Annotated in this window: 209 protein-coding genes, 3 tRNA genes and 2 pseudogenes (1 of these 214 running past the window's edge); 117 read left to right on the forward strand and 97 right to left on the reverse strand. The window is 61.1% G+C overall.

The features are described 5' to 3' along the window. A protein-coding gene (locus AC6JBC_RS02905) for a ribonucleoside-diphosphate reductase subunit alpha (protein ID WP_498025298.1) crosses the window boundary here: on the forward strand, positions 1–233 show its end. It extends 1699 nt beyond the left edge of the window; the window shows 233 of its 1932 coding nt (coding positions 1700–1932); its start codon lies beyond the left edge, outside the window; the stop codon is at positions 231–233. A gap of 67 nt (positions 234–300) precedes the next feature. On the opposite strand, the gene AC6JBC_RS02910 is transcribed toward AC6JBC_RS02905, so the two are convergent. Then, positions 301–570, reverse strand: a complete 270-nt coding sequence (locus AC6JBC_RS02910) for a DUF2171 domain-containing protein (RefSeq protein WP_498025299.1) — start codon at positions 568–570, stop codon at positions 301–303. An 87-nt stretch (positions 571–657) separates the two neighbouring features. Between AC6JBC_RS02910 and AC6JBC_RS02915 the strand changes: the two genes are divergently transcribed. The 5 genes from AC6JBC_RS02915 to AC6JBC_RS02935 all read left to right on the forward strand — a co-directional run bounded on the left by AC6JBC_RS02915 (position 658) and on the right by AC6JBC_RS02935 (position 4927). Then, positions 658–1155 carry a hypothetical protein gene (locus AC6JBC_RS02915; protein WP_498025300.1) on the forward strand — a complete coding sequence of 166 codons (498 nt, stop codon included), beginning with the start codon at positions 658–660 and terminating at the stop codon, positions 1153–1155. Between the two features lie 49 nt (positions 1156–1204). Next, on the forward strand, positions 1205–2260 hold the full coding sequence (locus AC6JBC_RS02920) for a ribonucleotide-diphosphate reductase subunit beta (RefSeq protein WP_498025302.1): 1056 nt from the start codon (positions 1205–1207) through the stop codon (positions 2258–2260). A gap of 98 nt (positions 2261–2358) precedes the next feature. Then, the gene (locus tag AC6JBC_RS02925; RefSeq protein ID WP_498025303.1) at positions 2359–3315 is read left to right on the forward strand and encodes a DNA cytosine methyltransferase; all 957 of its coding nucleotides are present in this window, start codon (positions 2359–2361) and stop codon (positions 3313–3315) included. A 122-nt stretch (positions 3316–3437) separates the two neighbouring features. Continuing rightward, positions 3438–4205 (forward strand): NaeI family type II restriction endonuclease, encoded by a 768-nt coding sequence (locus AC6JBC_RS02930; protein ID WP_498025304.1) that lies wholly within the window; start codon positions 3438–3440, stop codon positions 4203–4205. A gap of 170 nt (positions 4206–4375) precedes the next feature. Then, positions 4376–4927: a glycine zipper 2TM domain-containing protein gene (locus AC6JBC_RS02935; protein WP_498025306.1), complete on the forward strand. Its 552-nt coding sequence runs from the start codon at positions 4376–4378 to the stop codon at positions 4925–4927. On the opposite strand, the gene AC6JBC_RS02940 is transcribed toward AC6JBC_RS02935, so the two are convergent. Both AC6JBC_RS02940 and AC6JBC_RS02945 read right to left on the reverse strand, forming a co-directional pair. After that, the gene (locus tag AC6JBC_RS02940; protein ID WP_498025307.1) at positions 4924–5355 is read right to left on the reverse strand and encodes a thermonuclease family protein; all 432 of its coding nucleotides are present in this window, start codon (positions 5353–5355) and stop codon (positions 4924–4926) included. The two genes, AC6JBC_RS02935 and AC6JBC_RS02940, sit on opposite strands and share 4 nt — an antisense overlap. Positions 5356–5639: 284 nt before the next feature. Further along, entirely contained in the window at positions 5640–5957 is a 318-nt protein-coding gene (locus AC6JBC_RS02945; RefSeq protein WP_498025308.1) for a hypothetical protein, read from the reverse strand. 137 nt (positions 5958–6094) lie between these two features. On the opposite strand from AC6JBC_RS02945, the gene AC6JBC_RS02950 reads away from it, so the two are divergent. The 4 genes from AC6JBC_RS02950 to AC6JBC_RS02965 are packed head-to-tail and all read left to right on the forward strand — an operon-like array spanning position 6095 to position 8008. Beyond that, the gene (locus AC6JBC_RS02950) at positions 6095–6475 is read left to right on the forward strand and encodes a RidA family protein (RefSeq protein WP_464787457.1); all 381 of its coding nucleotides are present in this window, start codon (positions 6095–6097) and stop codon (positions 6473–6475) included. A 4-nt stretch (positions 6476–6479) separates the two neighbouring features. Continuing rightward, positions 6480–6836, forward strand: coding sequence for an ArsC family reductase (locus tag AC6JBC_RS02955; RefSeq protein WP_196224626.1), 357 nt, complete (start codon positions 6480–6482; stop codon positions 6834–6836). A gap of 51 nt (positions 6837–6887) precedes the next feature. Then, on the forward strand, positions 6888–7313 hold the full coding sequence (locus AC6JBC_RS02960) for an RrF2 family transcriptional regulator (RefSeq protein WP_460986827.1): 426 nt from the start codon (positions 6888–6890) through the stop codon (positions 7311–7313). Positions 7314–7351: 38 nt separating this feature from the next. Then, complete coding sequence (locus tag AC6JBC_RS02965; protein WP_498025309.1) at positions 7352–8008, forward strand: MBL fold metallo-hydrolase; 657 nt, start codon at positions 7352–7354, stop codon at positions 8006–8008. Between the two features lie 3 nt (positions 8009–8011). Here AC6JBC_RS02965 and AC6JBC_RS02970 read toward each other — a convergent pair whose 3' ends face one another. After that, on the reverse strand, positions 8012–8440 hold the full coding sequence (locus AC6JBC_RS02970; protein ID WP_498025311.1) for an MAPEG family protein: 429 nt from the start codon (positions 8438–8440) through the stop codon (positions 8012–8014). A 209-nt stretch (positions 8441–8649) separates the two neighbouring features. Between AC6JBC_RS02970 and rpmF the strand changes: the two genes are divergently transcribed. The 5 genes from rpmF to AC6JBC_RS02995 all read left to right on the forward strand — a co-directional run bounded on the left by rpmF (position 8650) and on the right by AC6JBC_RS02995 (position 11743). Continuing rightward, positions 8650–8829 carry a 50S ribosomal protein L32 gene (rpmF, locus tag AC6JBC_RS02975; protein ID WP_081570365.1) on the forward strand — a complete coding sequence of 60 codons (180 nt, stop codon included), beginning with the start codon at positions 8650–8652 and terminating at the stop codon, positions 8827–8829. Positions 8830–8894: 65 nt separating this feature from the next. After that, positions 8895–9920, forward strand: coding sequence for a phosphate acyltransferase PlsX (gene plsX, locus AC6JBC_RS02980; RefSeq protein WP_449474679.1), 1026 nt, complete (start codon positions 8895–8897; stop codon positions 9918–9920). Then, positions 9917–10885 carry a beta-ketoacyl-ACP synthase III gene (locus AC6JBC_RS02985; RefSeq protein WP_498025313.1) on the forward strand — a complete coding sequence of 323 codons (969 nt, stop codon included), beginning with the start codon at positions 9917–9919 and terminating at the stop codon, positions 10883–10885. Before plsX ends, AC6JBC_RS02985 begins: the two co-directional genes overlap by 4 nt. A 125-nt stretch (positions 10886–11010) precedes the next feature. Continuing rightward, positions 11011–11307: an integration host factor subunit alpha gene (gene ihfA, locus AC6JBC_RS02990; protein ID WP_449474233.1), complete on the forward strand. Its 297-nt coding sequence runs from the start codon at positions 11011–11013 to the stop codon at positions 11305–11307. A gap of 73 nt (positions 11308–11380) precedes the next feature. Beyond that, positions 11381–11743, forward strand: a complete 363-nt coding sequence (locus tag AC6JBC_RS02995) for a MerR family transcriptional regulator (protein ID WP_498025315.1) — start codon at positions 11381–11383, stop codon at positions 11741–11743. A gap of 202 nt (positions 11744–11945) precedes the next feature. Here the strand turns inward: AC6JBC_RS02995 and AC6JBC_RS03000 are convergent, their stop codons facing one another. From AC6JBC_RS03000 to AC6JBC_RS03010, 3 genes are read right to left on the reverse strand one after another with little or no spacing between them, the layout of a single operon-like run. Then, on the reverse strand, positions 11946–12488 hold the full coding sequence (locus tag AC6JBC_RS03000; RefSeq protein WP_498025316.1) for a SixA phosphatase family protein: 543 nt from the start codon (positions 12486–12488) through the stop codon (positions 11946–11948). Then, entirely contained in the window at positions 12485–15235 is a 2751-nt protein-coding gene (locus AC6JBC_RS03005; protein WP_498025317.1) for an ATP-dependent DNA helicase, read from the reverse strand. Before AC6JBC_RS03005 ends, AC6JBC_RS03000 begins: the two co-directional genes overlap by 4 nt. Positions 15236–15287: 52 nt before the next feature. Beyond that, positions 15288–15665 carry a PilZ domain-containing protein gene (locus tag AC6JBC_RS03010; RefSeq protein WP_498025318.1) on the reverse strand — a complete coding sequence of 126 codons (378 nt, stop codon included), beginning with the start codon at positions 15663–15665 and terminating at the stop codon, positions 15288–15290. 160 nt (positions 15666–15825) lie between these two features. On the opposite strand from AC6JBC_RS03010, the gene AC6JBC_RS03015 reads away from it, so the two are divergent. Next, positions 15826–17403 (forward strand): lysine--tRNA ligase, encoded by a 1578-nt coding sequence (locus AC6JBC_RS03015; RefSeq protein WP_498025319.1) that lies wholly within the window; start codon positions 15826–15828, stop codon positions 17401–17403. A gap of 240 nt (positions 17404–17643) precedes the next feature. Here the strand turns inward: AC6JBC_RS03015 and AC6JBC_RS03020 are convergent, their stop codons facing one another. The 3 genes from AC6JBC_RS03020 to AC6JBC_RS03030 form a co-directional block, all read right to left on the reverse strand. Next, positions 17644–18117 carry an RcnB family protein gene (locus tag AC6JBC_RS03020; RefSeq protein ID WP_498025320.1) on the reverse strand — a complete coding sequence of 158 codons (474 nt, stop codon included), beginning with the start codon at positions 18115–18117 and terminating at the stop codon, positions 17644–17646. 185 nt (positions 18118–18302) lie between these two features. Continuing rightward, complete coding sequence (locus AC6JBC_RS03025) at positions 18303–18980, reverse strand: 2OG-Fe(II) oxygenase (RefSeq protein ID WP_498025321.1); 678 nt, start codon at positions 18978–18980, stop codon at positions 18303–18305. A 98-nt stretch (positions 18981–19078) separates the two neighbouring features. Next, positions 19079–19912 (reverse strand): RcnB family protein, encoded by an 834-nt coding sequence (locus AC6JBC_RS03030; RefSeq protein WP_498025323.1) that lies wholly within the window; start codon positions 19910–19912, stop codon positions 19079–19081. Between the two features lie 326 nt (positions 19913–20238). On the opposite strand from AC6JBC_RS03030, the gene AC6JBC_RS03035 reads away from it, so the two are divergent. The 3 genes from AC6JBC_RS03035 (at position 20239) to AC6JBC_RS03045 (ending at position 24166) form a co-directional block, all read left to right on the forward strand. Next, the gene (locus AC6JBC_RS03035) at positions 20239–20724 is read left to right on the forward strand and encodes a biliverdin-producing heme oxygenase (protein WP_498025324.1); all 486 of its coding nucleotides are present in this window, start codon (positions 20239–20241) and stop codon (positions 20722–20724) included. Further along, positions 20717–23287 carry an HWE histidine kinase domain-containing protein gene (locus AC6JBC_RS03040; protein ID WP_498025325.1) on the forward strand — a complete coding sequence of 857 codons (2571 nt, stop codon included), beginning with the start codon at positions 20717–20719 and terminating at the stop codon, positions 23285–23287. Before AC6JBC_RS03035 ends, AC6JBC_RS03040 begins: the two co-directional genes overlap by 8 nt. 69 nt (positions 23288–23356) lie before the next feature. Continuing rightward, a complete protein-coding gene (locus AC6JBC_RS03045) occupies positions 23357–24166 on the forward strand; it encodes a DODA-type extradiol aromatic ring-opening family dioxygenase (RefSeq protein WP_498025327.1) in 810 nt (269 codons plus the stop codon). Here the strand turns inward: AC6JBC_RS03045 and AC6JBC_RS03050 are convergent. Genes AC6JBC_RS03050 through AC6JBC_RS03060 form a run of 3 tightly spaced genes read right to left on the reverse strand, consistent with a single transcriptional unit; the run spans position 24163 to position 26420 of the window. Next, on the reverse strand, positions 24163–24699 hold the full coding sequence (locus AC6JBC_RS03050; RefSeq protein WP_498025329.1) for a (2Fe-2S)-binding protein: 537 nt from the start codon (positions 24697–24699) through the stop codon (positions 24163–24165). The two genes, AC6JBC_RS03045 and AC6JBC_RS03050, sit on opposite strands and share 4 nt — an antisense overlap. Continuing rightward, the gene (locus AC6JBC_RS03055) at positions 24696–25187 is read right to left on the reverse strand and encodes a DUF2721 domain-containing protein (protein ID WP_498025330.1); all 492 of its coding nucleotides are present in this window, start codon (positions 25185–25187) and stop codon (positions 24696–24698) included. The genes AC6JBC_RS03050 and AC6JBC_RS03055 overlap by 4 nt, the downstream gene beginning before the upstream one ends. 24 nt (positions 25188–25211) lie before the next feature. Continuing rightward, complete coding sequence (locus tag AC6JBC_RS03060) at positions 25212–26420, reverse strand: LL-diaminopimelate aminotransferase (RefSeq protein WP_196224609.1); 1209 nt, start codon at positions 26418–26420, stop codon at positions 25212–25214. 141 nt (positions 26421–26561) lie between these two features. Here AC6JBC_RS03060 and AC6JBC_RS03065 point away from each other — a divergent pair, with 141 nt between their 5' ends. From AC6JBC_RS03065 to AC6JBC_RS03085, 5 genes are all read left to right on the forward strand, one after another. Further along, positions 26562–28304 (forward strand): PHA/PHB synthase family protein, encoded by a 1743-nt coding sequence (locus tag AC6JBC_RS03065; RefSeq protein ID WP_498025987.1) that lies wholly within the window; start codon positions 26562–26564, stop codon positions 28302–28304. Between the two features lie 140 nt (positions 28305–28444). Further along, positions 28445–29287, forward strand: coding sequence for a phasin family protein (locus tag AC6JBC_RS03070; protein WP_464787439.1), 843 nt, complete (start codon positions 28445–28447; stop codon positions 29285–29287). Between the two features lie 146 nt (positions 29288–29433). Continuing rightward, on the forward strand, positions 29434–29802 hold the full coding sequence (clpS, locus tag AC6JBC_RS03075; RefSeq protein WP_176502233.1) for an ATP-dependent Clp protease adapter ClpS: 369 nt from the start codon (positions 29434–29436) through the stop codon (positions 29800–29802). A gap of 115 nt (positions 29803–29917) precedes the next feature. Further along, positions 29918–31699, forward strand: coding sequence for a sensor domain-containing diguanylate cyclase (locus tag AC6JBC_RS03080; RefSeq protein WP_498025333.1), 1782 nt, complete (start codon positions 29918–29920; stop codon positions 31697–31699). A gap of 98 nt (positions 31700–31797) precedes the next feature. Next, a complete protein-coding gene (locus AC6JBC_RS03085) occupies positions 31798–32175 on the forward strand; it encodes a MerC domain-containing protein (protein ID WP_498025988.1) in 378 nt (125 codons plus the stop codon). Positions 32176–32246: 71 nt separating this feature from the next. Here the strand turns inward: AC6JBC_RS03085 and glpX are convergent, their stop codons facing one another. Then, positions 32247–33230, reverse strand: a complete 984-nt coding sequence (glpX, locus tag AC6JBC_RS03090; RefSeq protein WP_498025334.1) for a class II fructose-bisphosphatase — start codon at positions 33228–33230, stop codon at positions 32247–32249. A gap of 154 nt (positions 33231–33384) precedes the next feature. On the opposite strand from glpX, the gene AC6JBC_RS03095 reads away from it, so the two are divergent. Further along, complete coding sequence (locus tag AC6JBC_RS03095) at positions 33385–33696, forward strand: hypothetical protein (protein ID WP_498025336.1); 312 nt, start codon at positions 33385–33387, stop codon at positions 33694–33696. Between the two features lie 13 nt (positions 33697–33709). Here the strand turns inward: AC6JBC_RS03095 and AC6JBC_RS03100 are convergent, their stop codons facing one another. Both AC6JBC_RS03100 and AC6JBC_RS03105 read right to left on the reverse strand, forming a co-directional pair. Continuing rightward, the gene (locus AC6JBC_RS03100) at positions 33710–35014 is read right to left on the reverse strand and encodes a homoserine dehydrogenase (protein WP_464787434.1); all 1305 of its coding nucleotides are present in this window, start codon (positions 35012–35014) and stop codon (positions 33710–33712) included. A gap of 96 nt (positions 35015–35110) precedes the next feature. Further along, entirely contained in the window at positions 35111–35950 is an 840-nt protein-coding gene (locus tag AC6JBC_RS03105) for a hypothetical protein (RefSeq protein ID WP_498025338.1), read from the reverse strand. 267 nt (positions 35951–36217) lie between these two features. On the opposite strand from AC6JBC_RS03105, the gene AC6JBC_RS03110 reads away from it, so the two are divergent. The 5 genes from AC6JBC_RS03110 (at position 36218) to AC6JBC_RS03130 (ending at position 39253) form a co-directional block, all read left to right on the forward strand. Then, complete coding sequence (locus AC6JBC_RS03110; protein WP_498025340.1) at positions 36218–36874, forward strand: energy transducer TonB; 657 nt, start codon at positions 36218–36220, stop codon at positions 36872–36874. Positions 36875–36945: 71 nt separating this feature from the next. After that, complete coding sequence (locus AC6JBC_RS03115; RefSeq protein WP_449474194.1) at positions 36946–37704, forward strand: MotA/TolQ/ExbB proton channel family protein; 759 nt, start codon at positions 36946–36948, stop codon at positions 37702–37704. A gap of 113 nt (positions 37705–37817) precedes the next feature. Beyond that, positions 37818–38306 carry an ExbD/TolR family protein gene (locus AC6JBC_RS03120; RefSeq protein ID WP_498025341.1) on the forward strand — a complete coding sequence of 163 codons (489 nt, stop codon included), beginning with the start codon at positions 37818–37820 and terminating at the stop codon, positions 38304–38306. Between the two features lie 20 nt (positions 38307–38326). Next, positions 38327–38749: an ExbD/TolR family protein gene (locus tag AC6JBC_RS03125; RefSeq protein WP_498025343.1), complete on the forward strand. Its 423-nt coding sequence runs from the start codon at positions 38327–38329 to the stop codon at positions 38747–38749. Positions 38750–38935: 186 nt separating this feature from the next. Continuing rightward, entirely contained in the window at positions 38936–39253 is a 318-nt protein-coding gene (locus AC6JBC_RS03130; protein WP_498025344.1) for a PilZ domain-containing protein, read from the forward strand. A 24-nt stretch (positions 39254–39277) separates the two neighbouring features. Here the strand turns inward: AC6JBC_RS03130 and AC6JBC_RS03135 are convergent, their stop codons facing one another. Together AC6JBC_RS03135 and AC6JBC_RS03140 are read right to left on the reverse strand one after the other, a co-directional pair. Further along, the gene (locus AC6JBC_RS03135; protein ID WP_498025345.1) at positions 39278–41065 is read right to left on the reverse strand and encodes an ABC transporter transmembrane domain-containing protein; all 1788 of its coding nucleotides are present in this window, start codon (positions 41063–41065) and stop codon (positions 39278–39280) included. A gap of 56 nt (positions 41066–41121) precedes the next feature. After that, positions 41122–42408: a class I SAM-dependent methyltransferase gene (locus tag AC6JBC_RS03140; RefSeq protein ID WP_498025346.1), complete on the reverse strand. Its 1287-nt coding sequence runs from the start codon at positions 42406–42408 to the stop codon at positions 41122–41124. 103 nt (positions 42409–42511) lie between these two features. On the opposite strand from AC6JBC_RS03140, the gene dgcA reads away from it, so the two are divergent. Continuing rightward, positions 42512–43489, forward strand: a complete 978-nt coding sequence (gene dgcA, locus AC6JBC_RS03145; RefSeq protein ID WP_498025347.1) for an N-acetyl-D-Glu racemase DgcA — start codon at positions 42512–42514, stop codon at positions 43487–43489. Here the strand turns inward: dgcA and AC6JBC_RS03150 are convergent. The 5 genes from AC6JBC_RS03150 to AC6JBC_RS03170 all read right to left on the reverse strand — a co-directional run bounded on the left by AC6JBC_RS03150 (position 43483) and on the right by AC6JBC_RS03170 (position 48315). Beyond that, the gene (locus AC6JBC_RS03150; protein WP_498025348.1) at positions 43483–43878 is read right to left on the reverse strand and encodes a hypothetical protein; all 396 of its coding nucleotides are present in this window, start codon (positions 43876–43878) and stop codon (positions 43483–43485) included. The genes dgcA and AC6JBC_RS03150 overlap by 7 nt on opposite strands. Before the next feature lie 88 nt (positions 43879–43966). Further along, a complete protein-coding gene (locus AC6JBC_RS03155; protein ID WP_498025350.1) occupies positions 43967–45130 on the reverse strand; it encodes a mechanosensitive ion channel family protein in 1164 nt (387 codons plus the stop codon). Positions 45131–45155: 25 nt separating this feature from the next. Further along, on the reverse strand, positions 45156–46160 hold the full coding sequence (locus AC6JBC_RS03160) for a DNA topoisomerase IB (protein ID WP_498025351.1): 1005 nt from the start codon (positions 46158–46160) through the stop codon (positions 45156–45158). A 68-nt stretch (positions 46161–46228) separates the two neighbouring features. Next, positions 46229–46948, reverse strand: a complete 720-nt coding sequence (locus tag AC6JBC_RS03165; protein ID WP_498025353.1) for a hypothetical protein — start codon at positions 46946–46948, stop codon at positions 46229–46231. Further along, on the reverse strand, positions 46948–48315 hold the full coding sequence (locus AC6JBC_RS03170; RefSeq protein ID WP_498025354.1) for a putative O-glycosylation ligase, exosortase A system-associated: 1368 nt from the start codon (positions 48313–48315) through the stop codon (positions 46948–46950). The genes AC6JBC_RS03165 and AC6JBC_RS03170 overlap by 1 nt, the downstream gene beginning before the upstream one ends. A gap of 200 nt (positions 48316–48515) precedes the next feature. Between AC6JBC_RS03170 and AC6JBC_RS03175 the strand changes: the two genes are divergently transcribed. Both AC6JBC_RS03175 and AC6JBC_RS03180 read left to right on the forward strand, forming a co-directional pair. Continuing rightward, positions 48516–49745 carry a TIGR04063 family PEP-CTERM/XrtA system glycosyltransferase gene (locus AC6JBC_RS03175; protein ID WP_498025355.1) on the forward strand — a complete coding sequence of 410 codons (1230 nt, stop codon included), beginning with the start codon at positions 48516–48518 and terminating at the stop codon, positions 49743–49745. 35 nt (positions 49746–49780) lie between these two features. Further along, complete coding sequence (locus AC6JBC_RS03180; RefSeq protein WP_498025356.1) at positions 49781–50611, forward strand: hypothetical protein; 831 nt, start codon at positions 49781–49783, stop codon at positions 50609–50611. Between the two features lie 10 nt (positions 50612–50621). On the opposite strand, the gene AC6JBC_RS03185 is transcribed toward AC6JBC_RS03180, so the two are convergent. Both AC6JBC_RS03185 and AC6JBC_RS03190 read right to left on the reverse strand, forming a co-directional pair. Further along, positions 50622–50915 (reverse strand): hypothetical protein, encoded by a 294-nt coding sequence (locus AC6JBC_RS03185; RefSeq protein ID WP_498025357.1) that lies wholly within the window; start codon positions 50913–50915, stop codon positions 50622–50624. Positions 50916–50989: 74 nt separating this feature from the next. After that, positions 50990–51175, reverse strand: coding sequence for a hypothetical protein (locus AC6JBC_RS03190; protein ID WP_097092364.1), 186 nt, complete (start codon positions 51173–51175; stop codon positions 50990–50992). 115 nt (positions 51176–51290) lie between these two features. On the opposite strand from AC6JBC_RS03190, the gene AC6JBC_RS03195 reads away from it, so the two are divergent. Both AC6JBC_RS03195 and AC6JBC_RS03200 read left to right on the forward strand, forming a co-directional pair. Further along, positions 51291–51962 (forward strand): S24 family peptidase, encoded by a 672-nt coding sequence (locus AC6JBC_RS03195; protein ID WP_498025359.1) that lies wholly within the window; start codon positions 51291–51293, stop codon positions 51960–51962. 220 nt (positions 51963–52182) lie between these two features. Further along, positions 52183–53100: an XdhC family protein gene (locus tag AC6JBC_RS03200; RefSeq protein ID WP_498025361.1), complete on the forward strand. Its 918-nt coding sequence runs from the start codon at positions 52183–52185 to the stop codon at positions 53098–53100. A 9-nt stretch (positions 53101–53109) separates the two neighbouring features. Here the strand turns inward: AC6JBC_RS03200 and AC6JBC_RS03205 are convergent, their stop codons facing one another. The 4 genes from AC6JBC_RS03205 to AC6JBC_RS03220 all read right to left on the reverse strand — a co-directional run bounded on the left by AC6JBC_RS03205 (position 53110) and on the right by AC6JBC_RS03220 (position 56275). After that, positions 53110–53295 (reverse strand): YbdD/YjiX family protein, encoded by a 186-nt coding sequence (locus AC6JBC_RS03205; RefSeq protein WP_498025362.1) that lies wholly within the window; start codon positions 53293–53295, stop codon positions 53110–53112. Continuing rightward, complete coding sequence (locus AC6JBC_RS03210) at positions 53292–55340, reverse strand: carbon starvation CstA family protein (RefSeq protein ID WP_498025363.1); 2049 nt, start codon at positions 55338–55340, stop codon at positions 53292–53294. Before AC6JBC_RS03210 ends, AC6JBC_RS03205 begins: the two co-directional genes overlap by 4 nt. Positions 55341–55404: 64 nt before the next feature. Beyond that, positions 55405–55863: a DoxX family protein gene (locus AC6JBC_RS03215; protein WP_498025364.1), complete on the reverse strand. Its 459-nt coding sequence runs from the start codon at positions 55861–55863 to the stop codon at positions 55405–55407. Then, a complete protein-coding gene (locus tag AC6JBC_RS03220; RefSeq protein ID WP_498025366.1) occupies positions 55841–56275 on the reverse strand; it encodes a pyridoxamine 5'-phosphate oxidase family protein in 435 nt (144 codons plus the stop codon). The genes AC6JBC_RS03215 and AC6JBC_RS03220 overlap by 23 nt, the downstream gene beginning before the upstream one ends. Positions 56276–56392: 117 nt before the next feature. Here AC6JBC_RS03220 and AC6JBC_RS03225 point away from each other — a divergent pair, with 117 nt between their 5' ends. Then, positions 56393–56950 carry a 2'-5' RNA ligase family protein gene (locus AC6JBC_RS03225; RefSeq protein WP_498025367.1) on the forward strand — a complete coding sequence of 186 codons (558 nt, stop codon included), beginning with the start codon at positions 56393–56395 and terminating at the stop codon, positions 56948–56950. Between the two features lie 78 nt (positions 56951–57028). Here the strand turns inward: AC6JBC_RS03225 and yihA are convergent, their stop codons facing one another. The 9 genes from yihA to AC6JBC_RS03270 form a co-directional block, all read right to left on the reverse strand. Beyond that, the gene (gene yihA / locus AC6JBC_RS03230; RefSeq protein ID WP_460986789.1) at positions 57029–57676 is read right to left on the reverse strand and encodes a ribosome biogenesis GTP-binding protein YihA/YsxC; all 648 of its coding nucleotides are present in this window, start codon (positions 57674–57676) and stop codon (positions 57029–57031) included. A 13-nt stretch (positions 57677–57689) separates the two neighbouring features. Then, entirely contained in the window at positions 57690–59390 is a 1701-nt protein-coding gene (gene yidC / locus AC6JBC_RS03235) for a membrane protein insertase YidC (RefSeq protein WP_498025369.1), read from the reverse strand. A gap of 36 nt (positions 59391–59426) precedes the next feature. Next, positions 59427–59639 (reverse strand): membrane protein insertion efficiency factor YidD, encoded by a 213-nt coding sequence (yidD, locus tag AC6JBC_RS03240; RefSeq protein WP_066526720.1) that lies wholly within the window; start codon positions 59637–59639, stop codon positions 59427–59429. Next, positions 59636–60022, reverse strand: a complete 387-nt coding sequence (gene rnpA, locus AC6JBC_RS03245; RefSeq protein ID WP_498025989.1) for a ribonuclease P protein component — start codon at positions 60020–60022, stop codon at positions 59636–59638. Before rnpA ends, yidD begins: the two co-directional genes overlap by 4 nt. 32 nt (positions 60023–60054) lie before the next feature. Beyond that, positions 60055–60189, reverse strand: coding sequence for a 50S ribosomal protein L34 (rpmH, locus tag AC6JBC_RS03250; protein WP_013848777.1), 135 nt, complete (start codon positions 60187–60189; stop codon positions 60055–60057). A gap of 262 nt (positions 60190–60451) precedes the next feature. Then, positions 60452–61222 carry a DsbA family protein gene (locus AC6JBC_RS03255; protein WP_498025370.1) on the reverse strand — a complete coding sequence of 257 codons (771 nt, stop codon included), beginning with the start codon at positions 61220–61222 and terminating at the stop codon, positions 60452–60454. Then, positions 61219–62568 (reverse strand): M48 family metalloprotease, encoded by a 1350-nt coding sequence (locus AC6JBC_RS03260; RefSeq protein ID WP_498025990.1) that lies wholly within the window; start codon positions 62566–62568, stop codon positions 61219–61221. Before AC6JBC_RS03260 ends, AC6JBC_RS03255 begins: the two co-directional genes overlap by 4 nt. Then, the gene (locus AC6JBC_RS03265) at positions 62568–62699 is read right to left on the reverse strand and encodes a hypothetical protein (RefSeq protein WP_464771314.1); all 132 of its coding nucleotides are present in this window, start codon (positions 62697–62699) and stop codon (positions 62568–62570) included. The genes AC6JBC_RS03260 and AC6JBC_RS03265 overlap by 1 nt, the downstream gene beginning before the upstream one ends. Before the next feature lie 13 nt (positions 62700–62712). Further along, positions 62713–65337 (reverse strand): Rne/Rng family ribonuclease, encoded by a 2625-nt coding sequence (locus AC6JBC_RS03270; protein WP_498025371.1) that lies wholly within the window; start codon positions 65335–65337, stop codon positions 62713–62715. Between the two features lie 477 nt (positions 65338–65814). On the opposite strand from AC6JBC_RS03270, the gene AC6JBC_RS03275 reads away from it, so the two are divergent. Together AC6JBC_RS03275 and AC6JBC_RS03280 are read left to right on the forward strand one after the other, a co-directional pair. Continuing rightward, positions 65815–66747 carry an N-acetylmuramoyl-L-alanine amidase family protein gene (locus AC6JBC_RS03275; protein WP_498025991.1) on the forward strand — a complete coding sequence of 311 codons (933 nt, stop codon included), beginning with the start codon at positions 65815–65817 and terminating at the stop codon, positions 66745–66747. Between the two features lie 66 nt (positions 66748–66813). Then, positions 66814–69351, forward strand: coding sequence for a penicillin-binding protein 1A (locus tag AC6JBC_RS03280; RefSeq protein ID WP_498025992.1), 2538 nt, complete (start codon positions 66814–66816; stop codon positions 69349–69351). A 191-nt stretch (positions 69352–69542) separates the two neighbouring features. Here AC6JBC_RS03280 and AC6JBC_RS03285 read toward each other — a convergent pair whose 3' ends face one another. Then, entirely contained in the window at positions 69543–70052 is a 510-nt protein-coding gene (locus AC6JBC_RS03285) for a hypothetical protein (RefSeq protein WP_498025372.1), read from the reverse strand. A 217-nt stretch (positions 70053–70269) separates the two neighbouring features. Here AC6JBC_RS03285 and prfB point away from each other — a divergent pair, with 217 nt between their 5' ends. The 3 genes from prfB to AC6JBC_RS03300 all read left to right on the forward strand — a co-directional run bounded on the left by prfB (position 70270) and on the right by AC6JBC_RS03300 (position 72544). Next, positions 70270–71397, forward strand: coding sequence for a peptide chain release factor 2 (gene prfB, locus AC6JBC_RS03290; protein WP_498025373.1), 1128 nt, complete (start codon positions 70270–70272; stop codon positions 71395–71397). Beyond that, entirely contained in the window at positions 71397–72131 is a 735-nt protein-coding gene (locus AC6JBC_RS03295; RefSeq protein WP_498025374.1) for a class I SAM-dependent methyltransferase, read from the forward strand. The genes prfB and AC6JBC_RS03295 overlap by 1 nt, the downstream gene beginning before the upstream one ends. 101 nt (positions 72132–72232) lie before the next feature. Further along, the gene (locus AC6JBC_RS03300; protein ID WP_464787403.1) at positions 72233–72544 is read left to right on the forward strand and encodes a PilZ domain-containing protein; all 312 of its coding nucleotides are present in this window, start codon (positions 72233–72235) and stop codon (positions 72542–72544) included. A 3-nt stretch (positions 72545–72547) separates the two neighbouring features. Here the strand turns inward: AC6JBC_RS03300 and AC6JBC_RS03305 are convergent, their stop codons facing one another. From AC6JBC_RS03305 to AC6JBC_RS03315, 3 genes are read right to left on the reverse strand one after another with little or no spacing between them, the layout of a single operon-like run. Beyond that, entirely contained in the window at positions 72548–72703 is a 156-nt protein-coding gene (locus tag AC6JBC_RS03305) for a hypothetical protein (RefSeq protein ID WP_498025375.1), read from the reverse strand. 18 nt (positions 72704–72721) lie between these two features. Then, positions 72722–73432 carry a hypothetical protein gene (locus tag AC6JBC_RS03310; protein WP_498025376.1) on the reverse strand — a complete coding sequence of 237 codons (711 nt, stop codon included), beginning with the start codon at positions 73430–73432 and terminating at the stop codon, positions 72722–72724. A gap of 4 nt (positions 73433–73436) precedes the next feature. Continuing rightward, positions 73437–74651: a toxic anion resistance protein gene (locus AC6JBC_RS03315; protein ID WP_498025377.1), complete on the reverse strand. Its 1215-nt coding sequence runs from the start codon at positions 74649–74651 to the stop codon at positions 73437–73439. A gap of 191 nt (positions 74652–74842) precedes the next feature. Here AC6JBC_RS03315 and typA point away from each other — a divergent pair, with 191 nt between their 5' ends. Further along, entirely contained in the window at positions 74843–76660 is a 1818-nt protein-coding gene (gene typA, locus AC6JBC_RS03320) for a translational GTPase TypA (protein WP_498025379.1), read from the forward strand. Positions 76661–76798: 138 nt separating this feature from the next. After that, entirely contained in the window at positions 76799–77851 is a 1053-nt protein-coding gene (locus AC6JBC_RS03325) for a DUF1176 domain-containing protein (protein WP_498025380.1), read from the forward strand. A gap of 27 nt (positions 77852–77878) precedes the next feature. Here the strand turns inward: AC6JBC_RS03325 and AC6JBC_RS03330 are convergent, their stop codons facing one another. Genes AC6JBC_RS03330 through gluQRS form a run of 3 tightly spaced genes read right to left on the reverse strand, consistent with a single transcriptional unit; the run spans position 77879 to position 79607 of the window. After that, positions 77879–78448, reverse strand: coding sequence for a cob(I)yrinic acid a,c-diamide adenosyltransferase (locus AC6JBC_RS03330; protein WP_498025381.1), 570 nt, complete (start codon positions 78446–78448; stop codon positions 77879–77881). Between the two features lie 7 nt (positions 78449–78455). Continuing rightward, positions 78456–78689, reverse strand: a complete 234-nt coding sequence (locus AC6JBC_RS03335) for a twin transmembrane helix small protein (RefSeq protein ID WP_498025382.1) — start codon at positions 78687–78689, stop codon at positions 78456–78458. 9 nt (positions 78690–78698) lie between these two features. After that, on the reverse strand, positions 78699–79607 hold the full coding sequence (gene gluQRS / locus AC6JBC_RS03340; RefSeq protein WP_498025383.1) for a tRNA glutamyl-Q(34) synthetase GluQRS: 909 nt from the start codon (positions 79605–79607) through the stop codon (positions 78699–78701). A 96-nt stretch (positions 79608–79703) separates the two neighbouring features. On the opposite strand from gluQRS, the gene AC6JBC_RS03345 reads away from it, so the two are divergent. Further along, entirely contained in the window at positions 79704–80270 is a 567-nt protein-coding gene (locus AC6JBC_RS03345; protein WP_196224561.1) for an HNH endonuclease, read from the forward strand. Between the two features lie 14 nt (positions 80271–80284). On the opposite strand, the gene AC6JBC_RS03350 is transcribed toward AC6JBC_RS03345, so the two are convergent. Beyond that, a complete protein-coding gene (locus AC6JBC_RS03350; protein WP_498025384.1) occupies positions 80285–81019 on the reverse strand; it encodes a Crp/Fnr family transcriptional regulator in 735 nt (244 codons plus the stop codon). 212 nt (positions 81020–81231) lie between these two features. On the opposite strand from AC6JBC_RS03350, the gene murA reads away from it, so the two are divergent. Then, on the forward strand, positions 81232–82515 hold the full coding sequence (gene murA / locus AC6JBC_RS03355) for a UDP-N-acetylglucosamine 1-carboxyvinyltransferase (protein ID WP_464787395.1): 1284 nt from the start codon (positions 81232–81234) through the stop codon (positions 82513–82515). Continuing rightward, a complete protein-coding gene (locus AC6JBC_RS03360; protein ID WP_498025386.1) occupies positions 82508–84031 on the forward strand; it encodes a PAS domain-containing protein in 1524 nt (507 codons plus the stop codon). Before murA ends, AC6JBC_RS03360 begins: the two co-directional genes overlap by 8 nt. Here the strand turns inward: AC6JBC_RS03360 and AC6JBC_RS03365 are convergent. The 3 genes from AC6JBC_RS03365 to AC6JBC_RS03375 form a co-directional block, all read right to left on the reverse strand. Beyond that, positions 83976–84413, reverse strand: coding sequence for a response regulator (locus tag AC6JBC_RS03365; RefSeq protein ID WP_464787393.1), 438 nt, complete (start codon positions 84411–84413; stop codon positions 83976–83978). The two genes, AC6JBC_RS03360 and AC6JBC_RS03365, sit on opposite strands and share 56 nt — an antisense overlap. Positions 84414–84482: 69 nt before the next feature. Beyond that, entirely contained in the window at positions 84483–84713 is a 231-nt protein-coding gene (locus AC6JBC_RS03370) for a DUF2188 domain-containing protein (protein WP_464787392.1), read from the reverse strand. Between the two features lie 4 nt (positions 84714–84717). Further along, positions 84718–85335: a DNA-3-methyladenine glycosylase family protein gene (locus tag AC6JBC_RS03375; protein WP_498025388.1), complete on the reverse strand. Its 618-nt coding sequence runs from the start codon at positions 85333–85335 to the stop codon at positions 84718–84720. Positions 85336–85413: 78 nt separating this feature from the next. On the opposite strand from AC6JBC_RS03375, the gene AC6JBC_RS03380 reads away from it, so the two are divergent. Continuing rightward, positions 85414–85731, forward strand: coding sequence for a 2Fe-2S iron-sulfur cluster-binding protein (locus AC6JBC_RS03380; protein ID WP_498025389.1), 318 nt, complete (start codon positions 85414–85416; stop codon positions 85729–85731). Positions 85732–85752: 21 nt separating this feature from the next. Here the strand turns inward: AC6JBC_RS03380 and AC6JBC_RS03385 are convergent, their stop codons facing one another. Together AC6JBC_RS03385 and AC6JBC_RS03390 are read right to left on the reverse strand one after the other, a co-directional pair. Continuing rightward, positions 85753–86499 carry a hypothetical protein gene (locus AC6JBC_RS03385; RefSeq protein WP_498025391.1) on the reverse strand — a complete coding sequence of 249 codons (747 nt, stop codon included), beginning with the start codon at positions 86497–86499 and terminating at the stop codon, positions 85753–85755. Between the two features lie 52 nt (positions 86500–86551). Continuing rightward, positions 86552–87292, reverse strand: a complete 741-nt coding sequence (locus AC6JBC_RS03390) for a TrmH family RNA methyltransferase (RefSeq protein ID WP_464787388.1) — start codon at positions 87290–87292, stop codon at positions 86552–86554. A 107-nt stretch (positions 87293–87399) separates the two neighbouring features. Between AC6JBC_RS03390 and AC6JBC_RS03395 the strand changes: the two genes are divergently transcribed. The 4 genes from AC6JBC_RS03395 (at position 87400) to AC6JBC_RS03410 (ending at position 92426) form a co-directional block, all read left to right on the forward strand. Then, positions 87400–87486 (forward strand) — tRNA-Tyr (locus AC6JBC_RS03395). A 113-nt stretch (positions 87487–87599) separates the two neighbouring features. Then, positions 87600–87920 (forward strand): DMT family transporter, encoded by a 321-nt coding sequence (locus AC6JBC_RS03400; RefSeq protein ID WP_498025392.1) that lies wholly within the window; start codon positions 87600–87602, stop codon positions 87918–87920. A 70-nt stretch (positions 87921–87990) separates the two neighbouring features. Next, complete coding sequence (locus AC6JBC_RS03405) at positions 87991–90270, forward strand: glycoside hydrolase family 3 N-terminal domain-containing protein (protein ID WP_498025393.1); 2280 nt, start codon at positions 87991–87993, stop codon at positions 90268–90270. A 290-nt stretch (positions 90271–90560) separates the two neighbouring features. Then, positions 90561–92426, forward strand: coding sequence for an ABC-F family ATP-binding cassette domain-containing protein (locus AC6JBC_RS03410; protein ID WP_498025394.1), 1866 nt, complete (start codon positions 90561–90563; stop codon positions 92424–92426). Between the two features lie 4 nt (positions 92427–92430). Here the strand turns inward: AC6JBC_RS03410 and AC6JBC_RS03415 are convergent, their stop codons facing one another. Together AC6JBC_RS03415 and AC6JBC_RS03420 are read right to left on the reverse strand one after the other, a co-directional pair. Next, on the reverse strand, positions 92431–92877 hold the full coding sequence (locus AC6JBC_RS03415) for a nuclear transport factor 2 family protein (protein WP_498025396.1): 447 nt from the start codon (positions 92875–92877) through the stop codon (positions 92431–92433). Positions 92878–93116: 239 nt separating this feature from the next. Further along, the gene (locus AC6JBC_RS03420; protein WP_498025397.1) at positions 93117–94421 is read right to left on the reverse strand and encodes an NtaA/DmoA family FMN-dependent monooxygenase; all 1305 of its coding nucleotides are present in this window, start codon (positions 94419–94421) and stop codon (positions 93117–93119) included. Between the two features lie 634 nt (positions 94422–95055). Between AC6JBC_RS03420 and AC6JBC_RS03425 the strand changes: the two genes are divergently transcribed. The 6 genes from AC6JBC_RS03425 to AC6JBC_RS03450 all read left to right on the forward strand — a co-directional run bounded on the left by AC6JBC_RS03425 (position 95056) and on the right by AC6JBC_RS03450 (position 104451). Next, entirely contained in the window at positions 95056–95727 is a 672-nt protein-coding gene (locus AC6JBC_RS03425) for a TadE/TadG family type IV pilus assembly protein (RefSeq protein ID WP_498025398.1), read from the forward strand. After that, complete coding sequence (locus AC6JBC_RS03430; protein ID WP_498025399.1) at positions 95700–96395, forward strand: TadE/TadG family type IV pilus assembly protein; 696 nt, start codon at positions 95700–95702, stop codon at positions 96393–96395. Before AC6JBC_RS03425 ends, AC6JBC_RS03430 begins: the two co-directional genes overlap by 28 nt. A 47-nt stretch (positions 96396–96442) precedes the next feature. Continuing rightward, on the forward strand, positions 96443–98275 hold the full coding sequence (locus AC6JBC_RS03435; RefSeq protein WP_498025401.1) for a pilus assembly protein TadG-related protein: 1833 nt from the start codon (positions 96443–96445) through the stop codon (positions 98273–98275). A gap of 163 nt (positions 98276–98438) precedes the next feature. Then, entirely contained in the window at positions 98439–99587 is a 1149-nt protein-coding gene (locus tag AC6JBC_RS03440) for an HlyD family secretion protein (RefSeq protein WP_498025402.1), read from the forward strand. Between the two features lie 6 nt (positions 99588–99593). After that, positions 99594–101711 (forward strand): glycosyltransferase, encoded by a 2118-nt coding sequence (locus tag AC6JBC_RS03445; protein WP_498025404.1) that lies wholly within the window; start codon positions 99594–99596, stop codon positions 101709–101711. A 379-nt stretch (positions 101712–102090) separates the two neighbouring features. Next, on the forward strand, positions 102091–104451 hold the full coding sequence (locus tag AC6JBC_RS03450; protein WP_498025405.1) for a glycosyl hydrolase: 2361 nt from the start codon (positions 102091–102093) through the stop codon (positions 104449–104451). Between the two features lie 19 nt (positions 104452–104470). On the opposite strand, the gene AC6JBC_RS03455 is transcribed toward AC6JBC_RS03450, so the two are convergent. Then, complete coding sequence (locus tag AC6JBC_RS03455; protein WP_498025406.1) at positions 104471–105373, reverse strand: hypothetical protein; 903 nt, start codon at positions 105371–105373, stop codon at positions 104471–104473. A 309-nt stretch (positions 105374–105682) separates the two neighbouring features. Between AC6JBC_RS03455 and AC6JBC_RS03460 the strand changes: the two genes are divergently transcribed. Beyond that, positions 105683–105865 carry a hypothetical protein gene (locus AC6JBC_RS03460; RefSeq protein WP_087576147.1) on the forward strand — a complete coding sequence of 61 codons (183 nt, stop codon included), beginning with the start codon at positions 105683–105685 and terminating at the stop codon, positions 105863–105865. Further along, positions 105852–107921, forward strand: a complete 2070-nt coding sequence (locus tag AC6JBC_RS03465; protein WP_498023829.1) for a recombinase family protein — start codon at positions 105852–105854, stop codon at positions 107919–107921. The genes AC6JBC_RS03460 and AC6JBC_RS03465 overlap by 14 nt, the downstream gene beginning before the upstream one ends. Before the next feature lie 327 nt (positions 107922–108248). On the opposite strand, the pseudogene AC6JBC_RS03470 reads toward AC6JBC_RS03465, so the two are convergent. Then, positions 108249–109121, reverse strand: a pseudogene (locus tag AC6JBC_RS03470) (recombinase family protein); the annotation flags it as partial. A gap of 116 nt (positions 109122–109237) precedes the next feature. Between AC6JBC_RS03470 and AC6JBC_RS03475 the strand changes: the two are divergent. Genes AC6JBC_RS03475 through AC6JBC_RS03485 form a run of 3 tightly spaced genes read left to right on the forward strand, consistent with a single transcriptional unit; the run spans position 109238 to position 111456 of the window. Further along, positions 109238–109606 carry a hypothetical protein gene (locus AC6JBC_RS03475; RefSeq protein WP_498025407.1) on the forward strand — a complete coding sequence of 123 codons (369 nt, stop codon included), beginning with the start codon at positions 109238–109240 and terminating at the stop codon, positions 109604–109606. Positions 109607–109619: 13 nt separating this feature from the next. Next, complete coding sequence (locus tag AC6JBC_RS03480) at positions 109620–110204, forward strand: hypothetical protein (RefSeq protein ID WP_498025408.1); 585 nt, start codon at positions 109620–109622, stop codon at positions 110202–110204. 43 nt (positions 110205–110247) lie between these two features. Continuing rightward, entirely contained in the window at positions 110248–111456 is a 1209-nt protein-coding gene (locus tag AC6JBC_RS03485; RefSeq protein ID WP_498025410.1) for a family 43 glycosylhydrolase, read from the forward strand. Positions 111457–111532: 76 nt separating this feature from the next. On the opposite strand, the pseudogene AC6JBC_RS03490 reads toward AC6JBC_RS03485, so the two are convergent. Both AC6JBC_RS03490 and AC6JBC_RS03495 read right to left on the reverse strand, forming a co-directional pair. Beyond that, positions 111533–111637 (reverse strand): annotated as a pseudogene (locus tag AC6JBC_RS03490) (IS6 family transposase); the annotation flags it as partial. Positions 111638–111721: 84 nt separating this feature from the next. Continuing rightward, positions 111722–111812, reverse strand: a tRNA-Ser gene (locus AC6JBC_RS03495). Positions 111813–112042: 230 nt separating this feature from the next. On the opposite strand from AC6JBC_RS03495, the gene ald reads away from it, so the two are divergent. Then, the gene (gene ald, locus AC6JBC_RS03500) at positions 112043–113158 is read left to right on the forward strand and encodes an alanine dehydrogenase (protein ID WP_498025412.1); all 1116 of its coding nucleotides are present in this window, start codon (positions 112043–112045) and stop codon (positions 113156–113158) included. 11 nt (positions 113159–113169) lie between these two features. Here ald and AC6JBC_RS03505 read toward each other — a convergent pair whose 3' ends face one another. Beyond that, the gene (locus AC6JBC_RS03505) at positions 113170–114372 is read right to left on the reverse strand and encodes a phospholipase D-like domain-containing protein (RefSeq protein WP_498025414.1); all 1203 of its coding nucleotides are present in this window, start codon (positions 114370–114372) and stop codon (positions 113170–113172) included. 123 nt (positions 114373–114495) lie between these two features. On the opposite strand from AC6JBC_RS03505, the gene rpoZ reads away from it, so the two are divergent. Then, on the forward strand, positions 114496–114840 hold the full coding sequence (rpoZ, locus tag AC6JBC_RS03510; protein WP_449474068.1) for a DNA-directed RNA polymerase subunit omega: 345 nt from the start codon (positions 114496–114498) through the stop codon (positions 114838–114840). A 249-nt stretch (positions 114841–115089) separates the two neighbouring features. On the opposite strand, the gene AC6JBC_RS03515 is transcribed toward rpoZ, so the two are convergent. Then, positions 115090–115536: a hypothetical protein gene (locus AC6JBC_RS03515; protein WP_449474674.1), complete on the reverse strand. Its 447-nt coding sequence runs from the start codon at positions 115534–115536 to the stop codon at positions 115090–115092. Positions 115537–115674: 138 nt separating this feature from the next. On the opposite strand from AC6JBC_RS03515, the gene AC6JBC_RS03520 reads away from it, so the two are divergent. Further along, positions 115675–116346 (forward strand): spermidine synthase, encoded by a 672-nt coding sequence (locus AC6JBC_RS03520; protein WP_498025415.1) that lies wholly within the window; start codon positions 115675–115677, stop codon positions 116344–116346. Between the two features lie 270 nt (positions 116347–116616). Here AC6JBC_RS03520 and ung read toward each other — a convergent pair whose 3' ends face one another. Beyond that, complete coding sequence (ung, locus tag AC6JBC_RS03525) at positions 116617–117309, reverse strand: uracil-DNA glycosylase (RefSeq protein WP_498025417.1); 693 nt, start codon at positions 117307–117309, stop codon at positions 116617–116619. Positions 117310–117393: 84 nt separating this feature from the next. On the opposite strand from ung, the gene AC6JBC_RS03530 reads away from it, so the two are divergent. The 3 genes from AC6JBC_RS03530 to AC6JBC_RS03540 all read left to right on the forward strand — a co-directional run bounded on the left by AC6JBC_RS03530 (position 117394) and on the right by AC6JBC_RS03540 (position 119922). Next, on the forward strand, positions 117394–118365 hold the full coding sequence (locus tag AC6JBC_RS03530; RefSeq protein ID WP_498025418.1) for a serine hydrolase: 972 nt from the start codon (positions 117394–117396) through the stop codon (positions 118363–118365). A 63-nt stretch (positions 118366–118428) separates the two neighbouring features. Next, complete coding sequence (locus AC6JBC_RS03535; protein WP_498025419.1) at positions 118429–118794, forward strand: Mpo1-like protein; 366 nt, start codon at positions 118429–118431, stop codon at positions 118792–118794. A gap of 57 nt (positions 118795–118851) precedes the next feature. Then, a complete protein-coding gene (locus AC6JBC_RS03540) occupies positions 118852–119922 on the forward strand; it encodes a GNAT family N-acetyltransferase (RefSeq protein ID WP_498025420.1) in 1071 nt (356 codons plus the stop codon). Here the strand turns inward: AC6JBC_RS03540 and AC6JBC_RS03545 are convergent. Both AC6JBC_RS03545 and AC6JBC_RS03550 read right to left on the reverse strand, forming a co-directional pair. Beyond that, on the reverse strand, positions 119900–120760 hold the full coding sequence (locus tag AC6JBC_RS03545; protein WP_498025421.1) for a cupin-like domain-containing protein: 861 nt from the start codon (positions 120758–120760) through the stop codon (positions 119900–119902). The genes AC6JBC_RS03540 and AC6JBC_RS03545 overlap by 23 nt on opposite strands. Further along, on the reverse strand, positions 120757–121887 hold the full coding sequence (locus tag AC6JBC_RS03550) for a GNAT family N-acetyltransferase (RefSeq protein ID WP_498025422.1): 1131 nt from the start codon (positions 121885–121887) through the stop codon (positions 120757–120759). The genes AC6JBC_RS03545 and AC6JBC_RS03550 overlap by 4 nt, the downstream gene beginning before the upstream one ends. 191 nt (positions 121888–122078) lie before the next feature. Between AC6JBC_RS03550 and AC6JBC_RS03555 the strand changes: the two genes are divergently transcribed. The 4 genes from AC6JBC_RS03555 (at position 122079) to AC6JBC_RS03570 (ending at position 125770) form a co-directional block, all read left to right on the forward strand. Beyond that, positions 122079–123077, forward strand: coding sequence for an NAD-dependent epimerase/dehydratase family protein (locus AC6JBC_RS03555; RefSeq protein WP_464787366.1), 999 nt, complete (start codon positions 122079–122081; stop codon positions 123075–123077). A 288-nt stretch (positions 123078–123365) separates the two neighbouring features. Further along, on the forward strand, positions 123366–124373 hold the full coding sequence (locus AC6JBC_RS03560; RefSeq protein ID WP_464789188.1) for a KpsF/GutQ family sugar-phosphate isomerase: 1008 nt from the start codon (positions 123366–123368) through the stop codon (positions 124371–124373). 56 nt (positions 124374–124429) lie between these two features. Continuing rightward, positions 124430–125176, forward strand: coding sequence for a cytidylyltransferase domain-containing protein (locus AC6JBC_RS03565; RefSeq protein ID WP_498025424.1), 747 nt, complete (start codon positions 124430–124432; stop codon positions 125174–125176). A 3-nt stretch (positions 125177–125179) separates the two neighbouring features. Beyond that, positions 125180–125770 (forward strand): histidine phosphatase family protein, encoded by a 591-nt coding sequence (locus AC6JBC_RS03570; RefSeq protein ID WP_498025425.1) that lies wholly within the window; start codon positions 125180–125182, stop codon positions 125768–125770. Positions 125771–125879: 109 nt separating this feature from the next. On the opposite strand, the gene AC6JBC_RS03575 is transcribed toward AC6JBC_RS03570, so the two are convergent. The 4 genes from AC6JBC_RS03575 to AC6JBC_RS03590 all read right to left on the reverse strand — a co-directional run bounded on the left by AC6JBC_RS03575 (position 125880) and on the right by AC6JBC_RS03590 (position 128691). After that, positions 125880–126707 carry a hypothetical protein gene (locus AC6JBC_RS03575; RefSeq protein ID WP_498025426.1) on the reverse strand — a complete coding sequence of 276 codons (828 nt, stop codon included), beginning with the start codon at positions 126705–126707 and terminating at the stop codon, positions 125880–125882. Between the two features lie 149 nt (positions 126708–126856). Further along, positions 126857–127405, reverse strand: coding sequence for an LptA/OstA family protein (locus AC6JBC_RS03580; protein ID WP_498025427.1), 549 nt, complete (start codon positions 127403–127405; stop codon positions 126857–126859). Beyond that, positions 127405–128052 (reverse strand): LPS export ABC transporter periplasmic protein LptC, encoded by a 648-nt coding sequence (locus tag AC6JBC_RS03585; RefSeq protein WP_464787363.1) that lies wholly within the window; start codon positions 128050–128052, stop codon positions 127405–127407. The genes AC6JBC_RS03580 and AC6JBC_RS03585 overlap by 1 nt, the downstream gene beginning before the upstream one ends. Before the next feature lie 21 nt (positions 128053–128073). Beyond that, a complete protein-coding gene (locus AC6JBC_RS03590; protein ID WP_464787362.1) occupies positions 128074–128691 on the reverse strand; it encodes a ribonuclease D in 618 nt (205 codons plus the stop codon). 242 nt (positions 128692–128933) lie between these two features. Between AC6JBC_RS03590 and AC6JBC_RS03595 the strand changes: the two genes are divergently transcribed. Then, positions 128934–129767 (forward strand): cold-shock protein, encoded by an 834-nt coding sequence (locus tag AC6JBC_RS03595; RefSeq protein WP_498025429.1) that lies wholly within the window; start codon positions 128934–128936, stop codon positions 129765–129767. A 153-nt stretch (positions 129768–129920) separates the two neighbouring features. Further along, positions 129921–131561, forward strand: coding sequence for a DUF4435 domain-containing protein (locus AC6JBC_RS03600; protein ID WP_498025430.1), 1641 nt, complete (start codon positions 129921–129923; stop codon positions 131559–131561). Between the two features lie 167 nt (positions 131562–131728). Here the strand turns inward: AC6JBC_RS03600 and AC6JBC_RS03605 are convergent, their stop codons facing one another. The 8 genes from AC6JBC_RS03605 to hflK all read right to left on the reverse strand — a co-directional run bounded on the left by AC6JBC_RS03605 (position 131729) and on the right by hflK (position 141211). Next, positions 131729–133045: a cell wall hydrolase gene (locus AC6JBC_RS03605; RefSeq protein WP_498025431.1), complete on the reverse strand. Its 1317-nt coding sequence runs from the start codon at positions 133043–133045 to the stop codon at positions 131729–131731. Positions 133046–133063: 18 nt separating this feature from the next. Continuing rightward, entirely contained in the window at positions 133064–133993 is a 930-nt protein-coding gene (gene cysK, locus AC6JBC_RS03610) for a cysteine synthase A (protein ID WP_498025432.1), read from the reverse strand. After that, positions 133990–135294 (reverse strand): MFS transporter, encoded by a 1305-nt coding sequence (locus tag AC6JBC_RS03615; protein WP_498025433.1) that lies wholly within the window; start codon positions 135292–135294, stop codon positions 133990–133992. Before AC6JBC_RS03615 ends, cysK begins: the two co-directional genes overlap by 4 nt. Positions 135295–135399: 105 nt before the next feature. Beyond that, positions 135400–135804: a hypothetical protein gene (locus AC6JBC_RS03620; RefSeq protein WP_498025434.1), complete on the reverse strand. Its 405-nt coding sequence runs from the start codon at positions 135802–135804 to the stop codon at positions 135400–135402. 25 nt (positions 135805–135829) lie between these two features. Beyond that, positions 135830–137461: a helicase HerA-like domain-containing protein gene (locus AC6JBC_RS03625; protein WP_498025436.1), complete on the reverse strand. Its 1632-nt coding sequence runs from the start codon at positions 137459–137461 to the stop codon at positions 135830–135832. Positions 137462–137584: 123 nt separating this feature from the next. After that, entirely contained in the window at positions 137585–139096 is a 1512-nt protein-coding gene (locus tag AC6JBC_RS03630; protein WP_464787354.1) for a Do family serine endopeptidase, read from the reverse strand. A gap of 136 nt (positions 139097–139232) precedes the next feature. Continuing rightward, complete coding sequence (hflC, locus tag AC6JBC_RS03635; protein ID WP_498025438.1) at positions 139233–140084, reverse strand: protease modulator HflC; 852 nt, start codon at positions 140082–140084, stop codon at positions 139233–139235. After that, positions 140084–141211 (reverse strand): FtsH protease activity modulator HflK, encoded by a 1128-nt coding sequence (gene hflK / locus AC6JBC_RS03640; protein ID WP_498025439.1) that lies wholly within the window; start codon positions 141209–141211, stop codon positions 140084–140086. Before hflK ends, hflC begins: the two co-directional genes overlap by 1 nt. A gap of 73 nt (positions 141212–141284) precedes the next feature. Between hflK and AC6JBC_RS03645 the strand changes: the two genes are divergently transcribed. The 9 genes from AC6JBC_RS03645 to AC6JBC_RS03685 all read left to right on the forward strand — a co-directional run bounded on the left by AC6JBC_RS03645 (position 141285) and on the right by AC6JBC_RS03685 (position 151393). After that, positions 141285–142244, forward strand: a complete 960-nt coding sequence (locus AC6JBC_RS03645; RefSeq protein ID WP_498025440.1) for an Mrp/NBP35 family ATP-binding protein — start codon at positions 141285–141287, stop codon at positions 142242–142244. A gap of 65 nt (positions 142245–142309) precedes the next feature. After that, positions 142310–142744 (forward strand): CoA-binding protein, encoded by a 435-nt coding sequence (locus tag AC6JBC_RS03650; protein ID WP_498025442.1) that lies wholly within the window; start codon positions 142310–142312, stop codon positions 142742–142744. A 39-nt stretch (positions 142745–142783) separates the two neighbouring features. Continuing rightward, positions 142784–145060: a molybdopterin cofactor-binding domain-containing protein gene (locus AC6JBC_RS03655; RefSeq protein ID WP_498025444.1), complete on the forward strand. Its 2277-nt coding sequence runs from the start codon at positions 142784–142786 to the stop codon at positions 145058–145060. Between the two features lie 8 nt (positions 145061–145068). Beyond that, positions 145069–146067 (forward strand): ferrochelatase, encoded by a 999-nt coding sequence (hemH, locus tag AC6JBC_RS03660; RefSeq protein ID WP_498025993.1) that lies wholly within the window; start codon positions 145069–145071, stop codon positions 146065–146067. A 1-nt stretch (position 146068) separates the two neighbouring features. Then, positions 146069–146791 carry an acetoacetyl-CoA reductase gene (gene phbB, locus AC6JBC_RS03665; protein ID WP_498025445.1) on the forward strand — a complete coding sequence of 241 codons (723 nt, stop codon included), beginning with the start codon at positions 146069–146071 and terminating at the stop codon, positions 146789–146791. After that, positions 146791–147084, forward strand: coding sequence for a ribbon-helix-helix domain-containing protein (locus AC6JBC_RS03670; protein WP_464787347.1), 294 nt, complete (start codon positions 146791–146793; stop codon positions 147082–147084). The genes phbB and AC6JBC_RS03670 overlap by 1 nt, the downstream gene beginning before the upstream one ends. A gap of 68 nt (positions 147085–147152) precedes the next feature. Further along, a complete protein-coding gene (locus AC6JBC_RS03675) occupies positions 147153–149738 on the forward strand; it encodes a TonB-dependent receptor (RefSeq protein ID WP_498025447.1) in 2586 nt (861 codons plus the stop codon). 176 nt (positions 149739–149914) lie between these two features. Then, a complete protein-coding gene (locus tag AC6JBC_RS03680) occupies positions 149915–150682 on the forward strand; it encodes an energy transducer TonB (RefSeq protein WP_498025449.1) in 768 nt (255 codons plus the stop codon). 27 nt (positions 150683–150709) lie between these two features. Then, positions 150710–151393, forward strand: coding sequence for a Fe2+-dependent dioxygenase (locus tag AC6JBC_RS03685; protein WP_498025450.1), 684 nt, complete (start codon positions 150710–150712; stop codon positions 151391–151393). Between the two features lie 14 nt (positions 151394–151407). On the opposite strand, the gene AC6JBC_RS03690 is transcribed toward AC6JBC_RS03685, so the two are convergent. The 6 genes from AC6JBC_RS03690 to AC6JBC_RS03715 form a co-directional block, all read right to left on the reverse strand. Next, positions 151408–152280, reverse strand: a complete 873-nt coding sequence (locus AC6JBC_RS03690; protein ID WP_498025451.1) for an FAD:protein FMN transferase — start codon at positions 152278–152280, stop codon at positions 151408–151410. Between the two features lie 98 nt (positions 152281–152378). After that, positions 152379–153218 (reverse strand): DUF4198 domain-containing protein, encoded by an 840-nt coding sequence (locus tag AC6JBC_RS03695; RefSeq protein WP_498025452.1) that lies wholly within the window; start codon positions 153216–153218, stop codon positions 152379–152381. A gap of 10 nt (positions 153219–153228) precedes the next feature. After that, positions 153229–153753, reverse strand: a complete 525-nt coding sequence (locus tag AC6JBC_RS03700; RefSeq protein ID WP_498025454.1) for a DUF2271 domain-containing protein — start codon at positions 153751–153753, stop codon at positions 153229–153231. Positions 153754–153772: 19 nt separating this feature from the next. Continuing rightward, positions 153773–154411 (reverse strand): PepSY-associated TM helix domain-containing protein, encoded by a 639-nt coding sequence (locus AC6JBC_RS03705; protein ID WP_498025455.1) that lies wholly within the window; start codon positions 154409–154411, stop codon positions 153773–153775. A gap of 199 nt (positions 154412–154610) precedes the next feature. Then, positions 154611–159281, reverse strand: a complete 4671-nt coding sequence (locus tag AC6JBC_RS03710) for an NAD-glutamate dehydrogenase (RefSeq protein ID WP_498025456.1) — start codon at positions 159279–159281, stop codon at positions 154611–154613. A 175-nt stretch (positions 159282–159456) separates the two neighbouring features. Beyond that, positions 159457–160731, reverse strand: a complete 1275-nt coding sequence (locus AC6JBC_RS03715) for a PAS domain-containing protein (RefSeq protein ID WP_498025457.1) — start codon at positions 160729–160731, stop codon at positions 159457–159459. A gap of 187 nt (positions 160732–160918) precedes the next feature. Between AC6JBC_RS03715 and AC6JBC_RS03720 the strand changes: the two genes are divergently transcribed. Then, a tRNA-Thr gene (locus AC6JBC_RS03720) sits at positions 160919–160994 on the forward strand. 191 nt (positions 160995–161185) lie between these two features. Here AC6JBC_RS03720 and AC6JBC_RS03725 read toward each other — a convergent pair. Further along, positions 161186–162241 carry a recombinase family protein gene (locus AC6JBC_RS03725; RefSeq protein WP_498025459.1) on the reverse strand — a complete coding sequence of 352 codons (1056 nt, stop codon included), beginning with the start codon at positions 162239–162241 and terminating at the stop codon, positions 161186–161188. Between the two features lie 38 nt (positions 162242–162279). Between AC6JBC_RS03725 and AC6JBC_RS03730 the strand changes: the two genes are divergently transcribed. The 3 genes from AC6JBC_RS03730 to AC6JBC_RS03740 all read left to right on the forward strand — a co-directional run bounded on the left by AC6JBC_RS03730 (position 162280) and on the right by AC6JBC_RS03740 (position 165981). Then, complete coding sequence (locus tag AC6JBC_RS03730) at positions 162280–162687, forward strand: hypothetical protein (protein WP_498025460.1); 408 nt, start codon at positions 162280–162282, stop codon at positions 162685–162687. A 157-nt stretch (positions 162688–162844) separates the two neighbouring features. Continuing rightward, positions 162845–164215 carry a dsDNA nuclease domain-containing protein gene (locus tag AC6JBC_RS03735; RefSeq protein WP_498025462.1) on the forward strand — a complete coding sequence of 457 codons (1371 nt, stop codon included), beginning with the start codon at positions 162845–162847 and terminating at the stop codon, positions 164213–164215. A 41-nt stretch (positions 164216–164256) separates the two neighbouring features. Next, positions 164257–165981, forward strand: coding sequence for an AAA family ATPase (locus AC6JBC_RS03740; protein ID WP_498025463.1), 1725 nt, complete (start codon positions 164257–164259; stop codon positions 165979–165981). 428 nt (positions 165982–166409) lie between these two features. Here the strand turns inward: AC6JBC_RS03740 and AC6JBC_RS03745 are convergent, their stop codons facing one another. Further along, entirely contained in the window at positions 166410–167720 is a 1311-nt protein-coding gene (locus AC6JBC_RS03745; RefSeq protein ID WP_498025464.1) for an alpha/beta hydrolase family protein, read from the reverse strand. A 462-nt stretch (positions 167721–168182) separates the two neighbouring features. Here AC6JBC_RS03745 and AC6JBC_RS03750 point away from each other — a divergent pair, with 462 nt between their 5' ends. The 11 genes from AC6JBC_RS03750 to xylA all read left to right on the forward strand — a co-directional run bounded on the left by AC6JBC_RS03750 (position 168183) and on the right by xylA (position 184611). Next, entirely contained in the window at positions 168183–170441 is a 2259-nt protein-coding gene (locus tag AC6JBC_RS03750) for a TonB-dependent receptor (protein ID WP_498025466.1), read from the forward strand. 108 nt (positions 170442–170549) lie between these two features. Then, entirely contained in the window at positions 170550–170912 is a 363-nt protein-coding gene (locus AC6JBC_RS03755) for a c-type cytochrome (RefSeq protein WP_498025994.1), read from the forward strand. A gap of 11 nt (positions 170913–170923) precedes the next feature. Then, on the forward strand, positions 170924–172063 hold the full coding sequence (locus AC6JBC_RS03760) for a Gfo/Idh/MocA family protein (protein WP_247230413.1): 1140 nt from the start codon (positions 170924–170926) through the stop codon (positions 172061–172063). 14 nt (positions 172064–172077) lie between these two features. Then, the gene (locus tag AC6JBC_RS03765) at positions 172078–173124 is read left to right on the forward strand and encodes a sugar phosphate isomerase/epimerase family protein (protein WP_498025468.1); all 1047 of its coding nucleotides are present in this window, start codon (positions 172078–172080) and stop codon (positions 173122–173124) included. Between the two features lie 208 nt (positions 173125–173332). Further along, entirely contained in the window at positions 173333–174088 is a 756-nt protein-coding gene (locus AC6JBC_RS03770; RefSeq protein WP_498025469.1) for a gluconate 2-dehydrogenase subunit 3 family protein, read from the forward strand. Between the two features lie 24 nt (positions 174089–174112). After that, on the forward strand, positions 174113–175795 hold the full coding sequence (locus tag AC6JBC_RS03775) for a GMC oxidoreductase (protein ID WP_498025471.1): 1683 nt from the start codon (positions 174113–174115) through the stop codon (positions 175793–175795). Positions 175796–175837: 42 nt separating this feature from the next. Beyond that, positions 175838–176974: a ThuA domain-containing protein gene (locus AC6JBC_RS03780; RefSeq protein ID WP_498025472.1), complete on the forward strand. Its 1137-nt coding sequence runs from the start codon at positions 175838–175840 to the stop codon at positions 176972–176974. Positions 176975–177811: 837 nt separating this feature from the next. Next, complete coding sequence (locus AC6JBC_RS03785) at positions 177812–180550, forward strand: TonB-dependent receptor plug domain-containing protein (RefSeq protein ID WP_247230422.1); 2739 nt, start codon at positions 177812–177814, stop codon at positions 180548–180550. Positions 180551–180810: 260 nt separating this feature from the next. Continuing rightward, positions 180811–181668, forward strand: coding sequence for a sugar phosphate isomerase/epimerase family protein (locus tag AC6JBC_RS03790; RefSeq protein WP_498025473.1), 858 nt, complete (start codon positions 180811–180813; stop codon positions 181666–181668). A gap of 175 nt (positions 181669–181843) precedes the next feature. Continuing rightward, complete coding sequence (xylB, locus tag AC6JBC_RS03795) at positions 181844–183286, forward strand: xylulokinase (RefSeq protein ID WP_498025474.1); 1443 nt, start codon at positions 181844–181846, stop codon at positions 183284–183286. Positions 183287–183297: 11 nt separating this feature from the next. Beyond that, positions 183298–184611 carry a xylose isomerase gene (xylA, locus tag AC6JBC_RS03800; RefSeq protein WP_498025475.1) on the forward strand — a complete coding sequence of 438 codons (1314 nt, stop codon included), beginning with the start codon at positions 183298–183300 and terminating at the stop codon, positions 184609–184611. Between the two features lie 245 nt (positions 184612–184856). Here xylA and AC6JBC_RS03805 read toward each other — a convergent pair whose 3' ends face one another. Beyond that, positions 184857–186137 carry an MFS transporter gene (locus AC6JBC_RS03805; protein ID WP_498025476.1) on the reverse strand — a complete coding sequence of 427 codons (1281 nt, stop codon included), beginning with the start codon at positions 186135–186137 and terminating at the stop codon, positions 184857–184859. Between the two features lie 595 nt (positions 186138–186732). On the opposite strand from AC6JBC_RS03805, the gene AC6JBC_RS03810 reads away from it, so the two are divergent. From AC6JBC_RS03810 to AC6JBC_RS03875, 14 genes are all read left to right on the forward strand, one after another. Further along, entirely contained in the window at positions 186733–189018 is a 2286-nt protein-coding gene (locus AC6JBC_RS03810; RefSeq protein ID WP_498025478.1) for a TonB-dependent receptor, read from the forward strand. A 524-nt stretch (positions 189019–189542) separates the two neighbouring features. Further along, positions 189543–190340, forward strand: coding sequence for a MurR/RpiR family transcriptional regulator (locus tag AC6JBC_RS03815; protein WP_498025479.1), 798 nt, complete (start codon positions 189543–189545; stop codon positions 190338–190340). A gap of 60 nt (positions 190341–190400) precedes the next feature. Continuing rightward, complete coding sequence (locus AC6JBC_RS03820; protein ID WP_498025480.1) at positions 190401–191741, forward strand: serine hydrolase domain-containing protein; 1341 nt, start codon at positions 190401–190403, stop codon at positions 191739–191741. Continuing rightward, entirely contained in the window at positions 191738–193669 is a 1932-nt protein-coding gene (locus tag AC6JBC_RS03825) for a bifunctional 5-dehydro-2-deoxygluconokinase/5-dehydro-2-deoxyphosphogluconate aldolase (protein WP_247230437.1), read from the forward strand. The genes AC6JBC_RS03820 and AC6JBC_RS03825 overlap by 4 nt, the downstream gene beginning before the upstream one ends. Further along, a complete protein-coding gene (gene iolD / locus AC6JBC_RS03830) occupies positions 193666–195501 on the forward strand; it encodes a 3D-(3,5/4)-trihydroxycyclohexane-1,2-dione acylhydrolase (decyclizing) (RefSeq protein WP_498025481.1) in 1836 nt (611 codons plus the stop codon). The genes AC6JBC_RS03825 and iolD overlap by 4 nt, the downstream gene beginning before the upstream one ends. Then, positions 195498–196391, forward strand: a complete 894-nt coding sequence (iolE, locus tag AC6JBC_RS03835) for a myo-inosose-2 dehydratase (protein ID WP_498025482.1) — start codon at positions 195498–195500, stop codon at positions 196389–196391. The genes iolD and iolE overlap by 4 nt, the downstream gene beginning before the upstream one ends. Continuing rightward, complete coding sequence (gene iolB / locus AC6JBC_RS03840; RefSeq protein WP_498025484.1) at positions 196388–197212, forward strand: 5-deoxy-glucuronate isomerase; 825 nt, start codon at positions 196388–196390, stop codon at positions 197210–197212. The genes iolE and iolB overlap by 4 nt, the downstream gene beginning before the upstream one ends. Before the next feature lie 183 nt (positions 197213–197395). Then, on the forward strand, positions 197396–198928 hold the full coding sequence (locus tag AC6JBC_RS03845) for a CoA-acylating methylmalonate-semialdehyde dehydrogenase (protein ID WP_498025485.1): 1533 nt from the start codon (positions 197396–197398) through the stop codon (positions 198926–198928). 54 nt (positions 198929–198982) lie between these two features. Then, the gene (locus AC6JBC_RS03850) at positions 198983–200665 is read left to right on the forward strand and encodes an AMP-binding protein (protein ID WP_498025487.1); all 1683 of its coding nucleotides are present in this window, start codon (positions 198983–198985) and stop codon (positions 200663–200665) included. A gap of 61 nt (positions 200666–200726) precedes the next feature. Further along, on the forward strand, positions 200727–201728 hold the full coding sequence (gene iolG / locus AC6JBC_RS03855) for an inositol 2-dehydrogenase (protein WP_498025488.1): 1002 nt from the start codon (positions 200727–200729) through the stop codon (positions 201726–201728). 28 nt (positions 201729–201756) lie between these two features. Then, entirely contained in the window at positions 201757–202713 is a 957-nt protein-coding gene (locus AC6JBC_RS03860; RefSeq protein WP_498025489.1) for an alpha/beta hydrolase, read from the forward strand. Positions 202714–202801: 88 nt separating this feature from the next. Beyond that, a complete protein-coding gene (locus AC6JBC_RS03865) occupies positions 202802–204475 on the forward strand; it encodes an AMP-binding protein (RefSeq protein WP_498025490.1) in 1674 nt (557 codons plus the stop codon). Between the two features lie 61 nt (positions 204476–204536). Then, on the forward strand, positions 204537–205298 hold the full coding sequence (locus AC6JBC_RS03870) for a 3-hydroxyacyl-CoA dehydrogenase (RefSeq protein ID WP_247230454.1): 762 nt from the start codon (positions 204537–204539) through the stop codon (positions 205296–205298). A 58-nt stretch (positions 205299–205356) separates the two neighbouring features. Further along, a complete protein-coding gene (locus AC6JBC_RS03875; RefSeq protein WP_247230456.1) occupies positions 205357–206541 on the forward strand; it encodes an acetyl-CoA C-acyltransferase in 1185 nt (394 codons plus the stop codon). A gap of 98 nt (positions 206542–206639) precedes the next feature. Here the strand turns inward: AC6JBC_RS03875 and terL are convergent, their stop codons facing one another. From terL to AC6JBC_RS03900, 5 genes are all read right to left on the reverse strand, one after another. Beyond that, entirely contained in the window at positions 206640–208052 is a 1413-nt protein-coding gene (terL, locus tag AC6JBC_RS03880) for a phage terminase large subunit (protein WP_247230458.1), read from the reverse strand. Further along, entirely contained in the window at positions 208049–208537 is a 489-nt protein-coding gene (locus tag AC6JBC_RS03885; RefSeq protein ID WP_498025491.1) for a hypothetical protein, read from the reverse strand. The genes terL and AC6JBC_RS03885 overlap by 4 nt, the downstream gene beginning before the upstream one ends. Then, positions 208534–209898 (reverse strand): site-specific DNA-methyltransferase, encoded by a 1365-nt coding sequence (locus AC6JBC_RS03890; RefSeq protein ID WP_498025492.1) that lies wholly within the window; start codon positions 209896–209898, stop codon positions 208534–208536. Before AC6JBC_RS03890 ends, AC6JBC_RS03885 begins: the two co-directional genes overlap by 4 nt. Before the next feature lie 150 nt (positions 209899–210048). Beyond that, positions 210049–210219 (reverse strand): hypothetical protein, encoded by a 171-nt coding sequence (locus AC6JBC_RS03895; RefSeq protein ID WP_247230463.1) that lies wholly within the window; start codon positions 210217–210219, stop codon positions 210049–210051. 361 nt (positions 210220–210580) lie between these two features. After that, the gene (locus tag AC6JBC_RS03900) at positions 210581–211108 is read right to left on the reverse strand and encodes a hypothetical protein (RefSeq protein WP_498025493.1); all 528 of its coding nucleotides are present in this window, start codon (positions 211106–211108) and stop codon (positions 210581–210583) included. A gap of 455 nt (positions 211109–211563) precedes the next feature. On the opposite strand from AC6JBC_RS03900, the gene AC6JBC_RS03905 reads away from it, so the two are divergent. Further along, positions 211564–213984 carry a TonB-dependent receptor gene (locus tag AC6JBC_RS03905; RefSeq protein ID WP_498025494.1) on the forward strand — a complete coding sequence of 807 codons (2421 nt, stop codon included), beginning with the start codon at positions 211564–211566 and terminating at the stop codon, positions 213982–213984. A 591-nt stretch (positions 213985–214575) separates the two neighbouring features. Continuing rightward, positions 214576–217110 carry a TonB-dependent receptor gene (locus AC6JBC_RS03910; RefSeq protein ID WP_498025496.1) on the forward strand — a complete coding sequence of 845 codons (2535 nt, stop codon included), beginning with the start codon at positions 214576–214578 and terminating at the stop codon, positions 217108–217110. A gap of 55 nt (positions 217111–217165) precedes the next feature. Here AC6JBC_RS03910 and AC6JBC_RS03915 read toward each other — a convergent pair whose 3' ends face one another. The 4 genes from AC6JBC_RS03915 to madL all read right to left on the reverse strand — a co-directional run bounded on the left by AC6JBC_RS03915 (position 217166) and on the right by madL (position 220578). Then, complete coding sequence (locus tag AC6JBC_RS03915; RefSeq protein WP_498025497.1) at positions 217166–218488, reverse strand: HAMP domain-containing sensor histidine kinase; 1323 nt, start codon at positions 218486–218488, stop codon at positions 217166–217168. An 11-nt stretch (positions 218489–218499) separates the two neighbouring features. Then, a complete protein-coding gene (locus tag AC6JBC_RS03920) occupies positions 218500–219183 on the reverse strand; it encodes a response regulator transcription factor (RefSeq protein WP_498025499.1) in 684 nt (227 codons plus the stop codon). 193 nt (positions 219184–219376) lie between these two features. Further along, positions 219377–220156, reverse strand: a complete 780-nt coding sequence (gene madM / locus AC6JBC_RS03925; RefSeq protein WP_498025501.1) for a malonate transporter subunit MadM — start codon at positions 220154–220156, stop codon at positions 219377–219379. Next, positions 220153–220578, reverse strand: a complete 426-nt coding sequence (madL, locus tag AC6JBC_RS03930) for a malonate transporter subunit MadL (protein ID WP_498025502.1) — start codon at positions 220576–220578, stop codon at positions 220153–220155. The genes madM and madL overlap by 4 nt, the downstream gene beginning before the upstream one ends. Before the next feature lie 265 nt (positions 220579–220843). Here madL and AC6JBC_RS03935 point away from each other — a divergent pair, with 265 nt between their 5' ends. Next, the gene (locus tag AC6JBC_RS03935) at positions 220844–222361 is read left to right on the forward strand and encodes a malonate--CoA ligase (protein ID WP_498025504.1); all 1518 of its coding nucleotides are present in this window, start codon (positions 220844–220846) and stop codon (positions 222359–222361) included. Positions 222362–222388: 27 nt separating this feature from the next. Here AC6JBC_RS03935 and glpK read toward each other — a convergent pair whose 3' ends face one another. Both glpK and AC6JBC_RS03945 read right to left on the reverse strand, forming a co-directional pair. After that, the gene (gene glpK / locus AC6JBC_RS03940; RefSeq protein ID WP_498025505.1) at positions 222389–223900 is read right to left on the reverse strand and encodes a glycerol kinase GlpK; all 1512 of its coding nucleotides are present in this window, start codon (positions 223898–223900) and stop codon (positions 222389–222391) included. A 61-nt stretch (positions 223901–223961) separates the two neighbouring features. Next, entirely contained in the window at positions 223962–224267 is a 306-nt protein-coding gene (locus tag AC6JBC_RS03945; protein ID WP_498025506.1) for a YdeI/OmpD-associated family protein, read from the reverse strand. A gap of 539 nt (positions 224268–224806) precedes the next feature. Here AC6JBC_RS03945 and AC6JBC_RS03950 point away from each other — a divergent pair. Beyond that, the gene (locus AC6JBC_RS03950) at positions 224807–226447 is read left to right on the forward strand and encodes an FAD-binding protein (protein ID WP_498025507.1); all 1641 of its coding nucleotides are present in this window, start codon (positions 224807–224809) and stop codon (positions 226445–226447) included. A gap of 94 nt (positions 226448–226541) precedes the next feature. On the opposite strand, the gene AC6JBC_RS03955 is transcribed toward AC6JBC_RS03950, so the two are convergent. Then, a complete protein-coding gene (locus AC6JBC_RS03955; RefSeq protein WP_498025508.1) occupies positions 226542–227795 on the reverse strand; it encodes a D-amino acid dehydrogenase in 1254 nt (417 codons plus the stop codon). After that, positions 227792–228922 (reverse strand): alanine racemase, encoded by a 1131-nt coding sequence (gene alr, locus AC6JBC_RS03960; protein WP_498025510.1) that lies wholly within the window; start codon positions 228920–228922, stop codon positions 227792–227794. Before alr ends, AC6JBC_RS03955 begins: the two co-directional genes overlap by 4 nt. 118 nt (positions 228923–229040) lie before the next feature. Here alr and AC6JBC_RS03965 point away from each other — a divergent pair, with 118 nt between their 5' ends. Further along, a complete protein-coding gene (locus AC6JBC_RS03965; RefSeq protein WP_196224367.1) occupies positions 229041–229517 on the forward strand; it encodes an Lrp/AsnC family transcriptional regulator in 477 nt (158 codons plus the stop codon). A 28-nt stretch (positions 229518–229545) separates the two neighbouring features. Here AC6JBC_RS03965 and AC6JBC_RS03970 read toward each other — a convergent pair whose 3' ends face one another. Further along, positions 229546–230370, reverse strand: a complete 825-nt coding sequence (locus tag AC6JBC_RS03970; RefSeq protein WP_498025512.1) for a phytanoyl-CoA dioxygenase family protein — start codon at positions 230368–230370, stop codon at positions 229546–229548. Between the last annotated feature and the right edge of the window lie 316 nt (positions 230371–230686).

Consider the following 230686-nt stretch of genomic DNA (forward strand, 5'->3'; position numbering starts at 1 on the left):
AGGCGCAGTCGCTGAACCTGTTCATTCCGGCGGACGTGGAAAAGTGGGACCTGATGATGCTCCACTTCCGCGCATGGGAACTGGGTATCAAGTCGCTCTACTATCTGCGGTCAAAGTCGGTGCAGCGCGCCGGTTTCGCTGGCGGGGTGGAGGCCGACAATACCATCGACGCACCGAAATTCGAGCTGGCCGGGGGAAGCACAGACTATGACGAATGTCTTGCGTGCCAATGAGTTAATGGGGGGGATGGGCGCGGCGGTGGCAACACTGACCGCGCCCACACATTCAGCCCCGGAGGCTTTACCCCTCGTCCTTTTCTTCTTCAAAGAGGACAGCGTTGGCACCGGTCGCAGACAGCCTCACAGTGCCATCCTCATCAACCCCGGCGATCAGTCCCTGACTGATATAATGATGATGCCCGGAGTGACTTCCCTGGCCGCTATCCGCCTTGATCAGCTTGATACGATCGCTTCCGTCGGGTCCTTTGGCGACATGATCGACAGTGCCGACATGGACGCCATCAGCGCCAATAACCTCAGCATGTTCCTTGATGCTGGTAAGATCAACCATCATATTGCTCCTGTGCCGGGAATGACGGGGACCAAACGTCTCGCGCCCGCGCAGGTTGCGCTTGTCCATTAATTCGCGGAGCCGACCGTGCGTCTTCACGCCCACAATGCTAGCCTGTTTTCCAAGATGTCGCTGTGGCACTGTGTTCTTGCATTGCTGGCTGGTTTTTTGGCTTCACCGGTTATCGCAAAAGAAACGTCGGCTTGGGCCGTCGGTGATGGTATGAAGGAGTTTAGGCGGCTGGAAAAGCTGGGAGTGAGCGTGCCCGGGTGGTTTTTGATCCCAAACGCTCCTCCATCACCAGCAGACAAATATCGTCCGACCACGCCGGCGGACAAAACCGTTAGCACGTTGGTCAACATCAAGTTCAACGCAGGGGCTGATCAACCGAGTGAATGCGAGGTTTTGATGACGAATGCGTCAGCCGATTTCGCTCAGCGTCTCTGCGGACCAAGTCTTAAAATCCGAATTAAGCCGGAAATGATTCGCCAAAAGCCCGCTCAAGCACATTTCTGGATTCACGTGTATGATAACGGTGAGAGCCTTCAGTCTACACTCACTGGCATGGAATTCAGTCCAAGCTGAGCGCAGGGGCTAAAGCCTTTACATTATTGAATTTTACGGAGCCGACCCGATGCCCCTTCTTCAAGCCAGCAAGGTCTACAAGCCTTTCGAGTATCCTTGGGCCTATGAGTTCTGGAAGCGCCAGCAGCAGTTGCACTGGCTGCCCGAGGAAGTGCCTCTGGGCGAGGATTGCCGTGACTGGGCGCAAAAGCTCAGCGATCACGAACGCAACCTGCTGACCCAGATTTTCCGCTTCTTCACGCAGGCGGACGTGGAAGTGCAGGATTGCTACCACGAAAAATATGGCCGCGTGTTCAAGCCGACCGAAGTGAAGATGATGCTGACCGCGTTCAGCAACATGGAAACGGTCCATATCGCCGCCTACAGCCATCTGCTCGACACGATCGGCATGCCGGAGACCGAATATTCGGCCTTCATGCAGTATAAGGAGATGAAGGATAAGCATGACTATCTGAGCCAGTTCGGCGTCGATACGGACGAGGATATCGCCAAGACGCTGGCGATGTTCGGCGGCTTTACCGAAGGGCTCCAGCTCTTCGCTTCCTTCGCCATGCTGATGAACTTCCCGCGCTTCAACAAGATGAAGGGCATGGGCCAGATCGTCACCTGGTCGGTGCGCGACGAAACGCTGCACTGCGAAGGCATCATCAAGCTGTTCCACGCCTTCACCAAGGAACGCGACTGCCTGACGCCGTCGGTCAAGGACGACATCATGGACATGTGCCAGAAGACGGTGCGGATCGAGGACGCGTTCATCGACCTCGTCTTCGAAATGGGACCTGTGCCGGGCATGACGCCCAAGGACATCAAGAAATATGTCCGCTACATTGCCGACTGGCGTCTGGGGCAGCTGGGTTTAAAGCCCATCTACATGATCGACGAGCACCCGCTGCCCTGGCTGACCCCGCTGTTGAACGGCGTGGAGCACGCCAACTTCTTCGAAACCCGCGCGACCGAATATTCGAAGGGCGCGACGCGCGGTCAGTGGAACGAAGTGTGGGACGCGTTTGATCGGCGCAAACAGCTGAAGGCTGGCGACGCAGCTAATGTGGATGAGCCGAGCGACCCGGACATGTTCAAGGCTGCGGGGATCGCGGCGGAGTAGATTGTGTCGGTGCCAGCCTCATCCATCACGAATGAGGCTGGTTGACAAGAACATAAGAAGAACGCAATGCTCTAGCTTCCTCTAGGGCGGGGTTGTCCATGAATTCCATTGAATTTTGTGCAGGAGCGGGCGGTCAGGCGCTGGGGCTTGAACTTGCCGGTTTCCGGCACGAGGCGCTGGTCGAGATAGAGGCGGATTACGCGAAGACGCTGCGGCTCAACCGACCGGATTGGGACGTGCGCACGGCAGATATGAATGTCTTTGATGGACGTGCGTACAAGGGCGTTGATATTCTCGCCGCGGGTTTGCCTTGTCCGCCATTTTCCATGGCAGGCAAGCAGCTTGGGGAGAAAGACGAGCGCAATCTTTTTCCAGCGGCAATCCGGCTCATCGACGAGATTCGGCCCAAAGCTGTGATGATCGAAAATGTTCGAGGATTCCTTTCGGCTGTTTTCGATGACTACCGCAATCATTTGAAGGTCCAGCTCAAAAAGCTTGGATATACTGCGGATTGGCGATTGCTGAATGCGTCAGACTTTGGCGTGCCACAGTTGAGGCCGCGAGTGGTCATTGTGGCAGTGCGCGACGATCTGAATGATGTTTTCGACTGGCCTGCCCCTCTTCCTCATAATCCGCCCACAGTCGGTCAAACCTTGCATGATCTAATGGCCGCTGAGGGCTGGCCGGGAGCAAAAAGCTGGGCTGAACGCGCCAACGACATTGCTCCTACTATCGTCGGGGGATCGAAAAAGCATGGAGGCCCCGATTTGGGTCCCACGCGCGCACGACAAGCATGGGCGTCGCTCGGAGTGGAAGGGCGTACAGTGGCAGAACAAGCGCCCGGCCCGGATTATGTTGGAATGCCACGCCTGACTGTCAGAATGGTAGCGCGTATCCAGGGGTTTCCGGATAATTGGCAATTTTATGGGCGGAAAACCACAGCTTACCGGCAAGTTGGAAATGCGTTTCCTCCTCCGGTTGCCAAAGCGGTAGCTCAGAATCTTCGCGTTGCCCTGTCAGTCCGGAAGCATTTCCCCGTCCGGTCGGTAGCGTGAACCTGTTCGCTTCCAACGGGCACAGCGCGCTGCCGGAATCTCATCCGGACTGCGCTGACCTCCTGATTTTGTAAGCGGATCTGCTGAAGGCTGTTGGCGGGCGGGAGCGGTTTGAGGAAAAGTTGAGAGGCTTCTTCCGCTCTGCAATAGATGAGGTGATAGACACAGCGAGGACAGGTCGCTTCTATTTTAGTGACCTTGAAAAGACCGAGAAAACCTACCTCGGCACAAAATTTGAGATCTTGCTACGTGACTGGTTACAAGTTCCCAAAGGCGTCAGGCTGGACCTGCTGATTGGGGGACGGGAAGTCGATGTGAAATCGACGACCGGCGGCGGTTTTGGGTGGATGATCCCGCCCGAAGCGATCGGGCAGTTTTGTATCCTGCTTCGCGTCAACGAGGATATTTTCAAATGTTCGGTGGGCCTTGTTCGTGCGCGCAACGAATATCTCCGTACCGGGATCAATCGAGATCAAAAGACCTCTATTTCCGCCTCCGGCCGATCTAATATCTGGTGGATGGTTTCTGATTTCGATTATTCGCCCAATTTCTGGTCCCGGATCAGCAAGGGCCAGCGTGATGCGATCATGGGGAGTGGCAAGGGGACCAAAAGGCTCGCCGCGCTCTTTGAGAACTGCATTGGTATACCGGTTTCACGCGTGCAAGTCGCTGCTGTCGCGGCGCAGGACGATTATATGAAGCGTATCCGGCGCAATGGCGGGGCTCGCGATATCCTTGCCCCGAAAGGCATCGCAGTCCTGTATTCTGAAAATGACCGGTCGGTGATGCGTCGTCTTGGCATCAAATTTGGGTATCGGGAATTTGTTTCTTATACGCCCAAGAATCCCGACGAAGAGGCACTTCTTCGCTCGGAGGGCCATATAGATTAACGGCGGATAGACTGGGCTGATCGAATTTCACGGGGAGAAGGGCGCGTCGGCTCTGAAAGCAATTCACCTGTCCCCTCGCTGAACGCGCCGTTTTGTTCCGTTCATGCAACGTCCATGCGCGTTGAAGTGTTTAGCTCCACAGCCTGTCAAAATAAGGCAAGGAGCAGAATATGAAGATCACCCTTAAATCCACGCTGGCTGCGCTGTCGCTTGGTGCGATGGCCCTGACCGGCACGGTCGCCACGGCCCAGGGCTATGGCCGCGATCACCATCGTGAGTGGCGCGACCGCGATGACCGTGGTGACCGGGGCGATCGCCACTGGCGCGATCGTGACCACCGCGACTGGAAGCGGGACGGCCGCCACGACAATGGCCGCCACAAAGGTCATTGGAAGCGTCCCGGCGGCGTCGTCTACAGCTATGACTGGAACCGTCCGGATCGCCGCTATGGCAGTCGTTATCGGCCCGATCGCTATTATCGCAGCGGCTATGAGCCGATCCGCGTGACGCGCGGGACGCGTATCTATCGCGGCTATGACGATCGCTATTATTGCCGCCGTTCGGACGGCACGACCGGTTTGATCGTCGGCGCGGCGCTCGGCGGGTTGCTCGGCGGGCAGCTGGATCGCGGCTATTCCAATACCGCTGGCGTGTTGATCGGCGCGGGTGCGGGCGCTCTGCTCGGCCGCGAGATCGATCGTGGCGGTCTGAACTGCCGCTAACTACGGCACCATGGCTGGCGCGCTCCTGTCCAGGGGCGCGCCAGACCTTCGGCGACCAGCCGAGCCCCGATTGACCGCCCCTGCCGCGTCACGATGCGCAGGGTTCTTCCATAACGATCCCGTTCCCGCTCTACCGCCGTAAGTGAAAAGGCGCCCGCATTGAGCAGCGCCAGCAGCCGCTGCGTTGCCCGCATGCCCAGCGCGCCCTCGGCGGTGCAACGCGGCCCGTGGGTTTCCGGCGTGTCGATGTCGGCAATGCGGATTTTTAGGCCATCCAGCCAGAAGGTATCTCCATCGACCACGCAATCCGGCCCGCCCATGCCGTGGCAAAGGCTGAAGCGTGACGAAGGATTTTCCGCCCGGACAGGCTCCGCCGATCCGATCAGCAGGAGGTGGAGGGCGAGGAGGGGCGGAACTAGTTTGCACAAGCGGATCATCCCGCCAGCCTAGGCCGCGCTGCTGACGGCGCGCGGCGAAGCTGATCCGTTTACCCTCCGTTATGGCGGATTTGGGGCTTTGGCGCTTCGCGCGCTAAATCGGAACTGCCTCCTTTGCCATTCGTCCCGAGCCTGTCAAAGGACTGCAATTCATTTTAGAAAGAAGAGGGCTTCGACATTCGAACGAGACAAGTGACTCGTTCGGACAGCCCGAACGGGGTTGAGGTTCCCGGACGCGCCACCCTAGCGGCTAATGGCAGGAGGGTGCCTCGGCGCTATTCCTCGTCCTCGGTGCGGCCGAGATAGTCTTCCTCATCGTCCATCTGCGGTTCGCCCGCGAAGGCGTCATTGTCGATCCGTCCGGAACGGTTCATTTCCTTCATCCGCTCCACCAGGTCCGGCGTGTCTTCGGGAATAATCTGGGCGCGATTTGGGGTTCCGCCCCGTTCGCAGTCCTCCGACAGATCGGTGCTGCGCACGCGGGCGTCGTCGGCAACATCCTGCGCCTGCGATCCCCGTTCCCTCTGCTCGTCATTTTCCTCGATATCGTCGGGAAGGCGATCCTTGTCTGACTGATCCTTTGGCTGGTCCATGGAATGTCTCCTTGCCTGCCCAACCGATCAACCGGGGCGCCCGTTCCATGGCTGTCCAAAAGGCGCTGGACAGGGGAGACGGCAGGGGGCAAGAGCCGCCCGATCCCTTTCATCGCTACCCCTTCGAAGGAAATCCCATGTCCCGCAAACTCATCTCCTCGGGTTCGCCTTTCGAGGCGCAGGTCGGCTATTCACGCGCAGTCGTCCAGGGCGACTGGTGCTTCGTCGCTGGCACGACCGGGACCGATCCGGAAACCAAGACGATGCCGGAAAGCGTCGTCGATCAAGGCGTCAATGCGCTGAAGGTCATCGGCAAGGCGCTGGAGGACGCAGGCTTTTCCTTCGCCGATGTCGTGCGCGTGACCTATTATATCACCGACCCGGCCTATTGGGACGACCTTGGCAAAGCGACCGCGCCCGTGTTCGGTGAGATTCGCCCGGCGGCAAGCTGCGTCGTCACCGGCCTCATCAAGCCGGAGATGAAGATCGAGATCGAAGTCACCGCGTTCAAAGGCTGACCCCATGATTACCATGTATGGCATCAAAAATTGCGACACGATCAAGAAGGCGCGCAATTTCCTGGACAATGAGCGCGTCTCCTACAGCTTCCACGATTATAAGGTGTCCGGCGTGGACAAGGGCAAGCTGGAGGAATGGGTGATGGAGCATGGGTGGGAAACCATCCTCAACCGTTCCGGCACCACCTTCAAGGCGCTGGACGCGGGCGACAAGGCACATATCGACGCGGAAAAGGCGATCCTGCTGATGAGCACCAACCCTTCCATGATCAAGCGGCCGATCCTGGATGTCGGTGGTCGGACAGTCGTTGGCTTCAAGGCTACGACCTATGAAGAAGCGCTGAGCAAGGTGAAGGCCTGATCGGCCCTGCGGCGGCTTGTCAAATGAGGCGCGGGGGCGAATAACGGGAATATGCTTTCGCAGAAGACCCGTTACGCCATCCGCGCTCTCCAGCATCTTGCCGACCGCTACCGTCAGGGACCTGTGCCGCTGAACGAAATCGCGACGCGGCAGAATATTCCGGCGAAGTTCCTGACGGTCATCCTGTCGGAACTCTCCCGCGAAGGGCTGGTGGCGACGCAGCGGGGGCGGGACGGGGGTTATTGGCTCGCGCTGGCTCCTGTCGATGTGAGCTATGGCGACATCGTGCGGCTGACCCGAGGATCGCTGGCGCTGACGCCCTGTGCCAGCCGATTCGCGCATGAAACCTGCACCAACTGCCTGCCCGAATCGGAATGCAGGCTGCATCGCGTGATGCTGCGCGTGCGGGATGAGACAGCGAAGGTGCTGGACGGGATCAGCCTGGCCGAACCGCTGGCGATGGAAGACGCGGGCTAGCTCTTGCGCGCCGCGTCCCGCTTCGCCACATCTCCGCCATGACCACGCCTCCGCTCAAAGCCGCCCTGATTCCTGTCACTCCGTTGCAGCAGAATTGCACGCTCTTCTGGTGCACGGCCACCAATCGGGGCGCTTTCGTCGATCCGGGCGGGGACCTGCCACGGCTGAAGGCGGCCGCCGAGCAGCAGGGCGTGACGATCGAGAAGATATTGGTGACGCACGGCCATATCGACCATTGCGGCGAGGCGGGCATCTTGGCCAAGGAACTCGGCGTCCCGATCGAAGGGCCGCATGAGGCCGATCGCTTCTGGATCAGCCGTCTGGAAGAGGACGGCCGCAATTATGGCGTGAACGGGAAGATCTTCGAGCCCGATCGCTGGCTGGCCGATGGCGATCAGGTGACGGTCGGCGATCTGGTGCTGGACGTCTATCATTGCCCCGGCCACACGCCCGGGCATGTGGTCTTTCATCACGCTCCCAGCAAGCTCGCGATCGTCGGCGACGTGCTGTTCCAGGGATCGATCGGCCGTACGGATTTCCCGATGGGCAATCACCAGCAACTGATCGACGCCATCACGGGCAAGCTTTGGCCGCTGGGTGGCGACACTGCCTTTGTCCCCGGCCACGGCCCGATGAGCGATTTCGCGCATGAGCGCCGCACCAATCCCTTCGTTGGTGACGTGGTCCTCGCCTAACGCCTAGCGCGCGGCCATGGCTGGCGGCGCAGGCACCGCGCGGGTCGCATGATAGGCAACATAGAGGGCAGCCACCGCTAGCGCCGCCGTCACCACCCAGGTGAGCAGCGCTCCGCCCGCGCGCCAGGCGGTGGGGCGGTCGGCGTCCATGCCTATCCCGTGCGACGCGCGCGCGATGACATAGGTGAGCGCCCCTATCCACAGCCCTAGCGGCGATCCTATGGCCAGTTCGATCAGGGCGAAGAGGATGAGGATGATCGGCGTATATTCGACGAAGTTCGCATGCGCTCTTATCCGCCGTGCGAGCAGCGGATCGCCGCCATCGCCATGCAGCACTTTGCCGCCGACGCGAATCCGGACGCAGCGAAATGCGAGCCACAGGTTGAGAAGCGCGCAGGCGGCGGCCAAGGTCAGCGTAATCGGCAACAGCATCGCATGTTCTCCCTATCCTTACGTTGCCGGTACAATAGGCGGCCATCGTTTCGGGGCAAGGAAGGACTTGCGCCCCTGCCAAAAAACGCTATAGGCGCAGGGCTTCGCGATCACCCGGGCCGCATGGGTCTGCGGCGCCTGTGGCGTCGATATTCATCGGATTTCGGCCAGTCGCTTAACCAGATCTAATTATGGAATAAGGTGCCGACATGGCTGTCCCAAAGAGGAAAACTTCCCCGTCCCGTCGCGGCATGCGTCGCAGCCACGACGCGCTGCGCGTTGAAGCGTTCCAGGAATGCTCGAACTGCGGTGAACTCAAGCGCCCGCATAATCTGTGCGACGCCTGCGGCCACTATAACGGCCGCGAAGTCGTTGCCGTCGGGGCCTGACGACACACTCCCTCCTGCAAAGGTGTCCTGAAGTGTCCAGCCAACCGCGAATCGCAATCGACGCGATGGGCGGGGATGAAGGCGTGCGCGTGATGATGGCGGGTGTAGCGCTCGCCCGTCACCGCCACGAAGGGCTACGCTTCACCCTTTTTGGAGACGAGGCGCGGATCAAGGCCGCCCTCGACAATCATCCAAATCTGCGGGCCGCGTCCGAAGTGGTGCACGCCAGCGATGTCGTGTCTGCGGGGGACAAGCCCAGCGCTGCCATCCGCAAGAAGGCCAGCTCCATGAGCATGGCGATCGCTGCCGTTAAGGCGGGCGAGGCGGGTGCTGCGGTCTCGTCCGGCAATACCGGCGCCTTGATGGCGATGGCCAAGCTTGCGCTGCGCACCATGCCGGGCATTGATCGACCGGCTCTGGCGGCTTTGCTGCCCACGCTCGGTGACAATGATGTGGTCATGCTGGACCTGGGCGCCAATACCGAATGCGACGCCCGCAACCTTGTGCAATTCGCGGTGATGGGCGCGGCCTATGCGCGCATCGCTTTCGATCTTGAACGCCCGCGCGTTCGCATCATGAACATCGGCACGGAAGACATGAAGGGCACGGAAGAAATCCGTGACGCCGCCGCGATCCTGCGCGCGGCGACGAGCCTGCCCCTGTCGTTCGATGGCTTTACCGAAGGCGACAAGATCGGACGTGGCGAGGCCGATGTGATCGTCAGCGACGGTTTTTCCGGCAATGTGGCGTTGAAGACGGCGGAGGGTACGGCCCGTTTCGTCACCGATCTGCTGCGCACGGCCTTCACCAGCTCCATCCGGTCCAAGATCGGGTTCCTGATTTCCAAGCCCGCCATGCACCTGCTCAAGCATCATCTGGACCCCAACAACCATAATGGTGCGGTGTTTCTGGGCCTGAACGGTGTCGTGGTGAAAAGCCATGGCAACGCCAATGACAAGGGCGTTGCCAATGCCGTCCATGTCGCTGCGCGGCTGTTGGAAGAAGACATCACGCGGCGTATCGCCGCCGACATGGCGGGCGTCAGCGCGCTTTCGGCCGTGGCGTCCAAACAGGAGCTCGCCGCAAAGTGATTCGCAAGTCCGTTCTTCTGGGTACGGGTTCGGCTCTCCCGGTTCGTGCTGTCAGCAACGCTGAACTGGCAGAGACCGTGGACACGAGCGACGAATGGATCGTCGAACGCACCGGCATCCGCAATCGCCATATCGCGGGCGACGGCGAAACAACCGCAAGCCTTGCGACCGATGCTGCTCGCGCGGCACTGGATGCGGCGGGCCTGGCTGCGCAGGATATCGACCTCATCATTCTGGCGACGGCTACGCCCGACCAGACCTTTCCCGCCAGCGCGACCATTGTGCAGGCAGCGCTGGGCATCAATGATTGCGTGGCCTTCGACGTCGCGGCTGTGTGTTCGGGCTTTCTGTACGCGGTGACGGTGGCGGACAGCATGATCCGGTCGGGCGCCGCGCAGAAGGCGCTGGTGATTGGGTCGGAGACGTTCAGCCGCATCCTTGATTGGGAGGATCGGACTACCTGCGTCCTGTTCGGGGATGGCGCGGGGGCGATCGTACTGGGCGCGGAAGAGAGCGCGGACGGCGCGCGCGGCATATTGGCTTCAAAGCTGCATGCTGACGGTCGGCACAACCAGCTTCTTTATGTCGATGGCGGACCTTCGACGACGAAGACGGTCGGCAAGCTGCGCATGAAGGGGCAGGAAGTCTTCCGCCATGCGGTCGTCAACCTTGCGTCGGTACTGACCGAGGTCATGGAAATAGCGGGCCTCGGCACCGACAAGATCGACTGGCTGATCCCTCATCAGGCGAATGCGCGCATCCTGGATGCTACCGCGCGGAAGCTGAAGCTGTCGCCCGATCGCGTGGTCATGACGGTGGATCGCCACGCCAATACGTCCGCCGCTTCGGTGCCATTGGCGCTTGACCTGGCCATGCGAGATGGCCGGATTCAGTCGGGCGACCTGCTCGTGCTGGAGGCGATGGGCGGGGGCTTTACCTGGGGCGCTTGCGTCCTGCGGGTCTAAGCCAAGGCATCTACCCGGAATTCTTTGACTTTCTTCGGCGAGTCATCTTGCCGAATCACTCAGCTTATCGCACAATTTACCATTGTCGTCGGCATTGACCCGGCGGATGAAGGTGGGGACGTTCGATGACTGGCAATGGCACCCTGACACGCGCAGATCTGGCGGAAAGCGTCAATCGTCATATTGGCCTTTCACGGTCCGAGGCCGCGGCGCTTATCGAGTCCATATTGGAACATATGACCTCCGCACTCGAACGCGGCGAAAATGTGAAGATATCGAGCTTTGGCACCTTCGTTCTGCGCGACAAGACCCAGCGCATGGGCCGTAATCCCAAGACAGGGGTTGAGGTGCCGATCGAACCACGCCGCGTGCTGACCTTCCGCGCCAGCCAGACCATGCGGGACCGCGTTGCCGCATCGTGACGGGTTAGGATAGATGCCAGTTATTCCCGCGCATGGTTGACCTTTGCGCCCTGACAGGTGCAACATCGGACCCATGGAAAAGGCAGAGGGTGCGTTCCTGACGATTAGCGAGCTGTCCGGGGAACTGGGGCTTCCGCAGCATATTCTGCGCTATTGGGAAACGCGGTTTCCCCAGCTACGGCCTCTCCAACGGTCGGGTAATCGCCGCTATTACAGGCCAGCGGATGTGGCGCTGGTCAGGCGCATCAATCAGTTATTGAACGAAGAGGGCTTCACGGTGCGGGGCGCGCAAAAGGCGCTTGCCGATGGGATAGCAGTGGCAAAGCCCGCCGCTGTTCCGGCTCCTGCCATTTCGGCCAAGCCTGAGCGGGATGCGGATTTGCTGGATCGGCTCCAAGCGATCCGGGCGGCCTTGGCGGAGGCTATTGGGGAGTAAGTTCAGCGTCTCGTGTTTACTGAGTGCTTCGTGCTCTAACTCAGTGCCGCCATTTAAATCGGTTCGCCCCAAGCTTGTCGAAGGGCTTTACTGCCCCTTAAAACGAAGAAGGCTTCGACAAGCTCAGCCCGAACGGAGGTGGGTGGTCCGGGTTGAACTCACTCTGCGCCAGCAGCGACCTTGGTCACTTAGAACAGTTGATTTAACGCGATTCCGGGCCTAGCGCCGGATCGAGATCGCGCGGGCGGGTGAAGCTGATGAATGATGCGACATCCGACCTGGTATCTTCCCAACGATCGACATCCAGATCCAGAACCGCGATGCTGGCCGTCGGAAACTTGACTTCCACATCGCCGCGTAGCGGGCTGGTGTCATTGTCCGGCACCAGTTCCAGGATCAGTTCTTCCAGGCCGGGATTATGTCCCGCCAGGATCACGTTGCTTGCAGTGTCTGGCACATCGCGCAGCACATCCAGCAGCGTTGCCACGGACGCCAGATATATGCGGCGATCCCAATGAGGATCGAGCGGCTGGCCGTAGCCTTCAAGGAAGGTATCGAGCGTTTGCACGACCCGGACTGCGGGAGAAGCGACGAGAAAGTCGAACTGCATCTTCCGGCTGCGCGCATATTGACCGATCAGCAGCGCCGCCTTTTCCCCGCGCCGGTTCAGCGGCCGGTCGAAATCCCGCTCTACCGGATCGTCCCAGTCGGACTTGGCGTGGCGCAACAGGGTCAACCGCTTCATCTTTGCTCCAGGTCGGGAATGCCGGATTCGTGTCCTCGTTGCCCTAGCGGCATGCCGTCGCCAAGGCCAGCGTGGGAATGATCGCTGACCGCAATGATCGCTTCGTCAAGGGTAAGGCGGCGAATGGGGGTGCCCGGCGGAAAGGCGCTCAGCAGCCGACTGGGCATCGCCGCCGACAATATGACGAAGCTGCCCCGATCCTCGGCGCGGCGGATCAGGCGGCCAAAGGCCTGGGCAAGGCGCGCGCGGATCAGCCTGTCGTCATAGGCGGCGCCCCCTCCGGCGAGACGTCGGGCGGCGTGAAGCACCGTGGGCTTCGACCAGGGAACGCCCTCCATCACGACGAGCCGCAGCGAATGGCCCGGCACATCGACCCCGTCGCGCAAGGCGTCGGTGCCGAGCAGCGAGGCTCGTGGGTCGTCGCGGAAAATGTCGATCAGCGTGCCGGTGTCCATCGGATCGACATGCTGGGCGTAGAGTGGCAGGCCCGCCCGTGCCAGACGATCGGCGATGCGCGCATGGACTGCACGTAACCGCCGTATCGCCGTGAACAGGCCGAGTGTCCCGCCGCCCGCCGCTTCGATCAGCCGCCCATAGGCGCCTGACAGTGCGGCAATGTCGCCGCGCTTGATGTCGGTGACGACCAGCACCTCGGCGCGGCCGGGATAGTCGAACGGGCTTGCTGCTTCGAACCGCTGAGCGCCGCGCGGGAGATGACTCGCCCCGCTGCGGCTTTCCGCATTGTCCCAGTCGCCGCCGCCCTTGAGCGTCGCGGATGTGACCAGCACGCCCTGCGCAGGTTTCAGTACGGTTTCAGCGAGGGGTCGGGTGGGGTCCAGCCAGTGGCGGTGGATGCCGATGTCGAATTCCCGCCCTTCGATCCGATCGACCGTCATCCAGTCGACGAAATCCGCATCAGCCGGGCCGCCGATCCGCGCGAGCAACGCGAGCCAAGCGGCGATGAGGTCGCACCGCCAGCCGAGCGAGGCAATCGCCCCTTCGATTCGTGCGCGGGCTGCGCCGTCGAGCCAGTCGGGCGCATCCTCGATGACTGCCTCCAGCCGTTTGCTGAGCCGGTTCAGCGGCCGCAGCAAAGCATCGAGGGCGAGCGCGGCTTCCTGCGCGGCTTCGACCAGCGGGCCGTCGGGTTCAGCCACTTCCGTTTCCAGGCCATAGCCCGCGTCCGCCTCGCCCACGTCGGCGGCGCGGGCATAGACGGTGCCACGCACGGCCGCGAGCAGCTGTTCAAGTGGTCCGAAGGGTTCTCCCGCGACGATCCGTTTCAGCCATTCATCGGCTGGCAGCGCGCGCGCGGCGTCCGCTGCTGCGCGGATCGCCTGGCCGCCTTCCTCGTCATAGCTGGCCAGATCCGACAGGCGGGCGGCAAGACCGCGCCGACGGCCGCGCGAATTGCCTTCAGGCCCCATGACCCAGCGGCGCAGCTCGATGGCTTCCTGCCCGGACAAGGCGACGGAAAAGGTGGAGTCGGCGGCATCGAAGAGGTGATGGCCCTCATCGAAGATGATGCGCTGGGGGCGCTGGCCTGTCTCACGGCCACGCGCGGCGTTGATCATGACGAGGGCGTGATTGGCGATGACGATGTCCGCGTCGGCAGAGGCGCGCGCCGACCGTTCGATGAAGCATTTGCGGTAATGCGGACAGCCCGCGTAGATGCATTCGCCCCGGCGGTCGGTCAGCGCTGTCGATCCATTGCGGCGGAACAATGTCGGCAGCCAACCGGGCAGATCGCCACCCACCATGTCGCCATCCTTGCTGAACGCCGCCCAGCGCGCGACGAGTTGGGCGAGGATAGCCGCGCGTCCGGAAAAGCCGCCCTGCAACGCGTCCTCAAGGTTCAGCAGGCAGAGGTAATTTTCGCGCCCCTTGCGTACGACGATCCGCCGCGCTGCCGTTGCCGGATCGGGGAAGAGGCGAAGGCTTTCGCGGTCAAGCTGCCGTTGGAGCGCTTTGGTATAGGTTGATATCCATACCGTGCCTTGCGCCTCCGATGCCCAAAGCGAGGCCGGGGCGAGATAGCCCAGCGTCTTGCCGATCCCGGTGCCAGCCTCTGCAAGCAGCATGTTGGGCTGATCCCGATGCTGGCGCGGACTGAAGCTTTCCACGGCTGCCGCCGCATAGGCGCGCTGCCCCGGCCGGGCTTCCGCCGCGCTGCCAGTCAGATGCGCCAGCCGCGCCAACACCGCCTCTTCATCGAGGGAGATGGTGCGCGGCGCTGGACGCGGCGGCGTTTCCTCCCATTCGGGCAAGCGGGAGAACAGCCAGCGTTCCGCTTCGGGCGGGCGGCTTATACGCGGGGCGACGAGAGGCGCCCAGGGCCAGCGAATCCGATGCAGCGTCTGGGCGGAAGTCCAGCCGCCTTCCCGCTCGGTCCATGAAGGCGATCCGAGCATGTCCAGCAGCGCAGCGGTGGCGGCTTGCAGCAGTTGCGGAATGTCCGCTTCGCTGCCCGGCCGTTCCAGACCGAGCGCTTCGGCAAGGCCCTTGGGCGTGGGAACAAGGAAGCGGGCCGGGTGGACGAAAGCCCAGAGTTCCAGCAGGTCCAGGCCGTTAAGTTCCGGATAGCCGAGCCTTTGCCCCGTCAGTGGCGCATTGAGCAGCAAAGTGGGCGTCTCTGCGGCGCAGGAGATAGCCGCTCCCTTCGCGACCGCGCGGGTGTCTTCACCCTCGCGCAACCAGATCCCACCATGGCTGGCATGAAGGGCGGGCAGGGCAGTGGGGTCGATCACTCCAATCGCTTAGGCGACCGGGAACAAAAGGGAAACCGGAAAAAGGCTCAACTCAGCTTGCGCGGCGGCCAAATCCGGTTGGCTGCGGGGAAAAGGCGCGCGGGGCGAGGCCGCGCCCGCCATGCTTATGCACCAGCGGCAGGTGTAGGCGGGTGCGCGCCATCTCCAGCAAGTCGAACAGCGGGCCATCGACCAGTTCATAGGGAAAGCGAACCCCGATGCGGTCGGGTTCGGACCATTGTACCGTCCCGAAAACAATCTGCCCTTCAAACCCGATCTGGCACTGGCTTCGTGCGGGCAGGGTGCAGCCGCGAATCTGGGCACCTCCTTCGCTCAGATCGACGATGGTCCCCTCCAGGCTGTCGAGCATGGTTGTGACGACAACGCTGATATCGACCCCAATGCGTTGACGGCTACGCGGTATCTGCATGGTGCCCGCAATCCCCTTTCCGGCGGCTATCGAGGATAAATGTGCCGTATTAAGGTTAATCAAGGTTAAACATAATCTCTCGGCAGTGCGGTCGGTACGCGCGCCGCTGTGCGGAAAGACGTTCCATTTCCGGCCTTCCAAGGCTAGGGGCGTGTGCATCATGACCGTGTCCGATATCCTCCGCACCGCCGCTCTGGCGTCCAAGGCCTGGCCCTATGAAGAAGCGCGCAAGCTTCTGAAGCGCTATCAGAACGGCGCTCCCGACAAAGGCCATATTCTGTTCGAGACTGGCTATGGCCCGTCCGGCCTGCCCCATATCGGCACCTTCAACGAAGTGTTGCGCACGACGATGGTGCGCAACGCCTATCATGCGCTGTCCGACATACCCACGCGCCTGATCGCGTTCAGCGACGATATGGACGGGCTGCGCAAGGTGCCCGACAATGTGCCGAACCAGGCGATGCTGGCGGAACATCTTAGCAAGCCGCTGACCCAGGTACCCGATCCGTTCGAGAAGTTCGAAAGCTTCGCGCATCATAACAATGCGACGCTGCGCGAATTTCTGGACCGCTTCGGGTTCGATTATGAGTTTGTGTCAGCGACCGACCGGTACAAGTCCGGCGCGTTCGACGATGCGCTCAAAAATGTCCTGCGTCACTATCAGGACATCATGGACATCATGCTGCCGACCCTGCGCAAGGAACGGCAGGCGACCTATTCGCCGGTCCTGCCGGTCAGCCCGAAGAGCGGTATAGTGCTTCAGGTGCCGATCGAAGTGTTGGACGCCGACGCCGGGCTTGTTCGCTTCGAGGATGAGGGCGAGATGGTCGAGCAGTCGATCCTGTCTGGCGGCGCGAAGCTGCAATGGAAGGTTGACTGGGCGATGCGCTGGGTCGCGCTGGGCGTCGATTATGAGATGGCGGGCAAGGATCTGATCGATTCGGTGACTCAGTCGTCCAAGATTTGCCGCGCGCTGGGCGCTCGCCCGCCCGAAGGCTTCAACTATGAGATGTTCCTGGACGAAAAGGGGGAGAAAATCTCCAAGTCCAAGGGCAATGGCCTCAGCCTTGAGCAGTGGCTGACCTATGGGCCGCAGGAAAGCCTGGCCTTTTACGCCTATCGTGAGCCGAAGAAGGCCAAGCAGCTGCACATGGGCGTGATCCCGCGCGCGGTGGACGAATATTGGCAGTTCCGGGTCAACTATCCCAATCAGCAGGTCGAGCAGCAACTCGGCAATCCGGTGCATCATATCCATGACGGAAAGCTGCCCGACGGCAAGCTGCCGGTGACCTTCGGCCTGTTGCTCAACCTGGTCGGCGTCATGGGCGACGCCAGCCGGGAACAGGTGTGGGGATATCTGCAAAATTATGTACCTGAAGCGAGCGCGCAGACTTATCCTGAGCTGGACGCGCTGATCGGGCATGCGCTGGCCTATCATCGCGACTTCGTGGCGCCCACGTTGAAGCGTCGCGCGCCGGAGGCCAATGAAGCCGAGGCGCTGCGCAGGCTGGACGCGGAACTGGCGGCGCTGGGCGATGACGCCACCGCCGAAGATATCCAGAATATCGTCTATGCGATCGGTAAGGACGAAGCCTTTGGCTTTGCTGAACTGCGCGACTGGTTCAAGGCGCTGTATCAGACGTTGCTGGGTGCCGATCAGGGGCCTCGGATGGGCAGTTTTATCGCCCTTTATGGCGTGGCAAACAGCCGCCGCCTGATCGCCGATGCGCTGGGTTAACGCAGGGGAACATTAGCCGCCCCTAAGCGTTCCTTTTCCGGTCCACCCCCTTTCGGACTGATGGTGCGCCTTGTGCGTGCCATCGGCCGCGCCTGCTCGGAGACGGGCGGCGCGGCCAAGGGGATTTCCAAAATTGAGGCAGTAGCTGGGGGTCGCACCGTGACCGCGATTCTGTGTCCTAAGAAATAGAGAACGGCTCCGAACCGAAGTCCGGAGCCGCCTATTGTCCTTAGTTCTGCGTTACCAGAAGAAGCCCCGATGGACCTCCATCACGCGCCCGCTGCGGACGTTGACCAGCAGCACGTCGTTATAATGCCTTACCCAGCGCAGGTTACGGTTCGCGGGCCGGGGCAGGCGATAGCGATAGGGATCGCTGATATAATAGCGGGAATTATAGAATCCCGGGCGCAATTGAGACCCGACTTCCCAGCGATTGTAGCGGAAGGGCGCGCGCCAGTTGCCGCCGCGATAGGCGTCGCGGTGCGAGCGGCGATAGTCACGCCAATCTTCGCGCAGTTCCTGCCGGGCGTCGCGGACGTCGCGGCGCTGTTCGCGTACATCATGGCGCGAGCCATGGCGTTGCGCGTCGCGCAGTTCACGCTGCTCCTGACGTAGGTCCCGCGCACTGTCGCGCACTTCGCCGCGCGATTGGGCCATGACAGCACTTGGCATTGCAGTCGCTGCGATAAGGCCGAGGATGATCAACTTACGCATATATTTTCTCCCATCAGCTTGGCGGCCTGAACCGGTGGGGATCAAACTTTCATCCCCTGGACCGGTTCCGTCACCAACAATGGGGTTATGCATTCCGGCCGCTGAACCTGTGGGGAACGGCACCGTCAGGAATCAGTCATTTATGTCGCAACTTGTATCACGGCTATGAACAGGCGCGCTTGCGGTCAGTGTACCCAGCGCCGCTCCCGAAACCATTTGGTCACGACATATTTGACGCCGCTTTCCACCGGCCGGGCGGCATGCAGGCTCATCGGATTGGGCGAACCGTCGGCCTTCAGGTTGTTCCAGATGAGGATCATCCCCTCAACGGGCGGCACCATGAACTCGCAATGGGGAAAATGCGTCTCCCCGCCCGCCGCGACGGGCGACAGATAGATCATCGCCGTCCAACTGCGCTGCCCGCCCTTTTTCATCATCGCGGGCCAATAGTTGGCGGTGACCGGGAAATAATCGCAATGCGCCTTATATTCCTGACCAACCGCATAACGTTGACCCTGCAAGGTTTCGCCATTTTCGGGCGGCAAGCCGGTCAGCGCGCAAATCCGGCGGCTGATGCCATCGACCAGGGGGTCCCAGGGGCTAAGGTTGCAGCTGTGGCTGGTGCGGTAATCGGCGTTCGCGCTGCCGGAAAACAGCGTGGAAGGCTGCGCGTCGGCGTCGATCAGCGCGCGCAATCCTTCGCATTCCTCGGCGCTGAGGAAGTCATGGCGGCCATAGATTTCAAGGTTCGCGGCGTCGATCCGGCTGACCAAGGGGTTGCGGTCCAGCTTTGCGCGCACCGCATCGCCGATCTTTGCCCGAGCGGCCGAAGCGATGCCGCCATCATCAATCACGTCCGTCATGCCCGCTTCCTGCCGCCGTCGTCCCGCCGGTGCAAATGAAAAGGGCCTGACGCACATGGCGCCAGGCCCAGATGAAATCAGCGGATATGATCCTCCGCTTACCAGAAGAAGTCGTGGATCACGTCTACGACATAGCCGTCCCGGATATCGACCAGCAGGGCATCGTCATAATAGCGCACCCAACGCAGCGTGCCGTAGGCCGGCGGCAGGCGATAGGACCATGGGTCGTCGATCCAATAGTTGTTCGCGAACAGCAAGCTGTTCAGGAAGATGCCTGTCGAAAAGCGGCTATAGCCATAGCTCCATCCGCGCGGCGCATAATAGCGGCCCGTCCGGTAGCGGTCGCCATAACGTGAGCGATAGCTGCGCCAGTCATAGCGGCGATCCTGCCGCCAGTCATTGTCCCAGCGACGCTGACTGTTCCAGCGGGTGCGATCGTCAAACCGCCGATTGCCCGCCAGGCTGCCACGCCAGTTGTTGCCGCTGTCGAGGCGCCCTTCCGGGCGTCCATCCCGGCGACCATCACGCCAGTCCTGACGTCGGTCGTCGCGATTGCCGCGCCACTCCGCCCGGTTGTTGTCCCGGCGATCATCCCGCCACTGCGGACGATCGCCAACGGCCCGTTCCCTGATGCGCGCATCGTTGCGCTGTGCATTGCGAGCAGCATCGGCGCGCGATTGCGCACCACGCCACTGGCGATCGGGTTGTGCCGGAGCGGCCTGTACCCGCGCGCGATCATTCACGCGTTCTTGCCACCGCTGCGTGGAAGCCTGATCACGCACGCGGACGTTTCCGCGATCGCCATCCTGCCCGCCGCCCCGGGATGCCCGGCCGTCGTTCCGGCCAGACTGCTCACCGCCGCGATCGCGCCATCCGTCCTGTCCGCGTTGCGCATAGGCAGGGGCCACGCCGCCCAGAACTGTCGCGGTCATCAGCCCCGCCAACATCATTTTCCTCAACATGGTCTTTTCTTTCCAAAAGGGGCGCCATGCCCCGCATGATTTCCCTTTTATGTCTGCCGCCATGTCGCGACGCTGAACTCGTTCGTCAGCGATTTGAAAGAATCTCGCAGGGTAAAGATGGTCATTGGACTTGGCGTACACAAATCGATTATTTCGGTAGAAAATCGACCAACCGCCGCCGTCGGATTTAAAAGCTGATCTAGATCAGTGCGCGCCTTGGTGACAGCCTTTAGGAACGACGAGTGAAAAGAACGTCCTACGCCGGCCGGGTTCGACAGGCCTTAAGAAAAGCGACGATGGAAAACCATCAGCGGGTGGATGATCTTTTTTCAGGCTTTTCGTTGGATTCCCCTGCGGAATATGGTGCTTTTCTGAAAGCGCATGCACGCGCGCTCATCCCGCTGGAACAGTTGGCGATGCCCGACTCTTCGCGCTTGCCCCAGTTGATGGAAGACCTTGCATCATTGGGCGAAACGTTGCCGGAGCCGCTGGAAACAACGGCGCATGCGGGCGAAGGGTTTCGATGGGGCGCGCTCTACGCCCTGGAAGGTTCGCGGCTGGGTGGCGCCATGTTGGAGCGGCGCGTGCCTGCCGGGTTGCCCAGGGCCTATCTCAAGTCTGTCCACGGCCAGGGAAGCTGGATCGCCTTTCAGCAAGCGCTGGACGAGGCGGCGGATGGCGGTGGCCAGGATTGGATCGACAACGCGATACAGGGAGCGCAAGCCGCCTTCGCCCTGTTCGCGGCGGGTGCCGCGGCGGAACGGGTGAGCACTCATGGCTGAACGCGATGGACAGGAGATGGCCGACTTCGCCGTCGACATCAGCAATTGCGATCGCGAACCGATTCATGTGCCGGGCACCATACAGCCTTTCGGCTTTCTGGTTGCGCTGACCGCCGACTGGCTGGTTTCCCGCGTCTCGGCCAATTGTGAACAGTTCATCGGACTGACGCCTGAGCAGATGCTGGGTAAGCCGATCAACGGCCTGTTCCGGGACGATGCCATTCACTCGCTGCGGAACCGGATCACGTTGCTGCGTGGCCCCGACGCGGTCGAGCGGATGTTCTCGCTGGTGCTGATCGATGGCGTTCAGCCCTTTGACATCGCCGTCCATTTTTCAGGCTCGCTGGTGGTGATCGAGGCTGAACCGGCTTTCGCGGATGAGATCGAGGCGACCAGCATGGTACGATCCATGGTCGCGCGGCTTGCTCAAACGGACAGCATGGCGGCCTTCCTGCGCGACGGGGCGAGGCAGGTGAGGGCCTTGACCGGATTCGACCGCGTCATGGTTTACCGCTTTGCCGATGGTGGCGACGGCGAAGTCGTGGCCGAAGCGCTGCGGCCCGGCATCGACAGCTTTTTCGGGTTGCATTACCCGGCTTCGGACATCCCGACGCAGGCCCGGGCGCTGTACCTGCGCAACATCTTCCGCGTCATCGCGGACGTTGGGGCAGAGCCGGTTCCGGTGATCCCGGTGCTTGATCCCACTGGAGCGGCGCTCGACATGTCGTTGTGCCTGTTGCGCGCGGTTTCCCCGATTCACATCGAATATCTCGGCAACATGGGCGTGGGGGCTTCGCTCTCCATCTCGATCATTGTCGAGGGGCGCTTGTGGGGCTTGTTCGCCTGTCACCATTATGGTCCGCGCCTGCCGACCTTCGCGCAGCGTAGCGCGGCTGAGCTGTTCGGTCAGATTTTCTCCATGATGCTGGAAAGCCGCGAGCGGGCGGAAACAGCGGACTATGAAGGGAAGGCGCGGCAAGTCGCCGACCGCCTCATGTCCGCCGTGGCCCAGGATCATGATCTGCTGTCCAACGCCCGTTGGCTGGGTGACGTCATCTTCGACACCGTGCCCGCGGACGGCGTCGGCGTGTATATTGACGGGGACGTTACGCTGGCCGGTTTGACCCCGGACAGGTCCGCCTTTGCGGCGATCGTCTCTATGCTCAATCGGACGGCGGCAAGCCAGGTGTTCGCGACCGACTGCCTCGGCCGGGTGATGCCGGAGGCGGAAGCCTATGCCGATCGCACGGCGGGCCTGCTCGCCATTCCGCTGTCGCGGCGACCGCGCGATTATGTCGTGCTGTTCCGCGCTGAGCAGATGCGTTCGGTGCGCTGGGCGGGCAATCAGGAAAAGCATATCGAATATGGGCCTAATGGGCCGCGCCTGACTCCGCGCAAGAGTTTCGAGGAATGGTCGCAACTGGTGAAGGGTAGGTCGGTGCCCTTCACCCCGGCAGAATTGCGCGTCGCCGAAGCATTGCGGACGGCTCTGCTCGAAGTGGTGCTGCGCCTTTCCGATTCGGCGCATGAGGAACGGCAGAAGGCGCATGAAAAGCAGGAACTGCTGATTGCCGAGCTGAACCATCGGGTCCGCAACATATTGTCGCTGATCCGCGGGCTGCTGTCCCAGACGCGGGACAATGCCCGTTCGGTGGACGAATTCATCGCCACGTTGGAAAGCCGCGTGCATGCACTGGCCCGCGCTCATGACCAGATTACGGCTGACCGCTGGGCACCGGCACGGTTGCAGGACCTGATCGAGGTCGAGGCCGGGGCCTATCTGGGCGAGCGGCGCGACCGGGTCAAACAGACCGGCCCCAACGTGTTGTTGACGCCGTCGGCCTTCACCGTGCTGGCACTGGTGATACATGAGCTGCTGACCAACGCCGCCAAATATGGCGCGCTGTCGGATGGCGGCACGGTTGCGATCGACTGGCGCGTCGATGCGGATGGCAGCTTGCTGCTCGACTGGAATGAAAGCGGCGGCCCGGCCGTCGTCGCCCCGACCCGTCGGGGTTTCGGGTCCACCGTCATCGAACGGTCGATTCCTTATGATCTGGATGGCAAGGCGGAGATTACTTACCGTCTTTCCGGGCTGGAGGCGCATTTCTGCATCCCGTCCCAGCATATCGTGACGGTCCTGCCGGATGTCACCGTTGGGGAAAGATCGAAGCCGGCGCCCGCTCCTGCTCCCGGCTTGCTCAAGGGGCGCAACGTCCTTCTGGTCGAGGATAATATGATCATCGCGATGGATGGTGAGGATGCGCTGCGCGATCTGGGCGCGGAAGTCGTCACCGCCGCCAGCGTCGGGCGAGCGCGTGAAGCCATCGATCTGCACGCCATCGATTTTGCCGTCCTGGATTTCAATCTGGGCAACGAAACGAGTCTCCCGATCGCCGACATGCTCGCGGAAAATGGCGTCAGCTTTCTGTTCGCGACGGGCTATGGCGATGGTCTTGATCTGCCCGATCGGTTCAGCGGCATCACCCTGTTGAAGAAGCCCTATTCCGGCGCCACGCTGGCGCAGGCCATCGCTCCCATTATCGAGGTCAGCGAGGCTTAGGAGGCTGCGAAACGCACTGTTTCACCCCGCGCACTTGCATGGTCAGGGGCGGCGGGCGATCTAACGGTTATGAAACAGCCCAGCCTCTATATCCCGCACGGTGGCGGTCCTTGCTTCTTCATGGACCCCGCAGATCCCGATCGCCCCTACACCGACCCCATGTGGCAGACGATGCAGGATTATCTGACGCAACTGGTCGAGAGCCTGCCCGAACGACCGCGCGCGATGTTGATCGTGTCGGCGCATTGGGAGGAGCCGGTCCTTACCGTGCACAAAGGGGATCGTCCGGACCTTCTGTTCGACTATTATAATTTCCCGCCGCACACTTATTCCCTGAAATGGGATGCGCCGGGAGCGCCCGCCGTCGCCGGCCGCGTCGCCCAACTGCTGCGCGAAGCTGGCTTCCCCGTCGCGGAAGAGCATGAACGCGGCTGGGACCACGGCGTCTTCATTCCGATGAAGGTCGCACGGCCGCAGGCCGACATTCCCGTCGTGCAACTGTCGCTGAGAAAAGACCTCGACCCACAGGCGCATATCGCGGCGGGTCGCGCGCTTGAACCATTGCGCGATGAAGGGGTCGTGATCATCGGGTCGGGGATGAGTTTCCACAATATGCGCGTTCACGATTCGCAGGCGCGAACACCGTCGCTATTGTGGCATGAGGCTTTGACTGACGCGGTGACGGACCCAGACCCGCAGCAGCGATCGGCACGTATTGCCGCGTGGGAGACTCTGCCGGAGGCGCGCTTCGCCCATCCTCGTGAAGAGCATCTGCTGCCGCTGATGGTGGCGCTGGGCGCCGGTGGCGACGATGTCGCGCAGGTTGACTATGACGATGCCGTGCGCGGGTGGCCGGTATCGGCCTATCGATTCGGCTAGGGGCGGCGGAGTGCCGGAACGGCGCGGGCAGCCTCTTCGGGCGACACGCCGGGGGGTGGGGCTGCCTCAACCTGTTCCTCGCCGCGCATCACTTTCCCGGCGCGCTTGATGGCGCCACGCAGGCGGGGGTAGATGCCGCAACGGCATATGTTGGTGATGGCCGCGTCTATATCCTCATCACTCGGGTCGCTGTTGCGCTTCAGCAGAACCGCAGCGGCCATGAGGACGCCGGGGATGCAATAGCCGCACTGGGACACGTTGTCGGCCGCGAAGACCTGTTGCAGCGGGTGACCGCGATCGGGGGAAAGCGCCTCTATGGTGGTGACGAAGCGTCCTTCGGTCTCCCTTATACTGACCTGGCATGACCGCACCGCCTGCCCGTCGATATCGACCGTGCAGGCCCCACAATCGCCCGTTCCACAACCATATTTGGTGCCGGTCAGGTTGGATGCGTCGCGCAGCGCCCAGAGAAGCGGCGTGTCGGGGTCCATCCGATATTGGACCGGGCGATCGTTGACCGTGAATTTGGTCATGCCTCCTCTTCCCCCTCTGCCTGGTGATAGAGGACTTCGTTGCGGATGCGGATGGTGCGCGATGCCAGGCGGATTTCCTGAATGAACGTCGCAAAACCGCCCGCCTGAAGCAGCATCGCCAGACTGAACAGGATGGCAATGAGTGTGCCAAGGTGCGCGCCGAACAGGTTGCCCGCAAATAGCAGGATGACGACCAGGCAGACCGCGCATGCGGAAGCCACCGAAAGGAAGATCGCGACATTGACCACCTTCATGCGCCGGTCCAGCACGCGGATCTCGCCCACCATGCGGTCATGTTCCTTGCCGCGCGAGGTCAGTATTTTTCCTTCGACCAGCCTGGCGCGGTCGATAATCCGGGCAAGACGCCCCGCACAGACGTTGAGGAAGGCGCCGATGCCCGCGAGCAGGAACACCGGCGCCAAAGCAAGCTGGATCGTCTGCGCGACCTGCGAAACCTGGGGCAGGGGGATTGTCGAGTGAAGTGCCACGCCTTTAACCCGGCGCCGCTTCCGTCAAGCCGCGCCCTTGGCGGGCGTGTTGATGCCCATGGACTTCAGATACTGCTTGATGTTGCGCGCCGCCTGCCGCAGCCGCTGTTCATTTTCCACCATGGCGATGCGGACGAAACCCTCGCCATCCTCGCCATAGCCGACGCCGGGGGCTACCGCGACCTTGGCATGGGTGAGGAGCTGCTTGGAAAATTCCAGGCTGCCCATGTCCTTGAGCGCGGGGGGCAATGGAGCCCAGGCGAACATCGACGCCTTGGGCGCCGGGATTTCCCAGCCAGCGCGGCCAAATGCCTCGACCATTACATCGCGGCGCTTGTGATAAAGTTCGCGATTCTTCTGGACGATGTCCTGCGGCCCGTTGAGCGCCGCGCAGGCCGCGGCCTGGATCGGCGTGAATGCGCCATAATCGAGATAGGACTTCACCCGCTTGAGCGCCGCGATCAGTTTGCGGTTGCCGACCGCAAAGCCGATGCGCCAGCCCGCCATAGAATAGGTCTTGCTGAGCGAGGTGAATTCGACCGCGACATCCTTGGCTCCCGGAACCTGCAGGATGGAAGGCGTCGGGTTGCCGTCATAATATAGCTCGGAATAAGCAAGGTCGGACAGGACCCAGACATTATTCTCCTTCGCCCAGGCGACCAGCCGCTCGTAAAAGGCAAGATCGACCGTTTCGGCCGTAGGATTGCTGGGATAGCCGACGACCAGAATGGAGGGACGCGGCACGGTGAAGGCCATCGCGCGTTCCAGCGACTTCCAGTAATTTTCATCCGGCGTCGTCGGGACCGAGCGAATGGTCGCGCCCGCGATGATGAAACCGAACATATGAATCGGATAGCTGGGGTTGGGCGCCAGAACGACGTCGCCGGGCGCGGTGATCGCGGTCGCGAGGCTGGCAAGCCCTTCCTTTGACCCCATGGTCACGACGACCTCGGTCTCGGGATCGAGGTCTACGCCGAAGCGGCGGCCATAATAATTGGCCTGTGCCTTGCGCAGTCCGGGGATACCCATCGACTGGGAATAGCCGTGGGCGCTCGGCTTTTGCGCGACTTCGCACAGTTTGGCGATGACATGATCGGGCGGCGGCAAATCAGGATTGCCCATGCCCAGATCGATAATGTCCTCGCCCGCGGCTCGCGCGGCGGCCCGCATCGCGTTGACTTCAGCGATGACATAGGGTGGCAGGCGCTTCATGCGGTAAAATTCTTCGGACATTATAGGGCTTTCCTGAAAGGTCTCCATGGGGAATAGTGCTGCATGCACTTTCGCGCGATGCGCTCTGGCTATAGCCCGCCAGATTGGCTCACGCCAGCGAAAGCGGCGGACATGAAGGATGCCAAGGGGAGGAAGGTGGCCATGGAAGCGCAGAACCTCAACGAGCCTCATCTGCCGACGCTGGAACAGATGCAGCAATGGACAGAAGTCGTCGGCCGGGCGCAGCAGCTCATCCTTGAGCAGGCCGCCGGGGCCACGGGGAGGACGATGCCGTTCGATCCGGATGCGGTGGCGCGCATCCAGACAGGCTTTGCCAATGAAGGTCTGGCCCTGTGGCAGCGTTTCCTTGACTCAGGCGGCATGCTTCGTGACCAGCCGGACACTCCGCCTCCCGAAAGCCCTGCTGCGCGCAAGGATCGCCGCTTTGCCGATCCTGCCTGGACCAAGCATCCCTTCTACGACCTGATCCGGCAAAGCTATCTGCTGATGTCGGACTATCTGCTGAAATTGACGGACGCGGTGGATGGGGTCGATCCCAAGCAAAAGGCAAAGCTGCGTTTCGCCACCAGCGGCATGCTGGACGCGGTGGCACCCAGCAACTTTCCGCTGACCAACCCCCTCGTGATGGAAAAGACCCTGCAGAGCGGGGGCGAAAATCTGGTCAAGGGCCTCCAGCACATGCTGGCGGACATGGAAAAAGGTCAGCTGACCCAGACGGACGGCGCGGTCTTTGAGCTTGGCCGGAACATCGCGACCACCCCCGGCAAGGTGATCAAGGAAACGCCGCTTTACCAGCTGATCCACTATGCGCCGACCACGGACAAGGTGCTGGAAACGCCGCTTGTCATCTTCCCGGCATGGATCAATCGCTTCTACATACTCGACCTGTCACCGGAAAAAAGCTTCGTCAAATGGGTAACCGACCAGGGGATCAGCGTCTTCCTGCTGTCCTGGAAATCGGCCGACGCGTCGATGAAGGACCTGCTGTGGGACGATTATATCGTCCGGGGCCAGGTCGATGCGATCGACACCGTGCGCGAACTGCTCGGCGTGCCGAGCGTCCATACGATCGGCTATTGCGTGGCGGGCACCACCCTCGCCGCGACCCTGGCCTATCTTGCCGAACGTGGCGAAGCGGACAAGGTGGCGAGCGCGACCTTCTTCACGGCGCAGGTGGACTTCAGCGAGGCAGGCGATCTTGGCCTGTTCGTCGATGATGAGCAGATGAAACTGGTTGACCAGCTTTCGAGCGGGGGCTTCCTGGATGGGCGATATATGGCCGCGACGTTCAACCTGCTGCGTGGCCGCGACCTGATCTGGAACTATGTGGTCAATAATTACCTGCTGGGGCAGGATTATCCGCCCTTCGACCTGCTATATTGGAATGGCGACACCACCAATCTTCCCGCGTGCTGGCACAAAAATTACCTGACGCAGCTTTATCGCGACAACCAGTTGGTGGTGCCAGGGGCGCTGACCATCGACGGAACGCCGCTTGATCTGAGCAAGGTCAAAACCCCTGCCTATGTTCAGGCGGGACGGGAAGATCATATTGCCCCTCCCGAAAGCGTGTGGAAGATCACATCCCACTTCGCGGGGCCGATCCGGTTCCTGCTGGCTGGATCGGGCCACATCGCGGGCGTGGTCAATCCGCCGGCGGCGGGGAAGTATCAATATTGGTCCTGCGATGAACTGCCTGCCAGCCTGGCCGACTTCGTGGCGAACGCGAAGGAGACGAAGGGAAGCTGGTGGCCGGACTGGATCGAATGGATTCGCTCTCATGGTGATTCGATGGTCTCTGCCAAAACCGGTGGGCGGGTGCCTGGCGCCGGTTCCCTGAAGGCCATAGAGGATGCGCCCGGCCGCTATGTGAGAGAGCGCTAAGCCTCACAAAATACGCTGATTTCAGACGGGTAGAACAAGGACCGATTTCTCCGCCAATCTTGTTTTGCTGCACTGCACAAAAATTCTTGCGTTTGCGCTTTGAATTATATATTGTGCACTGCAGCAACGGAGAACCTTTTATGCCAGTGACTCCTAAGCCTGCTCGCCGGAAGGCAGCGGTCAAGACGCCCGGCTCCACATTGTCGGCGGCCGAAGCATTGAAGGCTGCGGAAGAAGCGGTGAGCGTCAGCCCGAAGGCTGCGCCAGCGCGGAAGGCCGTGGCGGTCAAGAAGGCTGCGGTTAAAGCCGCAAAGCCTGATCCGGTCGCGATTGTCGCCGCCACCACGGCGGTCGATGCAGCGCCCGAACCGGCTGCTCCGCCAGCAATTGAACCTGCCCCTCATGCACCAGCGCCGCTGGTCGAAGAGGTCGCCATCGAAGTCGAAGAAACCAAGAGCCTTTCGTCCGAGGCCGGGCCGGTAGAGCCCACCATGCTGCCTGCCACAGAAGGAACCAAGATGATGAACGACGTGATCGAAACCGGAAAGAAGTTCGCTGAAGAGACCAAGGCCAAGTTCGAGACGGCCTATGCCGGTCTGAACGAGAAGGCCAAGGCTGGCGTCGAAAAGTCGACCAAGGCCATCGAAGAGCTGAGCGACATCGCCAAGGGCAATGTCGAAGCACTGGTCGAATCGGGCAAGATCGCCGCCAAGGGCATTGAGACCCTGGGCCAGGAAGCTGTCGATTACAGCCGCAAGAACTTCGAGAAGGCGACTGCCTCGCTCAAGAGCTTCTCGACGGTCAAGACGCCGACGGAATTCTTCCAGCTGCAGAGCCAGCTTTTCTCGAGCAGCTTTGACGAGCTGACCAAGGAAGCCGCCAAGAGCAGCGAAGCGCTGATCAAGCTGGCTGGCGAAGTCGCCCAGCCGCTGACCGCACGCGTTACCGTTGTCACGGACAAGGTAAAGTCGCTCGCCGCCTGATCGGCGGTAAAAAGACTTGAAAGAATGAAGCGGCTCTCATCCCCGGGGTGAGAGCCGCTATTCTTGGTTACCGCCGTCCCTTGCGCGATGACCTGCAATCTGCGCCCCTTGCCTTAAGAGCTGGAATCGCCATATCCTCCCCCGTCATGAGCAGCATCAGCACATATCGGGAGAAGATGGCGGGCCGGGACCAGGATGATCAGGGTGAAGGCCCTGGCGGTCCCAATGTCGGCATCGCGACGCGCACCCGCGCCCGCACCAAGAAGCCGTCTCTCTACAAGGTATTGATGCTGAACGACGATTACACGCCGATGGAATTCGTCGTGCATGTCCTTCAGCAGTTTTTCCGCATGGACATGGAAGAAGCCACGCGCGTGATGCTTCACGTGCATCAGCGCGGCGTCGGCGTTTGCGGCATTTTCAGCTATGAAGTGGCGGAGACGAAGGTGAACCAGGTGATGGACTTCGCCCGGCAGAACCAGCATCCGCTTCAATGTACGCTGGAAAAGGCCTGATTTTCCGGAGCCGCGCTTTTCTTAGCTTAAGGCGACGAGCGCCACGCTTTTGGCGTCATTGGGCTCCTTTCATGGTTATTATATATTAAGGATGGTTGATTAGGCAGAGGGTGTCATGCCTGCCATTCTCCGTTCTCCTTCTTCCAGACTGACGCCGCTGGTTGCTGGCATTGCCTATTTCCTGATGGCGACGCTGGCGATGCTATGCTCGCGGTTCGAAGGGGGACTCGCTTTTGTATGGGCCGCCAACGCGTTGCTGATGGCGGAATTGCAGACATCGGAAACCAGCTATTGGCCGCGCGTAATCGTGGCTTGCGGTATTGCCAGCATCATATCGACGACGCTGTTTGGCATGGGGCCTTGGGCGGCGCTGCCCATGGCGTTCATCAACATCGCTGAGTCGCTGATCGTCGCGATCCTGTGCCGTCGGTTCATTCCCGTCCACCTGAGTGACGGATCGAAGCGCTCCCTCCTCGTCTTCATCCTCGCACTTTGTGTCCCTGCGAATATCATCGCGGCCACCGGTGCGGCGCTTGTCGCCTCGACCCTTACGCCCGTGTCCTTCGGCGCTTCATGGCTGCAATGGTATAGCGGCCATGTGCTGGGCGGCCTGGTCTGCACGCCAATCCTGACGATGCTGTTGCAGGGGCAGGTTGGCGCATGGCTTCGAGAGACGTCCGGTAGGCAGAAGCTGGAGGCTTTGGTGCTTCTGGCCATTTTTGCGGCCGTGATCGTCCACCTATTCTATTTCGCTCGATATCCGATGCTGTTCCTGCTGCTGTTGCCGCTGGTCGCGATCGCCTTTCGCATCGGTTCATTGGGAACGGCCGCCGCCATTGTGCTGCTCGCCCTGATCGGCGGGACGGCGACGATGACGGGCCATGGGCCGGTGAACATGGTGGCCAGTAGCGTGGGTGAACGCACCCAGTTGTTCCAGTTCTTCCTCGCCTCCTGTTTTCTTCTGTCCATGCCAGTTGCAGCCGAACTGAACGGGCGGCGCCGCCTGTTCCAGATGCTGCAGGCGAGCGAGGCCCGATATCGGGCCATAACCGAACATAGTGGCGACCTGGTGTTGAACGTCAGCGTTGATGGCATCATCCAATATGCTTCGCCTTCAGCGGCCGAGCAGATCGGCTGCGCGCCCGCGGTGCTGATCGGCCGCTCGACGGACATCATGGTTGATCCCAAGGATCGCGGGGAGGTTCGCGGGGCTCATCAGCGCGCTCTGGCACGGCCGGGCGACGTGCAGACAGTAGAGTTCCGCCCGGCAGCTTTCACCGATGGGGTGGATTGGTGCGAGATGGTCACGCGTGCCGTGCTGGATGAACAGGGCCTTCCTATCGGAGTGATCAGCACGATCAGAGATATGTCGCGGCACAAGGCGCGGCAGAGGGCGTTGCAGCGCGTCGCGGCCGTGGATACGCTGACCGGTGCCGACAGCCGCTGGGCCTTCGTCGAAAAGCTCGATCAGGAAATCAAGCGGGTGGCGCGAGGGGCAAATGCCTGTCTGCTGATGATCGACATAGATCATTTCAAATCGGTCAATGATCGCTACGGCCACGGGGTAGGGGACAAGGTGCTCTCCAGCTTCGTCGAGCGCCTGCGTCCTGGCTTGCGCGGCGGGGACAGTATCGGAAGGCTTGGCGGAGAGGAGTTTGCGATCCTTCTGACAGGCACCGATATCCAGCGCGCGAGCATGGTGTGCGAACGATTACGGAACATGGTGTCCGCGCAGCGCATCAGCGCCGTCGGCAGCGAATCGATCGCCATTACCTTCAGCGCAGGGCTCGTTGAACTTGACGGGCTGGCGAGCAGGGCGGATCTGCTCGACGCGGCGGACAAGGCGCTTTACCGCGCCAAGAATAGCGGGCGTAACTGCTTGCGGCTTGCCGCCTGAACCGGTTGTCGGCTTCGAGAAAATGCATCGTTGATCCGGGCGAATATGTCAGATGATATGTTGTAACTTCATCTGCTCTGGCCTATGTAGTGGCCACCATGTCCATCAGCATCCGCTCTCGCCTATCAAACGGCCGCATTGATCGCATCGCGATTGCGTTGTCGGGCATGTGCGTCGCGCATTGCATCGGCACGGCAGTTCTGCTTGGCGTCCTTGCGTCGGCGGGCGGGATTTTTGAAAATCCTCTCTTCCATGAAGTTGGGCTCGTGCTCGCTATCCTGCTGGGGGCGGTGGCGCTGGGGCAGGGGGCCATGGAACATGGCTTCATGATGCCAGCGGCCGTCGGCTCGCTGGGTCTGGGCATCATGGCGGGTGCCATGACCCTGGACCATGGATGGCAGGAAAGCGCTTACACCTTGTTTGGCGTGGTGACGCTGGCCCTGGGGCACGATCTCAATCACCGGGCTGGGCGCTGAGGCAGACTGACCGGAGCGCATAGAAAAGGGGGCTTGTTGCCCCCTTTTTTCGTTATCGGCTTATATTCTGGTCAGGAATGCTTCCGGTCCAGATGGTGATCGCCCTTCACCCAGCGAACCGTGCCGGTGCTGGCGCGCATCACGACGCTGTCCGTGGTCAGCTTGCCGCCGGGCAGCCGCTTGACGCCTGCGAGCAGGGAGCCGTCGGTGACGCCGGTCGCCGCGAAAATGCAGTCGCCCTTGGCCAGTTCCTTAAGGTCATAAACCTTGTCGAGATCGGTGATGCCCCATTTGAACGCGCGCGCGCGTTCATCGTCATTGCGGAACAGCAGCTTGCCCTTGAACTGACCGCCCACGCAGCGCAGTGCCGCGCACGCCAGCACGCCTTCAGGCGCACCGCCCGAACCCATATAGATATCGATATTCGTTTCCGGATTGGTGGTCGCGATCACACCGGCGACGTCGCCGTCGGGGATCAGCATGATGCCGCACCCGATCGCGCGCAGTTCAGCGATCAGCTTTTCATGCCGGGGACGGTCGAGAACGCAGACGATGATCTCATTGGGATGAACGCCCTTTGCCTTCGCGACGGCTTCGACATTCTCTTTCACCGGCCTGTTGAGGTCGATGATGCCATCGGGATAGCCCGGACCCACGGCCAGCTTTTCCATGTAAACGTCGGGCGCGTTCAGCAAGCCGCCCTCTTCCGAAATGGCGAGAACCGCGAGTGCGTTGGGACCGGCCTTGGCCGTGATCGTCGTCCCTTCCAGCGGATCGAGAGCGATGTCGATCTTCGGGCCTGATCCGATCGCGTTGCCGACCTTCTCACCGATGTAGAGCATCGGGGCTTCGTCGCGTTCGCCTTCGCCGATGACGACGGTGCCGTCCATGTAGAGGTCGTTGAATGCCATGCGCATCGCTTCGACAGCGGCAGCGTCAGCCGCCTTTTCGTCGCCGCGTCCAATCAGCTTCGAGGCGGCGATGGCGGCCGCTTCGGTGACACGCACCATCTCAAGCACCAGGACACGATCGAGAACTGAGCTAGCCTGCACCATGATAATCCCTCTGCTGTCTCTTTGTGATCAGCGCGATAGGAGGTCATCCCCGCCTTGTCGAGCCATCCACCCCGCCTCAGCCTGCTTTTCGCGGCGCCAATGCAACGGAAGGTCGTCTGTGGCGTTAAAATGTCAACAATGACAAGGGGTCGAAATGATGATCGCCGCGCTGATTGCTGCCAGCCTTGTTCAGTCAGCGGCTCATACTCCTCAACCTATCTCGGCCAAGGCAGCGCCGTGCCAGGCGGTGCCAACGCTGTGCATGTCCGGTCGGCCTGCTTCGAGCCGCCTGCCGTTGGAAGGCAGCGCAAGACGCGCGGACAACAAGATGACTGCCTATCGCTTCGACGCGCGGCCGTGTCGGATAATTGGAAACATGGGTTGCCCCAAGCAAGCTCGTCTGCGGCTGTTCAAACTTGGCGAACCTTTGCGCGAGACATTGATGCGCAGCTTCGCGTCCCGTTAAACGGCAGCCCTTTTCAGTCGAGAATATGCATGACCATCGGGGCCTGGAGCAGGCTGTCCGATCCCGCGAGCCGCCGAAGCGTGTCGAGGACGCAGCGCTCTTCCCCCGCATGGGTGACGATCGCCATCAGCACGCTGTCATCATGGCTTGCGCCGCGCTGGATCATGCTTTCGATCGACACACCGGCGTCGCGCGTCGCAGCGGCGATCTCGGCAAGGACGCCGGGACGGTCCTGTACCTTGAAGCGCAGATAGCTGCGGCCGATCCGCGCGCCTGCGTCCGCTGCCGGTTGCTGCGCCAATGCCGCGACGGGCATCGCAAGGGCGTCGCCATATTCATCGCGAGCGACATCGATCAGATCTGCGACCACGGCCGATGCTGTAGGACCATCGCCTGCTCCCCGGCCCTGGAAGAAGAGGCGGCCGACGAAATTGCCTTCGGCCACAACGGCGTTGAGTGAGCCATCGACGTGAGCGAGCGGATGGTCGAGGGGGACGAGCATGGGGTGAACGCGCTGGAACAACCCACCCGGCCCATTTTCGGCCATCCCGACCAGGCGAATGCGATAACCCATGGCCGCTGCTTCGGCGATGTCGGCGGCGATGACGTGGCGGATGCCCGTTACCGCGACGCTGCCAAAGTCCAGTTCCGTGCCGAAAGAGAGGCTAGCAAGGATGGTCAGCTTGTGCGCGGCATCGACACCGTCGATGTCGAAGCTCGGGTCCGCTTCGGCATAGCCCAGTTCCTGCGCTTCCTTCAGCACATCGTCGAAACCGCGCCCTTCCTTCTCCATCGTGGTCAGGATGTAGTTGCAGGTGCCATTGAGGATGCCATAGACGCGGCTGATCTCATTGGCGGCGGCGCCTTCGCGCAGGCCCTTGATGACTGGAATGCCCCCGGCAACGGCAGCTTCATATTTGAGTGCGATGCCGGCTTTCTCCGCCAGCGTGGCGAGGTCAAGGCCGTGATGGGCCAGCATGGCCTTGTTGGCCGTGACGAAGGGCTTGCCCGCCGAAAGACACTGCCGGGCCAGGGTGAGCGCTGGGCCGTCGGCGCCCCCGATCAGTTCCACCACGACATCTATATCGTCGCGGCCGGGCAGGGTGGTCATGTCATCCACCCATTCATAGGGCGACAGGTCCACGCCCCGGTCCTTGTTGCGGTCACGCGCGGAAATGGCGACGATCTGAATCGGACAGCCTGCGCGCCGTGCGATCAGGTCCGCATTTGTCTGCAACAGCCGGATCACGCCACCGCCCACCGTGCCAAGGCCGACAAGCGCGACGCGCAGCGGGGCATGGCGGTGAAGATTGGTCATGATAGTGGCTGTCCTCAGGCTGATATTATGCCGCGCTGATAGCCGCCAACGCGCCGCTGTCCAAGAAAAAGGACAAGGACGGCGCGTTCGACGGCGTCAACGCGCGGAACGGGTGCGGCCGCAATTGCCGAGTGACTGGATGACAAAGGCATAATCGATCCGAGCCGCCTCCGCGTCGACAGGAGCGAGCGCGCGAACCGAGGAGTCCGGCAGGGTGGGTGGCAAGCTGCAAGCCAGACGATACCAGAGAAGGCTTCCCGGCGCAGGCGGCCGCGCCGCTTCATCGACGATTTCGCCCAGGGCAACGGCCCATTTCGGTTGCTGTCCCGGGCGGCGCAGGATGGAAAGGGATACCGGATCCCCCGTGGCCGTTCGCAGGAAAATCTGTGTCTCGCCTTCACCCGCGACCGTGCCTGCCACGTGGAAGGCGTCGCCAGGTCCGATGATGCGAGGCGGTGCGCTGGAAGCTACCAGTTCAGACAGAATGGCCTTCACCTGCTCGACCGCCGCAGTCGTGGTAGGAATTTGAGCGTCGCCCGCCACCAATTGAATTTCTCCCGGTCGTCCTCCTGGACGAGCAAACAGGATGACCTGCGTTTTCTTCAGTTTGGGAAGCTTTCCGCGAGCATTCAGCGGCGCATCATAAAGATAGCGGACGCGTGGACTGATTCCCCCTTCGCCGCGAATCAGCGATGTGACTTCGGCCTCCACAAAGACCCGTTTTTGACCGGGAGGGACATTTTGGACCGTTTTTTCGGGTAGTGCAATTATGCTGCTGATGCGTGCCACAGCTACCAGCGGAGCGGCGTCTGCTAAATCCGCGAGATCGGCATAGGGAAGGGTGGCGGACTTTATGGCATCACTCGTCTGGGCTGCTGAAACCAGCGGAGATGCGGCGAAAATGAGGCATGTTGCGACAGCGGCTTTAAAGGTCATGGAGGGTTTTCTTTGCATGTTCGTCCTGCCTAAAGTCATCCGTGACAATGTTGTCACAGGCAAGTCATTCTGTATTAAAATGCTAATCGGAAATGATCCTGTCGATAAAGCGTTTGCGTGCCACGATGCGCCGCGATAGGAGTTTGCGCGGTAGCAAATGCGCGGAAGGGGGCCAAAGGTGGCCAGGGACGACCTGGTCAACTAGGGCCATTTTTGGCTTGTTTGCTTATAACAATGGTAAGTTGAGTTAAGGAGTGTCGTTGCCGAATGGCCTATGCTGACCACTCGCAAGGATCGAGTCGTACGATCTCGATCGTCATCGTCGCCCTGATTCACGCTGTTCTGGGTTATGCCTTTGTTACCGGCCTTGGCATGAAATATGTCAAAAAGGCGGCGGAACAGCTGAACGTGATCGACGTGAAGGAGGAACCACCGCCACCGGATGAGGAGCCGCCGCCGCCGCCGCCAGACCAGCCGGTCGAGCCGCCGCCAGTGGTCGCGCCCCCGCCGATCGTTCAGACGCCGGCCCCCGCGCCGGCCATTGCCACGGTGCGTACGCCGCCGCCGGTTTTCAATCCGGTTCCGGTTGCTGCTCCACCGCCTCCGCCGCCTCCACCACCGGCAGTGCCCGCTTCGCGTGCTACGCCGCGCAGTGCGCCCGGCAGCTGGCTTAGCGATGCGGACTATCCGAGCCGCGCACAGCGTGAGGAGCGTTCGGGTACGGCTGGGTTCCGGCTTGAGATCGGCTCTGACGGCCGCGTCACGAGCTGCACCATCACCTCTTCGACCGGTCATGCCGATCTCGATGAGGCGACCTGTCGTCTCCTGCCGCGCCGTGCGAGGTTCAAGCCGGCCACGGCGGCCGGGGGTGGTCCGATGTCGGATACCTATAATGGTCGCATCACATGGCGACTGCCTGAATAATTGTAACGGGAAGGCTGGCGCTGCTGCCGCCTTCCCCTTTTATTGATCCTTTTGAGAGGGAAGTCTTGAAAATGTTGATGTATCTCGCAGCCGCGGCCGCGCCGAAATCGGAGAACCCTTACGGCTTGATGGAGGCCCTGCAGCAGGGCGGCACCATCGCCTGGACCGTGTTCCTCATCCTTTGCGCCATGTCGGTGGGCACATTCTACATCCTGTTCACCAAGCTGATCGAACAGCAGAAGGTCCTCAATCAGGGCAAGAAGGTTCGTGCAACCTTCTGGCGCGCCCCGACCCTCAAGGAAGGTTCGGCCAAGCTCGAAAAGAACTCGGCCTACAAGCAGATCGTCGATGACGGCATCAAGGCTCAGGAAGAACACACCAAGCTGACCGATCCGGTCGAAGCCCATGACTGGCTGCACGGCTCGCTCGCCCGTTCGGAAGCATCGATCAACTCGAAGCTGGGCGGTGGTCTGGCGTTCCTCGCGACCGTCGGTGCGACTTCGCCGTTCATCGGTCTGTTCGGTACGGTTATCGGTATCTACCGCGCGCTCATCAAGATCGGCGCTGCCGGTCAGGCCTCGATCGACGCCGTTGCCGGTCCGGTCGGTGAAGCTCTGATCATGACCGCGCTGGGTCTGGCCGTGGCCGTTCCCGCCGTGCTTGCCTACAACTTCCTGCAGCGTCGCAACAAGTCGATCGCCGAACAGCTGAATGGCTTCACCGTCGATCTGCTGGCTCACCTGGTGTCGAACGGCGCTGTTAAGCCTTCGTTCGCGACTGCCCCGGCTGCGCCTGCCGCCAAGACGGCTGCTGCTCCGACCAAGGCCTGATTGGGTCAAGGAGCCGGTGTGGGGGTTAGTGGACGGCTGCGACCGCTGCTTCCCCACCGGCCATGGGTCCCGAATAACGGGGCGCCATCGACACGCATGTTAGGAAATTATCAATGGCAATGAGTGTTGGCTCCGACGGCGGTGAAGACAAGCCGATGTCCGACATCAACACGACGCCGCTCGTCGACGTCATGCTGGTGTTGCTCATCATCTTCCTCATCGCGATTCCGGTCGTCGTCCAGACGGTTCAGCTGCAGCTCCCCAAGGTCGCTTTCGAGCCCACGACCACGAAGCCGGAAAATGTTTCGCTATCGATCACGCAGGCCCAAGATGGCAGCTGTGCGGTCTATTGGAACCTGACCAGGGTGTCTTCAAACGAACTGCTCGACCGCGCGGTCGCGAAGCTCGAGGCGGACATCAAAAAGGCGGGTGGCGTCGAAAACATGACGCCTGAGGATCTGCCCGAAGTACACATTCGTGGGGACATCAATACCCCCTATCGGTGCATCGGTGGCACCATCTACACGATGCAACGCGCCGGTTTCCCGAAGGTCGGCTTCATCTCCGAACCCGAACCGGGTTCGTCGGTGCAGCGGCTCTAAGTTTTTAGGAGTATCGCCCCATGGCAATGAGCGCCGGAAAAGATGATGGCGAGCCGATGATGGAAATGAACACGACGCCGTTGATCGACGTCATGCTTGTTCTCCTCATCATGTTCATCATCACGATCCCGATCCAGACCCACGCGGTCAAGATCGACCTGCCGCAGAACGCGCCACCGACCGACAGCGTCATCGACCCTGTCAAGAACAAGGTTGCGATTGATGCTGGCGGAATCATCACCTGGAACGGTTCGGCCATCGACCTTCTGACCCTGCGTCAGTATCTGCAGCAGTCGCTGCGGTTGCCGGTCGAACCCGAATTGCAGTTCCAGCCCGATGCCGCGACCCGCTATGTCGTCGTTGATCAGGTTCTGGCCGAGATCAAGCGCGCGGGCGTCACGAAGCTCGGCTTCGTGGGCAATGAACAATATGGAAACTTCTAAGAGCTGGCTACGCCGCCGCTGTCTGGCCGGGAATGTTCGACTTCCCGTTTCCGGGCGCGGGCTGGGGTGACGCAATCAGCTTTTGGTTATCTAAAGGGTCGCTTCGGCGGCCCTTTTTTTGGTCTCTGCCTCAACGGTTCCTTAACCGTAATGTGAGATGTTCCGCCCAAAGGAACGCATCTGATCATGGGCGCTGAATTGCACATCGACCTGAACCAAAAGCGCGGTCGCCAGACTGATCGGTGCTATATTCAGGTGCCCGTCAAGGTGAGGCGGCCAAGCGAGAACTGGTTCAAGAGCAGCGTAGCCGACTTGTCTGTTAATGGCTTCCTCCTGCAGAGCTTCATGAAGCTGGCCGCAGGTGATTCCCTATGGGTCATGCTGCCTGGATTCGAAGGACGACGCGCCCAAGTCCTCTGGACACGTGGCCATGAAGCAGGTTGCCGGTTCGAACGGCCCCTGCATCCCGCCATCCTTGATCATATCGTCAGGATCAGCGGGTAATATAGCTTTGAAGGCGGATTTGCCTCAGGCCGCTGGCGCATCCTGAAACTGGAGGGTCGCCAGACGCGCGTACAGACCCTTTTCCACCATCAATGCGGCATGATTGCCCTGTTCCACCACGCGACCATTATCGAGTACGATGATCCGGTCAGCGGCGCGAACCGTTGCCAGCCGGTGAGCGATGACAATTGTCGTGCGCCCTTGCATCAGGCGCGCCAGTGCGTCCTGGACCAGCCGTTCCGATTCCGCGTCTAGCGCAGAGGTCGCCTCGTCCAGCAACAGGATCGGTGCATCGCGGAGCAGGGCGCGCGCGATCGAAAGGCGCTGCCTTTGTCCTCCGGAAAGCCGCGCTCCACCTTCGCCCAAAAATGTATCCAGCCCCTCGGGAAGGGCGCGCAGGAACGTCTCTGCATTGGCTGCACGCGCTGCTCCCCAAATCTCGTCGTCCGACGCGTCCCAGCGGCCAAAGCGCAGATTGTCCCGCGCCGATGCAGCAAAGATGACGCTGTCTTGCGGAACCATCGCCATCATATTCCGAACGGTTGCCGGGTCGGCATCCCTCAGATCGACGCCATTCAGCCGGATGGCCCCGGTGTCAGGATCGTAGAAGCGTAGCGCAAGCTGTATCAGCGTGGATTTGCCCGCGCCTGACGGCCCGACGACTGCCACTGTTTCGCCTGCCGCAATATCGATCGAAATGCCGTGAAGCGCGGCTTCGCCCGGTCGCGTCGGATAGCTGAAATGCACTTCGTCGAACTGGAGGTTCGCGCCATGCGGAAGCTGGGGAATCGGCTTGGCCAAAGCAGGAGCGAGGATTTCGGGCTGTGCCGTCATAAGCTCGTGCAAGCGGCTCGCCGCGCCTGCGCCCCTGAGCAGGTCGCCCCAGGTTTCGGACAACGCGCCAAATGCCCCCGCGACAAGGCCACCGGTGAGAACGAATGCCGCGATGCTGCCGCCAGAAAGCCTGCCCGCCGCGACATCCAGGGCGCCCTGCCACATCACCGCAGTGATCGATCCAAAGACCAGAGCAATGACAACCGCCGTCATCGCCGCGCGGAGGAGGATGCGGCGCCGGGCTGTCGCAAATCCTGCTTCCACCGTGGTGTCGAAGCGCGCGGATTCCCGCGCTTCCTGCCCGAATGCCTGAACGATCTTCATGGCACCCAGCACTTCGGATGTTACGCTGCCGACGGCGGCCAGCCTGTCCTGACTGGCGCGGGAGAGAAGCCGTACGCGGCGGCCCAGGCTGATCATCACGACCAGAATGATGGGGATGCCAAGCACCAGAAGGCCCGCGAGCTTGGGCGCGAGCGCGAAGAGGTAGATGAGCCCGCCAACCCCCGTGACGAGGTTGCGCAGGGCGACCGACACGGTGGAGCCGACAATCTGGTCGATAATGGCGGTGTCCGCCGTCATGCGCGACGCGATTTCAGACGGCCGGTTCTCTTCGAAAAAGCGGGGTTCGAGGCGCAGCAGATTGGCCTGCGTCGCCGATCGGATATCGGCCACCACCCGCTCCCCAAGCCAGGACACGAAGTAGAAGCGTGCCGCCGTTGCCAGGGAAAGGATCAGCACGATCAGCAGCAGATACTGAAACCACCGGCTGATATCCCCGCCGCCCATGAACCCCCGGTCGATGACGAGTCGAAAGCCGCTGGGGATGGCGAGTGTCGCGGCGGATGAGACGATGAGCGCGGCGAGCGCGGCGGCGATCCGTCCGGGATAGCGCGTGGCGAAGCGCCACAGCATGGCGAGGCTGCCAAGGGATGAACGCGCGCCGCCGCGAGGCATGGACTTTTCCGCATCTTGCATGGGCGCGCGCTTAGCAGCCCCCGGCGCAAGCCTCAACGAGGATCAGCGGCGCGGCGTCAGCTGGAAGGTGTAATCTCCGCCGCCAGCGTCATGATGCGGCGGGCGGCCGTGCGTCCGGTCAGCGCGTAGGCCATGTCGCCCGCTTCCCAATAGGCGATGATGTCGGCTGCGCGCCGGGCGATCAGGGGATGTCCCTCTGCGGGCGTTTCGGCTTTGTCCGCAAAGAAGGAGAGTTGTTCGCCAGCCGGAGTAACAATCGAGATGGCTATGGCCGGGCTGTCGGGCGTCGGAAAGAGTTGCACGTCGGTAACACGCCAGCTGCGGGGAAAGGACGGCAGGATGATCCCGGTTGAACGGCGTATCTCCTCGCTGTTGAGGGTCGCGCTTTCCACCTGAGACGCCATATTTTGCCGCAACAGCCCGGCGCGGTGGGACGCCGCTGCTTCGTCGAGAAAGGGGTTGGCCTGCGCCGCCTGCGGAAACTCGCCCAGCGCGCCTCTCGCGATCCAGCCGGTCGCCAGCAGGGCTGCGATCGCGGCTGTCCGACGCAAATGCTGCCAGCCGCGCCCGCTTTCATTATCGTTGGCGACCGGGATCGACATGTCACGCCTGCGCCCTACCAGGGTGCCCTTGGTGCCGTCATGCATCAACCGAAAGTCGATGTGCGGCCAACGTTGACGCCAGCGCCGCGCCACGATCCGCTCGCCCGGTCGCGCCGCATCGTCGAGCAAGACAACGGCGTTGGGCGACAGCCGTGCAAACAGGCTGTCCGCCGCTCCCCGCACCAGCGGGTGAACCGACCATGGCGGCCCGTCGATGATCAGCAGGTCGATGCGCTCAGGCAGATCGTCCAGCGCATACCAGCGCCCCGGCCAATCGCTGCTCTCCGATGCCAGCGGCGCATGGCGCAGGTCGGCTTGCAGACCGTGATCGCAGAGCCAGTTGCGGGTAGCATCGACAAAGCCGCCATGCTGGTCAAAGCTGGTCAGGCGGCCTCCGCCATGCATCGCCAAGGCCTTGGCCGCAACCAATGTGGAGGCGCCTGCGCCCAGTTCCACGACCTGCGCAGGCCGCAAGCGCGCAATCTCCCGCACGATATGGCGCAGGAAGCCGACGTCCGCCTTCCAGCTGCCAAGATGGGGAAGCGCATCATGGGGCAGGTTCAACTCATCCATCAGGGCGCGTTTGTCGGCTTTGCGCCCACCCGAAAGGCTGGCGAGCAGCCACGGCCAACTAATCGCCCCAAAACCGATGCGCCATGCCAGGTCGGACATCCGGCGTTGTGTCGCACCGTCCTCCTGTTCGGCCAGGGAAAGAAAGCCGGTCAATTCGCGGGAAGTCACGATGCACCCATCCTTATATAAGATCTGGCGGGACTATGCGGCGGCCCGCGATTCTCGCATAGAGCCTGTGTCCGGTCCCTAACTTGCCGCTCAGGAAACGTCGATGACCCGTATAATTTCCGCCACCATCGAACGCTGGCCGGTAGCAGGCGCCTTCATCATCAGTCGGGGCGCCAAAACCTCCGTGGACGTCGTCGTCTGTACCGTGAGCGACGGAATATATGTGGGCCGGGGCGAAGGCACGCCCATCTATTATGAGGGAGAAACCGCCGAAGGCTGTGCCGCCGCCATCAACGACTATCGGGGGCCGCTGGACCGCGAGGCGCTGCTGGAGGCGATGCCCCGAGGCGCGGCGCGCAACGCGCTTGACTGCGCGTTGTGGGACCTGGAGGCCAGACAAGCGGGCACTCCCGTTTGGCAACTGGCAGGCGTTCAACCCCCTGCACCGCTGCCCACTGCCTTCACCATCAGCCTGAATGACCCCGAACAGATGGAAGCCGATGCCCGTGCCGCGGCGGGCAGGGGCTTTGCCCTGTTGAAATGCAAGCTGACGGGTGAGGGGGACCGGGAACGGATCGCGGCGGTTCGCGTCGGGGCGCCCGGTGCACGGCTGATCGTTGATGCCAATGAAAGCTGGCATGATCTCGACATTGCGGCGGAAGCGGGCGCTCTTGCCGAACTCGGCGTGGAAATGGTGGAGCAGCCGGTTTTTCACGGACGTGAGGACAGGCTGGCGGGCGTCAAGGCGCCGCTCCCCCTTTGCGCGGACGAAAGTTGCCACACGCGCGCGGACCTTGATCGACTGGGGGACTTTGACGCGGTCAATATCAAGCTGGACAAGGCGGGCGGGTTGACCGAGGCGCTTGCTCTCGCCCGCGCGGCACGGGCGCGGGGCTTCCGCATCATGGTGGGTTGCATGCTTGGCACGTCGCTCGGGATTGCCCCTGCGGCGCTGGTCGCGCAGGGCGCCGACTGGATAGACCTGGATGGTGCCCTGCTGCTGGCCAAGGACAGGGATGGCGCCCTCGCCTTGCGGGACGGCATGCTGCAGCCGGGCACGCTATGGGGCACGGGTCAGTAACCGAGCGTCAGGCCCACGGCATAATATTTGGGACCGACATTGCCTTTCACGCGCAGCTTCGGGACGATCGGCATCGCGACGGTGGCATAGGGTCGGCTGTTGTCACCGCTAAACCGAATGCCCGCGCCGATCGTCGCAAAGGCTGGCAAGTGGTAGGTCGCCTCGACCCGGCCATAAAGCTTTGCCTCACCATCGCGCAGGTAGACGCCCGCACCGGGGGTCAGGCTGAAACCCGCCACGTCCAGTGCGTAGCCAGCGCCGATTTCGGTGCCCCAATGACCATTCGCCCGGCCGTAATTGACTTCGGCTCCAAGTCCTTCGGCATGCGCAGGAGCGATGGCGAGGGAGCTTACCAGTGCAGCGGCGGCGAGTTTGGCGCGTGAAATCATCTTCAATCCCCAATCAGCGATGCTGCTGCCTGACCGGCTGACAGGGCCGAGGCAAGCAAGGGGAAGGTGAAGCGAATCCAAAACCGGATCAGGTGAGCCGCGCAGTCCCTTCATGATCGATGTGGATGGGATCGGGATAAGGCATTATCGTCTGCCCGTCCGGCGCTGCGGTAAAGCTCGTCTGGGTGGGATAGGCAAATTCAATGCCTTCCGCCTTGAACCGCTTCCAGATCGCAAGGCCGATGCGATGGCGCGACTGAAAATAATCATGCTTGTCGGGGTAGGGCACGTCGAAATTGAGTTCGTAATCCAGCGAGCTCGCGCCGAAGCGTACCAGCCCCGCATTGACGAAGTGCATGCCTTCCGCCGTTACGATCTTCTCAAGCAGGGTGGGGATGGCATCAGCCTTTTCATCCGGCGTCTGGTAGATGATGCCGATGGCAAAGGTGACCCGGCGCTGCTCCAGCGTTTGAAGGCTGGTGATCTCCTTTTGCAGGAGGTTGGCGTTGGAGATGACCTTCTTCTCGCCCGTCATTGCCCGAAGGTGCGTGCTCTTGAGGCCGATGCGTTCGACCCGCGCAGTCGTCTGGTCATAGGTGATCACCTCGCCCCGGCGGAAGGGCTTGTCGAAGATGATCGACAGCGCAGCGAACAGGTCGGAGAAGATGCCCTGCGCGGCGAGGCCGATGGCGATGCCGCCGATGCCAAGGCCCGCGACCAGACCCGTTACGTTGACGCCCAGATTGTCGAGTACGACGACCAAGGCGATGGCGAACAGGCCGAAGGTCACGAGGACGCGGATCAACCCCATGGCGTTGGCCAGGGTTTCGCCATGAGCGTCTTCGCCCACGGTCTTGCGTTCAACGAGGCCCAGGATGATCTCGCGCGCCCAGATGGCGGCCTGGAAAACGGCGGCAATGGTGAAGAGGAAGGCCACCGTCTTCAACACCATCTGCGGAGGATTGGCGTAGCTGACCACCAGCCGCGCGGCGACCAGGGCCATGAAGAAGTGGGTGGTCCGGGCGATGGCACGGCCAACGACGTTGGAAACGCCGAGGGTGCTGCCCGGCTTGCCCCTGAACCGCTTTCCGAATTGCCGCAGCGCGGCGAGGGCTAGATAGATGGCTATGCCTGTCCCGACGGCAATCACTATCTGCAAGGAGTGAATGGCAAACCAGTTCGCCGTGGCGTGCCACATTTCCGAAAGGTTGGGAGCGCGAACCGTGAGGGCAGGTTCATTCTTTGCAGCCATGGGGATCCCTGAAAAATCTAAGCGGTCAGGCCGCCAGAGGAAGAGAGGAGCTTGCTCCGCATTCTTCCAGAAAGGCGATCAGTCCGCGTTCGTAGCGGGTGAGATAGCGCGTACTGCGCGGCAAGCGAAGCCCTGCCCGCCATTCATCCTGTCCCGATTTGCACAATTCGATCAGCGCTGGATGGATATAGCTTTTACGGCTGATGGCGGGCGTGTTGCCCAGCGCTTCGGCCACGGGCGCGACCATCTGCGCGAGCGATACGGGGCCGGAGGCTAGCGCTTCGAACGCAACGGCCGAAGCGCCCCATGTACGGAAATGCTTGGCCGTGAAGTCATGTCGCATGGCTTCCGCGATATAGGCGTTCACGTCGCCGGAGGTGATCGGCCGCGCGATCCCTTCCTCGTCCAGATATTGGAACAGATGCTGCCCCGGCAGGTCCTGCATCGCGCGCACGAAACGGAGCAGCCGCCGGTCGCTGATCGTCAGGTCATGTTCGCGGCCCGACTTGGCACGATAGCGCAGCCGCAGCTTCTGTCCGGTAAGATCGACATGGCGGCGGCGTAGCGTCGTGGCGCCGAAGCTCTTGTTCGCTGCTGCATATTGTTCGTTGCCCACGCGCACCTTGGCAAGGTCGAGCAGGCGCACGACCGCGGCCAGGGTGCGTTCCTTGCGCAGGCCACGGATCGACAGGTCCGCCTCTATGCGCGCGCGCAGGCGGGGGAGCGCGCGTCCGAACAAGGCGCATCCGCCATATTTTTCCGCTTCGCGCGCGGCGCGGAACTCCGGATGATAGCGATATTGCTTGCGGCCCCTGTCATCATAGCCAGTCGCCTGGATATGGCCATGCGGCAGCGGGCAGAACCAGCAATCACGGTAAGCGGGCGGCATGCCGATGGCGTTCAGCCTGTAGATTTCGTTCCGGTCGGTGATCCGCGTGCCGTCAGCAAGGAAATAGGCCCATCCCCGTTTCAATGGGCGGCGCGCTATTCCCGGCAGGCTGTCATTGGCGTGGACGAGGCGTTGCGGCATTTGGCTCCTTCTCAAGAGCCATTAACCCGCCTTACCGCGCTTGCGTTCCCCGGCCTTAAAGCGCGGGGTCAGGATCGGCCGGGTTGTGAGCCGGTCAAGCGCCAACGAAATGTTACACTGCTGCGCAACCGCCAATGTTCTGGATGGCGACGGATGACCGATAGATGCGCGAGGGTCAGGGTCGCGGCCAATATCGCGGCGGGCATGGCGATCATCGCCATATTGGGCAGCAGCAGCGCGATCGCGAAAAAGCCCAGGGCTGTAGCTCCGGCGATCATGGTGGACCGTGCTTCACCGTCCGGCCCGCGCATCCAGAATATGCAGCCGCTCACCCCTAGCGCGAAAGCCATGGCGAGCCGGGCAGGCTGACCCTGTCCTGCAAGACCGCAGCCGATGAGCAGCAGAAGGATGAGCAGCGCGATCCCGGCACGGGGCAGGCGGCCAAGCAGATAGGCTGCGGCAGGATAAAGTAGCAGCTCCGCCATCAGCACCGCCGCCAATATCGATCCGGCGAGTGCCGACTGCTCTGGCCCCGCGATGACCGCCACCACTGCCGTGGCGGCCCAGGGGACGAGGCGTCCGGGCGCCATGCGAATATGGCTGACCCAGCCGCGCAGGCCCGCGCGGGTTTCCCATCGCCGGTCGGCAAGCCGCAGCTGGAAAGCGGCGATAATGAACAGCGCTTCCACGCCCCATGGCAGGAATTCCCTGCCGATCATGGGCGACGCCAGCACCAGTCCCAGCAACAAGCCATGGGCGACGCCCAGAATGCGGAGTTCTCCGCTCATCATACTCCCCCTGTGATCGGCTTTAAGGGCCGCAACGGAATGGCCGGGGCTCGCGCACCCTCCCGCTGCTTGCGGGTGAGATAGGTGTCGAGGCCGATTTGCAGCGATAGCATCATGAAGATGAAGGGTTGGTAAGCGATGCCCACGAACAGCGACCCGATCATATAAATGACATGGCCTTGCTGAAGCGCGAGTGCGAATGGCGCGATCCATGCCTCGCCCGGACCATCGCGGCCCCGATAGCGTCGGCGGATTGCTTCGGTGCGGATGAAGCAGATGAGGTGGATCAGCAGCCACAGCGCGAAGCCGAAATAGCCCTGCTCGCCCAGCATCTCGAAATAGGCGCTGTGATAGGCGCGGCCCTTGTCGGTAACGAGCCGCCGCTCCATGCGTGATCCGCCGCTGTCGGTCACCCGTTCCTGCATGGAATAGGTGAAGCTGTTCTGGAGGTAATTGTCGAAGCCGCCGCCGCCCGGATGCTCCTTCACATAGTCCAGCGTCCACTTCCATACGGCAAGGCGCGTGGAGGCGCTTTCATCGCCCTGATGATTCTCGATGGTCGACATGCGCTGGGTGAAGCTGGTGGGCAGGAAGGGGATGGCGGCAAGCGCCGCAAGGGCCATGATCGGGCCGTAGATAAAGCGCCGCTTCGACCGCATCAGCATCATGCCAGCGAGGATGGCGATGCAAACGAGGCCGGTGCGCGCCTCAGTCCCGATCGGCATCAGCAGGCAGGCAAGGCAGAGCGCGTAGGCGAAGCCGCGCACGCGCCAGTCCGGCGGAAAGATAGTGCCATGCTTTGCCAGCCACAGGATGAGCGGGATTAGCGAGATGGCGACGCAGCTTATGATGCTGCCTTCATAAAGGCCGCTATTATTATCGACCATCAGGTTGAGCACGCCATAGCCGCCGCCCGACAGCGCCGTCTTCATGCCGCCATTGATGATGATCGTGCTTGCGCACAGCACCATGAACAGCGCCAGTGCCTCAAGCCGCAGTCGGGTGCGGAGCGTGAGCGGCAGGAAGATGGCGAAGATCATCGCCTTCCACACCCATTCCCACTTGGTATGCGCGTTAAGCGGGAAGTCGGCGGTTGCGGTCGTATAGCCGCACCAGGCCAGCAGGACCAGCAACAAGAGCTGGCGCATCGAGAAGCGGCAGTCCGTTTTCTTGTCCACCAGCAGCCATGCACCCACTGCCAGAGCAAAGGCTATCGCGGAGATCGGAATGCGGTTCAGCAGGAAATAGGACAGCCGCTGCGGCGAGACGATGTCGATATAGGCGTAGACGGCGATCAGCAGGAATGGACGCCGCAGCCCCAGCAGGAAGAAGGCGCCGAGGAAGGCGAGGAAGAACAGGTCACGCATCGCGCGATCGCTCCACCTGCGATTCGTCATCCAGATCGGCGCGCGGCAGCAGGCGCCAGGCCGCCAGCATGATGACGCCATGGCTGATCAGCAGGGACAGGGCGTCAATCATCGCGCGAAGGGTTCTTCCATGGCCACGGCCTTTCCCTAGCGCGGCAGAGTTGACGGGCCGTTAAACCTTTTCCGGCACAAGAAGCGTCATGACTCGGATACTCCATGTGCTCGATCACAGCCTGCCGATGCATAGCGGCTACACCTTCCGCACGCGTGCGATCCTGCGAGCGCAAATGGCGCAGGGCTGGGACGTGCGGGCAATCACCGGATTGCGTCACGGCGCCAAAGGCCCAGCAGAAGAGGTCGTGGACGGCCTTCATTTTCATCGCACGCCGGGCATACCGGCAACCGGCAATCCGTTGCTGCGCGAATGGCGAGACATCGCGGCGCATGCGGACGCCATTGATTCGCTGATCACTCGGTGGCGGCCGGATGTAATCCACGCCCATTCGCCCGTGTTGAACGCCATGGCGGCGCAACGCGCGGCCAAACGGCATGACATTCCGATGATCTACGAAATCCGCGCCTTCTGGGAGGATGCAGCGGTCGGAAACGGCACCGGCACCGAAGGCAGCCCCCGCTATTGGCTGACCCGGCAGTTGGAAACCCATGCGGTGCGCGCGGCCGATGCCGTTGCCGTCATCTGCGAAGGACTGCGGAGCGATCTGGTTGCGCGCGGGATCGACCCGACCAAGATCATCGTCTCGCCCAACGGCGTGGATATGGAGCAATTCGGCACGCCGGTGCGCCGCGATCCGGCGCTTACCGCAAGGCTGGGGCTTGAGGGCGCCGACGTGGTCGGCTTCATCGGCAGCTTCTATGATTATGAAGGTCTGGACGACCTCATCGCCGCGATGCCCCGGCTGGTGCGCGCGCGGCCCAAGGTCAAGCTGCTGCTGGTAGGCGGCGGCCCGCGCGAACAGGCGCTGCGCGACCAGGCGACGGCCTCACCTTTTGCCGACCATATCGTCTTCGTGGGTCGCGTCCCTCATGATGAGGTCGAGCATTACTATGCGCAGGTCGATGTGCTTGCCTATCCGCGCAAGGCGATGCGGCTCACCGATCTTGTGACCCCGCTCAAACCGCTGGAGGCGATGGCGCAGGGGCGGCTGGTGGCTGCCTCCAATGTAGGCGGTCATCGTGAACTGATCGAACATGGCGTGACCGGCACGCTGTTCGCGCCCGGCGATCCGGCGGCCATTGCGGCCGCTTTGGCGGAGATGTTCGCTGATCGTGGTTTCTGGGACGATCGGCGGGCAACGGCCCGCGCCTTTGTCGAGCGCGAGCGTAACTGGTCGTCAAATATTCTGCGTTATGGGCCTGTCTATGAGCGGTTACTGGCGCAGCGGATGGCGCGCATTCGCGCCGCTGCCTGAACTGAAACATGGCGGCGGTTCGACTTCATAGGGCGATGACCCCGGCCGTGCTGGCAGGGCTGGCGTTCGCGCTGATCCTGTTGGCGATGCCCGTGGGACTGGTCGAAACAATGGTCGCGTCGAGCGGACTGAGCGAAGCCTTGCCCGCCGCCGCGCCGCCATTGGGGTTGAAGGCGCGCCTGCTTGTCGCAGGCTTCGGCGCGCTGATGGCGATGGGTTTTGTAAGTTTCAACGCGGCGCCCGTGCCGATGAAAAAGGATCAACGCTCTCGCGGCGTTACAGGAGTGAGTGATATGGGTTTTGCATTGCCGAAGCTGAACTGGTTGTCTCGCGGCCGGACCTCGGGAGCCTCCAGAATATCGCGTCCGCTGATGCGCCGCGCCGACGCGCATCCCGACGCCCCGGCGCGTGCCCCCATCTTTGCGAGCCGCGACTTTGGCGGCCTGGAGATTTTCCCCCGGATTGGCCCCGCGCGCGGTGAACAGTTCGAATCGGCTCAACCGGAAGCGGAGGCGGCAATCTTGCCCGGCGCGCCGACGCCAGCAGAAGCCCCGGACATTCATTCAGCGGTCGATGCCGAATTTGAAGCGGTGAGCGTCATGGCCACCGATCCCGCCCCCGCATCTCTGTCCAACGACATTCCGCCAACTCCCAGCCTGCCTTCGCTGGCTGAACTCACCGCGCGATTCGAAAAAGGCCTCACCGATCGTGTGCGCGGCACCAGGACTGCCGCCGCCGACGGTGTCATCGCTGACATGCCGACCGAACAGCGGGTCCCGGTGCGGGATCGGGTCGAGGATGACGTCGATCAGGCGCTGCGCGCGGCGCTTGGCACATTGCGGGCCATGGCGGATCGGGCGCGCTGAGAACTGCCGCTCACCAATCTTCGATGGTGAGCGCCGACAGTTCGACCCATTCGTCATCTGCATCCGACCTGCCGCCATCAATTATGATGTCGGCTACGAAATGTCTGGGCAGCGACCATTCGGCGTCCTCCAGCCCCTCGGCGAACCGGGCTCGTCGACCTCTGGCGTTCGGCCCCTTAATCCACAGCGTGATGACGTGCTGCCTCCCCTGGAACAATGCGCTGGCCCAGGGACGGCTCATGGCGCTTTCGATGCTCGCCGGTTCGCCTGCACGCTCGATCAATTGGGCGAGCAGTCGGGGCAAGGGATCCTGTCCGCTTAGGCGCCTTCCTTCATTTTCGACCAGTTTCCGGCCTCGGCGGAGATGATCCAGACTTGTCATTGACCCGCGCTCCTGCGATATGTGTTCATGAAATGTTCTATACGTCTCTTGATCCGTTCCCCCGGTTCGCGACCTTGACGCAGGTCGAACACCAGACGGGGATCGCGAACGCTTTCACGGCCAAAGCGTGTCGCCGGAATGCCGTTATCCCGCAGGAACTTCTCTACGGCGCGAATCAGCATGCGTTCCAATCTCCCTCTTCAACGCGATTCGCCCCCTGCGAATCTCTAAGTGTTTTCCTATTTCTTCCCCTATTTCCTACTTGTCTAGGAAAATTCCTATCATTATGGATGAATCATGGTCGGTAATGGAGAAGATCCGCGCGTGGTGCTGGAACGGCTGATTGCCGAGAGGGGGGAGAATTATGCCGATCTATCCCGCCTGCTGAAACGTAACCCGGCCTATGTTCAGCAATTCATCAAGCGCGGCACGCCCCGCAAGCTGGATGAGGAGGACCGGCGGGTGCTGGCGCGTTATTTTGGCGTTGCCGAAGACCTGCTGGGTGGGCCGGGGCGCCAGGCCCCGGTGGAAAGGAAATCGCGGCCTTTGCCCGCAGTGGTGCCTGTGCCGCGCCTGTCGCTCGGCGCGTCGGCGGGACCCGGTTCGCTTGACGAAGATGAGCGGGCGGCGGGCGTCCTGGCTTTCGATGCCAATTGGTTGCGCCATCTGGGCGTGAAGCCTCAAAGAGTTTCCATCATCCGGGTGGATGGCGAATCGATGGCGCCGACGCTCAATGATGGTGACGAGATCATGGTCGACCATGATGATGACGCGATGCGGCTGCGCGACGGGGTATATGTGCTGCGACTGGATGGCGTGCTGATGGTGAAGCGTATCGCGATGGGGCCACGCCGAGGATTGTTCAGTGTCCGCAGCGACAATGTCCATTATCCCGACTGGGTGGACATCGACCCATCACTGGTGGCGATCGTCGGCCGGGTCGTATGGACGGGGCGGCGGCTCGTCTAGGGCCGATAGACATTCAGGAGATGGCGAGCCGAAAATGGTGGTTTTCCGTGACCCTTGAAGCGAGTCACGCGCCTCGCTTCAACGCAGCGTACTCAAAGTACGTGAGCGCCGGAAGCGCGGAGAACCGCCATTTGCAGGCCGCCAGAACTGAATGTCGTATCGGCCCTAGCTTGGCGAGACGTTGGCGGCCTCCTATGTGCGTTGGGCAAGGAGGCCGGGATTGAACGACAATGACGCGGTGATACGCAAGGCGATCGAGTGGCGTGGCGCGCCCATGGCGCTCGCAACGGTCGTATCGACATGGGGATCGGCCCCCCGGCCGCGCGGCAGCCACATGATCGTCCATCGCGACGGACGTTTCGAAGGCAGCATTTCAGGGGGCTGCGTTGAGGCTGATGTCCTGCAACGGGCGGAAGAGGTGATCACGGGCCGCCCGGCGCATCTGGAACGCTATGGCGTTGCCGATGATGACGCCTGGTCCGTTGGCCTTCCCTGCGGAGGCGAGATCAGCGTGCTGGTCCAGCCGGTGGAGGAGGGGAGCTTCGCGCCCGAGTTATTCGACCGGATTGCTGATGCCCGCGATGAGGGGCGGTCCCTCACCCTTTCCACCGACCTTGGTACAGGCATCACCCGCGAGGCAGTGATCGAGGGTCAATTCCACAACCGCTACGATCCGCCGCGCCAGCTGCTGATCGTCGGCGCGGTGCAGATCGCTCAGTCCTTGTGCGCGCTGGCCCAAGCCATGGGCGTGAAACCCGTGGTGATTGATCCGCGCGGCCGATTCCTGACAGAGGAACGCTTTCCCGGCGTCGAGTTGGACGATCGTTGGCCCGACGAGGCGATCGGGGCGCGCCGCCCCGGCGAGGCGACGGCAATCGTGACGCTCAGCCATGATATCAAGATCGACGATCCAGCTCTGGCCGCTGCCCTGCGCGCGCCGACCGGCTATGTCGCTGCGCTGGGGTCGCGCAAGAGCCATGCGGCGCGGCTTGAGCGCCTGTCGGGAATGGGTTTTTCCGCAGAGCAACTTGAGCGAATAGACGGCCCGGCGGGGCTCGACATCGGCGCGGTTGGATCGGCCGAGATCGCCTTGTCCATCGCGGCGGGCATGATCGCAGGCTTCAACGCCCGCAGTTGACCGGCGTCTTCAACAGCATTTGCCGCCATTCTTCCCGCCATAGCGCGCCTTCTGCCGATCGCGGAAAAACTCGGTGGGCGTCATGACCGGCTCGCCGGGATGATGCATGTGCATATGCCGGGCATAGCCCTCATAATCGGGGACACCGACCATCATCATCGCCATCCGGCGCATCCTGTCGAGCAATCCGATCATTCTGCTGGCACCAGAGAAGCGGGGATTTCGCGCGCCGTCGGCGCATCGGCCCGCCGCGCGGCAAGGCAGGTGCGGACGGTGAAGAACAGCAGCGAAAGCACCACCATCAGGAAAATGGCGACCAGCCCGGCGTCCACCCGGTCGTTGAAGATGATCTGCTGCATTTCCGCCATGGACTTAGCGGGGCTGAGCAACTTGCCCTCATTCGCCGCTGCCGAGAATTTCGCCGCATGGGCAAGGAAGCCGACTTTCGCATCGGGCGAAAACAGCTTCAGCAGTCCGGCCGATAATGTGCAGACCAGCAGCCAGGCGGTCGGGATCATCGTCACCCAGGCATAGCGGTTCCGCTTCATCCGGAACAATACCGCCGTCGCCAGCATCAGCGCGATCGCCGCCAGCATCTGGTTGGAAATGCCGAACACCGGCCATAGCGTATTCACGCCGCCCAGCGGGTCCGTGACGCCCTGATAAAGGAAGAAGCCCCAGGCCGAAACCGTCAGCGCGGTGGCCACCAGTCCCGGCATGATGCCCGCTGTATCCTTGAAGCGCGGCACGGCCAGTCCAATCAGATCCTGCAACATGAAACGGCCCGCGCGCGTGCCCGCGTCAACTGCCGTGAGGATGAAGAGCGCCTCGAACAATATGGCGAAATGATACCAGAAGGCTTTCATGGCCGGGCCGCCAATCACATGGGAAAAGATTTCCGCCATGGCCACGGCCAGCGTCGGCGCGCCGCCCGCGCGAGAGATTATGGTATGTTCGCCCACATCACGGGCGGTCTGGGCGATAAGGTCAGGGGTGATGGGAAAGCCCATCGCGGTGACGGCGGCGGCCGCGCTGCTCGCGTCGGTGCCAATCACCGCCGCCGGGCTGTTCATCGTGAAATAAATGCCGGGATCGAGGATCGACGCACCCACCAGCGCCATGATGGCCACAAACGCTTCCATCAGCATCGCGCCATAGCCGATCAGCGGCGCGTCGCTCTCGCTCGCGATCAGCTTCGGCGTTGTGCCGCTTGCGATCAGGGCGTGAAATCCCGACACCGCCCCGCAAGCGATGGTGATGAACAGGAAGGGGAAGAGCCCGCCCGACCAGACCGGACCATTGCCGTTCACGAACTGCGTCACGGCATGCATTTTGAGCGGTGGCGCCATGATGACGATGCCGATGGCAAGCGCGGCGATCGCCCCGATCTTGAGGAAAGTCGAAAGATAATCACGCGGCGCCAGCAGCAGCCACACCGGCAGCACCGATGCCACCGCGCCGTAGCCGATCAGGATCCAGCACAATTGCACCGGCGTGAAGGTGAAGACTGGCCCCCATAGCGGCGATTGCGCGATCGACTGCCCATATATGATCGCCGCCAGCAGGCCGATGAGGCCGATCAGCGAGACCTCGCCAATCCGTCCCGGCCTTATCCAGCGCGTGTAGGCGCCCATCAGCAGGGCGAGCGGCACTGTGGCGGCCACGGTGAACATGCCCCATGGACTTTCCGCCAGCGCCTTCACCACGATCAACGCCAGCACTGCCAGGATGATCACCATGATCATGAAGGCGCCAAACAGCGCGATCGTCCCAGCCGCTTGCCCCATTTCCATGCGGATAAGCTCGCCCAGCGATTTGCCATCGCGGCGCATGGAAATGAACAGGACCATGAAATCCTGCACCGCGCCCGCCAGCACCACGCCTGCGATGATCCAGATGGTGCCGGGCAGATAACCCATCTGCGCGGCCAAGACGGGTCCCACAAGAGGCCCAGCGCCTGCGATGGCCGCGAAATGATGCCCGAACAGGACCACCCGGTCGGTCGCGACATAATCCAGGCCGTCGGCTCGCCTTAGTGCGGGCGTGGGTCGTGCAGGATCAAGCCGCATCACATGCCGCGCAATGTAGAGCGCGTAATAGCGATAGGCGACAAGGAAGCTGCTGACTGCCGCCACGACGATCCAGAGCGCATTGACCGCCTCGCCCCGGGATATCGCAACCATTGACAAGGCGATCGCCCCGACTATGGCCGTCAGGATCCAGGGGATGTGCCGGGTCATCACTCTCTCTATCTTTGTTCGTGTAAGGCGGGCGCCACAGTAGGGCCGCCCATTTCAAAGACAATCATTGATATGGGACGTCACGTTTCCGCCCAAACGGCCATTCGACCGCCGTGCTGGACCACAAGGCCCACCATATGATCACCGGCTGCAACAGCAGGCGCGGGCCGTGATACCACCAGCTCAAATGCACGCCGCTCAATGGAATATTGTTGAGCGCATGGTTCAGATTGGCGGGCCACACGCACAGCGCATAAAGCGCCAAGCCGATCCCGGCGGCCTTGCGCAGTCTAGGGATATGCAATCCCGCAGCGCCCGCAATTTCCGCCACGCCGGTCAGCGCGATGATGTCAGCGGGGTGGGGCACCCAATCTGGCGTGATGGCTATAAAGCCGCCAGGCCGGGTGAGATGAGCGAACCCCGCGATCAGATAAAATAGGGACAATATCCAGCGCGACGCCGTCCTGACGCGGTCTTGCTTGCCCGCCCATCCGTCAAGATCAGAGCTGGACCTCCCCTTCATCCTCTCCATCCCAATAATGCGCCCGTTCCGCGCTCACCTTGATCATCACCAGCCCCGGCGTGTCGATGCCCTCGCCGAACCAGCGGTCAAGGTCACTGTTCCAATGCGCCTGGAACGCCCCCTTGTCACGGACAAGATCGGCGCGTCCTTCTATCGCCACAAATAGCGGGCGCTGCTTCAACAACCCGGCGGAGCCCTGAAAGGCCAAGCCAACCTTCGGGTCGCGCTCGATATCGTGGACCATGACGGTGTCGTCGGTGGTGAAATAATAGCTGTCGCCATCATAATCGACATCACGATTGTTGCTCATCGGCCGTGCGGCGATCTGGCCACCTTCAGCGCGGGTGGAAAGCATCGCGAAGTCGATATCCTTCATCTTCTTCGCCAGCTGCGGCAGCGTGAGGTGGGCCATCGGACACTCCTTGGTTGAGACCATGCCTAACGTCCGAATGGCGCATCGGCTCCCGGGAGACTCGCTATCAGCGCTATAGGAACATATAGTGAACATATCGACTCGAAAGGATCAGCCATGCGCCATGACATGCGCGCCGACACCAAATATCGTCTCTTTTTCGCGCTGAAGCCGTCGGCGATCATCGCGCGCCAGACCGATCATTTGGCAGAGACGCTGGGCGGCGGGGCGCGCCGCATCCGGCTGGAGCATCAGCATGTCACGCTGGCCGTGACCGCCGACTATGTCGAATATCCCTATGCGGTGATCAAGGCATTGCTGCGGGCGGGGACTATGGTCGAAGCTGAACCTTTTGACATGAGGCTCGACCGACTAAGCTTCAGCAATCGCTCCGCCGCCCTGCGCCCGTCCCGATCCCTGCCGCTGCTCAATCAATTACAGAATTCGATCATCAACGCGATGCGGGGGGCAGGCGTGGCCTTGCGCCCCGGCTGGAGCTTCAGCCCGCACCAGACGCTATTCTACAGGGATGGCCCTCCGGCGCAGCAAAGTATCGACGGCTTCCTGTGGTCGCTCGACCAGTTTGTCCTGGTTTGCAGCCATGTGGGCCGCACACGGCACGATATTCTGGGCACCTGGACGCTCAAAGGAGACGGGCAATATGAACTGTTCTGATCCCGGCCTTGGCTATTTGGCGAATGTGATAGCTTTAAGCATCAGCGGAGGGGGGCAGCGTCAACTGTCCCGCTCTTGTCACCCTTCAGTAACGCTGGCCAGAACGGCCGCCCGAAGTTCCGCTATGCCCATGCCCTTTTCGCTTGAGGTCGGGATAATCTCCGGATGGGCAGCGGGCCGTTTCCGGACGGCATCGCCAGTCGCCTGTATCACTTCGGCGAGATGGCTGGCCTTTACCTTGTCTGCTTTGGTCAGGACGATGCGGTAACTGACCGCCGCCGCGTCCAGCATGTCGAAAATCTCGTTATCGACATCCTTGATGCCATGGCGGCTGTCGATCAGTACGAGTGCGCGCTTCAGCTTCGCCCGCCCGCGCAGATAGTCGTTCACAAGGAAGCGCCACTGGCGCACCATATCCTTGGGCGCGCGCGCATAGCCATAACCAGGCATGTCGACGAGGCGAAAACGCAGTGGGTCGCCGACATCGAAAAAGTTCAGTTCCTGCGTCCGTCCCGGCGTGTTCGACGTGCGGGCCAGCCCGTTGCGGCCCGTCAGCGCGTTCAGCAGGGACGATTTGCCGACGTTCGATCGGCCCGCAAACGCCACCTCATTGACCGACATGTCGGGCAGGAACTTCAAATCCGGCGCTGACTTGAGAAAGGTGATCGGCCCGGCGAACACCTTGCGCGCTTCCTCGATCAGCTCTGCCTGTTCCTGCTCGTCCACTTGGATATCCGCCTTATTTCGCCGGAGCCGCGTTCAGCACGGGGTGGCGCTTGTAGAGCCACCACTGCTGCAGCATCGACAGGCAGTTGTTGGTGATCCAGTAGACCAGCAGGCCCGCAGCAAAGGGCGCCATGATGAACATCATCATCCACGGCATGATCGAAAAGATCTGCTGCTGCATAGGGTCCATCTGAGCCGGATTCAGCTTGAACTGCAGCCACATGGAAATACCCAGCAGCAGCGCCAGCACGCCGATCGCCAGGAAGGACGGCGGGGTGAAGGGCAGCAGGCCGAACAGGTTCAAGATATGCAGCGGATCGGGTGCGGACAGATCCTTGATCCACAGGACGAAGGGCTGATGACGCATTTCGATCGTCAGCTGCAACACCTTGTACAGCGCGAAGAAGATCGGGATCTGGATGAAGATGGGCAGGCAGCCAGCGAGCGGATTGACCTTCTCCCGCTTGTACAGCTCCATCATCTCCTGCTGCAGCTTGGGCTTGTCGTCCTTATATTTCTCCTGCAGCGCCTTCATCTTGGGCTGCACCGCGCGCATCGCCGCCATGCTGGCGAACTGGCGCTGGGCGACGGGGAACATCAGCGCGCGGACCACGAAGGTCAGGCAGATGATGGCGACGCCGAAATTGCCGATATGTTCGAACAGCCAGTGCAGCAGCGCGAAGATCGGCTTTTCGAACCAGTAGAACCAGCCCCAGTCGATCGCCCGGTCGAACAGCGGAATTCCCGCGTCCTGATAGGCTTCGAGCGTCTTCACTTCCTTCGCGCCCACGAACAGGCGCACCGTCTGGGTGACGGCCTTGCCCGGCGCCAGCATGGTCGGAGCCAGGCTGTAATCGGCCTGATACTGCGTGCCAGCACCCTTGCGGAACTGGCCTTCAAAGGCAGCCTTCTGGTCGGGGACCAGTGCCGACAGCCAATATTTGTCGGTAAAGCCGAGCCATCCGCCTGTGGACTGGAAGCTTTGGCTGGAAGGACCCTTGTTCAAATCCTTGTAATTCACATCATAGTTGGCAGCGCCGTTGAACACGCCCATCGGGCCGATATGGATGGTCCAGGTGTCCGGGTCCTTGGGGATGCCGGTGCGATTGATGTAACCATAAGGCTTCACCGCGACCATGCCTGTGCCGCTGTTCACGACCTTCTGCTGCGCGGTGATCATGTAATTCTCATCGACCGACAGGCGGATTTCGAAGGCCTGGCCCGCACCGTTGTCCCACCGCAGTGTCACGGGGCTGGTCGGCGTCAGTTCCTGCGCGTCGGCCGTCCAGACGGTGCTCGCGTCAGGAGCCTTCAACCCTTCGCCTTGCCAGCCGAAGCCAGCGAAAAAGGCGTCGTTCGTGCCCGAAGGGCTGTAGAGCCGGATCGCGGGCGAATTTTTCGCGATCGTTTCGCCATAGGTGGGCAGCACGATATCGTCGATGCGCGCGCCCTTCAGGTTGATGGAGCCCGTCAGCTTCGGCGTGCGGATCGCGACGCGCGGGCTTTCTTTCAACACCAGGGCGCGATCGCGAGTCGCGGACGGGCTGCTCGCTACCGGGCTTGATCCCTGCGCCACCGGCGTGGTCTTGCCGCCTTCGATCTTCGTCGCGGGCGGGTTCGCGGCAGGGAAGAAATGCTTGGCAATATAGGGCCAGCCGAACAGGATCGCTGCGGTCAGTAGCACCGCCAGAACAATATTCTTCTTGTCGTCCACGCTTGTCGGCTCCGCCGTGTCTTGTGAAAATTCGTATCAGGGGACCGGGTCGTAACCCGAACCGCCCCAAGGGTGGCATCGCATTAGCCGCTTCGTGGCGAGCCAGCTACCCTTCACCGCACCATATTTGCGGATGGCTTCTATGGCATATTGCGAACAGGACGGCGCATAGCGGCAGCTGGGGGGCAATATGCGCGAGGGGCCAAGCTGCCAGAAGCGCGCGATCAGGATGAGCAAGCGAGCGATCATTGCTCCTGAGCGTTCTGTTCGCGCGAAGGTTTCTTTCGCGGAGGCCCTCGATGGGTGCCAGCAGGGCGGCTCATCACCTTGCCCAGGGCCTTTTCCAATTCCGACCGGAGTAAGGCGAAGTCGCGCTCTATGCCTTCGGAACGGCCGATCAGCACATGGTCGGCGCCCGCGACTCCGTGGATGGGCAACAAGTCCCGCGCCAAGACGCGAAAACGGCGCTTCATCCGGTTGCGGATGACAGCGCCGCCAATCTTCTTCGTAACCGTGATGCCGATACGCATCGCCGGATCGCCATCGCCACGTTCGCGCACCAGCAGGACAAAGCCTGGCATCGGCGCGCGCCGCCCACGATTCGCCGCCAGGAAATCAGCGCGCCGCCGCATCATGGCTGGCGCGCGATCCGGCGGCGCGTCGTTCAGGCGCTCAGGCTCTTGCGGCCCCGCGAACGGCGGGCGCGGATCACATTGCGGCCGCCGGGGGTCGCCATGCGAGCGCGGAAACCGTGACGGCGCTTCCGAACCAGATTGCTCGGCTGATAGGTGCGCTTCATCGTTCATTCCTCAAAGCAAAACGTCAAAATCGGGCGTGACAAAAAAGGGCCGCCGATGGGCGACCGCATGTCAGGGGGCGTCCGATAGGCAAAAGCTGTAGATGAGTCAATGGCGGAGGAGGAGGGATATGCTCACCATGTCCCCTCTCCCCTTCAGGGGAGAGGGTGCCGAGCGTAAGCGAAGGCGGGAGAGGGGAAATGGCGTGAGAGCGCCTTTTAGTCGCCCCCTCTCCCCTGAAGGAGAGAGGGAGTGATGCCCCTCTTACTTCGCCCGTACCGCCGCTACCGCTTGCTTGAGCGCATCATAACCGACCGCGCCGTTCAGCACCTGATCACCCACTACGAAAGTCGGCGTGCCGGTGGCGCGCAACTTTTGCGCCAGCGCGATGTTTGACTGGATTTCACCATTATATTTGCTGTTGGCCATGGCGGCCTCCGCAGCCTTGCGATCGATTCCGACCTTGGCGGCGGCGCCCAGAATGCTTTCCCGCGTAACCTGCCCGCTCGCATACAGCGCCCGATGGAAAGGCATATACTGGCCCTTTTCCGCCGCCAGCAGCGACACCTTTGCCGCATCGGCGCTCTCGTCGGAGAGGATGGGCAATTCACGATAGACGACCTTCACCCCCTTGTCCTCGCCCACCAGCTTGGCAAGGTCGGGCAGGGATGCGCGGCAATAGCCGCATGCGTAATCGAAGAATTCGACCACCGTGACATCGCCGTTGGCTGCGCCTTCCCACGCGCCCGCATAGGGCGTTTCGATGGCCTTGCGACTTTCGCCGATGCTGTCCGACACGCGTTTAGCCTGCAGCCGCTCGACCGCTTCGGGAATGATTTCCGGATGCTCCAGAATATAGTCGCGCACGATCTTCTCGATCGCGGCCTTGTCTCCGGCGGCGACGCTGCCGCTACTCTGCATGCCTAGAGCCGCGCCAGCGGCAGTGGCGGCGATGAAGGCGAGGGCGCCGATCGTCATCTGGATGGTCCTGTTGGAAAGGGCGGCGCGAAAGCCGGGTCGAGAGGTTTCGGTCATTTCTTCTTTCGCTTCTGCTCGACGGCTGCGCGGGAGACCATGGCGATATCCTGCGCCCGCAGATAGTCAACCGTGCCGGGCTTCAATCCCTGCATGGCCGCGTCCGCGCTGCGCAGCGCCATCTGGTCGTCGCCCATCAGGGCATAGCGTTCCGCCGTGGCCAGCGCCGCGCGGGGCGTGTCACCTCGCCGTTCATAAACGACCCCAAGCTGATACCAGGCGAACGGATTTTCCCGGTCGCGCGCCACAGCATTACGCAGCACCTGTTCGGCCTCGGCGAAGTTCTTGTCATCCTCCGTCGCGATGAGCGCATGGCCCAGCATCGTGGCGATCAAGGGCTGCTGCGTCAGTTGCACGGCTTCGCGCAGCGGCGGGATGGCGTCGGCAGGCTTGCCGCTTTCCAGCAGCACCTGACCCTTGAGTTCCAGGAAATAAGGGTCATGCGGCTGCGCTGTCAGAAGGGCGTTCACCTCGGCTATCGCCTTGTCGGGATAGGCGCTTTTATGCCAGGCATAGGCGCGCGCATAATGCGCCGGGATCGACTGATCACTCTCGGGATATCTTTGCAATGTTTGGGTGGGTTCGGAAACGAAGCCGACCAGCTTGGCCTTGATACGCTCGAACCGGGATTCCAGCTTCGGGTCGATGGGTTTGTCCCACGCGGGATCGACCGTATACACTTCCCGCAGGACATTGATGCGTTCGCCGGACAGCGGATGCGTGCGGCCGTAGCTATCTTCCTGAGGGATCGCGAGACGATATTCCTGGTTCTGCAACTTCTTGAAGAATTCCAGGCTACCCTTGCCCGACAGGCCCGCCTTGCTCAAATAGCGCGCACCCGCAAGGTCGGCCGAGCTTTCCTGCGCGCGGGAAAAGGCGAGATATTTGCCCATCGCCGCCTGTTGGCCCATGCCTAATATGCCCATGCCCGCTTCCGCGCCGCCTGCCGCAATCGCGGCGGCGCCCAGGACCAGGCTGAGCAGGGTGATGCCCGTCGCGGCCTTCATGCCTTCCGATGATCGGATGACATGGCCGCCCTCGATATGGCCGAGTTCGTGGGCGACGACCCCTTGCAGCTGGTTCACATTGTCGGCCGCGGCGATCAGGCCGCTATGAACCCAGACATATTGGCCGCCTGCGACGAAGGCGTTGATTTCCGGATCGTTGAGAACCAGCACCTGAACATTGCGCGGCTCCATCCCCGCTGCGCTGACCAGCGGGCCGGACATGTCAGCCATGAAGGCTTCGGTTTCGGCGTCGCGCAGGATCTGCTGCGCCATCGCGGGCTGGACCATGAATGCCAGCGACGCAGCGGCAATCGCGGCGGGACGCAGCCAGCGGCGCATCATGGCCGATCACCATGGAGCAGGGACGAACGCAGCATGTCCGCGCGCCTGCCAGCATCGCCATGAACTCCGCCTGAAGCGAGAACGCCGCCACCTTTCCGGAAAACCGGCAAGGCGGCGGCGTTGCTCATCGGGCGGACGTCCTTACTGACCGAAGGTGCGCTGCCACCATCCACGGCGCGGTGCGCTATCGTCGTCGCTCGTCTCTTCGCCATCAGCCGTCGAGACCGCGCTCTCACCAGCAGCCGCCGCTGTTGCGCCAGCTTCCGGTGCCACGGCTCCTGCGATCGCGGGAGCCTCCGCCGCGTCCTGGGCAATGGCCTCAACCTTCTTGCGCCGAGTGCGCTTGGGCTTGGCGGGCGCGTCGGCTTCCGGTTCCACGCTCACGGCCGGTTCGGCAGGCGCTTCGGGAGCGGCCTCTGCCTTCTTGCGGCGGGTGCGCTTGGGCTTGGCGGGCGCTTCCTCGGCTGCCGCTTCGACCGGAGCCTCGGGGGCCTCCACGGGCGCTTCTACGACTTCCTTTGCCTTGCGAGCACGGGGGCGACGGCGCGTCTTTGGCGCCTCTTCCTCCGCAGGCGCTTCGGGCGCTGCTTCTGCTACCGTCTCGGCGACAGCCTCGACAGCGGCGGGCTCGGAAGCCTCAGCGACTTCGCTCGCAGCCTCGTCGGCAACCGCTTCGCCCTCGCGACGACGGCGTCCGCCACGACGACCGCGACGGCCACGACGGCGACTGGCCTCTTCGCCTTCGCCATGGGCCTCGACAGGCTGTTCTTCCGTTTCTTCGTCAGTCGATTCGACTTCTTCGCCAGCGTCCTCGGCCGGGGCGTCGGTAGCCTCTGCTTCGCCCTCGGCATGGTGATCGTCACGCTGGCCGCCACGACGACGGCGGCGACGACGACGGCGGCGGCCGCCTTCGCGATCCTCGCCCCGGTCGCCGCGCTCTTCGCGCTCAGCGGCCTCGACTTCCTCGATTTCCTCTTCTTCCAGCTCCTCGACGATATCGAGGTCATCCTCTTCCTCGACGATCGGAGCATAGCTCACCACCCGTTCCGGACGCGGGCCGCTGGCTTCCACCGACATGCGCGCGCCTTCGACCTCGCCATCGGGCAGGATGGCGATCGTCACGCCATAGCGCTGTTCGATCTCGTCCAGTTCGCGGCGCTTGTTGTTGAGGACATAGAAGGCCGCTTCCTGGCTGGCGCGCAGGGTGACGAGGTTGCCGCGACCACGCGCCGCTTCCTCTTCCAACATGCGCAGCGCGGAAAGGCCCGCCGACGACGCCGTGCGGACAAGGCCGGTGCCCTCGCAATGCGGGCACTGGCGGGTCGATGCTTCCAGCACGCCGGTGCGCAGGCGCTGGCGGCTCATTTCCATGAGGCCAAAGCCCGAGATGCGGCCGACCTGGATGCGGGCGCGATCGTCCTTCAGCGCCTCCTTCATCGCCTTTTCGACCTTACGGATGTTGGAGTTCATCTCCATGTCGATAAAGTCGATGACGACGAGGCCAGCCATGTCGCGCAGGCGCAACTGACGAGCGATTTCGCGGGCAGCTTCCAGGTTGGTGGCGACGGCGGTCTGCTCGATGCCATGCTCACGGGTCGACCGGCCCGAGTTGATGTCGATCGACACCAAAGCCTCGGTCGGGTTGATGACCAGATAGCCGCCCGACTTCAGTTGCACGACCGGATTGTACATCGCGGCCAGCTGATCTTCGACGCCCGCGCGCTGGAACAGCGAAACCGCGTCGGCATATTGCTGCACCCGGCGCGCGTGGCTCGGCATCAGCAGCCTCATGAAGTCCTTGGCGGCCTTGTAGCCATATTCGCCTTCGACGATGACCTCTTCGATATCCTTGTTGTAGATATCGCGGATCGCGCGCTTGATGAGGTCGCTGTCATTGTGGATCAGCGCGGGCGCTTCGGACTTAAGCGTCTTTTCGCGGATCTCGTCCCACAGGCGGGCGAGATAGTCGAAGTCCCTCTTGATCTCCGGCTTGGTGCGTTGGAGCCCGGCCGTGCGGACGATGCAGCCCATGGTCGAGGGCAGGTTCATTTCCGCGACGATCGTCTTCAGCCGCTTGCGGTCGGCAGCGTTGCTGATCTTGCGCGAAATCCCGCCGCCATGCGACGTGTTCGGCATCAGCACGCAATAGCGACCGGCCAACGAAAGATAGGTAGTCAGCGCCGCGCCCTTGTTGCCGCGCTCTTCCTTGACGACCTGGACCAGCAGCACCTGGCGGCGTTTGATGACGTCCTGGATCTTGTAGCGACGACGCAGAGCCATGCGCTTGCGGCGCAGTTCGTCGGCGGCTTCATCGCCACCGCGCTTGCGACGGCCACCCTTTGCGGGGCCTTCGCTGCTTTCGTTGGCCTCGCCCTCATCATCTTCATGATGCGTGGCTTCGACCAGTTCCAGCCCATCGTCGCCATGATGATCATCGTCATCCTCGAAATCGGCGCGCAGAGCGGCCTCTTCCTCGGCGTGCTCGCGTTCCTCGCGCAGCAATGCCTCGCGATCTTCGCGCGGAATCTGGTAATAGTCGGGGTGAATTTCGCTGAACGCCAGGAAGCCGTGGCGGTTGCCGCCGTAATCGACGAACGCCGCCTGGAGCGAGGGTTCTACACGGGTAACCTTGGCGAGGTAGATATTGCCTTTGAGCTGCTTGTGCTCGGCCGATTCGAAATCAAACTCCTCGATCCGGTTTCCTTTGACGACCGCGACCCGGGTCTCTTCCCGGTGGCGCGCATCGATCAGCATACGCATTGTCATTTATTATTCTCCGGCGAAAGCTGCCAGCGGCACTGGGCCGGGCTGCCACGCGATAGTGGGGGGACGAACGCAGTCGCGCCGCCAGCGGCGCGGGTGTTGCTATCGTCCGGTTTGACAGGAAAAACTGCGCTTCTGCTGCATCGGCAGGGCCGGGCAAATCGCCGGTCCGCTCCATCCACGCCGCATCGCCCGCTATCGGGCTCAGCGTGGAATGGAAATCATGCCTCATGCAGCGTCAACCTGTTCGTCGCATCGGGTCTGAGCGGTTGGCGCCCGCCGATGCTGCCGTGAAAGTTCCTGATGAAGAACCGGGCCTAATGTGGGCGTTTCTTTCAGGAATGTGAATGGGTAGCAGCCTAAGGCCAGCCTAGCAACGTCCTCCGCAAAATTGTTTGGTCCAGGACGAATGCTGCCATTCCTGCGTTTAATCGCCCAACATGGTGAAGCAAAGGTAAACGCGACGGCGAATGGCCGCCGCTGAAATGGGGCTGGACGGCATGGGGCGGTGCGAGGCACAAGCGCGCCATGCTCCACGCCCTTGCCCTGGCAACTGCTTTTCTGGCCGGTCCTCAGGGGGCGGCGCGCATCAGCTTCGACAAGCCAGCCTCCATGGCGCCCCGTCCGGCCAAGCGGTTGCACAGCATCACCGTGCCGATCCCGCCGGTGGCGCGCGGCCTCTCGCTACCAAGGGTGGAAGGATCAACCGACGCGTCCCGTCCGCTGATCGTCATCGATGCGGGGCATGGCGGGCATGATCCCGGCGCGATCAACGCGGAAACCGGCGAGCGCGAAAAGGATCTGACGCTCGCGATCGCGCAGGCGATCCGGGATGAACTGGTGAAGTCGGGCCGACTTCGCGTCGCGCTGACACGGGATGACGACCGCTTTCTGGTCCTGCAGGAACGCTATGGCATCGCGCGGAAGATGAATGCGGACCTCTTCATTTCGGTCCATGCCGATTCGGCGGACAATCATGAGGCGCGGGGTGCGACGGTCTATACATTGTCGGAGGTGGCGTCGGATCGGGAAGCGGCGCGGCTGGCCGCGCGGGAGAATAGGGCGGACGTTCTGAATGGCGTCAATCTGGGCGCACAGACTGATCAGGTGTCGTCTATACTGATCGACCTTACTCAGCGCGAAACAATGAAGGAATCAGCGAATTTCGCTCGCCTTCTTCAGCGGGAGGGGGCGCCGTTCCTGACGTTCCGCACCACGTTCCACCGCTATGCCTCACTCATGGTTTTGAAGGCGCCGGACACGCCATCGGTCCTGTTCGAAACCGGCTATCTCAGCAATGCGCAGGATGCAGCCTTCCTGGCCTCACCCGAAGGGCGCAGCCGCATAGCGAAGGGCGTTGCCAAGGCCGTCGAGATATATTTCGCCCGCCGACTGCCCCTTGGCGGCGGCTGAGCGGCACGCGGCCCGACGATCCGCACTGGCGCTGGCCGCATTTTGACCTTAGAGCCTCCTCTCGTCATGGAAGAGGCCCGTCCCCACACCGCCCGCTTGTCCTTTGCCGACCGTTTGCGCGGGGGTGGACGCGCGTTCCGGGAAAGGCTTTCCCCGCTTTGGCAGCGGCGCTGGTTCCGCTGGGCGGCGATCGCGCTCGGCGGACTTTTCCTCGCCTTCCTGCTGTTCTGGATCATCTTCGCGCGCGGCCTGCCGGATGCGGCGACGCTGCTTGAATATGAACCGCCGCTGCCCACGATCGTGCGCGACATCGATGGCCAGCCGGTGCACAGCTATGCGCGCGAACGCCGGGTCCAGCTGCAATATAGCGACTATCCGCCGCTGCTGATCCGCGCCTATCTGGCGGCGGAGGACAAGACTTTCTTCGAACATCATGGCGTCGATATTCCCGGCTTCTTCGGCGCCGTGTTCGACTATGTGACGAAGATCGGCTCGGGCCAGCGCGCCAAGGGCGGGTCGACCATCACCCAGCAGGTCGCCAAGAACCTGCTGATCGGCGATGAATATTCCCCCACGCGCAAGGTGAAGGAGATGATCCTCGCCTATCGCATGGAAGGTGTGTTGACCAAGCAGCAGATCCTCGAACTCTATTTCAACCAGATATTCCTCGGCCGGAACGCCTATGGCGTGCAGGCGGCGGCGCGTGCCTATTTCGACAAGGATGTGGGCGACCTGAAGCTGCACGAGATGGCTTATCTCGCCATCCTGCCCAAGGGACCTGCCAACTACCGCCCCGAAAGCCCGACCGGCCACGAACGCGCGCTAGATCGGCGCAACTGGGCGCTGGGCGAGATGTTCAAAAACGGCTGGATCAGCCAGGCGCAATTGGACGAAGCGCAGGCGCAGCCGCTCGGCACGGTGCCACCGCATGGGTCCAGCTTCGACGCGCGCGCGGGCGGCTATTATATGGAAGAGGTGCGCCGCCGCCTGATCGGCCTGTTCGGCGAAAAGGCGGAGGATGGCCCCAACAGCGTCTATGCAGGCGGCCTCTGGGTGCGCAGCCCCTATGACCCCAAGTTGCAGGAAGGCGTCTCGACGGCATTGCGCAACGGCCTGCTACGTTTCGACGCGGGCAAGGGCTGGTCCGGCCCGTTGGGCCAGATCGACATGGCCCGTGGATGGAAGCGCGAACTGGCGGCAAGCTATATCGGGATCGATTATGCAGACTGGCGCATAGCGGCGGTTATCGACCGCAATTCTTCGGGCGCCGAAATCGGCTTTTCCGACGGATCGACCGGAACGCTGCCTGCCAGCGCCGCGCAGATGCCCTATCGCCGCGTGGGCGGCCCCGCGTTCAACGGCATGAAGGCGGGAGACCTGATCGCGGTAGCACGCAACGGATCGACCTGGGCGCTGCGCAATGTGCCTGAAGTGTCCGGCGGGATGATGGCCGAACAGGTCCATTCCGGACGCGTCCTGGCGATGCAGGGTGGCTTCGACAGTCGCCTGTCCTCCTATAATCGGGCGACGCAGGCGATGCGTCAGCCGGGCTCGACCATCAAGCCGTTCGTCTATGCCGCCGCGCTTGACGGCGGGATGACGCCAGCCTCCATCATCGTTGATGGACCGCTATGCGTTTATCAGGGTGCGGGGCTGGGGCAGAAATGTTTCCGTAACTTCACTGGCGGCAGCGCGGGGCCGCAGACGATGCGCTGGGGCGTGGAGCAGTCGCGCAACCTGATGACGGTGCGCGCCGCCAGCCAGACCGGCATGGATCGCGTCGTGCGCACCATCAAGGCGATGGGGATCGGCGATTATCAACCCTATCTCTCCTTCGCTCTGGGCGCGGGCGAAACCACGGTCGAGCGGATGGTGAACGCCTATGCTATGCTCGCCAATCAGGGCCGTCAGCTCTCGCCCAAGGTGATGGATTATGTGCAGGACCGGCGCGGCAAGGTGATCTGGCCGCTGCGCTGGCGCGCCTGCGACGGCTGCAACTCGGCGAACTGGGATGGAAAACCCATGCCGCGCTTCGGCTTTGAAGGGCGGCAGGTGATGAACCCGATGACCGCCTATCAGGTCGTGCATATCGCCGAAGGCGTGATCCAGCGCGGCACCGCGACGGTCCTGGCCGACCTGAAACGGCCGCTGTTTGGCAAGACAGGCACCACCAACGGGCCGACCAATGTGTGGTTCGTCGGCGGATCGCCCGACATCGTCGCGGGCGTCTATATGGGCTATGACCAGCCGCGCAGTCTGGGCGGCTGGGCGCAGGGCGGCCGCATCGCCGCGCCGATCTGGAAGGCGGCGATGGCGCCCGTGCTGGAAACCATGCCCAAGACGCCCTTCGTCGCCCCTGCGGGCATCCGCATGGTCACGATCGACCGCCGGTCGGGCAAGCGCGTCTATGGCGTATGGCCCACCGACGAGCCCAAGCCTGCCGTGATCTGGGAAGCGTTCAAGCCCGAGACGGAACCGCGCCGATCGATCCGCAAGGAAGAGGTGGCCGCTCAGGAACAGGCCGCCGCCCGGCGCGAGGCAGGGTCGCAGACGCGGCAGCGGACGGACAGCGACTTCCTGCAGGATCAAGGCGGGATTTACTAAGGCGTCGTGCTTTTTATCTGAATCCTTCAACCCGTTCGGGCTGTCCGAACGAGTCACTTGCCTCGTTCGGATGTCGAAGCCCCTTTCTTTCTAAAAGAAGTGGAGCCCTTCGACAGGCTCAGGGCGAACGGCAAAAGGAGGTGGTGCCGATTTAAAGCTCGAAGCTCCAACCTCCCGCCTTTGCTGGCCCGTTATTGCGCCTTTGCGCGCAATCCGCCGGAGAAGCGCTTCATCAGAAATGCGAGGCCCCCGACATAGGCTGCTGCTGTTACGATGGCGACCGCCGCAGCGGCGAAATCGGCGTCCTTTTCAAAAATAATGGGGTTGCCGAGCGTCAGCAGCAGCATGAAGGCATTGTTGACGATCAGGCTGGCCTGGCCGCGAATGAGTAGATAGATCGCGACGACCACGCCAGTCACCGCAATCGCCATTCCGGCCATGCCCAGAACCGTCGGCAGGCTGTGCAGCAGAAATGCCATGCCTAGTCCGCCAAGGGAACCGCACAGCGCGGGTGCGAACTCCGCAGGATTCATGCCTTTGATACCCGCCCAATAAAGCACGAAGATAAAACCGAAGAAAAGGAAGCTCGCCACGCCCAGGGCGGAGCCGATGGCGTAGAAAATGCCGATAATCGGTACGAGCGCGAGTATCACGAGAACGGCCTGCGCCGGTGCGGGATGGGTAGATTGTCGTTCAGCCAAGATGTCGTTCCTCTCCTTGCGCCTCTTTTGGGCGTGGCAGATGGTGTATGGCATAGCGTCTGGAGGGACAAGGTTTGGCCTGGCCTGTTGGGAGACTGCGCGGACATGGCTTGGAGGATTGAATCTTCCCAAATCCGCTGCCCTCGGATAGGGGCAGGCGTTTAGTGCGTTTCCTGCCCGATGCCGGGGAGCGCCCCGAATTGTCTGGAGAGTTCCCATGCGCGCCGAAGCGCAGCAATATATCGACCGTATCGACGCCGCGCTGGACCTGCTGCGCCGCTTCCTCGACTGGGACCGCGCGCTGCGCCGCCTCGACGAGTTGAACGCGCGCGTTGAGGACCCGACGCTGTGGGACAATCAGAAGATGGCGCAGGAAGTCATGCGCGAACGCACGCGTCTGGAAGCCGCGATCGGCGCGACCCGGGCTATCGATAGCGAAAAGACCGACACCGCCGAACTCATCGAAATGGCCGAGGCCGAAGGCGATGAGGACATGGTCAATGAGGGCGTCGTATCCCTGAAGGCGCTGGCCGATCGCGCGGACGAGGACAAGATCAAGGCGCTGCTCGCGGGCGAAGCCGACGCCAGCGACACATATCTGGAAATCCATGCGGGCGCGGGCGGCACGGAAAGCCAGGACTGGGCCGAAATGCTGTCCCGCATGTATCGCCGCTGGGCAGAACGGCGCGGCTACAAGGTCGAACTGGTCGACTATCAGGCCGGTGATCAGGCAGGCATCAAGTCGGCGACCTTCCTGTTCAAGGGCGAGAACGCCTATGGCTATGCCAAGACCGAAAGCGGCGTGCACCGGCTGGTGCGCATCAGCCCCTATGATAGCTCGGCGCGTCGGCACACCAGCTTCTCGTCCGTGTGGGTCTATCCGGTGATCGACGACAATATCGAGATTGAGGTCAATGAAGGCGACCTCAAGATCGACACCTATCGCGCGTCGGGCGCGGGCGGTCAGCACGTCAACACCACCGACTCCGCCGTCCGCATCACCCACATCCCCTCGGGCATCATCGTTGCGTCGCAGAATGACCGGTCGCAGCACAAGAACCGCGCGACGGCGATGAATATGCTGAAGGCGCGCCTCTATGAGGCCGAGTTGCAGAAGCGCGAGGCGGCGGCATCTGGCGAATATCAGGCGAAGACCGAGATCGGCTGGGGCCATCAAATTCGCTCCTATGTCCTCCAGCCCTATCAGCTGGTGAAGGATCTGCGTACCGGTGTCACCTCCACAGCGCCCGATGACGTGCTCGACGGCGCGCTCGATCCTTTCATGGCCGCCGCCCTGTCGCAGAAGGTGACGGGCGAGAAGGTCGATGTGGAGGATGTCGACTGATGATGCGGTGCGCGCTGGCGGGATCATTGTTCCTGCTGGCAGGCTGCGGCCTGTTGTCATCCGCCAAGCAGGATGACCGGCCCGCCGCCGCGCGTGATTTTCCGCGAGCGGACAGGCCGGTCGCGCCCATCGTTTCGACCCGCTGGTCCAGCGAAGAAGCGCGCGATCGCGTCAACGAAGCCGACGACATCATGGACCGCGCGGGCATCCGGCCGGGCATGACCGTCGCGGATATCGGCGCTGGCGAAGGCTATTATACCGTGCGCCTTGCAAACCGGGTGGGTGCCAAGGGTCGCGTGCTGGCCGAAGACATCATGCCCGAAGTCATCGAGGCCCTGTCCCGCCGCATCACGCGCGAGGATTGGCGCAATGTCAGCGTCCGGCTAGGCGCGCCCGAAGACCCGAAGCTGCCGGAAAACAGTTTCGACCGCATCCTCATGGTCCATATGTATCATGAGATTGCGGAGCCCTATGCCTTCCTGTGGAACCTCAGTCCCGCGCTCAAGAAGGATGGCGAGTTGATCGTCGTCGATGCGGATCGCCCGACCGGGCAGCATGGCACGCCGCCCCGCCTGCTGATCTGTGAACTCGCATCGGTTGGTTTCCGGCTGGAGGAACTGGTGCCCAAGCCAACGGCGGGAGGCTATTTCGCCCGCTTTCGCAGAATCACGGCCCGGCCGTCCCCTCAAAGCATCGTGCCCTGTGCGATCAAAAGCACGGCTGATACAAATTAGCGGTTTCCCTAGGGGGAAAGGTAGCTAATGGCGAGTTAACCATGATTCTGTGCATGGCCTTGACCTTTTTGTGATTGAGTGGCCGGGGGGAGAAGCTCGGTATGATCGACCAAAGCAAATTCCTGACGGGCAATGCCGAACAGCGGCGGCACACTGCACGACACAAGATGTTCGGCCCTGTCACTCTATGCGTCGGCAATGCGGAGATGCGCGGTCATTTCCTCGACCTGTCCACATCGGGAGCGTTGGCGCACTGCGAAACGCCGCCTGCTGCGGGCAGTTATGTGGCGATAAAAGCGATCGGCGTGGAAACAAGTGGCCGGGTCATGTGGGCGCGGGGCAAGCGCTTCGGCATTCAGTTCAGCCAGCTCCTGGCCGATGAGGCGATCGACACCCTTATTCGCGGAAGTTGAGGTTCAGCCCCGCTTGCGCCATTTCCTGAACAGGGATGCGCTGACCAATCCGCCGCCCAGCAGTGCGGCGATGACGCCCCCGGCGGACGCCAGCGCCCAGGCACCGGCGGCGAGCAGGCCGGTCAGGAAATCGACGATGATCAGCGTCAGGTGGATCATGACAGAAGGACCGCTGGCCTAGCGGCCCAGTTCCTTTGCTTCCTGATATTTGAGTTCCAGGAAGCGATTCTGCACTGCCAGCTTGTCGATGTCCCCACTCGCCAAGGTCTCGCTGATCCGCGCAAGCTCGGTATCGATGACGTTCAAACCTTCGACCAGTTGCTGCTCCGGAATGCGGCCATTGCGTTCCTGACGGCGCAGGGGGGCGGGAATGGATTCATAGCCAGTGACCAGTTCGGGCAGGTGATCGGACAGCAGCTTGCGGATTTCCTGCGCGGCGGGTTCCTGATCGGTGAGGCGTTCAAGCTGGGGCGCGAGCGTTTCCAGCTTGACGCCGATGCTGTCGGCCAGAGCAACGGCGGGGGCGGGCAATGCCTTGCGCTGATTGTCGAGCCAGATTTCGGTCTGGAGCGGCAGGGCGGAAATGGGGGCGGCTGCGAGCGCCTGCGTCCGGATGCGCGGTTCGGAGGGGATAAGGGCGATCATCAGCAGCGCCGCGATGATCAGGCCCAGCACGATCATCACGCCGGTCGTGCCGAGCGGGAGGAAGAAGCCCGCGACCATGCTGCCGATGAGGATGGCAAGCACTGACCAGCAGGCCCACTTCGCTTTCCGCATCAGGGCGGCGCCACGCCTCTGCCGCGCCCGGGCCGACAGGCTCCGCCTACGGTCGCCGTGGCGCTGAAGGACAGCCTCGGCATCGGCCAGGACCCGGTCGGACCTGCTCACTTCTCTATGCCTCGATCGCGCTCAGCAGCGGATTGTCGGCGCGCGCCTGTTGCGCGGCCTGCGCCTGACCTTCGGCGCGGGCGATATAGCCCTTCGACTTTTCGACCTCGTTCGTCAGCGTGTTGACCGTCGTCTTCATATTCTCCAGCGCCTTGGCCTTGAATGTGTCGATATTGTCCATCGTGTCGTAGATATTCTGGAAGGCGCGCTGGAGCGTCGCGATGGGGATCGTGCTGGACGCGGCCTGCTCATGAATCTGCGCGGTCTGGTTCTTCAGCATCTCGCCGGTCGAATCGATCATGTTCGCGGTGGTTGTGTTCAGCGCGGTGATCTGTTCGAGCACCAGCTTCTGGCCCGCCAGCGCCTGCGCCACGGTGACGGCGGTGCGCAAAGCCGCGACGGTCGTGGTGCTGGCGCGGTCGACGCCCTTCACCAGCTCGACATTGTTCTTCTTGACGAGGTCGAGCGCGAGATAGCCCTGCACGGTCACGGCCATCTGCGTCAGCAAATCCTGCGTGCGCTGGCGGATGTAGAAGAGCGCGCTTTCCCGGATCGCCTTGGCCTTGGCCGGATCAGCGGAGTCCAGTTCCAGCGCCTTCGCCTCCAGCCGCGCGTCGAGCGTCCTGGAGATGTGGATCATCTGTTCGAGACGGCCCATCGTCGCCCACATATTCTGCCGCTCGACATCGATGGCGGCATTGTCCTTGATCAGCACGTCCTTGCCGCTGGCAAGCGAGCCGAGGATCGAATTGATGTGACCCTGCGCGCTTTTATAGCCGTCGAAATAGTCGCGCAGCTTGTTGCCGAAGGGGATGATCCCGAACAGCTTCTTGGGCGCGAGCAGACTGCCGCGCTTGCCGGGGTCGAGATCCTCGACAGTGCGGCGTAGTTCGGCAAGGTCCGCGCCCACCTTATTATCGCTGTCCATTGCGCGGACGGGGCGGTCGAGGAAGCGATTGGAATGGCCCGCCGCTTCGGCGATTTCCTTGCGGCCCATATTGGTCAGCTGGTCCACTCGCTGTCCGAATTCGGGCGAGTTGGCATCCTGCGCGACAAGGTCGTCGATAAAGGCATCGACCTTCTCGTCCAGCTTTGTCCGTTTTTCCTCATCGATCGGAACGAGGCCCGACGCCTTTTCCGGCGCGACGGGCGGCACCGGATCGGGGGGCGTCAGGTTGAGCGTGTCGGCGGTCGCCGTGGTGGGCGCGATGCTGGCCATAACGTCTCCTTCAAGCTGTTATATGTAACTATAACAGTGGCGCTTCAATGTGGAATATGGTCTTGCGTTCCGGCCGATGCAAATGCGGCCCTCGCCCTTGCCGCAACGCGTCATTTCCTGTAGGGGCGCGCGCGATACATCTGGTCAGGCGTGGTGCCGGCCGGGAAAACCAAAATCCCAAAGGCACATGCATGTCCCTGCGTAATATCGCGATCATCGCGCACGTTGACCATGGCAAGACGACACTCGTCGACCAGCTATTCCGCCAGTCCGGCACCTTCCGCGACAATCAGCGGGTCGAAGAAAGGGCGATGGATTCGAACGACCTCGAAAAAGAACGCGGCATCACCATTCTGGCGAAGCCGACCTCGGTCGAATGGAACGGCACCCGCATCAACATCGTCGATACGCCCGGCCACGCCGACTTCGGCGGCGAGGTGGAGCGCATCCTCTCCATGGTCGACGGCGTCATCCTGCTGGTCGACTCTTCCGAAGGCGCGATGCCGCAGACGAAGTTCGTGACCGGCAAGGCGCTGGCGCTGGGCCTGCGTCCCATCGTCGTCGTCAACAAGGTCGATCGTCCCGACGAGCGTATCCAGGAAGTGCTGGACGAAGTGTTCGACCTGTTCGTGACGCTGGAAGCGAACGACGAACAGCTCGACTTCCCCGTCCTCTACGCTTCGGGCCGCAACGGTTATGCCAGCGAAGACCCGCAGCGCCGCGAAGGCACGCTGGAGCCGCTGTTCCAGAAGATCGTCGACCATGTGCCGCCGCCGTCGCTGGAGCAGGACGCGCCGTTCAGCTTCCTCGTGACGCTGCTCGACCGCGACAACTTCCTCGGCCGTATCCTTACTGGCCGCGTCCAGTCCGGCACGGTCAAGGTGAACCAGGCGATCCACGCGCTCGACATGGACGGCAAGGTCATCGAAACCGGCCGCGCGTCGAAGATCATGTCGTTCCAGGGCCTCGACCGCGTGCCGGTCGATGAAGCCAAGGCGGGTGACATCATCAGCCTCGCGGGTCTCACTGTCGCGACCGTCGCCAACACCATCTGCGACACCACGGTCAGCGAGCCGATCCAGGCGCAGCCGATCGATCCGCCGACCCTGTCGATGCGCTTTGCCGTCAACGATTCGCCGATGGCGGGCCGTGAAGGCAGCAAGGTGACGAGCCGCATGATCCGCGATCGCCTCGCTCGCGAAGCCGAATCCAACGTCGCGATCAAGGTGACGGAATCGGACGACAAGGACAGCTTCGAAGTCGCTGGCCGTGGCGAATTGCAGTTGGGCGTCCTCATCGAAACCATGCGCCGCGAAGGCTTTGAACTCGGCATCTCGCGTCCGCGCGTGCTGTTCGGCGAAGACGAGAACGGCAACAAGACCGAGCCTTATGAAACCGTCGTCATCGACGTGGATGATGAATTCTCCGGCACGGTCGTGGACAAGATGAACATCCGCAAGGCCGAGATGACCGACATGCGTCCCTCGGGCGGCGGCAAGACCCGCATCACCTTCTCGGCGCCTTCACGCGGCCTGATCGGCTATCATGGCGAATTCCTGTCCGACACGCGCGGCACCGGCATCATGAACCGCCTGTTCGAGAAGTATGGCCCCCACAAGGGCAAGATCGAAGGCCGCAAGAACGGCGTTCTGATCTCGAACGGCGCGGGCGAAGCCAATGCCTATGCGCTGGGTCCGCTGGAAGAACGCGGCATCCTGTTCGTGGGCGTGGGCGAAGCGCTCTACGAAGGCATGGTGATCGGTGAGAATGCCAAGCCCGAAGACCTTGAAGTCAATCCGATGAAGTCGAAGGCGCTCACCAACTTCCGCGCCAGCGGCAAGGATGACGCCGTCCGCCTGACCCCGCCCAAGCGCATGACGCTGGAACAGGCGATCGCCTATATCGACGATGATGAAATGGTCGAAGTGACGCCCAAGAATATCCGCCTGCGCAAGCGCTACCTCGATCCGAACGAGCGCAAGCGCATGTCGCGCGCCAAGGCGGCTTGATCAAAGAGGCCGGTGTCGAGGGACACCGGCCTTTTTCATTATGGGGTTCGGCCTGACACTGGCGGTTGGCCAAAGGTCGTCCTGACGGCACGAAGGAAGCTACTACCGTCTGCCTATGAATTAAGTTATAGTTAACCCATGGGGGACAAACGCTTAACCGCGCTGGCAGCGATGCTGTGCGCGTTCATCGCATCGGCGCCGCTTTCGGCTCAGACGCCACGGCCCGGCACTTTGGAAACCTACAAGGACTGGACCATCGGTTGCGACAATCGCAGCCGATGCGAAGCTGTGTCCCTGTTGCCGGAAGGGGGCGACTGGCCGGACAAGCCGGTCATGCTGGGCATTCAACGGGATGCCGGTGGCGCGTCTGAACCGGAAATCTCGATAAGCCGCGACGCGCGGGGACAGGAAGAAGTCATTTTCCTGGTCGATGGCCGGAAAATCGCGACGGCCGCGAGCAGGGATGGGGAAGCCCGGTTGCAGGGACCGCAGGCGTCGGCGCTGGCCATTGCAATGGCACGGGGATCGAAGCTGGAGCTAAAGTCGGCTGGCACGCTGATCGCGCGCCCCTCGCTGGCCGGTGCTGCCGCCGCCCTGCGCTATATGGATGCAAGGCAGGGGCGCGCGGGCACGATGGCGGCGCTGGTCGCCACAGGTCCATTGGCCGCCAGCGCCGTGCGTGCCGCGCCGCCGATGGTTACGATACGCCGGGCGCTTATCCCCGCAGGCGCCGCTCCGGTGACGCTATGGCGCGAGGAACTGGCGGCGCTCGGCAAGTTCACCGCCTGCGCCGACGAGATGCGCGACGCATCCCCGCCGGAACTTTACCGCCTTTCCCGAACCGAGACGCTGGTGCTGGTCCCTTGCGGCGCTGGTGCCTATAATTTTTCCGCTGTTCCCGTGATTGCGACCGGCATTCCGGGACGGCGCAGCTTCCGCTACGCGTCCTTCGACTATCAACCGGGATGGAGCGAGAATGCGGCCAAGCCCATGCTGGTCAACGCATCCTGGACTCCCGAAAGTGCTTCGCTGGAAAGCTATGCCAAGGGCCGGGGCCTCGGCGATTGCGGCAGCAGCGAAAGCTATGTCTGGGACGGCGCCAGGTTCCGGCTGGTATCCGCAAGCGCCATGGGCGAATGCCGCGGCGCGTGGCATTGGATCACCACCTGGTCGGCTAAGGTCGTGCAATAAGGCTGCGGCGCCTTTGACGCGCGCCCCTTAACGAGAGGCGCCGGGAACCCATTTGATGTCGTCCGCCCCATTGCCATTCAGGCGACGAGCCAGGACGAAGAGCAGGTCGGACAGCCGATTGAGATAGGCGAGCGCCCGAGGGTTGAGCGCAACTTCCGTGGCCGCTGCCGTAGCGCTGCGTTCGGCCCGGCGCGTGACGGCGCGGGCGAGATGGACGGCGGCTGCGGCGGACGACCCGCCGGGTAGGATGAAGCTGTCCAGCGGTTGCAGATCGGCGTTCATGGCGTCGATCTGGTCTTCCAGCCGCCTGACCTGCGTGGCGATGATGCGCAGCGCCCAAGGCTCGTCCTGCCCCTCCGGCACTGGCGTCGCAAGGTCGGCGCCCAGATCGAACAGATCATTCTGGATCGTCGTCAGCCAGCCCGCTTCGGGCCGTTCGCCAATGGCAAGGATGGCAAGGCCGATCGCGCTGTTCGCTTCATCGACATCGCCCACTGCCTGCATGCGCGGCGCATGTTTGGGCAGGCGTGACCCGTCCACAAGGCCGGTCGTGCCCGCATCGCCCGTGCGGGTGTAGATCTTGTTGAGCTTCACCATCAGGGGATCAGCCGTTGCCCTTCATCAGCAGCAGGATCGCGACGATGATGATGGCCGCCGCCTGAAACAGGATGCGGTTCATCATCATCTTGTTCTGCTTGAGGCTGGAAGGGCTGGGCGTGCCGTCCGGCGCGTTCAGTTGCTCCTTCGTCGTCTGAAGAAAGGCGATGATGCCCCGGACCAACGCAAAGAGCGTCGCGGCCATGGCAAGGATGAGGGCGATGACGAGAACGGTGTTCATGCGGTGAATCTAGGCCCTGGCCAATGAAATGCCAACCGGAAAGCGCCCGCCGCGCAGATCGGCGGCGAGGGTGGCGGGATCGACGCCTTGCGCGCGCAGGTCCGCAAGGGCGATCGAGCCATCGCGCTTGGCAAGACGCTTGCCATCCGCGCCGACGAGCAGGGGATGGTGACAATAAACGGGCGTCGGCAGGCCGAGCAGCGCCTGAAGCAACCGATGCACATGCGTGGCGGCAAACAGGTCTTCCCCGCGCAACACATGGGTCACGCCCATTGCGGCATCATCGAGGGTGCAGGAAAGATGGTAGCTTGCGGGCGCATCCTTGCGGGCAAGGACCACATCCCCTGCGGCCTGGGGCCTCGCTTCCACCACCTGTTCGCAGAGGGGCAGCGCGGAGGTGAGGAGGGGAACAGACGTCCAGTGCAACTCCCCTGCGGTCGCAATGGCGCTCGCCATGTCTATCCGCCATGCATGGGGTTCGCCCGCCGCGATGCGCTGTTCGCGCTCGAACGGAGGCAATGCGCGGCAGGTGCCCGGATAAACAGGCCCCTCTGGCCCGTGCGGCGCGCTCGTGCTGGCCGCGATGTCGGCGCGAGTACAAAAGCAGGGGTAGAGAAGGTCCATCTGCCGCAATCTTTCCAGCACGGCCTCATAATGATCGAGCCGATCGGATTGGACGACGATCTCGCCATCCCATACCACCCCCAACCAGTTGAGGTCCTCCACTATGCCCGCGACATGCTCGGGGCGGCTGCGGGTGCCGTCGATATCCTCGATGCGGAGGTGAAACGAGCCGCCATTCGCGCAGGCAAAATCCATGGCCAGCAAGGCCGACCAGCCATGGCCGACATGCAGCCTGCCGGTAGGGCTCGGGGCGAAGCGGGTTACCACATGCTGTGGCGATGAGGATTGGATCATACAGGCCCTTGACGGGTCGGGGTGGTTAATGCTGTCATGTTGCCGTCACGTTCCTGATCAATCAGAAACTTGGCAAATGGGGGTTCGAGGGTTCTTATGTACCATCCCGACCTGATACGACATCCGGAAAACTGTCCGGCGCTGGTCCTGAACGCGGACTATACGCCGTTAAGCTATTATCCGCTCAGCCTTTGGCCCTGGCAAACCGCTATCAAGGCGGTTTTTTTGGAACGGGTGGACATCGTCGCCAGCTATGAGCGGGAGGTGCACAGCCCCAGCTTGCAGATGAAGATCCCCTCGGTCATCGCGCTCAAACAATATGTGAGGCCGTCGGAACATCCCGCCTTCACCCGGTTCAACCTGTTCCTGCGCGACCGTTTCACCTGCCAATATTGCGGGTCGCCCAGTGACCTGACCTTCGACCATGTTGTCCCCCGCCGCGCGGGCGGGCGAACGACATGGGAAAATGTGGCCACGGCCTGCTCCCCCTGCAATCTGCGAAAGGGTGGGCGCACGCCGAAGGAAGCGGGCATGCGTCTGCATGTTACGCCGATCCGGCCGACAAGCTGGCAGTTGCAGGAACATGGCCGCGCCTTTCCGCCCAACTATCTGCATGAAAGCTGGCGCGACTGGCTGTACTGGGATGTCGAACTGCTGGCCTGATGTCCGCCAGCCTCTCAGCTGAGGCCGGGAATCCAGTCCAGATCCATATCCTTGTGGCGATTGGTGTAATGGCCAATCTCTTCCAGCCTTGCCATGTTCAGCAGGGTGATGCGGCCGTTCGCCCGGCTGATCAGCCCTTCCTGCTCCATCTGCCGCACCATGCGGTTCACATGGACGGACGTCAGCCCGATGGCGTCGCCAATCTCCTCCTGCGTCAGCTTCAGGTCAAAACTGTCGGTAACGCCGTCATCCGTGACGCGCAGCCGGTCGAAAATGTCGAGCAGGAACGACGCCACGCGCGCCTTGGCCGATGTGCGGCCCAGCGATGCGAGCCGATCGGTGAGGGCGACCTTTTCCGAACTGGACAGCAGGAACAATAGCGCCGCGACCCTGGGATATTCCTCCAGCAACCGGCGCAAGGCGTGCTTGTCGAATGGGCAGACAATGGCATCGGACAGCGCGACGAGCGATTCGGGCGCCTTGTTGTAGATCGTGCTGGCGGACCCGATGAAATCGCCAGGGAAATAGACGCGCAGAATCTGTCGGCTGCCATCGGGCAGGATGACGAAGCTCATCACCCGCCCTTCACGCAACACGAACAATTCGGTCACGGTATCATTGACGCGCTGGATCATGGCTCCGCGCCTTATCTTGCGCGGATTTTCCTCCAGTCTGGTCAGCGCGTTCCTCTCCTCGTCGGACAAGGGCACGTGCTTTGCGAGCCTGTCCGCGAAACAACCTGTCGCCACCCACAGCACCTTTAATCAAGTTTGTCGTTACGGTGGCAAAACGCCCCTTTCGCCTTTTGGCTGCATTTGCGCGCCGCGCACTAAACTCGATCAATTTCGGCGACCCGAAAGCGTAAATGTTTCGCGAACGTATCCCGGGAAGTACGGTAGCGTTAACCGCAATGATCGCTCCCGCCTTGCGCCAGACGCAATTAGCGTTAAGAACCCAGTCGATGGACCGCATTCAAATACGCGGCGGCAAAAAGCTCAGCGGCCGCCTTCCCATCTCCGGCGCCAAGAACGCCGCGTTGACCCTGTTGCCTTGCGCGCTGCTGACGGATGAGCCGGTCACGTTGCGTAACCTGCCGCGCCTGGCAGACGTGGACAGCTTCGGTCATCTGCTGAACCAGCTAGGCGTGTCCACCATGATCGAAGGCGCGCGGCCGGAGGATTTCGGCCGCGTCATGACGCTGCGCGCTGGCCGGGTCACCTCGACCGAAGCGCCCTACGACATCGTGCGCAAGATGCGGGCCTCCATCCTGGTGCTTGGCCCCTTGCTTGCGCGTGCGGGTGAAGCGCGGGTTTCGCTGCCCGGCGGCTGCGCCATCGGCAACCGGCCGATCGATCTGCACCTGAAGGCGCTGGAGGCGTTCGGTGCGGTGATAGAGATCACTGCGGGCTATGTGCGCGCCTCTGCTCCCGATGGCGGGCTGCCCGGCGGCATCTACACATTCCCCGTGGTGTCGGTGGGCGCGACGGAAAATGCCCTGATGGCCGCCGTTCTCGCAAAGGGCACCTGCATTCTGGAAAATGCCGCGCGCGAGCCTGAAATCGTCGATCTGTGCAAATTGCTCATCGCGATGGGCGCGGATATCGAGGGCGTTGGCACCGACAAGCTGATCATCCACGGCCGCGACCGTCTGCATGGCGCGACCTACAGCGTCATGCCCGACCGGATCGAGGCAGGCAGCTACGCATGTGCGGCGGCGATCACCGGCGGCTCGCTGGAACTGGCGGGCGCCTGCGCCGATGACATGCATGCAATCCTTGCGGCCCTACGCGATGCGGGTGTGCAGGTCGATGAGCTGAAGGACGGAATCAGGGTGTCGGCGGACGGCAAGCTGAAGCCGCTGACATTGTCCACCGCGCCCTTCCCGGCATTCCCGACGGATATGCAGGCGCAGTTCATGGCCATGCTGACGAAGGCCGACGGTGCATCCGTGCTGACCGAAACCATCTTCGAAAACCGCTACATGCACGTGCCCGAACTGGCGCGCATGGGCGCGGACATCGGGGTCAATGGCCGCACCGCTGTCGTGCGGGGCGTCGACCGTCTGGTGGGCGCGCCGGTGATGGCGACCGACCTGCGCGCGTCGATGAGCCTTATCCTCGCCGGGCTTGCCGCCGAAGGGGAGACGCAGGTCAACCGCGTCTACCATCTTGACCGGGGCTATGAGCGGCTGGAGGAAAAATTGTCGGCCGTGGGCGCGGACATTGAACGGGTCAGTGATGGCTGACGGCAGGGGGCTGGAGACGGATCGCGCGGCCGTTCTGGCGCGCTATGATCTGGATGCCGGCGGCTTTCGCACGCTGGACCAGATAACCGAATTCGCCTCCGCGCTTTGCGAAGCGCCGATCGCTCTGGTCAGCATTGTCGAGGACGAACGCCAGCGCTTTCTGGCTCGCAGCGGGCTGGATGCGGAAGAAACGCCGCGTGACCTGTCCTTCTGCGCGCATGCCATGCAGGATGGAGCGATCTTCGTCGTGCGCGACGCCAGCGCCGATCCACGCTTTGCCACCAATGCTCTGGTGACCGGCCCGCCGCATATCCGTTTCTATGCCGGGGCGCCCTTGCTCAATGGCGAAGGCGTGCCGCTCGGCGCCCTGTGCATCATCGATGATAAGCCGCGCGATGATCTTACATCGCTTCAGCGCCAGGGCCTCTCCCTCCTCGCGCGCCAGGTGATGATGGAACTGGAGGGCCGCCGTCGCGATCAGGATATCATTGCCCAACAGGTCAAGGATGCCGAGGCGGTGGCAGAAAGCGACAGGCTTTTCCGCACATTGGCCGACACCATGCCGCAAATGGTCTGGTCCACGCTGCCCGATGGCTATCATGACTATTACAACGCGCGCTGGTATGAATATACCGGCGTGGCCGAACATTCGACGGATGGCGACGGCTGGAACGGCAACTTTCACCCGGACGACCGCGAACGCGCATGGCAGTGCTGGCGCCATTCGCTGAAAACCGGCGATCCGTATGAGATAGAATATCGGTTGCTCCATCACAGCGGCGAATATCGTTGGACGCTGGGCCGCGCCCTGCCCATCCGCGACGATGAAGGCAGGATCACCCGGTGGATCGGCACCTGCACGGAAATTCACGAGCAGAAGCTGATGATGGAAGAGCGCGAGATCATCGCGCATGAACTGTCGCACCGGATCAAGAATATCTTTTCGGTGATCGCGGGGCTGATCGGGCTATCGGCGCGTCAGAATCCGGCGATCCGCGTAGTGGCGGATGATCTGCGCGACCGGATCATGGCGCTGGGTCGCGCGCATGACTTCATCCGTCCGCATAGCGCGAAGGGCGACGAATATCTGCGGCAGAGCCGCCTGCGCGGCATATTGGAGCAAATTTTCGCGCCCTATAGGGATGCGGGGGAAAGCCGCATCGTGTTTTCCGGCGAAGATCCCGCGATCGATGACCGCTCGGCCACGCCGCTCGCGCTGCTTTTCCATGAGCTGGCGACCAATGCGGCCAAATATGGGGCGCTTTCCGTGCCTTCGGGGCGTGTCCATATCGACGTGCGGCACGAGGACGCGGACATCTGCATCGAATGGCGGGAAGAAGGCGGGCCACCAGTTAAGCCGTCGAGCCATGAAGGCTTCGGCAGCCGCCTCATGGCGCTAAGTGCCGAACGGCAACTGGGCGGAAGGATGCAGCGCGACTGGCGACCCGAAGGGCTGGTGATCAGCCTGTGGATTCCATCCCGTTCCATGAGCCGGGGCGTGGCTGAAATGGCGTGAAGCCATAAATATCGGCCGTCTCCAAATCCCTTTGTTCAGACGCTGCGAGGCGAAGCGTTTCGGCAATGCTGTGCGGGCGAAACGGCTTGGTTATGACCCCGAGCGCGGCTTCGGCCGCGACACCGATCTGGGCGGGATTGGCGGTCACATAGATGACCCGGACGCCATATCGGGCGGCAAGCTCCATGCCGATACCCGGCCCGGTCGGCCCGTCGCGCAGGTTCAGATCCACCAAAGCGATATCGCAGTCATTAGCGGCCATAAGGGCGCTTTCACGGTCGGCGGCAATGGCGCTGACTGCGAAACCCGCGTCCTCCACGATCTGCTCGATCTCCAGTGCGACGAAAATTTCGTCTTCGACGATTAGAACCTTCTTATTCATGCCTCTGCCCGCGAAACTGGAGCCGATAATGTCCAGTTCGCCATCTGGTTCCGCAAAAATTGAAAAAAGTCAGGAAGACGCAGCGTCTTGCTGGTTCGTCCAGAGCGTATCGAACCTGGTTCCCTGCATCAGCAGGACGCTCGCGGGGTAGCCACCATCCCCGGCCTTGCGCGCCGTCTCGGTCGCGTTTTCGACAGCGGCTTCGCGGGTGGCGAAGGGGCCATAATAGCGGTTGTCCAGATTGATCTTCCAGACTCCCTCATGTTCCAGGACGATGTAGCGGGCATGGGGCAGGGACATGGGTTTAGAGTACCTCCGTATTATAATGATGCCAGGCCATGATCGCGGCGGCGCCCCTATGAGGCCGCCACCGTTCGGCAAGCGCCCGCGTCTCGCGCTCGCTGGGCCGTTCGGGCAGGCCGAGGATGCGGCCCACCTCGATCTGGACGGCGAGGTCGCCCGCAGGCCAGACGTCGGGCCGCCCTTCGGCGAACAGCAGGTAGATTTCAGCTGACCAGCGGCCAATGCCCTTGATCTGCGTGAGGAGGGCAATCGCCTCCTCATCATCCTGGGGCAGGGCGTGAAGATCGACGTGCCCGCTTGTGACCAGTTCGGCGAGGCTTCGGGCATAGCCCTGCTTCTGACGCGACAGGCCGCAGGCCCGCAGCGCGTCAAGATCGCGGGAGAGCAGTTGCTCCGGCGCGCATCCCTCGCCCAGTTCCGCCTCCAGCTTGCGCCAGACGGCGGCGGCCGCCGCGACGCTCACCTGCTGACCGACGATGGTGCGGAGCAGCGTCTCATAACCCGGCTCCCGCACGCGCGGCAGGGGATAGCCGACCCGCGCCAATGCGGCGGCAAAACCGGGTTCAAGGACGGCGATCGCATCCAGGCTTTCGCGCAGCTGTTCCGGGGTGGTGACCATGCTCTGCTTGTTTCCGGCTCTTGATTTATCGGCGCCCCCGCCTATGAGCGGCGGTGGAAAATTTTGGGATCGAGGTACATGCCTAAACTGATAGTGGTCAACCGTGCGGGTGAAGAGCAGGCTGTCGAGGGCGACAGCGGCCTGTCCGTGATGGAAGTCATCCGTGACAACGGTTTCGACGAGCTGCTGGCGCTGTGCGGCGGTTGCTGCTCCTGCGCTACCTGCCATGTCTATGTCGATCCCGCCTTCGCCGAAAAGCTGCCTGCGCTCGGCGAAGACGAAAACGACCTGCTCGACAGCTCCGATCATCGCAATGAGAGCAGCCGCCTGTCGTGCCAGCTGGTGATGAACGACGATCTGGACGGCCTGCGCGTTACGATCGCGCCGGAAGACTGATCCTCTCGATCGGGGCGCCCGTTACCGGCTGACGCGCAGCGTCGCCATGGGCGCCTCGCTCGTCAGCGGGGTGATCCGCCAGACGATCCGCTTGCTTGTCGCGGTGCTTTGCGCGCCGTCCTCCTGATTCTGGCTGACGATTTCCGCGTTGGTAGTCAGCGTGAAGTGGCCGTCGAGCGCCTTTGACGCGTCTTCGCCAGGACCGCTTTGTCCCATGGGTTCACGGCTCTTGTCGAACCCGTTGGAATAGCCCGGAGCCTTCACCCGTACCCGATCGTCGCCGCGCAGTTCGATCGCGACGAAGGGCAGGACGATTTCCGCATCGCTGTTGAAGGGGAAGAGGAAGCTGTGGGTCAGCCGCCCGCTGATCGCATAGTCGATCTCGAACTTGTGATTGCCCATATAACGGGCTGACCGGAACCCCTTCTCCTTCAACAGGGCGGTCGCGATCGCCTGCATCTGCGCCTCGTCACCCGGTGCGTTGCCCCGATCGAAGCGTTCCTCGCTGCCCTGCTGCATCGCGGTCTTGTGCAAGGCGCTATCCTTCTTTTCCGGCGCGCCGTCGCCGACGGGACTGTCGCCGGGTGTGCCGGAGGAGGAGCCAAGCCCCTTCATGTCGGACGATAATATCTCACCCTTATAGGTGAAGCTGAACTGCCGGTCGGCCTGGATATCGAGGGTCGATTCGAACTTGCCCGGCGTCACCAGACAGGCGCCCAGCATCAGGCAGCAGGCTAACGCGCCAGCGGTGCGAAGAATTGCGGCCATATCGTCCCCCGTTCCCATGCGCCGATGGAAGGCGGCGCGCCTTGTGCCCCGACTACCGGCTCGCGGCGGCGTACAGGGCGATCGCAGCCGCGTTGGAGACGTTAAGGCTCTCCATGCGCGGGCTGATCGGCAGTTTAGCCAAAATATCGCAATGGGCCATGCTGTTGTGGCGAAGGCCTTCACCCTCCGCGCCCAGCACCAGCGCGACGCGCGATTCGCCGATTGCCTCGCCCAATATCGTGTCCGCCTCGCCATCCAGGCCAATGCGCCAATATCCGGCCTCGGCAATCTCGTCGAGCGCGCGGGCAAGGTTCACCACGCGCACCCACGGCACGATCTCCAACGCGCCGGATGCGGATCGAGCGAGCACGCCCGATTCAGGCGGCGCATGCCTGTCCTGCGTGACGATGCACAGCGCGTCGAACGCCGCCGCCGATCGAAGGATCGCGCCCACATTATGCGGATCGGTCACCTGATCGAGTACCAGCACGGGCCGCCTGTCGTCCTGGCCCGCTTCCAGTGCGTCGCCAAGCCATACGTCATCCAGCGGCTCAACTTCCGCGACGATGCCCTGGTGGGGAGCATCGGATGGCACCATGCGGCCAAGGTCGGCCACATCGGCATAGACGATGGGCAGCACCGGCGGCAGGTCCAGCGCATTGAGCGCGTCGCGGGTGCCCCAGATTTTCCGGACCACCCGGTTCGGATTGGCGAGAGCCGCGATGACGGCATGCCGCCCGTAGAAGCGGGGGAAGTTGCCCTTGGGCTTTGCGCTGCGATGTCCTTTTTTCATGGAAGTGCTCTTTTCACATCCGGCCATTGACAGGCAAGCCTCCATTCGCCATTGAGCGCGCCTCCAGCGCGGTAAAAGGCAGTTTTTGCTTGCCGCGTAAGGGCACTGGACAGGTGGCCGAGTGGTTAAAGGCAGCAGACTGTAAATCTGCCCGGGTTTCCCGTACGCTGGTTCGAATCCAGCCCTGTCCACCATCCTTCGGGCTTTTGGCCTTCGGGCTTTTGCCCCATCGCGGGCGCGCCGCCTCTTTCGGGTTTCCGGCCTGCGCGCTTTCCATCCGAGCCCGTCTGAAGAAGGACCGCTCGTCATGGCGTGGCTCGTGCTTGGCATCGCTATATTCACCGAAATTTGCTGGGCGCTCAGCCTGAAATGGGCGGCGACCATCGGCAGTTGGCAGGCTTCGTCCCTGCCGATCGCCTTGAGCTTCCTCAACATGGGCCTGCTGGCGCTCGCAATGAAGGGTATTCCTGCCGGGACCGCCTATGCGATCTGGACCGGCCTTGGCGCTGTGGGCGTCATCATCGGCGGCATGATCCTGTTCGGCGACCGCATTGCCCCAATCCAGGCCGGGTTCATGGCGCTGATCGTCATCGGCGTCATGGGCACGAAGCTGTTCGCGCCCGGCTGACCGCGCGGCGGCAACATATGGCGGAGCAGGGCGTTGGCCCGGCAGGGTTCATCCGTTACGCTGTCGTCCAATGACCATCGACCGTCGCGCCTTTCTGGCTGCCGCCATGTCCGGCTCCTTCGCTTTCCCCTTTGCGCGCCGGGCGTTCGCCGCGACCGAAGTGGAGCGCGTCGATGCCCTGATCGCCCGCATGACCGTGGAGGAAAAGGCGGGGCAGATGACCTGCCTCACCGATAGCTTCCGACCCTACAACCCACCCAATCCGCAAGTCGGCATTCAGGATGAAAAGCGGCTTGCCGAAGAGGTGCGCAAGGGTCGGGTAGGCTGTCTGTTCAACGGCATCGGGGTGGCAGGTGCCCGCCGCGCGCAGGAGATCGCCGTCAAGGAAAGCCGCCTTGGTATCCCCTTGCTGCTGGCGGGCGACGTGATCCATGGGCTGAAGACCATCTTTCCCGTGCCATTGGCAGAGGCCGCGAGCTTCGATCCCGCGCTCGCCGAACGCACCGCCCGCGCCATGGCGCAGGAGGCGAGCGCCGCTGGCCTGCATCTGACCTTCGCGCCCATGGTCGATGTCGCGCGCGACCAGCGTTGGGGCCGGGTGGTCGAAGGGGCGGGGGAGGATGTCTATCTCGGCAGCCTGTTCGCCGCCGCCCGCGTCCGGGGATTTCAGGGCCGCGACCTGCGGCGGGAGGACTCCCTCCTCGCCTGCCCGAAGCATTTCGCCGCCTATGGCGCGGTCGCGGCGGGCCTTGAATATGGCAGCGTCGATATCTCCGACGAAACATTGCGAGAAACGCACCTGCCGCCGTTCGGCTCTGCCTTTGCGGCAGGCGCGCTCACCACCATGGCGGCGTTCAGCGAGATCAACGGCGTCCCCGCTACCGCCGACCGCGAATTGCTGACCGACCTGCTGCGCGGCGAGATGAAGTTTCGCGGCTTCGTCTTCTCCGACTATACGGCGGACGAGGAACTGATCGCTCATGGCTTCGCGGAAGATGAGCGCGACGCCGCCCGCCTTGCTGTGCTGGCGGGCGTCGACATGTCGATGCAAAGCGGCCTTTATATCCGCCACCTGCCCGATCTGGTGAAGAGTGGCGCGGTGCCCATGGAGACGATCGACGTCGCCGTGCGCCGCATCCTCTATGTGAAGATGGCGATCGGTCTGTTCGACAATCCCTATCGCTCCATCAGCGAAGAGGCCGAACGCACGCGCATCGCCACGCCCGCGCATCGGGCACTGGCGCGGGAGGCGGCCGGACGCTCGATCGTGCTGCTTCAGAATAGCGGCGTCCTGCCGATCGATCCCGCTAAACGCCAAAAGATCGCGCTGATCGGCCCGTTCGGTGAGGACCGCGCCAATATCTACGGCCCATGGGCGTTTTACGGTGACAAGGGAAAGGGCGTGGACATTGCCGCCGGGTTGCGTGCCGCCATGCCGGACCCGGCTCTGCTGAGCATAGCCAAGGGCTGCGACATCATGACACCGATCGACGGCGGCATCGCGCAGGCCGTGGAGGCAGCCAAGGCAGCCGACATCATCCTGCTCGCGCTTGGCGAATCGCAGGACATGTCGGGGGAGGCGCAGTCGCGCACCGTGATCGAACTGCCGCCGCCCCAGCAGATGCTGGCCGATGCGGTGGCGGCCACCGGCAAGCCCGTCATCGTGCTGTTGCGTCACGGCCGCGCTCTTGCGCTGCATGGGGCCGTCGCGAGCGCGCAGGCTGTCCTCGCCACCTGGTTCCTGGGATCGGAGGCTGGCCATGCCATCGCCGACATCCTGTTCGGCCGGGTCGACCCTTCCGCCAAGCTGCCGGTCAGCTTTCCGTGGGAATCGGGTCAGGAGCCCTTCTTCTACGATCGTAAGTCCACAGGCCGCCCGGTGATCGACAATCGCACTGAATATCGCGCGCGCTACATGACCACGGACAACAGTGCCCGCTATCCCTTCGGCCATGGTCTCAGCTACACGACATTCGCGCTCGACAATCTAAAGCTGTCCGACACCGCCTTGCGCTGGGACCGGGCGATCGAGGTGACGGCCCGGCTCACCAACAAGGGGGACCGGCGCGGCAGCGAAGTGGTGCAACTCTACATCCGCGATCGTGTGGCGAGCCGCACCCGGCCGGTGCGCGAGCTAAAGCGGATCGAACGTGTCACGCTCGGGCCGGGAGAGAGCAAGACCGTGCGCTTCTCCCTGTCCCGCAGCGACCTGCAATTCGTCGGATCGGGCAATCGCATCATTGCGGAACCCGGCCTGTTCGACCTGTGGCTGGGGCAATCGTCCGAGGGTGGCCTGCACAGTCAGTTCACCCTCTATGCGCAGGAAGCCACGCCCGCGTCCGCCCGATAAGCCCGTCTCGGCGAAGGTCGGGCAGGCACCGCGCCGCTCCAACGCGCTTTCCTACAGGGGCTGGTCCATGGCATGGTGCTATCGGCTCTTTCCCACCGTGAACCTTCCGCGCCCCATGGGGCCGGGGTGTCATTTCGCAAAAATTCTCCTATTGCGAAATCGACGCCACCCGTCCGTACCCGCGCAAATGCGTCGGCCACTATGGTGTGAACTTCGCAACGCCTTGCCCGACTGTAAAACTCCCTGCCTGCACCTTCACCACCCTGCGCGGCTCTGCTAGAGGGCGTCCCATGCTGAATATCAGGGATATCACCGTGCGGCTGGGTGGCCGTACCATCATCGACCGCGCCAGTGCCGCACTGCCGCCGCGCAGCCGCGTGGGCCTGATCGGCCGCAACGGTGCGGGCAAGTCCACGCTGATGAAGGTCATGATCGGCCAGCTCGACCCCGACGATGGCGGTTGCGACATGCCGCGCGACACGCGCCTGGGCTATATCGCGCAGGAAGCGCCCACCGGCACGGCGACGCCTTTCGAGACCGTGCTGGCCGCCGACAAGGAACGCGCCGCCCTGATGGCGGAGAGTGAAGCGACCCATGACCCCGATCGCCTGGGCCATATTTACGAGCGGCTGATGGCGATCGACGCCTATACAGCGCCTGCCCGCGCGGCGCGCATTCTCGTCGGTCTTGGCTTTGACGATGAAATGCAGGGGCGGCCGCTCGACAGCTATTCGGGGGGCTGGAAAATGCGTGTCGCGCTCGCCGCGCTGCTTTTTTCCGAACCCGACCTGCTGCTGCTCGACGAACCCAGCAATCACCTCGATCTCGAAGCGACGATGTGGCTGGAAAGCTTCCTCAAAAATTATCGCGGCACCGTGGTCGTCATCAGCCATGAACGCGATCTGCTCAATAACGTGGTTGATTATATCCTGCATCTGGAGGGCGGGAAGATCACCCTTTATCCGGGCGGCTACGATGCGTTCGAACGGCAGCGCGCCGAACGTCTCGCCCAGCAGGAGGCCGCGCGCGTGAAGCAGCAGGCCGAACGCGAGAAATTGCAGGACTATGTCGCCCGCAACTCCGCTCGTGCCTCCACCGCAAAGCAGGCCCAGTCGCGCGCCAAGGCGTTGGCGAAGATGCAGCCCATCGCCGCCGCGATCGAGGACCCGTCGCTGTCCTTCGCCTTTCCCAGCCCGCCCGAACTGCGCCCGCCGCTTATCACCATGGACATGGCGGCGGTCGGCTATGGCGACACGCCAGTGCTGCGCCGGGTGAACCTGCGCATCGATCCAGACGACCGGCTGGCGCTGCTCGGCCGCAACGGCAATGGCAAGACGACCCTTGCGCGCCTGATCGCGGCGCAGCTGGCGCCGATGGAAGGGTCGATGAACAGCTCGGCCAAGATGAATGTCGGCTATTTCACCCAATATCAGGTCGAGGAGCTCGACATCTCCGACACGCCGCTCCAGCATATGACGCGCGTCATGAAGGGCGCGACGCCGGGCGCGGTTCGCGCGCAACTCGGCCGCTTCGGCTTTTCGGGCGAGCGCGCCACGCAGCAGGTCGGCTCCATGTCGGGTGGCGAGCGTGCCCGACTGGCGCTGGCGCTGATCACCCGTGATGCCCCGCATCTCCTGATCCTCGACGAACCGACCAACCATCTGGACGTCGATAGCCGCGAAGCGCTGGTGCAGGCCCTCAACGAATATTCGGGCGCTGTCGTCATCGTCAGCCATGATCGTCACATGATCGAACTGGTCGCCGATCGCCTCGTCCTGGTGGATCGCGGCACCGCCCAGCCCTTCGACGGCAGCCTGGAAGACTATACCGACATCATATTGCGCAAGGCCGATAGCGGCGGCAGCGGTGGTGACGCGCCCAAGGACCGCAAGGTGGAGAAGCGCAATGCAGCCGAATGGCGCGAAAAGCAGAAGAGCCTAAAATCGGCAATCAGCAAGGCAGAAAAGGAGATGGCGACGCTCTCGGCCGAACGCAGCCGCATCGACCAGGCGCTGTTCGACCCGAAGGCAGCGACGGGCGCCGAAGCGAAAATGACCACGACCGACCTCATGGTGCGCCGCGCTTCGGTGGAAAAGAAGCTGGGTACGATCGAAGAAAGCTGGATCGAAGCGAGCGCGGCGCTGGAGCAGCTATAAGGCGTCAGCCCGCATCGATGCGCAGGCGGGTCAGGCGGATTTCACTGATGCGCCAGCCATCGGTCAGCCGCACATAGCGTTCGTGATAATGGCCATAGCCATGCATCCAGCGGAAGGGCAGGGGTGAGCCTTCCTGCACCCACAGCTTGTCCTCCATCGCCCAGATGCCGCTGGCTTGGCTGTCGGTTTCGATGTGAATCTCGGGCATATGGCCGTGATGAACGGTCGTGACCGGCTCCAGCATGGGCGCCAGGCGCGCCACATAAGGCGCAGCGCCGTGGATCAGCATGCTCTCGTCCCGTTCCCCGGCGGCATCGCGGAAATCGGCGACCAGGTTGGGCGCAAAGACCGCCTCCAGAGCGGCCCAATCCTTATTGTCCATAGACCGGAAGTAACGCGCCTTCAGGGCATATATCGCTAAAGTCGCAGCGATCTTGTCGGTTTCAGTCAAGCTGTCCTCCCCATTTGCCCACGACTTTTGGCCGTCTGGAAGGGACCCTAACGCCGGGAGGGCCGCGTTCCAAGCGAGCCTTTTGCAGCCGCGCTAACAGTGGCTCGCGGCTGTGGCTCCGCGTGAACCAACGTGGTGGGGATGCCCAAACAACTGGAGCGCGCCGCTATGTGCGGGCACGCTCCAGCTTCAAGATTGAGGAGGGCGCGGAGCAGCGCAACCGCTCCACGCCAATTGCTTCAAAATTCGCGCAGGATTTCGCGCAGCGTCGTGCCCTCATATTCGGTGCGCACCGCGCCTGCCTTCTGAAGGGTAGGGATGACGCCGTTGACGAGATCGGCGAGCTGATGGTTGTAGCCCGATCCTTCGATCAGGAAGCCGTCGCCGCCTACTTCGTCCATAACCGCCATCATCTTTTCGGCGACCTGTTCCACGGTGCCGCTGAAGTCCATGCCGCTCGCACCCTTGCCGACGGAGAACAGGTCGCGCAGCGACTTGCCCTCTTCGCGGCCCGCCTTCTTCATATATTCCAGGGCACTGGTGTGGCCGCCAGCAGTAATGTCCTGCGGGACCGGCGCATCGACGTCATATAGCGAGAAGTCGATGTCCAGCGACGACGAAGCCATCACGATATTATGCTCGAACGCCGACTGCTTTTCGGCCTCGGTCATTTCCGGCCGCTCTCCGCCTTCGGGGAAAATTTCCACCGGCGTCAGGAAGAAGACTTTGATGTCGTCGGGATTGCGGCCCTGCGCTTCGGCGCGGTCCCGGATTTCCTGACGATAGGCCTTCATCCCCGGAACACCGCCGGTCATCATGCCCAGCACGACTTCGGCATTCTTCGATGAAAACTGCTTGCCGCGTTCGGATGCGCCAGCCTGCGCCAGTACCGGCCAACCCTGCGGTGACCGCAACGTGTTCAGCGGGCCGCGCGAACGGAAATGCTTGCCCTCGAAATTAACCGTGTGGACCTTGGTGTGGTCGACATAAACGCCGGTTTCGGTGTTCGCGACCAGAGCGCCTTCTTCCCAGCTGTCCCACAGCTTCTTGCACAGCTCGACGAACTCATCGGCAATGTCATAGCGTTCGTTCGGCGGCAGCAGCTTTTCCATGCCGAAATTCAGGGCTGCGTTCTTTTCGCTCGACGTCACCATGTTCCAGCCAGCACGGCCTTTCGTCAGGGAGTCGATGGTAGAGAGCAGCCGGGCCAGCAGATAGGGCGGGTAGAAGGTGGTCGATGCCGTCGCGATCAGACCGATGTGCGAAGTTTCCTGCGCCATCACCGGCAGCAGCGGCAGCGGATCAAGCTTGGGCGCCAGGGTGGCGTTCTTGAGATCGAGCTCCATCGAGCCGCCATAGCGGTCGCCGACGATCGTCGTGTCCTCGAAGAAGACGAAGTCGAACTTAGCCGCCTCCAGCATCTTGGCCAGTTCCTTGTGATAGGAACCATCCGCCCACTGCGAGCCGAACTCCTTGCCATCGCCCGGCCAGGAAGTCGCGCCGAACTTTGTGAAATAGCCAAGGTGGAACTTCGTGTGGGCCATAGCCTGATACTCTCTCTAAGGTTTATCTCATTAGCATTTTCAAACGGTGGCCAGCGGCGCCCACGGCAGATCATCTGCTGAGGCACAACTACCCGGCCATCTGTTGCTAATAGTTGACGAATATCAACCTTTGTCAAGTGGTAGAAGCAATTCCGGTTCGAGGCGTTTCAAAAAATGCACCGTTTCGAGCATCGCTCGATGCTGAAAGACATCATGATCTGGCTTGCGACGGAGTGGATTTCCCGGAACAACGGCGGCTGGCGGTCGGCAAAAGCCTGACGTCCCACGATCATCAGGAGCTTTGGGTAGGCGCAAGGTAACAATAGTAACGGGCGCGACGCGCGGGATCGGCAAGGCAGCGGCATATTTCAACCCCGCACCGGGTAGAAACTCACCTTGCCCTCGGGGTCAGCCGTCCGGTCGGCATCCGCTCCGGTAACTCGATCGTCGAAGCGCATCAGCACCTGCACATGGGTGGCGCGAAAGAATCGTCCCTCCGTGAAGGCAGACCATGCAGGGCTGCTGCCCGCCCTGAGTGCCCGATCTCGATCACGCCCATCGGCCTAGGCCGTTTACTAAATTTGAACGCTGATCGGCGATATAGCCTTTGATATAGCCTTAAGGATGCCCCCGCGTGGCGATTTTACGCAGTATCTTTTACCCACTGAAAGCGGTTCGCCGCATCGGTACGAACCTGTCGAAAGACAGGAAGGGTACGGCTGCCCTGGAATTCGCCATCATCGCACCGGCTTTGCTCGCGCTGCTGTTCGCGATCCTGTACACGATGATGATATATTTGGCGCAACAGATGCTGGAGACTGCGGCCCAAAGCGCAGGGCGCCTGCTGTTGACTGGCTCAGCCCAAACGACCCAGATGGCCAATGGTCACATGGGCATGACATCCGACGACTTTAAAGACGCCATCTGCAATGGATACTCCGGCACCAATTCGAGCGGGCAGGCCGTCAGCGTTCCATCGCTTCTGCCCGCGATGCTCACCTGCTCCCGGCTAACGGTCAACGTTGCCACCGCAAGTAGCTATAATGTGGGCAGCACTTCCGCGCCGACATTTACGTATGACAGCAATGGCGTGCTGACCTCGACGGGGACGGGCTACATCTACCAGTCGGGCGGTAGCGGCAAAAACCGCATAGTCGTCCTTCAGCTGGTTTATCTTTGGCCTACGGGAAAAGGGCCGCTAGGCTTGAACCTGATAAATCAGCCCAATGCCAATCGGAAGCTTGTGGCAACGTCGGTGTTCACGACGGAAGATTATTCATGCAACGCATCGCAAAGCTCATGCTGAAGCGCTTCAGGCAGGATGCGCGCGGCGCAGTCATCGTGGAATTCGCGATCTGTCTGCCGGTGCTTGTGCTCATGTACACGGGCGGAGTGTGCCTGTCGGACATGATCGCCTGCAATCGCAAGGTGACGATAGCGACCCGTTCGCTGGTCGACCTTACCAGCCGAACCATGTCCCCCACGGTCATCTATAACGCGCCGCAGAGCGCCAATGCGAAATCCTATCTCAGCGCCAGCGCGGTTGTCCTGGCGCCTTACAAGCTCAACAACGCGACCGAGCAGGTCTCGCTGCTTCGGATCTGCGACGCCACGCATGCCTATGTTGTATGGACCCAGGCACAGACGCAGAATGTCGATGGCAGCGTCGTCACGCCCACAACTTCAGAACACACTGCAGGCACGCTTCCAACTGTCGAGACGCAGTCGGCTAACGCCGTCATCTCGATCCCGGCAGATATGATCAATTCTACTATGGTGCCGACCTCGCCGGACGGATCGAATGTTTGTCAAAATCTTGTTCCCGGCGTCGCCAACAAGACCCAGGTCGGCACTGCCGGCGGCTGGCTGTACATGGGCAAGATCACTTACAATTTCACGCCATCGGTCAGTTATATACCTATCCGGACCACGGCGCTCACCCACACCATCTACATGACTCCTCGTCTTTACTAGGTGCTTGACCGATGACAAAACTCTCTTGTCTCCGTTCTTCGGCTGCGATGGCCAGCCTCGCTGCTCGTTTAAAGACCGATCAGCAAGGCGGGGCCATGATGATCATGGCATTTTCGCTCATCCCGTTGACCTTCGTCACCGGGTTCGGCATCGATTATTCTCGCGCCATGAGCCTCCAGACGCACTTGAACGCCGCTGCCGACGCAGCGGCGCTCGCGGCTGTCGGACCCTCCATGATCCTTCAGTCGAACAGCGAGGCGACTGCTGCCGCGCGTACTATGTTCAGTGCTCAGGCCAGTCTCCTGAGCGGTTACCAGAACCTCCAGGTGACCCCGACGATTACGGACGGCACGTCCGGCGGCAGCGGCGCACTGGGCTATCTTCGCAAGGCTACCGTCAGCTACACGGCCAAGTCGGTCAATGTATTCGGTGGTATTCTGGGGGCCGGCACCCTGACGGTGAGCGGAACGTCCTCCGCTAGCGCCGCGCAACCGCCCAATGTCGATTTTTACCTTGCGATGGACAATTCGCCATCAATGCTCCTGCCTGCGACGTCGGATGGAGTGAGCAAGATTATCGCGGCCACCAAGACGAGCGAAAATGCGAACGGCTGCGCCTTTGCATGCCATGCGATGCTTCCGAAAACCGACAATATTTACGTCAAGGATCAGCAAAGCCGTCATATATTACTATCGGCAGGATATTATACGTCTGGTTCCACGACGCAGAATGTCTTTTACAGGTGGGATTCATCTGCCAATCTGGTCTATGACAGTGCAGGCAATCTCATGACTTCATCCTCGACGCCGACGGTGACTGGGCCTACGCGGACGACATCCGGATCGGGAACCAACAAACGGAACATTGACACCACTGTCAGCACTTATAACGTCACCACTTATACGGTTACCTCCAGTTCCAGCGGCGCTTCCACCGTCTACAAGAAAGTGACGCCGACCACGACTACGACAGTGGTTTCCACGCCGACGAGCGGTGGTTCCTCGACCACAACTACGACCACAACTACGGGCACTGCGACGAGTACCGCCTACGACACCGGATACTGGGCTGACGGCTATTGGCTCACACATAATTACGGGCGGATCTATGGTAGCCCTTCCAGCATTACTCTGCGCAAGGACGACATGGTTTCGGCCGCATCGCAGTTGATCCCTTTCGCGGCCAATCAGGCATCTCAATATCAGGTCACCTATCGGGCACAGATGTTTTCATTCGACTGGACGCGATCCGGCAATACTTCGCCCGTCCGGACGCTCAATAGTCTGAACAATGTCGCGTCCTATGGCAGCGGCTTTTCGGCAACATCCCTGTTTCCGGCGGATGACTATTGGTGGAAAAATTCGATGCCGACGAGTGGCAGTAATATAGACGATAAAGCGACCGAAGTGACGAACATGCTCACTACGATGAAAAACCTCATCCCCAATGCGGGAACGGGTGCCCCAGGAACGACCCCGCAAAAGATATTGTTCATCATTACGGACGGTATGCTGGATCAACCAAATGGCGGGGGTCGTTATTTCGGACCAATGCGGAGCAGCGACCTGACTGAATGCACGGCCATCAAGGCCAAGGGTATCAAGATCGCAATCCTCTATACGCAATATCTGCCGGAATCTCTTTCCGGCGACAGCTGGTCGCAGACGAATATCGCTCCGTTTCTGCCGCGTCCTCCCTCGCCGTATCCGGCTGGGAACGCCGGGAACTCCGATCAGGTTCTGACCGCGCTACAAAGTTGCGCGTCATCCGGCGTCAATGGTTCCCCGTTGGTGCAAACCGTGACAGCCGATGACAGTATCACCACGGCCCTGCTGCAACTATTCTCCACAGCCCTCCAGACGGCTCGACTGGTTCAATAGCGATCGCAAATCGACCGTGCTGAGAGCGAACCGGCGCAAGAGGGCGCTGCGAGACGTCATTAACGCGCTGCTAACCATCCGATGTTACGCTTCGGAGGATTGTTAAAAAGGCAGCGGGTTAGCGGCGAAAATGATTGATATTCAAAATCTTTTGCGCGCGCGGATGACGCGTATCATATTGGCGGCCGCCCTGATCGGTGGCGGGGCCATGGGTTTCGCCCCCTATGTGTTGAACGACGTTTCGACCCAGGCGGCGATCAACGCTCCGCTGATCAGGCTGACGGCCGCCGCCGATGGGACAGTCGCCGATCTCCCGGCGAACGGCCACTATTTCGACAAAGCCACCGGAATACATTTGTTGGACCTGTCGCAGGATACGGGCGAGGTCGCCGAATTGAAGGCTCAAGCCGAGATGGCGCAGACGGAAATGGCGCTCAGCGAACGGCAATTGGCGGAACTGAACGGCCAAGGTCAGCGGTTGGAACAGCGCGCGACGCTTTTTTCCGGTGCGATGGCAACGCGTCTTACCGCTGATCGTGACTCCGCGCAGGCAGATCTTGCGGGGTGCCAGGCCGAACGCGCAGAGCAAGCCGCCAATCTTGCCCGTACGCGCGTTCTGGCGGCGCGGGGCTTCATATCGCCCGCCGGGGTGCAGAAGGCGGAAGCCGCCGCATCGCTCAAGAGCAGCAATTGCAGCAGCGCCGCCGCCAGGCTGCGGGCCATTCAGGTTACGCGTAGCGCGGCGCAATCCGGTGTGTTCATCGGCGACAGCTATAATGACGCGCCCTATGCGGTGCAGCAGGGTGATCGTCTGCTCCTGCAGAAGCAGGCGGTCGAAAAGACGTTGAGCGACGCGACTGCCCGTTACCGTCAGGCTAGTCTGAGATTGAAAGACGCGCTGGCCCGGGCGGGCTATCGCGCCCCGGCGGGAACTTTGGTGTGGGCGGCGGCCGCCAGTCCCGGCGCCGCCATTCGCGCGGGCGAGCCGGTGCTCGACCTGATCGATTGCCGACGGCGCTTCGTCCAGGTCGCCCTTCCAGAACGGAAGGCTGAAGTGATCGGTCCCGGCACGCCCGCAGACGTTCGTATGATCGGTTCCGATCAGTGGCTTAAAGGGCAGGTCGTGAACATCACCGGCGCAGCGGGGCGGCGCAGAGAGGAATTGCTGGCTGCATCCACCTATTCGCTGCCGGAAGATCGAGAAATTCTGGTCGACGTCGCATTGCCGGCGCCCGAACCCCGGCGGGTCGATGCCGCGCGCAAATGCGATGTTGGGCGTTTGGCCGAGGTCCGGTTCAGCCGCAGGCTCTAACGGCACATGTCCGGCATCGCCACCATCGCGCCCTTCGCGCCTCTGGCGTTGCTGGTGGGCTTCTTGCTGCTTTTCGGCAAGATATGGCCGTGGCGCACCGGGCTGGTCGCGACGATTGGGTGCACCATTGTCTATTATCTGCAGTGGCGGATCTCACAGACGATTCCCTGGGGCGAGGGGGCGGGCAAGCTATGGTGGCCGCTGACCTGTCTGCTGGTGGAAGGTGCCGCGCTGTTCGATGGCGCGATCTTGCTGGCGATCCTCTCCCGGCCGCGCGACCGGTCGGCGGAGGCTGATGCGGGCGAGGCACGGCTGCGCGCTGCATGGGAAGAAGAGCCGCTGAATTTACCCCCGGTGGACGTTTTCATAGCCACCTATAATGAACCGCGCGAAGTGTTGGAAAAAACCATCCTCGGCTGTCTCGCCCTCGACTGGCCGGACGCGCGCATATGGGTGCTGGACGATGGCCGACGACCCTGGGTGCGCGATCTGTGCATGGCAAAGGGGGCTGGCTATATTAACCGGCCGGACAACAAAGGCGCGAAGGCCGGCAATATCAATCACGGGCTGACGGTCACGGACGCGCCGTTCGTGGCGGTGTTCGACGCCGACTTCGTGCCACGCCGAGACTTCCTGCTGCGGACCATGGGCTTTTTTGACTCCGAGCGGATCGGCATCGTCCAGGTTCCGCACAGCTTCTACAATCATGATCCCATGCAGACCAACCTGGGCCTGCAACAGGCCATGCCGGACGATCAGCGATTTTTCTTCGAAGCGATCATGCCCGGCCGCGACGGCTGGGACGCCGCCTTTTGCTGCGGATCGAACTCCGTGACGCGCAGGACTTTGTTTGAATCGATCGGCGGAGGGCTGCCGGAAGGATCGATTACCGAAGACATGTTGCTGACTCTGGCCAGTTTGCGGCAGGGTTATGTCACCCGCTATCTGAACGAGCCTCTGGCCTTTGGCCTCGCTCCGGAAAGCACGACCGCCTTCTTTGTTCAGCGTCAGCGCTGGGCGCAGGGTGCGATCCAGATATTGTATCTGAAAGAAGGTCCTTTGGGGCCAGGATTGAAGCTGCGCTATCGCCTGTTGTTCCTGCCCAGCGCATGGATCACGCAGGGCTTTCAATCCATGTTCACCGTGCTGACGCCCATTTGCTTCATGCTGTTCAATCTGGCTCCGATGGTCGGCATCGATCTGGAGGCGGTCATTCACTATGTCCTGCCACTGATCGTCGCCATGCTGAGTGGCATCACGCTTCTGGCACCGGGGCGCTATTACCCGCTCGCCGCGCAAATTTTGTCGTTGTTCCAGACCTTCCGCATTCTGCCGGTTGCCCTGCAAACATTGTTCCGTCCAAAAGGCCTTGTCTTCAAGGTCACGCCAAAAGGGTCCGACGCGGGCGGGAATCCATGGGAAAGAACGATATTGTTCGTAACGCTCGGCCTCCTCGCGCTCAGTTTCGCTGGCCTGATGATCAATGTTACGCCGGAATATCGGGTCGTGTCGCAGGTCGGCCTGCTGCCGATGGTGACCTTCTGGACGATCGTGAACATGTTCATCCTCCTACTGGTTGCCATGATGTGCCTGGAAAAGCCGCGTGTCCGGGGTGAGGAGCGCTTCGCGTTGCGACAGGCCGTGACGATCCTCAGCGCGCAGGGGCAGATGATCCGGTCAGACAAGGGCGACATTTCCATCTCTGGTCTTGGGCTGGAGCTTGCTGAACCGACGGAGCTGAGTGTCGGCGAGCGCGTCGATGTCGTATTACCGGACGTCGGCCTGTTGCGCGGATTTGTCCGCCGTTCGGGCAGGCGCCTTGGCATTGAATTCGACTTTCATTCAGAGGAAATCCGTGACCGGCTGATCGTCGCGCTGTTCACGAACGAAATCCGGATCAATGCCGTTCGTCCGTCGGCCGCCGCCGCTGCTCTGGCTGTCGTCAAACGCCTCTGGCTGGCGGATCTTAGGACCAGTGAAATACATTCCCGTATCGCCGACAGAAATCCGGCGCCTGAGAAATTAAGCGCAACCACGCGTGTCGTCCCAGCAGCGCCCCAAGGACCCAAAAGAACGCCTGACCGCGATATGTCCGGCAACGACAGGGTAACTCGGGCAGCCTGATAGATCCACGCAAGAACGGGTTGTCCAACAGGATCACATTCCGCTTCCAGGCTTTCACTAAACACCTGGTTGTGCCCTGCTGCAACGCACAGCGTATAAAATTTCAGTGTCGCAGATGCTGCTTGGTTACAGATCCTGTAAACCATCTTCGCATCAGCTTGGTTCAACACAGCCGCGAAAGCCGGTAATAAAAGGACGTTGCCGTCCTTTTTAAGGCCGACTATATGTGCCTTCGTAGAGGTGAAGAATGATGCGTGGAAGTTCGTTCCCATTGACGTTGGCGCTGATGATTTGCGGCAACCATGCCGCTCCTGCCATTGCCCAAAACGCCGGAGCGCCTTCTCTTGGCGCAGATATATTCCAAAATCCTCCCACTTCTGTGCGGCCTACTTATCGCTGGTGGCTCCCGCTTGCGGCGGTGGAGGAGGATGAACTTCGCCGGGAAATCGACCAGATGGCGGAGGCGGGTGCGGGCGGCATAGAGGTTGCCGCCATGCCGGTGCCAGGCGATATCGGCAAGGATCTTGCATTTTTGCGCGAATATGGTTTCGGCACCAGCCGCTGGTCAAAAATGTTCGAAACCATATTCGCTCATGCAACCGGAAAGGGCCTGCGCGTCGATGTGATGGTCGGGCCGCATTGGCCGACCAGCGTGCCCAGCGTGTCGAACCTGGATGATCCGGCGGCACAGCAACAGCTTGTCGCTGGCTACGCGCGGATCGCGCCTGGAAAGAGGTGGGGCGCACCGCTTCCCGTACCCACCAGGTCCAGCGCCGACCCGAAAGCGCGCCGCACCCTTGTGGCGGTCCTGGCGGCGAGGTGCGCGACGGATGCCTGTCCGGAGACCGGCGGCACCCGGATGATCGATCCTCAATCCGTACAGGATCTCAGCGCGAAGGTCGCGAAAGACGGGACTCTCGCCTGGACGGCTCCAGCGGGCGCCAGCCCATGGTGGGTGATGGCCTTCTACCAGACTGCCGACGGCCAGAAGCTGGACAATCTGAGCGCCTCCACCCCCAATTATGTGATCGACCATATCGGCCCAGCGGGCGCGCGCGCCGTGACGGACTTCTATGACCGCTCGATCCTCACTCCCCGGCTACGCTCGCTCATCCGTATGAATCGAGGTTCCTTGTTCGAAGATAGCTTCGAGCCGTCCGAAGGTCTCAAATGGACATCGACCTTCATGGCCGAGTTCAAGCGGCGCAGAGGCTATTCGCTCACCCCCTATCTTCCTCTTCTGGTCGGCGGCGGCGTTGGCGCGCGCAAGGGCTTCTTCGATTATGCCGATGTCGGCGAGCGAGTCCGCGAGGATTATCGCCAGACTTTTTCCGACCTCTATGGCGACAATCATATGAAGCCCTATGCCCGTTGGGCGCACCGCGTGGGCATGAAGACGCGGCTCCAGGTGGAAGGCGGGCCGATGGAGATGGCGGACCTTGCTGCGCTGCCTGACATTCCGGAAGGCGAGAACCGCAATTTCCTCAATAACCCAGAGTTATTCAAGGTGGTCGGCGCAGGCGCTCAGCTCCGGACGGTGGAAGCGCCGCTATCGACCGAATGCTGTCCGATCCAGGGAGGCACCTGGGCAACCACAGCAGGCGGGAAGCCCTTCACCATCGCGCAGGGGACCGGCGCACCATTCGGCCAAGCGGGCAATGACGCCAATTTGAACTGGGTGTACAAGGCTTATGCGGGCGGGGTGAACCAGCTGGTCTGGCATGGCTTCCCCTATTTGGTGACCCCGCCCGGGAGCGGCCCGCGTTCGCGTTGGCCGGGGAACAGCTTCGATGGCAACACGGAATTTTCCGAGGCGTTCGGACCCAGGATGCCGCAATGGGCAGACTATCGGCTGATCAACGATCATCTGGCGCGGCTGCAACTCGTCATGCGGCAGGGCCGCCCGCGTTACGACATCGCCGTCTTCTGGCACGACTTCGGCGTGAAGGGGATCGCCCCCAACGCCACGGCCTTCACCGGCTATCCCGGCCTGTCGAAAATGCCTTCGACGACGTCCCCCCTGGCTGCTGCGGGCTTTACCCATCAATATGTCAGCCCATCCTATCTGACGGGCGCTGCCGCCCGCGACGTGCACCATGCTGTCTGGATGCCCGACCGCATGGGGTTCAAGGCGATTCTGCTGAACGACCAGACGGTGATGCCGGTCGAAAGCCTGCACCGCATATTGGAAGTCGCGCGCCGGGGAGTGCCGCTGATCATCGTGGGCCGGGTGCCTGAGCGTACGCCGGGACGTGCGGGAGAGCATCGCGGCGATGCGGAGCTTGCCCGGATCGTGGGCGAACTAAGGGCGCTTTCGCAGCGACCCGGGGCGCGCATCCGCTTCGTTGCTGACGAGGCGGCGGCGTCCGCCGCACTGGCGGCGCTTGGCGTTGAACCGGCGGCGGCGCGCGCGGCGGGCGCTGGCTCGTCCGACATCCTTACTGTCCGCCGGCAAACCGCAGACATCGACTATTATCTACTGTTCAATCAGGGCACGCAGGCGACGAGCCAGACGCTCAGCTTCGCGGGCGCGGGCAAGCCGACCGAACTGAACAGCTGGACGGGTGAGATCCTGCCCTTGGCACTGTATGAGCAGGTAGACGGCACGGTGCGTATTCCGATCACGCTGGGCGCGAATGACGTCAAGCTGATCGCGGTCGGCCGTGCGGCGGAGATGAAATCGGGTTTCAATGTTCATGCAATTGCCACCGATGGCACTGAGATACGCCGTGATGCCTGATTCATTGTGCTGCTCCTCTTCAAATGGCGGAAAACAGGGATTTTTGGTTTTCATCCTGAGTACGACACGGGCCTTTTCGCGAGATCGCGGCTTGGATTTCGGGCTTTTCGAGGTCCGCGGCGCGGATTTGATGCGGCGCGCCGGGCATAACCTGCTCGGTCGGGAGCAAGCCAGCTTCGACGACACGGCGGATTTTGTGGTTTGTGACGCCGAACTTGGCTGCCGCCTCCGACATGGTGAGCCATTCACCACCCGTGGTTCCGGCGGAACGATAGCCTTCAATCTTATGCACACGGCGCAGCGAGCTGACGCGATGCCCAGTCCATGTCTTGCCCTGACCCGTTCGCATGCCCATACGGTTGAGGGTGGCGGCGACATCGGCATCGGACCAGCGCGTCGCCATCGATCGAATGATTGCCATCGCTTCTTCGGGCGTGCTCTTGGTATGTTCCCCGGTCTTGGGTTTGCGGATGCGAACCTGGGAATGCTGCCCGCCTTGCCAGTGAATGGTAAGCTCGATTTCCTGCCCATCGTTTTCGACGGTGGCGACGATATCCTTCACCAGCGCGCGCAACAACCTTTGCCGGAACCGCATATCGACATCGGGGGCATTCCACGCCGCTTTGAGATCGTGAGCCAAGCCGGCGAAATTCGGCAGGGCGGCGTCATCGCGCACTTGTCGTTCGTTAAGCCGCACCTCGCAGGCCTCGACACGGCGCAGCGTCGCTTCCCAGCTTTTCTCCAGCTGAGCGGCGATCAACCGGTTATCGGGATCGCAGGCGGCATAGCGTCGCTCAGCAAGCGAGGCTTCATAGCGGGCTTGCTGCAAATCCAGCTCGACCAGCTGTCGCCTCTGCGCTTCGCCTTCAAGATGCATACGCTCTGCCTCCAATGCCGCGTCGATCGCCAAGGGCTCCACCATCTCGCAGACATTCTGCCCATGTCGGGCACGACGTTGTCGTCTGGTATCGGTGGCATCCCTATTTCGAGCGCACGGTTCGGTGCGAGTATACCGAGGAACGGGCGAACGGCAGAGTCGCCCACATTGTGGTGAGCCCCGGCGAAGTCATCGTAGTTCCGGCTTGGATGTTGGATCGCGAGGTGTGCGATGCGTTCAGCTTGGGTAGCCCTCAGGTTGCCGTAGATGCGTTGACCGATCTCCATAGCCTCTTGATCGACGCGGACCTTCGTAATGCCCTGCTGAGCGGTTTGAACGCTCAGGAGGTAAACGATGAAGACCTTGCCCCCACCAACGCGGCTGCCGGCGCTGCGCCAGTTGATCATGCCGCTCGACACCAGAAGCCTGGACGGTCTGACGAGAGCCCAGCGCGTCGTCGTGGTGGCAAGCCTAGCCAAGTTGTTGATGGCGGCCGCAGGCGTCTCGGACGAGGAGACGACCAATGACGGGCGGTAATCTCCTTCCGATGGCCCTGCTGAGGCGCAAGGCAGTTGTTTACGTCAGGCAGTCGACGCCCCAGCAGGTCAACGGGAACCTGGAGAGTCAGCGTCGCCAGTATGAACTCGTCGATGTTGCGCGCCGCTGGGGATTTCGTGATGTCGAGGTGATCGATGAGGATCTTGGACGCAGCGCGAGCGGTGCAGTGGATCGCCCCGGCTTTGAGCGTCTGGTGGAGGATCTGTGCACGGGTCGCGTCGGCGCCGTATTGTGCCTTGAGGCCTCTCGCCTTTCCCGCAACGGACCCGACTGGCACCGGCTTCTCGAGCTTTGCGGCCAGGTCGATGCTCGTGTCATCGACATCGATGGGGTCTACGATCCGGCCAAGCCGAACGACCGGCTGCTGCTCGGCATGAAGGGCAGTATCAGCGAGTTCGAGCTTTCTGTAATCCGTGCCCGTATGTACGAAGCTGCACGGCAAAAGGCTCAGCGCGGCGAACTGCGCATCAGCGTTCCGATCGGCTACATCTGGCATCGCGACTACGGTCTGAGTTTTGACCCCGACATTCGAGTTCAGGAGGCCATCAGGCACATATTCGCGCGGTTCCGCGAGATAGGTAGCGCCCGCCAGGTGCTCATCGCGCTGACCGCCGAAGGTATGCATTTCCCGCGCCCATCGGACGGCAAGATGATGGTCTCCTTTGATTGGGTTCCGATCCGTTATCGCAATGTAATTAGCGTGCTCAAGAACCCGTTCTACGCCGGTGCCTACGCCTATGGCAAAACCGAGAAGCGCACCCAGATCGTCGATGGTCGAGTGCGCAAGAGCTATGGGCATCGCAAGTCGTACGACGATTGGGGCATCATGCTCAGGGAGCATCATGACAGCTATGTCAGCTGGGATGAGTTTGAGCGGAACCAAAGGGTCCTGGCGACCAACGCCTACGGCAAGGCCGGCGGCATAAAGTCCGGCCGCGGTGGCAAGGCTTTCCTCGCAGGCATGCTCACTTGTGGTCATTGTGGCCGCCGCCTGTGCGTCGTTTATGTCGGCCGCCGCATCGGCTATCATATCTACCGCTGCGACCGCTCGAACCTCATGCTGGCCCGGCCCCGATGCATGACCACCAATGGCGCTCGAACGGATGTGGCAGTTATGGAGGAACTGCTGCGCGCCGTGGAGCCCTTGGCGATCGACGCGGCATTGGAGGCAGAGCGTATGCATCTTGAAGGCGAAGCGCAGAGGCGACAGCTGGTCGAGCTGGATTTGCAGCAAGCCCGCTATGAAGCCTCGCTTGCTGAGCGACGCTATGCCGCCTGCGATCCCGATAACCGGTTGATCGCCGCTCAGCTGGAGAAAAGCTGGGAAGCGACGCTGCGCCGTGTCGAGGCCTGCGAGGTGCGGCTTAACGAACGACAAGTGCGCGATGACGCCGCCCTGCCGAATTTCGCCGGCTTGGCTCACGATCTCAAAGCGGCGTGGAATGCCCCCGATGTCGATATGCGGTTCCGGCAAAGGTTGTTGCGCGCGCTGGTGAAGGATATCGTCGCCACCGTCGAAAACGATGGGCAGGAAATCGAGCTTACCATTCACTGGCAAGGCGGGCAGCATTCCCAGGTTCGCATCCGCAAACCCAAGACCGGGGAACATACCAAGAGCACGCCCGAAGAAGCGATGGCAATCATTCGATCGATGGCGACGCGCTGGTCCGATGCCGATGTCGCCGCCACCCTCAACCGTATGGGCATGCGAACGGGTCAGGGCAAGACATGGACTGGGCATCGCGTCAGCTCGCTGCGCCGTGTGCATAAGATTGAAGGCTATCGTTCCGCCGGAACCACGGGTGGTGAATGGCTCACCATGTCGGAGGCGGCAGCCAAGTTCGGCGTCACAAACCACAAAATCCGCCGTGTCGTCGAAGCTGGCTTGCTCCCGACCGAGCAGGTTATGCCCGGCGCGCCGCATCAAATCCGCGCCGCGGACCTCGAAAAGCCCGAAATCCAAGCCGCGATCTCGCGAAAAGGCCCGTGTCGTACTCAGGATGAAAACCAAAAATCCCTGTTTTCCGCCATTTGAAGAGGAGCAGCACAATGAATCAGGCATCACGGCGCGCAGCAGTTCCTCCATAACTGCCACATCCGTTCGAGCGCCATTGGTGGTCATGCATCGGGGCCGGGCCAGCATGAGGTTCGAGCGGTCGCAGCGGTAGATATGATAGCCGATGCGGCGGCCGACATAAACGACGCACAGGCGGCGGCCACAATGACCACAAGTGAGCATGCCTGCGAGGAAAGCCTTGCCACCGCGGCCGGACTTTATGCCGCCGGCCTTGCCGTAGGCGTTGGTCGCCAGGACCCTTTGGTTCCGCTCAAACTCATCCCAGCTGACATAGCTGTCATGATGCTCCCTGAGCATGATGCCCCAATCGTCGTACGACTTGCGATGCCCATAGCTCTTGCGCACTCGACCATCGACGATCTGGGTGCGCTTCTCGGTTTTGCCATAGGCGTAGGCACCGGCGTAGAACGGGTTCTTGAGCACGCTAATTACATTGCGATAACGGATCGGAACCCAATCAAAGGAGACCATCATCTTGCCGTCCGATGGGCGCGGGAAATGCATACCTTCGGCGGTCAGCGCGATGAGCACCTGGCGGGCGCTACCTATCTCGCGGAACCGCGCGAATATGTGCCTGATGGCCTCCTGAACTCGAATGTCGGGGTCAAAACTCAGACCGTAGTCGCGATGCCAGATGTAGCCGATCGGAACGCTGATGCGCAGTTCGCCGCGCTGAGCCTTTTGCCGTGCAGCTTCGTACATACGGGCACGGATTACAGAAAGCTCGAACTCGCTGATACTGCCCTTCATGCCGAGCAGCAGCCGGTCGTTCGGCTTGGCCGGATCGTAGACCCCATCGATGTCGATGACACGAGCATCGACCTGGCCGCAAAGCTCGAGAAGCCGGTGCCAGTCGGGTCCGTTGCGGGAAAGGCGAGAGGCCTCAAGGCACAATACGGCGCCGACGCGACCCGTGCACAGATCCTCCACCAGACGCTCAAAGCCGGGGCGATCCACTGCACCGCTCGCGCTGCGTCCAAGATCCTCATCGATCACCTCGACATCACGAAATCCCCAGCGGCGCGCAACATCGACGAGTTCATACTGGCGACGCTGACTCTCCAGGTTCCCGTTGACCTGCTGGGGCGTCGACTGCCTGACGTAAACAACTGCCTTGCGCCTCAGCAGGGCCATCGGAAGGAGATTACCGCCCGTCATTGGTCGTCTCCTCGTCCGAGACGCCTGCGGCCGCCATCAACAACTTGGCTAGGCTTGCCACCACGACGACGCGCTGGGCTCTCGTCAGACCGTCCAGGCTTCTGGTGTCGAGCGGCATGATCAACTGGCGCAGCGCCGGCAGCCGCGTTGGTGGGGGCAAGGTCTTCATCGTTTACCTCCTGAGCGTTCAAACCGCTCAGCAGGGCATTACGAAGGTCCGCGTCGATCAAGAGGCTATGGAGATCGGTCAACGCATCTACGGCAACCTGAGGGCTACCCAAGCTGAACGCATCGCACACCTCGCGATCCAACATCCAAGCCGGAACTACGATGACTTCGCCGGGGCTCACCACAATGTGGGCGACTCTGCCGTTCGCCCGTTCCTCGGTATACTCGCACCGAACCGTGCGCTCGAAATAGGGATGCCACCGATACCAGACGACAACGTCGTGCCCGACATGGGCAGAATGTCTGCGAGATGGTGATGGCGCGAAGTTATTGCTACGCGCCGATCATGCAGGTGACTTCCAAACCAGGCTGTCAAACGGCAAGCTCATCCAGACCCATGTCGAGCCGCTATTGGCAGCCATGCCGCTCGACCGCTGGACGCTCGGAATCGAAAGTTGGACCGCCGACGATAGCGATTTGCCCGGCCTGGATCATACCCGCCGCCAGCGCCTGCCGGTCGTGCCCGTGCAGACCGATGCCGATCACAGCCTACCAGGCTGGGGCGCACTCGGGCATCCGGACAAGGCCGGCCTGGGCTTTTACGTGACGGAAATTCAATTGCCCGCATCGTGGAGCAGTGGCGATGGCGCATGGCTCGATCTTGGGCAGGTGGTGGACACGTTCCGCCTGACGGTCAACGGATCGGCCGTGCCGCCGAGCAGCTATCAGGACACGTCCGGGATCGATGTCGGCCCCTTCCTGCGGGCGGGGGCGAACCGGATCGAAGTGCGCGTCGCAACGCCTCTGCGCAATGCCGTGGAAGCTACCACGAAGGAAGGCGCTAAGATGCTGAAGCAAGTAGGATTGATCGGCCCAGTGATCCTGCGCCCCTATCGCGACCTGCCGTTGAATTGAAGCGAACAAACTGGCTGATCGAACGCCATCAAGGAGATATCGGGTGACATTATCGAGGCGAAAACTCATCGGAGCCGGCCTGTCGGGCTTTGCCTTGACATGGATCGCGGCGACCGCATCTGCCGCGAAGACCAAGGGCAAAGCCGGGCATCGTCGCACCAGCTTCAGGCCGGGTGAAATTTGGACCGACACGTCGGGCAAGCCGATCCAGGCGCATGCCGGCGGCGTCATCCATGTTGACGGCATCTTCTACTGGTATGGCGAAAACAAGGAATTCACGACCGGCAAGGGCACTCCGGAAAGCTGGGGTATCCGTCTTTATCGCTCTATGGACCTGTATAATTGGGACGATGCGGGGCTCCTCATTCCGCCCGACACCTCAAGCACCAAAACAGCGCTTAGCCCCACCGTCTTCCCGGAACGACCGCACATCCTGCATAATCGCAAGACCGGCAAATTCGTGTGCTGGATAAAGGTGCGCGGTTTTGGTCCGGAACATCGGATTGTGCTGACGGCGGACAAGATCACCGGCCCTTACACCATGGTCAACAATCATCTCATGCCTGCAGGGATGCCGGCCGGCGATTTCGATCTGGTGGCCGATCCCGACACCGGTCGGGCCTATATGTATTTCGAACATGATCATAAGGAACTGGTCTGTATCGAACTGACCGATGACTGGTGCGGGGTGACCGACCGTCTGTCCCGTCAATTCCCCGCGTCGCCGCCCGACGTCAAGGAAGGGATCGCCTGCTTCCGACGGGGCGGCAAGCTGTACCTGACATCGTCGGCGATGACCGGCTATTTCCCCAATCCTTCCACCGTTGTCGTTGCGCCTGATTACCACGGTCCCTTTGAGGCCCTGGGCGACCTGCATCCGACTGACCGCAGCCGGACGTCCTTCAACTCGCAGATAAGCTGCATCTTCAAGCATCCGACGAAAAAGGATCTCTACATCGCCGTGGCGGACCGCTGGTTCCCGAACCTGAGCGAGCTTGGCGGGGAAGATTTCGACGACGGGACCATCTCAGAAAATCTGAGGTCGGCGATCCGAAAGGTCACGTCAAAACCACCATCGCCCCCCACTCCGGCAGAGGTGAAGGCTCTGCAGTTCTTCACGAAAAGCGGCGGTGCCGCCCTCTTTCACGTCAACACCTCCATCTCGCGCTATGTCTGGCTGCCGATCCGCTTCTCAGGCGATCGGCCAATAATCGAATGGCGGGATGATTGGCGGGTCAGCGAATTTGCATGATTGCGTGTCAGAGGTGCTGTCAGACAAAGACGAACTGCTCTCCACACGATGCACTTTGGATGGGGAGGGTAGGGGATCAGTTCATGAGAGACTGCCACTCAGCCAGGGCAGCTGAACGTCTTTCCTTATAGGTCTGTCGATCGACGATGTGGCGTTCCAGTGCGAAGTGGTTGTGGAGGCTGGACAATTGCGAACGAATGGCACCGCAGAAATGGCGGAAATCCGAGAGTTTCTGGCCAAATGCGAACGAATGGGATGGAATAGGTGGCGGAGCGGGAGGGATTCGAACCCTCGATACGCTTTTGACGTATACTCACTTTCCAGGCGAGCGCCTTCGACCACTCGGCCACCGCTCCGCATGCACTGGAAGGCGGCTCCCTATCGCGGCGCGCGGCGGGTGGCAAGGGGATGCCGCGACTTTCCTGCTTCAATTTCGCGGCGCTATGCTTACTGCCTGTCCGTTGCGTCCGATGGACCGTGACGGATAGGCAAATGTCCGGCGGCAACCTACATTCAGGAACAACAGCTACATTTGCGGCGATACCCTATCCAGATGCGGCATCTCTCCGGAACGGAAAGGCTGAACATGATTGTAGGCACGGTCAGGGAGATCAAGAATCACGAATATCGCGTCGGCCTGACGCCTGAGAGCGTGCATGAACTGGCGGCCCATGGCCATCGCGTGCTGGTGGAAAGCGGCGCAGGGGAGGGGATTGGCGCGCATGATGCGCTGTACGCCAGAGCCGGGGGCGAGATCGTCCCGAGCGCGCGCGACGTGTTCGACGCGGCCGAAATGATCGTGAAGGTGAAGGAGCCGCAGCCCGAGGAGCGCGCCATGCTGCGCCCGGGCCAGATCCTCTACACCTACCTTCATCTCGCGCCCGACCCGGATCAGACCCGTGACCTCATGGCGTCGGGCGCTGTCTGCATCGCCTATGAAACCGTCACCGACGCAAGCGGCGGCCTCCCGCTGCTGAAGCCCATGAGCCAGGTCGCCGGACGCATGTCGATTCAGGCGGGCGCGACGGCGCTGGAAAAGGCGAATGGGGGGCGGGGCGTGCTGCTCGGCGGCGTGCCCGGCGTCCTTCCGGCCAAGGTCTGCGTCATCGGCGGTGGCGTCGTCGGCTTCAATGCAGCGCAGATGGCGGCGGGCCTGGGTGCGGACGTCACCATCCTCGACCGCAGCCCCGAAGTGCTCGAACGGCTCGGCATCTATTTCGAGGCGCGGGCCAAGACCCGCTTTTCCAACCGCGCCAATCTGGCCGAATGCGTGGCAGAGGCGGACCTCGTCATCGGCGCCGTGCTCATCCCCGGAGCCGCCGCGCCCAAGCTGGTCAGCGCGGAAATGCTCAAGACCATGAAGAAAGGCTCCGTGCTGGTGGATGTCGCGATCGATCAGGGCGGCTGTTTCGAAACCAGCCATCCCACCACCCATGCCGATCCGACCTATATCGTCGATGGCATTGTGCATTATTGCGTCGCCAACATGCCCGGCGCGGTCGCGCGCACCAGCACATACGCGCTCAACAACGTCACCCTGCCGCACGCGCTGCGTATCGCCGATCTGGGGTGGAAGAAGGCTCTGCAATCCGACCCGCATCTTCTCGCGGGGCTCAACGTCTGGGACGGCAAAGTGACTTACCAAGCCGTCGCGCAGGCGCTGGACCTGCCCTTTACCCCGGCGGAGGAAGCGCTGGCCTGATGACCGCCCCCCTAATCCGCGTCCGGATTGCGGAAGTTCAACCGCCGGGTGACGGTGTAATCCACCACTCCCACCAGGAAATAGCTGATCCACTGCTTCACCAAAGTCAGCACCCCGCGCTGGGCCTTGTAGCGTTCCAGCGTGATCTGTCGGCTTTCCTCTGCGCGACGGCTGATGAACGCCCTCGCTTCGTCAGCCAACGCCTTGTCCTCGATCCGCAGCATGATCTCCAGATTCAGGAACAGGCTGCGCATGTCGAAATTGGCCGATCCGATGAAGACCGCGTCATCGATGACGATCAGCTTCATGTGCAGCTTGCACTTCTGATATTCCCATATCTCCACCCCGCGCCGCAGCAGCGGTCCGTACAGCAGCCGCGCCGCCGCCACCGTCGCGCCATTGTCCGACCGGGACGGCAGGATCAGCCGCGCGCCCTCCCGCCGCGCCGCGCGCGCAATGCGTTTCAGCATGCCGCGTCCGGGCGAAAAATAGGCGGCCACCATGTCCACCCGCCGCGCATGCTCCAGGTCATGCTTCACTACCTGTGCCCATGGGCTTAAGCGCCGGGTCGGCCCACCGATCAGCCATCGCATCGGATCATCGGGATCATGGTACAGCGACGGGTGCCAATGTCGCACCATCCGCCGCAATGTGCGGAAACTCTGCTTGCTGGTCGATACCCACCGCCACAGCTGCCCATACCAGTTGGTCATCGCCGCGACCTGCGGCCCGTCGATCAGAAGGCCAAGGTCCACCCAGGCATCCTCTTCGGGCAATCCGAAATAGGCATCCTCCACATTGAACCCGCCCAGCAGCAGCCGCCGATCGTCCGCGATGGTCATCTTCTGATGGTTGCGGATCAGATAGCGGGTAGACCGCCGCGCGCCGAATCGGCCAAACCGCCCCCCGGCCTTTATCAACGGGTCGAAGAAGGTAGCCGGCGTGTCGGCCGATCCGAACGCATCGATCATCAACGTCACGGCAACGCCGCGCCCTCTGGCCGCGATCAGTCGGTCCAGCACCATCCGCCCGCTCTCGTCGGCGGCGAAGATGTAATAATAGAGCTTCAGGCTGTCCTGCGCGCCATCGATCAGGCCGATCAGCCTCTCTCGCAGGGCGGGACCATGTTCGATCACGTCCAGCCGGTGCCCCCGGATGGACAGGCCGATCCCGGCCTCGTCGCTCTTCGCTGGGGACTGCCGGTTGGTCGCCATATCCCGTTCATGCGCCTAATTGCCGCTATGCGCCATGGCTTTATGGGCTTTTCATTGACTCCCCGCTCGCCCGCTGATAGGCGCTGCCCTCACGATTTCCATCATTTTGCCAGGAGCGCCCGTTTGGCCCGCGTTACCGTCGAAGATTGCGTCGACAAGGTTACCAACCGTTTTGACCTCGTCCTGCTTGCGGCGCAGCGCGCCCGTGAGATTTCCGGTGGCGCTGAACTGACGTTGGACCGCGACCGCGATAAAAACCCGGTCGTCGCCCTGCGCGAGATCGCTGAAGAAACCGTTTTCCCGGCCGAATTGCATGATTCGCTCGTTGGGTCGCTGCAAAAGGTGCAGATCGACGACGACGACACGCCGGACGAAATCGGTTCGATCGCCCAGTCGGCAGAGGCCCTGCGCCTCACCGCCGCCGCCCCGCCGCGCAACCAGAATGTCGGCGGCGACTACGACGGCTGATCCGTTTATCGGTTCGGAGAGGGAATGAGGCTCGGCCTGCGCAAGCAGGACCGGGCCTCGATCCGTTTTGGGGCTGTGGAGTAGCAAGCGGACCCGTTGCCTAAATTCGTCACCCCTAAATCCGTCACCCCAGCGCACGCTGGGGTCTCAGGCGATAACGCGCAACCCAGCCTCACGAGATCCCAGCTTCCGCTGGGATGACGGGAAGTGCGAAGGTTTGGGAAAAGCCCCATATTTCCCTCTCACCCCTCAATTCCCCAAACAAAAATCCCGCAAAGCCCGCGCATCATGCAGCGCATTATGCGGTATCCTGCTATTCGCCGCCGCACTGAATCCCGCCGCATTCACCAGCTGCAATTGCAACCCGTTCATATCCACCATCTGCCCCGGCCCCGTCACCAGCAGCGCGCAGAAATGGGCCAGATCCTCCGGCCAGTCGGCAACGATCACCGGCTCCGGATCGCCCGCCAGATAGTCGGCCAGATGATGCGCGGCCTCGACCCGGCCCAACTCCATGTCGATCCCCGGCGGCACATGGCGCAGATAGGGGATGACGTTGCGCTGTACCCAGCCATGCGGCTCCTCCGCCAGCGGCAGCGACACGTAAAATTCATCGTCGCCAAATTCCGGCACCAGCGCGACGCTGATCAGCGCGCCTGCAAATCCGTTGAATTCGGTGTCGAGGAAATAGCGCATGAAAAAAGGACTGCCTGCTGGAAAGGGAGAAGTGACTGCCCGCGAGATAGGGGCAGGGCGCCTCCTGCGCCAGCCTTTGATGATTTGCCTCGGCTCAAGCAAGCTGCCATGCGGGGCCATCGACACAAGGACCTGCCAGTGACCCCTCGCATACTCATCGACACCGCCGCCGTGCCGGGCGGACAGGAATTGAAGCTCTATAGCCGGGGCGGCGATCACATGATCGTTCTCGATCGCAACGAGCTGATGAGCAGCCGCATGAGTGGTTCGGAAAAGGCGCTAGCCGTCATGTCGCTTGAGCGCCTGAAGGGACGAAAGGCGCCGCATCTCCTGATCGGCGGTTACGGCATGGGCTTCACCCTGCGCGCGGCGCTGGCGGGCATGGGGCAGGACGGTCGCGCCACGGTCGTCGAACTGGTGCCCAAGATCATCGAATGGGCGCGCGGGCCGATGGTGGAACTGGCCGCAGGCTGCCTCGACGACCCGCGCGTCACCCTGATCGAAGGCGACGTCGCTGCAGAGATCGCCGCCAGCCAGCAACGCTATGACGCCATCCTCCTCGATGTGGACAACGGCCCCGACGGTCTCACCGCGCCTGCCAACGACCGCCTCTATTCCTCCGCTGGCCTCTCCACCGCCAAGACCGCGCTGAAGCCCGGCGGCATCCTCGCCATCTGGTCCGCTGCCCCCGACGCCGTCTTCACCCGCCGCCTCCGCGACGCAGGCTTTCTGGTCGATGAGGTAGCGGTCAAAGCCCGCGACAACGGCAAAGGCCCCCGCCACGTCATCTGGTTCGCCCAGAAGCGATAGAGCCTACTCCTTCTCCCGCTCGCGGGAGAAGGATACGCAGCCTTGCCAGCTAGCTGGCTAGGCGAAGTTGGATGAGGGTGGGAACGCAACCCCTCACCACCGCTTGCGCGGCGGGTCCCTCCCTCTTCCGCGAACGGGAGAGGGCGCGACAACCCCTTCCTAAAAATTCCGTCATCCCCGCGAAGCTGGGATCTCAGGCCACCAGACCGAACGCTACCTCCCGAGATGCCAGCCTCCGCTGGCATGACGCCAAGCAGTGACCATCACCCCCTAAACCCCACATTCCGGCAAAGCCCAATCAATCCCCCCACGCCCCCTCGCTTCCAAAAAGGCATTAGCCTGAGAGAAATGTCGGCACCCCAAAAACCCATTATGCGCAGACAGCGGCGAAGGATGCGCCGCCTTCAAAACCAAATGCCGCGTCTGATCCACAAACGCCGCCTTCCGCTGCGCGTAGGCGCCCCACAGCAGGAACACGACCGGCTCCTCCTGTCGGTTCACCAGCTGAATGATCGCATCGGTAAACTCTTCCCAGCCGCGCTTCTGGTGCGAAGCGGCGCGCCCCATCTCTACGGACAACACGCTGTTCAGCAGCAGCACGCCCTGCCGCGCCCAATGCTCCAGAAACCCATGACGCGGCGCGTCGATGCCCAGATCGCTTTTCAGCTCCTTGTAGATATTCTTGAGCGACGGCGGCGTCCGTACCCCCGGTTGCACGCTGAAGCATAGCCCATGTGCCTGACCCTCGCCATGATAGGGGTCCTGCCCCAATATCACCGCCTTCACATTACCCAGCGGCGTCAGGTCCAGTGCCCGGAAATATTCGCTCCCTTTGGGGAATATGCGTTTTCCCTGCCGCTTCTCCTCTTCCAGAAATGCTTTGAGCGCCTGCATATAGGGGCGGTCGAATTCCTCGCGCAGCGGCGCGCGCCAGCTTTCGTCGAGCTTGATCGTTGCGGTCATGCTCGCCTGATGACCTGCCCGGCAACGGCCTGTCAACCGCACGGCAGCCTTGCTCCCCGCCTGAAAATGAGGGAAAGGAAAATCATGCCGCGCCTTTCCTTCACGACCGCCCTTGTGGCGGGCCTCGGCCTGTTTCTCGCGCCGCTGCCCACGGCGGACGCCTTCGGTCCCCAGCCCAATGCGGTGCATCAAAGCGCGCAATCGCGTTTGCTTGGTGAGTTCGCCCGTTTCGCCGCGCTCAGCGACGGCACCGTCGGCATAGCGGTGCGCGACCTGCGCAATGGCGAGACGCTGGAGCTGAATGGCGACACGCTTTTCCCCATGGCCAGCACTTACAAGGTCGCGGTGGCGGGCAAGATATTGTCGCTCGCCGACGCGGGCACGCTGCGTTTCGATGAAAAGCTCCCGCGCCTCGGCACGCCGATGCCGGTCACGACCTTGCTCGACCTGATGCTCACCCGCAGCGACAATGAAGCGACCGACGCGCTCGTCGCGCGCGCTGGCGGGCCGCAGGCGGTCAATGGCTGGCTTCAGTCGCTCGGCATTCGCGGCCAGCGGGTGGACAGCAACACCGCCCAACTGCTCGCCCGCGCGAAGGTGGGAGCGAGCGGGGCAGGGGACGAGGTCGAAAGCGCCCCGTCAGCAAGATCGCGCGACGCGATGGACATGCCCAACCTCGCCTTCGCCGCCGATCCACGCGACACCTCCACGCCCCGCGCGATGAACGACCTTCTTGCCATCATCCAGCATGGCAAGGCGTTGAAGAAGGGCAGCACGGCCATGCTGATGGGCATCATGGCGCGGTGCAAGACGGGCAAGGCGCGCCTCGTCGCCATGCTCCCGCCCGGCACGCCGATCGCGCACAAGACGGGCACGCTCAACGGTTTGGGCAATGACACGGGCATCATCACCCTGCCGGACGGCCGCCCGATCGCCATATCCGTTTTCGTCATGAAGGACCATCGCGGCCACGCCGCCCGTGACCGCATCATGGCCGAAGTGGCGCGAGCGGCCTACGACTATTTCCTTTTCGCCCCTGAATCACACACGGCCTGACGCATCGCCCTTAACATGGATTGAACTTGGCTATAGCCCGGTCGTCCGCAGCGGGAGGATGGCATGCGCGATGTCGCGGCGTTCAGCGATTTCTGGCCCTATTATCTTCAGGAACATGCACGCCCCGCGACAAGGGCGATGCACTATGCCGGAACCAGCGCCGTTGTGCTGCTGCTTGCCGCCATGCCCCTGACCGGCCGCTGGTGGCTGCTTCCGGCCCTGCCTGTCGCCGGTTACGGCTTTGCCTGGGCCGCCCACGCCCTGATCGAACGCAACCAGCCCGCCACTCTCCGCCATCCCCTCTGGTCCCTGCGCGCCGATTTCCGCATGTGGTTCCGCTTCCTCACCGGACGCATGCGCCGCGATCTCGCCCGCGCAGGCGTCCGCCCCGACGGATCGGTCGACCCCGCCAAGCGCCTCAACCTCTAGACATCCCTTCACGCCGGTGACTTGACCGCCCCCGCCGCTCTGCCACAAGAGGCGGCGATGGCCCTCACCGCCCACTTCTCCCCCTTGCCCGATCTCGCCACGCTGGCCCCACGCTGGCAGGCGCTTGAGGCAGCATCAGACGCCGCCTTCTTCCTCGGCTGGACCTGGACCAGCAGCTGGCTCGAAAGCTACGCCGTCCGCCCCGACCTGATCTGCGTTACCGATGAAGAGGGCAGGGACGTCGCCCTCGCACTCACGGGCCACGCGATGCAGCCACGCCTGCTCGGCCGCTGCGCCACCCTCTCGCTCAACCAGTCGGGCGATCCAGCCGCCGACCGCCCCTATGTCGAATATAACGGCCTGCTCGCCGGGCGCGGCAGCGAAGCAGACGCCGCCAAAGCTTTCCACGCCGCCCTCCAGCACCGCACCGACTGGCGCGCCCTTCGCCTCAGCGGCATTACGCCCGGCTCCCCATTGCTTGCGATGCCAGCCCACCGCGCCACCCGCCTCGACCGCTCGCCCGTCTATCAAGCCGATCTCGAAGCCGTCCGCGCCGCCAATGGCGACTATCTCTCCCTGCTAAGCGCCAACACCCGCAGCCAGATTCGCCGCGCCATCAAGGACCACAACGGCCTCCCCACAGTCACCGCCGCCACCACCGCAGAGGAAACCGCCACATGGCTCGAAGAAATGCGCGCCCTCAACGAAGGCCGCCACGAAGACAACGCTTGGGAAGCCCCAGCCTTCCGCCGCTTCCTCCTCACCCTCGCTGGCAAAGGCATCCCCAGTGGCGAAGTCGAACTCCTCCGCTTCACCGATGAAGGCGGCCCGGTCGGCCTGCTGGTCAATTTCATCCACAGGGGCGAGGCGCTGAACTATCAGTCCGCCTTCGCCGCCCCGCGCACGGCCAAGGACAAGCCGGGCCTCCTCTGTCACACCGCTGCCGTCGCCTATTATGCAGAGCGGGGCCTAACCCTCTACTCCCTCCTCGCAGGGAAGGACCGCTACAAGCAAAGCCTCGCCACCCGCGAAGAGGCGCTCGAATGGTGGATATTGGAACGCTTCTCGCCCCGCCTGGAGGCTGAAGCGCTGCTCCGCCGGTTGCTTAAACGCCCAGCTTCCGCATGATCCGATAGGCCAGCCGCCGCGCGCCCTGCCGCTCCGGCGCAGCGCCGATCCGCCCCACCGGCAATCCCCGCCGCCGCAGCAGCGCGTTCAGCCCATGCAGCTCGCTTTCCGCGACACTACGCTCCGACCGCCATGTCACCGACAGGCTGATCGACACGCCCGCGCCATTCTCCACGAAATGCGGCGCCTTGACCGGCACATGGATCGCGTCGCCGGGCAGTAGCTTCACCGCCGTCCCGCGCCCGCGAAAATCATCCCGCCAATTCAGATTGCGATGCCCGCCCGCATGAAAAGCCTCGCTCTGAACCGCGGGAACCAGTTCCTGATCACCAGCCGGAAAGACGGTCATGACCTTCTCGCCCATAATCTGGAGCAGGATATTATGCTCCGGGTCCATGTGAAACGGCGTCACGCTGCCCGGCGATGACAGGAAGATAAACGCCTCCCGGTTCAGCATCGGCCCCGTCCGCGCGTCCACCATCGGCTCCAATTCCGCCAACGCCGCGTCCAGCAGCGCCCCATAGGCCGCATCCCGCTCGACATTCTTCAGCACCGCCCAACTGCCATTGCTCTCGATCGTCCGGATCGTCTCGCCCAATGTCAGCCCGTTGGCAGGCGTATCTTCCGGCCGCACACCCAACGGCAGCTTGCCCAGATTATATTCGACCGACGCGGCAGGCATCCGCTCCGCAAGTCCCGCCAGCGCATCGATCGCCAGCAGAGGATGCCCAACAAGCCCATGATGCAACTTCACCGACGCATCCGGATAGGCGCCCGCGAATATCTCCCGCGCGTCCTCATCGAAAACCTGCGCGCTGATCGGCAAGTGAGCAGTCATCCCTGTCCCTTCATATGGCTGGCGATCGCCTCGACGCCATTGGCCAGCGCGAAAGCCGCCGTCCGCCCGATCCGGTCCATGCCCCGGCCATGCAGCGCCACGCGATATTGCACGATCGTCCGCCGCTCGGCCCACAGGCTGTCGATCATCGGATGATCAGGCGCGGCACAACTGTCCATCCATCCGATCGCCGGATCACCCTGCACCGCATGCAGGTTCGCCAGCTCGATCAGTACGCCGGGCGAAAAACGCCCCATCTCCTCGTCAAAGGCGATCTTGAAGGAAAAGGCGCCCTCGCCATGGCGGAAATTCGCCAGCATCGCGATCGGTCGCCCATCCAGGTCAATGCGCAGGAAATGCAGCAGCCCCGCATCGAAAGCCGCCGCGCAAGCCGCCCGGAAAAAGGCCGCGTCCTGCGGAGAACAGCCAAGCGCCGACCCTTCGCGCCCCTTCCACCCCGAAGCCTCCAGCGCCAGAAAATCGGCGCACCAATGCGGCAGCTCCGCCCGGTCCAGCAGCAGGCGCTGGCTCACCGTGCCAAGGTCCGCCAACCGTTTTTGCAGCCGCCTGATCTCCTTGCGCTTCTTCGCCCGCACATGCGTTTCCCAATAGGCATCGGCATCCAGATCGGATCGCAGCATCGCGCGATCATAACGATGCACCTCGCGCCGCCCCCGCCGCTGCTCGACGCACAGGGCCTCGAGCGCAGCCGCATTGGCGCCCGCCGCATCCAGTCCCCGCAGGTACAAAAATCCCGGCGCCCAATGCGCGTCATCCAACTGCGCCAGCAATCCCCGCCACGCCGCCACCTCATCACCCCGCCGGATCAACGGCGCGCCAAAGAAGCAATGCTCATGCATCCAGTTGGTGACGCAGGAAATCGGCAGGCGACCGTGCCGAGCCGCCACCGTCACCGGCAACAGCCCGATCAACTTCCCTCCCGCATGCGCCTCGATCATCCGCACCCCCGGCGTACCCGCCAGATGGTCCAGCGCCGCGCACAACATGTCCGGCGCGTAAAAGGCGTTGGCCTCCGCCGCCTCCGCCGCCAAAGCGGTCCAGCGGGCGCGCTGCGCGGGGCCATAGGCACGGGTGCCATTGGGCAGGGGATGCGATGCCATGTCCATGGGAAAGCGCATAAACTTCAATGATTAGGGAAAGACTAAACTGCCTCATTTGGGTCAGCCGACCGCCTCTTTGGGGGAAAGCCCTTTACATCGTGCGCCGGATTGTCTGTTAACGATGAAGCTAACCCGCGACGGCTGAAAGAGATTCCCATGGCGACCCACCCGATCCTGTCACATAGCTTGGTGGCCGCATGACCATTCTCGTCACTGGCGCTGCCGGCTTCATCGGCATGGCCGTCGCCGACCAGCTGCTCGCCGCCGGGCGGGCGGTGATCGGCATCGACAATATGAACGACTATTATCAGGTCTCGTTGAAACGTGACCGGATCGCCACGCTGCAACAGCGGCATGGAAAGCTGTTCACCTTCGCCGAACTGGATTTCGCCGACATGGACGCGCTCCACGCCGCGCTTGCGGGGCAGACGGTGGAGGCGATCGTGCATCTGGGCGCGCAGGCGGGCGTGCGTTATTCGCTCATCAATCCGCATGCCTATGTCCGCTCCAACCTTGCCGGACATGTCAACATGCTCGAACTGGCGCGCGAACGGCGGGTGCGGCATCTGGTCTATGCATCCTCCTCCTCGGTCTATGGCGGCAATGACAGCCTGCCTTTCCGCGTGGAGGACCGCGCCGACCATCCCGTCTCGCTCTACGCCGCGACCAAGCGCGCCGATGAATTGATGAGCGAGACTTACGCCCATCTCTTCCGCATTCCGATGACGGGCCTGCGCTTCTTCACCGTTTATGGCCCCTGGGGTCGTCCGGACATGGCGATGTGGATTTTCACCAGGAAGATCCTGGCGGGGGAGCCGATCCCGGTGTTCAACCATGGCCGGATGCAGCGCGACTTCACCTATATTGACGACATCGTAAATGGGGTGATCGGCTGCCTCGATCACGCGCCTGCGGATGATGGATCGCTAAAGGCGGGCGGCAGCCGCTCGCCGCACCGGCTTTACAATATCGGCAACAATCGGCCGGAAGAGCTGATGCATCTCATATCGGTGCTGGAACAGGCGATCGGGCGCAAGGCGGAGATTGATTTTCAGCCCATGCAGCCGGGCGACGTGCCCGCCACCTTCGCGGACATCAGCGCGATTGCCCAGGATATCGGCTTCGCGCCGACCACCGGCATAGAGGTCGGCGTGCCGCGCTTCGTGTCCTGGTATCGCGATTATCACGCAGGATAACCGGCAAAACCACGGCACTACGCACGCTTCGGTGGAAAGTTCCGGCCCTCAACATATAAGCAATAATTTGCGGGATATGTGGCAATAAAGGCGCGCAAATCTTCGCTCATGTTGGCAAATTAAATTGCCATTCTGCCGTTAACGGTTCTATTCCCTTCACCGGGACGGCTTCGAGCCGAAATGGGTCGCTTATAACGAGGTTTAGGGCGGAGCGCCGGAATGGCGGCCGCCGCCATGGCGCATCGATCAGGAAAACCTGCCGTGCGTCGTGGAAAAAAGGGCGAACTTGTGTCGACACTATCGAAAATTGTGCCTTTTGGTTCCGGCAGCCGGATCGTGGAAACCGCTTGTAGAACCCTGTCCGTCGCTTCCCAGGGCTTGAACGCATTGGAGGCCAAATTCTCCGATCGTGATTTCGCCGCGATATTCCTGCGCGTCGCTGGCATGATCATGAGCGTGCGCGGGCGCCTGATCGTCACCGGCATGGGGAAAAGCGGCATCGTCGCACGCAAGATGACGGCGACCCTGACCTCGACCGGCACCCCCGCGCTCTTCATGCATCCGGCCGATGCGGGTCATGGCGACCTTGGCATGGTGACGCCTGACGACATCGTGTTGATGCTGTCCCATTCGGGCGAATCCAACGAACTTGGCCCCATCATCCAATATTGCAAGCGGTTCGGCATTCCGCTGCTCGGCCTCACGGCGCGCGCGGACAGCACCGTCGCCAGCGCTTCCGACGTCTGCGTGCTTTTGCCCGCCGTCCGCGAAGCCTGCCCCAACGAACTGGCGCCCACCACCTCCACCACGGTCCAGATGGCCTTTGGCGATGCGCTCGCCATCGCGCTCATGGAAATGCGCGGCTTCTCGGCCGATGACTTCCACAAATTCCATCCCAATGGCCGTCTCGGCGCGCAGTTGCTGAAGGTTCGCGATCTGATGGCCGCCGGTGACAATGTCCCCCGCGTGGCCGAAGATGCGTCGTTGCTCGACGCCACCATCGAAATGACACGTGCCCGCCTTGGCGGCACGGCGGTCGTCAACAGCGCTGGCGAACTGATCGGCGCCTTCACCGATGGCGACTTGCGGCGAACCCTCACCGATACGCGGCAACTGACCGAAACCGTCGGCCAGTTCATGACCGTGCCTCCGCTGTCCGTGGGGCCTGATGATCTGGCGTCCGAAGCGCTGCGCCTGATGCACATGCATAACATCACGCTGCTCTTCGTCTGCGAAGGCGGGCGGCTGGCGGGTGCCGTCCATATGCACGACCTGCTGCACGCCGGGGTCGCCTGAACAGCATCATCGTCATTCCGGCGCGGGCGGGCTCGTCCCGGTTGCCGCGCAAGCCCTTGCGCCTGATCGCCGGGCGGACGCTGCTGCACCGGACCATCGCCATGGCGCGCGCCGCCATCTCCGGCATCGCCGATGCGGAATTGGTGGTGGCAACCGACGACCGCGAAATCGCCGATCACGCCAACGCTGCTGACTGCGCCGCCGCCATGACGGACAGCGCCATCGCGACCGGTTCCGGCCGCGCGCTCGCCGCCGCGCTCCAGCGCCCGGAACCCCCGCGCTTCGTCGTCAACCTGCAAGGCGACTCGCCCTTCCAGCCGCAAGGCGCCCTGCGCGCCGTCATCGCCGCGCTGCACGCAGGCGCTGAGGTCGCGACCCCCGTCATCGCCCTCGACTGGCAGACTCTCGACGCCCTGCGCGACCATAAGCTCCGCTCACCCTTCAGCGGCACCACCTGCGCCCGCGCGCCCGATGGCCGCGCGCTCTGGTTCTCCAAGACCATCATCCCCGCCATCCGAGACGAACAGGCCCTGCGCGCCACCCAGCCGCTCTCGCCCGTCTGGCGCCATGTCGGCCTCTACGGCTACACGCTCGAAGCCTTGACCCGTTTCGAGCAAACACCCCCGACCACGCTCGAAAAGCTGGAGGGTCTGGAACAGCTCCGCCTCCTCGAACTCGGCATCCCGGTCACCACCGTCGCCGTCGACCCGCCCATCTTCGACAGTTCCGGCATAGACACAGAGGCCGACATCCACCGCGTAGAGGCCCTCATCGCCACCCATGGCGACCCCACGCCCGCCTGACCCATGCGCCGCATCTTCATCATCCGCCACGGCAACACGTTCGAAAGCAGCGCTACCGCCTGCCGCATCGGCGCGGGCACGGACCTCCCCCTCGTAGAAAGCGGTCGCGCCCAGGCCGACCGCCTCGGCCAATGGTTCGCCGCGCAAGGCCTGAACCCCAACCACATCCACAGCGGCCCGCTCAGCCGCGCCAGAGAAACCGCAAGCCGCATCGCCGCCGCGCTCAACCAGCCCGTCACCGGCACGCTCCCGTGGCTAGATGAAATCGACCACGGCCCCGACGAAGGCCTCCCCGAAGCGCAAGTCCTCGCCCGCATTGGCCAGCAGGCGCTCACCCAATGGGACGCACAAGCCACCCCGCCCCCCGGCTGGACCGTCAACGCGCCCTCCCGCATCGCCGCCTGGCAGCATTATTTCGCGAAAAGCGGGGAGGGGACGGATCTGCTCGTCACCAGCAACGGCGCCGCCCGCTTTGCCTTGCTAGCGCTCGGCCTCTCCTCCGCCTCGCTCAAACTGCGCACCGGAGCCTATGGTGAGTTGACCGTCGCGCTGGACGGCGCCGTTACCCTCTGCAACTGGGACCAACGGCCCTAAACCTCGCCATAACCCAAAAAGCCTCTCCCCTTCAGGTTCAAACGAGGCACGTGACCCGTTTGAAGGGTTGGGGTGGGGGCTCTCCCCTGCTCCTGTCAAACCACGCCGTTCACCCCACGGGCGTTGAGATGGCCGTCACAGGTTGCAGCACGGCAGGCTTCGCCTCGGGCGCTGCAACAGATTTGTCCGCCACCGCTTCCGGAGCCGCAGCCTGCGCCTTCAGGCTCGCCGCCGCATTTTGCAAAGCGACGGCCGCCGCTTCGAGCGCTGCCGCCGCGGAACCTGACTGTTCAGCCGGTTCCCCAGTCTTCGCGACAGTCACTCCCGCAGCCGTGATCGCCTCATGCGGCGCATCGACCTGCGCTGCTCTTCCCGTCCCAGCCTCGGGAGCCGCTACCGAAGCCGACGCTACCTGAGCCGTCCCCGCAGCCGGAGCCGCGGCCGTCACCACCGGCTGCGCCTCACACACCGCATCAATCCCCAGCGCGCTTTCAGAAAAGCTCGTCGCCAGCTGCGGCAATTCCCGATCCTGCGCCTCGGTCGCCAGAGTCAGCAGCGTGTCCGTCATCGGGCAATAGCTTCCGGCCTGCGCCAGTCCGGAATGGCTGTTGCCCAGCTTTGTGTTGAACTGCTCATAGGCCCGCTGCCCATCAGCAATGCCGTTCACCCGCATGAAGCGCGTCTTCAGCACATTATTATAACTGCTCAGCAGCCCGATCTTCTTATCGACAAAGGCAGAATATTTCGCCTCAATCTCCTTGTTCACCCCCTTGCACCGCAGAGCGCCCAGCATCAGCATCACATGCAGATCCCGGACTTTAGCCGCTTCAATCTCATAGGGTTGCCAGCACGGGCCGGGGGTGGAGGCGGCTATTTGGCCAGCAGAAAGCGCAACGAAACTACAGGCGGCAACCGCCGCCATCTGCAACCGTGACATGATGGACCTCGCAGAATCGAAAGAAGCGACCCGCTGATCCCGATAATAGCATTTTGCCCCAAAAATGCCATGTTTATTAATGGACATAGGCCAGCCTAAGTGCCCGAAAAAGCACCCCGCCACGCCCGCATTCAGCGCTGCTAAAAGGGTCAGTTCTTCCGCTGCGGCACGGTGAAGGTGCCCGAAACCCGGCCCCCCGATCCGCCCGAAACCCCCGGCACGCCGCCGCCGGAAGATCGCCCGTCCACAGTCGATCGCCCGCTGGTAAGATCAATCACCAACCGCCCGCCCGTCAGCCGGTTGCTCCCCTGCGTCAACGTCACATTGCCCAGCATCGTGATCAGGCGGCTGTTAAGGTCATAGATCGCGACATTGCCGCGCGCCGTCTCGGTGCCCTTCGTCACGACGACACTGCCCGAAGCGTCGATCCGGTCGACCTCCACGCCGTTCCCGCCCGTACCATTGCGGTAAGCGACGGTCATCCGCGCAGCGTTCAGCGTCATGCCCGCCTGCGTCACCTGCACATTGCCGGAAACGACGACGCGGTCGGCGCGGTCCTGCACCTCGATCCGGTCGGCGGTGAAATTAACCGGCGCGTTGCTGTCATGATTCTTCAGCACCTGCGCCCCGGCGCCAGCAAAGACCATCGCCGCGCCCATGGCGCCAGCGCTCGACAGCAGGATCAGCGATCTTTTCATCACTTTTGCCCTTTGATGCCATTTTGTTCGATGCGCAAGCTCGCCCTGCCATTGAGCGTAACCGTCCGCGCATTCAGGTCGGCGTCCAGATGGTCGCCGCTGAACGTGCCGATGGGTATCCGGCCATCGACGCGCCCCGCGCTGCGCATGCGTCGGCTCTTGAGGTCGATGCCCACGTCCCGCGTCGTCAGCCTGTATCCGCCCGCCGCCTCGAACTGCACCGGCCCGTCCACCGCGACGCGCTCCTTGTCCATGTCATAGCGTCCCTTGCGCGCATTCAGCACGGCCGGCCCTTCGCTCAGCAATATCCGCGCCGACATGTCGTTCAGGTCCACTATCGGCTCGCGGGAGCTTTTCTGCACCGCGCTGCCCGCCCGCAGGGAAAAGGGCTGCCCCTTGCTGTCCTCGCCGCGATACAGCGCCTCGCTCACCCGCATCCGCTCCTTCGCCACCTCGACCTTGTTCTTGTCGAGCACGAAGCTCACCTTGTCCCCGCCTGTAAAGGGCGCCATCACCAGCAACGCCGCCAGCACGCCAACCAGCACCGGCAACCAGTTTTTCAGCCGCGCGACCAGCCTGTCATGGCTGCCACCCGGCCGCGCCCAATGGCGCCTGACATGACGTTGCTGATCGGCCTGTATGGACATGGGAAAGCGCTTCTAAGCCCCTTACATATGCGCGAAGATGTCGATCTCCGGCCATCCCGCCAGGTCCAGCTCGGCCCGGTGAGGAAGGAAATCGAAACAGGCCTGCGCCAGTTCCATCCGTCCTTCGCGGATCAACCGCTTGTCGAGTTCCGCCTTCAGTGCATGCAGATACCGCACGTCCGACGCCGCATAATCCTTCTGCGCGTCCGACAGGGTGGGGGATCCCCAGTCGCTCGACTGTTGCTGCTTGCTGATTTCCTGCCCCAGCAATTCGCGCACCAGTTCCTTCAACCCATGGCGGTCGGTATAGGTGCGGATCAGGCGCGAAGCGATTTTCGTGCAATAGACGGGCGCCGCCACCACGCCCAGATAATGTTTGATCGCCGCGATGTCGAAACGCCCGAAATGATACAGCTTCAACCGTGCCGGATCGGCCAGCACCGCGCGCAGGTTCGGCGCGGCATAATCGCTGCCGGGCATGAATCGCACCAGATGCTCGTCGCCCTTGCCATCGCTGATCTGCACGACGCACAGGCGATCGCGCGGGGTGATGAGGCCCATGGTTTCGGTATCGACGGCGACGGGGCCGGGGGCAAGGACGTCTGCGGGCAGGTCTGCTTCGTGGAAATATACTGTCATCCGACCCCTCTATGGCGAAAGCGGCGGCAACTCAATCGACGCTTTTTCGGCGCTGCCAAAATGCCCCGCACTGGTTCATTCGGGCAAATGTGGCGGCAATCGGGCTAAAATCATTCGCGCATGGCTGAAAAGTTGATATAGTGATTCTCAAACCCGCATACGTGCGGTGGATTCTGCATGTCATTTCGCCCGGCATGTTTGTCCGATTTAGTCGGGGGCGAAGCGAAAGTGACCAACAGGGCATGAGTTTTGATAGAGGTCGCCGCGGCGGGCGCGGCAAGGACAAGCGCGACGGTTTTGGCGACGACAATTTTTACGGCGGCGGTAACGATCGTGGCGGTTTCGGCGGTGGTTTCGGAGATCGTGGTGGTTTCGGCGGTGGTGATCGCGGCGGCTTCGGCGGCGGCGGTGATCGCTTCGGCGGCGGCGGTGGCTTCCGCAGCGGCGGTGGCGGCGGCTTCGGCGGCGGCGGTGGTGGCGGCTTCGGCGGCGGCCGTGGCGGCGGCGGCGGCATGCCTGCCCAAGTCGTTGGCGAAGGCACCGGCGTTGTAAAGTTCTTCAACGGACAAAAGGGCTTCGGTTTCATCGTCCGTGACGACGGCGCGGAAGACGTGTTCGTCCACATCAGCGCCGTTGAGCAGGCGGGCCTCACCGGCCTCGCCGAAGGTCAGCAGCTCGGCTTCACCCTGGTGGACCGTGGCGGCAAGATTTCGGCGACCGACCTCAAGATCGAGGGCGAGCCCCTTCCGGTCGTCGATCGTCCGCGTGAACCCCGCGAACCCCGCGCGGGCGGCTTCGGTGGTGACCGTGGCGGCTTCGGCGGCGGCGATCGTGGTGGCCCGCAGCGTCAGCTGACCGGCGAACGCGCCAGCGGCACGGTGAAGTTCTTCAACGCCATGAAGGGCTTCGGCTTCATCCAGCGCGACGACGGCCAGCCCGACGCATTCGTGCACATCAGCGCAGTCGAACGCGCAGGCATGTCCGCCCTCAACGAAGGCGACCGCCTGGACTTCGAACTCGAAGTAGACCGCCGCGGCAAGCACGCAGCCGTCAACCTTCAGTCGAAGGCCGACTGACACATAACTCTGCCCGCATAAGCGGAGAGGATAGAAGGGGTCGCCTGCCCGGCGGCCCCTTTTTTGTTGTGGGCGCTGGTTATGGTTGGTTAGCGGCAATTGCAGACATTTGGGACGTGGGTAATAATTCGCCAAACGTCGGATAGGGATCAGATGAACGACGACGCAGGGGCAGCATACGATGCCGTCGAACTAAAGCGCATCATCATATCAGGTATGGAAGGTGAAATTCCGCTCAATGCCGGTAGGGCGCTTTTTATTCTTGGCCGAAACGGCACGGGTAAGTCTGCCCTCGTTCAAACTCTCAATACACAGTTGAGGCCTAACATCATCTACCTACCGGGTTCCCGGCCATCGTTCTTCGAGAACGAAGGTTTGACCATGTCAAACGCCAGCCGTCGTCAATGGGATCAGAACAGCCCTGGATGGGATAGCAACCCTGAAATCAGATACCGTCCAATTTCTGGGAGCACGCGAAATGAGAAGGCAGTCTTCGACCTGCACGCGCGGGAAACACAATACGCCCACGATGCTGCCTCGGACATCAAAGAGCATGGCCGCGATTCGAAACTCATCGAGAAATTGCAGCTACGAGTCTCGCCACTGGATCGGGCGAATCAGCTTCTTGAGCAGGGTAATCTTCCCACTAAACTGAAAATCAAAGATGGCGAGCTAGTTGCCTATCGGACGGCAGATGAGACCTACAGCATAGTCAAAATGTCGGACGGAGAGCGCTCGGCACTCATTCTCGTGTCAGAGGTTATCGCAGCTTCTGCTGGTTCGGTGTTCCTTATCGACGAGCCTGAACTGCATCTACATAGGTCAATTGTGGTGCCATTGCTCCTGTCCTTGATTGCTGAACGGCAGGATTGCGGGTTCATCATCAGTACCCATGAGTTGTCTTTACCGAGCGAAGTTGAAGACGCACAGGCTTTGCTCGTCCGGGGTTGTCGCTGGGATGGCACCGTTGTTGCAAGCTGGGACGTCAATCTATTGCCATCGATTGATGAAATTCCAGAGGACTTGCGTGTGGATGTTCTCGGGTCGCGGCAAAAAATTCTTTTTGTTGAGGGCCTGAAAGGCAGCTTGGATCAACCGCTATACGCCATCCTTTTTCCGCACGTGTCGGTTCGGCCGAGAGCGAATTGCCGTGAGGTGCAAAAGGCTGTGAAGGCGCTGAGAGCAATCCGATCTTTGCATCATATCGACGCCTACGGTCTAGTGGACAATGACAGCCAGACGTCAGAACAGATCGCCAAATTGGCGGAACTGAACATTTATGCTTTGGACGTCTATTCCGTAGAAAGCCTGTATTATTCGGAAGCCGTTTTGGAGGCTGTCGCTGCGCGGCAGGCTGAAGAAAGTAGCCAGCAGCCTGAAGCGATACTGACAGCTGCTGTAGCTAGCGCGCTTAGCTCTATCGATCAAACGGAAATACAAAAGCTTGCTAGCATAGTGTGCGTTCAGAAAATGCGGCAAGAGATTATGTCGAAGGCTCCGACTCCGCAAGATCTCGTCGCGAATGGTGAAATGGATTTCAGTTTCGCGATCCCTTCTACTTATCCGACAGAAGAAAGCCGTTTGGTCGGCCATATCAAGGCGGGCGAACTCGATGCCATCATAAGGCGCTATCCAGTGAAGCGGAGCAAGATACTTAAAAGGGTTGCGACCGGGCTCGGCTTCAAGAATGTCAGCGAGTATGAAAAAGTCGCTCTTACCCAGATTGCGGCAGTGAAAGAGCTGGCTGACACCCTCCGAGCGCAGCTCGGTGATCTTGCAAACGTGCTAGCATGAAGCGAGGGTGGCTGCCTTCACATCCGCGCTTGCGGATAGCAGCCGGTCACGCGTTCCGGTTCTCAGGTGCGTAAGAGGAAAGGCGCCCTAATCCCCACGCCGCCGCCGAGGAAAGCAAGGAAGGCCCCTCCCAAAATAGGAAAAATAGGAAACCGCCCAAAACTCGTTTAATTCGCCATTTCATTCAGGACTTTGACCGGCGGCACGATCGTCACCGTTTCAAACCGCTCCTTCCGCCGCACTCCGTTCAGCGGCGGCGGAACATTAACCTGCTCCGTCGGCACCCGCTGCCGCATGCATTCTCCCTTGTTCTCCCGCGCCGTTTGCGCGCAATTCCACAAGGCCCGCTGCAATCCCGTCGCGCTATTGTGAATATAGGCAAAGCTCATGCTTTCCATCTGATCCCCCGACAGCGGAAACCCGGCAGGAGCGCTCCCCGCTCGCCACGCCATGATCCGACACTCCGGCCGTCCCGCGCAGAAAGTCTGCGCCATCACCGGCCAGTTGTTGGGCGTCGTCCCCTTGCCAAGTTCCACCAGAAAGCTCCGCGCTCCCGGCGCGATCGCGATCAACCTTACGCCGCCCATTATCCGGCCCAGCGAGTCGGCGCCGATCGCCTCCTGCGGCTTGGCCGTCAAAGCCGCCAGACTGCTACCACCCGGCGCCAGAACGCTCGGCCCGTCACTGCTCCCGTCCTGATGCGCCATCGACAGTCGGGCGATCCGCGCAATTACCGGCTCCACACTATCCCGCGCCAACCGGAAAGCGGGCGGCGTTCCCCACCATCCCCGCCAGCGAAAGAAAAGGTGCGTTCCCACCGCTGTAATCTTGTCCAGGCTCCCGCTCCAATAGGGGACAACCCAATCCGTATGATAGTGGGTGGCATAGCCGACCGGCTTGAACACCTTGCCTGCCAGCGCGGCCTTCGCGATGTCCCGCGCTCTGATCCAGGCGTCCTCCCCCGGTGTCCGCGCCAGCGCGCCATCGCAGGTAAAAGTGAACTGACATCCGGTCGATCGCTCCTGCCCCTGAAACACGACGCCGCACACCGTTTTGGGGAAAGCGGGATGCCGAACCCGGTTCAGCACCACCTGCGCCACCGCGCGCTCGCCCACCGCGTCATCGCCCGCCTCGTAAAGCTGCGCGGCCGCCAGGCAGTCCGTGGCCCGCGCCAGATCGCTTTCCGAGCCAGTGAACACAAATGGCCGCGCTGCCGGATTGGGGAGCCGCGAGAAAGGCACGGCTCCGTTGAACGCCCGCGCCTGATCCCGATCCAGCGTGTAAAGTTCCACCGGCTGCACAACGGGTGCCGCTGTGGTCGGCCGCTTCATCAGCGCGCGCTGTACCAGTGCCGTCCGTGCCGCGTCGGCCGCAGGTGCCCGCGCATCCCACCGCGCCACCAGCGCAGGCAAACCGGCGAACAGCAGGAGCCAGATTAGCCACATCGCGCGATGTGGCTGGCTGCTGGTAGAAGCGTCGATCATTCCTGACCCTGCGCCATCCTATTCGGGCAGGAAGTCAGGCACCGACAGATAGCGTTCACCAGTGTCATAGTTGAAACCCAGAACGCGGCTGCCGGGTGGAAGCTCCTTCAGCTTTTGCGCGATCGCGGCCAGAGTCGCGCCGGACGAGATGCCCACGAGCATGCCTTCCTCCCGCGCCGCGCGGCGGGCATATTCCTTGGCATCGGCCGGATCGACCTGGATCACGCCGTCCAGCAACTGCGTATGCAGGTTCGCGGGGATGAAGCCAGCGCCGATACCCTGAATGGGGTGGGGACCCGGCTGTCCACCGCTGATGACTGGCGAAAGGGTAGGCTCAACCGCATAGACCTTCAGGTTGGGCCACAGCTTTTTGAGTACCTCGGCAACACCCGTGATGTGACCGCCTGTACCAACCCCGGTAATCAAAACGTCAAGCGGGTCGTCCGCGAAATCTGTCGCGATCTCCTGCGCCGTCGTGCGAACATGCACGTCGATATTTGCGGCATTTTCAAACTGTTGCGGCATCCAGGAATTGGGCGTTTGCTCGATCAACTCCAGCGCGCGTTCAATCGCGCCCTTCATGCCCTTCTCGCGAGGAGTCAGGTCAAAGGACGCGCCATAAGCCAGCATCAACCGGCGCCGCTCGACCGACATGCTTTCCGGCATGACGAGGATGAGCTTGTAACCCTTCACCGCCGCGACCATGGCCAGGCCAACGCCCGTATTGCCAGACGTCGGCTCGATGATCGTCCCGCCGGGTTTCAGATCGCCCGACCCCTCGGCGGCCTCGATCATCGCAAGCGCGATACGGTCCTTGATCGATCCGCCCGGGTTGGCGCGTTCCGATTTGATCCAGACTTCGGTGCCTTCAGGCGCGTCTGCAAACAGGCGGCTCACCTGAATATGCGGCGTGTTGCCGATGGTTTCGAGAATATTGGCAGCTTTCATTTGGCCTTCTCCTGGCTAATCTCGGCCTCCCTTAAGTCGGGTGGGTCAAAGGTACGTGCAAGGCGCAATTCGGGAAAGAGCCGCGCCCATAAAATTGTGATGACTATAGCGCCTATCCCGCCGCCAATCACGGCCGCAACGGGGCCAACCAGCGCAGCGAGGAAGCCTGACTCCGCCTCTCCCAATTCGTTCGACGCCGAAATGGTGAGTTGTGAAAGGCTGGACACTCGGCCCCGCATCGCATCGGGCGTGTGAAGCTGGATCAGCGACTGGCGCACGTAAACAGACACCATGTCCGCAGCGCCCAGCAGCACCAGCGCGCCGATGCCGATCTCCATCGCAATATTGCGGGGAATGAAGGCTGTGGCGCCGAAAAGGATCGTGGACAGGCCAAAGATCATGACCGCGCCTAGCATCTTCAACCCGACCTCTGATCGCATGGGTCGAAAGGAAAAGAAAAGCGCGACGATGGCCGCTCCGATAGCGGGAGAGGCGGCCAGATGCCCCAGTCCCGCCGATCCAACCTTCAATATGTCGCGTGCGTAGACGGGCAAAAGCGCAGTCGCTCCTGCCAGCAGCACCGCGAACAGGTCCAGAGTGATGGTGGCCAGCACGAGACGGTTCGATCGCACATAAGTCCAGCCGTCAAGCATCTGGCGAACCGGATGGCGACTTGTGTCCCGCGGCGGCTGTTTGACTGGGCCGATCAGCAACATGCCCCAAAGGGCAATCGCGAACAGCAGCGATGTAAGAGCATAAGCGCCCCAAGGCGTCATGGCGTAGACATAGCCACCCAATGCGGGGCCAATGATCATCCCTGCCTGCCATGCAACGCTGGACAGCGCGATCGCATTGGGCAGCACGTCGCGCGGCACCAGGTTGGGCGCCAATGCGCTGTAGGCAGGCCCATTGAACGCGCGCGTAATTCCCACCACGCCGGCGATGCCAAAAATCAGGGGTAGGCTCACCCAGCCTTCATAGGTTGCAAAAGCCAGCAATCCCGACGCTGCCATGAGCAGTGCCAAGGTCAAGCGCGCAATGGCGCGGCGGTCGAAATGGTCCGCGACCCAACCCGTAAGCGGTGTCAGAAAGAACAGAGGCACGAACTGCGCCAACCCGATCAGGCCTAGCTGAGCGGCGGCGCCGGAGGTACTCATGCTTTCGCGTGCGATATTGTATGCCTGCCACCCAAGCACGGTCATCATGCCATATTGGGCCAGTACACCCGCCAGCCGCCCCAGCAGGTAGGCGCGGAAATCGCCGAAGCGCAGTGGATGGCGGGAGTCGGCGGGGGCCTTCATATGATTTCCTTACCGCCTGCACCGCATTACGCAATTACAGCGGTAGAGAATGGCAAAAGCAGTTTTTGCAGCCGCGAAACTCTCGCTTGCGACCTCCGCGATATTTTAGCGGTCGGGATCCAGCAGGATGCCGCTCACCGACCCATTGCGAACCGAGCAGACAAAGGGAACAGACCGGCGCTCGTCGGCCGGGCCGACCTCTCCTTCGACCTCCCATCCGGTTGACATGGATCTCGCTTCCACGCGACCCAATATGCGCGCACCCGGACCTGCTTCCTGACGGGCCTTGGCCGCGCAGGCATTGCGCGCTGCGGCTGTGCTATGGATAGAGCCATATCGAGGAGAGGCATAAGGCTGCCGCTTCGCGTCACGTTCCTCCTGCCGGTCACGAACGACATCGCTGACAATTGCTGCATCGGCCGCACGGTGCAGATCGCGATAATCCTGCGCGTGGGCAGGCAAGGCAGTTGCCAGGCTGATGGCGCAAATAGCCATGCTTCCGATATGCATATTATGCCTCCTCTGCGGCTAGCCTTTATTTGAAAAGGCTACCCAATATGCCGCGCACAAGTTGTCCCGCCAAGCCGCCTGACGAGGAACGGCGGCTGGTTCCTCCAAATACGGCCCGACCGAGCTCATTGGCAACCTGCCGCCCGACCGAAGACGCGGCCGAACGGGAGGCTGACTGAACGGCTCGGTCGAGGGCTGAAGGCTTGGCCGCCTCGCGCGCGGCGGCCGCGTCGCGCCTTGCCTGCTCCTTGAGTTCTGCTTCCCGCTGTTTGGCCTCCAATTTTGCCTGCGCGGCGGCGGCCTTGTCTGCTTCGGCATTCGCCTTGGCAGCCTGCGAGGCAGCAGCGGCGGCTTGACCGCGGGCGGCTAATATCTCCTCGGCGGACTCGCGATCGATCGCGTCATCATATTTGCCCGCGCATGGGGAGATGGATTGAATGATCGCCCGCTCCTTTGCGTCTACCGGCCCCAAACGTGAACGGGGCGGAGCGATCAGGGTGCGCTGGACGATGCCTGGCGAGCCATCCTCCTGAAGCAGCGAGACCAGCGCTTCGCCGACTTTCAATTCCGTAATCGCACTTTCAACGTCCAGGTCCGGATTGACTCGGAATGTCTCGGCTGCGGCCTTTATGGCCTTTTGATCACGCGGGGTGAATGCGCGCAGTGCATGCTGAACGCGGTTGCCGAGTTGTCCTGCCACGTCTTCGGGAATGTCGATCGGGTTCTGGGTCACGAAATAGACGCCCACGCCCTTGGAACGGATCAGTCGGACGACCTGCTCGATCTTGTCCGTCAGGGCCTTGGGGGCGTCGTCAAAAAGCAAATGCGCTTCGTCAAAGAAGAAGACCAGTACAGGCTTTTCCGGGTCTCCGACCTCGGGAAGCGTCTCGAAAAGCTCACTCAGGAGCCAGAGCAGGAAGGTCGCGTAGAGCTTCGGGCTCTGCATCAGTTTGTCGGCGGCCAGAATGTTGACATAGCCGCGCCCTTGATCATCCACTTTCAGGAAGTCGTGAATGTCGAGCGCCGGTTCCCCAAAGAAATGGCCGCCGCCCTGGCTGTCCAGTTGCAGCAACTGGCGTTGGATGGTGCCGACGCTCGCCTTGGTCACATTGCCGTAGCGGCTGGACAGTTCGTCGGCATTTTCCGCACAATAGGCCAGCATGGCCTGGAGATCGCCGAGATCAAGCAGCAGTAGTCCTTCGTCATCGGCATATCTGAACGCGATGGAGAGTACGCCCTCCTGGGTTTCGTTCAGGCCCATGAGCCGGGCCAGCAATAGCGGTCCCATTTCGCTGACCGTAGTGCGGATCGGATGCCCTTGCTCGCCGTAAAGGTCCCAGAAGATCGCTGGATTGTCGGCATAGCTGTAATTTTCCAGGCCGATCTCCTTGGCGCGAGCGACCAGCTTGTCGGCGTTTTTCGCGGTCGGCGACCCGGCCATCGCGATGCCCGACAGATCACCTTTCACGTCGGCGAGAAAGACCGGGACACCCAGCGCGGAAAAGCTCTCGGCGATACCCTGCAGTGTTACCGTTTTGCCAGTTCCGGTAGCGCCTGCAATCAGTCCATGACGATTGGCGCGGCGCAGGTTGAGCGTCTGTGGAATGCCGCCATCCTTGTCCGCTGCGCCAAGACCGATGAAAATGCCGTCGCTCATGCGTCATGCTCCCAAAAGCGGCGGGCCGCGCCCGTCGGAAGTGCTGTCTTGCCATCTTAAGGGCGAGACAGGACCTCCGGCAAGCGCGACCCGCTATGATCCGTCCGATGCGCTGTTGCCGGGCTATTTGTCCCGCAGGCGCACAGGCAAGAATACGGCAGGCTGGCCGCGACGTAAAACCTGCAACAGGATGGCATTGCGTCCTTGCGACGACACTTGGCGTACGGCTGCGTCCAGCTCCGCCTGGCTAGCTACGGGCCGGTTGTTGGCGGTGATAATCACATCGCCTCGGCGCAGGCCCTTTGCTCCTGCGTCAGTCGAAGAATCCACCGCCGTGATCACGATTCCACGCGTATCCGCCGCAACGCCCAACTGGCGAACGATGTTGGGCGTGAGGGGGATGGCCGAAATGCCCAGCGACTGCTGCGTCGCCTGCCCGCCGCTGGATTGGTCATCCTGCTGTTGATTGAAGTCATCATCCTGCTGCTGGGCGAAGCTGTTGAGTTCATCCTCTGACGGACGCTGGCCGACAATGGCGGTTACGGTCTGACGTTGACCATTGCGCAGCAGAACGATCGGCACGCGTGAGCCGATCGGCTGCGATGCAACGATAGACGACAGGTTCTGGTCCGGCGTCACTTCCTGCCCGGCCACGCTGACGATGACGTCGCCCGCCTTGATACCAGCGCGGTCCGCGCCCTTGCCCGGTTCGACGCCCTGAACGAATTCGCCGCGATTTTTCGCAAGACCCAGGGAATCGGCGAGGTCTTCGCCCAGCGGACTGATCTGGATCCCTAGATAACCGCGCTTGACGCTCTGCCCTCTGCGCAAGGTATCGACGATCGGCGCCGCCTGTTCGGACGGAATCGCAAAGCCGATGCCAACGTTGCCGCCAGAGGGCGAAAGGATCTGGCTGTTGATACCGATCACATTGCCGCGCATGTCGAACATCGGGCCGCCGCTATTGCCCTGATTGATCGATGCGTCGGTCTGGATGAACTTGTCGTAGGTGCCGCCGGTGCCGCGATGGACGGCAGAGATGATCCCTGCGGTCACAGTGCCTGACAAGGCGAACGGGTTACCGATGGCGATGACCCAGTCACCGACGCGTGCCTTCGTGCTGTCGCCGAACTTGACGAAAGGCAGGGCTTTTTTCGGCTCTATCTTCAGCACCGCAATGTCCGTCGCCGGGTCACGGCCGATCAGCTTTGCCGGATATTCCTCGCGATTGGTGAGGGTAACCGTGATCGCATCCACCGACGCGCCTTCGGCGCCTGCGGACACCACGTGATTGTTGGTGACGATATAGCCATCGGCTGAGATGATGAAACCCGAACCGAGAGATTGGGCCTGGCGGGTCTGCGGCTTGCCGCTCTGGCCCTGGCCGAACAGATCGCCAAAGGGCGTGCCAGCGAACGGGTTTTGAACCTGGACGCGCTGTCGGGTGGAAATATTGACCACGGCAGGCTGCAACTTTTCGACCATGTCAGCCAGGCTGGCAGGGGCACCTGCTGGCGCGGCAGCCTGCATGCCCTCATTTTGCGCGACTTGCGCGCCGACATTCGGGCTGGAGGTTACGGCGATGGCGGTGCCACCAAGCAGCAGGGCGCCGGTAAGGGCATAAGCGTAACGCACTCGTGACGGTCCTCTCGTGAACTTTGGCGAAGGAAAGGCGGGACTCTGGGTAGAGTCGGATGCGCCGCCTAGCCTTAACCCTCATTGAATGAAGCTGGTTCCGAAATGATCTACAACCCTCTTCCGCATTTCACGGTTATCGATCCTTGCCTTGAAACTGTTTCAGGAACTCATTGTCGCGCGACAGCACCATCGTCGTCGAGCCCGGCCGATCGGGCGAAAAGGTCAGCCTGTAGGCCTGCATCGCCCGATAGAAATCGTAGAATTGCGGGTCCTTGCCAAAGCTTTCCGAATAAATGCGAGCCGCGTTCGCATCGGCTTCTGCGCGGATGATCTGCGCCTGCTTCGCGCCCTGAGCCCTGATCGTCAGCGCTTCCTGCTCACGGGCGGTGCGCATCCGGGTGAAAGCACTTTCCAGCGGCGCGCCGTCGGGCAGGTCTGCCCGCTTGATCCGTACATCGACGATCTGCGCCCCATATTGACGGGCTACGCGATTGAGACCGGCCTCAATATTGTCCATCACCTGACCGCGCTCGGGCGACAGTAATGCAGCGAAAGGACGTTTGCCAAGCTCATTCCGAAGCGCCGAACCCAGGATCGGCCGCAGGGCATCAGAAACGCGATCTTCATTCCCTGCCGCAATATACATGCGCAACGGATCGACGATCCGATAACGCGCGAAGGCATCGACCTGCAACCGGAGTTGATCCGTCGATAGCACTTGCTGTCTTTCCATTTCGACCGACAGGACGCGCTTGTCGATCCAGACGATCTGATCGATGAACGGCCAGCGCAATATGACGCCCGCACCGGTCTTGCCGAACTCTTCGTTGGCACGATAGCGGTTCACGATCTTCTTTGGATCGCCAAAGCGCACGATCACGCCCTGCTTGGTTTCGGGCACGATGGCAACGGTGCTGCCGATAAGCAGCAGCAGAGCTATGACGGATAGCGCCAAGGCTACGGGATGGCGAATAAGCGTCGGCATTATTGGCCCCCTTCCGCAGCGGCGGAGCCGGAAGAAGCGGACGCTCCCTGCGCGCGCCGCTTCAATTCCGGTAGCGGCAGGAACGGGGTGACATTGCCGCTTTCGACGATCGTCTTATCGACGTTGGACAGGACGCCCTCCATGGTTTCGTAATACATGCGGCGGCGCGTCACATCGGGCGACAGCTTATACTGCTCATACACCTTGTCGAATGCCGCAGCCTCGCCTTGAGCCTTGGCGGTAACCTGCTGCGCGGCAGCGCGCGCTTCGTTCAAATAGGTCTGGGCCGTTTGTTGCGCCGCAGAGACCGCCTTGAACGCGTCGTTGACCGCCGTCGGCGGATCGGCTTGCTTGATCGCGACGCCCTGCACACGGATACCGGACCTGTATCCGTCCAATATTGCCTGCATCCGCTGTTCGACCTGCTGCTCGATTTCAGTGCGGCCCGCACCTAACGCGTCGTCCAGGCTGGCGCTGGCGACAACCGATCGCATGGCGCTTTCCGCGACTTCCCTAACCGTTGAATCAGGGTCGGACAGCTGGAACAGATAAAGCTCAGGACTGCGGATATTCCAGCGAACCGAGTAAGCAAGGTCGATGATATTCTGGTCGCCGGTCAATACCAGATTTTCGCTCTGGGCGCTGGGCGAACCGATATCGATGGCCCGGATTTCCTCCACATCGACCGTAGTTACATTCTCGAAGGGCGCGGGCAGCGTCAAGCTGATCCCCGGCGACAAGGTCCGGCTATATTTACCGAGCAGCGTCACGACGCCGCGCTCCTGCGGGCCGACGCGGTGAAAGCAAGTGAGCACGAGCCACAACAAGATGAGGATGCCGACGGCAGCTGGCCAAAGCGCTTTTCCGGTGGGCCGCGGCGGCAAGTTGCCAAACCCGCCTCCACCGCCTGGGCCGAAGCTCTCCCGGCTGCGGCGCAGCAGCTCCTCAATCGCGGAAGGTCCTTTGCCGCCCGGCGTCTTCCCTGGTTGCGTCCAGGGATTCCGGGGGCCGCCATCGCCTCCCTTGCCCGAACCTTCATCGCCACCCGGGCCGTCGCTTTTGCCGCCCCAAGGGCCTTGGACCATTGCGCTAGCGATGCCAGGCATCCACCCGAAAAATCTCTTCATTCCGTCTCTATAGGAAGGCTGGGTCGCGAAAAACAGTGCCCTTCGCAACGATTATTGCCTAGGAGGCGCTGTCATGACCGATCTTGAGAGTTTCGCCGCCCGACTGAAGACTTTGACCGAGGGCCGCGCCAGCACGCCCCGGATCAAGGATGGAATCATGAGCCTGGCGCTCGATGTAGGCGGTCTTTCCCCCGAACGGCGGGATGCCGTCGCTGCGGCGATCAGGGAAGGAGGGCTGTCGGTGGCAGGTGTGCAGGATGTCCGGATCGCCATGACAGCCGAAAGAAAGGCTCTCCGCATCATTGCCGTTGCATCCGGCAAGGGCGGAGTGGGCAAATCCACCCTCTCGGCAAATCTTGCCGTTGGTCTCAAACGAATGGGTTTTGCGGTAGGTCTGGTGGACGCCGATATTTACGGACCATCGCAGGCCAGACTGATGGCCAGCGAAGATAAAAAGCCCCAAGCGCGCGACAAGCATCTGATCCCCGTCGAAAGCCCGTTAGGCATTCCGATGCTGTCGATGGCGCACCTGGTCGAACCCGGCAAGGCGCTGGCCTGGCGCGGGCCTATGGCGGGCAATGCGCTTTCGCAGCTGATCGATGCCGATTGGGGTGATACCGAGGTGCTGGTCGTGGACATGCCGCCGGGAACCGGAGACGTGCAACTTTCGATGGTGCAAAAGCATAAGCCTGCGGGAGCGGTGATCGTATCGACGCCTCAAGACCTGGCTTTGATCGATGCCACGCGCGCGGTCAGCCTTTTCGAGCAGACACAGGTGCCCTTGATCGGGCTGGTGGAGAATATGGCCGGGTATAGCTGTCCGCATTGCGGTGAGATATCCGATCCTTTCGGCGCGGGTGGGGCGGAAGCGGCTGGCTCAGCCATGGGCATGCCCTTCCTCGGGCGTATTCCTTTGGCGATAGACATTCGGCGCCGCTCGGATGTCGGCGACCCTCCAGCAGCGACGGATGATCCCTCTGGCGAGGCTTTCCTTGCAATCGCGAGCAAAGTGGCGGCGTGGTTGCGGGGCTAAAAGCGGTGTTGGGAACGGTTCATTGCATCCTGCGTCTTTAGGATGACCGAGAAGGAAACAAAGATATGCCGCTGACGCTGCCGCAGGACATTGCCGATCTTTTAAGGGAAGCGCGGACCATCGCTTTGGTTGGCATTTCTGATCGGCCCGGTCGTCCGAGCTATGGCGTCATGAAGTTCCTGCAGGACCATGGTTATCGCGTGTTGCCGGTCAATCCGCAGATTGCGGGAGAGCATGTGCATGGGGAGTTTGTCTGGGCGCGGCTTGCCGACATCGGCGTTCCAATCGACATGGTGGATATCTTCCGTCGCAGTGAAGCAGCGGGGGAGGCTGTGGACGATGCGATCGCCGCAGGGGCCAAGGCGGTTTGGATGCAGTTGGGGGTAATAAATGAGGCAGCCGCTCGGCGCGCGGAGGCTGCCGGATTGAAGGTCGTCATGGACCGATGCCCCGCCATCGACATTCCCCGTTTCAATATCCCGCAGGTCCACGCGCTTTAGCGCTTTCCAGCTGCCGCAAGCCTCTTTATCAACGTTCTCATGACGCGCGCACTGCGGAGGCAGGCAAATCATAACGGCACGGCAAGGGGGCTTGATCGGCGTACGCTTTTAGTAGGCGCTGGAGCCTCGGCTGGGCTGTTACTGGCTTGGGGTGCATGGCCGCGCAGCTACCGCCCAAATCTGAATACAGCGTCGGGCGAAACCGTCTTCAATGCCTTTTTGAAGATAGATAAGGCAGGCCGGATCCTCGTCGTCGTGCCGCAGGCCGAGACGGGGCAGGGCGTGACCACATTGCTGCCACAGATACTGGCCGATGAAATGGGTGCGGACTGGCGCACCGTGGGTGTGCAAAGCGCGCCCATCAGTCCGCTCTATGCAAACACGTTGCTGGCCAGCGAGTGGCTTGCGAGCGACTGGTCGAGGCTCGCGGGTGACGTCGGCAATTGGACGATCGAGCAATATGCGACGCGGAGTGCTTTGATGCTGACTGGCGCTGGGACGTCCGTGCCGATGTTCCACAGAGCCTATAAGGAAGCGGGTGCCGCCGCGCGCGTGCTCTTGTGTAAGGCCGCTGCGGCGCGCTGGGATGTGTCATGGGAAAGTTGTGACATTCAGAACGGCATCATTTCTGATGGCGGCCAGCGCACATTGACGATCGGTGAGGTGGCGGCGGAAGCTGCGGAATTCGAGCTGCCCGAGATATTGCCGTTCCGCCAAGATCAGGTTGACCGGCTCTTCGGACAGGATTTGCCGCGCCTCGACACGCCTTCGAAGATTGATGGCAGCCATAACTTCGCTGCTGATGTCCGGCTGCCGGACATGGTTTTCGCTTCCATCCGGCAAGGGCCGATCGGCGATGCCGTGCTCACAAGGGTGAACGAGCAGGCTGCGAAGTCCGTCACCGGCTTTATCAAACTGGTGCGCACCGAACGGTGGGTGGCCGCTGTCGCAACCAACTGGTGGGCCGCCAACAAGGCGCTTGATCTTAGCGATCCGGTTTTTGAATTGTCGAGCACGCCAATCAGCAGCGCCAGCATTGATGCTTCGCTTGAAGAAGCCTTTTCGGGTTCGGATGGCCGGCGGCTTTATTCGCGCGGCGATCTCAAGCCGCTTTTCGACAACGCCACCATCATGGCCAGCGAGTTTACCGTTGCCCCGGGGCTGCATCTGGCGCTGGAGCCTCCTTGCGCAACCGCGCGTGTGACCGACGGCCTCGCCGAGATATGGATGCCCGCGCAAGCACCTGCACTCGCGCGTAGCGCGATAGCGGATGCTCTCAATCTGCCTGATCAGCAGGTGGTGCTATACCCCCTGCATGCCGGGGGCTCTTTTGGCCGGAAGATGGATTTTGAGGTTGGCGTGCAGGCTGCGTCGATAGCGAAAGACGTTGGGCGGCCCGTCCAACTGCTCTGGTCAAGGCTGGAAGATGTAATCCAGGATTGTCCTAGTGCTCCTGCCCATGCCCGTATGGCGGCAAAGCTCGGTCGCAACGGTGCTATTGAAGGATGGCTTGCGAAAGTGGCGGCTCCTTGCGCCATGACCCAGACGTGGAAACGGATTGCTGATCGCAAATTACCGCATGAAGCGAGCCGTGATACTGCCAACGCATCAAGCCGTCTCGCTGTGGCGGGGATGGAACTGCCATATGCGTTGCCGAATTGGGCGGTCGATCATTTCCCGGCCGATGTTGGACTGCCGCTAGGCTTTGCGCGCGGCAATGCTCATCTTCATGGCGCCTTCTTTACGGAAAGCTTCATTGATGAACTGGCTCATCTTGCCGGTATGGAGGCGCTCTCTTTCCGCATTCAGATGCTTGGTGGCAACCCGCGACTGGCTCACTGTCTGACGACCGTCGGATCGATGGGGGGATGGCAAGGAGGTATCGAAGGTAGCGGTCAAGGTCTGGCGGCGCATGTCATAGATGGCGCTTATGTCGCCGTCATGGTCGAGGCAGCGATCGAGGGTGGTCGGCTCAAGGTTGGGCGGATCATCGCTGCGGTAGATGGCGGGGAGCAGGTCAATCCGGACATCGCACGTCAGCAAGTGGAAAGTGGCATAATTTATGGCCTGGCTTCCGCAATGGGTGCTTCGGTGCCTTACGCGAAGGGAATGCCCACGCGCTCGATCATCTCCCGCATGGGCCTTCCTCTGTTGCAGGATATAGGTGAGGTCACGGTGGAACTGATCCGTAGCACCGCACCCCCGGCCGGGCTCAGCGAGATTGGGGCGCCTGCGATTGCTCCGGCCATAGCGAACGCTCTTTTTACAGTTACAGGGCAGCGATTCCGCCAGCTGCCGATCTTGGCGCGGACATGACATTGAATATGGAAAATATCGGCGTCCTTATCATCAATCTGGGTACGCCCGACGCACCGGACGCGGCGTCCGTGCGGCGATATCTGGGTGAGTTTCTGTCCGACCCACGCGTGGTGGAAATCCCCCAGCTTCTGTGGCAGCCGATATTGCGCGGTCCAATCCTTCTTACGCGCCCGGCCAAGTCTGCGAAGGCTTACCGGGAAGTGTGGATGGACAAGGGGTCGCCGCTTGCCGTTTATACTTGTGAAACTGCTGCCGCACTCCAGCAAATTACCGGGCCGGAGGTTAGGGTGGATTGGGCCATGCGCTATGGATCACCGTCCATCGTCGAACGGCTGAATGCGATGATCGCGGCGGGATGCGACCGCGTCCTGCTGGCTCCGCTTTACCCGCAATATTGCGCGGCGACGACGGCCACCGCTCTGGACGCCTGCTATGCCACTTTGGCTGGCCTACGAGCCCAGCCAGCCATCCGCACATTGCCCCCATATTTTGCGGAAGCAGCCTATATCGAGGCGCTGCGTAGTTCGACCGAAAGCCAACTGGCTGAACTGGACTTCAAACCGGACCTGCTCGTGGCCAGCTTTCATGGAATGCCTGAGCGAACGCGCGATTTGGGCGATCCCTATTATGATCAGTGCCGTGCCACTGCTAATCTGCTGCAGGAAGCGCTTGGCAGGGACGTGAGACTGTCGTTCCAATCACGATTCGGAAGAGCGAAATGGCTCGGTCCAGCAACGGATGAGACGTTGCGGGAGCTTCCCGGGCAGGGCGTTCGATCCGTTGCTGTGCTTACCCCCGGTTTTTCGGCCGATTGTCTGGAGACGTTGGAGGAAATCGCTATCCGGGGGCAGGAGGAATTCCTGGCGGCTGGAGGCCAGGCGTTCGCCCATTTGCGCTGTTTGAATGCATCGCCAGAAGCTATGGTACTGTACCGCGAACTGATCGGTCGCGAACTGGCCGGTTGGGTTCAGGAAGCGTTTCGTCCAATTCAACATGGGAGGTGATATGGACAGGGTTGCGATCGTAACGGGCGGAACACGCGGAATCGGGGAAGCGATTAGTCTCGCGCTCAAGCAACTGGGTTGCAAAGTCGCGGCCAATTATGCCGGAAACGATGAAAAGGCGCGGGACTTCACAGAAAGGACAGGTATCCAAGCCTTCCGCTGGGATGTGGGAGATCATCAGGCTTGTCTCGACGGTTGTGCAGCCGTCGCCGAAAGGCTGGGTCCCGTCGATATCGTGGTCAATAACGCAGGCATCACCCGCGACGGCGTGCTCGCCAAGATGAACTTCGACGACTGGAATGAGGTGATGCGCATCAACCTTGGCGGTTGTTTCAACATGGCCAAGGCGACCTTCGGGGGCATGCGTGAAAGAGCTTGGGGGCGGATCGTCAATATCGGCTCCATCAACGGTCAGGCTGGCCAATACGGCCAAGTCAACTATGCTGCTGCAAAGTCCGGTATCCACGGCTTTACCAAGGCGCTGGCGCAGGAAGGGGCGAAGTTCGGTGTTACTGTCAACGCGATCGCGCCGGGCTATATCGACACCGACATGGTGGCCGCAGTGCCTGCTCCGGTTCTGGAGAAGATCGTCGCCAAGATCCCGGTCGGCCGCCTTGGTCAAGCCGAAGAGATCGCGCGCGGCGTAGCCTTTTTGTGCAGCGAAGAGGCGGGCTTCGTCACGGGGAGCACGATGTCGATCAACGGCGGACAGCATATGTATTGATGGCGCAGGGCGACCACAGTGAAGGCGCAGTGCCGTCAGCCGGGTCGCCCTTCTCGCCTCCCGTCAAGCGAAGCGTGACGATCGCGGGACACCAGACTGCCATCAGTCTTGAACCCATATTCTGGCAGGCTCTCCGCGCGGCCGCTGCGCGAGAGAGTTTGCCTCTCAATGCCTTGATCGCGCAGATCGATCTTGCGCGACTGGCGGCTCCAAGCCCGCCTAATTTGGCCAGCGCCATACGCTGCTGGCTCTTCGCTAATGCGCTGCCCGGCGATAATAATTATTCGCAATAGCGTTGACTCTGCGAACAATTCGCAATAGCTGGCCCCGGACGATTAGTGAGAAAAGGGGTTTTCGTTCGATGTCCAGCAGTTCCAAATCGATCCCGTCCTTCCTGGCGCTTGGCTGCGTGAGCGCAATTGCCTTTGCTTCGGCCGCCCACGCGCAAGACGGTGCACCGGCGCCCAAGCTTGGCGGGATGACTGTGACGGACACCGCAATCGATGCCTCGGAGATCAAGGTCGAACGCGCGGGGTCGCCCAAATATGTGCGCCCATTGCTGGACACGCCGCAGACGATCACGGTGATCAACAAGGAAACGATCCAGCAGCAGAATCTGCTCACCTTGCGTGACGTGCTATCGACCGTGCCAGGCATCACCTTCGGTGCTGGCGAGGGCGGTTTTGGTTATGGCGACCGCATCATCCTGCGCGGTCAGGACGCGAAGAACGACGTTACCGTCGATGGCGTGCGATCGGGCGCATTCCTGAACCGCAACGAAGTCTATAATATCGAGCAGGTCGAAGTTACCAACGGAGCGAACTCCGTGATGAACGGCGGCGGTTCGGTTGCGGGTACGATTAACCTTGTGACCAAGCGGCCACTGGCGGATGACCAGACGATCCTGAACGCGGGGATCGGCACCGACAATTATTACCGTGCGACGGTGGATGCGAACAAGCGCATCAACGACCTGATCGCCGTGCGCATCAACGCGGTGTATCATGAAAATGACGTGCCCGGCCGGGACGTCGAAAATTACAAGCGCTGGGGCATCGCACCTGCGATCACGATCGGCATCGACAGTCCGACCAGCCTGACGTTGCAATATGAGCATCTGGATGACGATGCGATGCCGCAATATGGAATTCGGTATTTCCCGGCGCTGGGCGGCATAGCGGATGGCTTTGATCGTTCGGGCTATTACGGTTTCGCCAATCTGGACAAGCAGGATAGCAAGACTGACACGTTGCAGGCGATCTTCAGCCATCAATTCAGCGACACGGTCAAGTTCCGCAACCTGACGCGTTATGAGAATATTCGCCAGAACACCGTGACGAGTCAGCCCAACGGCGTATTCTGTCTGGATAATGGCACCGCCGGCGGCTTCAATCCGGATGCGGCCGACGGATCTTGCACAACCACCATCTATACTAGCCAAGTCGGCGAGACTCTGACGATCCCGGTAGGCTATTACCTGCCGACGGGCGGGCGGGGCAACCAACGCTTCATCCGCAATGAAACGGCCTACACCCAATTCGACGTCGGCGCGGATTTCGACACGGGCGGTGTCGAGCACAGTCTGGTCGTGGGCGCCTCAGCGTTGTGGGAGCGCTATAATCAGCGGCAGGGAAGCCTCGGGCGCACGGCCGATGGCTTTGACCCCTATTCCCCACCTTTCGCACTTCCTCGCGGTCAAACTACGGCCATCCCCAACACGCTGTACAACGCTGCAGCCAGCCTGGGCTTCTATAACCCGCTTGTGAGCATTGCCGATCCCAGCAGCACGATTATTGGTCCTGCGGCGACATCCGGTCTGGAGCGCTTCTACGGCAATAATGCCTATAATGGCCCGACGAACTTCATCCTGAGCACCCAGAACATTGGTCAGCAAACCAGCTACGCCGCATATCTGTTCGATGCCATGAAGGTCACGGACTGGTTCGAACTGAATGGTGGCCTGCGTTATGAAAAGGTCAAGGGCTGGAACCGCACCTTCAGCTATGAGGTGACCGGTCCTAACAGAGGTTTGTTGAGCATCCCCACCACCACGGGAGTTGCCAATCCAACTTATACGTCGATCGACGACAACCTCTTCTCCTACCGCATCGGTGCAGTGTTCAAGCCGACACCGAACTCCAGCATCTACTTGGCCTATGGTAACTCCAAACTGCCATCCAAGGCGTCTGTCGATGGTTCCTGCTCTACAAGAAACGCTGCTGGAGGCAGCGGTACCTGCAATGTGAAGCCCGAAAACACGAAGAATTACGAGATCGGCGCGAAGGTAGATCTGTTTGATGCGAAACTGCTGCTGACGGCTGCTCTTTTCCGCAACGACCGCAACCAGATCAAGGTGCTCTCTGGCGATCCACTGCTTCCTGATCAGGCATCTGACGGGCATCAGCGAGTTGAAGGCATCTCGCTGGGCGCTTCCGGCAACATCACGAGCAACTGGACGATCTCGGCGAACTACATGTATCTGAAGAGCAAGATTAAACAGGGCGTGTCCGACTACTGCCTTGCCCATCCGGGTGCAAACGATCCGGCTGCTGGCAACTGCGGAAACAGCGCCGCGTTCCCCGATCCAACTCGCGGCTATGCGCTCACCAACACGCCCAAGCATTCAGGCAGCTTGTTCACCACCTACCGCTTCGGCTTCGGTTTGGAACTGGGTTACGGCATAACCTACCAAGGTAAGTTCCTGCTGAACCAGCCGACGCTGGCGCAACTCGTGGCAGGCAACTATGTCGGCTATCATGTACCGAGCTACACCATCCATCGGTTCATGGCGAACTACCCGATCACCGAAAATCTGAAGGCGCAGCTTAACGTGCAGAACTTCACGAACGAGAAATATGTAACGACCGTTCGTAACAACGTCGGCAACAGCTGGGCGCAACCTGCGCCGACCCGATCCGCAGTGCTGAGCCTGAACTACACTTTCTAATGACCACCGTCCCCCGGCATCGTCCCTTGCCGGGGGAAAAGGCGGATGGCGATGCACTCCTCCTCGGATCGCCATCCGCCCGTTTTCTGAAGAAAGAAGAGGGGTGCGATTGATTCGCATTAGAACCGGCGTTATGTGCCTGTTCTCCGGGGAATCGCCGTGAAAGGGAAAGTGGCATGTTCGATGCAGCGGAACGGTTCATTGCAGATGATGCTGCATCCTCCGTTTCTCCGCTACATAGCCCGACACCATCTCCGAGCATCAAGCTGCCGGAGGTCCCGGCAACCAATGCTTCGCGCTATGGTGAACGACGCCAGATCAATTTACCCACAATCCTGCTCATCATCCTCATTCACGGTGTTTTGATCTTCGCGCTCATTCACGCCCGACAACATGTTCAGTATGTTCGCGAAGCCCGCCTGTCGGTCGTCAACTTGATGCCGCCCCCGCCGCCGCCAGCTGCGGAAACGCCTCCGCCTCCCCCATCTGCGCCCCCGGTAGTGGCGCCTCCGCCGCTGGTTCAAGTGCCAGTTCCGCCGGTGCCGATCGCTACCACGCCTGATCCTTCTCCAGTCCCGGTTCCTCCAACGCCTGTTGTAATCCGGGCGCCTGTGCTTGCCGCGCCGATGGTTCCTGCCTCGCCCAGTACCGTTCAGGGGGGCGACCTGGCGACGCAGATGGTGGCGGGCAAGCCGCCGCGCTACCCGATCGAAAGCCGTCGCAAGCGTGAGCAGGGAACTGTCATTCTATCCCTGACGCTGGGCGTTGACGGCGCTGTTGAAAGCCTGACTATTGCGCAGAGCAGCGGCTTTTCCCGTCTGGACGCCGCGGCGCGCGAAGCCGTGCGAAGCTGGCGGTGGAAGCCGATGATCCGGGACGGCCAGCCGGTGCGGGTTAAGGGCGTCGTTGAAATCCCCTTCGTGCTGCGCAGCGCGGACGCGTGAACAACAGGCGCTGACAGAGTTTTCAACATGCTGACCGTTATCCCCGATTTGCTCGATCCTGCCACTGTGCAGCGCGTCCGGACGCTCATCGACGCCGCGCAATGGATCGATGGTAATGTGACCTCCGGTCATCAGTCGGCACTTGCCAAGCGCAACATGCAGCTTCCCGAGGACGCGCCCGAGGCGCGGCAGGCGGGGCAAATCATTTTGGAAGCGTTGGGGCGCTCGCCGCTACTTATCGCTGCGGCACTCCCGCTCAAGATATTCCCGCCCCTGTTCAACAGTTATGAAGGCGGGCAAGCATTTGGGGTGCATGTGGATAACGCCGTCCGGGTGCAGGCAGGCACCGGGTTCAGGGTACGATCTGACCTCTCGATGACCATCTTCCTGGAAGACCCGCAAAGCTATGATGGCGGCGAATTGACCGTCGAGACAAATTTCGGCGTGCAGCGGGTGAAGCTACCGGCGGGGCATGCGGTTTTATACCCTTCCTCGTCGCTTCATCGCGTTGAGCCGGTGACGCGCGGGCGACGGATCGCCAGCTTTTTCTGGCTGCAGTCGATGGTTCGGGACGATGCTGCGCGTCAGATGATGTTCGACCTGGACAGCAGCATACAGGCTCTGGCCGTCGATCTTGGCCATGACAATGCCCAGGTGATCCGGTTGACGGGCGTCTATCACAATTTGCTGCGGCGATGGGCAGACGCTTGAAACGGCTGGCTGGCCTAATCGAACATCGAGGCTAGAGCAGGCGTTATATATTCCTTGGCGCCGTCTTCGATGCGGAGAATGAGGCGTGCGGCAACATCATGACGTGTCGCCAACGCCATGCCGCGTTCATGCCCCAAAATCGTGATTGTAGTCGCCCAGGCATCTGCCAGCATCGTGCTTTCGTGCAGGACTGTAACCGACGCGACATCATTGGCGATGGGTCTGCCAGTTGCCGGATCGATGCTGTGAGACAGGTGCGCGCCATCTTTGGTCTGGAAGCGCACATAATCGCCCGAAGTGGCTACAGACAGGCCGCACAAGGCGATGCGGAGGGTGGGCACTGCGAGACCCGGCGGCGCCTCTACATCAACCCACCAGGGCTGATGATCGGACTTGAGGCCATCGCCGCGCAATTCCCCGCCGATCTCGACCAGAAATTCGCGAGCGCCCAGATCGCGGAGAGCTTCTGAAACCGCATCGACTGCGAAACCCTTTGCTATGCCAGAAAAGTCCAGCTTCACGTCAGCAAGGCGACGGGCGCTCTGATCCGCGATCTCGACCATGGTCCAGGGTGCAGGATGCGCAGGCACCATTTCAGGGCCTGTTATGCCCGATGGGCCGAACCCCCAGCGTTCGATTATCTGTCCGATTGCCGGATCAAATGCGCCGCCGGATAGGCGAGCCATGTCCAACCCGGCTTTTAGCACCGTCATCATATCGGAGGGAAGCGTTGTCCAAGTCCCGATCGGCAGTGCATTGAAACGGCTGATGTCGGAATCGGCTTGCCAGTTGCTCATCTGCGCGATGATGCGAGCGAGTACGTCATCGATCGCGCGCGCGCAGCCGGGTGGAGCATCGACGATCCGGGCCGACCAGCTTGTGCCCATGGTCGGTCCGGAAAGCTCTGTAATGTATCCCGTTCCGCCCCGCTGAGCCGATGGGATCTGCGGGGGCGGCGTGTCGGGAATGGCGATGCGAAAGCCGGTCAGGGAGCCAATACTTCCAAGGTGGTGACATAGGATGCGCGGCGTGGTGCCGGAGCGGCAGGCGACGCCGCCTGAGCGCCTTCGCCACCTTCACGATTTCCGCCGACCGTGGCGTTCAGCCAGTACATGCCAGGCTGCGGCCAGCTGATCGAAACTTTTCCGTCCTTGCCGGTGACCAGATCCTGCTGGCCCAACGTGTCGCGATAGCGGATACCGCCGGGGATCACCGTTACCTTGAGGTCCGTGGCGGGCTTTCCATCGAGGAGGAACTGGAAGGTTGCCGCTTCGCCTGCCACCAGGTCGTTCGGATGGGTGACGGGCACCAGTTCGATGCCAACGCCGGTCGGCTTGAATATGGTGGTGGTAGGCGCGCCCAGTGTCAGGAAAATCTCGTTTCGGTTGGTGGCCTCGACCGTCTGGACGTTGGTGGCTCCGGCCGGGATCGCTTCGGCCAGCTTCTCCTTGGTCGTGCCGCGAGGCAGGCGCTTTACCTCGCCGTTGAGGGTGTAGCTGCCCATGATTCCGGTCGAGACGCTGGCGACGCGGTATGTGCCGGGCTGTGTCAGGTGGACATCGAAGGTGGAGCGATACTTGCCGGTGGCGGCGTTTTCGATTTTGCTAGCCGATCCGTCGGGCTGCGTCACTGCAACGGCGTCGGTACGCATCGGCATATGTTCGAAGTAGAAGAGGTCGTTTGAGACCGCCGCGTCAACGGTGACCCAGCTGTCCGTTCCGGACAGGGTGGTCGAGGACGGGAGCATCCACTGGCGGTGGGCCTGGGCAGCGCTGGTGGTCATAAGCGCGGCGAGGGTTGCTGCGATCAGATATTTGGCTTTCATGACAGTCCCCTTATTTGCTGACACTGAGGCTGACCTGCCCCAATTCATTGTTGCCCTTGGCGCGGACCACGGTGCCTGGCTTTGCTGGCCAGCTGAAAGGCAGGCGGAGCAGTTCGCGGCCGCCGACTTCGCGCGCGGCTTCCACCACTAACGTGTAGTTGCCGGGTGAGAGTTGGCCGAGCGGGCCTTTGCCTGGCGTGAAGGCGACCTTCTGGTCACCGGGAGCGCGGGTTGCTCCCGTGATGCCGTCGGCGGGGACTTTCAGCGAACGTCCGGAGACGCGCCACCATTGGCGCAGGTCGCGGAGCCATTTGGTGCCTTCGCCCTTTGCCTTGTCGACATCATACCAGATCGACAGGGTGCGGGGGGTGGCGCCTTCCTTTTCCAGCCAGATGGCGACGTAGGGGCGGTGATATTCCGCGACGGAGAGGCGCGGGATGGCGACGTTGACGTTCAGCGTCTGGGCGGTGGCGGGGATTGCGGCTGCGCCGAAGGCGGCGCTGCTGCCGAGGATGAGTTTGTAGCGGATTTGCATTGGCTGCTGGTCCCCTGAATTAATGAAGGAAAAGGAGAATTAAAACGGTTGGGATGATGAGGCCTGCCCCGACGATGGGCCAGGTGCTGGGGCGCTTGGCGGCGTGGAGCTGGAGGAGGAGGAGGCCGGTCATTGCGAAAACGAAACAAGCGACGGCGAAGATGTCGATGAACCATTTCCAGACGGTGCCGGTGTTCCGACCCTTGTGGAGGTCGTTCAAATAGCTGATCCAGCCGCGGCTGGTGCTTTCGCTCGTCACCGCGCCGCTTTGCCGGTCGATCGAGACCCAGCCGTCGCCGCCGGGGCGGGGGAGGGCGAGGTAAATTTCGTCGGCGGACCATTCCGCCTCGCCTGCTGCGCGAGCGCCGATTTCCTTTTCGACCCAGGTGGCGATGGGCGCGGGGAGCGGTTTCTTGCTGTCGGGGCGATTGTCGGGGGCGACTTGTTTCAGGAGCGGCGCGGGGAGGGTCGCGGACTTTTCGACGGTCTGCGGCGAGGCTTCGACATCGGCGGCGTGGTTGAGGGTGATGCCGGTGAAGGCGAAGAGCAGGAGGCCGATGAGGCTGATCGCGGAACTGATCCAGTGCCAGCTGTGCAGCTGCTTCAGCCAGAAGGTCTTCTTCTTTTTCTTGGGCTGGAGGCGGGCAGGGGCGTGCATTGGGAGGGTCGGTCCTGATGATGAGGTGGACCGGATAACGCGAACGACTCGCAATTGCAAACATGGAGACGGGAGAAATTGTATTAAAGTGTATGGGTTGGTGTGTTCCGGAGAGGGTGCGCGTCGCCGCACGAGATCCCAGCTTTCGCTGGGATGACGGGTCGGGAAGGGGATGATCCTGGAGACGAAGGCTTCAGATTTACCGTCCCAATAGCCCCCTTGCTTGCCCCGCTATTTCCGCGAGCATTGCTACATTGGGTGCCGCAGCTGCCTTGGCGCGGTGGACGAGGGCGCGGAATTGGGTGATGCGGGGGTGTTTTTCGGTGAGCCAGGCATCGACATGGGCGAGGATGTCCTTGCCGTTGGACTTACCGCCCTGCTCCAGGAAGTCGAGACGGACCTGCTGCATGTCGCGGGCGACGCCGGAGATGAGCAGCCTTTCCCACGGGTCGCTGGGGGCCATGCGGGCGGCGGTTGACTGCACCCAATCGATGCCGACCGTTTCACCGAGATGGGTGAAGGCGCGGGTGAGGGCGACTTCATCGACCTTTAGTCGCCCGGCAAGCGCGGCGATGCCGACGGCGCCGTCGAGCTTGAACAGACCGGCGGTGCGGCGCACGAGATTCTCTGGGGCGCCCAGCGCGAGGAGGCGGTCGATGACGGCATTGGTGCGGCGCAGAGCTTCGCTGGTGAGGAGGTCGTCGACATTGCGCGCGAGCTTTTCGACGCCACTGGCAAGCAGGGCGTGACCGGCACCGGGCAGCGTTCCGGTGGGGAGGCTGCGCAAAATGTCGGCAATCTGTATCCGCACGCCATTGGCGACGTCGGCGAACAGGGCGAGGCGCGCCGTTTCCGACATGGCGGCGGCGTCAATGTCGGCCCAGAGGGTGCCGATGTCGTACAGCCGCTCGGCAATCAGGAACGCGCTGGCCAGATCGGCGAGCGAGCAGCCTTCCTCTTCGGCGAGTTCGAAGGGGTGGATGAGGCCGAGGCGATTGACGATACGGTTTGCGACCTTGGTCGCGACGATTTCCTTTGCAAGAGCGTGGGCGGCAATGGCGTCCGCCTCCTTCTTTTCCATGGCGGGCGGGAAGGCCGCAGCGAGTTCCGGACCCATGCTGGGGTCGAAGGCAAGTTGCCCCTGTTCGATGGCATCCTGTAGCGCGAGTTTGGCCGTGGAGAGCAGGACCGCCAGTTCGGGACGGGTTAGGCCAAAGCCATCCTGTCCGCGCCGCAGCAGCATGTCATTGGCGGCAAGCCCCTCCACCTGCCGGTCGAGCCGCCCGCTTTCCTCGAAGGTTTCGATGAGGCGGACATAGCTGGCGAGGTCGGCCGTTCCACCGGATTCGGCGATGGACAGGCCCAGCACCTGAAGGCGGTTATCCTCCAGCACGATGTCGGCCACGGCATCGGTCATGCTTTCCAACAGCTTGTTGCGCGCGTCGAAGGCCAGACGGCCTTCCGCCATTTCCTGATTGAGCGCGATCTTGATGTTCACTTCATTGTCCGAACAATCGACGCCCGCCGAATTGTCGATGAAGTCAGTGTTGATGCGGCCGCCGCGAAGCGAGAAGGCGATGCGCGCGGCCTGGGTGACGCCGAGATTGGCGCCTTCGCCCACGACCTTGACGCGCAGATCCTCCGCATTGACGCGCAGGCGGTCATTGGCGGGATCGCCCACATCGCCATGGCTTTGGGCGGCGGCCTTCACATAGGTGCCGATGCCGCCGAACCACAGGAGGTCGGCAGGACTTTTGAGGATGGCGCTGACGAGAGCCGCCGGTTCCATTTCCGTTTCGGTGACGCCCAGCATCGCCTGAACCTGAGCGCTGAGGGGGATGCTTTTCAATGTGCGGGGAAATACGCCGCCGCCTTTTGAGATCAGCGACTTGTCATAATCGTCCCAGCTGGACCGGGGCAGTTGAAACAGGCGGTCGCGTTCCTTCCAGCTCTTCGCCGGATCAGGATCGGGATCGAGGAAGATGTGGCGGTGGTCGAAGGCGGCGAGCAGCCGGATCGATTTGGACAGCAGCATGCCGTTGCCGAACACGTCGCCCGACATGTCGCCGCAGCCGACGACACTGACCGGCTCGTTTTGCACATCGACGCCCATTTCGGCAAAGTGCCGCCGCACGCTGATCCACGCGCCGCGCGCGGTGATGCCCATCGCCTTATGATCATAGCCATGCGAGCCGCCGCTGGCGAAGGCATCGCCCAGCCAGAAGTCGTGATCCAGCGCGATGGCGTTGGCGACGTCGCTGAAGGTAGCCGTGCCCTTGTCCGCCGCGACCACGAAATAGGGATCGTCGCCGTCGTGAATGACGGTTTGCGCGGGATGGCGGACCTTGCCCTTCACGATATTGTCAGTGACCGACAGCAGCGCGCGGATGAAGATGCGATAGCTTTCGGTGCCCTCCGCCATCCATGCGTCGCGATCGACCTGCGGGCTGGGAAGCTGCTTTGGATAGAAACCGCCCTTCGCGCCGGTGGGGACGATCACGGCATTCTTGACCCGCTGCGCCTTCATGAGGCCGAGGATTTCGGTGCGGAAATCGTCGCGCCGGTCGGACCAGCGCAGGCCGCCGCGTGCGATCGGCCCCGCACGCAGGTGGATGCCCTCGACGCGGGGGGAGTAGACCCAGATTTCGCGCCAGGGGAGCGGTGCGGGGAGGCCGGGGACCTGCGCGCTGTCGAGTTTGAAGGCGAGCGCTTCGGCGGCGGCATTGCTGAAGAAATTGGTGCGCAATGTCGCCGTGATGACGGCGCGCAGCAGGCGTAGCACCCGGTCCTCGTCGATCGCGCTGACCTTTTCGAGGCCCGCATTGATGGCGGCCTGCGCCTGTTCAGCGCGGGCCGGGCCGTCCTTTGCGGCGGGGTCGTGCAGTGCCTCGAACAGGGTGATGAGCTGGCGAGCAATCTCCTGTTCCCGGCGCAGTGTTTCGGCGAAGGTCGCCATGCCATAGGCCATGCCGGTCTGACGCAGATAGCGGAACAGCGCACGGAACAGCACAACGGCGCGGGGCGCGAGCCCTGCTGTCACGATCAGTTCGTTGAACCGGTCATTTTCGGCGCGGCCTTCCAGCACCTGCGCGACCGCTTCGGTCACTATGGCGGCGCGGGCGACGACTGCCTCGCCACTGCCGCCCGTGGGGAGTTCAAGGACGAAGCGCTGCACATGCCCTTGTGCGCCGCCATCGACCGCCGTCGTCATTTCGTCGATGACGCGGAAACCGAAATTCTCGAACGCCGGGACGACTTCGGACAGGGCGATCACATCGTGGCTGTAGAGCTTCAGACGCAGCTGTTCGGGCGTGTCTTCGCCATTGCGGTAGATGCGGATCGATTTGTCGCCGGGGCCGCCCAGGCCGTGGAGCAAGCGGATGTCGATCGCTGCTTCGGCCGGACCAGCGCCGTTGCGATAGGCCATGGGAAAGCCGGGCGCATAGCGTTGGGCAAGCGCGGCGGCGCGGCCGGGCTCTTCGGTTTCGGCAAGCGCTTCTTCGACGGCGGGAAGCCAGCCGCGCACCATTTGCTTCAACTGGCGGTCGAGTGGCACCTCGTCAGGCACCACGCCGCCATCACGCAGGTCGAGCGTGATGCGCAGCAGGGCAAGGCCGCTTTCTTCCAGCGCGATCGACCAGCTGAGCACGGGGGCATGGGCCGCTTGCGAGAGCATGTCCTGCACGGCCAGGCGGCGGGCGGTGGTCAGTTCGTCGCGCGGCAGCCAGGCGAAGGCGTAGAGGTGGCGGGGGAGGGCGCTGGTGCCGAGCGCCAGCTTCGGACGCGGCCGGTCGGTCAGCGACATGAAGGTGAGCGCGAGCCGTTCCAGCGTTTCATGATCGAAGCCGATCAATATGTCGTGCGGCAGGGCGGTGAGCGCGTGAACGAGCACTTTGCCCGCATGGCCGCCGGGATCGAAGCCGAACTTGTCCATCAGCGCGGAAAGGGCGGAACGGAGCAGCGGCACCTTGTCTGGACTGGCCGACAACGCTGCGCTGGTCCACATGCCCGCGTGGATCGAGAGGGCGACCAGCTTTTTCCCCTCCCGCACCGGCACGATGATGAGGTCGAGCAGGACGGCGCGATGGACGCGCGAGAGCTTGTTCGATTTGATGATGAGCGGGTTGCGCTTGCCCTCTTCAAACCAGGTGAAGGCCGCTTCGAGCGAGGCGGGCGCGAGGAGCGGCGTGTCATCCAGCGTGCAGATTCCCAGCTGGTCTTCTGCCCTGCCGTTGCGAAGGCGGCGTTCGTGGCCCGTTTGCGTGAAGTGGCGCGCGAGGAACCAGCGAAGGAGGGCGGCCCCTTCACCGTCGGGGATGGCGTCCGCGTCCCGGCTCATGGCGTCGCGCATCTTCGGCCAGTCGGTAACGGCGGCACGGACATCGGTGAGCGTCTGGCGCAGCGATTTTTCCAGCGCGCGGCGACCCTTTGCATCGGCGCGATCCGCCTCGATATAGATCATGGATTCGCGGCGGGCGCCGGGAGCTTCGTCGTCCAGAATGGCGGTCAGCTTGCCCGCGTCGCTGCGGTCGATCGAGAGGACCGGGTGGAGCAGGCGGTAGATGGTGACGTCATGCGATGCCAGCGCATTGGCGATCGAATCCACCAGGAAGGGCATGTCGTCATTGACGATGGCGATCCGCATGTAGCGGCCGGTCGCGCCTTCGCCGAGCGTTTCGATGGAAATAGCGAGCTGGCCCGATTTGCGGACGTCGGCGGTGCGGCCGAGGAAGGCGGCTGCGGCGGCCGCTGCCTCATGATCGAAATCCTCGCTTTCCCCCGGTAGTGCGCCCCTTTCCAGCGCTGCCTCAAGCGCCTTGCGGATCGATGCGTTTACTCGGCCGGTCTTCGGCTCGGACAATGCCGTCATGCGTAACCTCTTCCCGCTGCGGCTGTATGCCGCTTTGCCTGAACGGAGACGACGCTGGAACGTTGCCACACGACTCCCCGGCTCGCCTTGTTATGCGCTAGCGCCGGGGGAGGCTCAATTGGAGAAATGGAATAAAGTTACTGGCCGTCGAAATAAAATGAGCGTTGTCGTTCGCTTAGGCGGCGGCTGCGACGATCACCCGCTGACCAAGGTCCGATCCATCGGGAAGGGCGCCGACTATCGCCAGAGTGCCGTCCGCTTCCCGCCGGGCGATGACGATGGCGAGGCCGTCTCCGTCGGTCGAAATGGCGACGGGGTCAATGGGCGCGGCGGCCTTCATCGCGGCGCGCGCGGTCTGGCCAGGGTCGGGGCGAGGGGGCAGGAGCGAGCGGCGCTGGGCGCGCTCGTCTCGGATCAGCGCCTTGAGGCCACCGGGATATTCGCCGAGATAGTCGCCAAGCGCGCCGAGGCCGAGCCCCGCGCTCTTCGCATGTTCCAGCGCGGTCGCATATTCGGTGATGCGCGTCTTGTCATAGGTGGAGCCGAAGACCAGCTTCACCACGGCGGTGAGGGGGCTGCGCGCCTGGGGCTTGATGCCGGCGTCGGCCAGCATCTCGGCATAATCTTCCGGTGACGCCTCGCTCATCAGGGCGAAGTCGTAGGCGAGGCCGATGGCGTGGTAGAGCGCGTTGTGGGTGCGGGCTTCGCTGGTGCGGGCCTGTTCCGCGCCGTCGCGGGCGAGGGTGAGCCAGTCGGCAAGCGGCGCATCCTCGGCCGGGCTTTCCATGCCGGAGAGGTCGAGCGTGTCGTCATCTTCGCCCGCCGCGGGACCATCAGCCCAGATCGGTGCGACCGCGTGCGGAGCGGCGCTGCTGCGAAGGGCGGCATCGACTTCACGGCCCAGCTCGTCGGCGACGGCCTGGCTCGCCAGTTCCTTCCAGCTAATGACGCCGAACACGAAATCGATCGTCTCGCCATCGGAGGAGAAGGGCATGAGGATGCCGCGATAGAGGATTTCCGACCCGCGCTGGTTGAGGAAGCCCGCTTCGAAACCGATCGGCGCGGCGTTGGCGATGATCTGTAGATAATGGTCCGTCAGGCGCGACAGCAGCGAGCGGGACGGGACATCGTTGATGAACTGGATGGCGCCGGTGACGTCGCACTCACGGCGCAGCGCGGTGCCGAGATACACGACCGCCGGATTGTCGAGCCCGGTGCTGAAATCCAGGAGGACGCTGTTGGGGCCGAAATCCTCCAGATGATCGGGCGAAAGATCCTCGATCGACGGAAGCGTGCGGTCGCCCAGCAGAGACGCCCAGTAATTATAGGCGCGCACCTGCATGCGTCGCTCGTCGGAGCCTACGCTGGACGGCGGCTCCATCGCGTCGTGATCGGCATAGTCGAAATCATCCTGTTCATTGGAGATTTCCTGCCCCCGCAGAGTGTCCATCCGGTCGGTCCTAATCCAGAAGAAAAGCTTTCCTGAGACTCGACACTGCCATGGGATGGTAAACATGCCGTGAAGAAGCGGGGCGCCTGACGAAACGCCCTTGCCCCATGCCCCGGAAGAGATGGTGCACGAAGATGCATTGCCCGCTTGTCCTGCGCACCAACCGCTGTTATCTGGCCCACCCAGCGCCGCTTTAGCTCAGTTGGTAGAGCACATCATTCGTAATGATGGGGTCACGTGTTCGAGTCACGTAAGCGGCACCATTCATCCAATACACCCTTGTAATTAGACATAAAAATTCGCGCATGGCGTTGGAATGGCGCACTTCTGCGCGCTTTCGGGGCCTGAATAGTAATCCGTGGGCCGCAGAGACGCTTTTCGGTTGCCAGGAAACACGAAAAAGGCCCCGCGTCTCACGGGGCCTTTTCGAGTGGCACACGATTTTGAAAGAAGCTCAGAGGCCGAGCGCCTCACGTTGCCCCTTCCAGTCCAAGGGAATGCGGGCATGTCTCATCAATCGACGGGTCGTGAGCATCGGCGGCTGCTTGCCTTCGAGAATAGCGCCGACGATGTCGGGCGCGAGGAAAGCGAGGCGCGCGATGCGTTCGTCCTCACGGTCGGCAGGCCGTGAGGCATCCTTACCGGAGAACACTCTCTGCCGCGCGGCCTCAGCTTTGCGAAGCAGAGCGATGAGATCTAGATCAATTTGAGGCTCCGCCGGCCTCTCTGAACCAACCACCAACTTAAGCGTAAGTCCACGGCGCACCGGCTTGGCCATGATAGGGATGGCAATCCGATCACCTTCGTCGCGTCTAAGCTTCTCACTATCGAGAACCGCGATGAGCTTGTCCTGGCTGATGGAGGCATCAATTCGAACCGGGTGGACGGTCATCGCCAGCCCAAGCGTCAGCAGCTGGTGCCGGACGTCGGTCTTGCTCCCGCCCTGCAATGTCGATGCAAGGCTCTTCGCTCGGTCGAAGCGACGCTGAAGCACAAGAGCGTCCACGCTGGGCAAAGCCATGATGGCGCGCTGATCGGTAAGGAAATGTGCGATGGCTTCCAGCACGCCTTGTTCCAGCTCTTTGGCGTTCAGCCGCAGAGCAGGGGTATCGCCCGTTACACCATCGACCACGGAAGCCGTGCCCGAGACATAATAGCGATAGCGCTTCTTGTTCCTGACCGCATGGCTGGGTGTCAGAGGGCGCTTCACATGATCACGGATCATGCCGGTCAGCAAGCTGCTGTGCTGACTATGGCCTCTTCCACTACGGTCACCAAGCGCGGCGGAGCGCTTGGCCTGCACGGCGTCCCAAAGTGCCTGGTCGATGATCGGCGGATGCTGACCATCATAGATTTGACCACGATGGCGTACCTTGCCGATATAGATAGGGTTGCCCAGCAGATGGTGCAGCGGTCCGCGAACAAAGGGGCAGCCGCCTCGTTCCGCACCCTCTCGCATTGTCCGGGGCTTGCTGACGATGCCGGCCGCCTTCAGTTCCTTCAGCAACATCGCCGTCGAGGGAACGGCAAGGTATCCGATATACCTATGTGCCGGAAAGCCTGCTGATCCTGTTCCAGCAGCTGCAGACCCTCTATCGGAGCACGCTGGGTCTCGAAATCTATGCTGTGCTCGCACAAGGGGCGAACGAATATTATGACGACCCGCTGCTCCATATATCCAGGGCGCAAAATCACATCTCGCTGAACAGCCTAGGTTTGCCGTTCGCGCAGATCGCGCTGATCGAGGGAGCCGCGCGCAAGGCCATCCGTGCCGGTGAGCACCCGCCCATGGAAATTTACATGGATAGCGACTTGTTCCATTCGCTCATGTTCAAGAATTACGAGCGGAAGGACCATTGGCCGTCGGCACCCTACAAGCCGAAAATGACCTCGGAGCCGGGCAGCTATTACTACGCGATGTGTGAGGATCTCATGTCGTGCCTGAGCCAGCCGTAAACCGATGCATCAGGGTCCGCTTCCGTCGATCTGTCGCCTCAAAGTTGCAAGTCCGCTTTCGGCCAAATCTTGGACATCCAAAATGGGAAAGCGGACCAGCCGCACCTCGGAATGGAATTTCGGGGGCTGAACGGCCGGGAAGGGTCGGTTCCTACACGTGCCAAACGCCGCGTCGTGGGACGAAGCCGTCGCTCCCGAGTTCCCTGCCGAGCGTCCGGTATCGCCAAGAGCAGACGCTCAGCCGTCGTCTGCTCGCGCGCGCACAGCGTCAGCGAATGAGCCGGGAAGATACTGTCCGGTTCGGGGTACCGGCAAGAACGAAGCTGACATTGCAGCAGAAAAAACACTCATTTATCAGCGGCTGCGATTCGTAACCCTCCGGACATCGGAACGGTTCGTATTGCTTCTAATCGTTCAGTCACTTAGCTTCAGGTGCGATATCGCGGGGGTGGCGCACGTTCTAATGAGTAATTTGCTTAGCGACTTGGAGTCCAAGCCTCAAAGGGAAACGGCAGGGCCGGATGTGGCATCCCGGTTCGATTACCAGAAGAACTGGGCCTTTTGCCAGATGATGCGGAAACACATCGCCGACGAAAGCTATCTCATCGCATTTGAGTACCACGACGACGTTCTCTTTCTGTCGCCAGCCGATCACCCGACCAGCGCCGAGTTCTTTCAGGTGAAGACCTCGTCAGCATCAAAGGCCCGGACGCTGAGCAGCATCACAACTCGTCCAAAGGGAAATGCATCCATCGTTGGCAAGATGTTTTCCAACTTTGACGGTCTTTGCTCATCTCACGACGTGCGGGTTGTGCTTGTATCCAACAACGCTTTCGAGTTCGCGGACAAGGAGCTTTGCGCCAAGCACCTCGATGAAAAGCTTCACAAAAGGCTGCTCGACAAGCTGACGGACGAGATTCCCGGTTTCGACGAGAAGCGCCTTGAGAAACTTCACTTCCTTGTCACAGGCGTGAGTCTGGAAGCCATGCAGAGCTTCCTTGAAGGTGAGGCAATGGAGCTTTTCTGCCACAAGTTTGGCGAAGACCATGGCCTGAACATCCGCACCTGGATCAGGCTGATTCAGGGCGAGATTACTCGGCGCAACAATCATCCATCTGACAAGATTACGACCACGGATGAGTTGATCAAGAAGAAGTGCATCGGTCCGGCCCTCGTTGAGGGAACCATGAACCACATGCATGCAAAGACGCGGCAAACTTTGGATGTTACGACAATATCGAATTATCTCACCGCCGCTGGTTGGCCCATGACCGATCTCATTCGCTTTCAGAAGAAGCTCCCAGAGGCCTCAACCGATTACTACAATCCGTTGAATGGAGAGGTCAAAGATATAGCGGATAAGATGCGGATCATTGTCACTGATGAGAATGATTCTCCAGTAGATTTGAATATTTACCTGGATAAATGTGTCGATATGGCAATGAATGACGATGGTATTGGAAGTATTTACAAGAAACCAGACTACCTGCGCGCGCTGGGGGCGTTGGTCTACTATGATGAAATCTGATTTTAAGAAACTAATACGCAATCTAAGAAAAGGCAGTTACAGTGAAAAGCCTCGTATTCAGGGAGTTGTGGATTCTGTCGAAGGCAGAGAAGGCGGGGGTCAACCTCAGCCTCGGCCCGAACGTGAATCTCCTGATCGGGGAGAATGATGTCGGTAAATCTACGCTCATCAAATCAATCTACCATTGCCTCGGCGCGGATACGCCGCAGATCAACAACACCGTCTGGAAAAAGGCGAGCCCGATTTATTGCGTGAAGTTCGAAGTCGCTGGGAAGGCCTATCATGTCGTCCGTGATGAAAAATACTTCGGTGTCTTTGATGCCGATAAGCGGTTCATATCGCGCCATGTGAACATCGGTGGTGCGAACGGCATCGCCAAGTTCATGAACAAGCTGCTGGGCTTTAACATTGAGCTTGAGCGCCAAGCCGACGGAAAGCTCGGCATCGCCGGCCCGGCCTTCTATTTCCTTCCCTTCTACGTTGATCAGGATGAAGGGTGGTCAACAAGCTGGTCCTCTTTTGTCGGACTGAAGCAGTTCAGCAGCTACCGCAAACTGATGCTGGATTATCACCTGGGTGTTCGGCCGCAGAGCTTTTACGATGCCAAGAAGCGCGAAATTGAGCTTCATGAGCAGCTCAATGGCATCCAAAGCGAACGTCTCTCAATGCAGGCCGCACGAAACTCGGTTGAGAAGCGAAAAGTCCGAACACAGGTTGACCTCGATCCAGCCGCATTCCGGGCGGAACTGGAAGCAGTCGTTGATCAGTACAACTGCATCTACGCCCAGCAGCAGGGCGTACTTTCTCGCCTGAAAGAAATCAGGAATCAACGCAATGCGGTGGATACGGAGCTTGATGTCTTGCGGAAGGCCATCAGCGAACTTGAGGCAGATTACCGATATTCAGAGTCTCCAGAAACCCCGGATGTTGTCGGATGTCCGACCTGTGGCACGGAGTTCTGCAACTCGTTTGTTGAGCGCTTTGGTATCCTTGATGACATTGACCACTGCCATGCCCTTGTGGACCAGTGGCTGAAGAAACGCAGCGACATCACGGTTCAGCTCCAGCAGGTGGAAGACGAATACAAGCAGGTTTCATCTCAACTTCAGGAAGTCGAGGCCACCCTCGCGCGCACGAAGGAGAATGTGACCCTTTCGGAGCTTATCGCCTCCGAAGGCATGAAAGAAATGATCAGCACGCTGAACACCGACATTCAGGAAATGCTGAGCCGGGAAGAAGGCATCAACAATCAGCTTTTGGAAAATGCCGAAGGTCTCAAGGTCGATAGCACCCGAAAGAAGGAGATCGTTACTTGGTACAAGGCTCGGATGAAAGAGTATCTCAATGCCCTCAACGTGGGTGTGCTCAGCGAGGACGATTACAATTCACTTGATAGGCAGATCAAAAACAATGCGCTGGGCAGCGATCTGCCGCGCGCACTGCTGGCGCAATATTTTGCCTTTCTCAGCACGATGAATCAGTTCAACTCCTTCGTGCTTTGTCCAATGCTGATCGACTCGCCGTTCCAGCAAGAGCAGGACCCTACCAACCGTAAGGCAATTCTGGATTTCATCGTTTCGAAGAAGCTCGCTGATCAGCAGATGATCTTGGCAACCGTGTCCGTCGATGAATTTGACGATAACATTGGATTGATAAATGCCACTCGACACGAACTGGATGATAAGCTGTCTGTTCTCAGTAAAGGTAGCTTTGATTCAGTTTCGGCCGAGATCGAACAAATGCACAACGAAACTTTGGCTTCGTAAACGGAATAACTGGAATCCTTGTTGGCAATGTATAAAAATGCTGTGATGTCCGCTTTCGAGAAGGCACCAGCGACTCGTCCATGGCTCAGATTAGGGCGCGTTGCTGATCTTCTGCTTTGCCCACGGCGATCGGCAGCTTACGGCTATAGCAGACGTTTAATGCCTCCTATCTGAACGACCGGGTGTGGTCGGAAGCTTCCGCATGCCGGAACGTCAGCATCTAGTTGAGCGGGCCTGTCATGACACATGGAAAGTGCGATAACGCCCACTATGTTCGTTCGGAGGTTCTGCTTGTTACATCGAGGCCCATCAAACTTTATCGCACTCTCCGGCCCTTAAGCTTTCTTCGGCTGCGTGCGATACTGTGGCTTGAGGGCATATTTCAAGCAAAGCCACGGTCACCTGATAGGTCCTCCAGTGATTTGAAGCTACTGATCAAGATTTTTCCGGAACGACTCTCGCGGCTTGATGCCGTCGCTGGTCCAAGCGATGAGGTCATTGAAGCTTTTGCTCATCTGTTCCTTCGTGAAGCCGCAATGCGCAGCACCGTAAAAGCCCTTGAAGGTTTCCGCGGCCGGCACCAGCGTCTTGGCCGCAGGTGCCGTGAAGGAGAGGGTCAGAGTCGGCCAAGTCTGCTGCGCGAGCGCTTTTAGGTTGCCCGCCCGCTCGACGCGGCTGCGTAAACGATCTTCATGTTCATAGGCCACCAGCGGATCGTAGGCATTGTGAACCGTGAGCAGCTTCGTGCGCTGGTTTCCGGTCGTACTATAGTCCCGTATCAGCTTGGCACGCGCGGCGGGATCGGCTTCGTAACGCTGAACCCCTTCATTCAGTGCGGCGTTTTCCGCGTCACTGAGCAAGGATGATTGGTAAACAACGTCACGGTTGCCGATAGGAAGGCCGCCAACGACCTGTCTGGCGTCATCGATACTAGCGATCGCAAGGATCAGCCCACTACTGAGAGTGGCGAAATCGGCCTTGTTCCGCATGCTAGGTGCCGCGCTCATCGTGCGTGCGATGATCTGCGCCGCTGGACCCTTCGGGTCGGATACAGCGTCGTTCTGCAATTTGCGGAGGTTGAGGAAGAACGCGACCGGGTTGATGCCGTTGATGCCGGTCGTCACGTCCTTCGATCCGGGAAGCTCATAGGGTGTGCGGCGGCTGAAGTAATTATAGAGATTGCGAACGTCCGCAACGTGCTGAAGCGTGTAGGTCCAGTCGCTGACGGGGCCGCACATGGCCATTGCGCCGTCAAATTCCTTCGGGTGAAGCTGAGACGCCAGCGCGGTGATGCTGCCGCCCATTGATCCGCCAGTGAGGAAGACCTTTTTCGCGCCTATCTTTCGCAACAGCCGTTCCAATGCGACGTTACGCACGATGCCGGACGCGACGGCGAACCCCAGCTTGTCGTACGCGGTGTGACCCACGGCATAGCCTTGCGCGTAAGCGGTGCCGAGCAGTCCGTGCGCGGGATCGTCAACAACAGGATCGGCTGACACCGTGTCTGCCTTGCCTGTCCGAGGGGGAGTGTAGCCGTGTGCGAACAGCACCGCCTGCTTGTTCCAGTTCGGGGGGATCCGCAACGCGAACATGCGCCCGTTCAGCTCGGCATTGACCTGGCTTCCTCCGTCCGCCGTCTCTACGACTTTCAGCCTCTTTACCTCGGGTGCGGCTTGAAATCGGGCGCGCATAGAGGATGCGTCGCCAAGCTGCCGGGCGATGACGGGAGCCGCAGCCATGACCAGGGCGAAGCCCGCGGCCAGTGCCGAGGTCGCTGCGCGATTACAAAAATGCCTCATAGGCAGGAGCCCGAGTAATTTGCGAGTTGGGACGACAACGCCCCGAAACGCTTGATCAGCTTCCACACGCCATTTTCTCCTTCAATGCCTCGCGACTAGCGCGCTCCCACGGCGAGCCGTGACAAATTATCTTCTATATACCGTAATTACGAATGAAAGTTCCATGTCAGTCAATCGCAGGTTGGTCTCTGACGCGGGAGGATCCCTTTCATCTCGAACCGTTCTGGCCCTGAAAACTGCGAAAAATAAATGTACTTCAGAGGATGATCGGAGAGGGGTGTGCTAACCCTGTGGCGCTTGAGGCCTAGCGTTGCCATCTGAAGAGATTTTTTCACAGAACATCTATACAGAAGAAATGTTCGATAGTAAGAATTTTTGATACTAAGATTTTGGGGAGGAAAAATGCGCCACCGGACCATCCTTTCGTGCGCCACTGCGACGCTGGTATTCATTCCTACGCTCGGGACCGCACAGACCTCATCCAGTGCACAGCCCGCCACCCTTGAGGTGCCGGAGATCATCGTCACAGCCAACCGTCGCGCAGAGCCGCTGCAGAAGGTGCCGATGGCTGTGAGCGCAATCAGCGGAGAAGAGCTAATCCAAAGAGGCGTGCAGAATCCGCAGGAAATCGAGCGGCTCGTTTCTTCGCTGACAATCCAGAACAACGGCGGCAATCAGCAGGCGTCCAACTTCTCCATCCGCGGCGTCGGGACGGCGAGTTTCCAGCGGTCGGCCGAATCCAGCGTTGCGACCGTCGTCGACGATGTCGCGCTGATCCGATCCGACATGGCGATCATCAACTTCGTTGATCTTGAGAGCGTCGAAGTGCTGAACGGTCCGCAAGGATTCCTCTTCGGAAAAAATGCGTCGGCTGGTCTGGTCAATATCCACAGCAAGGATCCAAGGATCGGCGAGAATTCAGCTCGTCTCTATTCGGAATATGGACAGCTTGCCAATGCGGCCAATACGGATCTCTTCCGGGTTCAGGTCATCGGCAATATTGCCACGGGGTCCCGTTCAGCGCTTCGCGTCAACGCGTTTCTGGTGGACAATTCAGATTTCTTGAAGCCAGTCAATCCGGCGCGCAACCGTGACTCCAGCTACGGTCTGCGGCAGTCTGGGGGGTCTGCCAAATTTCTGTGGCAGGCGACCGATACATTCACGCTGCTTCTGGCGGGAGATTATCTCGACAGCAAGGGAGTTGGTGCAGGTTTCGCGAATATCCGATCGACGCTCCCTGGTAGCCCACTTGGCACGGAAGAGGCTGCGTTCGGTATCACGCCTGGACCCGACAATTCCAAGACCTCCGCCGACGGGTACAGCAACTTCCGTAACAAGGTTGGCGGCGCGCAGGCGAAGGCGACGCTGGAGCTTGATGGCGGCTTGACGCTGAACAACATCCTCGCTTTTCGGCAGCTGAAATCGCGCGGCGAATTCGATGCCGACTACAGCGGTTTTCCGTTGGTGCAGGCTTTTCCGGGCCGCAGCAATTTCCGGCAGTGGTCCGATGAATTGCGTCTGACCTCACCAGCGGGTGGACGGTTCGAATATCAACTCGGCCTGTTCGCCATGCGCGCCTATATATTTGAAGGAACGCGTCTGGCCGCGGACCTGGGCCAGCCCGTTCCCCCAGGATTTACGACGTTCCTTGGCGGCGACGGCCTTTACAGGCAACGGCAATCAAATTACGCCCTATATGGCCAGGGCACCTACGAACTCACGCCGGGCCTCAAGCTCACTGCGGGCGCGCGCGTGACCCATGACAAGATCAATATGTTGTACCGCAGCACGGCAGGTGGCGGTGTCATTTCGCTGATCCCTGTCGGATCGCCGCCTGCGGAATCGCGGAAGGAGACAAATCTCTCATGGCGCGCGTCCCTCCAATATGATGTCGATCCAAACGTGATGGTTTATGGAACGGCGGCGCGGGGCTATAAGGGGCCAGGTTTTGCCCAATATTCATTGTTCTACGTCAGGCCCGAGATCCCCACTCATTTCGAAGTCGGATCTAAAATCCAGTTGCTCGGCCGCAAGCTGACGCTCAATGTCGCGGCGTACAACACCGAGTTCAAGGATTTCCAGGCGCAGAGCATCGATGTGACGAATGGCCTGACCTTTCGGCTGCAGAACGCCGGCAAGCTGCGGACCCGAGGGTTTGATGTGCAGTTGCTTGCCAGGCCCACGTCACGCCTGACCTTGAATGGGGGGCTTTCATACACGGATGCGCGATTCCTGAGCTTCCAAGGCGATGCTTGCTATATAGGTCAGGCATCATGCGCTGGTGGTGTTACCGATTCTTCGGGCAATCGCCTGCCCAACGCTCCGAAATGGAAGGCCGTCGCTGACGTGAGCTACGAGGCGCCACTTGGAGGTGATTTTTCCGCCTTGTTCAATATGGGCGTCAAGTCGCAGACCTCTTTCAACTTTCTGTCGAACGCGGACCCGAATACGGTTCAAAAAGGCTACACGACAATGGATGCGAGCGTAGCGCTGAGCAATGTGGCCTGGGGTGGCACAGTTCGCCTGTTTTGTCGTAATTGCACCGATACCCGATTTGTCGGGACGATTTCGGGCCATCCATTCTTCCCTGGAGACTATATCCAGAATTTGACGCCTAGTGGCTTCAGGCAGATTGGCGCTTCGCTTGATGTGCAGTTCTAGAACCCGATTGATGGTTTGGTCGGGCCGTTCACAACAAGGAGTGTCGATATTCGAGGCGGTACTGCGGCGGCGTGCGTGATAAGACGATCAACTGAATGGAGATCAGTGATGCTCATAAGGGCGAGCCTCTTTTGTTTGACTATCGCCCTGGCGGCGTCAGCGAATGCGCAAACGGTATCTGGTGAGCAGCTTTTCAAGCAGCGCTGCTCAAGCTGCCATGCGGTCAATGCAAAGGATGGGCCACGGATCGGCCCTAATATGGCGGGCGTCATAGGTCGGAAGGCTGGAACAACTGCCTTTCCGACATATTCTGCTGCGTTGAAGAAGTCGGGGCTCACCTGGACCGAAACGACGGTGGCCGCCTTTTTGGCTGGTCCAACCAAAGTGGTGCCGGGCACTCGAATGGTGGTAGCATTGCCGGACGCCGCGCAGCGACAGGCGATCGTCAAATATCTCGCGACCAGGAAATAAGGCAGAGGAATATGGAGCCAGTCCGTTACGGTATGATCGGCGGCGGGCGAGGCGCCTTCATAGGTGGTGTCCACCGCACGGCCGCCGCCATCGCAGGTAACTGGCGGCTGACGGCTGGCGCTCTTTCATCCGATCCTGAACGGGCCAAGGCGTCTGGCGCCGAAATTGGCCTTCCTGCCGATCGTGTTTACGGCTCTTGGCCTGAAATGCTGGAGCGTGAGGCGGCCTTGCGGCAAAGTGAGCGGATCGAGGTGGTGTCGATCGTCACACCCAATCATATGCATGCCGCCCCGGCCATAGCGGCGCTGGAAGCAGGGTTCGACGTCATAATCGACAAGCCCCTGGCCGACACGATCGAGAATGCCAAGGCCATTGCCGATGCAGTGGAACGGACCGGGCGACGGATCGCCGTGACCCACACATATACCGGCTATCCTTTGGTGAAGCAGGCACGCCAACTGGTCACAAGCGGTCAGTTTGGCGCGGTACGCCGGGTCTCGGTGAAATACACACAGGATTGGCTCAGCCGCGCCGCTGATCTGGTTGATAACAAGCAGGCGGCGTGGCGGACCGATCCGAACCAGTCAGGGGATGCCGGCGCCTTTGGCGACATCGGCACGCACGCCGCCAACCTGGTCGAATTTATCACGGGTGAGCGGATCACCTTGATGTGCGCGGAGCTGACTATGCTGCCCGGCCGCGCGATCGATGATGACGGCGCCGCGCTGTTCCGCCTTTCCGGCGGCGGCAGGGGCACGTTGACCGCGAGCCAGATTTGCGTCGGTGACATCAATGATCTTGCCATCGACATCTATTGTGCTGAGGCTGGGCTGCATTGGCGGCAGGAGGAGCCGAACACGATGCGGATAGGCTATCGCGATCGGCCGACGGAAATATGGCATGCGGGCGCAAATCGCGCCTATCTCGCTCCTGACATCCGCGCCATCCAGCGGACGCCCGGTGGACATCCCGAGGGCTATCTGGAAGCGTTCGCCAACATCTATCGCATTTTTGGGGAGCAGCTTCGCGGCGCAACCCGTTCGGAAGAGTCGCCAGGCTATGCCACGATGGATGACGCGCTCCGAGGCATGCGATTTATCGCCGCAGCACTTGAATCCAGTCGTCGCGGCGCGGTTTGGGTCGATCTGTAAAAGGAGAATTGGAGATGAAAGGACCGGCCATCTTCCTCGCGCAGTTCGCGACCGATGAACACCCGTTCAATTCGCTCGACGCGATTACGAAATATATGGGCGGTCTCGGCTACAAGGGTGTTCAAATCCCGACTTGGGATGCGCGCCTATTCGATATTGAAAAGGCGGCGGAGAGCCAGGATTACGCCGATGAGGTGAAGGGGATCTGCGCCGCAAACGGTGTCGAAATCACCGAACTTTCGACGCATCTTCAAGGTCAACTTGTCGCGACCCATCCGGCCTATGACAGGCTGTTCGACGGCTTCGCGCCTGCGCGACTTCATAACGACGCGGCCGCGCGCACGGAATGGGCGACGGGGCAGATGCGCCTTGCCGCGCAAGCCAGCCGCCGCTTTGGCCTGTCCAGCCATGCGACGTTCTCAGGCGCGTTGATGTGGCATATGGTCTATCCTTGGCCGCAGCGGCCCACCGGAATGGTTGAGGAGGCCTTCTCCGAACTTGCAAGACGCTGGCGGCCAATACTCGACATGTTCGACCAAAATGGCGTCGACATCTGTTATGAGCTGCATCCGGGCGAGGACCTGCATGATGGGATCACGTTCGAACGATTCCTCGATGCAGTCGAGCAGCATCCTCGCGCCAATATTCTCTACGATTCGTCGCACTTCCTACTGCAACAGCTAGATTATCTCGCTTTCATCGACATCTATCATGACCGGATCAAAGCCTTTCACGTAAAGGATGCGGAATTCCGCCCGAATGGGCGCGCTGGCGTCTATGGCTCCTATTCTTCATGGGTTGAACGGCCCGGCCGTTTCCGCTCGCTCGGAGACGGGCAAATCGACTTTGGCGCGATTTTCTCCAAGCTGATCCAATATGGCTATGCTGGCTGGGCGGTGCTCGAATGGGAATGCGCGCTCAAACACCCCGAGCAGGGGGCGGCGGAGGGCGCGCCCTTCATCAAAGGGCACATGATCCGAAAAGCCGAAAAGGCATTCGACGATTTTGCGGGCAGTGCTGTCGATAGAAATTTTATTCGGGAGACGCTGGGTCTCGCCTGATCAGTTCACATCGCGCCGCTATGAGGTTGTCATGACAATTTGCGGGGAGGCTGTCTAGCATCGCCCGGCTTTCTTTGGACTCCAGGCGCTGCAGGCGTTCTCCCCAGCGAGCGCTCTTTTGATCGCTCCGACGCTTCTAGGGAAAAATATAGATCTAACATTTGTTTATACGGAAAATATGTTCTACATCAGACATTGAGCCCCGGAGATGCTGGAGAGGATCAAGATGCTAACCCTGCCTGACACAGATCGCCGGACGCTTTTCAAACATGCATTGTGGCTCATCGGCGCAAGCGCAGTGCCAAAGGGCGCGCTGGCAGCAGCTGTCCAGCAGCCGGGCCTCGAAGCCGCGCGTTTTGCGCTTCTCAGCGCGACGGCGGACACGATCATCCCTCGAACCGAGACCCCCGGAGCGATGGATGTGGGCGTGCCAAAACTGTTCGACGAAATGCTCCGCAAATGGGCTTCGTCGGAGCGACGGGCCACGATCATCGCTTCGCTCGACAGGATCGGAACCCTGAAGATTCCGGGGAGCGAAACGCCCTTCGTCAAGCTGACCGCTGAGCAGCGCTATGCGTTGCTCGAAGCGCATGACAAAGCGGCGCTCACGCCCGCGGGCGCGCCGGCCGAGGCCGTCGGACCGCTGAATTCGGCACATGCCATATTGGACCCACATTATGGTCGGCCAAAGCAGGACGCAGTCCCCACCCAGCCGCCAGGCGTTCCTGTGGCACAAGCGCCCACCCAGAAGAAGAAGCCGACCTCGCTCGACGCTCTGCTGGCCGGACCTCAGGTCGCCGACATGGGCTACGCGAAGCTGAAGGAATTGGTGATTGTGCTCTACTATTTTTCCGAGCCCGCCCTCACCCAGGAACTCCGCTATGAGCACGCGCCCGGACAATGGGTTCCATCCATTCCGATCACCCCCGAAACACGTGCCTGGGGCGGCGCCGGCGTCAATTGATCGGTCGAGGGAAAGACAAAAACCATGTTTGACGTGATCGTGATCGGCTCAGGGATGAGCGGTGGCATGGCTGCCAAGGAATTGTGCGAGCGCGGGCTCAAGACACTCGTCATAGAACGTGGCCGGAAGCTGGAACATGGTGGTTCCTACACTGACTGGATGCAGCCCTGGGATCTTCCCACAGCCGGGCTGGTGCCAGAGGAAGAGATCGCTTCCGACTACAAGATCCAGAGCCAATGCTATGCGATGAATACGGCTACGCAGCAATATTGGGTGAAGGATAGCGAGCACCCCTATTCAACGCCAGACGACAAGCCGTTCCTGTGGATCAGGGGTTATCATCTGGGCGGCCGTTCGATCATGTGGGGGCGGCAATCCTATCGGCTGAGCCCTATGGATTTCGAAGCTAACGCCAAGGATGGACACGGTTCCGATTGGCCGATCCGATATGGCGATATCGCGCCTTGGTATGATCATGTGGAGCGCTTCGTCGGCGTGGCTGGTTCGAAAGAAGGACTGGCGCAACTGCCTGATGGTCAGTTCCTTCCCGAATTCGCCCTGAACGATGCCGAAAAGATGTTCAAGCAGGCCGTGGAGACGAAATTCCCCGGACGCAAGGTTATTCCCGGCAGGGCCGCCAACCTTTCCAAGGCTACGCCGGAACATGAGGCACTGGGTCGGACGAGCTGTCAAAATAGATCGCTTTGCGAACGGGGCTGCAGCTATGGCGCCTATTATTCGAGCCTGAGCGGATCTCTTCCGGCGGCCGAGCGCACCGGCAACCTCACGATCGTGACAGATGCGATCGTCCACAGCATCATCCGCGATCCCAAGACCGGCAAGGCCACCGGAGTGCGGGTGGTCGACACCAACAGCAAGCAGGGCCGGACATATGAAGCAAACGCGATCTTTTGCTGCGCTTCGGCGATCGCGACCGCTCAAATACTTCTGAATTCAAAGTCGGAGGCCGACCCTCATGGCCTCGCCAACGGCTCCGGCATGGTGGGGCGCAATCTCATGGACCATATTGCCGGATTGGCCGTGGTTGGCACAATGGATGGACCCAACACTTATTATAAAGGTCGGCGCCCGACGGGGCTCTACATTCCGCGCTACCGCAATGTTAGTGAGCCGGGCGATTTTGTGCGCGGCTACGGCTTTCAAGGGGGTGTTTCGCGAACGGGCTGGCGCGCGAATGCCACGGGTGCACCCGGCATCGGCAAGGCGCTGAAAGAGCGGACCCGCCGCGTCGGACCCTGGATGGCGGCCATTGTGGGCTTTGGCGAGATGCTGCCGAACCCGCAGAACCGGGTGACGCTTCATCCAAGCCGCACCGACAAATGGGGCATGCCGATCGTGCATATCGATTGCGAGTTCGGTGAAAACGAGAAGAAGATGGCAAAGCAGATTGTCGCGGATGGGCAGGCAATGGTTGAGGCCGCGGGCGGCAAGGTGCTTTACGCCAGCGAAGAGCCGGGTTCGCTCGGCCTGGGCATTCATGAAATGGGCACCGCATGCATGGGCAAGGATCCCAAGACTTCGGTGCTCAACAAATATAATCAGGCTCATGAGGTGCCTAATCTGTTCATCACCGACGGCGCTGCCATGGCGTCGTCAGGCTGCCAGAACCCGTCCCTTACCTATATGGCGCTGTCGGCGAGGGCTGCTCATCATGCGGCGGAGTTTCTGCGCGCAGGCAAGATCTGAATCGGGACCGGCTTTTTGGAACGATGGTGAGGAGACCGGCGCGTGCGGGCAGAATGGCTATGGATGAGGAAACTGATGGCCGGAGCGGCTGCTCTGCTGGCGCCCCTCGCAATAACTCCTGCGCAGGCTGCACGGCCAGTTACTGACTGCCCGCTTCGAGATGCGTCTTACTCCCTCGATTCTCCGCTGGTCGATGTGCTGTTGAGCCCCGCCGGGCGTTCCATGTTGATGGAAGCCGCGCCTACACTTTTGGACAAAGTTCCCGAGCAGTTCATAAGCACTGAAGCTCCGACCTTCGCTGCGATCGTGACAGTAAGAGATACTTGGCGCATTCTCGGCTTGTCGCCTGACAGATTGATGCAGCTCGAACAAAAGCTGCGCGCGCTGCCAGTGACTGCTGCTGACAAGATGAAGCGCTGCGAACGCTATGACAATGACAAGCCGAAGCTCACTTGGAGCCGGGGCAAGTTGAGAATTCTTTTGTTTGAGAAGATCAACGGCTTTCGTGACGGACCTTCGGTCGAGGCTGCACGCGCTTCCTTTCAGGGGATGGCGCAGCGCAACGGTTGGTCAATCGTGACCACTGACAAGGGTGGCGCGATTACGCCTTTGATATTGCGCAAAGTCGATGTGATCATCTGGAACAATATTAGCGGGGATGTGCTCACGCTGAGCCAGCGCCGCGCACTCCAGAACTACGTGGAAAAGGGCGGAGGATTGGTCGCCGTGCATGGCTCGGCAGGCGACCCGGCCTATTTTTGGGGTTGGTATGCCGACAAGTTGATCGGCACGCGTTTTATCGGGCATCCGATGAATCCTCAATTTCAGGATGCCAGGATCAAGGTCGAGCAGCCCGCGCATCCGATCGCATCCGGTTTGCCGTCGGAGTGGATAATGAAGGATGAATGGTATTCGTTCGGCACCAATCCTCGCGCGGCGGGTGCTAAGGTTGTACTTACGCTCGATGAAAGCAGCTACAAGCCCGTAGGTCCAAAGGGCGAGGACTTACGGATGAACGACCATCCGATCGCTTGGACGAATTGTATCGGGAAGGGGAGGGTCTTCTATTCGGCGATCGGGCATCGTCCAGAAATTTATAGTGACGCACACAATATGGCATTGAACGAAGCCGCAGTGAAATGGGCGGCGGATCGCGGGACATGCGCGCCGCAGCCCTGAGGCCACGCGCATCTCCGCATTGCAACGATCCGCCCGATCCTACAAGACGTCGCTCAAAGCAGTGAGAGCCCGGGCACTCAGCGACGGATAAATCACGATCTAGCGGTCGCATTGTGCGAAGCACGTTGTGCACGGACATCGCACGATGTTCGAACTCTCCAAGGCGAACCGCGACTATGGCATCGGAGCTGGGAGGTCGATCCCTTCAATCCAGGGACGGCTTCGATGTCCACCTCTTTAAAACCCGCTTACCCCTTAGCCCTCTATCGGCGAATCATCCTTTCCAATTCGACGAGGCATGAACGCGGGTAAGCGGCTCGCTAATCTGGCTGCCGTCAGGTGGTTGGGGGCCGTGCGTTTCTGTTCACTAACAGGCTTCTGCACCTGTCCTCAAACGTGTCCAAAAGTCGCGTGTTTTTCCAAAAGCGGCCCGATCCGGCCGTTTTCTTGAGCAAGGGCGCGGCACCTCAAAACTCAAGGATTTTGGGCAATTGAACTTATGACATTTTGGAGGGGTGTTAAAACACCAATTATAAAATCCCTCATAATCGAAACTTGAATGCTTAACTGGCGCCTTATCGCCCGACTATTTTTTCACTGATAATCCAAAGGCACGCATAAAACATAAAATATTAATTTCGAGAGAATTCCATGCGGAACATATATTGCATAACGCCTGATGCTAACGTAAGTCACGGCATAACCCAGGTAGGCGGTCGCCGCAGAGCGGATTTGCCCTTGGGCTAAAGAGGAGGGGTTATGATGAACGGGTTTATACGGTGCCTTTGTGGCACTTCCTCAGTTGCACTCGCTGTGATCGGGTCCGCCTCGTCAGCCATGGCGCAGGCCCAATCGGTGCAAGCGCAGGCCGAAGGTGCTGCAACTCAGGCTTCCGATATCGTGGTAACTGGGTCTCGCGTTGCGACCGCCGTGAATGCTCCGACGCCGGTCACGACCGTCGATACGGAACAGTTGGCAGCTTCATCGCCCACCACGATTGCAGACGCGCTGAACCAGCTGCCCGCGTTTGCTAACTCTCAAGCGCCGACCAAAGGAGGCAGCAGCCTTTATGGCGGTAACTTCCTGAACCTGCGGTCACTGGGGCCGGGTAGAAGCTTAATCCTGCTCGATGGCCAGCGCCTGCCGACGACGAGCCCGGCGGGCTCACCCGTAGGATTTGTGAATGTCGACTGGATCCCTGCGGCGCTCGTCAAGCAAGTCGATACGGTCACTGGCGGCGCTTCTGCGGCCTACGGCTCTGATGCCGTTGCCGGCGTTGTGAACTTCGTCCTGGACCATGATTTTGAAGGTTTGAAGGGCGAGGCGCAGTACGGCATCACGTCGCGTGGCGACAATCAGAACTACAAGTTCGGCTTGTCTGGAGGTGGATCATTCGCCGATGGTCGCGGGCATGTGCTGTTCAGCTTTGAGCATGCGAAGTCGGATGAACTGAACGGCGATCCCAAGAACAGGCCTGGCAAGGCGCCACGCGATTGGGCTAGGAGTGGACGGGGGCTCATCCCGAACCCAAATGCTGGTCCGGGTCAGCCGGCATATATCACGATCCCTGATTTGCGTGTGTCCGCGTTTCCGCTAGGAGGTGTGGTGCTGAGTGGCGCTGCCTTCGGCACGACCTTCACCCCGGATGGCGCCTCTGCGCCTTATGATTTCGGAACGAATGTCAGCGGTGCCGTCGCCTCCGGCGGAGGGGGATATAGCCCTGCTCCGGGCATACCATTGGCGAATGGGTTAACCCGCACGTCCGCTTATGGGCGCGTGAGTTACGAGTTTAGTGAGCATGCGACGCTTTACGCAACCTTGATGTATTCGCGAGGAAATAATGCCGCGGGCATCGGGCATGCATTCACCGCTCTCATCTCGCCGAGTCTCTCCCTCAGTGTAGACAACGCCTACCTTCCCGACGATGTACGCACAAAGATGCTGGCTAATGGCGAACAGGCGGTCATTATCGGCAAGCGCTTTGATCAGCTTCGCGCGGAGCAGAACAATACCGCCGAGCGCATGTCCCTAGGCGGGGACGGAGAGATCGCCGGTAACTGGAAATGGCAGGCCCACGTTCAACGTGGACGCGTCACATCCGAGACGATCCTCGATGGCAACTTCGATACGATCAACTTCGCCAAAGCCATTGACGCGGTACGCGCGCCCGACGGCACAATTGTTTGCCGCTCCACCCTGACGAGCCCGACTGACGGATGCGTGCCATATAATCTGCTTGGCGATCGTCCGCTGACAACGGAACAGCGGGCCTATTTCCAGCCGACCCAGGAATATCGTGGGAAAGGTTCCCAGGTCACAGCCGAAGCCTCGGTATCCGGGCCATTGTTCTCCACTCGAGCTGGTGAGGTCAGCATTGCGGCAGGCGTTGGTTATCGCAAAGAGAAGCTGAAGCAGTTCACGAACCAGCTCGCCGGCCTGACCAACCCGTTTACCGGGTTGCCTGGTGCGTGGGCCTTCCTCAACCAGCCTGCGCTCGCCGGTTCTTTCGACGTGAAGGAAGCGTTTGCGGAGGCGCAGGTGCCGCTGCTCAGCGATCTTCCCGCAGTTCGCTCACTCGATCTGAACTTCGCTGTCCGGTACAGCGACTACAGCACGAGCGGCGGGCAAACCACCTGGAAAGCAGGAGCCGTCTGGAGCCCAGTCGAGGGTGTGAGATTTCGTGCGTCGAAGTCGCGCGATGCGCGAGCACCCAGTGTCACGGAATTATTCTCCCCTTCAAGCAGCGGCTTCGCCATTGTCCGTGATCCGCAGAATGGTAATCAGTCCGTGCCAGCCATTCCGGTGCAGAGCGGCAACGCCCAACTCATGCCCGAGGTGGGCAAGACGTTCACTGCGGGCGTCGTGTTGCAACCGAGCTTTGTTCCTGGTTTTGCAGCCTCGATCGATTATTATCGGGTCAAAATCACTAACGTCATCAGCACTTTGAACCCGCAGCAAACGGTGGATCAATGCGCTGCGGGCAGTGCCGCGTTGTGCGATCTGGTGACGCGTGATCCCACGACCAATGCGATCGTATCGATCCGTACGCCGTTCCTCAATCTCTCGTCCCTGCGCACCAGCGGCATCGACTTTGACGTCAGCTATCGGAGAAATGTCAATTTCGGGTCCCAAGGGGGTATCCTCAATTTGCGGCTTTTCGCTACTTATGTACATGATCTTGTGACCGAGGCGCCGGGATCTCCGGCTTTCGATCTAGCCGGCGATGTAGGCTTCGGCAACGAAGGTGTGCCACATTGGACAGGTCTGGGAAGCATCTCCTACGAGACAGGTCCTTGGGCATTTCAATTGCAGGAGCACTATGTCGGGGGCGGCACCGTCAGCAATGCATTATTGTCGGTACGTCCTGGTTCAAAGAACGAAGTCAAAGCCAATTGGTGGACTGATCTCACCATACGCCGGTCGATCGGCACGTTCGAACTCTACGGGACCGTCGCCAATCTCTTCGATCAGGATCCGCGGTCCGTTGCAACCGCGAGCATTTCTGGGCCAACCAACTACCGCCTCTACGATACGTTGGGCCGCCGCTTCGTCGCCGGTGCCCGCTTCAAGTTCTGATCCCAAAGTCAGTCGTCACTCTTTTGCGACCGGGCAAGCCCGGTCGCAGCTTTGGGAATAGCGAGCAATTTATGTTGATCGGTCCATTCAGAAATGGGCCGCACTGGCGGGTGTGTGAAAATTGCAGATCGTCGATAGTCATTGCCGATCGATTGCAACCTTTTTGTAGCTGGCAGACATCAGCTTGAGAATTTGCCGGTGGGGCACAGCTGATCGAGCATGACCCTCGCCCAGCTGTGTTTCCAAAGGAATGAGCGAAGATGAAGATAGGGATGAATCTGTTACTTTGGACCGGCCACGTGAGCGAAGGGCACCTACCGGTACTCCGTGCTCTCAAGGAGACCGGCTTCGACGGGGTCGAAGTGCCGGTGTTCGACACCTCCGACTTAAAACATTACCGATGGCTTGGCGGAGTGCTCAACGATCTAGGGCTGGAGCGCACAGTGGTCGCGATCATTCCCGACGAAGCACATAGTCCGATTTCCCCTGATGCGTCGGCGCGGCAAGGCGCAGTCGATCATCTCAAGCGGGTCATCGACTGCAGCGCGGCACTGGGCGGGAAGGTGCTCGCCGGCCCTTGGTTCCAGCCACTTGGCGTGTTTACCGGCGAGAAGCCCAGTCATGCGGAACTCGATCGTTGCGCTGAAGTGCACCGCCAGATCCTTCCACTACTCAGCCAAGCCGGGATTACGGCAGGGCTCGAGCCGCTGAACCGCTTCGAGGCGCACCTCCTCAACACGTGCGAGCAGGCGATCGCCTATGCCGAGCTGATCGGGGCAGATGGAATCGGTATTCTTTACGACACCTTTCACGCCAATATTGAGGAGAGAGACCCTATCGCCGCACTTCATTTGCTCCACGCCTCGGGTAATCTAGCTCACGTTCACATCTCCGAAAACGATCGTGGCACGCCGGGACGTGGACATGCCAAGATCAGGGAGACACTCGCTGCGCTTAAGGTGCTCGGTTATGATGAATGGCTGACGATCGAGGCGTTCGGCCGTGGCGTGTCGGACCTCGCAGCGGCGACGCGAGTGTGGCGGGACTTCTTCAGCAACGAGGAAGAAGTCTATACTGAAGGCTATGACTTGATCCGCCGGTGTTGGGACGCAGTTTAGCCTCGCAGCGTGTTCCGACAGGCGTACGAAAGTCTCCGAGGCACGAACCCGCCGACCCGACTGTGAATTTAGGGGCTTTTCGATTTTCGGATGTCCGTGAGTGTGACGGATCGCGGCGAGGCAGCCCTCAAGTAGTTGTAGCGCTACCTTATGCTCAGAAAAGGATCGCACAGGCATGTTTCTCGGCATCGATATCGGTACGTCCGGCGTGAAGGCCGTCGTCATCGGGGAGGATGGAAGCGTGTGTGGGCAGGGTGTCGCACCGCTGACCGTGTCGCGTCCGCATGGCTTGTGGTCCGAACAGGCCCCTGAGGATTGGTGGCGCGCGACGGAAGAAGCGGTTCTGGCGCTGTCGCCCGATCTGCGCGCGCGCGTGCAGGGCGTCGGCCTGGCGGGCCAGATGCATGGCGCCACGCTGCTGGGCGAGGATGATCGACCGTTGCGGCCCGGCATTTTGTGGAACGATGGCCGGAGTTTCGCGGAGTGCGCGGAACTGGAACAGCGCGTTCCGGATTCGCGAGCCATCACCGGCAACCTTGCAATGCCCGGCTTCACCGCGCCCAAGCTGTTGTGGGTGCGAAAGCATGAACCGGACATTTTCGAGCGGGTGCGATGCATACTCCTGCCCAAGGACTATGTCCGCCTGTGCATGACGGGCGACAAGGCATCCGACCTGTCGGACAGCGCCGGTACGTTATGGCTAGACGTCGCGGCGCGAGGGTGGAGCGAGACGATGCTTTCCGCTTGCGGCCTGACGCGCGACCATATGCCCCGCCTGTTCGAGGGGAGCGCCATCACGGGCAAGCTGCGCGCCGAAGTCGCCGAGCGCTGGGGCATGGCTCCGGCTCCCGTCGCAGCGGGCGGCGGCGACAATGCGGCGGGCGCAGTGGGCGTCGGCGTCATCAAGGACGGCGATGCACTGCTCTCGCTCGGCACGTCCGGCGTGATCTTTGCTGCGACCGCCGAGTTTCGCCCCAATCCCGACAGTGCCGTCCACGCCTTCTGCCATGCCTTGCCCGGCATGTGGCACCAGATGAGCGTCCATCTGTCCGCCGCCTCCTGCATCGACTGGGGCGTGCGCGCGACAGGAACCAATGGACCGGGCGCCTTCTTCGCGCTTGCCGAAGCAGCGGGCGCAGCGAGCGTGCCGGAACTGTTTCTGCCCTATCTCTCGGGTGAGCGGACGCCGCATAATGACGCGCATATTCGGGCTGCGCTGCTCGGCATGGACAATGAAACCGATCCCGGCCGCATCGCCGCCGCCGTGCTGGAGGGTGTCGCCTTCGCCCATGCGGATGGCATGGCGGTGCTGCGCGAGGCGGGCACGACGGTGGAGGAGCTTTCCGTCATCGGCGGCGGCGCGCGCTCGCGCTATTGGGGCACGATCCTTGCCGCCGCGCTCAACGTGCGGCTCGCCTATCTGGAAGGCGGAGAGGTCGGTCCCGCGCTCGGCGCGGCCAAGCTCGGCATGATGGCGGTGACCGGCGCCAGCGCTGCTCAAGCCTGCACCCGTCCGCCAGTCTCTCACGTCATCGAGCCCGATCCGGCGCTCACCGAACGTCTTGTCCCCCGGCTCTCCCGTTTTCGCGCTGCCTATGCCGCGCTCAAGTCACTCTGAAAGGAACACCCATGTCCGCCGACTATTTCGCCGAATTTTCAACGATCCGTTATGAGGGGCCCGACAGCAGCAGCGACCTTGCCTATCGCTGGTATGACAAGGATCGCATGATCTTGGGTAAGCGGATGGAGGATCATCTGCGCTTTGCTGTCTGCTTCTGGCACACATTCTGCTGGCCGGGCAGCGATGTGTTCGGCGGCGGCACTTTTCGCCGTCCCTGGCACGCCGGTGCCAATGACGCATCGGCCGCCCGTGCCAAGCGTGAGGCTGCGTTGGCGTTCGTCGAAAAGCTGGACGTCCCCTTCTACTGCTTCCATGACGTCGACGTGATGGCGGATGCCGACACGATCGGCGCCTTCCGCAAGAGCTTCGCCGAAGCGGTTGATCATCTGGAGGAGCTACAGGGAAAACATGGCCGCAAGCTGCTCTGGGGCACCGCCAATCTGTTCAGCCATCCGCGCTACATGGCAGGCGCGGCAACCAATCCCGATCCAGAAGTCTATGCCTGGGCCGCAAGCCAGGTTCGCGACGCGCTGGAAGCCACGCATCGTCTTGGCGGCGCCAACTATGTGCTGTGGGGTGGCCGCGAGGGGTACGACACGATCCTCAACACCGAAATCGGCAAGGAGCAGGAGAATTTCGGCCGCTTCCTGAGCCTGGTCGTCGATCACAAGCACCGGATCGGCTTCAAGGGCACGATCCTGATCGAGCCCAAGCCGCATGAGCCGACCAAGCATCAATATGATTTCGATACCCAGACTGTATTCGGCTTCCTGAAGCGCTTCGACCTGGAAGATGAAGTCCGCGTCAATATCGAGGCGAACCACGCCACGCTGTCGGGCCACACGTTCGAACATGAGATCGCGATGGCCCGTGCGCTGGGCATCTTCGGGTCGATCGACGCCAATCGGGGCGATCACCAGAATGGCTGGGATACCGACCAGTTCCCTAACTCCGTGGAGGAACTGACGCTCGCCATGCTGGAGATCATCCGGGCAGGCGGTTTCACGACGGGCGGTTTCAACTTCGATGCCAAGGTGCGCCGCCAGAGCATCGATGCTGTAGACCTGTTCCACGGCCATATTGGTGGCATGGACACGATCGCGCAGGCGCTGGTGAAGGCCGCTGCGATTATCGAGGATGGCCGCGTCGACGCCTTCCGCGCCGAACGCTATGCCGGTTGGCAGGGTGAATTGGGACAGGCGGTTCACGGGCAGGAGGCGACGCTCGCCTCCATCGCCGACCTTGCGGTATCGCGCAATCTGGCGCCCACGCCCAAGTCCGGGCGGCAGGAGTGGCTGGAAAACATGGTCAACCGCTTCTGATGCTGGACTGGGCGGCGGGAGATCGTTGGATCATTTTTAGCGGCTTCCCGGCGGACGACCGTCAGCCATCTATTGTCCGGGCTGAACCTCGGTCCCGAATATGAAGCGGATGCCTACCGCCTCTCGCTAAGGGGGCGGCCATAGGTGGAGAAAGAGGGAGCCGGTAGGTCATCAGGTGAATCAACAGCGCTAGCCCATTCGGGCGCAGTTTATCAGAGCAGTGGTTGGGCCCAAGTGCCGATTCTCTATCGGCCACCATGGACATTTTGTGATTCCCGGACGCGGATGAAAAACGCGGTTAGCCCGCCCAGGATGGCCAATGCTGCTCCTGATGCGAAAAGCAGTTGATAGCCTCCCACAGCAACGCTCCATCCGGCCACCGCCGGGGTCAGTACTTGGGGAGCTGACGTTGCGACTGAAAGAACCCCGAGGTCGCGGCCAGCCGCTTCTTCTGAAGGCAGCACCATCGACATAAGTTTCAAATCAATGGCGAAGTAGATCCCGAAACACGCCCCCATGCCGACAGCAAAAATTATCATAGCGAACCAGCTTGCAGAAATGGCTGGGGCAAAGATGGCGATACCCATGCCGATCGACGAGGCGCCGACAATCAGGGGGGTGTGATTTACCCTGTCCGCTAGATAGCCTGTAAATGGCGTCACCAATAACCATGCCGCCGTCATGATACTAAGCAAAATTGTGACCGCCGTTGCCGCGCTCTGCCCGGGTAAACCGGACGTACCAATATAGTCCTGAACAAGATAGAACAGGTATCCCGTGACCGCAAAATAAGAGACAAAGAGTAGGAAACGCGAAACAAAGGTGAGCGTAAAATTGCGGCTTTTAAAGCCGGCGAATAGAGATCCGCGATGCTGGTTTACTGTCAGCTGTGCCGTGCTGCTCTCGCTTTCTAAAGACGGACTTTCCGGGGCTACAATGAACATGATACATGTTGTCGCGGCCAGTAGACATGACAGGACGAGATAACCACCTAAGGACGACGTTGCAGCAGCGGCTGCATTTGTGCCCACAAGGATGCCAATGGGTGTTCCCGCAGCGATGGCCGCCGAGGCAAGGCCACGATGTTCAGGAGGTATCCGATCTGGAAGCATTGCCATCAACGCCGCCTGATAAAGACTCAATGTGAACCAGACGCTGGGCATGAGGATCATCAAAGCTGAGACTGATCGTGCCAAGCCCAATGCGATCATCAAGCCAATTGACCCGATCGCCGCAAAGAAAATAGTAGGCGTTCGGCGCCCCCATCGACTGCGCGTCCTATCGGAAATGATGCCGCCGATAATCAGCCCGATTATAGTAACGATTGCAGCGGATGTTGTTAGGATGGCGAGGTCCTGAACCTTCCCGGCAGGATCGAAGCGCTCGATCGCCGCTGGTAACAGGATGTTGTACATTCCCTGGAAGCTGGCGATCATTCCCACCATGCCCAGGAAAAGGACAAAGGATGTGCGCCGAACATCACTCCGCGAGTTTGTGGATCGCAGGGCCTGAACCATGTCAGTCATACAGTGGCGCAATCGGAGCGATCCCCAACTCCGGCACCGTTAGGGCCGCCACAGTGGGGCAAGTTTTTTTCGCCTCGAAACCCTCGCTCAAAAAGGGGCTTCTTCGGACCATTTGGCCAATGCTGCATCACGTCTCTCCTATCGAGCACAGCTGATGATATGGATAGAATATATGTTCGAAATATAGTCAAGTGATATTATTATTTCTTTGTAGTCGCGGTGGTATAGCGGGCGACGGGCCATACTGCCCGTTCTTCAGCCCCGTGCATAAAACGATAGAGCGTTCTTATCGAAGTGTGGGGGGCGGTCGGCGGTGCAGTCCGCCCGGTCTCTGACCCGCACCCCCCCCAACTTATAATGACTACTTCACCCGAGATATTGTCGGGGGATCGTTCAGGGAATAACCCACGTTGACATATGGCTGGCGGCGTCTCGCTTTCACCACGCGGGGCGTCGTGCGGAGATAAGGTAAGCTCCGATCGTGGCGGCGGCCGTAGAGTTGAATAATTTCATATTTAGAGTTGACGGAACATAAATTCCACTGCATGTTACAGCCATAAATTATTTGTGGGGAGATGTTATGCATAGGCGATTTATGCTGCGGTGCGCTGCGGCCACTTGGACGTTGGTTCCTGGGTTGGTTTTTGCCCAATCGACACCCGATCAGGCGCAGTTGCAGGGTGAAGCTGAAGTGTCGTCTTCGACGACGCGGGACGGCGTGCCTTCTGCTGCGAACACCAGCGACATCATTGTCACCGCCAATCGGCGGGAAGAAAGGCTTCAGGACGTGCCGATTTCGGTTACGGCCATCAAGGGTGAAACCTTGCGCGAACGAGGAGTCCAAAATCCAGAAGACTTGGCTCGACTCACGCCAAGCTTGGTGACTCAGAATAATGCGGCGAATGCCCAGGGAACGAACTTCTCGATCCGCGGCGTGGGGACATCGAGCTTCCAGCGGTCCATGGAGCCGACCGTTGCCGTGGTGGTCGATGATGTCACCTTGATAAGATCTGAGCTTGGGGTCATCAACTTTACAGATTTGGCCGCGATCGAAGTACTCAATGGGCCGCAAGGATTTTTGTTCGGCAAGAATGCCTCGGCAGGGCTCGTAAATATCCGGACGAACGACCCAGAGATCGGCAGCAACTCTTTCCGTCTTTTCTCGGAATATGGTCAGCTTAACAATGCGAACGATACGTCATTGTTCCGAGCTCAGGGAATTGTGAACGCCTCCCTCTCCGAAGATGCGGCGGCTCGGATCAATATTTCCTATGTCAAGAATTCCGCATTGCAGAAGAATGTTGTTCCGAACCCGGATTTTGAAGGCGGTCTTCGTCAGATCGGCGGATCCGGAAAGCTTCTCTGGGAGCCGACCGATAAGCTATCTATCTTGGTTTCCGGCGACTATATGGAATCCCGTGGTTCGGGCGGCGGCGTCGCGAGCTTCCGAGAAGTGGATCCGACCAGTCCTGTCGCGACAGTCCTGCCGCCGCTAGGGGTGGAACCTGGCTACGGCAATTCAAAGAGCGCCTATGATGGCCCCACATATTATAACCTGAAGGTCGGCGGTGCGCAGATTAAAGCGTCCTATGAACTCGATAGCGGTTTGAGGTTGACAAACATTACCGCCTACCGTGGGTTCAAGACCTCTCAAGCTTTTGATCCAGACTACAGTCCGCTGCCACTCGTGCAATTCTATGGCGAACGTCTGGCGATCAAGCAGTTTTCGAATGAGCTGAGGTTGACCTCTCCGGCAGGGGGCAAGTTCGATTACCAGATGGGGCTGTTCTTGCTCAGAGCGCGGGTGCAGCAGAATGCTGATTTGTCGGCCACGCTCGGCCAGGCGGTGCCTCCAGGCTTCACGACTTTCCTTGGGACGGATAGCTATTGGCGCCAGCTTCTGGGGAGCTATGCCGCTTACGGCCAAGCCAGCTACCGTTTTACCGACAAGCTGCGATTGACGGCAGGCGCGCGGCTGACACATGATACCATCAATATGCAATATGAGACCACGGCAGGAGGCGGCGCTGTAAGCCTTCTCGGAGTGTCGCCAGTGAGTGAGCAAGACCGGAGCGAGACGAATTTTTCATGGCGAACAACGCTCGAATACAACTTTAATCCTGACTGGATGATATATGGCACTGCGGCGCGCGGTTATAAAGGTCCGGGATATGCGCAATATTCGCTATCTTATGTCCGTCCTGAAATTCCGACCCATTTTGAAATCGGTTCTAAAGCGCAGCTCTTTGACCGCAAATTGACCATTAACTTGTCTGCATATCAAACTGAATTCAAGAACTTCCAAGCGCAGAGTATCGATTTCACGACACTATCATTTCTTCTTCAGAACGCAGGAAAGTTGCGGACGCGCGGGGCAGAACTACAGGTAATCGCCCGTCCTTTCAAAGGCCTCACTCTAAATGGAGGATTGGCCTACACGGACGCCCGGTTCGTGTCGTTTAGAGGCGATACCTGCTACTTTGGGCAGGCCGACTGCGTGAATGGCGTTACGGACTCCTCGGGAAGAAGGCTGCCGAACGCCCCCAAATGGAAGGCGATCATGGACGTCAGTTATGAACAGCCGCTCGGTGATGATTTCGCGGCGACGTTCAACTTGGGAATTACGTCTCAGTCGTCATATAATTTTCTGTCGAACGGCGATCCTGATGCGGTGCAGAAAGGATATACGACCTTCGACATCGGCGTCGCGCTGACTGAGAAGTCGAAGAACTGGACTCTTCGCGCATTTTGCCGAAACTGTACGGATGAACGTTTTGTATCAACGATCCAGGGGCATCCGTTCTTCCCGACCGATCACATTCAGAATTTGACGTATAATGGCTTTCGCCAACTCGGTGTTGCCTTGGATTTGACCTTCTAAAGACGGCAAATCATCTCATTGATCTTAGTGTAGATGGCCTTGGGTCTGACGTGTTGCACGGCATGCCCAAGGTTACATCTCTATCGAGCCGGACATCCTTCGTCATATGTGCAGATCGAAGGATATGTTTGGCACGAATGATGAGTGCAATGCAGAAGGAGGGGAACCGCAACGGCGGACCCGCCACATGCTTCTTCCAGCGGCTGATTGCCTTCGGGTCGTGAGAGCTTAAGCCGCTCCATTGAAATGAGGCGCATTTCGCAATCTTTAGCGCTGCGACTACTGGCGATCTTCGCCATGCCAAAACTACAGCGTCGCAACTGCCACTCCATGGAATTGTTTTTTACGCAAAGGAATGTAAATTCCACGGTGCGGGCGGGAGGGTTGGAATCTTACATATCCTTCCGATCCGATGCTGATAGCTGAGTGGAAGGGCATATATGCCAGAGAGTAAAGAACAGCCGAATGACTTTGAGGAGTTTCTCGAAGCGATCCGGGAACGCCATGATGAATTGAGCGATCGGTTGCAACGGATCGCCCGGCATATTCTGGACGAGCCGCACGATATTGCGTTCGAAACATTGGCGGTGATTGCTGAGCGCAGCAACGTGCAGCCGTCGGCCATCGTGCGCTTCGCACAGGCATTTGGCTTTTCCGGTGCCAGCCCGATGCAGCGCCTTGTGCGAGAAGGTTTGCTGCGCGAGGATCGTTCTGTCGGTTATGCCGAGCGAATCCGTCAGCATCGCTATGCTGTGTCAGGAGAGCCAGAGGGTCCCCGCCAGCTGTTGTCGGAATTCGTTCAGGGTAACATTCTTGCCTTGGAAAATTTGAACCATGCACTGGGGCCGCGAGAATTGTCCGAAGCGATAGAGATGCTTCATCACGCGGAAACGGTGTTCGTAGCGGGTTTCCGACGCTCGTTTCCCGTTGCCACCTACCTCGCCTATATGTTGGGGCAAGCGGGGAAGCGAACCGTGCTCGTGGATGGCCTCGCGGGACTACAGATTCAGCAGGTTGGCGGGCTTCGCGCTGGAGACGTGATGCTGGCAATTAGTTTTGCGCCCTACAGCCATGAAACTCTGAGCCTGGTGGAGGCTGCAAAGGGCCAGTGTCCTGTGGTTGCCATTACCGACAGCGTCATTGGTCCCATCGCTAAAGGGGCTGATCTGATCCTTCAGGTCCGCGAATCAGAGGTGCGAGGATTCCGCTCCCTTGCCGCGTCCATGTGCCTCGCCCAGTCTCTTGCAATCGGCATGGCCGCGCTGCGGGATGAGCCTTCCGCCGCCGATCAGCCTGTAAAAAGCTCTGAACCTTCTATTTGAGATATTGCACCAAAGGTTCTGATCCAATATAAAGTGGAATGTAATTTCCATAGGAGAGGAATGGTGGGGCAGCCGATGGGTGCGGACGCTGTATTTGCGGGAAATGCTGGAACGCCCCCAGCCGACGCGTGGCGGACGGTGGATAGTCTCTTCGAAGACGTTGTCGAGCGCGGCTTGCTGAGTGGCGCCGTAACGGCGGCCTGGCGAGGGGGTGCCCTCGCGCATCAATCAGCTCTGGGCTGGCGTGACGTGGCGACGCGTGATGCGATGCGGCAGGACAGTATCTTCAGGATCTATTCGATGACCAAGCCGATAACGGCGGTCGCGATGATGATTTTGTGGGACGAGGGTAAATGGTCTCCCTCCGATCTGATCGCGGAACATCTTCCCGAGCTCGCAGACCTGCAAGTGCTAGAGGCAGGGTCGGCCGCTGAGGCCCCGGTGCTGGTGCCTGCTGCCGTCCAGCCGACGCTGGAACATCTGATGACGCATCAGGCCGGGTTCACCTATGGCTTTACCGACGAGCCGGTTGACCAGCTTTTCCGAGCGGCGCAAGTGCCGGTTATTCCTCACGACGTCAGCGCGGACCGATATCTCGCACGGTTGGCGCAGGTGCCGCTGGCCTTCCATCCCGGCACTGGCTGGCGATATAGTGTGTCGATGGACATTCAAGGCGTCATCATCGAACGCCTGAGCGGCATGAGCCTGCGCGATTTCATGCGTCAGAGGATTTTCGAATCGCTGGGGATGGTCGATACCGACTTCATCGTGCCGGAAGAAAAGCGTTACCGCGTTGCTACGCTCTATTCGCTATCGGGCGATGGCTTGGTCGAAACGGATCACGAGTCCGAACGGCTATATTATGATAATGTCTCCGCTCTTTTGCCCCGCGATCTGGTCCATCCTTTCGCCGGTGAGCCGCTGCTCGCATCGGGCGGGGGCGGCCTTGTGTCCACCGCGGCCGACTATCTTCGCTTCGCCCGCATGCTGTTGGGCCAGGGAGAGTTGGACGGCAGCCGGATTATCAGCCGGGAAGCTGCCGCCTTGATGATGCGTAGCCACACGGCCGATCATCTGTTGACGGGGGGATTTGGCACCGCTCCCCACTGGCTGCGTCCCGGCTATGAATATGCCTATAACGGCATAATCGTCACTGACCCCGAAAAGGCGGATGTTCGTCTTGGGAGTGGTACTTACTTCTGGGATGGTGCGGCAGGCGGCTGGTTCTGGTCCGATCCACAGAATGACTTTGTTTTCGTATGCATGGTTCATCTGTTGACGGATGCCGAACGGCTCGGACTTCAGTTCCGAAGCCGCCGGATCGTCGCCGATGTTTTGGAAGGATTGGAGCGACAGGAGAGTACATCGCTTTCTTCTTCGCAAAGCGGGGCCGACCAATGAGCGATACTGCGAACAGCGCGCGTACGCTCGATCTTATCACGCTCGGCCGATCAGGCGTTGACCTCTATGGCGAGCAAGTCGGCGGTCGGCTGGAAGATATGGGCTCCTTCGCCAAATATGTGGGCGGCAGTCCGACGAACAGCGCCATCGGCGCGGCACGGCTGGGGCTGGATACCGGGATCATCACCCGGGTCGGTTCGGATCATATGGGACGCTTCATCCGACAGCAGCTGGAGGCCGAAGGCGTCGACGTGACGGGCGTCGTCAATGATCCGGAGCGGCTGACGGCTCTCGTCATCCTGGGTATTCGCGATCCAGAAAGCTTCCCGCTGATCTTCTACCGGGAAAATTGCGCCGACATGGCGCTGTGTGAAGACGATATCGATCCTGATTATGTGGCAGCCGCCCGCGCGCTGCTGATCAATGGCACCCATCTGTCGCAACCCAATGTTAGTGCGGCGACGCTCAAGGCTGTGCATGCCATCAAGGCGGCTGGCGGCCGCGTTATATTCGATGTCGACTACCGCCCGGTACTATGGGGGCTGGCGTCGAAGGATAATGGCGAGGATCGTTTCGTCTCCAGCGAGCAGGTCACGCAGGAGCTTCAGCACGTCCTGCCGCTCTGCGATTTGATCGTCGGTACGGAAGAGGAGATCCACATCCTTGGCGGCATGACCGACACGGTCGCGGCACTGCGCAAAATCCGCGAGTACAGCGGCGCGCTGCTGGTGTGCAAGCGTGGTCCGGATGGATGCGTCGCCTTCCCTGCGGCGATCCCTGATCAATTGGACCAGGGAATTGTCGGCAAGGGCTTTCCCATCGAGGTTTTCAATGTCCTTGGAGCGGGGGACGCGTTCATGGCCGGCTTCCTGCGCGGCTGGCTGCGCGACGAGAGCATCGAGCAGTGCTGCACCTACGGCAATGCTTGCGGCGCTATCGTGGTGTCCCGTCATGGCTGCGCCCCCGCTCAGCCGAGCGCTGAGGAGCTGCGGGTGTTCTTGTCACGCAACGACTGGCCTCGACGGTTGCGAGACAGCGCGGCGCTGGAACATGTCCATTGGGCGACTAACCGCCTGACCGGTTACGATAAGCTGACGGTGCTCGCGATCGACCATCGCGCTCAATTTGACGAGCTGGTCGAAGAACTGGGCACCAACAATCTGGATCGTGTTACTGATTTCAAGGAACTGGCATTGCGCGCCATGGCGCAGGTTGCGGAGAACGAAGACGGCTTTGGCCTGCTCGCTGACGGGCGTTATGGCCGTTCCGCGCTGGAGAGCGCCGCTGGCGGGGGCTACTGGATCGGCCGACCGATCGAACTGCCCGGCTCGCGGCCGCTCCGTTTTGAAGGCGGGCGTGAAGCCGCAACGATTTTGGCCGACTGGCCGCTCGACCATGTCGTCAAGTGTCTGGTCTTCTACCATCCCGATGACCCGGCTGAGCTGCGTGCCGAACAGGACCGGCAGATATTGAGCCTGTTTGAAGCGTGCCGGGCAACGCGCCACGAGCTGTTGCTGGAGGTAATCGCTTCGAAGAACGGTCCGGTTGAGCCCGACACCGTGGCCCGCGTGATCGAACATATTTACGCCCTGGGTGTTTATCCGGACTGGTGGAAGCTGGAGCCTGCCGTCGATCCTGCCACCTGGACAGCCATCGAACAGGTCATCGCAGCGCGCGATCCCTACTGCCGTGGCATATTGCTGCTGGGGCTGGCGTCGGATGAAGAGTCGCTGCTGGCCAGCTTCTCGGCAGCGGTTGGCAATCCACTGGTCAAGGGCTTCGCCGTTGGCCGCACCATCTGGGTGGAGCCTGCAATGCGCTGGTTCAAGGGTGAAATCGACGACGCCGCCGCCATTGCCCAGATGGCGGCAAGCTTCAGCGTGCTGGCGCGCGCATGGCGCGATGCAAGGCAGGATCCGGTATCATGAGCGGAGAAACCATCAGGTTGACGATGGCGCAGGCGCTGGTCCGATGGATGGCGGCGCAGCGTGTCGAGATTGACGGCGCGGAACAGCCATTCTTTGCAGGGGTCTGGGCGATCTTCGGCCACGGCAATGTGGCCGGTGTGGGAGAGGCGTTGGCGGACATCGGCGATGCGTTGCCCACCTATCGAGCGCATAATGAGCAGGGGATGGCTCATGCCGCCATCGCCTTTGCCAAGGCCAATCGCCGCCAGCGCGCGATGGCGTGCACGACGTCGATCGGGCCGGGCGCTACCAACATGGTGACCGCCGCCGCACTCGCGCATGTGAACCGCTTGCCTGTGCTGTTCCTGCCCGGAGACGTCTATGCCAGCCGCCTGCCTGATCCGGTGCTTCAGCAGATAGAGGATTTCGGCGACGGGACGGTGAGCGCAAGCGACTGCTTCCGCCCGGTCAGCCGCTATTTCGACCGTATTACCCGGCCGGAGCAGATTCTGGACGCGGCGCCGCGCGCAATGGCGGTGATGATGGACCCGGCGCGGTGCGGTCCCGTCACGCTGTCACTATGCCAGGATGTGCAGGCGGAGGCGTTCGACTGTCCGGTCAGCTTCCTCGAACCCCGCTTGTGGCGGCAGCGGCGTCCTCATCCGGACGTGGGCGAGTTCAGTGCGCTGGTGCAGGCAATCCGCGCGGCGGAGCGGCCACTGATCGTCGCTGGCGGCGGCGTTCTTTATTCACGGGCTGAAGAGGCGCTTGCGGCACTTGCGGAAGCCACCGGCATCCCGGTGGCGGAGACACAGGCGGGGAAGGGCAGTCTGGTAGCCAGCCATGCTCAGGCGCTGGGATCTATCGGCGTGACTGGCACCAGCGCTGCCAATCGAGCGGCGCGGGAGGCTGATCTCGTGATTGGCCTGGGCACACGTTTGCAGGATTTCACCACCGGATCGCGCACGTTGCTTCCGGCACAGCTGTTCCAGGTCAACGTCGCTCCCCATGATGCGCACAAGCATGGGGCTCACAGCGTCGTGGGCGATGCGCGGGAAGTGATAGAAGAGCTGGCCCTATCGCTCGACAAATGGCGTGTGCCGCAGGCGTGGGAGGAAGCGAACGAGACCGCGCGGGCTGAATGGAGCCATGCGGCGAATGCTGCGATGGCATCATCGGACGCTCTGCCTTCTGACGCGCAGGTGATCGGCGCGGTGTCACGCAACGCGCCGGAGGATGCGGTGGTGGTCTGCGCCGCCGGGGGCCTGCCTGGCGAACTGCACAAGCTGTGGCCCGTTCGCAGGCCGGGCGGCTATCATGTTGAATATGGCTTTTCCTGCATGGGCTATGAGATTGCAGGCGGCCTGGGCGTCAAGATGGCCGATCCGAGCCGCGAAGTCTTCGTGCTCGTGGGCGACGGCAGCTATCTGATGCTGAATTCCGAACTGGCGACTTCGGTCATGCTGGGAATGAAGATCACCGTCGTGCTGCTCGACAACGGCGGTTACGGCTGCATCAATCGCTTGCAGCAGGCGACTGGCGGCAGGCCGTTCAACAATCTGCTCACGGATTCGCGGCGGGAGGTGCTGCCTCCGGTCGATTTCGCGGGCCATGCCCGCAGTCTTGGCGCGCAGGCGGAAAAGGTGTCCGGCATAGCCGCGCTGGAAGAGGCGCTGGGTCGCGCCGCAGCGTCGCAAAGCAGCTATGTTATCGTGCTGGAAACGGACTCCGCCGTGACGACGCAGGCCGGTGGGCACTGGTGGGACGTCGCGGTGCCGCAGGTGTCTTCGCGCGCGGAAGTTTCGGCAGCGCGCGCCCGTTATGAAGATATGAAGAAGAGGCAAAAGCCATGACGATACGCTGGGGCGTAAGCCCGATCGCCTGGGCAAATGACGACATGCCCGAGCTTGGGGGCGACATCACGCTGGACACGCTGCTGAACGAAGTACGGCAGATCGGTTTCGAGGGGGTGGAACTTGGTTGCAAGTTCCCGCGTGATGCCGCCACCCTTCAGCCCATCATGGTCTCGCACGGGCTGGACATCATAGGCGGCTGGTATTCCACCAATCTATTGATCCGGGATGCCGACGCCGAGATCGAGGCAATGGCCGACCACCTCGCCCTGCTGGAAGCAATGGGTTCTCAAGTCTTCATCGCCGCCGAAACGTCGAACGCTATTCATTGCGACCGGTCCGTGCCGCTCGATGCTCATCCCCAGATCGATGATGAGAAATGGGAGCAATTCGGCTCGCGACTGAACGCTGTGGCCGCTTATGTGAATGGGCGCGGGCTGCGCTTTGCCTATCATCATCATCTGGGTACGGTGGTGGAGACCGGCGATGAATTGCAGCGCTTTTTCGAGGTGACGGGCGATCATGTCGGCCTGACGCTCGATACGGGCCATTCGCTCTGCGGCGGCATCGATCCGCTTAAGGTGATCAGCGAACGTTCCGAACGGGTAAACCATGTTCATTGCAAGGATGTGCGGCGGAACCGCTATAACCGCGCGCGGGCTGGCGGGGCGAGCTTCCTTGATGGCGTGGTCAGCGGAATGTTCACGGCGCCGGGCGACGGCATCTATGACTATGAGCCGTTCCTGGGCGCCCTCGCTAGCGTCGGCTATGACGGATGGATCGTTATCGAGGCGGAACAGGACCCTGCCTTAGCCAATCCCTACACCTATCAGCAGCTTGGCCTGCGTACGCTGCAAAATATCGCGGCTGAAGTGGGGCTGGCGGCATGAGCCTCAAGGTTCGCAGCCATGAGCCCGATCCACAGGGCGTGGTGCTCGACATCACGCCCGAGAGCGCGGGGTGGCGCTATGTCGGCTTCAAGGTCGTCCGTCTGGCCGCTGGGCAAGTGCATGACGGCGGTGACGAAGGGCGGGAAGCATGTCTGGTCGTCCTGTCCGGCACCGTCGATGTGACCGCTGGCGAAGTGCGTTTCGACCAGATGGGTGGGCGGACCGATGTGTTCGAAGGACCGGCAACATCGGTCTACGTACCGGCAGGCACCTCCTACAGCATCAAGGCGGCGGGAAACGCTGAAGTCGCGATCTGCACCGCGCCAGGCGGTGGCAACCGTCGTCCGCGCGTCATCGCTCCGGAAGATGTGCGGTTGGAAACGAGAGGGCAGGGCACGAACCAGCGTTTTGTGCGCAACATACTGGATGACGCAGGCGACGCGGAAAGCCTCTTGGTTGTGGAAGTCATCACCCCGGGCGGGCATTGGTCCAGCTATCCGCCGCACAAGCATGACCGCGACGCATGGCCGCAGGAAACCTTCCTTGAGGAAACCTACTATCATCGTCTGTCACCGCCGCAGGGCTTTGCCTTCCAGCGTGTCTATACGGACGACCGCTCGATAGACGAGACCATGGCTGTGGAGGATGGCGACGTGGTGCAGGTGCCGCGCGGCTACCATCCCGTCGGCGCGCCGCACGGCTACGACCTTTATTATTTGAACGTCATGGCTGGGCCGCGTCGCGACTGGGTGTTCGCCAACGATCCGGCCCATGACTGGATCGCGCGTGGCGCATCGCCCGGAACTGACAAGGGAGAATGAGTAAGTGAGTTCGTCCGCATGCCGGGCGAATGTGAACCGGAAATTTCGACGTCTATCGCCTGTCCAGCCCCGCCATGGAGACCTGCACTTTACCCATGGCGGCGGCTGGGCGCCTGGAAGGGGCGGGGAAGCGTCTCCTTTGGCGCGCGAGACGGCGTTGTGCAAGATGAGGAAGATTTGATCATGACTGTAGAAGCCGAAACTCGAAACATCCCCCATTTCATCGGCGGGCGTGCGGTGACTGCCGTCGCCTCCCGTACCAGCGATGTGTTCGATCCGAACAGCGGCCGGGTGCAGGCGCGCGTGGCGCTGGGCACGGCCAGCGAATTGCAGCAAGCGGTCGATGCCGCTCAAGCGGCGCAGCCTGCATGGGCGGCGGTCAATCCGCAACGCCGAGCCCGCGTCATGTTCGAATTCAAGCGGCTGGTCGAACGCGATATGGATGATCTCGCGCGCCTGCTGGCCTCCGAGCATGGCAAGGTGGTCGCTGATGCCAAGGGTGACATTCAGCGCGGTCTGGATGTCGTGGAGTTCGCCTGCGGCATTCCCCATGTGCTGAAGGGCGAATATACGCAGGGCGCAGGTCCCGGCATCGATGTCTATTCGATGCGCCAGCCGATCGGCATCGGCGCAGGGATCACCCCCTTCAACTTTCCGGCGATGATACCGCTGTGGATGAGCGCGGTCGCAATGGCCTGCGGCAATGCCTTCATCCTGAAGCCCTCGGAACGCGATCCGTCCGTTCCGGTCCGCCTGGCGGAACTTTTCATGGAGGCCGGGCTGCCTGCGGGCATTTTCCAGGTCGTTCACGGCGACAAGGAAATGGTCGATGCCATCCTTGATCACCCGGCGATTAGCGCGGTCAGCTTCGTCGGTTCTTCGGACATCGCCCATTATGTCTACCGACGCGGGATCGACAACGGCAAGCGCGTCCAGGCAATGGGTGGCGCAAAGAACCATGGCATCGTCATGCCCGATGCCGATCTCGACCAGACGGTGGCAGACCTTTGCGGCGCGGCATTCGGTTCGGCCGGCGAACGGTGCATGGCGCTGCCGGTCGTGGTTCCGGTCGGACACGAAACGGCCGAGCGGCTGAAAGCCAAGCTCGTCCCCGCCATCGAAGCTCTGCGCGTGGGTGTCTCCACCGATGCGGAGGCGCATTATGGTCCAGTGGTCACCGCGCAGCACAAGGCGCGCATCGAACAGTGGATCCAGACCGGTGTGGATGAAGGAGCCGAACTGGTCGTCGATGGGCGGGGCTTCTCGCTACAGGGACATGAGGATGGTTTTTTCGTCGGCCCGACGCTGTTCGATCATGTGACACCGGACATGAGCGCTTACCGGGAGGAGATTTTCGGCCCGGTTCTGCAAATGGTACGGGCCGATAGCTTTGACGACGCGCTGACTCTCCCGTCCCGGCATCAATATGGCAATGGCGTCGCCATCTTCACGCGCAATGGGCACGCTGCGCGGGAATTTGCCGCGCGCGTGAATGTCGGCATGGTCGGCATCAATGTGCCGATCCCGGTGCCCGTCGCCTATCACAGCTTTGGCGGCTGGAAGCGTTCCGGCTTTGGCGACCACAACCAGCATGGCGAGGAAGGCGTGCGCTTCTGGACGAAGGTCAAGACTGTGACGCAGCGCTGGCCGAATGCATCGGGTGAAGCTTCGGGATCGTCGCTGGCCGATGCCTTCATGATCCCGACGATGAAATGACGATAGTCCCGGTCCGGTTTTACGCCGGACCGGCAGTCAGGCGAGCAGCTTATCATGACCATGCAAGAACTCAGTCAAGTTGTCGGAGCTTCGGAACCTCCCCTGCGGGACGATACGATCGGCGAAGCGCTCGACCGCGCCGCCCAGCGTTGGCCCGACAAGGATGCGCTCGTCGCCCGGCATGGCAACATCCGCTACAGCTGGTTGGAGCTGAAAGCCGCGACGGATGACTTTGCCGCTGGGCTGCTGGCACTGGGCGTGAAGCCGGGGGACAGGGTCGGCATATGGGCGCCCAATTGCGCTGAATGGACCATCGCGCAGCTTGCGACCGCGCGTGCGGGCATGATCCTGGTCAACATCAACCCCGCCTACCGCGTTGCCGAATTGGAATATACGTTGGGGAAGGTGGAAGTGAGGGCGCTGATCTGCGCAGCTTCGTTCAAGAACAGCGATTATCTTGCAATGACGGAAAGCTTCGTCACGCATTTTGGCGAACGGCCGGGAGAGATCGTCTCGGTCGATCTCCCGGCCTTCCGCTATGCGATCAAGATCGGCGGCGAACCGCGGCCGGGCTGGCTGGACTTCAGCGAAGTGGCGGGCTTGCGCACAGCCGCATCGGAAACGGAACTCGCCAGCATCGCCGCAACCTTGAAGGCTGACGATCCGATCAATATTCAGTTCACCAGTGGAACCGCAGGCGCCCCGAAGGGCGTAACCCTCTCGCACCGCAACATACTCAACAATGCAGCGATGGGGGGCGCCGCATTTGGCGCGAGGCCGGACGATCGGATCTGCATACCCGTGCCGCTCTATCATTGCTTCGGCATGGTGATGAGCAACCTGATGAGCGTCGTTCATGGTGTCACCATGGTTTATCCCTCTCCCGGTTTCGATCCGCTGGCGGTGCTGGAAACGGTGGAGGCCGAACGCTGCACGATATTGCATGGCGTGCCGACGATGTTCATCGCCGAACTGGAGCACCCGGACTTTGCGCGCTTCGACCTCTCCTCTTTGCGCGTCGGGTTGATGGGAGGATCTCCCTGTCCGGAAGAGTTGATGCGCAAGGTGATGACTCGCATGCATCTGCGCGACATCGGCATCGGCTATGGAATGACCGAAACCAGCCCGGTAAGCTTCCAGACATCGCTGGACGATCCTCTCGAAATCCGCGTCGCCACCATCGGCCGCATTCACCCTCACCTTGAAGCGAAAGTCGTTCATCCCGAAACCGGAGAGATCGTTCCACGCGGGGAGCCGGGCGAGCTCTGTGTCCGCGGCTATTCGGTCATGCTCGGTTATTGGGGCGAGCCTGAAAAAACGGCGGAGGCAATTCGCGACGGCTGGATGCACACTGGCGACCTCGTCACCATCGATGATGCGGGCTATGCCCGGGTCGTCGGGCGGATCAAGGACATGATCATCCGCGGCGGCGAGAATATCTATCCCCGCGAACTTGAAGAACTGCTCTACCTCCATCCGTCCGTCCTTGACGTGCAGGTTGTTGGTGTTGTGGACGAACGGTTCGGTGAAGAAGTGATGGCCTGCGTCAAGCTTCGTCCTGGCGCGCCCGAGGATGCGGAGGCGATCGTCACATTTTGCCGTGGCCGCGTCGCTCATCACAAGGTGCCGCGATACGTACGCTTCCTCGACAGCTTTCCCATGACGGTCTCCGGAAAGGTGCAGAAGGCCCGTTTGCGCGAGATGATGGAGGATGAGCTGGGGCTGGGCCGCCAATGAAGAACATGAGCGCGCCGTTTCGAGGGCGCGAACGAAAATATCAAATTAGGAAAGGTATCCAATGTTTGAAATAGCACTGATTGGCGCTGGCCGGATCGGCAAGATCCACGCCGCCAACATCGCCGCCAATCCGCGCCTGTCCCTGTCGCGCGTCGTCGATCCGTTCGGCGGCGCGGAGGAACTGGCAAGTCGTTATGGTGCCACGGTATCGACGGCTGAGGATGTCTGGGCCGATCCGGCGATCAGCGGCGTCCTCGTCGCCAGTGCGACGGACACCCATCTCAACTATACTCTGGAAGCCATCCGCGCGGGAAAGCAGGTGTTCTGCGAAAAGCCGCTGGATCAGGACGCTGGTCGTGCCGCTCAGGTCCAGCAGGCAGTCGCGGCCACCGACAGGCATGTCCTGCTCGGTTTCAACCGGCGCTTCGACCCGAGTTTCGCCAGGCTGCAGCGGCGGTTGAAGCAGGGCGAGATCGGTACGTTGGAGACGCTCCACATCATCAGCCACGATCCCGCGCCGCCGCCAGCCAGCTATATCCCCGGATCAGGCGGCATCTTCAAGGACATGTCTATCCATGATCTCGATATGGCAAGCTGGCTCCTGGGTGAAGAAATCGAAAGCGTTTTTGCCTCGGGGGCAGTGCTGATCGATCCGGAAATCGGCGCCGCGGGTGACTTCGACACTGCGAAGATCCTACTGCGGACAGTCGGCGGCAGGATTTGCGTCATATCCAACAGTCGTCGCAGCGGCTATGGCTATGATCAACGGATCGAAGCCTTCGGGTCGAAGGGCATGATCCGCGCGGAGAACAAGCTGGAAAGCAGCGTCCAGACCTGGACCGAGGAGGGCGCCCGTTCGGACTGCTTCCAGAACTTCTTCCTCGATCGCTATGCGGAAGCTTTCGCCATGGAGATCGAGCATTTCGCGGATATCATCGAAGGCAAGGCAACAGCGGTCGTCAATGAAGATGACGGTCTCAAGGCGCTTATCCTCGCGGAAGCTGCGGACCAATCGGCGCGCAGCGGATCGATGGTCACGCTGGCCGCCTCTGCGCGTCGCTGATGCGAACAAGCTCAAGGGAGAAGCTGAGATGGCCCTAGACCCGATACTTCAGCAGATCGTATCGCAAATTCCCGTGCCCACGTCCGACGAGATCGACTACGACGTGATGCGCAACAATATGGATGGAATGATCGCCCTTTTTAATGGGCCGGATGGTCCCATTGAGGTGGCCTCAGTTGAGAATTTGATCGTCGATGACGAAGGTGGGCAGGTTCCGCTTCGCATCTTCCGCCCTTTGACCGCTCCTACCGGAACCTTGCATCTGCTGCACGGTGGGGGCTGGGCATTCGGCAGCATCGACTTCATCGAGCCGCTGGCGCGGCGGCTTGCCCGCAACCTTTCGATGGTCGTCGTGGCGAGCGGTTATCGGCTCGCTCCTGAAAATCCCTTTCCCGCGGGCGTCAACGATTGCCTGGCGGCTGCGCGTTGGACGATGGACCATGCGGCTGGGCTTGGCGGCTCCGAAAACCCCCTCGTCATTGCGGGAGAGAGCGCCGGAGCCAATCTGGCGGCAGTGGTGGCTCTCAAACTGGGGGAAGAGGGCGGCAAAGAGGGCGGCAGGAATTTTGACGCGCAATTGCTGTTCTATCCTGCGGTCGATTTGCGCGAGGAATCCGTCAGCTATCCTTCCCGGATCGCCAATGCAGATCCCACTCTTCCCACGCAAATCTTGCCGCAACTCATGCGGGATTATTGCGGCTCCCATGATCAGGCAGATCCTCGCATATCGCCGATTACATCAGATCGGCTAGACGCGGCACCCCCTGCCGTAATCGCCGTTCTGAAAGTCGATCCGCTCCGCGATGAAGCCGTTGCCTATGCCGACCGGCTGGCAGAGGCGGGCGTCGAAGTCGCATTGATGGAGTTCGACCATCTGACTCATGGTTTTCCCAATCTGTCAGCTGTGGTGCCAGCGGCGGCCGAAGCGACTGAACTGGTTGGGCAGCGTCTCAAAACGCTGCTGTCGCGAAACATTCGGGGCTGAAGTTCGGCGAAGTCATCGGCAGCACGGCAGGTGAGGCGGGGAGGACTGATACCGAATAGTATGATTTTGTTCGTTGAGGAGGTCCATCATGGACGACGTGGCGCAATCCAGTATCCAGACTGGCGGCACTGATTTTACGTTCGATGTATCACAGGCATTGGCTATCCTGGATTTTGACGAGACCGGTCACACCAATGCGGCGGTGATATGTTGCGACCGACACGCGCCGGCCAAGTCGCGCGTCGCACTGCGCCACCGTGGACTTAATGGAGTTACGCAGGAGTGGACGTTCGCGCGACTGGCGCATGACAGTGCACGGCTCGCGGCTGCCCTATCGTCCTTGGGTGTGACCAAAGGTGATCGTGTGGCGGGACTGCTCCCGCGCGCTCCCGAGCTGCTGATCCTGATCCTGGCAACCTGGCGGCTCGGGGCGGTTTACCAGCCTTTGTTCACGGCCTTCGGTTCCAAGGCGATCGAATATCGTTTGGAGACCGCCAATACGCGCGTGATCGTGGCGGACCAGGACAATCTTCCCAAAATTTCAGGACTGCCTTCATCGATCGAGCAGATCGTCGTTTCCTCTGGGGAGGCCGGCGCCAAGCGCGACTTCTGGCGCATGATCGAGGAAGAGGAGGAAGGTCATCCGGCCGCGCCCTGCGGCCTGGACGATCCCTTTCTCATCATGTTCACATCAGGAACGACGGGGCCTGCCAAGCCGCTGTTCGTGCCGGTGAAGGCGATCGCTGCCTTTGCCGCTTATATGCGCGATGCGGTGGGGCTGGGCCCTGAGGACCGGTTCTGGAACTTCGCCGATCCGGGCTGGGCTTATGGGCTCTATTACGCCGTGACCGGTCCACTGGCGCTCGGCATAACGACGACATTCAACCAGCGCGGCTTCGATGTCGATGACGCGTACGACACGATCGCTGAACTTGGCATCACCAATGTTGCGGGGTCACCGACGGCCTACCGCCTGCTGCTGGCAGGCGGACCGGAAAAGGCGGCGCGGGTCAAGGGGCAGCTTCGCGCTGTCAGCAGTGCGGGCGAACCGCTTAATCCCGAGATCATCCGCTGGTTCGACGAACATCTCAGTGCGCCGATCTACGATCATTACGGTCAGACCGAAGTGGGCATGGTGCTGTGTAACCATCATGGCATAGATCATCCGATCCACATCGGGTCAGCTGGGTTTGCATCACCCGGGCACCGTGTCGTCGTCTGCTCGCCAGAGGGTGAGGAGCTGCGTCAAGGAGAGCCGGGCATATTGGCGCTGGACCGCAAGGCGTCACCGATGATGTGGTTTTCGGGCTATCTTGGTCGGGAAACAGCTGCTTTCGTGGGCGACTATTATTTGAGCGGCGACACGGTCGAGCAGAATGACGACGGAAGCATTTCCTTCATTGGACGGGCCGACGACGTCATCACGACCTCGGGCTATCGCGTGGGACCGTTTGATGTCGAAAGCGCTCTGCTGGAACATGATGCGGTGATGGAATCCGCCGTGATCGGCAAGCCTGATCCGGAAAGGACCGAGATCATCAAAGCCTTCATCGTGCTGAACCAAGGGTACAGCGCGGATGACCCTGATTTAGCCTCCTCGATCCAGCGCTACGTCAAGACGCGCTTGTCTGCGCACGCCTATCCCCGTGAAATCGCCTTCGTGGAGTCTTTGCCCAAGACACCAAGCGGCAAGTTGCAGCGCTTCCTGCTTAGAAATGAGGAGATCGCCAAACAGCGGGATGCTGAACAGTCAAATAGCTGACGGGTCCGGATCGAAAGGCTGGTGAATAGGTGCCCATTGGGCGCGAAACAGGATATTATTTATGGACATCAAAGCAATGGCTGCCATCGTCACCGGCGGCGCGTCCGGTCTGGGCAGGGCAACGGCGCAGATGCTGGCGGAGCAGGGCGCCAAGGTCGCCATTTTCGACTTGAACGAGGAAGCCGGGCAGGCGACCGCCAAGGCATTGGGCGGCACTTTCGTGACCGCCAACATCGCCGACGACGCCAGCGTCACCGCTGCCCTGGACGCAGCCGAACGGACGCATGGCGTTGCGCGCATTCTCGTCAATTGTGCTGGCATCGCTCCGGCGGTGAAGACAGTGGGCAAGGAAAATATGCCGCATCCGCTGGATAGCTTCGTGAAGACGGTGACGGTCAACCTGATCGGCAGTTTCAACGTCATTGCCAAATTCTCAGCTCGGCTTGCGTCAGCGGAAGAGATTGACTGCGAAAGGGGGGTCATCATCAACACAGCGTCGGTCGCTGCCTATGACGGACAGATTGGGCAGGCCGCCTATAGCGCTTCGAAGGGCGGGGTGGTCGGCATGACCCTTCCCATTGCGCGCGATCTCGCCCAGCACAAGATCCGCGTAACGTCCATCGCACCGGGCATCTTCCTGACGCCGTTGTTGGAGTCCTTCCCTCAAGCTGTCCAGGACGCACTTGGCGCGCAAGTGCCGCATCCCAGCCGTTTGGGCAGGCCCGCGGAATACGCTCAGTTGGTCGAAAGCATCATTCGTAATCCCATGCTGAACGGTGAAGTGATCCGTCTAGATGGCGCCATCCGCATGGCGCCGCGCTGAACCTCAAATCCAACACCAGCGCAAGATTTCCCGTGCGGTCTTTAAGAGAACCTTATCTATGGCACATGATCCTATCGTTATCACGGGCTATGCCCGGACGCCCATGGGCGGCTTTCAAGGTGCCCTGTCCGCGCTCAAGGCGACGGAATTGGGTGCCGCGGCCGTCAGAGCTGCCGTGGAGCGTTCCGGAGTATCGGCCGATGCGATCGAACGCATCTACATGGGCTGCGTGCTGCCCGCTGGGCTGGGGCAAGCGCCCGCCCGGCAAGCTGCGCTGACTGCCGGTCTTGGCCTCAACACGGAGGCTACTACTGTCAACAAGATGTGCGGATCTGGCATGCAAGCGGCGATCATGGCGCATGAGGCGCTGACCAGTGGAGCGGCGGAGGTCATCGTGGCGGGAGGCATGGAAAGCATGACCAACGCGCCCTATGCCTTGCCCAAGCATCGCTCGGGCGCGCGTATTGGGCATGACCGAATCATCGACACGATGATGATGGATGGTCTCGAAGACGCTTATCAGCCAGGCAAGGCCATGGGCGTCTTTGCTGAAGAAGCCGTTCGTGACTATCAGTTCACCCGCGCCGATCAGGATGATTATGCGCTACGTTCTCTATCTCGCGCCAATGAAGCGATCAGCAGCGGTGCTTTCGTTCGCGAAATCACGCCTGTTGCGGTGCCTGGCCGGGGCGGAGAGACATGGGTCGACACTGATGAGCAGCCGGGCAAGGCGCGGCCGGATAAAATTCCGACGCTGAAGCCCGCCTTTGGCAAGGACGGCACGATCACCGCCGCCAACGCATCCTCCATTTCGGATGGCGCCGCCGCGCTCGTCATGACGCGGCAGAGCGTGGCGGAAAAACTCGGCCTTCCCGTTCTGGCGCGCGTCGTTGCGACGGCCGCTCACGCCCAGGAACCAGCCGCCTTCACCACCGCGCCAGTGCCTGCCATGCGCAAGGTGCTGGCCAAAGCGGGTTGGGCCGTGAACGATGTTGATCTATTTGAGATTAACGAAGCCTTCGCCGTTGTGGCGATGATCGCTGCTAAGGATCTGGGCATTCCTGTGGACAAGTTGAATGTGAACGGCGGTGCCACTGCGCTCGGCCATCCGATCGGTGCGTCAGGCGCGCGCATTTTAACGACACTGATGGGTGCCCTGCAGCATCGTGGTCTCCGACGCGGTATAGCGAGCCTGTGCATCGGCGGTGGTGAGGCAACAGCCATGGGGATTGAACTAGGCTAATCGGCTTGGATGAAGGGAGCTATTTGACAGATCACGTCTGATCAGTTCTTTCGCCTGCTGTTCATGGGTATGCCAGCTTATGGCAAGTGGCCGAGATTTTATCTGATGGTGATTAAGCCTGCTGAACGTTGGCCGGCATGGTCCAGAAACTGTGACATCGCATCGATCTGATCATCATGAGCGCCGTTGGGGAAACGGCGAACCTCGTTCAAAAACTCTTCCAGCCAAGGGGCCTCGCGCGGCAGGAACACCAGCCCGCCTTCGATCTTGTGCGACTGAACGCGCATGCGGCTGACCTTGTCGATCTGCCCCGGATCGTAAGGGACTACGGGGTACCCATCGCTATCATCACGCAGGGTCTGGATGAGGCCGCTGCCCGCGCCCTTGTCTTCGATCAGTATCTTGTCCGGCCTGACCGTTTCCGCCAATTGCTTAATGGAATGGAGCAGCTCTGGGAATTCGACACGGCGGCGCCAGACATAATCGAGATAATAGCGGTTTTCGCTCACGCGCCACAGCATGGCTACCGACCAATCATTGCGGGCGCCTGCTTTCGTCGCTGTATCAACAGATAGTACGACCTCGCCTTCGGGAAGATACTCATAGGTGCGGAACCAGGTAGTTTTGATGACGTCGCCCTCTGGCGGTAACGGCTGCTGCTGATATTGCGCCAGAAAGGGAGCGCTCCCCATCTGCCGGCGCAGGCCGTTAAGGATCCACTGGGGTTCGCGTTGAGGATCGAGCAAATCGCCGATCCTGCGACAATGCCTACGCAGAGGATTGCGTGATAGGGTGATCTGTTGATCTTCGGTGGCGATGGCAGGCAAGCTCAGATGATACCATCCACCGGCGCGCAGCATATGGCCGGAAAGGTCATCCTCATGTTGTCGCTGCTGGACAAGAATGATCGCGCCCGTTTGCTTGTCGTCTAGGCGACTGAAGAGGGTGTTGGTGCTCCATTCCAGCAAGGCTGCTCGCGCACTTTCTGAATAGGCGTCATCCGCCTTTAGCGGATCATCGATGATGATGAGGTCACCGCCTTTGCCGGTGAAGGTGCCGCCTGTGGACAAGGCCGCCCTGAAACCTCCAGCGGTCGTGAAAAACTGCCCTAGCGCGCCTTGCCCAACAAGGGCCGTTGACGGGAAAAGCCGCCGATACCATGGAGCCTGCATGACCTGTCTGGTCTGCCGGCTGAGATAATTGGCGAGGTCCTGGTTATAGCTGACCACGATGATCTTCCTCGTCGGATCGCGTCCAAGCAGAAAGGCTGGAAGTGCGACAGAGACCATAACGGATTTCAGCGAGCGGGGAGGAAGGTTGATGATGAGCCGGTCGACCTCATGTGTGAGCACCGTCACTTCCAGGCAGTAGGCAATGGCCTCATGATGCCAGCCTGTGATCATTGACCGCCCTGGATGCAACTCGCTGAACACCTTCTGGGTGAAGGCCACGATGTCGCTGCGCAAGATGGCATCGCGCAAGCGCGCTTGCTCCGTCAGCCCCGGCTTCATTGCTTCTCTTCTTTCAGCCCTATCGCGGCGTCAGCATCAGCCGCAATATCGGTCGTGGCCGATATTGCCTGATCGTCGGCGGGTTGTTTCCGGCTGAGCCAGTAATTAATCAGCTGCGCATCTTCTTCGAGTAGGCTGGCGGTCAGATCAGGCTCAACCGAAGGGGGCTCGACTTGGGCGAACAGGCGATCGAGATACTCGGCGGCTCGTTGATCGCCTTTCAGCGCCTTCTCTCGCAGCTTAAGCAAGTTGGCCATCCGGGTGCTCACTTTTCGCTGCCGTCCCCTAATCACCACGGCGACCGGCATGTCTCGGACGGCGCATATTTCGGATTTAGCGTCACGACTGCCCGGTGGCCGCCCCGGCCGTCGCCGACCATCATTCTTTGCTAGACGGTTGGCCTTCGATCCCTCCGCATGGCCGCGGCCGTCGGGCTGACCATCCTTGCGCAACTTGATTGGCTTTGGCGGTTGACCATCGCTCATGCGGCGCCTCCAGCGATGGAGCTTCGTTCCTCACGCACTTCCGCAAAGGTCTGCCCGGTTGCCTCTAAGATCGCCTTTTCGTCGCCCAACGCCTCGAAGCGTTCGACCGCGACGTCGACAAAGCCGGGGGACAGCTCACAAAGATAGGCGGTGCGATCCACCTTCTCGGCGGCAATTAGGGTGGTACCGCTGCCACCAAAGCTGTCCAGGATCGCTTCACCCGGCGCGCTGGCATCTAGAAGCAAGTCCGCAATCATGGCGACGTTTTTGACGGTGGGATGCATAGCGAGAGCGGTGGCGCCGCCGCCGCCCTTACCTATGACGCCTGGATAGCTGAGCACATTGGACCGGTTACGCCCATGCGCGCCCAGCATGATATTGTTCAAGCCTGCACTATGACCATGCCGGAAGACGCCAACCAGCTCATGACCGGACCGATAGAAGCTGCCCATACCAGCCTGACCTTTGACCCAGACCAGCAACTGAACATAGGAAACGCCCGCTTGCTCACCCGCGGCAATGAGCTGAGCGATATGCTTGTGGTCCATGAACGCGTAGATGAACGCGCCATCCATCAGCACTGGCTGCGCCGCCTGTATGAACCGTGCCAGGAAGTCGGTAAACGCGGTCGGCCCCATCTCTCCTGCTCCCATCAGGAAATTGCCAAACTTTTTCGATGAGGAAAATGCTGCTGTGGGAAGGTCAAAGGGAGGATCGGTAACGACCTGCCTTATCTTCGCTCCCTGCGTCAGTCGCGCGATAGCTTCAGGGTGAGTGCTATCACCGCACAAAAGGCGGTGGCGGCCGCAATGCCACAGATCGCCGAAATGCGTGATGGCGGGCTTGGTTTCATCCGGTGCCTGTGTGCTATCCAGATCGGATAGCTCAGCGGTTCTACTGCGCCCGACGATCGCATCAATCTCGGCCACAGCGAAGCCGCTGTCCGAGATGTCCAGCGTTACATCCTCTAGGGCAAGTTCAGCAAATTCGAGGGCGAGGGCCCCCTCGTCCCATTCACCATGTTCCGCGACACGATTGTCGAACATGGCGAAAAGCCGCAGCTGCTCGGGCGTTAAGTGATCGAGCCGGATGACCGGCACCTCGTCAAGCTCAAGCAGCTTTGCTGCAGCCAGCCGCGCATGACCGCAGACCAGGCTCAATCGCTCATCCACGATGAGCGGGACAGTAAAGCCGATGCGACCGATCCCCGAGGCGAGCTCGCGGATCTGAGACTGAGGATGCTTGCGCAATTCGCGACGGCTGAGTGCGATGCTGTGTGGCGACACATATTCGATCGCAAGGCGAATGGAGCCGAAGTTGTTGAGTGGGATGGACTTACGCGATTTGGACTTTGCTGGCACGAATACCTCCAAGAAGAACTTTGAGAACTGCTTCAGATTTAAGCTTGAATGCGCGGTGCCCGCTCGGTGTCTCCACCGTAGTTAGCCAATTGCGCCGGCTCATAGAGCCGTCCTCGTCTTCTGGAGATCGATGCTGAGCATCTCACTCATTCAGCATTGATCGCTGAACATGCCCATTATGAAAAGCCTGCCTTGAAAATCAAGGCCATTTTTCACTTCAACCGCTGCGATGTCCATTTCCTGTTGCGGTTTTTTCCATTTTCGCGTTTCCGCGCGTGCCGCCCAGGAAGCGCGGAGTTCATGGGTTTTCGCTGCCTGCATCCCGGCTCAGATCCCACGTTTTTGCGATATTACCCATTTCTTTCCAATTCTAAGTGGAGACGGGTTCGCTCTGGACTGCGTCCTGCACCAGCTTTTCAGTAGGAACTTTCTGAAAAACCTAGCGAAAGTGCCTTTCGGCTTATGGTCGAGAGATCGCCTTGTTTATGTGCCTTTGGGCTTGATCCTGTGGGTTCCTGGTGGGTGAAGCGTGGGACAGAAACGAGGAGCGTGGTGGGTTCCCTGTGGCAGGCGGTTCGGGGGTACACGTTCGGCGGGACTGATACATAAGCAGAGCGATCGTGACGGCGATCTGAACGAACCGTGTGAGAGTGGTCGGTCTGGTGCTGCTGGGTCCCTCGGCCTAAAACGGCACGTCATCGAGATTCGCCTCTGCCTTCATTTCCTTGATATCGCGCCCGTTTATCTCAAAATCGCGGCCGGTTGTACGTTCGAGGAACTTCTTCAGCCGATTGCTCTTATTGACGAGATACATGGAATTATAGAGCTGATCGTTAGAACGGAAGGCTGTGATAATCCGTTCGCAATGAGTCTCGCTCAGCTTATCGACCGAATCCGCCATGCGTTCGAACCGAGCCTTGGCATCGATATAGTTAGGCGCTGTCAAAAAGCTGCCGATTAGGATTTCGTGCAATCGTTCCTGACGACCTAAAGCCTTGCCTATCAGCGGGAACAGATCGCTGGCCGACTGGGAGGGCTTGTCTACTTTGCCCCGTTGCGCTTGGACATGAGAAATGAACCCAGGCGGGTCTTTTTGCCCCAGCTTTAGCGAAACGATAGGCACCCCTTTCCCTAACGCAAATCCAACTTCCTGATGGCACCACATGCTTTCAGAAAAGTCATCCGTAAGGAAGACCAGCATCACCTCCATCGTTTGGAGGCCCTTCATGATTTCGGTTCGCCATTCACTTATCTCCACAAGCCTCCGGCTCTGCATCCTTGGCTACCGGGCGCGACCTTTCTTCCGGCCTCAGAGATGTTAGCAGGTGCGGCAAATCCGTTTTGGCGGTGATGTGCGTCGGCATTTTTCGGCCCATCTCCCTGTCCCTTCGGCGAGGAAGATTGTCTAGCGCTTGTCGGTCCTTTTGTCCTCTGGCCGCTGTGACGACATCTTCTGAGATGAAATATGCAATCAACGTATTGCGCATGAAAATCCACTATATGGCACGCATATATTGGGCAAATAAAAGAAATACATCGCTAAAAAGTAGATGGGTGGGCCGAAATTTACAAAAATATGACGGCGAGGCTTGCAGGGCGCCTGCGCGATCGTTAGCGGTTGTCAACATTGTGGGGCTGGCTTCTGCCAAGAAAAGGAACGCTGTCATGAAACAGGGAAAGAGTCTTTCTGCATTGTTGTGCGGTGCAGCGATGATCGTGCCGACCGCTGCCTGGGCGCAGGATGCGGCCGATGGTGGAGGCGAGATCGTCGTCACGGCGACGCGCGAAGCCCGATCGCTTCAATCAGTGCCTATGAGCGTCAATGTGGCGACTGGCGAGCAGTTGCAGAAGCTGAACATTTTCGATGCCAAGGACGTCCAGCAGCTCGCTCCGGGCCTGGAGATGACGAACGCCACGGGCCGTAACAATTCGACGACGCTGCGCGGTATCTCGTTCGATCCCGACCAGGGCACCGACCCGGCGGTCCAGGTCTATTTCAACGAAATTCCGACCGATGCGCAAACGGTCTACACGGCCCTTTACGATATCAAGCAGATCGAAGTGCTGCGCGGTCCCCAAGGCTTGCTGCGCGGTATCTCCGCCCCCGCAGGTGCGATCACCATTTCCACGGCGCGCCCCGGTTTCGATGAGATCGAAGGCTATGCGCAGACTACCGCTACCACGCGTGGGGGCTACAATGTGCAGGGCGGGGTATCCCTGCCTTTCTCTGACAAGATCGCCCTGCGCGTTGCGGCACTGGTCGACGGCAATCGCCTGAACAACGTCCGCAATGTCAACACCGGCGAACGGTCGCGCAGCCGTACTGAAAGCGCCCGCTTGACCCTGGGCCTTCGTCCAACGGACAATCTCACCGCCTATATTACCTATCAGTATCTGTACGCCGACAATAGGCAGATGCAGCAGGTCATCGGATCAGGCAACACGTCAACTTTCGAAGCTGGCCCATTCCTGGGCGGTGTTCTGGTTCCCAACTTATCAACGCGTTCCGGTCCAGCGCTGGGTGTCGATGACTATGCCGCCGTCGCAGAGGGAACGAGTCGTAATATCAATGAAAGCCACATCGTCAACCTGGCGATTGACTGGGATTTGGGTCCGGCAACATTGTCGTTTGTAGGCGCGCATCAGGATTCGCGTCTGAAAGGCCAGCGTGATCTGGATGTCGGCAATGCAGTGCCCAATTACATCTCCAGCTCCTTTGGTCCAACTCCCTTCGTATACGACACGGTCGAAATGCGCTTGGCTACGAATAACAAGGATGGCCTGGGCGGAGGCATTGGCGTCTTCTACAATAAGATGGGTGGAACGACGCGCATCTTTCAGCCGGGCGACAGCTTCATTTTCCCGTTTGAACAGAATGATAGCCTGAACACCTTGGGCGCACTGCCTTATCTGCCCATCTCCACCCAGATTACCGTTCCGGTAGATCGGAGCATTTGGTCGTTCAATGCCAATCTTAACTTTCGTAGAGGCGGCCTGACAATCGAAGGTGGCCTGCGTTACTCGATCATCAAGTCGGTGAATGTCAGCCGACTGGGTTTGAGCACGCCGGGCAACAGCTTGCTGTGCACCGGCGATCCAATTGTTGATGCTGTCTCGTTTGGCTGCTTACCGGCGTCCTACCCGGCAACGGACATCATTCCGGCCAACCTGCGCAATACGTCTGACAAGCCGATCACGGGCGGACTGACGATCAGCTACCAGTTAATGCCGTCCATCAATATCTTCGCTTCCTACGGCCACTCCTTCCGCGCCGGCAGCGTCAGCCCCGGCCTGCCGGATGGGCTGAGCGACGACCTGATCCTGACCCAGCCGGAAAAGACGGATTCGATCGAAGCGGGCGTTAAAGGCAGCTTCGCCGGGCGGCGCCTGCATTATGCGGTGTCGGTCTATTATCAGAAGCTCGATAACTTCCTTAACCGTTTCAGCGGCATCTATTATGAGTCCGCCGTAGCCGCGCCGCCCACCGGCTTTTTCGATTTCAACTATAATGGCGACGCACGGATCAAGGGGATCGAAGGATCGCTGGACGGACGGATCACGAGAGACTGGGACTTCGGCGTCAGCGCTGCCTATACTCGCGCCCGTTATCGCAACGCCCTGCTGCCGTGCAACGACTTCGCAGGAACTGGTCGCCCTAACCGGGATGGAACGGCGACCGTTACGGGGCCGGGTAATGTCAGCTTCTGTGCCAGCAATGGCCGCATCGGCGAGACGCCTGATTTCAGCCTGACCGCCAACACGGAAATCCGTTTCCCGATGGACAGCGTTACGCCGTTCCTGCGCGGGTTGTTTACGTACCGGCCCGGCTTCTATTCTGACCGGATCGATTATGATTATCGTAGCCGTGAAATGCTCAACCTGTTCGTTGGCCTTCGTGCCGAGGATAGCAAATGGGAATTCACCTTGTTTGCGAAGAATGTGCTGAACCAGAAGCGGATCGCCAACATCAGCCAGGGTAACGCGGTAATCGGCACGTCCAGCGGCGTGGACTATGACTCGGGCTACCGCACGGTCAACGTGATCAACCCACGCGAGTTTGGATTGACGGGCAACTTCAAATTCTAAGATAAAGGCAGGGCCGGTCGGATCACCAACATATGGATCCGTAACCGGCCCCAGCGGCTGGGGTCACGTGTTCGAGTGACATGTAGGCGCACCATTTCTTTTCCGCGGGGATTGTTGAAAAATATGCGAAATCCCCGCCATTCCGCGCTTTAATGGTGCAAAGATGCACTCGCTGAACGTGGAGCAATGAGGCTACGGAGACGCCGCCGCCAAGAGGCCAGCTATCAGGCTGCTCCTTAATAAAAGGGCGCCCTAAGGCATAGGCCGCTCTCAAAATCCTCCTGCGGATCGAGTAGATACCAACGCCACTTATGGTCGGCTTTCTAGTGTATACTCATCGTAATATTAATTTAATTGTTAATATTACATGCATAATATGCGCAAATTATACGATTTTTATACCGTAAATATAAATATTAATTCATATATTATTCAATAATACTCAGTATTTACATTAAATATATTTAAAATGACGCGAATATGAAATCGCATTTGTTTTTATATGACAATGTTTGTCACAAAAATGTTGTGATGGCCTCCTAATGGCGACCCCGCAAAGCATCCACTTGATGGATTTTTAAAGGGGTAATCATGAGTCGCTCTTCCACTATCCTGCTTCGGACTTCGATGAGTGCGTTGTTGCTGGGATCTGTTTCCGCTCCCGCGCTCGCCAGTGCGACAACGGCCGAGGCGACCGCCTCTGCTCCCGCCGCCGACACGGCCGACAGCGAGGGCATGGCCGCCATCGTCGTCACCGCCACCAAGCGGGAAACCGATTTGCAGGAAACGCCGATTTCCATGGCGGTCGTCGATACGCAGGCGCTGGAAAACAGGCATGTGCAGAGCATGTACGACTTCGCCGACGGCGCAGTGCCGTCGTTGCGCGTCGCGACTTTCGAAGCGCGCCAGTCGGCGCTCACCATCGGCATTCGCGGCATCGTTCCTCTCGACGCCAACCAGCCTGCCCGTGAACAGGGCGTCGGCATCTATGTCGATGGCGTTTATATGGGCCGCCAGCATGGCCTGAACGCCGCGCTGTTCGACATCGAGCGCGTCGAAGTGCTCAAGGGTCCGCAGGGCACGCTGTTCGGCCGCAACACCGAAGGCGGCGCGCTCAGCATCGTCAGCAAGGCGCCGACCGGTGAATGGGGCGGCCGGATCGAAGCGGGCGCTGGCAATTATGGTAGCCGGACTGCCGACTTCCACCTGGACCTGCCCAAGGTTGCGGGCTTCTCGGTCAAGATTGATGGCGTGATCCAGCATCAGGACGCCACCACCGAAAACCCGCTCGCGGGCCAGGTCGGCTGGAATTATTACAACCGCAAGGGCGTGCGCGCCGCCGTGCGCTGGCAGCCGACCGACACCATCACCAACGACTTCGCCTATGACGTCGCGAAGGACGAGAATACGCCCTTCTACAGCCAGCTGCTGAACTATAATCCCAATGATTGCGCCAACGGCATCCAGGCATCGCAGCCCGCCTGCACCCTGCCCGGCACGGCTTACACCAACCTGACCGGCGGCCCTGTCAAGTCCCTGCTGCCCGGCGTCGTTGTGAACGGCGACACCCGCATGGGTCAGGCCGACATCGGCGTGCCGCAGCAGGTTAGCGTCGACAAGACCCACGGCTTCACCAACACGCTGAAGTGGAACCTCGGCGACGAACTGGAGCTGCGTTCAATCACCGCATGGCGCGGCGTCGATGCAACCCAGTGGGACAATTCGGGCGGCGCACACCGTCCGCCGCTGGTAAACCCGCCGCTCGGCAGCACTGCCGCTGGCTGCACTACGGCCGCCCCCTGCGCATTCAGCCGCTACAGCCTTGCCGACCTGCGCCAGCGCCAATTCAGCCAGGAATTGCAGGCGGTCGGCACGGTCGGTTCGGTCGACTATGTCGCGGGCCTGTTCTACTTCAACGAACATGTCAGCGACGATGCCGCAACCCCCAGCTCCATGGGCGCGGTCGCCATCCGCAACGGGGCTGGCGCGATCACAGGCTATAATTACGTCACCATCCCCTTCTGCACCGGTTCGACCCCGGACTTCGCTGGCAAGGCTGTCGACGGCTGCTCGATCGACCGCGCTTCGGAAGTCTGGTCGAAGAGCTATGCCGCCTATGGCCAGCTGACCTGGAACGCGACCGACGCCCTGCACATCACGGTCGGCGGCCGTTACACGCATGACGAAAAGAAGGGCGTGCTGCATTATTCGCGCAACGTGAATTACGACACCAACCCGCCCGCTCCCAGCGTCGGCTACCAGCCGCTGGATGCAAGCTGGAACCGCTTCAACCCGATGGCGACGATCGCCTATGATGTCAGCAACGACCTGCACGTCTACGCGAAATATGCGACCGGTTATCGTGCTGGCGGCGCAAGCTCGCGCACGTCCAACTATCAGGCGTTCGATCCTGAAGATGTGAAGTCCTACGAAGTCGGCCTGAAGTCGGACTTCTGGAACAACCGCGCCCGGTTCAACCTGGCCGGTTACATCATGGACCGCAAGGACAGCCAGGTCGACATCAGCTCGATCCAGTTTGTCGGCAACACCAGCTTCAACAATCTGGTCACGATCAACGCGCCCGGCACCACCAAGATCCGCGGGATCGAGGCGGACCTGACGCTGAACCCGGTCGAGGGCCTGACGCTGAATGCATCCTACGCCTATACCTACACGAAGATCCCGCCGGTGTTCATCAACACGACGGGCGTCTATCAGAACTTCTACATCGTGTTCACGCCGCGTAACGCCGCGAGCGGGTCGATCGACTACAGCCTGCCGATCGGCAGCGAAGACACGAAGCTGAAGTTCCACTTCGACGGCAACTATTCGCAGGCTACCCAGGCCTTCGACCAGTTCGCGACCAAGAATGACAGCTCGCTGATCTTCAACGGCCGCATCTCGCTGGCGGACATCGGGACCGGCAATGGCCGCAACCTGACGCTCAGCCTGTGGGGCCGCAACCTGTTCAACGAGCAGCATGTCTTCCGCCGCGATCCGTCGAACAGCCTGCCGGCTGCTCCGACGAACAGCACGACCACCGGCGACATCAAAAACGTGCTGGGTGACTATGGCAACTTCAACGCGCCGCGCACCTTCGGCATCGAAGCGTCCGTGAAGTTCTGATCATCTGATCTTCGCAACCTGTTGTGGCGCGCCGCCTTTCGCGGCGCGCCATTTTTTATGCGGTTGGCAGAATAATCGAAACCTGGAGGCCCGGCTGCGCGTCGCCCAGTTCGATCGAGCCGCCATGCAGCCGCGCGATCGATGCGACCAGCGGCAGGCCGAAGCCATGCCCCTTGACGTCGCCGCTGCCGGACAAGCGGCCGAAGCGATCCAGCGCTTTCGTGCGATCCGCAGGCGCGATGCCGGGACCGTTGTCGGACACGATCAGAGTTGCCCAGCCAGCCGACGCGCCGGAGAGGGTGATGTATATTTCCGAGTCCACCGGGGTGTGGCGGATCGCGTTTTCCACAAGATTGACGATCATCTGCGATAATAGCTGGGCGTCGCCGTGGACGATGACAGGCTCCAGGTTGAGTTCTGCTATCGGATGCCCGCTGTCATCCAGCACGGCATCCAGCGCCTCGACGCATTCGGCGACGAGATCGGCAAGGTTGATTGCCGCGAAATTCTCGCGCCGTGCCCCGCTGTCGATTTCGGCGATGCGCAGGAGCGCCGAAAAGAGGTTCAGCAATCCGTCGGCCTCGGCCTGTGCTTCATCAATCCTGTCGCGCACGGGCGCGGCCTTCGGGTCATGGGCGATAAGGTTCAGCTGGTTGCGCAGGCGCGCCAGCGGCGTCCGCAATTCGTGCGCGACCCCATTGGTGACGTTGCGAATTTCTTCCATCAGATGATTGATGCGATCCAGCATGCGATTGAAAGCCTGCGCCTGTTGACCGAAAGCCGTTTGAGAATTGCCTCCGGGCACACGCTGCGACAGGTCGCCTTCGAAAATCGCATCGACGGTGCGGCGCATCTCGATGATCCTTTGGCGGATGATCAACGTGAAAGTCGTCGCCGCCGCCAGCGCGATCAGGATGATCGAGCCGAAGCCCAGTAGGTAGATGCGCTTGCGGGCCGCGTTGTAATTATCAAAAGGTTCCGTTTCGGCGATCACCGCCAGCTTCAGTCCGCCGCCCAAATCCCGGACTATGACGCGGCCGTGGGAAAGACCCTTGATATCGTCCGCCAGATCGACATTGGAGATGCCGAGGGGCAGGGGCCGGGACACACGCACATTGCCTGCGATCTGCCGTCCATTTTCTATCAGGATGAAGCCAAGATCGGCGGTGTCGCGGTCATGTGCCGCGATGCGGATGCGGCGGCTGATCCCGCTGACGGTCAGCCCTCCGCCCTCGGGCGCCAAAGTTTCGCTCATGCCTGTGATGCGCTGCACCACCATATGGTCGATGGTTCGCAGCGTCGCGAAGTAGATGCCAAAGCCCGTGGTCAACGTGGCGAGGACAAAGAAGAACAGAAAGACGAGCGTCAGTGTACGCAAGGACCGGGAAATCACCCCGGGATCATATAACCCAGTCCGCGAATAGTCACGATAGGATCGTCACCGCCAAATTCCATCAACTTGATGCGCAGGCGGCGAATATGGGCTTCAACCAGATTGGTGGCCGGTTCGAAATCATAATTCCAGACCCGTTCCAGCATCATGGCGCGGGTAACAGGCGTACCCGCATGACGGACCAATTCCACCAGCACCTTGAATTCGGTCTTCTGTAACCGCAGCGCCTGCCCATCGCGCCAGGCGCTGTGGCGGGAGGGGCTGACCACGAGATCGCCCGCGCGCAGCGTTTCGTTGGCGCCCTTGTCCGTCCATTCCCTTGCTCGCACCAGCGCGTTGAGCCTGGCGTTCAATTCGGCCGGATCGACCGGCTTCACGACATAATCGTCAGCCCCGTTCTCCAGCCCCTCCACCTTTTGCCGTGATTGGCCGAGCGCCGTCATCATGATGACGGGGGTCAGAATATTATGTTCGCGCAATCCTTTGAGCAGTGTCACGCCGTCGATCATCGGCAATATCCGATCAAGGATGATAGCGTCGAAATGCTGCGCGGCCACCATCTGGTTGGCGCATCGACCGTCTCCGACAATTGTGGAGTCATGGCCGAACACGCTGAGTTGCTCAAGCAACTGCGTCGCAAGTTCCTCGTCATCCTCGACAATCAATAGGTTCAGAGACAATGGTCGGTCCCGACAGTGAAGCCCTGCATGGGTCTTCCCTATGACGATCGAGTTTCAAATCGATGACAATCGAGCAGGACGTTGAGCCGACGCTGGACCATCGGCGTGCGTATCCCCTGCCTCGGCGTCAGATGAAGCTTTTGCGAGAGAAGAGGTCAGGGAGTCCTGGCCGATTGGCCATGCGAGCCGAGCCTCATGGCGCGCCCATCAACGTGCGGACGACGAGAAAGAAGACCGAGGGCACCACCAGACAACCGAGCCCGGTGTGGAATGTGGCCGTCAATGCTCCATAAGGCACGAGCCGACGATCGGTCGCCGCCAGCCCGCCCGACACGCCGCTGACCGTGCCCATCAGTCCGCCGAATACCATGGCGCTGCGCGGGTTGTTGAGGCCGATCGTCTTGGCGACGAAGGGCGTGCCGATCATCACCAGCACAGCTTTGAAGACACCCGTCGCGATCGACAAGGCGATGACCGACGAACTGGCCCCCAAGGCGGCGCCGGTCACTGGTCCGACGATGTAGGTAACCGCGCCTGCGCCGATCGTCGTCAGTGAAACGGGATCGGTAAAGCCATAGGAATAAGCCACCGCGAGGCCCACGATGAAGGGCAGTACCGTGCCGAGCGTCAGGGCGACCGCCCCGATCAGTCCGGCCTGCCGCGCCTTTGCCACATCGACTTCAAAAGCGGTCGCGACGATCGCGAAATCGCGGAGCATTGCGCCACCCATGATGCCGATGCCCGAGAGCATCGGAATGTCCGACAGTCCGCTCTTGCCGCCCGTGGCGATACCGCCGACGAAAGCCAGCGCAAGCCCGATGATGATCGCGATCGCCGATCCATGGATCCGGCCGCCCGTCAGATAGCGCGATATCCAGCCGGACAACCACATCACCAGCCCGACCAGAGCGAAGGCGACAATCAGGCTATTGGCATCGGCCACATGATCGATGATGGCGGATAAGGACGTCATGCGACGGCACTCGACGCGAGAGCCTTCGCCGCTGCCTCGCGCGCCTCGATCTCGTCCATTGTTTCGGCGTCCTGGTCCATTCTGCCGATGATGGCCACCGCGGCAAAGCAGACAGCCACCTCAAGGATGGCGGCGATGGCGACCAGCGGCCCCGATTTGACGGCGGCGACCACGTTCTGGTTGGCCGCCATCGCCACAACGATGGGGATATAAAGGGTGCCCCAGAATTCGACGCCAAGCATCACGCCCCTGTTCATGGCTCCGCGCCGCGCCAGCCATAATCGGGCGGCGATGAGCATGATCATGGCGATGCCGACGCCCCCCACATTGGCTTTCACGCCCAGCAGGGCGCCAAGGAGGTCTCCGCAGAACGCACCCACCAGCGTGCAGATTGCGAGAAGCGCAACGCCCGAGATAGTCACTGCGTCACCACTGAAGCAATGTGCGGCAGTTCAGCGAAAAAGGGCTTTCCCCCATATATCCCATGCATGGTCCGTTCCCCCATTCCGCCGATCACATCTCATATTGCGGCTGTTCAATCATCGTGTATGCACGACCTTCGAAATCCGCAATCCTTGGTACGAAGCGTGGGAAAATCTGGCGGTGTGACACATACGCCGATGTTCATCACATTCTCGGGAAACGTTCGGGCTCATCTTTGCCGAGCCTCTGTGAAAGCTGCCTGACATGACCAATCTTTACACCAGCCTCCAAGCCTGCTTCCCGGAGGACCGCCGTCGTCCGTTCGCCCATATGCTGGATGGAACGGTCATCAGTTACGAGGATGTCGAGGAGCGTTCGGCCGCCTTCGCCAACGCCATCGGCCAGCTGGGAGTGAAGGTCGGAGACAGGGTTGCGGTGCAGGCCGAAAAGAGCATCGACATGCTCATGCTCTATCTGGGTTGCTTGCGGACGGGAGCTATCTTCCTGCCCCTCAATACGGCCTATACGGCCGGCGAGCTCGACTATTTCATGCGTGATGCCGCCCCGGCGCTGTTCGTCTGCGATCCAATGAACCGGGCCGCGATTGCCGGCCTTGCGAGCGAGGCCGGGGTTGGCTGCGTGGAAACCATGGGCAGCGACGGCGACGGCAGCCTAGCCGACCTGGCACGGGAAAGTCCCAACCGATTTGCGACAATCGACCGGGACGATAGCGATCTTGCCGCCATCCTCTATACGTCCGGCACCACAGGCCGGTCGAAGGGCGCGATGATAAGCCACGCCAATCTGGCGTCCAATGCGATGACGTTGCGGGATTATTGGCGCTATACGGCGGATGACGTTCTGCTTCACGCGCTTCCGATCTTTCATACCCACGGGCTGTTCGTGGCGACCAATGTCGTGCTCGCATCGGGCGCGTCGATGATTTTTCATCCACGCTTCGATCTGGAGGCGGTGTTGCGATCGCTTCCGGCAGCGACGACCATGATGGGCGTGCCCACCTTCTACATACGCCTGCTCGGCGATCCACGCTTCGACCGGGCGCTCGTGCAGCATATGCGTTTGTTCGTGTCGGGATCGGCGCCCCTTTCCGCCGACATTCACCGCGAATTTCTGGAACGCTCCGGTCACGCCATTCTGGAACGCTATGGTATGACAGAGACGAACATGAACGCGTCCAACCCCTATGACGGCGAACGCATCGCGGGGACCGTGGGCCTGCCGCTGCCGGGAATTTCGATCCGCATCACGGACCCCGAAACTGGCCAGGTGCTGAAACAGGGCGATGTCGGGATGATCGAAATCGCCGGTCCCAATGTGTTCCAGGGATATTGGCGCATGCCAGAAAAGACCGCCGCCGAATTTCGCGACGGCTATTTCATGTCAGGCGATCTGGGATTGATCGATCAGCAAGGCTATGTCTCCATAGTAGGGCGCGCCAAGGACCTGATCATTTCTGGCGGGTACAACATCTATCCGGCCGAAGTCGAAGCCGCGTTGGACGAACTGGAGCAAGTCCATGAATCGGCGGTCGTGGGCGTGCCGCATCCTGACCTGGGCGAGGGTGTCGTCGCCGCGATAGTCGCGCGCGATCCGTCCTTCACCGACCAATCGGCCATCGCTGCAGCACTGGCGGACAGGATCGCACGCTTCAAGCAGCCGAAAAGGTTCGTGTTCGTGCAAGAATTGCCCAAGAATACGATGGGTAAGGTCCAGAAGACGGTACTACGGGAAACCTATCACGATAGCTTCAAGGCGAGTTGAAGGGTTAAAGGTTCCTCAAATGTCCTGTTATTGCTGAGAGGAGGGGCGTTCCGGGGATGAAGCGTTCAGAGCCTGGTCAACCGCACCGCGCCAACCCTTGATGAAGCGCTCCCTCTGGACAGCGGGTAGTGTTGGGCTAAACCGCCGGTCGGGCCTCACCCGCGACACAGCTTCGGGGAGTGCCGTCCAGACCCCCGTCACCGATCCGGCAAGGAAGGCGGCGCCCAGTGCCGTGGTTTCGATGTTGGCGGGCCTGATGATCGTGAGATCAACTATGTCGGCGAGGAATTGGCACAACCAGTCGTTGGCTACCATTCCGCCATCCACTTTGAGCTCATCAGGCTGGACCTCGCTGTCGAGCGCCATGGCGTTCAGCAAGTCCGCGCATTGGTAAGCGACGCATTCCAGCGCCGCGCGCACGATATGTTCAGAACCCGTGGCGAAGGTCATTCCCGTCAGCATGGCCCTTACATGTGGGTTCCAGTGCGGAGCGCCCAAGCCGACAAAGGCGGGGACCAGATAGACGCCGCCATTATCGGGCAAGGACCGCGCCATGGATTCGGTCTCGGCGGCCGTGGCGACCAGGCCTAGCTTGTCCCGCGTCCATCTGACGGCTGCGCCCGCAACGAAGAATGCCCCTTCGATCGCGTAGCTGACGTTTCCATTGGAATAGCATGCGACAGTGGACAGCATCCGGTGCTTCGACCGGCAAATCTGCCCGCCTGTGTTGAGCATCGCGAACCCGCCCGTTCCCAGCGTGACCTTTGCGCCGCCTCTGTTCAGGCACCCCTGGCCGATCAATGCGGCCTGTTGATCCCCAACCATTCCCGCGATGGGCAGCGACACACCCAGAATATTCTTGTCCGATGTCCCGAAGAGGCAGTCATTCTCACGCACTTCAGGCAATATCTGCATCGGGATGCTGAACATTCGGCACAGGTCCGGGCACCATGCCATCCGGGCAATGTCGAACAGCAAGGTGCGGCTGGCGTTGGTTGCGTCGGTCGCGTGCACTTTTCCCGCTGTCAGGCGCCATAGCAGGAAAGAGTCGATGGTGCCGAAGGCCAGTTGCCCCTGTTCGGCGCGATCGCGAGCGCCGGGGATTGTTTCGAACAGCCAGGCAAGCTTGCTGGCCGTAAAATAGGAATCGAGCAGAAGGCCGGTGCGGCTCGTGACGTCAGGTTCGTATCCATCCGCGATGAACCGGCTGCAAAGATCCGCGCCGCGCCTGTCCTGCCAGACAATGGCCGGATGGATGGGCTGTCCGCTTTCACGGTCCCACAATATGCAGGTTTCGCGCTGGTTGGCGATCCCGATGGCGGCGACATCCAGCCCCGTGCGATGCGCCTCGTCCAACGCCTTACGCGCGGTCGCCACGACGTCGCGCCATATCGCTTCGGGATCATGTTCGACCCATCCGTCGGCCGGATAATATTGTTTTAAATCAATCTGCGCGGCGCTTCGCACGGTGGCTGTTTCATCGATCAGCAGCGATCGGGTGGATGTGGTCCCCTGATCGATCGCGAGCACCGCCTTCATTCTTCCCCTCCGCGTTTGCGGTTCAGGCCTTGTGCCTTGTCGCGCGGGGCGATGTTGAGGCTCACGACTTACGCTGCTGCTCGATCAAGACTGCCTGCTGCCATCGCCCCGGCGCCTTGTCCAAGCGATGGATGCAGCCAGCCCAGCAGCACGGACGCCTCTTGCCCTCCAACAGTTCCTCGCGGGTTCGTTCAATGCGGCGCTGTCGGGTCTTTGATTGCTTCGCGTCATTCACCCAGCAGATGAATTCATTCCTGCCAAGCGGCGTAAGGCTTTCCCACAGCGCCAGGATATTAGCATCTGATCGCAAGGCAGCCTGAAGGTCTTCGTCTGCTTCGTGGACAGTGCCGTGTAGAAACGCGTTCACTACGAAAACCTCCGGGACATATGGCTAGCGCCAGAATTCCCTTTTCGCAACGCTGGGCGTGCCCACAAGTTGGGACGGTTGCGTTCAGCTTATGCAGCTTCTGGCCCTCCGGGACCTGGTGGATGATGAGCCACCCCGGATGGGAGCTCGCAGCGACCGCCCTGGCCTTCTTTCCTCTCTTGAAGGCGAACTATCCTCTGATCCCATTCCATCAAGGTGATGAAGGGATCAGAGCAAGGTTGTCACGCATGGTCATTCCACGGCGACAGCGATCCGACTAGAAGGAAACCCGCGTCTGGATACCGAATTCACGACGCTGGTCATAGTTCGGAAGGCGTTTAAACCAGATAATGGTGCGTACCGTTCCTTCAAGACTTGGGGCCTTAGGTGACTACAGCCTTGAGCACGATGCGGCGCAGCAAAACTTTGTTGTCACTGGGCCGCTTCCTTTGCCTAATCAGATGGCTATAGAGGCGGACTTCCGGGAAGGAGCGCTATGCAGCGAAATCTTTCGCGGATTCACAAGCAGGGGTAAAGCGTTGCGCGATTATCAGGCTGATTTCATTGTCGTGGGAAGTGGGGCGGGTGGCCTGGTCGGCGCGATTGCCGCCAAGTTGAACGGCCTCAATCCGCTGGTCATCGAGAAAACCGAATGTTGGGGCGGGACGAGCGCGCTTTCTGGCGGCGGGGTCTGGATACCCAACAATCCGCTGATGCAGCGGGACGGGGTGGAAGACAGTTTCGAGGCCGCGCTGACCTATATGGAAGCGACCATCGGGGATGTCGGCCCGGCGAGCAGCAAGGCACGCAAGGTCGCCTATTTGAATGTTGGTCCGCAGATGGTGCTGGCACTGGAACAGCAGGGCCTTGGTTGGGTCCGGGCACCAAGATACCCCGACTATCATCAGGATCAGCCGGGCGCGCGCGTGGGCCGGACGCTGGAGGGTGTGAACTTCGACGGTAAAAAGCTGGGCGACTGGCTCAAGACGATGCGCAAATCGGAAATGCCATCGATGGTAATGGGCACCGACGACGCGCCCGTGATACCGGTGATGTTGCGGTCGTTAAAGGCGTTCTCCAGGTTCATGGGTATCATCGCGCGCACGGCCGCCTGGCGCGTACGTGGGCGCGAACCGTTGTGCCTGGGTGGGACGTTGATGGGGCAGCTGATGGTCATCGTTCAGCGCCTGGGCATACCCGTCCTTCTCGACAGCCCGCTCAAGTCGCTGATCCAGGACGGCGATAAAGTGGTGGGCGTCGTGATCGGCGAGGGGGAAGCCGAACGGCGGATCATGGCGCCGCGCGGCGTGCTGCTGACCACCGGCGGGTTTGCGAAGAACAGCCAGTATCGCAAGCAGTTTCAGGAGGTCGGCGGCGAATGGAGCCCGGCCAGCCCCGGCGATACCGGCGATGCGCACCAGATCGGCGCTGAGGTCGGCGCAGAACTCGCCCTGATGGACGCTGCCACATGGTATCCCGTGTCGATCCTGCCGAATGGCACCATCAATGTCGGCATCTGGGAACGCACCTTGCCCGGATCGATCATCGTCGATTCTTCGGGGCAGCGCTACACGAATGAGGCGGCGTCCTATGTCAACGCCGGGCGGGCCATGCTGGACCGTGACAAGACCGTGGGAGCGGTGCCGAGCTGGCTGATCTTCGATGCCCGCTATCGCAGCCGCTATTTCTTCGGGGACACCCCGCCGGGGATGAACGGAGAACTGGTGAAAAACGGCTTCTTCATCAAGGCGCCAACGCTTGACCAGCTTGCCGCGAAAATCGGGATCGATGCGGCGGGCCTCAACCGGACGGTCGAGCGCGTGAACGCCATGGCTAAAACCGGCGTCGATGAGGATTTCGGTCGTGGCGATAATGTGTACGACCAATATTATGGCGATCCCGGCAATCAGCCGAACCCGTCCTTCGGCCCCATCGATAAGGCGCCATTTTACGCAACGCGCTTTTATCCCGGTGACCTGAGCACCAAGGGGGGACTGATGGCCGACGAACATGCGCGGGTGCTGCGCGCGGACGGCAGTGTTATCGAAGGGCTTTACGCGGCAGGCAACTGCGCGGCCCCGGTTATGGGCAGGACCTATCCCGGCGCGGGCGCGACGTTAGGTCCGGCTATGGTATTCGCCTGGATTGCGGGTCAACACAGCGCAGCGGCGTCTGCGTAAAGATTGGGCCGGGCCAGCGATCTTTAGGGCAATGGGCGCCGTCGTCGCGTAGATGCGCGAGACGACGGCGCCATGTCCTATGCTCGCGCGGACGTTAGCGATATCGCGCTATGGAAAGATCGGCGGTTTCGATTGCCGGTTTCCGGTTGGAAATAATGTCCGCGATCACATGTCCGGACCCACAGGCCATGGTCCAACCAAGCGTGCCGTGGCCAGTGTTGAGATAGAGGTTCGGTATATGCGTAGGGCCGATGACGGGTGTGCCATCTGGCGTCATGGGACGCAGGCCCGACCAGAAGCTGGCGTCGCCAAGATTGCCGGACGCCGGGAATAGGGACTCAACCGAATATTCCAGCGTGTCGCGACGCTTGTCGGGCAGGTTTGTCGAGAAGCCTGAAAGCTCGGCCATTCCCCCAACCCGGATGCGGTCGCCAAGCCGGGTGATCGCGACCTTGAAGCTTTCATCCAGCAATGTGGAAACAGGCGCACGTTCCGCATCAGTGATGGGAACGGTTATCGAATAGCCCTTTACCGGATAGACCGGCAGCTTGATCCCAAGCGGTGCCACCAGCAGCGGGGAATAGCTGCCCAGCGCGACGATGAACGCATCCGCCTTGATCGGTCCCTTGTCGGTTTCGACATGATCGATCGCGCCCTTGTCCATAACGAGCCGTTCGATCTTGTGATCGTGCAAGAAGGTGACGCCCGCCTCTTTTGCCATGACGGCAAGAGCGTTGGTGAATTTGAAGCAGTCGCCGGTTTCGTCATTGGGCAGGCGCAGGCCGCCCACGATCGACGATTGGCTGTTCGCAAGGCCCGGTTCGGCCGCGATGCAGCCTGCCCGGTCGAGTATTTCGAAGGGAACGCCATCGGCCTTCAGCACGGCTACATCCTTGCCGATGCCATCCATTTGCTTCTTTTCCCGAAACAGCTGGAGCGTGCCCTGTGTCCGCTCATCATAGGCAATGCCCGTTTCGTGGCGGAGCGCGATGAGCTGATCGCGGCTGAACTCGGCCAGGCGCACCATGCGGCTCTTGTTCACCGCATAGGCTTTTTCCGTGCAGTTGCCGAGCATGGCCACCATCCAGCGCCACATGGCGGCGTCGAATGTCGGGCGAAGGATGAGCGGCGCATGCTGCATGAAAAGCCAACGCAGCGCCTTCATCGGTATGCCCGGCGCGGCCCAGGGGGAAGCATAGCCCGGCGAAATCTCTCCGGCGTTGCCGAAGCTGGTTTCCAACGCGGGGCCGGACTGCCGGTCGATCACGACGACTTCATGGCCCGCCTTGGCGAGATACCAGGCGGAAGTTACGCCGATGACCCCGCTGCCCAGAATGGCGACCTTCATGCTGTCATACTCCGCTTTTGCTCGATGGCCTGCGCGGCGTGATATTCACGGGCGTATCGGTGGCCGAGCTGGGTGAGGATTTCGTAGGAAATGGTGCCCGCATCGGCAGCGACATCGTCTATCGACTGGTGTGGGCCGAGCAGTTCGACTGGCGCGCCGGGATAGAGCAGCATGTCGGGAACGTCCGTCACGTCGAGCGTGATGCTGTCCATCGACACCCTGCCGACGATCGGCACCCTGATATTGCCGATGAAGGCTGCGCCACGGTTGCTGAGGTGGCGTGGCCAGCCGTCCGCGTAGCCGACAGGAATGGTTGCGATGTGCGATACGCGCTCTGCCGTGTGGGAGAGGCCATATCCGACGCCTGTTCCGGGAGCGACCGTGCGTAGCTGCGCGATCCGTGCTTCCAGCGAGACGACCGGGCGCATGGGATTGAGCCCGTTCTGCGGCGCCCCGCCGTAAAGCGCGATTCCGGCGCGCACGACCTCATAATGGTAATGGTCCAGAAAACTGCCGCCGCTATTGTCCAGCGAACGAGGCACATCGGGGAAGTTGCGGGCAAAATCGTTGAAGGCCACGACCTGCTTGTCATTGAAGGTGGAAGACGGGTCGTCGGCGCAGGCGAGGTGACTCATGATGAGCACAAGGTCGATGCCGTTCAGGAGCGATCGGTCAGCAAGGATCGCCTTCGCTTCTTCCGTAGAAAGGCCGAGCCGTGACATGCCACTGTCGATCTGAAGCGCTGCGGGGAGGGTGCGGCCTACCGCCTGTGCGAGGCTGGACCAGCGCCTGATCTGATCAAGGGAATTGAGAACGGGCGTCGCGCCTGCGTCCCGGCACTGCCGTTCGGCTCCGGGCTGAAGGCCGTTGAGCACGAAAAGCTGGACCGGGCCGGGGAGGTCAGGCTTGAGCGCCAGGGCCTCGTTCAGTTGCGCCACGAAGAAGCGGCGACAACCTGCGTCCAGCAAGGCAGATGCTACCGCGGAAGCGCCAGTGCCATAGGCATCAGCCTTGACGACGCCAGCCACCTCCGCAGGTGCCACGCGGCGTGCGATGATGCCGTAATTTTCCACAAGGGCGTCCAAGTCGATGCGTAGCACCGCGCCTGCGCAATCCAGCGATCTCATTTAGCGATCCCCCTCATGCATTTTCTAAAGGTGGATTTGCGCCTTTTTCTCCCAAAGTGACGAAGTATGTTCTACAATGTCGATATTATTGAGAGAATGTGCGAAGGAATTGGACGAAATGGCCGTGGGACTGGATCAGACCGACCGTGCGATCCTGCGCTTGCTAAGACTAAATGCAAGACGCCCCAATTCCGAGATTGCCGAGGAAGTCGGGCTGTCGCCGTCAAGCTGTCACCGCCGGATCAAGCTGTTGGAAGATGCGGGAGTCATTCGCGGTTATACGGTGCTGACCAGCCCTCTGCGGGTCGGTGAGAATAGCGTGAACATTTTGGTGCAGGTAACGCTCGACAGGCAGACCGAAGATTATCTGGCACGTTTTGAACATGCCGTCAGGCAATGTCCGGAAATCCGCGAATGCTTCCTGATGACGGGCGGGACGGATTATTGGCTGCGCGTCGAAACGGAAAGCGTTGCTGCTTATGAGATCATCCATAGCGAAATCCTGTCCCGGATGCCGGGCGTGGCGCGCATCAACTCAAGCGTCGCGATGCGCGATGCGCTGAGCCCGCGATCGGCGGGGCCGAGGGGCCGATAGGGCAGGGCGTTCCCCGGAGGCACATCGGTCAGCCTGGCTCCGCGACGGCATCCGTTTGTATCATTTTGGGGATTTCGACGGGGAACCGGCCAAGTGCCGCTTCCGGGGGCATGATATCGCTATGCTGCCCGGTTTTGAGCGGATCAGTGTAAAAACCCAGTGCATAGTTGCCGAAGCTGTAACCGATCAGGTCTGTGAGCTGCTGGTCGAAATGGCGGGCGATTTCTGGCGGGCAGGAGAGATATTGATTTTCTTCCTGCCGCAGCCAGCCGAGCGTATAAGTGACGTTCAGGGCCTTGCGCGCGGCGGTGCTGCGGTTTTCGCCGCCGCTGTGAATGACGGTGCCGTTATAAAGTAGCACGGAGCCCGCTTTCATCACCGCCTGTACGCTTTCGTCGCGGCGGGCCTGACGGGTGAACGGCCATTTGTGACTGCCCGGCACGACATGCGTGGCGCCATTTTCCTCGGTGAAGTCCTCGACGGCCCAAATGCCATTGCATTGGGGTTCGATGCCTTCAGGAATGACGCCTCCGCTGTCATCGCCGCCCCATACGAAGCGGTCGCGGTGGAGCGGCTGCGCATCCTGACCGGGCATGATCGTGATAAGTTGGGTGATGTTGAGCTGAATCTTCGAGCAATAGGGGCGCAGTGTGGCGTTGGCAGCGCCCAGAATGAGGGGTTCAATAGCGATTTCACGCACCGATGGGCAACGCGCGATCAACCCGCCTGTGCGCTTCGTCTTGCGCCCAGCCCATTCGTCCCGCCCATTCGCCGTCTGTTCGATCCAGGGCGCGACATCCTCCTGAAGCGCCTTCAATCTTTCGGGAGAGAGCATGTCCCTGATGATGCACACACCGTCACGGTTTATTGCGGCGACTATGTCTTCAACGCTGCAATCGGGGCTAAAAGTTTGAAGGCCCATAAATTTCCTCTCTCGGGGCTGACATGAATCCTGGCCCTTTTCCAACCGCGTCATTTTTGTCCCATATATGTTGACTATCGTCAACCTTTTCAGCCAATTTCCGCTCAGGCGGAACAATGGCGCGAACATTACATATTTCCAATTTTTAAGACAGTTGACGACCGTCAACTTATGGTCCAACATCCGATTAGCGCATCCCCTCGAATCGCAGCGGGCCAACGGCATTTCCGGGCGATTGGAGTGAGAC

The sequence above is a fragment of the Sphingobium sp. RC1 genome, from assembly GCF_059738765.1.

Excerpts from the sequence above, each read along its gene's own strand:
- AC6JBC_RS02910 (WP_498025299.1), bottom strand. The coding sequence starts at position 570 with ATGGTTGATCTTACCAGCATCAAGGAACATGCTGAGGTTATTGGCGCT.
- AC6JBC_RS02920 (WP_498025302.1), top strand. The coding sequence starts at position 1,205 with ATGCCCCTTCTTCAAGCCAGCAAGGTCTACAAGCCTTTCGAGTATCCT.
- AC6JBC_RS02925 (WP_498025303.1), top strand. The coding sequence starts at position 2,359 with ATGAATTCCATTGAATTTTGTGCAGGAGCGGGCGGTCAGGCGCTGGGG.
- AC6JBC_RS02935 (WP_498025306.1), top strand. The coding sequence starts at position 4,376 with ATGAAGATCACCCTTAAATCCACGCTGGCTGCGCTGTCGCTTGGTGCG.
- AC6JBC_RS02945 (WP_498025308.1), bottom strand. The coding sequence starts at position 5,957 with ATGGACCAGCCAAAGGATCAGTCAGACAAGGATCGCCTTCCCGACGAT.
- AC6JBC_RS02950 (WP_464787457.1), top strand. The coding sequence starts at position 6,095 with ATGTCCCGCAAACTCATCTCCTCGGGTTCGCCTTTCGAGGCGCAGGTC.
- AC6JBC_RS02955 (WP_196224626.1), top strand. The coding sequence starts at position 6,480 with ATGATTACCATGTATGGCATCAAAAATTGCGACACGATCAAGAAGGCG.
- AC6JBC_RS02960 (WP_460986827.1), top strand. The coding sequence starts at position 6,888 with ATGCTTTCGCAGAAGACCCGTTACGCCATCCGCGCTCTCCAGCATCTT.
- AC6JBC_RS02965 (WP_498025309.1), top strand. The coding sequence starts at position 7,352 with ATGACCACGCCTCCGCTCAAAGCCGCCCTGATTCCTGTCACTCCGTTG.
- AC6JBC_RS02970 (WP_498025311.1), bottom strand. The coding sequence starts at position 8,440 with ATGCTGTTGCCGATTACGCTGACCTTGGCCGCCGCCTGCGCGCTTCTC.
- rpmF (WP_081570365.1), top strand. The coding sequence starts at position 8,650 with ATGGCTGTCCCAAAGAGGAAAACTTCCCCGTCCCGTCGCGGCATGCGT.
- plsX (WP_449474679.1), top strand. The coding sequence starts at position 8,895 with ATGGGCGGGGATGAAGGCGTGCGCGTGATGATGGCGGGTGTAGCGCTC.
- ihfA (WP_449474233.1), top strand. The coding sequence starts at position 11,011 with ATGACTGGCAATGGCACCCTGACACGCGCAGATCTGGCGGAAAGCGTC.
- AC6JBC_RS02995 (WP_498025315.1), top strand. The coding sequence starts at position 11,381 with ATGGAAAAGGCAGAGGGTGCGTTCCTGACGATTAGCGAGCTGTCCGGG.
- AC6JBC_RS03000 (WP_498025316.1), bottom strand. The coding sequence starts at position 12,488 with ATGAAGCGGTTGACCCTGTTGCGCCACGCCAAGTCCGACTGGGACGAT.
- AC6JBC_RS03010 (WP_498025318.1), bottom strand. The coding sequence starts at position 15,665 with ATGCAGATACCGCGTAGCCGTCAACGCATTGGGGTCGATATCAGCGTT.
- AC6JBC_RS03015 (WP_498025319.1), top strand. The coding sequence starts at position 15,826 with ATGACCGTGTCCGATATCCTCCGCACCGCCGCTCTGGCGTCCAAGGCC.
- AC6JBC_RS03020 (WP_498025320.1), bottom strand. The coding sequence starts at position 18,117 with ATGCGTAAGTTGATCATCCTCGGCCTTATCGCAGCGACTGCAATGCCA.
- AC6JBC_RS03025 (WP_498025321.1), bottom strand. The coding sequence starts at position 18,980 with ATGACGGACGTGATTGATGATGGCGGCATCGCTTCGGCCGCTCGGGCA.
- AC6JBC_RS03030 (WP_498025323.1), bottom strand. The coding sequence starts at position 19,912 with ATGACCGCGACAGTTCTGGGCGGCGTGGCCCCTGCCTATGCGCAACGC.
- AC6JBC_RS03035 (WP_498025324.1), top strand. The coding sequence starts at position 20,239 with ATGGAAAACCATCAGCGGGTGGATGATCTTTTTTCAGGCTTTTCGTTG.
- AC6JBC_RS03040 (WP_498025325.1), top strand. The coding sequence starts at position 20,717 with ATGGCTGAACGCGATGGACAGGAGATGGCCGACTTCGCCGTCGACATC.
- AC6JBC_RS03045 (WP_498025327.1), top strand. The coding sequence starts at position 23,357 with ATGAAACAGCCCAGCCTCTATATCCCGCACGGTGGCGGTCCTTGCTTC.
- AC6JBC_RS03050 (WP_498025329.1), bottom strand. The coding sequence starts at position 24,699 with ATGACCAAATTCACGGTCAACGATCGCCCGGTCCAATATCGGATGGAC.
- AC6JBC_RS03060 (WP_196224609.1), bottom strand. The coding sequence starts at position 26,420 with ATGTCCGAAGAATTTTACCGCATGAAGCGCCTGCCACCCTATGTCATC.
- AC6JBC_RS03065 (WP_498025987.1), top strand. The coding sequence starts at position 26,562 with ATGGAAGCGCAGAACCTCAACGAGCCTCATCTGCCGACGCTGGAACAG.
- AC6JBC_RS03070 (WP_464787439.1), top strand. The coding sequence starts at position 28,445 with ATGCCAGTGACTCCTAAGCCTGCTCGCCGGAAGGCAGCGGTCAAGACG.
- clpS (WP_176502233.1), top strand. The coding sequence starts at position 29,434 with ATGAGCAGCATCAGCACATATCGGGAGAAGATGGCGGGCCGGGACCAG.
- AC6JBC_RS03080 (WP_498025333.1), top strand. The coding sequence starts at position 29,918 with ATGCCTGCCATTCTCCGTTCTCCTTCTTCCAGACTGACGCCGCTGGTT.
- AC6JBC_RS03085 (WP_498025988.1), top strand. The coding sequence starts at position 31,798 with ATGTCCATCAGCATCCGCTCTCGCCTATCAAACGGCCGCATTGATCGC.
- glpX (WP_498025334.1), bottom strand. The coding sequence starts at position 33,230 with ATGGTGCAGGCTAGCTCAGTTCTCGATCGTGTCCTGGTGCTTGAGATG.
- AC6JBC_RS03095 (WP_498025336.1), top strand. The coding sequence starts at position 33,385 with ATGATGATCGCCGCGCTGATTGCTGCCAGCCTTGTTCAGTCAGCGGCT.
- AC6JBC_RS03100 (WP_464787434.1), bottom strand. The coding sequence starts at position 35,014 with ATGACCAATCTTCACCGCCATGCCCCGCTGCGCGTCGCGCTTGTCGGC.
- AC6JBC_RS03105 (WP_498025338.1), bottom strand. The coding sequence starts at position 35,950 with ATGACCTTTAAAGCCGCTGTCGCAACATGCCTCATTTTCGCCGCATCT.
- AC6JBC_RS03110 (WP_498025340.1), top strand. The coding sequence starts at position 36,218 with ATGGCCTATGCTGACCACTCGCAAGGATCGAGTCGTACGATCTCGATC.
- AC6JBC_RS03115 (WP_449474194.1), top strand. The coding sequence starts at position 36,946 with ATGTTGATGTATCTCGCAGCCGCGGCCGCGCCGAAATCGGAGAACCCT.
- AC6JBC_RS03120 (WP_498025341.1), top strand. The coding sequence starts at position 37,818 with ATGGCAATGAGTGTTGGCTCCGACGGCGGTGAAGACAAGCCGATGTCC.
- AC6JBC_RS03125 (WP_498025343.1), top strand. The coding sequence starts at position 38,327 with ATGGCAATGAGCGCCGGAAAAGATGATGGCGAGCCGATGATGGAAATG.
- AC6JBC_RS03130 (WP_498025344.1), top strand. The coding sequence starts at position 38,936 with ATGGGCGCTGAATTGCACATCGACCTGAACCAAAAGCGCGGTCGCCAG.
- AC6JBC_RS03135 (WP_498025345.1), bottom strand. The coding sequence starts at position 41,065 with ATGCAAGATGCGGAAAAGTCCATGCCTCGCGGCGGCGCGCGTTCATCC.
- dgcA (WP_498025347.1), top strand. The coding sequence starts at position 42,512 with ATGACCCGTATAATTTCCGCCACCATCGAACGCTGGCCGGTAGCAGGC.
- AC6JBC_RS03150 (WP_498025348.1), bottom strand. The coding sequence starts at position 43,878 with ATGATTTCACGCGCCAAACTCGCCGCCGCTGCACTGGTAAGCTCCCTC.
- AC6JBC_RS03155 (WP_498025350.1), bottom strand. The coding sequence starts at position 45,130 with ATGGCTGCAAAGAATGAACCTGCCCTCACGGTTCGCGCTCCCAACCTT.
- AC6JBC_RS03160 (WP_498025351.1), bottom strand. The coding sequence starts at position 46,160 with ATGCCGCAACGCCTCGTCCACGCCAATGACAGCCTGCCGGGAATAGCG.
- AC6JBC_RS03165 (WP_498025353.1), bottom strand. The coding sequence starts at position 46,948 with ATGAGCGGAGAACTCCGCATTCTGGGCGTCGCCCATGGCTTGTTGCTG.
- AC6JBC_RS03170 (WP_498025354.1), bottom strand. The coding sequence starts at position 48,315 with ATGCGTGACCTGTTCTTCCTCGCCTTCCTCGGCGCCTTCTTCCTGCTG.
- AC6JBC_RS03175 (WP_498025355.1), top strand. The coding sequence starts at position 48,516 with ATGACTCGGATACTCCATGTGCTCGATCACAGCCTGCCGATGCATAGC.
- AC6JBC_RS03180 (WP_498025356.1), top strand. The coding sequence starts at position 49,781 with ATGACCCCGGCCGTGCTGGCAGGGCTGGCGTTCGCGCTGATCCTGTTG.
- AC6JBC_RS03190 (WP_097092364.1), bottom strand. The coding sequence starts at position 51,175 with ATGCTGATTCGCGCCGTAGAGAAGTTCCTGCGGGATAACGGCATTCCG.
- AC6JBC_RS03195 (WP_498025359.1), top strand. The coding sequence starts at position 51,291 with ATGGTCGGTAATGGAGAAGATCCGCGCGTGGTGCTGGAACGGCTGATT.
- AC6JBC_RS03205 (WP_498025362.1), bottom strand. The coding sequence starts at position 53,295 with ATGATCGGATTGCTCGACAGGATGCGCCGGATGGCGATGATGATGGTC.
- AC6JBC_RS03210 (WP_498025363.1), bottom strand. The coding sequence starts at position 55,340 with ATGACCCGGCACATCCCCTGGATCCTGACGGCCATAGTCGGGGCGATC.
- AC6JBC_RS03215 (WP_498025364.1), bottom strand. The coding sequence starts at position 55,863 with ATGAAGGGGAGGTCCAGCTCTGATCTTGACGGATGGGCGGGCAAGCAA.
- AC6JBC_RS03220 (WP_498025366.1), bottom strand. The coding sequence starts at position 56,275 with ATGGCCCACCTCACGCTGCCGCAGCTGGCGAAGAAGATGAAGGATATC.
- AC6JBC_RS03225 (WP_498025367.1), top strand. The coding sequence starts at position 56,393 with ATGCGCCATGACATGCGCGCCGACACCAAATATCGTCTCTTTTTCGCG.
- yidD (WP_066526720.1), bottom strand. The coding sequence starts at position 59,639 with ATGATCGCTCGCTTGCTCATCCTGATCGCGCGCTTCTGGCAGCTTGGC.
- rnpA (WP_498025989.1), bottom strand. The coding sequence starts at position 60,022 with ATGCGGCGGCGCGCTGATTTCCTGGCGGCGAATCGTGGGCGGCGCGCG.
- rpmH (WP_013848777.1), bottom strand. The coding sequence starts at position 60,189 with ATGAAGCGCACCTATCAGCCGAGCAATCTGGTTCGGAAGCGCCGTCAC.
- AC6JBC_RS03255 (WP_498025370.1), bottom strand. The coding sequence starts at position 61,222 with ATGACCGAAACCTCTCGACCCGGCTTTCGCGCCGCCCTTTCCAACAGG.
- AC6JBC_RS03260 (WP_498025990.1), bottom strand. The coding sequence starts at position 62,568 with ATGCGCCGCTGGCTGCGTCCCGCCGCGATTGCCGCTGCGTCGCTGGCA.
- AC6JBC_RS03265 (WP_464771314.1), bottom strand. The coding sequence starts at position 62,699 with ATGAGCAACGCCGCCGCCTTGCCGGTTTTCCGGAAAGGTGGCGGCGTT.
- AC6JBC_RS03270 (WP_498025371.1), bottom strand. The coding sequence starts at position 65,337 with ATGACAATGCGTATGCTGATCGATGCGCGCCACCGGGAAGAGACCCGG.
- AC6JBC_RS03280 (WP_498025992.1), top strand. The coding sequence starts at position 66,814 with ATGGAAGAGGCCCGTCCCCACACCGCCCGCTTGTCCTTTGCCGACCGT.
- prfB (WP_498025373.1), top strand. The coding sequence starts at position 70,270 with ATGCGCGCCGAAGCGCAGCAATATATCGACCGTATCGACGCCGCGCTG.
- AC6JBC_RS03295 (WP_498025374.1), top strand. The coding sequence starts at position 71,397 with ATGATGCGGTGCGCGCTGGCGGGATCATTGTTCCTGCTGGCAGGCTGC.
- AC6JBC_RS03300 (WP_464787403.1), top strand. The coding sequence starts at position 72,233 with ATGATCGACCAAAGCAAATTCCTGACGGGCAATGCCGAACAGCGGCGG.
- AC6JBC_RS03305 (WP_498025375.1), bottom strand. The coding sequence starts at position 72,703 with ATGATCCACCTGACGCTGATCATCGTCGATTTCCTGACCGGCCTGCTC.
- AC6JBC_RS03315 (WP_498025377.1), bottom strand. The coding sequence starts at position 74,651 with ATGGCCAGCATCGCGCCCACCACGGCGACCGCCGACACGCTCAACCTG.
- typA (WP_498025379.1), top strand. The coding sequence starts at position 74,843 with ATGTCCCTGCGTAATATCGCGATCATCGCGCACGTTGACCATGGCAAG.
- AC6JBC_RS03325 (WP_498025380.1), top strand. The coding sequence starts at position 76,799 with ATGGGGGACAAACGCTTAACCGCGCTGGCAGCGATGCTGTGCGCGTTC.
- AC6JBC_RS03330 (WP_498025381.1), bottom strand. The coding sequence starts at position 78,448 with ATGGTGAAGCTCAACAAGATCTACACCCGCACGGGCGATGCGGGCACG.
- AC6JBC_RS03335 (WP_498025382.1), bottom strand. The coding sequence starts at position 78,689 with ATGAACACCGTTCTCGTCATCGCCCTCATCCTTGCCATGGCCGCGACG.
- gluQRS (WP_498025383.1), bottom strand. The coding sequence starts at position 79,607 with ATGATCCAATCCTCATCGCCACAGCATGTGGTAACCCGCTTCGCCCCG.
- AC6JBC_RS03345 (WP_196224561.1), top strand. The coding sequence starts at position 79,704 with ATGTACCATCCCGACCTGATACGACATCCGGAAAACTGTCCGGCGCTG.
- murA (WP_464787395.1), top strand. The coding sequence starts at position 81,232 with ATGGACCGCATTCAAATACGCGGCGGCAAAAAGCTCAGCGGCCGCCTT.
- AC6JBC_RS03360 (WP_498025386.1), top strand. The coding sequence starts at position 82,508 with ATGGCTGACGGCAGGGGGCTGGAGACGGATCGCGCGGCCGTTCTGGCG.
- AC6JBC_RS03365 (WP_464787393.1), bottom strand. The coding sequence starts at position 84,413 with ATGAATAAGAAGGTTCTAATCGTCGAAGACGAAATTTTCGTCGCACTG.
- AC6JBC_RS03370 (WP_464787392.1), bottom strand. The coding sequence starts at position 84,713 with ATGTCCCTGCCCCATGCCCGCTACATCGTCCTGGAACATGAGGGAGTC.
- AC6JBC_RS03375 (WP_498025388.1), bottom strand. The coding sequence starts at position 85,335 with ATGGTCACCACCCCGGAACAGCTGCGCGAAAGCCTGGATGCGATCGCC.
- AC6JBC_RS03380 (WP_498025389.1), top strand. The coding sequence starts at position 85,414 with ATGCCTAAACTGATAGTGGTCAACCGTGCGGGTGAAGAGCAGGCTGTC.
- AC6JBC_RS03385 (WP_498025391.1), bottom strand. The coding sequence starts at position 86,499 with ATGGCCGCAATTCTTCGCACCGCTGGCGCGTTAGCCTGCTGCCTGATG.
- AC6JBC_RS03390 (WP_464787388.1), bottom strand. The coding sequence starts at position 87,292 with ATGAAAAAAGGACATCGCAGCGCAAAGCCCAAGGGCAACTTCCCCCGC.
- AC6JBC_RS03400 (WP_498025392.1), top strand. The coding sequence starts at position 87,600 with ATGGCGTGGCTCGTGCTTGGCATCGCTATATTCACCGAAATTTGCTGG.
- AC6JBC_RS03405 (WP_498025393.1), top strand. The coding sequence starts at position 87,991 with ATGACCATCGACCGTCGCGCCTTTCTGGCTGCCGCCATGTCCGGCTCC.
- AC6JBC_RS03410 (WP_498025394.1), top strand. The coding sequence starts at position 90,561 with ATGCTGAATATCAGGGATATCACCGTGCGGCTGGGTGGCCGTACCATC.
- AC6JBC_RS03420 (WP_498025397.1), bottom strand. The coding sequence starts at position 94,421 with ATGGCCCACACGAAGTTCCACCTTGGCTATTTCACAAAGTTCGGCGCG.
- AC6JBC_RS03430 (WP_498025399.1), top strand. The coding sequence starts at position 95,700 with ATGCAACGCATCGCAAAGCTCATGCTGAAGCGCTTCAGGCAGGATGCG.
- AC6JBC_RS03435 (WP_498025401.1), top strand. The coding sequence starts at position 96,443 with ATGGCCAGCCTCGCTGCTCGTTTAAAGACCGATCAGCAAGGCGGGGCC.
- AC6JBC_RS03440 (WP_498025402.1), top strand. The coding sequence starts at position 98,439 with ATGACGCGTATCATATTGGCGGCCGCCCTGATCGGTGGCGGGGCCATG.
- AC6JBC_RS03445 (WP_498025404.1), top strand. The coding sequence starts at position 99,594 with ATGTCCGGCATCGCCACCATCGCGCCCTTCGCGCCTCTGGCGTTGCTG.
- AC6JBC_RS03455 (WP_498025406.1), bottom strand. The coding sequence starts at position 105,373 with ATGGTGGAGCCCTTGGCGATCGACGCGGCATTGGAGGCAGAGCGTATG.
- AC6JBC_RS03460 (WP_087576147.1), top strand. The coding sequence starts at position 105,683 with ATGAAGACCTTGCCCCCACCAACGCGGCTGCCGGCGCTGCGCCAGTTG.
- AC6JBC_RS03465 (WP_498023829.1), top strand. The coding sequence starts at position 105,852 with ATGACGGGCGGTAATCTCCTTCCGATGGCCCTGCTGAGGCGCAAGGCA.
- AC6JBC_RS03475 (WP_498025407.1), top strand. The coding sequence starts at position 109,238 with ATGATCAACTGGCGCAGCGCCGGCAGCCGCGTTGGTGGGGGCAAGGTC.
- ald (WP_498025412.1), top strand. The coding sequence starts at position 112,043 with ATGATTGTAGGCACGGTCAGGGAGATCAAGAATCACGAATATCGCGTC.
- AC6JBC_RS03505 (WP_498025414.1), bottom strand. The coding sequence starts at position 114,372 with ATGGCGACCAACCGGCAGTCCCCAGCGAAGAGCGACGAGGCCGGGATC.
- AC6JBC_RS03515 (WP_449474674.1), bottom strand. The coding sequence starts at position 115,536 with ATGCGCTATTTCCTCGACACCGAATTCAACGGATTTGCAGGCGCGCTG.
- ung (WP_498025417.1), bottom strand. The coding sequence starts at position 117,309 with ATGACCGCAACGATCAAGCTCGACGAAAGCTGGCGCGCGCCGCTGCGC.
- AC6JBC_RS03530 (WP_498025418.1), top strand. The coding sequence starts at position 117,394 with ATGCCGCGCCTTTCCTTCACGACCGCCCTTGTGGCGGGCCTCGGCCTG.
- AC6JBC_RS03535 (WP_498025419.1), top strand. The coding sequence starts at position 118,429 with ATGCGCGATGTCGCGGCGTTCAGCGATTTCTGGCCCTATTATCTTCAG.
- AC6JBC_RS03540 (WP_498025420.1), top strand. The coding sequence starts at position 118,852 with ATGGCCCTCACCGCCCACTTCTCCCCCTTGCCCGATCTCGCCACGCTG.
- AC6JBC_RS03545 (WP_498025421.1), bottom strand. The coding sequence starts at position 120,760 with ATGACTGCTCACTTGCCGATCAGCGCGCAGGTTTTCGATGAGGACGCG.
- AC6JBC_RS03550 (WP_498025422.1), bottom strand. The coding sequence starts at position 121,887 with ATGGACATGGCATCGCATCCCCTGCCCAATGGCACCCGTGCCTATGGC.
- AC6JBC_RS03555 (WP_464787366.1), top strand. The coding sequence starts at position 122,079 with ATGACCATTCTCGTCACTGGCGCTGCCGGCTTCATCGGCATGGCCGTC.
- AC6JBC_RS03570 (WP_498025425.1), top strand. The coding sequence starts at position 125,180 with ATGCGCCGCATCTTCATCATCCGCCACGGCAACACGTTCGAAAGCAGC.
- AC6JBC_RS03575 (WP_498025426.1), bottom strand. The coding sequence starts at position 126,707 with ATGTCACGGTTGCAGATGGCGGCGGTTGCCGCCTGTAGTTTCGTTGCG.
- AC6JBC_RS03580 (WP_498025427.1), bottom strand. The coding sequence starts at position 127,405 with ATGAAAAGATCGCTGATCCTGCTGTCGAGCGCTGGCGCCATGGGCGCG.
- AC6JBC_RS03585 (WP_464787363.1), bottom strand. The coding sequence starts at position 128,052 with ATGTCCATACAGGCCGATCAGCAACGTCATGTCAGGCGCCATTGGGCG.
- AC6JBC_RS03590 (WP_464787362.1), bottom strand. The coding sequence starts at position 128,691 with ATGACAGTATATTTCCACGAAGCAGACCTGCCCGCAGACGTCCTTGCC.
- AC6JBC_RS03595 (WP_498025429.1), top strand. The coding sequence starts at position 128,934 with ATGAGTTTTGATAGAGGTCGCCGCGGCGGGCGCGGCAAGGACAAGCGC.
- AC6JBC_RS03600 (WP_498025430.1), top strand. The coding sequence starts at position 129,921 with ATGAACGACGACGCAGGGGCAGCATACGATGCCGTCGAACTAAAGCGC.
- AC6JBC_RS03605 (WP_498025431.1), bottom strand. The coding sequence starts at position 133,045 with ATGATCGACGCTTCTACCAGCAGCCAGCCACATCGCGCGATGTGGCTA.
- cysK (WP_498025432.1), bottom strand. The coding sequence starts at position 133,993 with ATGAAAGCTGCCAATATTCTCGAAACCATCGGCAACACGCCGCATATT.
- AC6JBC_RS03615 (WP_498025433.1), bottom strand. The coding sequence starts at position 135,294 with ATGAAGGCCCCCGCCGACTCCCGCCATCCACTGCGCTTCGGCGATTTC.
- AC6JBC_RS03620 (WP_498025434.1), bottom strand. The coding sequence starts at position 135,804 with ATGCATATCGGAAGCATGGCTATTTGCGCCATCAGCCTGGCAACTGCC.
- AC6JBC_RS03625 (WP_498025436.1), bottom strand. The coding sequence starts at position 137,461 with ATGAGCGACGGCATTTTCATCGGTCTTGGCGCAGCGGACAAGGATGGC.
- hflC (WP_498025438.1), bottom strand. The coding sequence starts at position 140,084 with ATGCCGACGCTTATTCGCCATCCCGTAGCCTTGGCGCTATCCGTCATA.
- hflK (WP_498025439.1), bottom strand. The coding sequence starts at position 141,211 with ATGAAGAGATTTTTCGGGTGGATGCCTGGCATCGCTAGCGCAATGGTC.
- AC6JBC_RS03645 (WP_498025440.1), top strand. The coding sequence starts at position 141,285 with ATGACCGATCTTGAGAGTTTCGCCGCCCGACTGAAGACTTTGACCGAG.
- AC6JBC_RS03650 (WP_498025442.1), top strand. The coding sequence starts at position 142,310 with ATGCCGCTGACGCTGCCGCAGGACATTGCCGATCTTTTAAGGGAAGCG.
- AC6JBC_RS03655 (WP_498025444.1), top strand. The coding sequence starts at position 142,784 with ATGACGCGCGCACTGCGGAGGCAGGCAAATCATAACGGCACGGCAAGG.
- hemH (WP_498025993.1), top strand. The coding sequence starts at position 145,069 with ATGGAAAATATCGGCGTCCTTATCATCAATCTGGGTACGCCCGACGCA.
- phbB (WP_498025445.1), top strand. The coding sequence starts at position 146,069 with ATGGACAGGGTTGCGATCGTAACGGGCGGAACACGCGGAATCGGGGAA.
- AC6JBC_RS03670 (WP_464787347.1), top strand. The coding sequence starts at position 146,791 with ATGGCGCAGGGCGACCACAGTGAAGGCGCAGTGCCGTCAGCCGGGTCG.
- AC6JBC_RS03675 (WP_498025447.1), top strand. The coding sequence starts at position 147,153 with ATGTCCAGCAGTTCCAAATCGATCCCGTCCTTCCTGGCGCTTGGCTGC.
- AC6JBC_RS03680 (WP_498025449.1), top strand. The coding sequence starts at position 149,915 with ATGTTCGATGCAGCGGAACGGTTCATTGCAGATGATGCTGCATCCTCC.
- AC6JBC_RS03685 (WP_498025450.1), top strand. The coding sequence starts at position 150,710 with ATGCTGACCGTTATCCCCGATTTGCTCGATCCTGCCACTGTGCAGCGC.
- AC6JBC_RS03690 (WP_498025451.1), bottom strand. The coding sequence starts at position 152,280 with ATGGGCACAAGCTGGTCGGCCCGGATCGTCGATGCTCCACCCGGCTGC.
- AC6JBC_RS03695 (WP_498025452.1), bottom strand. The coding sequence starts at position 153,218 with ATGAAAGCCAAATATCTGATCGCAGCAACCCTCGCCGCGCTTATGACC.
- AC6JBC_RS03700 (WP_498025454.1), bottom strand. The coding sequence starts at position 153,753 with ATGCAAATCCGCTACAAACTCATCCTCGGCAGCAGCGCCGCCTTCGGC.
- AC6JBC_RS03705 (WP_498025455.1), bottom strand. The coding sequence starts at position 154,411 with ATGCACGCCCCTGCCCGCCTCCAGCCCAAGAAAAAGAAGAAGACCTTC.
- AC6JBC_RS03710 (WP_498025456.1), bottom strand. The coding sequence starts at position 159,281 with ATGACGGCATTGTCCGAGCCGAAGACCGGCCGAGTAAACGCATCGATC.
- AC6JBC_RS03715 (WP_498025457.1), bottom strand. The coding sequence starts at position 160,731 with ATGGACACTCTGCGGGGGCAGGAAATCTCCAATGAACAGGATGATTTC.
- AC6JBC_RS03725 (WP_498025459.1), bottom strand. The coding sequence starts at position 162,241 with ATGTTGCTGAAGGAACTGAAGGCGGCCGGCATCGTCAGCAAGCCCCGG.
- AC6JBC_RS03745 (WP_498025464.1), bottom strand. The coding sequence starts at position 167,720 with ATGGCTGCGGCTCCCGTCATCGCCCGGCAGCTTGGCGACGCATCCTCT.
- AC6JBC_RS03750 (WP_498025466.1), top strand. The coding sequence starts at position 168,183 with ATGCGCCACCGGACCATCCTTTCGTGCGCCACTGCGACGCTGGTATTC.
- AC6JBC_RS03755 (WP_498025994.1), top strand. The coding sequence starts at position 170,550 with ATGCTCATAAGGGCGAGCCTCTTTTGTTTGACTATCGCCCTGGCGGCG.
- AC6JBC_RS03760 (WP_247230413.1), top strand. The coding sequence starts at position 170,924 with ATGGAGCCAGTCCGTTACGGTATGATCGGCGGCGGGCGAGGCGCCTTC.
- AC6JBC_RS03765 (WP_498025468.1), top strand. The coding sequence starts at position 172,078 with ATGAAAGGACCGGCCATCTTCCTCGCGCAGTTCGCGACCGATGAACAC.
- AC6JBC_RS03770 (WP_498025469.1), top strand. The coding sequence starts at position 173,333 with ATGCTGGAGAGGATCAAGATGCTAACCCTGCCTGACACAGATCGCCGG.
- AC6JBC_RS03775 (WP_498025471.1), top strand. The coding sequence starts at position 174,113 with ATGTTTGACGTGATCGTGATCGGCTCAGGGATGAGCGGTGGCATGGCT.
- AC6JBC_RS03785 (WP_247230422.1), top strand. The coding sequence starts at position 177,812 with ATGGCGCAGGCCCAATCGGTGCAAGCGCAGGCCGAAGGTGCTGCAACT.
- AC6JBC_RS03790 (WP_498025473.1), top strand. The coding sequence starts at position 180,811 with ATGAAGATAGGGATGAATCTGTTACTTTGGACCGGCCACGTGAGCGAA.
- xylB (WP_498025474.1), top strand. The coding sequence starts at position 181,844 with ATGTTTCTCGGCATCGATATCGGTACGTCCGGCGTGAAGGCCGTCGTC.
- xylA (WP_498025475.1), top strand. The coding sequence starts at position 183,298 with ATGTCCGCCGACTATTTCGCCGAATTTTCAACGATCCGTTATGAGGGG.
- AC6JBC_RS03805 (WP_498025476.1), bottom strand. The coding sequence starts at position 186,137 with ATGACTGACATGGTTCAGGCCCTGCGATCCACAAACTCGCGGAGTGAT.
- AC6JBC_RS03810 (WP_498025478.1), top strand. The coding sequence starts at position 186,733 with ATGCTGCGGTGCGCTGCGGCCACTTGGACGTTGGTTCCTGGGTTGGTT.
- AC6JBC_RS03820 (WP_498025480.1), top strand. The coding sequence starts at position 190,401 with ATGGTGGGGCAGCCGATGGGTGCGGACGCTGTATTTGCGGGAAATGCT.
- AC6JBC_RS03825 (WP_247230437.1), top strand. The coding sequence starts at position 191,738 with ATGAGCGATACTGCGAACAGCGCGCGTACGCTCGATCTTATCACGCTC.
- iolD (WP_498025481.1), top strand. The coding sequence starts at position 193,666 with ATGAGCGGAGAAACCATCAGGTTGACGATGGCGCAGGCGCTGGTCCGA.
- iolE (WP_498025482.1), top strand. The coding sequence starts at position 195,498 with ATGACGATACGCTGGGGCGTAAGCCCGATCGCCTGGGCAAATGACGAC.
- iolB (WP_498025484.1), top strand. The coding sequence starts at position 196,388 with ATGAGCCTCAAGGTTCGCAGCCATGAGCCCGATCCACAGGGCGTGGTG.
- AC6JBC_RS03845 (WP_498025485.1), top strand. The coding sequence starts at position 197,396 with ATGACTGTAGAAGCCGAAACTCGAAACATCCCCCATTTCATCGGCGGG.
- AC6JBC_RS03850 (WP_498025487.1), top strand. The coding sequence starts at position 198,983 with ATGACCATGCAAGAACTCAGTCAAGTTGTCGGAGCTTCGGAACCTCCC.
- iolG (WP_498025488.1), top strand. The coding sequence starts at position 200,727 with ATGTTTGAAATAGCACTGATTGGCGCTGGCCGGATCGGCAAGATCCAC.
- AC6JBC_RS03860 (WP_498025489.1), top strand. The coding sequence starts at position 201,757 with ATGGCCCTAGACCCGATACTTCAGCAGATCGTATCGCAAATTCCCGTG.
- AC6JBC_RS03865 (WP_498025490.1), top strand. The coding sequence starts at position 202,802 with ATGGACGACGTGGCGCAATCCAGTATCCAGACTGGCGGCACTGATTTT.
- AC6JBC_RS03870 (WP_247230454.1), top strand. The coding sequence starts at position 204,537 with ATGGACATCAAAGCAATGGCTGCCATCGTCACCGGCGGCGCGTCCGGT.
- AC6JBC_RS03875 (WP_247230456.1), top strand. The coding sequence starts at position 205,357 with ATGGCACATGATCCTATCGTTATCACGGGCTATGCCCGGACGCCCATG.
- terL (WP_247230458.1), bottom strand. The coding sequence starts at position 208,052 with ATGAAGCCGGGGCTGACGGAGCAAGCGCGCTTGCGCGATGCCATCTTG.
- AC6JBC_RS03885 (WP_498025491.1), bottom strand. The coding sequence starts at position 208,537 with ATGAGCGATGGTCAACCGCCAAAGCCAATCAAGTTGCGCAAGGATGGT.
- AC6JBC_RS03895 (WP_247230463.1), bottom strand. The coding sequence starts at position 210,219 with ATGCAGGCAGCGAAAACCCATGAACTCCGCGCTTCCTGGGCGGCACGC.
- AC6JBC_RS03900 (WP_498025493.1), bottom strand. The coding sequence starts at position 211,108 with ATGGAGGTGATGCTGGTCTTCCTTACGGATGACTTTTCTGAAAGCATG.
- AC6JBC_RS03905 (WP_498025494.1), top strand. The coding sequence starts at position 211,564 with ATGAAACAGGGAAAGAGTCTTTCTGCATTGTTGTGCGGTGCAGCGATG.
- AC6JBC_RS03910 (WP_498025496.1), top strand. The coding sequence starts at position 214,576 with ATGAGTCGCTCTTCCACTATCCTGCTTCGGACTTCGATGAGTGCGTTG.
- madM (WP_498025501.1), bottom strand. The coding sequence starts at position 220,156 with ATGACGTCCTTATCCGCCATCATCGATCATGTGGCCGATGCCAATAGC.
- AC6JBC_RS03935 (WP_498025504.1), top strand. The coding sequence starts at position 220,844 with ATGACCAATCTTTACACCAGCCTCCAAGCCTGCTTCCCGGAGGACCGC.
- glpK (WP_498025505.1), bottom strand. The coding sequence starts at position 223,900 with ATGAAGGCGGTGCTCGCGATCGATCAGGGGACCACATCCACCCGATCG.
- AC6JBC_RS03955 (WP_498025508.1), bottom strand. The coding sequence starts at position 227,795 with ATGAAGGTCGCCATTCTGGGCAGCGGGGTCATCGGCGTAACTTCCGCC.
- alr (WP_498025510.1), bottom strand. The coding sequence starts at position 228,922 with ATGAGATCGCTGGATTGCGCAGGCGCGGTGCTACGCATCGACTTGGAC.
- AC6JBC_RS03965 (WP_196224367.1), top strand. The coding sequence starts at position 229,041 with ATGGCCGTGGGACTGGATCAGACCGACCGTGCGATCCTGCGCTTGCTA.